Source organism: Mycolicibacterium parafortuitum, from assembly GCF_002086815.1.
Classification (GTDB): Bacteria; Actinomycetota; Actinomycetes; order Mycobacteriales; family Mycobacteriaceae; genus Mycobacterium; species Mycobacterium parafortuitum.
In genome coordinates, this window is record NZ_MVID01000010.1 from 1 (window position 1) to 164,580 (window position 164,580).

Annotated in this window: 129 protein-coding genes and 2 riboswitches; of the genes, 72 read left to right on the forward strand and 57 right to left on the reverse strand. The window is 69.1% G+C overall.

The window, feature by feature from the left end; genetic code table 11:
• Window positions 1–49: 49 nt before the first annotated feature.
• Window positions 50–1,966, reverse strand: a complete 1,917-nt coding sequence (locus BST38_RS13100) for an ABC transporter ATP-binding protein/permease (protein ID WP_083143763.1) — start codon at window positions 1,964–1,966, stop codon at window positions 50–52.
• A gap of 45 nt (window positions 1,967–2,011) precedes the next feature.
• Window positions 2,012–3,910, reverse strand: coding sequence for an ABC transporter ATP-binding protein/permease (locus BST38_RS13105; RefSeq protein ID WP_083143764.1), 1,899 nt, complete (start codon window positions 3,908–3,910; stop codon window positions 2,012–2,014).
• A 74-nt stretch (window positions 3,911–3,984) separates the two neighbouring features.
• On the opposite strand from BST38_RS13105, the gene secA2 reads away from it, so the two are divergent.
• From secA2 to BST38_RS13220, 23 genes are all read left to right on the forward strand, one after another.
• Window positions 3,985–6,336 carry an accessory Sec system translocase SecA2 gene (gene secA2 / locus BST38_RS13110; RefSeq protein WP_083143765.1) on the forward strand — a complete coding sequence of 784 codons (2,352 nt, stop codon included), beginning with the start codon at window positions 3,985–3,987 and terminating at the stop codon, window positions 6,334–6,336.
• A 9-nt stretch (window positions 6,337–6,345) separates the two neighbouring features.
• Entirely contained in the window at window positions 6,346–6,936 is a 591-nt protein-coding gene (locus BST38_RS13115) for a CDP-alcohol phosphatidyltransferase family protein (protein ID WP_083143766.1), read from the forward strand.
• Window positions 6,933–7,820: a DUF881 domain-containing protein gene (locus BST38_RS13120; protein ID WP_083143767.1), complete on the forward strand. Its 888-nt coding sequence runs from the start codon at window positions 6,933–6,935 to the stop codon at window positions 7,818–7,820. Before BST38_RS13115 ends, BST38_RS13120 begins: the two co-directional genes overlap by 4 nt.
• A 16-nt stretch (window positions 7,821–7,836) precedes the next feature.
• Window positions 7,837–8,169 carry a small basic family protein gene (locus tag BST38_RS13125; RefSeq protein ID WP_083143768.1) on the forward strand — a complete coding sequence of 111 codons (333 nt, stop codon included), beginning with the start codon at window positions 7,837–7,839 and terminating at the stop codon, window positions 8,167–8,169.
• 1 nt (window position 8,170) lies between these two features.
• The gene (locus BST38_RS13130; protein ID WP_083143769.1) at window positions 8,171–8,929 is read left to right on the forward strand and encodes a DUF881 domain-containing protein; all 759 of its coding nucleotides are present in this window, start codon (window positions 8,171–8,173) and stop codon (window positions 8,927–8,929) included.
• Between the two features lie 25 nt (window positions 8,930–8,954).
• Entirely contained in the window at window positions 8,955–9,350 is a 396-nt protein-coding gene (gcvH, locus tag BST38_RS13135; protein WP_083143770.1) for a glycine cleavage system protein GcvH, read from the forward strand.
• A gap of 156 nt (window positions 9,351–9,506) precedes the next feature.
• Window positions 9,507–9,977, forward strand: a complete 471-nt coding sequence (garA, locus tag BST38_RS13140; protein ID WP_083143771.1) for a glycogen accumulation regulator GarA — start codon at window positions 9,507–9,509, stop codon at window positions 9,975–9,977.
• A gap of 42 nt (window positions 9,978–10,019) precedes the next feature.
• Complete coding sequence (gene ftsR, locus BST38_RS13145; protein WP_083143772.1) at window positions 10,020–10,760, forward strand: transcriptional regulator FtsR; 741 nt, start codon at window positions 10,020–10,022, stop codon at window positions 10,758–10,760.
• A 48-nt stretch (window positions 10,761–10,808) separates the two neighbouring features.
• Entirely contained in the window at window positions 10,809–11,303 is a 495-nt protein-coding gene (locus tag BST38_RS13150) for a bifunctional nuclease family protein (protein WP_083143773.1), read from the forward strand.
• 211 nt (window positions 11,304–11,514) lie between these two features.
• Window positions 11,515–12,144, forward strand: coding sequence for a MerR family transcriptional regulator (locus BST38_RS13155; protein WP_083143774.1), 630 nt, complete (start codon window positions 11,515–11,517; stop codon window positions 12,142–12,144).
• A gap of 33 nt (window positions 12,145–12,177) precedes the next feature.
• Window positions 12,178–12,272: riboswitch (glycine riboswitch) on the forward strand.
• Window positions 12,273–12,274: 2 nt separating this feature from the next.
• Window positions 12,275–12,391, forward strand: a riboswitch (glycine riboswitch).
• A 38-nt stretch (window positions 12,392–12,429) separates the two neighbouring features.
• Window positions 12,430–15,288 carry an aminomethyl-transferring glycine dehydrogenase gene (gene gcvP / locus BST38_RS13160; RefSeq protein ID WP_083143775.1) on the forward strand — a complete coding sequence of 953 codons (2,859 nt, stop codon included), beginning with the start codon at window positions 12,430–12,432 and terminating at the stop codon, window positions 15,286–15,288.
• A 21-nt stretch (window positions 15,289–15,309) separates the two neighbouring features.
• On the forward strand, window positions 15,310–16,011 hold the full coding sequence (locus BST38_RS13165; RefSeq protein ID WP_083143776.1) for a thioesterase II family protein: 702 nt from the start codon (window positions 15,310–15,312) through the stop codon (window positions 16,009–16,011).
• 556 nt (window positions 16,012–16,567) lie between these two features.
• Window positions 16,568–18,352 carry an AMP-binding protein gene (locus BST38_RS13170; RefSeq protein ID WP_083143777.1) on the forward strand — a complete coding sequence of 595 codons (1,785 nt, stop codon included), beginning with the start codon at window positions 16,568–16,570 and terminating at the stop codon, window positions 18,350–18,352.
• Window positions 18,349–23,883 (forward strand): type I polyketide synthase, encoded by a 5,535-nt coding sequence (locus BST38_RS13175; protein ID WP_083143778.1) that lies wholly within the window; start codon window positions 18,349–18,351, stop codon window positions 23,881–23,883. Before BST38_RS13170 ends, BST38_RS13175 begins: the two co-directional genes overlap by 4 nt.
• A 103-nt stretch (window positions 23,884–23,986) precedes the next feature.
• On the forward strand, window positions 23,987–25,762 hold the full coding sequence (locus BST38_RS13180; protein WP_083143779.1) for an AMP-binding protein: 1,776 nt from the start codon (window positions 23,987–23,989) through the stop codon (window positions 25,760–25,762).
• On the forward strand, window positions 25,759–30,501 hold the full coding sequence (locus tag BST38_RS13185) for a type I polyketide synthase (protein WP_083143780.1): 4,743 nt from the start codon (window positions 25,759–25,761) through the stop codon (window positions 30,499–30,501). The genes BST38_RS13180 and BST38_RS13185 overlap by 4 nt, the downstream gene beginning before the upstream one ends.
• 5 nt (window positions 30,502–30,506) lie before the next feature.
• Window positions 30,507–35,984, forward strand: a complete 5,478-nt coding sequence (locus BST38_RS13190; RefSeq protein ID WP_083143781.1) for a type I polyketide synthase — start codon at window positions 30,507–30,509, stop codon at window positions 35,982–35,984.
• Entirely contained in the window at window positions 35,984–41,383 is a 5,400-nt protein-coding gene (locus BST38_RS13195) for a type I polyketide synthase (protein WP_083143782.1), read from the forward strand. The genes BST38_RS13190 and BST38_RS13195 overlap by 1 nt, the downstream gene beginning before the upstream one ends.
• A complete protein-coding gene (locus BST38_RS13200) occupies window positions 41,380–45,804 on the forward strand; it encodes a type I polyketide synthase (protein ID WP_083143783.1) in 4,425 nt (1,474 codons plus the stop codon). The genes BST38_RS13195 and BST38_RS13200 overlap by 4 nt, the downstream gene beginning before the upstream one ends.
• A 17-nt stretch (window positions 45,805–45,821) precedes the next feature.
• Window positions 45,822–46,820, forward strand: a complete 999-nt coding sequence (locus BST38_RS13205; protein ID WP_083143784.1) for an efflux ABC transporter ATPase subunit, DrrA-related — start codon at window positions 45,822–45,824, stop codon at window positions 46,818–46,820.
• Window positions 46,817–47,665 (forward strand): ABC transporter permease, encoded by an 849-nt coding sequence (locus BST38_RS13210; RefSeq protein ID WP_083143785.1) that lies wholly within the window; start codon window positions 46,817–46,819, stop codon window positions 47,663–47,665. Before BST38_RS13205 ends, BST38_RS13210 begins: the two co-directional genes overlap by 4 nt.
• Complete coding sequence (locus BST38_RS13215; RefSeq protein WP_083143786.1) at window positions 47,662–48,507, forward strand: ABC transporter permease; 846 nt, start codon at window positions 47,662–47,664, stop codon at window positions 48,505–48,507. The genes BST38_RS13210 and BST38_RS13215 overlap by 4 nt, the downstream gene beginning before the upstream one ends.
• A gap of 21 nt (window positions 48,508–48,528) precedes the next feature.
• Window positions 48,529–49,785: a phthiocerol/phthiodiolone dimycocerosyl transferase gene (locus BST38_RS13220; protein WP_083143787.1), complete on the forward strand. Its 1,257-nt coding sequence runs from the start codon at window positions 48,529–48,531 to the stop codon at window positions 49,783–49,785.
• A gap of 7 nt (window positions 49,786–49,792) precedes the next feature.
• On the opposite strand, the gene BST38_RS13225 is transcribed toward BST38_RS13220, so the two are convergent.
• Window positions 49,793–50,623: a class I SAM-dependent methyltransferase gene (locus BST38_RS13225; RefSeq protein WP_083143788.1), complete on the reverse strand. Its 831-nt coding sequence runs from the start codon at window positions 50,621–50,623 to the stop codon at window positions 49,793–49,795.
• Between the two features lie 95 nt (window positions 50,624–50,718).
• Between BST38_RS13225 and BST38_RS13230 the strand changes: the two genes are divergently transcribed.
• From BST38_RS13230 to BST38_RS13240, 3 genes are read left to right on the forward strand one after another with little or no spacing between them, the layout of a single operon-like run.
• Window positions 50,719–51,372: a flavodoxin family protein gene (locus BST38_RS13230; protein ID WP_083143789.1), complete on the forward strand. Its 654-nt coding sequence runs from the start codon at window positions 50,719–50,721 to the stop codon at window positions 51,370–51,372.
• A gap of 12 nt (window positions 51,373–51,384) precedes the next feature.
• Window positions 51,385–51,891, forward strand: a complete 507-nt coding sequence (locus BST38_RS13235) for a DUF2505 domain-containing protein (RefSeq protein ID WP_083143790.1) — start codon at window positions 51,385–51,387, stop codon at window positions 51,889–51,891.
• On the forward strand, window positions 51,884–52,603 hold the full coding sequence (locus BST38_RS13240; protein ID WP_083143791.1) for a nitroreductase family protein: 720 nt from the start codon (window positions 51,884–51,886) through the stop codon (window positions 52,601–52,603). The genes BST38_RS13235 and BST38_RS13240 overlap by 8 nt, the downstream gene beginning before the upstream one ends.
• Here BST38_RS13240 and BST38_RS13245 read toward each other — a convergent pair.
• Window positions 52,600–53,847, reverse strand: coding sequence for a hypothetical protein (locus tag BST38_RS13245; protein ID WP_110781744.1), 1,248 nt, complete (start codon window positions 53,845–53,847; stop codon window positions 52,600–52,602). The two genes, BST38_RS13240 and BST38_RS13245, sit on opposite strands and share 4 nt — an antisense overlap.
• A 384-nt stretch (window positions 53,848–54,231) precedes the next feature.
• Window positions 54,232–55,404: an LLM class flavin-dependent oxidoreductase gene (locus BST38_RS13250; RefSeq protein ID WP_083143793.1), complete on the reverse strand. Its 1,173-nt coding sequence runs from the start codon at window positions 55,402–55,404 to the stop codon at window positions 54,232–54,234.
• 108 nt (window positions 55,405–55,512) lie between these two features.
• Between BST38_RS13250 and BST38_RS13255 the strand changes: the two genes are divergently transcribed.
• From BST38_RS13255 to BST38_RS13270, 4 genes are all read left to right on the forward strand, one after another.
• Window positions 55,513–56,310, forward strand: a complete 798-nt coding sequence (locus tag BST38_RS13255) for an alpha/beta hydrolase (protein WP_083143794.1) — start codon at window positions 55,513–55,515, stop codon at window positions 56,308–56,310.
• Window positions 56,311–56,815: 505 nt separating this feature from the next.
• Entirely contained in the window at window positions 56,816–59,173 is a 2,358-nt protein-coding gene (locus tag BST38_RS13260) for a PE-PPE domain-containing protein (protein ID WP_083143795.1), read from the forward strand.
• Window positions 59,174–59,208: 35 nt separating this feature from the next.
• Window positions 59,209–60,693, forward strand: a complete 1,485-nt coding sequence (locus tag BST38_RS13265) for a flavin-containing monooxygenase (protein ID WP_083143796.1) — start codon at window positions 59,209–59,211, stop codon at window positions 60,691–60,693.
• 62 nt (window positions 60,694–60,755) lie between these two features.
• Window positions 60,756–62,117, forward strand: a complete 1,362-nt coding sequence (locus tag BST38_RS13270; protein WP_083143797.1) for a cytochrome P450 — start codon at window positions 60,756–60,758, stop codon at window positions 62,115–62,117.
• Here BST38_RS13270 and BST38_RS13275 read toward each other — a convergent pair.
• The 5 genes from BST38_RS13275 to BST38_RS13295 all read right to left on the reverse strand — a co-directional run bounded on the left by BST38_RS13275 (window position 62,114) and on the right by BST38_RS13295 (window position 68,054).
• Window positions 62,114–62,941, reverse strand: coding sequence for a class I SAM-dependent methyltransferase (locus BST38_RS13275; RefSeq protein WP_083143798.1), 828 nt, complete (start codon window positions 62,939–62,941; stop codon window positions 62,114–62,116). The two genes, BST38_RS13270 and BST38_RS13275, sit on opposite strands and share 4 nt — an antisense overlap.
• A 52-nt stretch (window positions 62,942–62,993) precedes the next feature.
• Window positions 62,994–64,250 carry a PE-PPE domain-containing protein gene (locus BST38_RS13280; RefSeq protein WP_083143799.1) on the reverse strand — a complete coding sequence of 419 codons (1,257 nt, stop codon included), beginning with the start codon at window positions 64,248–64,250 and terminating at the stop codon, window positions 62,994–62,996.
• A 204-nt stretch (window positions 64,251–64,454) separates the two neighbouring features.
• Window positions 64,455–65,120 carry a cutinase family protein gene (locus tag BST38_RS13285; RefSeq protein ID WP_083143800.1) on the reverse strand — a complete coding sequence of 222 codons (666 nt, stop codon included), beginning with the start codon at window positions 65,118–65,120 and terminating at the stop codon, window positions 64,455–64,457.
• A 60-nt stretch (window positions 65,121–65,180) separates the two neighbouring features.
• Window positions 65,181–66,662: a flavin-containing monooxygenase gene (locus BST38_RS13290; protein WP_083143801.1), complete on the reverse strand. Its 1,482-nt coding sequence runs from the start codon at window positions 66,660–66,662 to the stop codon at window positions 65,181–65,183.
• Window positions 66,663–66,830: 168 nt separating this feature from the next.
• Window positions 66,831–68,054 carry a PE-PPE domain-containing protein gene (locus BST38_RS13295; protein ID WP_237160789.1) on the reverse strand — a complete coding sequence of 408 codons (1,224 nt, stop codon included), beginning with the start codon at window positions 68,052–68,054 and terminating at the stop codon, window positions 66,831–66,833.
• A 708-nt stretch (window positions 68,055–68,762) separates the two neighbouring features.
• Between BST38_RS13295 and BST38_RS13300 the strand changes: the two genes are divergently transcribed.
• A complete protein-coding gene (locus BST38_RS13300; RefSeq protein ID WP_083143803.1) occupies window positions 68,763–69,620 on the forward strand; it encodes an SDR family NAD(P)-dependent oxidoreductase in 858 nt (285 codons plus the stop codon).
• Here the strand turns inward: BST38_RS13300 and BST38_RS13305 are convergent.
• The 6 genes from BST38_RS13305 to BST38_RS13335 form a co-directional block, all read right to left on the reverse strand.
• Window positions 69,600–70,790 (reverse strand): alkane 1-monooxygenase, encoded by a 1,191-nt coding sequence (locus tag BST38_RS13305; protein ID WP_083143804.1) that lies wholly within the window; start codon window positions 70,788–70,790, stop codon window positions 69,600–69,602. The two genes, BST38_RS13300 and BST38_RS13305, sit on opposite strands and share 21 nt — an antisense overlap.
• A 279-nt stretch (window positions 70,791–71,069) precedes the next feature.
• Complete coding sequence (locus BST38_RS13310; RefSeq protein WP_083143805.1) at window positions 71,070–72,995, reverse strand: substrate-binding domain-containing protein; 1,926 nt, start codon at window positions 72,993–72,995, stop codon at window positions 71,070–71,072.
• A 6-nt stretch (window positions 72,996–73,001) separates the two neighbouring features.
• The gene (locus BST38_RS13315) at window positions 73,002–75,218 is read right to left on the reverse strand and encodes a malate synthase G (RefSeq protein WP_083143806.1); all 2,217 of its coding nucleotides are present in this window, start codon (window positions 75,216–75,218) and stop codon (window positions 73,002–73,004) included.
• Between the two features lie 88 nt (window positions 75,219–75,306).
• The gene (locus BST38_RS13320) at window positions 75,307–76,185 is read right to left on the reverse strand and encodes a 3-methyladenine DNA glycosylase (protein WP_083143880.1); all 879 of its coding nucleotides are present in this window, start codon (window positions 76,183–76,185) and stop codon (window positions 75,307–75,309) included.
• 112 nt (window positions 76,186–76,297) lie between these two features.
• On the reverse strand, window positions 76,298–77,359 hold the full coding sequence (locus BST38_RS13330) for a hemolysin family protein (protein WP_083143807.1): 1,062 nt from the start codon (window positions 77,357–77,359) through the stop codon (window positions 76,298–76,300).
• Window positions 77,352–78,707: a hemolysin family protein gene (locus BST38_RS13335; protein WP_083143808.1), complete on the reverse strand. Its 1,356-nt coding sequence runs from the start codon at window positions 78,705–78,707 to the stop codon at window positions 77,352–77,354. The genes BST38_RS13330 and BST38_RS13335 overlap by 8 nt, the downstream gene beginning before the upstream one ends.
• A 273-nt stretch (window positions 78,708–78,980) precedes the next feature.
• Here BST38_RS13335 and BST38_RS13340 point away from each other — a divergent pair, with 273 nt between their 5' ends.
• The 3 genes from BST38_RS13340 to BST38_RS13350 are packed head-to-tail and all read left to right on the forward strand — an operon-like array spanning window position 78,981 to window position 82,640.
• Window positions 78,981–80,006 (forward strand): iron ABC transporter substrate-binding protein, encoded by a 1,026-nt coding sequence (locus BST38_RS13340; protein WP_083143809.1) that lies wholly within the window; start codon window positions 78,981–78,983, stop codon window positions 80,004–80,006.
• Between the two features lie 5 nt (window positions 80,007–80,011).
• A complete protein-coding gene (locus BST38_RS13345) occupies window positions 80,012–81,562 on the forward strand; it encodes an ABC transporter permease (protein ID WP_083143810.1) in 1,551 nt (516 codons plus the stop codon).
• The gene (locus BST38_RS13350; protein ID WP_083143811.1) at window positions 81,555–82,640 is read left to right on the forward strand and encodes an ABC transporter ATP-binding protein; all 1,086 of its coding nucleotides are present in this window, start codon (window positions 81,555–81,557) and stop codon (window positions 82,638–82,640) included. The genes BST38_RS13345 and BST38_RS13350 overlap by 8 nt, the downstream gene beginning before the upstream one ends.
• Here BST38_RS13350 and BST38_RS13355 read toward each other — a convergent pair.
• From BST38_RS13355 to BST38_RS13370, 4 genes are all read right to left on the reverse strand, one after another.
• Window positions 82,593–84,032 (reverse strand): GuaB1 family IMP dehydrogenase-related protein, encoded by a 1,440-nt coding sequence (locus tag BST38_RS13355; protein ID WP_083143812.1) that lies wholly within the window; start codon window positions 84,030–84,032, stop codon window positions 82,593–82,595. The genes BST38_RS13350 and BST38_RS13355 overlap by 48 nt on opposite strands.
• A 100-nt stretch (window positions 84,033–84,132) precedes the next feature.
• Window positions 84,133–85,587 carry an NADP-dependent phosphogluconate dehydrogenase gene (gnd, locus tag BST38_RS13360; protein WP_083143813.1) on the reverse strand — a complete coding sequence of 485 codons (1,455 nt, stop codon included), beginning with the start codon at window positions 85,585–85,587 and terminating at the stop codon, window positions 84,133–84,135.
• Between the two features lie 77 nt (window positions 85,588–85,664).
• Window positions 85,665–86,597, reverse strand: a complete 933-nt coding sequence (locus BST38_RS13365; protein ID WP_083143814.1) for a M56 family metallopeptidase — start codon at window positions 86,595–86,597, stop codon at window positions 85,665–85,667.
• A gap of 14 nt (window positions 86,598–86,611) precedes the next feature.
• Window positions 86,612–87,028, reverse strand: coding sequence for a BlaI/MecI/CopY family transcriptional regulator (locus BST38_RS13370; RefSeq protein WP_083143815.1), 417 nt, complete (start codon window positions 87,026–87,028; stop codon window positions 86,612–86,614).
• A gap of 245 nt (window positions 87,029–87,273) precedes the next feature.
• Here BST38_RS13370 and BST38_RS13375 point away from each other — a divergent pair, with 245 nt between their 5' ends.
• The 8 genes from BST38_RS13375 to BST38_RS13410 all read left to right on the forward strand — a co-directional run bounded on the left by BST38_RS13375 (window position 87,274) and on the right by BST38_RS13410 (window position 93,149).
• A complete protein-coding gene (locus BST38_RS13375) occupies window positions 87,274–88,047 on the forward strand; it encodes an iron reductase (RefSeq protein WP_083143816.1) in 774 nt (257 codons plus the stop codon).
• A gap of 178 nt (window positions 88,048–88,225) precedes the next feature.
• Window positions 88,226–88,627, forward strand: a complete 402-nt coding sequence (locus tag BST38_RS13380) for a PaaI family thioesterase (protein WP_083143817.1) — start codon at window positions 88,226–88,228, stop codon at window positions 88,625–88,627.
• Between the two features lie 192 nt (window positions 88,628–88,819).
• Complete coding sequence (locus BST38_RS13385) at window positions 88,820–89,122, forward strand: urease subunit gamma (protein ID WP_083143818.1); 303 nt, start codon at window positions 88,820–88,822, stop codon at window positions 89,120–89,122.
• A 10-nt stretch (window positions 89,123–89,132) separates the two neighbouring features.
• Window positions 89,133–89,450 (forward strand): urease subunit beta, encoded by a 318-nt coding sequence (locus BST38_RS13390; RefSeq protein WP_083143819.1) that lies wholly within the window; start codon window positions 89,133–89,135, stop codon window positions 89,448–89,450.
• On the forward strand, window positions 89,447–91,168 hold the full coding sequence (locus BST38_RS13395) for an urease subunit alpha (RefSeq protein WP_083143820.1): 1,722 nt from the start codon (window positions 89,447–89,449) through the stop codon (window positions 91,166–91,168). Before BST38_RS13390 ends, BST38_RS13395 begins: the two co-directional genes overlap by 4 nt.
• Before the next feature lie 17 nt (window positions 91,169–91,185).
• A complete protein-coding gene (locus BST38_RS13400) occupies window positions 91,186–91,830 on the forward strand; it encodes an urease accessory protein UreF (protein ID WP_083143821.1) in 645 nt (214 codons plus the stop codon).
• Window positions 91,831–91,842: 12 nt separating this feature from the next.
• The gene (gene ureG / locus BST38_RS13405) at window positions 91,843–92,523 is read left to right on the forward strand and encodes an urease accessory protein UreG (RefSeq protein ID WP_083143822.1); all 681 of its coding nucleotides are present in this window, start codon (window positions 91,843–91,845) and stop codon (window positions 92,521–92,523) included.
• The gene (locus tag BST38_RS13410) at window positions 92,523–93,149 is read left to right on the forward strand and encodes an urease accessory protein UreD (protein WP_083143823.1); all 627 of its coding nucleotides are present in this window, start codon (window positions 92,523–92,525) and stop codon (window positions 93,147–93,149) included. Before ureG ends, BST38_RS13410 begins: the two co-directional genes overlap by 1 nt.
• A 9-nt stretch (window positions 93,150–93,158) precedes the next feature.
• Here BST38_RS13410 and BST38_RS13415 read toward each other — a convergent pair whose 3' ends face one another.
• The 3 genes from BST38_RS13415 to BST38_RS13425 form a co-directional block, all read right to left on the reverse strand.
• Complete coding sequence (locus BST38_RS13415) at window positions 93,159–94,532, reverse strand: type II NADH:quinone oxidoreductase Ndh (RefSeq protein WP_083143824.1); 1,374 nt, start codon at window positions 94,530–94,532, stop codon at window positions 93,159–93,161.
• A 145-nt stretch (window positions 94,533–94,677) separates the two neighbouring features.
• The gene (locus BST38_RS13420) at window positions 94,678–95,607 is read right to left on the reverse strand and encodes an LLM class F420-dependent oxidoreductase (RefSeq protein WP_083143825.1); all 930 of its coding nucleotides are present in this window, start codon (window positions 95,605–95,607) and stop codon (window positions 94,678–94,680) included.
• 75 nt (window positions 95,608–95,682) lie between these two features.
• Window positions 95,683–96,354: an SDR family oxidoreductase gene (locus BST38_RS13425; protein ID WP_083143826.1), complete on the reverse strand. Its 672-nt coding sequence runs from the start codon at window positions 96,352–96,354 to the stop codon at window positions 95,683–95,685.
• 323 nt (window positions 96,355–96,677) lie between these two features.
• On the opposite strand from BST38_RS13425, the gene BST38_RS13430 reads away from it, so the two are divergent.
• The 3 genes from BST38_RS13430 (at window position 96,678) to BST38_RS13440 (ending at window position 99,165) form a co-directional block, all read left to right on the forward strand.
• Entirely contained in the window at window positions 96,678–97,736 is a 1,059-nt protein-coding gene (locus BST38_RS13430; protein ID WP_083143827.1) for an APA family fibronectin-binding glycoprotein, read from the forward strand.
• Between the two features lie 119 nt (window positions 97,737–97,855).
• Complete coding sequence (locus BST38_RS13435; RefSeq protein WP_083143828.1) at window positions 97,856–98,158, forward strand: GlsB/YeaQ/YmgE family stress response membrane protein; 303 nt, start codon at window positions 97,856–97,858, stop codon at window positions 98,156–98,158.
• A gap of 8 nt (window positions 98,159–98,166) precedes the next feature.
• Window positions 98,167–99,165, forward strand: coding sequence for a zinc-binding alcohol dehydrogenase family protein (locus BST38_RS13440; protein ID WP_083143829.1), 999 nt, complete (start codon window positions 98,167–98,169; stop codon window positions 99,163–99,165).
• A gap of 1 nt (window position 99,166) precedes the next feature.
• Here the strand turns inward: BST38_RS13440 and BST38_RS13445 are convergent, their stop codons facing one another.
• A complete protein-coding gene (locus BST38_RS13445; RefSeq protein WP_237160790.1) occupies window positions 99,167–99,565 on the reverse strand; it encodes a hypothetical protein in 399 nt (132 codons plus the stop codon).
• 93 nt (window positions 99,566–99,658) lie between these two features.
• Here BST38_RS13445 and BST38_RS13450 point away from each other — a divergent pair, with 93 nt between their 5' ends.
• Complete coding sequence (locus tag BST38_RS13450) at window positions 99,659–100,288, forward strand: CGNR zinc finger domain-containing protein (protein WP_083143831.1); 630 nt, start codon at window positions 99,659–99,661, stop codon at window positions 100,286–100,288.
• On the opposite strand, the gene BST38_RS13455 is transcribed toward BST38_RS13450, so the two are convergent.
• Both BST38_RS13455 and BST38_RS13460 read right to left on the reverse strand, forming a co-directional pair.
• Window positions 100,239–101,000, reverse strand: a complete 762-nt coding sequence (locus tag BST38_RS13455) for a CPBP family intramembrane glutamic endopeptidase (RefSeq protein WP_083143832.1) — start codon at window positions 100,998–101,000, stop codon at window positions 100,239–100,241. The two genes, BST38_RS13450 and BST38_RS13455, sit on opposite strands and share 50 nt — an antisense overlap.
• A 21-nt stretch (window positions 101,001–101,021) precedes the next feature.
• Window positions 101,022–103,496 (reverse strand): phosphoketolase family protein, encoded by a 2,475-nt coding sequence (locus BST38_RS13460; RefSeq protein ID WP_083143833.1) that lies wholly within the window; start codon window positions 103,494–103,496, stop codon window positions 101,022–101,024.
• 220 nt (window positions 103,497–103,716) lie between these two features.
• Between BST38_RS13460 and BST38_RS13465 the strand changes: the two genes are divergently transcribed.
• Window positions 103,717–105,192, forward strand: a complete 1,476-nt coding sequence (locus BST38_RS13465; protein ID WP_083143834.1) for an acetyl-CoA acetyltransferase — start codon at window positions 103,717–103,719, stop codon at window positions 105,190–105,192.
• On the opposite strand, the gene BST38_RS13470 is transcribed toward BST38_RS13465, so the two are convergent.
• From BST38_RS13470 to lon, 6 genes are all read right to left on the reverse strand, one after another.
• The gene (locus tag BST38_RS13470; protein ID WP_083143835.1) at window positions 105,193–106,188 is read right to left on the reverse strand and encodes a malate dehydrogenase; all 996 of its coding nucleotides are present in this window, start codon (window positions 106,186–106,188) and stop codon (window positions 105,193–105,195) included.
• A 10-nt stretch (window positions 106,189–106,198) separates the two neighbouring features.
• Window positions 106,199–106,798, reverse strand: coding sequence for a hypothetical protein (locus BST38_RS13475; protein ID WP_237160791.1), 600 nt, complete (start codon window positions 106,796–106,798; stop codon window positions 106,199–106,201).
• Window positions 106,799–106,820: 22 nt separating this feature from the next.
• Window positions 106,821–107,453 (reverse strand): endonuclease, encoded by a 633-nt coding sequence (locus BST38_RS13480; protein WP_083143837.1) that lies wholly within the window; start codon window positions 107,451–107,453, stop codon window positions 106,821–106,823.
• Window positions 107,454–107,520: 67 nt separating this feature from the next.
• Complete coding sequence (locus BST38_RS13485; protein ID WP_083143838.1) at window positions 107,521–107,853, reverse strand: TfoX/Sxy family protein; 333 nt, start codon at window positions 107,851–107,853, stop codon at window positions 107,521–107,523.
• A 9-nt stretch (window positions 107,854–107,862) separates the two neighbouring features.
• Window positions 107,863–108,900: an LLM class flavin-dependent oxidoreductase gene (locus tag BST38_RS13490; protein WP_083143881.1), complete on the reverse strand. Its 1,038-nt coding sequence runs from the start codon at window positions 108,898–108,900 to the stop codon at window positions 107,863–107,865.
• An 88-nt stretch (window positions 108,901–108,988) separates the two neighbouring features.
• A complete protein-coding gene (gene lon, locus BST38_RS13495) occupies window positions 108,989–111,319 on the reverse strand; it encodes an endopeptidase La (protein ID WP_083143839.1) in 2,331 nt (776 codons plus the stop codon).
• Window positions 111,320–111,465: 146 nt separating this feature from the next.
• On the opposite strand from lon, the gene BST38_RS13500 reads away from it, so the two are divergent.
• Entirely contained in the window at window positions 111,466–112,218 is a 753-nt protein-coding gene (locus BST38_RS13500) for an SDR family oxidoreductase (RefSeq protein WP_110781746.1), read from the forward strand.
• Window positions 112,219–112,373: 155 nt separating this feature from the next.
• Here the strand turns inward: BST38_RS13500 and BST38_RS13505 are convergent, their stop codons facing one another.
• The 3 genes from BST38_RS13505 to BST38_RS13515 all read right to left on the reverse strand — a co-directional run bounded on the left by BST38_RS13505 (window position 112,374) and on the right by BST38_RS13515 (window position 117,066).
• On the reverse strand, window positions 112,374–113,378 hold the full coding sequence (locus tag BST38_RS13505; protein WP_083143840.1) for an esterase family protein: 1,005 nt from the start codon (window positions 113,376–113,378) through the stop codon (window positions 112,374–112,376).
• A gap of 185 nt (window positions 113,379–113,563) precedes the next feature.
• The gene (locus tag BST38_RS13510; RefSeq protein ID WP_083143841.1) at window positions 113,564–114,982 is read right to left on the reverse strand and encodes a mechanosensitive ion channel domain-containing protein; all 1,419 of its coding nucleotides are present in this window, start codon (window positions 114,980–114,982) and stop codon (window positions 113,564–113,566) included.
• Window positions 114,979–117,066: an adenylate/guanylate cyclase domain-containing protein gene (locus tag BST38_RS13515; protein WP_083143842.1), complete on the reverse strand. Its 2,088-nt coding sequence runs from the start codon at window positions 117,064–117,066 to the stop codon at window positions 114,979–114,981. Before BST38_RS13515 ends, BST38_RS13510 begins: the two co-directional genes overlap by 4 nt.
• A 121-nt stretch (window positions 117,067–117,187) precedes the next feature.
• Between BST38_RS13515 and BST38_RS13520 the strand changes: the two genes are divergently transcribed.
• On the forward strand, window positions 117,188–117,634 hold the full coding sequence (locus BST38_RS13520; RefSeq protein ID WP_232079777.1) for a DUF1810 domain-containing protein: 447 nt from the start codon (window positions 117,188–117,190) through the stop codon (window positions 117,632–117,634).
• Here BST38_RS13520 and BST38_RS13525 read toward each other — a convergent pair.
• Both BST38_RS13525 and BST38_RS13530 read right to left on the reverse strand, forming a co-directional pair.
• Window positions 117,615–118,919: an alpha-amylase family protein gene (locus BST38_RS13525; RefSeq protein ID WP_083143843.1), complete on the reverse strand. Its 1,305-nt coding sequence runs from the start codon at window positions 118,917–118,919 to the stop codon at window positions 117,615–117,617. The genes BST38_RS13520 and BST38_RS13525 overlap by 20 nt on opposite strands.
• A gap of 188 nt (window positions 118,920–119,107) precedes the next feature.
• Window positions 119,108–119,590: a nucleoside deaminase gene (locus BST38_RS13530; RefSeq protein ID WP_083143844.1), complete on the reverse strand. Its 483-nt coding sequence runs from the start codon at window positions 119,588–119,590 to the stop codon at window positions 119,108–119,110.
• A 70-nt stretch (window positions 119,591–119,660) separates the two neighbouring features.
• Between BST38_RS13530 and BST38_RS13535 the strand changes: the two genes are divergently transcribed.
• Window positions 119,661–120,428 carry a maleylpyruvate isomerase family mycothiol-dependent enzyme gene (locus tag BST38_RS13535; RefSeq protein WP_083143845.1) on the forward strand — a complete coding sequence of 256 codons (768 nt, stop codon included), beginning with the start codon at window positions 119,661–119,663 and terminating at the stop codon, window positions 120,426–120,428.
• A 4-nt stretch (window positions 120,429–120,432) separates the two neighbouring features.
• Here the strand turns inward: BST38_RS13535 and BST38_RS13540 are convergent, their stop codons facing one another.
• The 4 genes from BST38_RS13540 to BST38_RS13555 are packed head-to-tail and all read right to left on the reverse strand — an operon-like array spanning window position 120,433 to window position 125,256.
• Window positions 120,433–122,130 carry a tetratricopeptide repeat protein gene (locus BST38_RS13540; RefSeq protein ID WP_083143846.1) on the reverse strand — a complete coding sequence of 566 codons (1,698 nt, stop codon included), beginning with the start codon at window positions 122,128–122,130 and terminating at the stop codon, window positions 120,433–120,435.
• Window positions 122,057–123,127 (reverse strand): hypothetical protein, encoded by a 1,071-nt coding sequence (locus tag BST38_RS13545; RefSeq protein ID WP_083143847.1) that lies wholly within the window; start codon window positions 123,125–123,127, stop codon window positions 122,057–122,059. The genes BST38_RS13540 and BST38_RS13545 overlap by 74 nt, the downstream gene beginning before the upstream one ends.
• Complete coding sequence (locus BST38_RS13550; RefSeq protein ID WP_083143848.1) at window positions 123,120–123,713, reverse strand: TetR/AcrR family transcriptional regulator; 594 nt, start codon at window positions 123,711–123,713, stop codon at window positions 123,120–123,122. The genes BST38_RS13545 and BST38_RS13550 overlap by 8 nt, the downstream gene beginning before the upstream one ends.
• A 52-nt stretch (window positions 123,714–123,765) precedes the next feature.
• Window positions 123,766–125,256 (reverse strand): FAD-dependent monooxygenase, encoded by a 1,491-nt coding sequence (locus tag BST38_RS13555; RefSeq protein WP_083143849.1) that lies wholly within the window; start codon window positions 125,254–125,256, stop codon window positions 123,766–123,768.
• Window positions 125,257–125,374: 118 nt separating this feature from the next.
• Between BST38_RS13555 and BST38_RS13560 the strand changes: the two genes are divergently transcribed.
• Both BST38_RS13560 and BST38_RS13565 read left to right on the forward strand, forming a co-directional pair.
• Window positions 125,375–125,938, forward strand: coding sequence for a TetR/AcrR family transcriptional regulator (locus tag BST38_RS13560; protein ID WP_165761590.1), 564 nt, complete (start codon window positions 125,375–125,377; stop codon window positions 125,936–125,938).
• Window positions 125,939–125,969: 31 nt separating this feature from the next.
• Window positions 125,970–126,596: a PaaI family thioesterase gene (locus tag BST38_RS13565; RefSeq protein WP_083143851.1), complete on the forward strand. Its 627-nt coding sequence runs from the start codon at window positions 125,970–125,972 to the stop codon at window positions 126,594–126,596.
• Here the strand turns inward: BST38_RS13565 and BST38_RS13570 are convergent.
• Window positions 126,568–128,577 (reverse strand): FUSC family protein, encoded by a 2,010-nt coding sequence (locus BST38_RS13570; RefSeq protein WP_083143852.1) that lies wholly within the window; start codon window positions 128,575–128,577, stop codon window positions 126,568–126,570. The two genes, BST38_RS13565 and BST38_RS13570, sit on opposite strands and share 29 nt — an antisense overlap.
• Window positions 128,578–128,608: 31 nt before the next feature.
• Between BST38_RS13570 and BST38_RS13575 the strand changes: the two genes are divergently transcribed.
• Both BST38_RS13575 and BST38_RS13580 read left to right on the forward strand, forming a co-directional pair.
• Window positions 128,609–129,349 carry an EthD domain-containing protein gene (locus BST38_RS13575; RefSeq protein WP_165761587.1) on the forward strand — a complete coding sequence of 247 codons (741 nt, stop codon included), beginning with the start codon at window positions 128,609–128,611 and terminating at the stop codon, window positions 129,347–129,349.
• On the forward strand, window positions 129,346–130,098 hold the full coding sequence (locus BST38_RS13580; protein WP_083143853.1) for an enoyl-CoA hydratase/isomerase family protein: 753 nt from the start codon (window positions 129,346–129,348) through the stop codon (window positions 130,096–130,098). Before BST38_RS13575 ends, BST38_RS13580 begins: the two co-directional genes overlap by 4 nt.
• Here BST38_RS13580 and BST38_RS13585 read toward each other — a convergent pair whose 3' ends face one another.
• Window positions 130,099–130,293: a (2Fe-2S)-binding protein gene (locus BST38_RS13585; RefSeq protein ID WP_083143854.1), complete on the reverse strand. Its 195-nt coding sequence runs from the start codon at window positions 130,291–130,293 to the stop codon at window positions 130,099–130,101. It abuts the gene before it with no gap.
• 6 nt (window positions 130,294–130,299) lie between these two features.
• On the reverse strand, window positions 130,300–130,932 hold the full coding sequence (locus BST38_RS13590; RefSeq protein WP_083143855.1) for a fatty-acid--CoA ligase: 633 nt from the start codon (window positions 130,930–130,932) through the stop codon (window positions 130,300–130,302).
• Window positions 130,933–131,184: 252 nt separating this feature from the next.
• Between BST38_RS13590 and bfr the strand changes: the two genes are divergently transcribed.
• The 7 genes from bfr (at window position 131,185) to BST38_RS13625 (ending at window position 137,735) form a co-directional block, all read left to right on the forward strand.
• Window positions 131,185–131,664, forward strand: a complete 480-nt coding sequence (gene bfr / locus BST38_RS13595; RefSeq protein WP_083143885.1) for a bacterioferritin — start codon at window positions 131,185–131,187, stop codon at window positions 131,662–131,664.
• A 72-nt stretch (window positions 131,665–131,736) separates the two neighbouring features.
• The gene (locus BST38_RS13600) at window positions 131,737–133,830 is read left to right on the forward strand and encodes an MDR family MFS transporter (protein ID WP_083143856.1); all 2,094 of its coding nucleotides are present in this window, start codon (window positions 131,737–131,739) and stop codon (window positions 133,828–133,830) included.
• 19 nt (window positions 133,831–133,849) lie between these two features.
• The gene (locus tag BST38_RS13605) at window positions 133,850–134,332 is read left to right on the forward strand and encodes a carboxymuconolactone decarboxylase family protein (RefSeq protein ID WP_083143857.1); all 483 of its coding nucleotides are present in this window, start codon (window positions 133,850–133,852) and stop codon (window positions 134,330–134,332) included.
• A gap of 21 nt (window positions 134,333–134,353) precedes the next feature.
• On the forward strand, window positions 134,354–135,715 hold the full coding sequence (locus BST38_RS13610) for a type I glutamate--ammonia ligase (protein WP_083143858.1): 1,362 nt from the start codon (window positions 134,354–134,356) through the stop codon (window positions 135,713–135,715).
• Window positions 135,716–136,846, forward strand: coding sequence for an amidohydrolase family protein (locus tag BST38_RS13615; protein WP_083143859.1), 1,131 nt, complete (start codon window positions 135,716–135,718; stop codon window positions 136,844–136,846).
• 47 nt (window positions 136,847–136,893) lie between these two features.
• On the forward strand, window positions 136,894–137,247 hold the full coding sequence (locus BST38_RS13620) for an ArsR/SmtB family transcription factor (RefSeq protein WP_083143860.1): 354 nt from the start codon (window positions 136,894–136,896) through the stop codon (window positions 137,245–137,247).
• A gap of 2 nt (window positions 137,248–137,249) precedes the next feature.
• Window positions 137,250–137,735, forward strand: a complete 486-nt coding sequence (locus BST38_RS13625; RefSeq protein ID WP_083143861.1) for an SRPBCC family protein — start codon at window positions 137,250–137,252, stop codon at window positions 137,733–137,735.
• Between the two features lie 7 nt (window positions 137,736–137,742).
• Here BST38_RS13625 and BST38_RS13630 read toward each other — a convergent pair whose 3' ends face one another.
• The 3 genes from BST38_RS13630 to BST38_RS13640 are packed head-to-tail and all read right to left on the reverse strand — an operon-like array spanning window position 137,743 to window position 141,771.
• Entirely contained in the window at window positions 137,743–139,506 is a 1,764-nt protein-coding gene (locus BST38_RS13630; RefSeq protein WP_083143862.1) for an N-acyl-D-amino-acid deacylase family protein, read from the reverse strand.
• Between the two features lie 11 nt (window positions 139,507–139,517).
• A complete protein-coding gene (locus BST38_RS13635) occupies window positions 139,518–139,991 on the reverse strand; it encodes a nuclear transport factor 2 family protein (RefSeq protein WP_083143863.1) in 474 nt (157 codons plus the stop codon).
• The gene (locus BST38_RS13640) at window positions 139,981–141,771 is read right to left on the reverse strand and encodes an N-acyl-D-amino-acid deacylase family protein (RefSeq protein WP_083143886.1); all 1,791 of its coding nucleotides are present in this window, start codon (window positions 141,769–141,771) and stop codon (window positions 139,981–139,983) included. The genes BST38_RS13635 and BST38_RS13640 overlap by 11 nt, the downstream gene beginning before the upstream one ends.
• 121 nt (window positions 141,772–141,892) lie before the next feature.
• Here BST38_RS13640 and BST38_RS13645 point away from each other — a divergent pair, with 121 nt between their 5' ends.
• From BST38_RS13645 to BST38_RS13655, 3 genes are read left to right on the forward strand one after another with little or no spacing between them, the layout of a single operon-like run.
• The gene (locus BST38_RS13645) at window positions 141,893–142,819 is read left to right on the forward strand and encodes a dienelactone hydrolase family protein (RefSeq protein WP_083143864.1); all 927 of its coding nucleotides are present in this window, start codon (window positions 141,893–141,895) and stop codon (window positions 142,817–142,819) included.
• Window positions 142,820–142,841: 22 nt separating this feature from the next.
• Window positions 142,842–143,237, forward strand: coding sequence for a hypothetical protein (locus BST38_RS13650; protein WP_083143865.1), 396 nt, complete (start codon window positions 142,842–142,844; stop codon window positions 143,235–143,237).
• A 57-nt stretch (window positions 143,238–143,294) separates the two neighbouring features.
• Entirely contained in the window at window positions 143,295–143,786 is a 492-nt protein-coding gene (locus BST38_RS13655) for a hypothetical protein (protein WP_236644887.1), read from the forward strand.
• Here BST38_RS13655 and BST38_RS13660 read toward each other — a convergent pair.
• The 4 genes from BST38_RS13660 to BST38_RS13675 form a co-directional block, all read right to left on the reverse strand.
• Entirely contained in the window at window positions 143,773–145,086 is a 1,314-nt protein-coding gene (locus tag BST38_RS13660; RefSeq protein WP_083143866.1) for a cytochrome P450, read from the reverse strand. The genes BST38_RS13655 and BST38_RS13660 overlap by 14 nt on opposite strands.
• Window positions 145,087–145,103: 17 nt before the next feature.
• Entirely contained in the window at window positions 145,104–145,499 is a 396-nt protein-coding gene (locus BST38_RS13665; protein WP_083143867.1) for a hypothetical protein, read from the reverse strand.
• A 28-nt stretch (window positions 145,500–145,527) separates the two neighbouring features.
• Window positions 145,528–146,685 carry a serine hydrolase domain-containing protein gene (locus BST38_RS13670; RefSeq protein ID WP_083143888.1) on the reverse strand — a complete coding sequence of 386 codons (1,158 nt, stop codon included), beginning with the start codon at window positions 146,683–146,685 and terminating at the stop codon, window positions 145,528–145,530.
• A 92-nt stretch (window positions 146,686–146,777) separates the two neighbouring features.
• Window positions 146,778–146,993 (reverse strand): Rv3202a family protein, encoded by a 216-nt coding sequence (locus BST38_RS13675; RefSeq protein ID WP_083143868.1) that lies wholly within the window; start codon window positions 146,991–146,993, stop codon window positions 146,778–146,780.
• Window positions 146,994–147,310: 317 nt separating this feature from the next.
• Between BST38_RS13675 and BST38_RS13680 the strand changes: the two genes are divergently transcribed.
• Window positions 147,311–148,192, forward strand: coding sequence for a cyclopropane mycolic acid synthase family methyltransferase (locus tag BST38_RS13680; protein ID WP_083143869.1), 882 nt, complete (start codon window positions 147,311–147,313; stop codon window positions 148,190–148,192).
• Here BST38_RS13680 and speB read toward each other — a convergent pair.
• Both speB and BST38_RS13690 read right to left on the reverse strand, forming a co-directional pair.
• Window positions 148,176–149,198: an agmatinase gene (gene speB / locus BST38_RS13685; protein ID WP_083143870.1), complete on the reverse strand. Its 1,023-nt coding sequence runs from the start codon at window positions 149,196–149,198 to the stop codon at window positions 148,176–148,178. The two genes, BST38_RS13680 and speB, sit on opposite strands and share 17 nt — an antisense overlap.
• A 70-nt stretch (window positions 149,199–149,268) precedes the next feature.
• Entirely contained in the window at window positions 149,269–149,703 is a 435-nt protein-coding gene (locus BST38_RS13690) for an acyl-CoA thioesterase (protein WP_237160794.1), read from the reverse strand.
• 41 nt (window positions 149,704–149,744) lie between these two features.
• Between BST38_RS13690 and BST38_RS13695 the strand changes: the two genes are divergently transcribed.
• The 4 genes from BST38_RS13695 (at window position 149,745) to BST38_RS13710 (ending at window position 153,499) form a co-directional block, all read left to right on the forward strand.
• Window positions 149,745–150,698 carry a threonine ammonia-lyase gene (locus tag BST38_RS13695; RefSeq protein ID WP_083143871.1) on the forward strand — a complete coding sequence of 318 codons (954 nt, stop codon included), beginning with the start codon at window positions 149,745–149,747 and terminating at the stop codon, window positions 150,696–150,698.
• Window positions 150,699–150,762: 64 nt separating this feature from the next.
• Window positions 150,763–151,986, forward strand: coding sequence for a DUF7159 family protein (locus BST38_RS13700; RefSeq protein ID WP_083143872.1), 1,224 nt, complete (start codon window positions 150,763–150,765; stop codon window positions 151,984–151,986).
• 24 nt (window positions 151,987–152,010) lie between these two features.
• Window positions 152,011–152,598, forward strand: a complete 588-nt coding sequence (locus BST38_RS13705; RefSeq protein WP_083143890.1) for a Pr6Pr family membrane protein — start codon at window positions 152,011–152,013, stop codon at window positions 152,596–152,598.
• A 106-nt stretch (window positions 152,599–152,704) separates the two neighbouring features.
• The gene (locus BST38_RS13710) at window positions 152,705–153,499 is read left to right on the forward strand and encodes a L,D-transpeptidase (protein WP_083143873.1); all 795 of its coding nucleotides are present in this window, start codon (window positions 152,705–152,707) and stop codon (window positions 153,497–153,499) included.
• 4 nt (window positions 153,500–153,503) lie between these two features.
• On the opposite strand, the gene rfbD is transcribed toward BST38_RS13710, so the two are convergent.
• Genes rfbD through BST38_RS13730 form a run of 4 tightly spaced genes read right to left on the reverse strand, consistent with a single transcriptional unit; the run spans window position 153,504 to window position 158,545 of the window.
• On the reverse strand, window positions 153,504–154,937 hold the full coding sequence (gene rfbD / locus BST38_RS13715) for a dTDP-4-dehydrorhamnose reductase (protein WP_083143874.1): 1,434 nt from the start codon (window positions 154,935–154,937) through the stop codon (window positions 153,504–153,506).
• An 18-nt stretch (window positions 154,938–154,955) separates the two neighbouring features.
• Window positions 154,956–155,954 carry a dTDP-glucose 4,6-dehydratase gene (gene rfbB, locus BST38_RS13720; RefSeq protein ID WP_083143875.1) on the reverse strand — a complete coding sequence of 333 codons (999 nt, stop codon included), beginning with the start codon at window positions 155,952–155,954 and terminating at the stop codon, window positions 154,956–154,958.
• Window positions 155,954–156,823, reverse strand: a complete 870-nt coding sequence (gene rfbA, locus BST38_RS13725) for a glucose-1-phosphate thymidylyltransferase RfbA (protein ID WP_083143876.1) — start codon at window positions 156,821–156,823, stop codon at window positions 155,954–155,956. The genes rfbB and rfbA overlap by 1 nt, the downstream gene beginning before the upstream one ends.
• Window positions 156,824–156,844: 21 nt before the next feature.
• The gene (locus tag BST38_RS13730) at window positions 156,845–158,545 is read right to left on the reverse strand and encodes an autotransporter outer membrane beta-barrel domain-containing protein (RefSeq protein ID WP_133057231.1); all 1,701 of its coding nucleotides are present in this window, start codon (window positions 158,543–158,545) and stop codon (window positions 156,845–156,847) included.
• 264 nt (window positions 158,546–158,809) lie between these two features.
• On the opposite strand from BST38_RS13730, the gene BST38_RS13735 reads away from it, so the two are divergent.
• From BST38_RS13735 to BST38_RS13745, 3 genes are all read left to right on the forward strand, one after another.
• Window positions 158,810–159,136 (forward strand): hemophore-related protein, encoded by a 327-nt coding sequence (locus BST38_RS13735; RefSeq protein WP_083143878.1) that lies wholly within the window; start codon window positions 158,810–158,812, stop codon window positions 159,134–159,136.
• 290 nt (window positions 159,137–159,426) lie between these two features.
• Window positions 159,427–160,968, forward strand: coding sequence for a PfaD family polyunsaturated fatty acid/polyketide biosynthesis protein (locus tag BST38_RS13740; protein ID WP_237160795.1), 1,542 nt, complete (start codon window positions 159,427–159,429; stop codon window positions 160,966–160,968).
• 32 nt (window positions 160,969–161,000) lie between these two features.
• A partial coding sequence (locus BST38_RS13745; RefSeq protein ID WP_165761588.1) for a type I polyketide synthase occupies window positions 161,001–164,580 on the forward strand: 3,580 nt, incomplete at its 3' end.

The window sequence follows — 164,580 nt, forward strand, 5'->3', positions numbered from 1 at the left end:
TCGAGCCGGACCTCCTCCGAGGATCCGCTCAATGACTACTCATGGCCTATCAGCTGTCGGGTTCGTCACCGACCTCGCCGAGATACCAGCGGCCGTTGCCGAGCAGCTGGAGCTCCTTGGTGTGGTGCTGCTCGACGGTGGTCCGGTGGCTGACGCTGACCAGGATGGTGTCCGGCAGCCGGTCGCGCACCAGCTGGTAGAGCGTCTGCTCGACGCCCTCGTCCAGCGCGGACGTCGACTCGTCCAGGAACACCGCCTTCGGCTTGGTCAGCAGCACCCGCGCGAACGCGATGCGCTGCTGCTCACCCGGGGAGAGCACCTTCGCCCAGTCCTGCACCTCGTTGAGCCGGTCGACGCAGTTCGGCAGCGACACGGCGTCCAGGGTGCGGCGCAGGTCGTCGTCGGACACCTCGTGGGCATCGAGCGGGTACGCGACGACGGTGCGCAGGTCGCCGAGCGGTACGTAGGGCAGCTGGGACAGGAACATCGTCTCGTTGGGCCCGCCCGGCCGGCGCAGTGTTCCGGTGGTGAACGGCCACAGCTGCGCCAGGCTGCGCAGCAGCGAGGTCTTGCCCGCACCCGACTTGCCGGTGATCACCAGCGCATCGCCGGGCTCCAGCGCGAGGTCGAGGGTGTCGATCAAACGCTTCGCGTCCGGGGTGCGGACCTCGACCCTGCGCAGTTCGACCGTGCCGGTGGGGGAGTCCTCGGTGTCGAGGGTCTTCAGCGCGCGGCCCTCCTCGTTGGCGATGACGAGCCCGTACAGACGGATGATCGCCGCGCGGTAGGCCGCGAAGTAGTCGTAGGCGTTACGGAAGAACGACAGGCCGTTCTGGATGCTGCCGAACGCCGACGCCGACTGCGTCATCGCACCCAGCGGCAGCTCGCCGTTGAAGAACCGCGGGAACTGCAGCAGATACGGCGGCAGCACGATGATCTGGCTCATGGTCAGGTTCCAGCCGTTGAACCCGATGGTGCGGCCGATGTAGCGCTTGTAGTTCGCGACCACCGGATCGAAGCGGTTCCGCAGCACGGCGCGTTCGGCCTTCTCACCGCGGTAGAACGCGACGGCCTCGGCGGCGTCGCGCAGCCGTACCAGCGCATAACGGAACGCGGCGTTGAACTTCTCGTTGTTGAACGACAATCCGATGATCGGCCGGCCGATCCAGAACGCGATGACCGTCGCCAACGCCACGTAGACCAGCACCAGCCAGAACAGCGCCTTGGGGACCGCCACCTCCACGAACGGCAACGTCAACGTGCTCGACAGGTCCCACAGGATCGTCGCGAACGCGATCATCGACGTGATCGACGAGATCGCGCCGAACAGCAGGGTGCTCGCCGTGCCGTAGCTCGGGGTGTTCGTGAACGGGCCGACGCCGGTGGTGAACACGTCGATGTCGGCCTGGATGCGCTGATCGGGGTTGTCGATGGTGTCGTCGATGAACCGGGACCGGTAGTAGGCCTTGCCGTCGAGCCAGTCGCCGGTGAGCTCGTCGGTCAGCCACGCGCGCCACGCGAGCATGAACCGCTGCGCCAGGAACAGGTCCAGCATCAGCCGCGACACGTGGATCGTCGCCAGGATCGCGAAGATCAGCATCGACATGTAGAAGCCGTCGCGACCGGAATTCCTGATCTCGTCGCTGCCGGCCTGGATGCCGCCGGCGACGACCTGGAAGCTGGTCATCATGTCGTTGCCCTGATAGCTCAGCAACACGTCCAGCCGGACACCGGCGACCACCGACAACAGCAGTGCCCCGAGCCAGACCCAGACCTTGATGCTGTGCGCACCGGTGTAATAGCCGCCGGTGATCCGCCAGAACTGGCGCCCCCACACGGTGAACCGGCCGATCAGGGCCAGGATGAGCAGGGTCGCGGCCGCGGCGATCACCCAGGCCTTCGCGATCCACCACAGCGAAGTCCACAGCTCGCTGCCCCAATCCAGCGTCGGGGTGAACGTTTCCATGCGGGCAACGTACCGCGACAACCTGTCGGCGGCGTGTTGGCGTGGCTAGGCAGGCGCTTCGAGTCGCTCCAGCCGCCACTGGCCGTCGCCGGTCAGCTCCAGCCTGCTGCTGTGGAACGGCTGCACCGACGACCGGTGGCTGACGCTGACCACAATGGTGTCCGGCAATTCGGTGCGCAGCCGGTCGTAGAGCATCTGCTCGAGCCCTTCGTCCATCGCCGACGTCGACTCGTCGAGGAACACCGTCCGCGGCCTGGACAGCAGCACCCGGGCGAACGCGATGCGCTGTTGTTCACCGACCGAGAGCACCTTCGCCCAGTCCTGGTCGTCGTTGAGCCGGATGGCCAGCTGCGACAGCGCGACGTCGATCAACGCCCGCTGGATCTGCTTGTCGTCATAGGTGCCCGCCGGTTCGGGGTAGCTGACGACGGTCCGCAGGTCCCCGACCGGGAAGTACGGCAGCTGCGGGACGAACATCGCGCCGTCGCGCCCGTCGGGCAGGCACACCCGCCCCGAGGCGTACGGCCACATCCCCGCCAGGCTCTGCATCAACACCGTCTTGCCGATCCCCGAGGCGCCCGTGATCACCAGGCCCTCACCGGTCTCCAGGCGCAGATCCAACCCGCGCAGCAGCGGCGATCCGTCGGGCCGGCGGACCTCGACCCCGACCACGTCGAGCGCGCCGCCGGGGGACTGCTCGGCGGAGATCGCGGTGAACGCGCCGGCCCTGGTGTTCTGTTCGGCCAGCCCGTCGAGCCGGATGATCGCCGCCCGGTAGCTCGCGAACTGGTCGTAGGCGTTGCGGAAGAACGACAGCGAATCGTGGATCGCACCGAACGCATTCGACGACTGCCACACGTCACCGAACGTGATCCGCTGCGCGAACAGACCCTGCGCCTGCACCAGCCACGGCAGCGGGTTGATGGTCTGGCTGACCGACACGTTCCAGCCGAAGTACAGCAGCATCCGGTGCAGCCAGCGCCGGTAGTTGTCCATCACCGAATCCAGCCGGTTCTTCAGCACTGACCCCTCGGCCGGTTCGCCGCGGTACAGACCGATCGCCGCGCCGGCGTCGCGCACCCGCACCAGCACGTACCGGAACCCGGCGTTGCGCAGTTCGTTGAGGTAACTGAGCCGGATCAGCGGCCTGCCGATCACGAACGCGACGATCGTGGCCACCAGCACGTAGACCACCACGATCCAGAACAGCGCCCGCGGCAGCGTCAGCCCGCCGATCGTGACCGGCTCCGACAGCCGCCACAGGATCGGGCCGAACGCCAGCACCGACAGCACCGCCTCCACCGCACCGAACAGCAGCGTGTTGCCCGAGTTGTAGATCGGGTTGTTCGGCGTCCCGCCCACGCCGGTGGTGAACACGTCGACGTCCTGCTGGATCCGCTGGTCCGGGTTGTCGATCGGGCGGCCCGAGAACTGGGCGCGGTAGTAGGACAGATCGCCGAGCCAGTCGTCGATGAAACGGCGGCTCAGCCACACCCGCCAGCGCATCACGAAACGCTGCGTCAGGTACATGTCCAGCATCAGCCGCGCGACGAAAAAGACCGCGAGCACCGCGAACACGCGCATCGAGGCCCAGAAGCCCGCCACGCCGCTGGACATCCCGCCCTGGAAGGCGACCTGCAACGACGTGAACAGGTCGTTGACGTAGTAGGTCAGCAGCACGTTGATGCGCACCGACATGATCACCGACAGCAGCAGCAGCGCGAGCATCACCCAGACGACCAGGCTCTGCCTGCCGCGGAAGTAGCCGCCGGTGACCCGCCAGAACTGGCGGCCCCATTCGGTGAAGCGGGCCAGCGCGACCAACACCAGCATCAGGCACAACGCCGTCAGAACGAACGTCGTCGCCGCCCATTGTGCGGAGTTGAGAAACTCGCGACCCCAGTCGAGGGTCGGCTGGAACGTCTGGCTTTCGACCGTGTCCACAGCCGGGCGACCTCCCCTCCGCGCACGATCCGGCCTGCGGCGAAGCTACCGCACCGGCCGCGTACCGTGATCGTGTGGCTCGAACCTCTGCAAAGACACCCAAGACCGGGCGGCTGTCCGGGCGGTTCTGGAAGCTGCTCGGCGCCAGCACCGACAAGGACCAGTCGCGCTCGATGGAGCTTGTCACCACATCGGCCGACTTCGACTCCAAGGCAGGCGACCTCGACGACGAGCAGCTGCGCAAAGCCGCCAAGCTCCTCGAGCTCGCCGACCTGGCCGACTCGTCCGACATCCCGCAGTTCCTGGCGATCGCGCGCGAGGCGGCCAAACGCGCGACCGGTCTCGCCCCGTTCGACGTGCAGCTGCTCGGTGCGCTGCGGATGCTGGCCGGCGACGTCGTCGAGATGGCCACCGGTGAGGGCAAGACGCTCTCGGGCGCGATCGCGGCCGCGGGCTACGCGCTGGCCGGCCGCCACGTGCACGTCATCACCATCAACGACTACCTGGCCCGCCGCGACGCGGAGTGGATGGGTCCGCTGATCGAGGCGATGGGCCTGACCGTCGGCTGGATCACCGCCGACTCCACCGCGGCCGAACGCCGCGCCGCCTACCGGTGCGACGTGACGTATGCGTCGGTCAACGAGATCGGCTTCGACGTGCTGCGCGATCAGCTGGTCACCGACGTCGAGGACCTGGTGTCCCCGAACCCGGACGTGGCGCTGATCGACGAGGCCGACTCGGTGCTCGTCGACGAGGCGCTGGTCCCGCTGGTGCTGGCGGGCACCAGCCACCGCGAGACTCCGAGGCTGGAGTTGATCCGGCTGGTCGGCGAGCTCGACGAGAACACCGACTTCGCCACTGACAACGACAGCCGCAACGTGCACCTGACCGAGGAAGGCGCCCGCAAGGTCGAGGCGGCGCTCGGCGGGATCGACCTGTACTCCGAAGAGCACGTCGCGACCACGCTGACCGAGATCAACGTCGCCCTGCACGCACACGTGCTGCTGCAGCGCGACGTGCACTACATCGTCCGCGACGACGCGGTGCACCTGATCAACTCGTCCCGCGGCCGCATCGCCACGCTGCAGCGCTGGCCCGACGGACTGCAGGCCGCCGTCGAGGCCAAGGAGGGCATCGAGACCACCGAGACCGGCGAGGTGCTCGACACCATCACCGTGCAGGCGTTGATCAACCGCTACCCGCGGGTGTGCGGGATGACCGGCACCGCGCTGGCCGCCGGCGAGCAGCTGCGCCAGTTCTACAAGCTGGGCGTGTCGCCGATCCCGCCGAACAAGCCGAACATCCGCAAGGACGAGACCGACCGCGTCTACGTGACCGCCGCCGCGAAGAACGACGCGATCCTGGAGCACATCATCGAGGTGCACAAGACCGGACAGCCGGTGCTCGTCGGCACCCGCGACGTCGCCGAATCCGAGGAGATCCACGAGCGGCTCGTCAAACGCGGTGTCCCGGCCGTGGTGCTGAACGCGAAGAACGACGCCGAGGAGGCGACCGTGATCGCCGAGGCGGGCAAGCTCGGCTCGGTGACGGTGTCGACCCAGATGGCCGGCCGCGGCACCGACATCCGGCTGGGCGGCTCGGACGTGGACGACCACGCCGCCGAAAAGGACGAGGTGGCCGAACTCGGCGGCCTGCACGTGATCGGCACCGGGCGGCACAACACCGGGCGGCTGGACAACCAGCTGCGCGGCCGCGCCGGCCGCCAGGGCGATCCGGGCAGCTCGGTGTTCTTCTCCAGCTGGGAGGACGACGTGGTCGTCGCCCACCTCGAGGACGACAAGCTGCCGCTGGAATGCGACGAGGACGGCCGCGTGCTCAGCCCGAAGGCCGCATCGCTGCTCGAACACGCCCAGCGCGTCGCCGAAGGCCGGCTGCTCGACGTGCACGCCAACACCTGGCGCTACAACCAGCTGATCGCCCAGCAGCGCGCGATCCTGGTCGAGCGCCGGGACAAGCTGCTGCGCACCGACACCGCGCGCGAGGAACTCGCCGAGCGCTGCCCGGACCGCTACGCCGAGGTCAGTGAGCGGCTCGGCGAGGACGCCGAGCAGAAGCTGGAGAAGATCTGCCGGCTGATCATGCTGTACCACCTCGACCGGGCCTGGGCCGATCACCTGGCGTTCCTGTCCGACATCCGCGAGAGCATCCACCTGCGGGCGCTGGGCCGGCAGAACCCGCTCGACGAGTTCCACCGGATGGCGGTCGACGCGTTCGCGTCGCTGGCCGCCGACGCCATCGAGGCCGCGCAGCAGACGTTCGAGACCGCGCCGTCGATCGAGGACGAGCCGGGTGTCGACCTGTCCAAGCTGGCCCGCCCGACGTCGACCTGGACGTACATGGTGCACGACAACCCGCTGTCGGACGACAGCTTGTCCGCACTGAGCCTGCCCGGGGTGTTCCGCTAGGTTTGGCGCATGCCACGCGACCGTGTGCTGACCGTGCCCAACGCGCTGTCGGCGATCCGGTTCGTGCTGGTTCCCGTCTTCCTGTACCTGCTGCTGGTCGCCGACGCCACCGGTTGGGCCGTCGCGGTGCTGATGTTCAGCGGCGCGTCCGACTGGGCCGATGGCAAGATCGCCCGGCTGTTCGCGAACCAGTCGTCGCGGCTGGGGGAACTGCTCGACCCTGCCGTCGACCGCATCTACATGGTCACCGTGCCGATCAGCATGGCGCTGGCCGGCATCATCCCGTGGTGGGTGGTGATCCTGCTGCTGGCCCGTGACGGTGTGCTGGCCGCGACGCTGCCGGTGTTGCGCAGCCGCGGCCTGTCCGCGCTACCGGTCACCTACATCGGCAAGGCCGCGACGTTCGCGCTGATGTCCGGGCTGCCGCTGGTGCTGCTCGGCCAGTTCGACGGGCAGTGGGCCCGGGTGGTGCTCGCGATCGGCTGGGGCTTCCTGATCTGGGGTATGGCGATGTACCTGTGGTCCGGGATCCTGTACCTGCTGCAGGTCGGCATGGTGATGCGGAAGCTGCCGCCCGCGCGCAAAACGGTCGAGCCATGAGCACGCTGGGGGGATACGACTCATCGGTCGGGCGCGCGGCGCACCAGGCGAACGCGCCGACCCGGATCCCGGTGCCCTCGCTGCTGCGCTCGCTGCTGACCGACCATCTCGATCCCGGGTACGCGGCGGCCGCGCAGGCGGGTAAGCGCAGCCGGGCGTCCTCGGTGCTGTGGCAGGTGCTCGCCGCGGTCGTGGTAGCGACGGTGTTCGCGCTGGCGTGGGCGCAGGCCCGCGACACCGCGCCCGGCGTCCGCGAATCGCAGCGGGTACTGGCCGCCAGCGTGCATGCGGCCCAAGCCGAGACCGACGAGGCCGCCGCGCAGCGGGCCACGCTGTCGGCCGAGGTGGACGCGGCGCGGCGCAGCCGCCTCGCCGGCGACACCGAGGGCAGGCAGCTGCTGGCCCAACTCGACGACGCGAACTACGCGGCCGCCGCCACACCCGTGATCGGCTCCGGCCTGACCGTCACCGTCACCGATCCGGGGATGACGCGGGATCTGACCGACGTGTCCAAGCAGCGCGTCGAAGGCAGCAGACAGGTGATCCTGGACCGCGACCTGCAGCTCGTCGTCAACGCGCTGTGGGCCGGCGGCGCCGAGGCCATCTCGGTCGGCGGCGTGCGGATCGGCCCGAACGTGACGATCCGGCAGGCCGGCGGCGGGATCCTGGTCGACAACCAGCCGGTGTCGAGCCCGTATGTCATCCTCGCGGTGGGCCCGCCGAACTCCATGGCCGACGACTTCAACCGCAGCGCGGGCCTGCAGCGGCTGCGGCTGCTGGAGACGTCCTACGGTGTGGGCGTCAACGTCTCCTCCGGCGACGGCCTGGTGCTTCCCGCCGGATCCGTCCGAGAAATCAACTTCGCCAGACAGATTGGGCCCTAGTGATCGGCACGAACTCTTGATCGGAATCGTCGCGCTCGCCATCGGCATCGTGATCGGGGTGGTGTTCCATCCCGACGTCCCCGAGTTCATCCAGCCCTATCTGCCGATCGCGGTCGTCGCGGCGCTCGACGCGGTCTTCGGCGGGTTGCGCGCGTACCTGGAGGACATCTTCGACTCCAAGGTGTTCGTGGTGTCGTTCGTGTTCAACGTCCTGGTCGCCGCGCTGATCGTGTACGTCGGCGACCAGCTCGGGGTCGGCACCCAGCTGTCGACGGCGATCATCGTGGTACTCGGCATCCGCATCTTCGGCAACGCCGCCGCACTGCGCCGCAGGCTGTTCGGGGCCTGACATGAGCGAGCAGCACGGCCGTCACGAACTGCCCGCCGACGCGGCGCCGGCCACCTCGCGGCGCACCCGCTCGCAGCGGGTGTTCGGGGTGCTCGCGGTGCTGCTGTGCCTGCTGCTGGGCATCGCGCTGGCAACCCAGTTGCGCCAGGCCGACTCCGGCGACTCGCTCGACAACGCCCGGCCCGCCGATCTGCTGATCCTGCTGGACTCGCTGCAACAACGCGAGGCGGCGCTCAACACCGAGGTCGCCGATCTGCAGCGCACGCTGAACCAGCTGGAGGCCAGCGGCAGCAGCGACCAGGCCGCGATCGAGAACGCCAGGGCGCGGCTCGCGGCGCTGTCGATCCTGATCGGCAGCGTCCCCGCGACAGGTCCCGGCGTGACGCTGACCATCGCCGACCCCGCGCAGGGGGTGGGCCCGGAGTCGATGCTCGATGTGATCAACGAGCTGCGCGCCGCGGGCGCCGAGGCGATGGAGATCCGCGGCCGAAGCGACGTGTCCGTGAGGGTCGGGGTGGACACCTGGATCACCGGCGGGCCCGGCGCGCTGGTCGTCGACGACACCACCATGGGGCCGGCCTATTCGGTTCTGGCCATTGGTGATCCGCCGACGCTGGCCGCGGCGATGAACATCCCCGGTGGCGCGATGGACAGCATCGAACGCGTCGGCGGCACGATGGTGGTACAACAATCCGATCGGGTCGACGTCACCGCCTTGCGGCAACCGAAACCGCGCCAATACGCTCAGCCCGTCAAATGACCATGACCGCACACCTAGGAGCGCCGTGAGCGAGATCCCCGCCGACCTGTCCTTCACCACCGAACACGAGTGGGTGCAGCGGACCGGCGACAGCACGGTCCGGGTCGGCATCACCGACTACGCGCAGTCCGCGCTCGGTGACGTGGTGTTCGTCCAGCTTCCCGACGTCGGCTCGGACGTGACGTCGGGGGAGTCGTTCGGTGAGGTGGAATCGACCAAGTCGGTGTCGGACCTGTACGCGCCGCTGACCGCGAAAGTCGTTGCCGTCAACGGTGATCTGGAGGGCAACCCGCAGCTGGTGAACTCCGACCCGTACGGCGCGGGATGGCTGGTCGAGTTGGAGGCCGACGCCGGTGCGCTGCAGGAGGCGCTGTCGGCGCTGCTCGACGCCGAAGGCTACCGCGCGCACGTCGACGACTGATCGAGTTGTTAGGGTCGTTCAGACAGACCGGGACGCAACGAGTGGATCCGGCAGTGGTGGATACAACGTGGTCGGATGCGCGGTACGGTCGACACCAGCGGCCTGACGGCTGGCGCCCGGCCGCTTATCGCCACAGCAGCCAGTGAGGAGCAGCGGGTGACGGACAAGGACTTCAACTCTGGGGCCGACTCTGACGAAGTCACTGTGGAGACCACTTCGGTGTTCCGCGCCGACTTCCTCAACGAGCTCGACGCTCCACCCGCCGCGGGTGGCGAGAGCGCGGTCTCGGGTGTGGAAGGACTTCCTGTCGGGTCGGCGTTGTTGGTGGTCAAGCGTGGCCCCAACGCCGGATCGCGGTTCCTGCTCGACCAGCCGACCACGTCGGCCGGTCGCCATCCCGACAGCGATATCTTCCTCGACGACGTCACCGTGAGCCGGCGGCACGCGGAGTTCCGTCTGGAGGGCGGCGAGTTCCAGGTCGTCGATGTGGGCAGCCTCAACGGCACCTACGTCAACCGTGAGCCGGTCGACTCGGCGGTGCTCGCCAACGGCGACGAAGTGCAGATCGGCAAGTTCCGCCTGGTGTTCCTGACCGGGCCGAAGGGCGACGACAGCGCCGCCGGCTGACCGGCACACCGACCCCGACCCGACGAGCCGTCCGGACACCAGATGACACAACCCGACACCCCCGCCGTGAACGGGATGTCGATCGGGGTTGTCCTGGATCTGCTGCGCGACGAGTTCCCGGACGTCACGATCTCCAAGATCCGCTTCCTGGAGGCCGAGGGTCTGGTGACGCCCGAGCGCACCGCATCGGGTTACCGCCGTTTCACCGCGTACGACTGCGCCAGGCTGCGATTCATCCTGACCGCGCAGCGCGACAACTACCTGCCGCTGAAGGTCATCAAGGCGCAGCTCGACGCGCTGCCGGACGGGGAGTTACCGCAGACGGTGTCGCCGTACGGCACGCCGCGGCTGGTGCCCGTCGGGGAGCAGGCGTCCGGGGCCGCCCCCGCGGCACCCACCCCGGTGCGGTTGAGCCGTGGCGATCTGCTCGACCGCTCCGGCGTCTCCGACGAACTACTGACCTCTCTGGTCAAGGCGGGCGTGATCACGCCGATCTTCAAAGGCGCCGGGACGGCGTTCTTCGACGAGCATTCGGTGGTGATCGCCCAGTGCGCCCGCGCACTGGCCGACTACGGCGTGGAACCGCGGCACCTGCGCGCGTTCCGTTCCGCGGCCGACCGGCAGTCGGATCTGATCGCCCAGATCGCCGGGCCGGTGGGCAAGGGCGGGAAGGCCGGCGCCCGGGACCGCGCCGACGATCTGGCCCGGGAGGTCGCCGCGCTGGCGATCACGTTGCACACGTCGTTGATCAAGTCGGCCGTACGCGACGTTCTCGACCGCTGAGGACTAGACTCGCGCTGACGGATTCGTCGGCGTGCGGAGGGTAGGCACATGGGTGAGGTTCGTGTGATCGGCATTCGCGTTGAGCCGCCCCAGAACCAGCCTGTCTTGTTGTTGCGGGAGTCCAATGGTGACCGGTATCTGCCGATCTGGATCGGGCAGTCGGAAGCCGCCGCGATCGCGCTGGAGCAGCAGGGTGTCGAGCCGTTGCGGCCGATGACCCACGACCTGTTCCGCGATGTCATTGCCGCCCTTGGTCATTCGCTCAAAGAGGTGCGCATCGTCGATCTGCAGGAGGGCACGTTCTACGCCGACCTGGTCTTCGACCGCGACATCAAGGTCTCGGCCCGGCCCTCGGATTCGGTCGCGATCGCGCTGCGGGTCGGGGTTCCCATCTATGTCGAGGAAGCGGTGATGGCCGAGGCCGGGCTGCTGATCCCGGACGAGAGCGACGAGGAGTCCACCGGCGCGGTGCGCGAGGACGAGGTGGAGAAGTTCAAGGAGTTCCTCGACAGCGTGTCCCCGGACGACTTCAAGGCGACCTGACCAGGTTGGTCACGGATGCGTCTCGTCAGCGTCGACACGCGCGTCGGGTTTTCTCAAACATCGAATCCGACCCCCATACTTGGTCCCGACGGGCAGTCACGAGAGGCCCTCAAGCGTATGCTCGAACCAGGTTCGAGCAGGGTGTAGCCAGCGGTTGAGCGCGCCCACGCAGGTCAAGGACGCGGGTTCGATCGGCGAGAGGATTCGACAAGTGGGCGACACGCCACGCCAGGAGCAACTGGATCTGACCTCAGACTCGGGTGCGGGCTCCGGCGAGAGTCAACCCCGGGCCGTCAGTGAACCAGTGCAGGGCGGACTGTTCCCCGACGACTCGGTCCCCGACGAACTCGTCGGCTACCGCGGTCCGAGTGCCTGCCAGATCGCCGGCATCACCTACCGTCAGCTCGACTACTGGGCCCGCACCTCACTGGTGGTGCCGTCCATCCGTGGCGCCGCCGGATCCGGCAGCCAGCGGCTCTACTCGTTCAAGGACATCCTCGTCCTCAAGATCGTCAAGCGTCTTCTCGACACCGGCATCTCCCTGCACAACATCCGCGTCGCGGTCGATCACCTGCGCCAGCGCGGCGTCCAGGATCTGGCCAACATCACGCTGTTCTCCGACGGCACCACCGTGTACGAGTGCACGTCCGCCGAAGAGGTCGTCGACCTGCTGCAGGGCGGTCAGGGCGTGTTCGGGATCGCGGTGTCCGGTGCGATGCGGGAACTGACCGGTGCGATCGCCGACTTCCCGGGTGAACGCGCCGACGGTGGCGAGTCGATCTCGGCGCCGGAGGACGAACTGGCGTCGCGGCGCAAGCACCGGGACCGCAAGATCGGTTAGGAGCCGGGTCCGGGGGTAGAATCGCTCCCGCATCGCCCTTGCGCGGGAGAGCTCCGCGGCTGCCAGCCGCGGACGCCGAAGGAGCAACACCTCTCCGTCAACCTCTCAGGCACCCAGGACCGCGCCGGGCCCCGATGCCTCTGGAAAGCGGTGCCCAGCACCCGCCCATGGGGAAAGGTCCGACCGGCACAGCGGCGGACCGAATCTCTCAGGCAGCCCGATCCGGGTCGACGACAGAGGGGGAGGAGCCGCCGCTTTTCGTGCGCCCCCGGGAGATGTCGTCACGTGTCTGATAAGTCTCAGTCCCCGTCCGTTCCGCAGTTCGTCGACCGCCACATCGGGCCGGATCCGGCCGCCGTCGACACGCTGCTGAACACCATCGGGGTGAGCTCGCTCGACGAACTCGCCGCCAAGGCCCTGCCCGCGGGCATCCTGGACCCGCTCTCCGCCGACGGCGTCGCTCCCGGCCTCGAGCATCTTCCGCCCGCGGCCTCCGAACACGAGGCCCTCGCCGAGCTGCGCGCGCTGGCCGACTCCAACACCGTCGCGGTGTCGATGATCGGCCAGGGCTACTACGACACGCTGACCCCGCCGGTGCTGCGCCGCAACATCCTGGAGAACCCGGCCTGGTACACCGCCTATACGCCGTACCAGCCCGAGATCAGCCAGGGCCGGCTCGAGGCGCTGCTGAACTTCCAGACCGTGGTGACCGACCTGACCGGTCTGGAGGTCGCGAACGCGTCGATGCTCGACGAGGGCACCGCCGCCGCCGAGGCGATGACGCTGATGCACCGCGCGGTGCGCGGCCCGGCCAACACGCTGGCCGTGGACATCGACATCTACCCGCAGACCGCCGCGATCCTGGCGACCCGCGCCGAACCGCTCGGTATCGAGATCGTCACCGCCGATCTGCGCGACGGGCTGCCCGACGGGGAGTTCTTCGGCGCGATCGTCCAGTCGCCCGGCGCGAGCGGACGGATCACCGACTGGACGGCGCTGGTCGGGCAGGCCCACGAGCGCGGCGCGCTGGTGGCCGTCGGCGCCGACCTGCTCGCGGCCACGCTGATCACCCCGCCCGGCGAGATCGGCGCGGATGTCGCGTTCGGCACGACCCAGCGCTTCGGCGTCCCGATGGGCTTCGGCGGCCCGCACGCCGGTTACCTCGCGGTGCACTCCAAGCACGCACGGCAGCTGCCGGGCCGGCTGGTCGGGGTGTCGGTCGACGCCGACGGGTCGCCCGCGTACCGGCTCGCGCTGCAGACCCGTGAGCAGCACATTCGCCGCGACAAGGCCACCAGCAACATCTGCACCGCGCAGGTGCTGCTCGCGGTGATGGCGGCGATGTACGCCAGCTACCACGGCCCCGACGGGCTGCGCGCGATCGCGCAGCGCGTGCACGACAAGGCCCGCGCGATCGCCGCCGGACTCGCCGGCGCGGGCGTCGAGGTGGTGCACGACCGCTTCTTCGACACCGTGCTGGCCCGGGTGCCCGGCCGCGCCGAGCAGGTGCGCGCCGCCGCCAAGGAACGCGGCATCAACGTCTGGGTCGCCGACGTTGACCATGTCTCGGTGGCGTGCGACGAGGCCACCACCGACGCGATCGTCGCCGACGTGCTGGCCGCGTTCGGCGCGACCCCCGCGGCCGGCGACTTCGCGGGTCCGGCGATCCAGAACCGCACCTCGGAGTTCCTGACCCACCCGGCGTTCTCGAAGTACCGCACCGAGACGTCGATGATGCGCTACCTGCGCGCGCTCGCCGACAAGGACATCGCGCTGGACCGCAGCATGATCCCGCTGGGTTCCTGCACGATGAAGCTCAACGCGGCCGCCGAGATGGAGGCCATCACCTGGAGTGAGTTCGCCCGTCAGCATCCGTTCGCGCCCGCGTCGGACACGCCGGGGCTGCGCCGGCTGATCGCCGACCTGCAGTCCTGGCTGACCGGGATCACCGGCTATGACGAGATCTCGCTGCAGCCCAACGCCGGCTCACAGGGCGAGTACGCCGGGCTGCTGGCGATCCAGGCGTACCACAACGAGCGCGGAGACACCGGACGCACGGTGTGCCTGATCCCGTCGAGTGCGCACGGCACCAATGCGGCGTCGGCGGCGATGGTCGGAATGAAGGTCGTCGTCGTCGCGTGCCGGGCCAACGGGGACGTGGACCTCGACGACCTGCGCGCCAAGGTCGCCGAGCACGCCGACCGGCTCTCGGCGCTGATGATCACCTACCCGTCGACGCACGGTGTCTACGAGCACGACGTCGCCGAGATCTGCGCCGCGGTGCACGACGCGGGCGGCCAGGTCTACGTGGACGGCGCCAACCTCAACGCGCTGGTCGGACTCGCCCGGCCGGGCCGGTTCGGCGGCGATGTCAGCCACCTGAACCTGCACAAGACGTTCTGCATCCCGCACGGCGGCGGCGGCCCCGGCGTCGGCCCGGTCGCGGTGCGCGCACACCTGGCGCCGTACCTGCCCGGCCATCCGCTGGCCGCTGAGCTCTCGGATCGCCACACGGTGTCCGCGGCGCCGTACGGCTCGGCGTCGATCCTGCCGATCACCTGGGCCTACATCCGGATGATGGGTGCGGCCGGGCTGCGGTCGGCGACGCTGGTCGCGATCGCGTCGGCCAACTACATCGCGCGCCGCCTCGACGAGTACTACCCGGTGCTCTACACCGGCGAGAACGGCATGGTCGCCCACGAGTGCATCCTCGATCTGCGCGGCATCACCAAGGCCACCGGCGTCACGGTCGACGACGTCGCCAAGCGGCTCGCCGATTACGGCTTCCACGCCCCGACGATGAGCTTCCCGGTCGCCGGGACGTTGATGGTCGAGCCGACCGAGAGCGAGTCGCTGGCCGAGATCGACGCGTTCTGCGACGCGATGATCGCGATCCGCGCCGAGATCGACAAGGTCGGGTCGGGGGAGTGGCCGGTGGACGACAACCCGCTGCGCGGCGCCCCGCACACGGCCGAGTCCCTGCTCATCGACGAGTGGGCCCACCCCTACACCCGCGAGCAGGCGGCGTACCCGCTCGGCAAAGGTTTCCGTCCCAAGGTGTGGCCGCCGGTGCGGCGGATCGACGGTGCGTACGGCGACCGAAACCTGGTGTGCTCGTGTCCGCCCGTGGAGGCCTTCGCCTGACCGGGCGATAGGGTGACACGCATGCAGCCGAAGCTGTTCATCTTCCCGCACGCCGGAGGTACCCCGCAGTACTACCTGCCGTTCGCGAAGACGTTCGACACCGACATCAAGCGCACCGCGGTGCAGTACCCACGCCAGGGCGGTAAGCAGGACTTCACCGCGTTCACGAGCCTGCCCGCGGTCGCCGACGAGATCACCAAGATGGTGTCGCCGGAGAAAGACCACGGCGGGCCGGTGGTGTTCTTCGGGCACAGCATGGGTGGGCTGCTGGCGTTCGAGGTGGCCCGCCGGTTCGAGGCCGCCGGCCGTCCGATCACCGCGCTGTTCGTCTCGGCGGTGGCCGCCCCGGGGCTCGTCGGCTACGACGACATCCCTGACACGGACGAGGGATTGCTCGCCGCGGTCACGACGATCACCGGCGCCGATCCCGAGTTCATGAAGAACCCGGAGTTCGCTGCCGCGATTCTGCCGACGCTGCGCGGACTGAAGGCGATCGCCAACTACAGCTGCCCGGCAGAGGTGAAATTGTCCTGCCCGATCCACGCGTACTACGGGGACGACGACGAGATCGCGACCGCCGAGAAAGTTTTGCCGTGGGCGGAACGGACGACGGCCGAATTCACCGTCCGCGACTTCAAGGGGCATCACTTCTACCTCAACGACCATCTCTCAGAGGTGGTCCCCGACATCGAGGAGAAGGTCTGGTCGCGCCTGCGCGGATAGCCTTCCCGGCTGTGGGATTCGCCACATCGACGTGGCCTCCAGCTACCTCGCGAGCACATCTTCGTGCCGCACCGCGTCGCGGTGCGGCCATCGGGCCACACCACACCCGACCTGCTCCTTACTGGCGAGTCAGGTCTCTAATTGACCGAGGCGTGGATTTCTGGCAAACCCTTTACGGACGCGTCAAGACGAACGGAGCACTGTGTTCGGTGGTTTTCGGCGCGAACTCGCTCATGAGGCGGGCGATGTGTTGAGCAACGTAAAACTGACTAACTATGTGGGCCGTTCCGATTTCTGGCAAAACGCCGCGCAGCCGTCGAGTAACGGTTTGGACACACTCACCGATACACTTTCGGCGAAACTAGCCGCGAGCGGCTCGCTTCCCTCTGGCAAGCAACTCGTGGTTCAATCCATCGTTGGATTGCACGACATAGTTGGCGGGCCGGTGTTAGCCTTCGGGCGAGCGGGGGAATGTGCGGCCCTAGAGCTGTGAACTGGTTTGCCATCCACGGCAATGAAGCCGGGACACAGAAGATAGTGAAAGGACGACGTCGCCATGCCGTTGCTTGAGTCGACCATTCCTGGCCTGCTTGCCGATCGTGCACGCACGCAGCCCGACGATACTGCTTATACGTTCATCGATTATGACGTCGACCCCGCGGGTTACGCGGAGACGCTGACGTGGGCCCAGGTGCACCACCGGGTTCAGATCGTCGCCGAAGAGTTGCTGCGCCACGGCAACAAGGGCGACCGGGCCGCCATCCTGGCCCCCCAGGGACTCGAATACATCATTGCCTTCTACGGCGCGATGGCAGCCGGTTTCATCGCCGTGCCCCTGCCCGTACCCGCGATGGGCCAGCTCGACGAGCGGGTCAACGGCGCGCTGCGTGATTGCCAGCCGGTCGCCGTGCTGACCACCTCGGCGGTCGTCAACGACATCATGACCTACGTCGGAAACCTGCGCGGCGGCGTCTCGCCGGCCGTGATCGAGGTGGACGCGCTGGACTTCGACGCGCCGCAGACCCCGCAGATCAACGTCGGGCCGCTGCCCAAGACCGCCTATCTGCAGTACACCTCGGGCTCCACGCGCGCCCCGGCCGGCGTGATCATGACGCACAAGAACGTCATCGCGAACCTGGACCAGATCTTCACCGATTACATGTCCCACCGCGGTGGCGTGCCGCCGCAGGACACGACCATGGTGTCGTGGCTGCCCTTCTACCACGACATGGGCCTGATCCAGGGTGTCTTCGCGACGCTGCTGTGCCCGCCGGACCCGGATGTGCCGGACGCCACGTGGGGTAGGCCCGCCGTGCTGATGAGCCCGGTCGCGTTCCTGCAGAAGCCGGCCCGCTGGATCCAGCAGCTGGCGCTGAACACGCACTCGTGGTCGGCGGCGCCGAACTTCGCGTTCGAGCTGTCGGTGCGCCGGACCTCCGATGCCGACATGGAGGGCCTCGACCTCGCCGACGTGCTGGGCATCATCAGCGGCAGCGAGCGCATCCACTCCGCGACCATCCGCCGCTTCAACGAGCGCTTCGCCCAGTTCAACCTGCCCGACAGCACCGTCCGGCCGTCCTACGGGCTGGCCGAGGCCACGTTGTACGTGATCTCGGCGCCGACCGGGCACAAGCCGGCGACGGTGCGCTTCGACTACGAGAAGCTGTCGGCCGGCCACGCCGAGCGCTGCGGCACCGAATCGGGCACCGAGCTGGTCAGCTACGGCGCGCCGCGGTCGTCGACCGTGCGCATCGTCGATCCGGAGACCCGGATGGAGGCCCCCGACGGCAAGATCGGGGAGATCTGGGTGCACGGCGACCAGGTGGCCATGGGCTACTGGCGCAACCCGCAGCTGACCGAGCGCACCTTCGGCGGCGAGATCTCCGACCCGACCCCGGGCACCCCGACCGGCAACTGGCTGCGCACCGGCGACCTCGGCGTGATGTCCGAGGGTGAGATGTTCATCATCGGCCGCATCAAGGACCTGCTGATCGTCGACGGCCGCAACCACTACCCGGACGACATCGAGGCCACCATCCAGGAGATCACCGGCGGTCGTGTCGCGGCCGTGTCGGTCCTCGACGACACCAGCGAGCAGCTGGTCGCGATCGTGGAGATGAAGAAGAAGGGCGCCTCCGAGGCCGAGGCCCTGGACAAGCTGCGCGCCGTCAAGCGTGAGGTCGCCTCGGCGATCAAACGCTCGCACAGCCTGCGCGTCGCCGACCTGGTGCTCGTGGCACCCGGTTCCATCCCGATCACCACCAGCGGCAAGATCCGGCGCTCGGCCTGTGCGGACCGGTACCGCCTCGACGAGTTCAGCCGCCTGGACGTCACCACATGACCTCTGCGTTCGACGAGGACGCCATTCGGAACTGGTTGGTCGACTATCTGGTCACCAACATCGGATGTAGTCCAGACGAGATCGATCTCGATGCCCCACTGAACGATCTCGCCGTCGGATCCAGCGACGCCGTCGTGCTCACCGGTGAGCTCTCGGAGTTGCTGGGTCGAACCGTGTCTCCGGTCGAGTTCTGGCAGTACCCGACGATCAACGCGCTGGCCCGGTTCCTGACCGGCGGTGAGGTCGAGGCCGTCGCGGAGGTGTCGCCCACCCGCCGTGTCTCCGACGACGCGATCGCGGTCGTCGGACTCGGTGTGCGCTACCCCGGTGGCAGCGACGACATCCATGGCGCCGACGACCTGTGGGAGTTCCTCGTCGACGGCCGCTCCGCGGTCAGCCAGGTGCCGCCCAGCCGGTGGTCCTGGTACGACGACGGCTCCCCGGAGGGCGCCGCCGCGCTGGCCGGCACCACGCGCTGGGGTTCGTACCTGTCCGGCATCGACGAGTTCGACGCGGACTATTTCGAGATCTCGCCGAGCGAGGCCGACAAGATGGACCCTCAGCAGCGGCTGCTGCTGGAGATCACCCACGAGGCCCTCGAGCACGCCGGGATCCGGCCGGAGTCGCTGCGCCACACCCAGACCGGCGTGTTCGTCGGCGCATGCCTCGGCGAGTACGGCGTGATGGCGTCCAAGGAACTGGGCGAGGTCAACGCGTACTCCGGCACCGGAGGGGCGCTCAGCATCATCGCCAACCGGGTGTCCTACTACTACGACCTGCGCGGTCCGTCGGTCACGGTCGACACCGCGTGCTCGTCGTCGCTGGTCGCGATCCACCTCGCCTGCCAGAGCCTGCGCACCGGGGATTCCGACGTCGCGCTGGCCGGCGGCGTCAACGTGATCCTGTCGCCCGCGGTCACGCGCAGCTTCGACCAGGCCCAGGCGATGTCCCAGTCCGGCCGCTGCCACGCCTTCGACGCCCGCGCCGACGGTTTCGTGCGCGGCGAAGGCTGTGGTGTCGCGGTGCTCAAGCGGTTGTCCGACGCCCAGCGCGACGGCGACCGGGTGCTGGCCGTGGTCCGCGGGTCCGCGGTCAACCAGGACGGCCGGTCCAACGGTCTGATGGCGCCGAACCCCGCCGCGCAGATGGCGGTGCTGCGCTCGGCCTACGCGTCGGCCGGTGTCGAGACCCGCGAGGTGGACTACATCGAGGCGCACGGCACCGGGACGCTGCTCGGCGACCCGATCGAGGCGCGCGCTCTCGGCAGTGTGCTCGGCCGCGGCCGGTCCGCCGACGCGCCGCTGCTGATCGGCGCGATCAAGTCGAACCTCGGTCACACCGAGGCCGCCGCCGGGATCGCCGGCTTCGCCAAGACCGTGCTCGCGCTGCAGCACGGCCGCATCCCGGCCAACCTGGATTACCAGAACCCCAATCCGCACATCCCGTTCGACAACCTGCGGTTGAAGGTCGTCGACGAGATCACCGAGTGGGCGCCCGAGGGCCGTCCGCGCGTGGCAGGTGTGTCGTCGTTCGGCTTCGGCGGCACCAACGCCCACGTGGTGCTCGAGCAGGCGCCCGAGCAGGTCGAGTCGGACGTTTCCGCCGCCGAGCTGGTTCCGCCCGCGGTGACCACGCTGGTGGTGTCCGGTAAGTCGGCACAGCGCGTGGCGACCACCGCCGGAGCGCTCGCCGACTGGATGGACGGCGCGGGCGCCGACGTTCCGTTGCACCAGATCGCGCACTCCCTGAACCACCACCGCGCCCAGCACACCAAGTTCGCGACGGTGTGCAGCCGCGACCGGGCCGGTGCGCTCGCCGGGCTGCAGGCGCTGGCCGCCGGCCGTACCGCACCCGGGGTGGTCACCCCGCATCAGGGTGCCTGCCGTCCCGGAACGGTGTTCGTGTACTCCGGGCAGGGCTCGCAGTGGACGGGCATGGGACGCCGGCTGCTCGCCGACGAACCCGCGTTCGCCGCGGCGATCGCCGAGCTGGAACCGGTGTTCGTCGAACAGGTCGGCTTCTCGCTGCACCAGATCATCGCCGGCGGCCAGACCGTCACCGGCATCGACCGCATCCAGCCGGTACTCGTCGGCATGCAGCTGGCGCTGACCGAGCTGTGGCGCTCCTACGGGGTGCATCCCGACGCCGTCATCGGGCACTCGATGGGCGAGGTCGCCGCCTCGGTGGTGGCCGGCGCGCTGTCGGTGGCCGACGGGCTGAAGGTCATCGCGACCCGCTCCAAGCTGATGTCGCGGCTGTCCGGGCAGGGCGCGATGGCGCTCATCGAGCTCGACCCCGACGCCGCCACCGCGCTGATCGCCGACTACCCGGACGTCACGCTGGCGGTGTACGCATCGCCGCGCCAGACCGTGATCGCCGGCCCGCCGGATCAGGTGGACGCCGTCATCGCCGCGGTGTCGGCGCAGGACCGGCTGGCCCGGCGCATCGAGGTCGACGTGGCCTCGCACCACCCGACCATCGACCCGATCCTGCCCGAGCTGCGCGAGGCGCTGCGGGGGCTGCGGCCGATGGCGCCGAACATCCCGATCGTGATCACCACCCGGGAACACGACGGCCCCGAGCCGGTGTTCGACGCCGACTACTGGGTCGACAACCTGCGCAACCCGGTGCGGTTCGAGCAGGCCGTCACCGCCGCGGGCGCCGAGCTGGGCACCTTCGTCGAGGTCAGCCCGCACCCGCTGCTGACCTACGGCATCAGCGACACGCTGGGCACCACGCACCACCACGCCGTGCCGACGCTGCTGCGCGAGACCGAGGGCAAGGGCGACGACGCCGCTGATGAAACTCTGTCGTTCCACACGAACCTGAACAGCACGTTCACCAGCAAGCCGCCGGTCGCCGAGCACGGACCCGAACCGCACGTGTCGCTGCCCGCCACGCCGTGGCACCACACCAAGCACTGGGTCGCGCCCGCGACGTCGGACCGGCGCGGACCGTCGGCGCCGAGGCCGGGCACCCTGCTCGGGGACCTGACCTCGGTGGCCACCAGCCCTCCGACGCACCTGTGGCAGGCGCGGCTGGTGCGCGACGCGAAGCCGTACCCCGGTTTCCACCGCATCCAGGGTGTCGAGGTGGTGCCGATGTCGGTGTTGCTGCACACCCTGCTCGAGGCCGCTGCGGAGGCGAATGCGGCGGCCGGTGCGACCGCGCTGTCCGACATCCGCTTCGACCGTCCCGTCGTCGTGGACCAGTCGCAGGTGATCCAGGTGGTCGCCCACGGTGACTCGGTCACGATGGCGTCCGCGGCAGGCGCCGACGCCGCGGCGAACCGCTGGGTGCGCCACGCCGTCGGCCGGATCGCCGCGACGCGACCGGTCATCGACACACCTGACTCGGACACCACCGATGTCGACGTCACGGATGCCACCGACTACGACCGGTCGACCGTCGAAGCGCTCCAAGCCACGTGGGGCGTCGAAGGCCAGCCCTTCCCGTGGAGCATCGAGAGCTGCCGCGCCACCCGCGACGGTGTGGTCGCCACGGTCCGCTGGCAGGACGGGTCCGCGGTCGCGCTTCTCGACGCCGCGGTGCAGGTCGCGCGCCTCGCCGACATCGACGACGCGCGTCTGCTCGTCCCGGCCGGCGTGGACGGCCTGTCCGCGGCCGGTGAACTCACCGGGTCGACCGGAACCGTCGCGGTCCGGCGCCGCCGGCACGGTGGCGAGACGCCCGGGGACCTGGTGCTCGACGTGTCGGTCACCGTGCCCGACGACAGCTTCAGGGTGGACATCGCCGGACTGCGCTACGTCGACGTCCAGGCCGGACCGTCCGAGTCCGCACCCGCGGACCCGCGGTCGGTGGCCCACCAGCTCGCCTGGCAGCCGTGGACCGCGCCGTCGACCACCGCCGCGGGCGCCACGGTCGCGGTGCTCGGCAGCGGGCCCACCGCGGTCGCGCTGCGCGACGGGCTGCTGGCCAACGGATTCACCGCGGCCGACGAGGCGAGCGCACAGACCGTGCTGTACGTGCCCGACGCCGATCCGGCCGACGAGAACGACCTCGCCGCCGCGGCCCGCCACTCCGGAGAGGTGGCCGCGCTGGTCACCCGGCTGGCCGGCCGCGCGGACGAGCACCGGCTGTGGATCGTCACCGAAGGGGTGCGCGACGCCGAGACCGGCGAGTCGCTGCGGCAGAGCTGCCTGTGGGGGATCGCCGGCGTCGTCGGCGCCGAACAACCCCAGCTGTGGGGCGGTCTGGTGGACATCACCGCGGGCGACCCGCTCGATGCGGTCGCCAGCGCGCTCGCGACGGTTCTGCCCGCCGCGGCGAAGTCGGTGCTGTCGCTGCGCGGCGGCGAGTTCTTCGCCCCGGAGCTGGCCCCGATCACGGCCGACCCGGTGCGGGAGCCGCTGCGCTGCCGCCCCGACGGCGCCTACCTGATCACCGGCGGTCTCGGTGCGCTCGGTCTGGTCACCGCCGACTGGCTCGCCGACCGTGGCGCCCGGCGCGTCATCCTGGCCGGCCGCACGGCGCTGCCGCCGCGGCGGCAGTGGGACGCCGACGATCTCGACGCCGACATGCGGCAGAAGATCGCCGCGGTGCGCGCGCTGGAGGGTCGCGGCGTCGCCGTCGAACTCGCGCCGCTGGACATCGGGTCGCGCGACGCCGTCGAGGCGTGGCTGGCGCGGCGCGACGAACAGGGCGCGCCGCCGGTGCGCGGTGTCGTGCACGGTGCCGGGCTGACCGACAGCCAGTTGCTGACCGACATCGACGACGAGCGGTTGCGCCGCACGCTGTGGCCGAAGGTCGCGGGCGCGCAGGTGCTGCACGAGGTGTTCCCGGTCGACACCGTCGACTTCATGTACCTGACCGCATCGGCGGGCACCGTGTTCGGCGTCCCCGGGCAAGGCGCGTACGCCGCGGGCAACGCATACCTCGACGGCCTGGCCCGCGCGCGGGCCAGGCAGGGCGGCGTGACGGCGAGCCTGGACTGGGTCGCCTGGCGCGGGCTGGGATTCGGCTCCGACGCCCAGGTCGTCATCGACGAGCTGGAACGGCAGGGTTCCCGCCCGGTCACACCGGCCGAGGCGTTCGCCGCATGGGAGTACGCGAGCCGGTTCGACGTCGCCCACGTGGTCATGGCGCCGACGCTGGCCGACGGGGACAGCGGCGAATCCGAGGACACCGAGGCCCGCGCGCCGGAGCGGAACTGGTCGCAGATGCCGGCCGAGGACGTGCTGGCCGAGCTGGAGAACGGCCTGCGCGCAATCCTGGCCACCGAGCTGAGGATCTCCGACGACGAGGTGGACTCCGACCGGCCGCTGGCCGAGATGGGCCTGAACTCGGTGATGGCGATGTCGATCCGCCGCGAGGTGGAACGGCTGGCCGGTATCGAACTGTCGGCGACGATGCTGTGGAACTACCCGACCATCGGCGCGCTGGCCGCTTACCTGGCCGAGAAGGTGGCGCCGCAGGCACAGGCGGGTGGAGACACCGGTGACGGCGCGGGCGATGACGACGATTCAGGCGGCAGCCTGCTCGATTCGCTGTTCGACAGCGTCGAGAACTGAAATTTCTCAAATCGGGCTCTCAGGAGAGACCATGTCGGGGGCATCGCGTTTGGGTTGAGTAGTGGACATGAAGGTGGGAGTGGATGTTGGGAGCGATTCTGTGATGGCCGACTCGGTGACACTGTCTGAAACATCCATCCCGGCGATACTCGCCGCACGCGCGCAGACGCAACCGGATGACATCGCCTACACGTTCGTCGACTACGAGGCCGACCCGTCCGGCCCCTCGGAGAGCCTGACCTGGTCCGAGGTGCACGAGCGGGTGCAGATCGTCGCCGAGAAGCTCGCCACGCTGGGCTCGCCGGGCGACCGTGCCGTGATCCTGGCGCCGCAGAGCCTGGAGTACATCGTCGGCTTCCTCGGCGCCATCGCCGCCGGCTTCATCGCGGTGCCGCTGTCCATGCCGCAGACCCGCCACCACGACGAGCGGGTGACCGGTGCGATGGCCGACTCGACGCCGGTGGTCGTGCTGACCACGTCCGCGGTCGTCGACGACGTCCGCAAATACGGGCAGGCCGACCCGAAGCAGCGGCCGCCGAAGTTCCTCGAGGTCGACACCCTCGACTTCGACTCGCCGCCCAAGAGCGCGGCGCCGGCATCGCTGCCCAAGACCGCCTACCTGCAGTACACGTCGGGTTCGACCCGGCGTCCCGCCGGTGTGGTGGTGACCCACAAGAACGTCGCGACCAACCTCAAGCAGCTGCTCACCGACTACTACGAGAGCTACCCGGACGGTCCGCCGGCGGATACCACGATCGTGTCGTGGCTGCCCTTCTATCACGACATGGGCCTGATCGTCGGGGTGTTCATCCCGATGACGCTGGGCCGTCCCGCGGTGCTGATGAGCCCCGTCGCGTTCATGATGAAGCCGGCCCGCTGGATGCAGCAGCTGGGCTCGCATCCGAGCGCGTTCACCGCCGCCCCGAACTTCGCGTTCGAACTCGCCGTCAAGCGCACCACCGACGAGGACCTCGCGGGCAAGGACCTCAGCAGCGTCGTGGTGATGATCAACGGCGCCGAACGGGTGCACGGCAGCACCGTGCGCCGCTTCAACGAGCGTTTCGCCGCGTTCGGGTTGCCGGCCGCCGCGATGCGGCCGTCGTACGGCCTGGCCGAGGCCACCGTGTACGTCGCGGCCTCGGCGGGCGGCCGCCCGCCCACCTCGGTGCGCTTCGACACCGAGAAGCTGGCCGCCGGGCACGCCGAGCCCTCGGATGAGAATTCGGCCTCGGCCGGCACCGAGCTGATCGGCTGCGGTGCGCCGCGCTCGACGACGGCGCGCGTGGTCGACCCGGACACGGCCGTCGAGAACCCGGCGGGCAAGATCGGCGAGATCTGGCTGCACGGCGAGCACGTCGCGGCCGGCTACTGGCACAACCCGCAGCTGTCGGAGTTGTTCGCCGCACAGCTCACCGAACCCACCGCGGGCACCCCGAAGGGGCCGTGGCTGCGCACCGGCGACCTCGGTGTGATGTTCGACGACGAGCTCTACATCATCGGCCGGATCAAGGACCTGCTGATCGTCGACGGGCGTAACCACTATCCCGACGACATCGAGGCGACGGTCGCCGAGTACACCGGCGGCCGGGTCGCCGCGGTATCGGTTCTCGACGACGCCACCGAGCGGCTGGTCGTGATCGCCGAGCTGAAGAAGCAGGTCGAGCCGACCGCGGCGAGCCGCGAATTGGCCGATGCGCTGGATGCGCTCAAGCAGCAGGTCACCGCCGCGATCTCGCAGACGCACAGCGTGCGGCTGTCCGACTTCGTGCTGGTGCCGCCCGGTTCGCTGCCGCTGACCACCAGCGGCAAGGTGCGCCGCGCGTCCAGCGTCGAGCTGTACCGCAACGACAAGTTCAGCCGACTGGACGCCACTACATGACCTCAGCCCTCGACGAGGCTGCTGTTCGTCGGTGGTTGGTCGACTATCTGGTCGCGAACAACGGTTGCAGTCCCGCAGACATCGAGCGCGGCGCGTCGATGCACGACCTCGGCGTGGGCTCGCGCGACGCCGTCGTGCTCACCGGCGTGCTGTCGGAGTTCCTCGGCAGGCCGGTGTCGCCGGTGGACTTCTGGCAGTACCCGACCGTGGACTCGCTGGCGAAGTTCCTGACCGGCGGTGAGGTCGAACCCATCGAGGTCGGTGGCGCCGCCGGCGCCCGGCCCGCCGGGCTCGACGAGCCGATCGCGGTGATCGGGCTGGGTTGCCGGTTCCCGGGGGGACCGGATCTCGACGGCAACATCGAAGGACCGGACGCGTACTGGGACTTCCTGACCGAGGGCCGCTCGTCGGTGCGAGAGGTGCCCGAGGACCGCTGGACGTGGCTCGACGACGGCACCCCCGAAGGGTCCGCGGCGCTGGCCGCGACCACGAAGTGGGGCTCGTATCTGCGCGACCTCGACGCGTTCGACGCCGAGTTCTTCGAGGTCATCCCGCGCGAGGCCGCCCGGATGGACCCGCAGCAGCGGCTGCTGCTGGAGGTCACCCACGAGGCGCTCGAACACGCCGGCATCCCGGCGGACTCACTGGCCGAGACCCGCACCGGCGTGTTCGCCGGGGCGGGGGCCGGCGACTACGGGCAGATGGGTGCGACCGATCTGGCCGGCCTGGACGCCTGGTACGGCACCGGCAGCTCGATCAGCATCATCGCCAACCGGGTGTCCTACTACTTCGACCTGCGCGGGCCGTCGGTCACGATCGACACCGCGTGCTCGTCGTCGCTGGTCGCCATCCATCTGGCCGCCCAGAGCCTGCGCACCGGCGATTCGGACCTGGCGCTGGCCGCCGGGGTGAACCTGCTGCTGTCACCGGCGGGCACCCGCAGCCTGGACCAGGCCGAGGCGATGTCGCCGACGGGGCAGTGCCACGCGTTCGACGCCGCCGCCGACGGTTTCGTGCGCGGCGAGGGCTGCGGGGTCGCGGTGCTCAAGCGGTTGTCCGACGCCCTGCGTGACGGGGACCGGGTGCTCGCGGTGATCCGCGGGTCCGCGGTCAACCAGGACGGCCGGTCCAACGGGTTGATGGCGCCGAACCCGTCGGCGCAGATCGCGGTGCTGCGGGCCGCGTACGCCGCCGCCGGGGTGAACCCGCGCGAGGTCGACTACGTCGAGGCGCACGGCACGGGCACGCTGCTCGGCGATCCGATCGAGGCGCGCGCGCTGGGCACCGTGCTCGGCAAGGGCCGCGCCGCGGATGCACCGCTGCTGATCGGCGCCGTGAAGACGAACCTGGGCCACCTGGAGGCCGCCGCGGGTATCGCCGGGTTCGCCAAGGCGGTGCTGGCGTTGCAGCACCACCGGATCCCTGGCAACCGCGGCTACCAGAGCCCGAACCCGCACATCCCGTTCGACAAGCTGCGCCTGCGGGTCGTCGACGAGCACACCGACTGGGCCCCGGCGGGCAGGCCCCGGCGCGCCGGGATCTCGTCGTTCGGGTTCGGCGGCACGAACGCCCACGTGGTCATCGAGCAGGCCCCGGTGCTGCCGCCCGTCCAGGACGAGGATCCGGACGACGCGGTGACGACGCTGGTGGTGTCGGGTAAGTCGGCCGAGCGCATCGCCGCGCAGGCCGCGTCGCTGGCCGCCTGGATGGACGGCTCCGACATATCGCTGGCCGACGTCGCCCACACCCTGAACCACCACCGCTCCCAGCACCCGAAGTTCGCGACCGTCGTGGCGCGCGACAAGGCCGCCGCGATCGCCGGGCTGACCGACTTGGCGGCTGGGCAGTCCGCGCCGGGCGTGGTGCCCGCGCCGGCGGGCACGCCGAAGCCGGGCACCGTGTTCGTCTACTCGGGACAGGGCTCGCAGTGGCCCGGGATGGCGCGCCGGCTGCTCACCGACGAACCCGCGTTCGCCCGGGCGATCGACGAGATCGAGCCGTTGTTCGCCGAGCACGTGGGCTTCTCGTTGCGCGACATCCTCGCCGACGGCGCGGAGGTGCACGGCGACGCGCAGGTGCAGCCGGTGCTGATGGGGCTGCAGCTGGCGCTGACCGAGCTGTGGCGCTCGCACGGGGTGCATCCCGACGCGGTGATCGGGCACTCGATGGGCGAGGTCACCGCGGCCGTCGTGGCCGGCGCGCTCAGCGTGGCCGACGGGCTGAAGGTGATCGCGGCGCGGTCGTCGATCATGTCGCGGCTGGCCGGACGGGGCGCGGTCGCTCTGCTGCACGTCGAGGCCGACGAGTGCGAGGCGCTGATCGCCGGGCAGCCGAGCGTCGAGATCGCCGGCTATCTGTCGCCGCGCCAGACCGTGATCGCGGGGCTGCCCGATGAGGTCGACGCCGTCATCGCGACCGTCACGTCGCTGAACACGTTCGCCCGCCGGGTGAACATGGTGGTGGCCTCCCACACCGCGCTGATGGAGCCGGTGCTCGGCGACCTCAGGACGGCACTGACCGGGGTCGAACCCAACGTGCCGACGCTGCCGTTCCTGTCCACCGTCGCCGAACCGCATCCGACCCCGGTACTCGACGCCGACTACTGGGTGGCCAACGTGCGCCGCCCGGTGAGGTTCAGCCAGGCCGTCGCCGCCGCGGCGGCCGAGCACGGCACCTTCGTCGAGATCACCCCGCACTCGATCCTCGGGCAGGCGATCCGCGACAACCTCGACGATTCCCCCGAGTACCGCGTGCTGGGCACCCTGGCCCGCGACACCGACGACACGGTCGCGTTCCGCGCGAGCCTGAACGCGACCCACACGTCGCGTCCGCCGCACACCCCGCACGGACCGGAACCGCACGCCGTGCTGCCGACCACGCCGTGGCACCACACCCGGCACTGGGTCGACGTCCGCGCGCCGCGCCGCGGCGGGGGAGCGCGCCCCGGCGCGCTGCCACCCGGCAGCCAGGTGCCGCCCCAGTGGTTCTGCGACCTCACCTGGCCGGTCAAACCCCTTGCCGGACAGCTGGATTCGGTGACCGGCACGCGGTGGCTGGTGGTCGGCGACGACGAGCTGGCGGCCGAGATGAGCGCGCTGGGCGCGACGGTCACCACCGGCGGCCCGGCCGATCTCGGCGACGCGACGCATGTGCTCTACGCGCCTGCGGTCAGCGACGAACTCGGCTACGAACTGTTCGAGACCGGCCGCACGCTCGCGACCACCGCGGCCAAGGCCGCCACCGGGTCCGGGACGGCGCCGCGGCTGTACCTGCTGACCCGCAACGCGCAGCCGGTCGAGATCGGCGACCGCGCGGATGCCGCACAGGCCGTGCTGTGGGGCCTCGGCCGCACACTGGCGCTGGAACACCCCGAGATCTGGGGGTTGGTCATCGACGCCGATGCCTCGGTGCCCGCGGTCGTCGCGGCACGCTGGGTGCTCGCCGAAGCCCACGCCGGCGACGGCGAGGACCAGGTCGTCTACCGCGCGGGCACCCGCCGGGTGGCCCGGTTGGTGCATGCGCTTCCGCCCGCGCCCACCGGTGCAACGACGCTCGATCCCGACGGCTCGCACCTGGTCGTCGGCGCCACCGGCAACATCGGCCCCGGGCTGATCGAACAGCTCGCGGCGATGGGCGCCAAGACCGTCGTCGCGGTGTCCCGCAACCCGGGTGACCGCCTCGCCGAGCTGACCGCGCGGTTGGCCGCGACCGGCACGACGGTGGTGACCGCGGCCGCCGACGCCGCCGACGAGGCGTCGCTGCGCGCCGTGTTCGACCGGTTCGGCGCCGATCTGCCCCCGCTGAAGGGCGTGTACCTGGCGGCGATGAGCGGCGGTCCGGTCACCCTCGACGAGATGACCCGCGACGACGTGGTCGCGATGTTCCGGCCCAAGATGGATGCGGCTGTCGCCGCGCACAATCTGTCGCTGCGGCATCCGGTCGAGCAGTTCGTGCTGTTCTCGTCGATCTCGGGAGTGCTCGGGTCGCGCTGGCTCGCGCACTACGCCGCGACCACCACCTTCCTCGGCACCTTCGCGTTCGCGCGCCGCGCCGCCGGCCTGCCCGCGGTGGCGATCGACTGGGGGCTGTGGAAGTCGCTGGCCGACGTGCAGACCGGGTTCGAGGCCCAGGCGACCCAGGAGTCGGGACTGACCCCGATGGAGGACGACGTCGCGATCACCGCGCTGCGGTCGTTCATCGGCCCGCAGGCCCCGGCCCGCGCCACCGTGGTCGCGGCGGACTGGCAGCGGCTGGCCGCGGCGTATCACACCCGCGCACAGCTGCACATCCTCGACGACCTGCTCGCCGAAGAAGCTCCCGCAGCTGCGCTGACCGGTGACACGAAGTTTCGCCAGGAGCTCAGGGAGACCGAGCAGGCGCGGCGCGTGGAACTGCTCACCGATTTCGTGATCTCGCAGGTCGCGGCCGCCATGGGGCTGAAATCGGCCCACACGCTCGACCCGACGGTCGGATTCTTCCAATTCGGAATGGATTCGCTGATGAGCGTAACGTTGCAGCGCTCGCTGAGCGAAAGCCTCGGCGAGGCGCTGCCCGCCTCGGTCGTGTTCGACTACCCGACCGTGGAAGCGCTCACCGAATATCTGGCGTCGGTGCTGCCTGAGATAATCGAGACCGCCGGTACCCAGGGTGGGGAAGTCATCAGCGACGCGGCTGATGACATGTACGACGACCTCGCCGAAGAAGAGCTGCTGGCGAGACTGTCGGAAAGATTGAGTTGACTGAGATGACTGCTGCGTCAGGTACGCCCGCATCGCCGGATCGCCGGGCGATCATCACCGAGGCGCTCCGCAAGATCGACGACCTGACGGCCCGCCTCGCGGCCGCCGAGCAGGCCGAGACCGAACCGATCGCCGTGGTCGGCATCGGCTGCCGCCTGCCCGCGGGCGTCGAGGACCCCGACGCGTTCTGGCGGTTCCTGTCCGACGGCGGCAACGGCGTCATCCGGGTGCCCGCCGACCGGTGGGACGCCGACGAGTACTACTCGCCGGACTACTCGGTGCCCGGCACCATCTGCAACCGCGAGGGCGGCTTCCTGACCTCGTGGAAGCCCGACGAGTTCGACGCCGAGTTCTTCTCGATCGCGCCCCGCGAGGCGGCCGCGATGGACCCGCAGCAGCGGCTTCTGCTTGAGGTCGCCTGGGAGGCGCTGGAGAACGCCGGGATCAACCCGCGCGGCCTACGCGGATCGGCGACCGGTGTGTTCATCGGCCTGACCACCAACGACTACTACCACTCGGTCGTCGGCAAGCTGCGGCCCGAGGACATCGACCCGTACATCCCGTTCGGCAACGCGCCGAACTTCGCCGCAGGCCGGCTGTCCTACTTCCTGGGTGTGCGCGGCCCGGCGGTCGTCAGCGACACGGCGTGCTCGTCGTCGCTGGTGTCGATCCATCTGGCCTGCCAGAGCCTGCGCCGCGGCGAGAGCGACCACGCGCTGGCCGCCGGCGTGAACCTGATCCTGTCGCCGGAGAACAACATCGCCTGCTCGCGCTGGGGCATGCTGGCCCCGGACGGCCTGTGCAAGACCTTCGACGCCGACGCCAACGGCTACGTCCGCAGCGAGGGTGCCGGTGTGGTGGTGCTCAAGCGGCTCTCCGATGCGCTGCGCGACGGTGACCGGGTGCTCGCGGTGGTCCGCGGTTCGGCGGTCAACCAGGACGGCGCCAGCAGCGGGCAGACGGTGCCCAACGGGCCGGCCCAGCAGGAGCTGATGCGCAAGGCGTTGCAGACCGCCCGGCTGGAACCGTCGGACATCGACTACATCGAGGCGCACGGCACCGGCACGTCGCTGGGCGACCCGATCGAACTCGATGCGCTCTCGGCCGTGTACGGCGATCGCAAGGATTCCGCGCCGCTGGTGCTCGGCTCGGTGAAGACCAACCTCGGCCACCTGGAGTCCGCCGCGGGCGTCACCGGGTTCATCAAGACCGTGCTGTCGGTGCACCACGGTGAGATCCCGCGCCAGCTGCATTTCAAGAAGCTGACCCCGCAGGCGGGTGAGGGCGCGTCGAAGTTCCGCATCGCCACCGAGCACCTGGACTGGCCGGCCAACCAGCGTCCGCGCCGGGCCGCGGTGTCCTCGTTCGGTGTCAGCGGCACCAACGCCCACATCGTGATCGAGCAGGCTCCCGCTGTTGAGACAGCGGAACCTGTTGCACCGCTACCGGTTCCGCCGGTCAGCACGCTGGTGGTCAGCGGTAAGACCCCGGCGCGCATCGCGTCGCTGGCCGGCCGGCTCGCCGACTGGCTGCAGAGCCCGGAGGCCGCGGGCGTGAGCCTCGCCGACGTCGCCGACACGCTGAACCATCGCCGCGCCCAGCACACCCGGTTCGCGACCGTCGTCGCCGCGGACCGCGACCAGGCCCTCGCCGGGCTGCGCGCGCTCGCCGGCGGATACCCGGCCCCCGGCGTGGTCGGCCCGAACGATCCGGCGCTGGGCGCGGGCACGGTGTTCCTGTACTCCGGACAGGGCTCACAGTGGGCCGGCATGGGTAAGCGGCTGCTCGCCGAGGAGCCCGCCTTCGCCGCCGCCGTCGACGAGCTCGAACCCGACTTCCTCGCCCAGGTCGGCTTCTCCCTGCGCGACGTGCTGACCTCCGGTGAGACGGTGGTCGGCATCGACCGGATCCAGCCGGTGCTGGTCGGTGTGCAGCTCGCGCTGACCGCGCTGTGGCGGTCCTACGGCGTCACCCCCGATGCGGTGATCGGCCACTCGATGGGTGAGGTCACCGCCGCGGTGGTGTCCGGCGCGCTGAGCACCGCCGACGGACTGAAGGTGATCGCGACGCGGTCGCGGCTGATGAAGCGGCTGTCCGGGCAGGGCGCGATGGCGCTGCTCGAGCTCGACGCCGACGCCGCCGACGCGCTGATCGCCGGCTACGACGGACTGACCGTGGCGGTGTACGCGTCGGCGCACCAGACGGTGATCGCGGGCCCGCCCGATCAGGTGGACGCCGCGATCGCGGTCGTCGACGCCCAGGACAGGCTGGCCCGGCGCGTCGACGTCGACGTCGCCTCGCACCACCCGATCGTCGACCCGATCCTGGAGGATCTGCGTGCCGAGCTGGCGGGCCTGACGCCGCGCACCCCGACCACGCCGATCATCGTGACCACCGACGGCCGCCCGACCGACGGCTCGTGCGTCTTCGACGCCGACCACTGGGTCGCCAACCTGCGCAACCCGGTGCGGTTCGCCCGCGCGGTCGCGACGGCCGGTCAGGACAAGTCGATCTTCGTCGAGGTCAGCCCGCACCCGCTGCTCGGCTACGCGATCAAGGACACCCTCGCGCCCCCCGTCGGAGACGGGAATCAGGCCGGAGTGGCATACCGCAGCCTGCCGACGCTGCAGCGCGACGCCAACGACACCGTCACGTTCCACACCAACCTGAACGCGACGCACACGGCCCGCCCGCCGAAGACACCGCAGCGCGGTGCGCGCGTGGCGCTGCCGACGACACCGTGGCATCACACCCACCACTGGATCCAGCACACCGTCCGGCCGGAAGCCGCGCGGCTGGGCGGAACCGACGTGCCGGTCGCCGAGGGCGAGAAACATGAGTGGTTCCACCAGCTGAGCTGGCCGGTGCGTGAGCTGCCGCAGGGCGGCACCGACGCGCCGTGGCTGGTGTTCGCCGACGAAGCAGACGACGCCGCCGGCCTGGCCGAGCTGCTCGGGCCCGGGTCGCGGGTGCTGCCGCTGTCGGTGCTCGACGACGGCGATGCTCTCGGCGCAGCCCTGCCGGGGGTTCGGCACATCGCCTACGTGCCTGCCACCGAGGCCGCGCGCTTCGACGCCGAACCGAGCTACCGGACGTTCGGTCAGCTGCGCCGTCTCGTCGTCGCGCTGGCCGGGGTCGCGGATGCACCCCGGCTGTTCGTCGTCACGCGCAACGCCCAGCCGGTCGCCGACGGTGACCGCGCGAGCCCCGCGCACGCGGTGCTGTGGGGGCAGGGCCGCACGCTGGCCCTGGAGCATCCCGAGTTCTGGGGCGGTCTGGTCGACGTCGACGAGACTCTGCCCGCCGAACTGCTCGCGCAGTACCTGCGTGCCGAGGCCGCCGCGCTGGACGCGCCCGGACGTGACGATCAGGCCGTCTACCGCGCCGGGGAGCGCCGGGTGCCTCGGCTCGAGCCGCGCCCGCTGCCCGCGGTGCCGCTGACCCGACTGGAGAGCGGAACCAGCCACCTGGTGATCGGCGCGACCGGCAACGTCGGCCCGTACCTGATCCGCCAGCTCGCCGAGATGGGTGCTTCGACCGTGGTCGCGGCCTCCCGGCGCGGCGGGGGACTGGCCGAGCTGGCCGCAGAGCTCGCCGACCGCGGCACCACATTGGTCGAGGTGGCCGCCGATGCGGCCGACGAGGCGTCGATGGCCGCGGTGTTCGCCCGCTTCGGCGCCGATCTGCCGCCGCTGGAAGGCATCTACCTGGCGTCGCTGGCCGGTGGTGAGGCGCTGCTCGCGGACATGACCGACGACGACCTGAGCCCGATGTTCCGGTCCAAGGTCGACGCCGCCGCGGTGCTGCACAAGCTGTCGCTGCGCACCCCGGTACGCCGGTTCGTGCTCTTCTCGTCGATCACCGGGCTGCTCGGTTCGCGCGCGGTGGCGCACTACACCGCGGCCAACGCGTTCGCCGATGCGTTCGCCTACGCGCGGCGCTCGCTCGGGCTGCCCGCGACGGTCGTCGACTGGGGCCTGTGGAAGTCGTGGGCCGATGCGCAGCCGCAGATGAAGGCTGCCGGGCTGGAGCCGATGCCCAACGACGTCGCGATCAAGATGCTGCCCGCGGTGCTCAGCCCGGACGCCGCGGTGCAGACCGTGGTGGCCGGCGCCGACTGGGTCCGGCTGGCCGACGCGTACCGGATGCGTGCCGCGGTCAAGGTGCTCGACCATCTGGTCGGGGCGCCGGGGGACACCGCCGACCTGGACGCCGTCGCGGCCCCGGCGTGGGGCACCGTTCTCGGCGACGAGGTCGCCGGCACCGGGCACGACCGCCTGTGGCGGGCCCGGTTGGTTCCCGGCGAGCGGTCCTACCCGGTCGTGCACCGGGTCCGCGGAGTCGAGGTCGTCCCGGTCTCGGTTGTGCTGCAGACGCTTTCGGCCGCAGCCGGTCAGCTCGACGGCTCCGGCGTGTGTGATGTGCGGTTCGAGTACCCGATCGTCGCCGACCAGCCGAAGGTCATCCATGTGACGTTCGACAAGGGCGCGGCCGGCGATGTGCTGTCGGTGTGGTCGAGTTCGGCCCCCGACACCGCCGAGCAGCGCTGGACGCGGCACGCCAGTGCCCAGCTGGCCGAGGTACCCGGCGCAGCCGTCACGGGCGATCAGACGGTCAGCGGCAAGGAGTTCGACGGTCCGGCGATCGCGCAGATGCAGCGCGCATGGGGCGTCGAGGGCCAGCCGTTCGAATGGACCGTCTCCCACTGCGCGGCCACGGTCGCCGGTGCCCGGGCCGACGTCACGCTTCCGGAGTCGACCGAATCGCCCGCCGCGGCGCTGGTCGACGCCGCCGTGCACGTCGCGCGCCTGGCCGACGCCGACAATGCGCAGCTGCTGCTGCCCGCGGGCGCCGAGAGCCTCTCGGTGGCCGGTCTGACCGGCACCACCGCCGTGGTCGAGGCGTTCGCCCGTCGTGACGGCGGTGCGGCCCTCGTGGTCGACGTCGCGGTCAAGGGCGCCGACGGCAGCACCTGGGTCGACATCCGCGGGCTCACCTACGCGCCCGTCGAGTCGGCGCCGGCTCCGGTCGCCGACGAGAACGGCGCTGTGGCAACCGAGTTCATCGACTGGACCACGATGAACCGCCGGCAGACCGTCGCGGAGCTGCGCACCCGGCTGCGTGCCATCCTGGCGCGCGAGCTCGGCATGCCCGACGATGCCGTCGACGTCGAGATGCCGTTCCCCGAACTGGGACTGGACTCGATGATGGCGATGAACCTGCTGCGCGACGCCAAGCAGCTGGTCCGCATCGACCTGTCCGCCACCATGCTGTGGAATCACCCGTCCATCGCACAGCTGTCGGACTTCGTCGCCGACCTCCTGGCACCTGCACAACAGGCCGCCGAGGAAGCCGAACCGGAGGTTTCCGACGATTCCGATGAGGACGAGTCCGACTCGTTCGGCTTGCTGGACGAGCTGTTCGACAGCATCGAATCTGATTCCGTCGAGTCGGCGAGCGCCGGCAGTGAGGGCGCCAACTGATGAAAACCACATTCGACCGGATCTCGGGGATGTCGGGTGAGCAGCGCGATAAGCTCACCGAGCAGTTCGAGAAGGCCTCGCGCGTCGCCGCTGCCGAGCCGATCGCCGTCGTCGGCATGGGTTGCCGGTTCCCCGGCGGGGCCACCGACCCGGACAAGTACTGGAAGCTGCTGGAATCCGGCACCAACGCGGTCACCGAGGTGCCCGCCGACCGCTGGGACGGCGACGCCTACTACGACCCGGACCCGATGGCGCCGGGCCGGATGCCGTCGAAGTGGGGCGCCTACATCGACGACATGCAGGGGTTCGACGCCGAGTTCTTCGGCATCACGCCCCGCGAGGCCGCCGCGATGGACCCGCAGCAGCGGGTGGTTCTCGAAGTCGCCTATGAGGCGCTGGAGAACGCCGGACTGGCACCCGACGCCGTCGGCGAGGTCCGCGGCGCGGTGATGCTCGGCGTCTACTACAACGAGTACCAGAGCTCCTCGGCCGGTAACCCGGACACCATCGACGCGTACTCGGCGACCGGAAATGCGCACAGCGTCACCGTCGGCCGCATCGCGTACCTGCTGGGCCTCAAGGGTCCGGCGGTCGCCGTCGACACCGCGTGCTCGTCGTCGCTGGTGGCGATCCACCTGGCCTGCCAGAGCCTGCGGATGCGGGAGAGCGACCTGGCGCTGGCCGGCGGTGTCAGCCTGTCCCTGCGCCCGGAAACCCAACTGGCGCTGGGCAAGTGGGGCATGCTCTCACCACACGGCAAGTGCTACGCGTTCGACTCGCGGGCCAACGGATTCGTCCGCGGCGAAGGTGCGGGCGTCGTCGTGCTCAAGCGGCTCACCGACGCGGTGCGCGACGGGGACCGGGTCCTCGGCGTGGTGCGCGGCTCGGCGCTCAACCAGGATGGCCGCTCCAACGGCCTGACCGCACCCAACGCGCCGGCACAACGAGAGGTGATCACCCGGGCCCTGCGCTCGGCCGACGTCGCCGCGGGCACCGTGAACTACGTCGAAACCCACGGCACCGGAACGTCTCTGGGTGATCCGATCGAGTTCGACGCGCTCGCCGCCGTGTACGGCAAGGGTGACACCCCGTGCGCGCTCGGCGCGGTGAAGACCAACATGGGCCACCTCGAGGCGGCCGCGGGTATCGCCGGGTTCATCAAGGCGGTGCTGACGCTGCAACGTGGCGCCATCGCGCCGAACCTGCACTTCGACAAGTGGAACTCGCAGATCAACCCGACGGGCACACGGCTTTTCGTGCCGACGGAAAAGGGAGACTGGCCCAAGGTCGACCATCCGCGCCGCGCCGCGGTGTCGTCGTTCGGCATGGGCGGCACCAACGCCCACATCGTGCTCGAACAGGGCCCCGAACCGGCCGCCGCGCCCGTCGACCCGGCGCCGAAGGTCGCCACGCTGGTCGTGTCCGGCAAGACCCCCCAGCGGCTCGCCGCGTCCGCCGCATCGCTGGCCGACTGGCTCGAAACCGATGGTGCGGCAGCGTCGTTGGCCGATGTCGCGTTCACCGTGAACCACCACCGCAGCAGGTACCAGACCGTCGCGACGGTGTGCGCGCGCACCCTCGCCGAAGCGGTGACCGGGCTGCGCGCGCTGGCCGCCGGCCAGTCCGCGCCCGGCGTCCTCGGCGCCCGTGACGCGCGCACCGGCGCCGGCAAGGGCACCGTGTTCCTGTACTCGGGACAGGGTGCGCAGTGGGCGGGCATGGGCAAGGCCCTTCTCGTCGAGGAGCCCGCGTTCGCCGCGGCGGTCGACGAGCTCGAACCGGCGTTCGTCGACAAGGTCGGCTTCTCGCTGCGCCAGACGCTGGAGGCCGGCGAGCCGGTCACCGGCATCGACCGGATCCAGCCCGTGCTCGTCGGCATGCAGCTGGCGCTAACTCAGCTGTGGCGCTCGTACGGGGTGGAACCCGACGCGGTGATCGGGCACTCGATGGGCGAGGCGACCGCGGCCGTCGTCGCCGGCGTGCTGACCCCGGCCGAGGGCTTCGACATCATCGCGACCCGCACCCGGCTGATGAAGCGGCTGTCCGGGCAGGGTGCGATGGCGCTGCTCGAACTCGACGCGCAGGCCACCGAGGCGTTGCTCGCCGACCGCCCCGACCTGACGATCGCGGTGTACGCATCGCCGAAGCAGTCGGTGATCGCGGGCCCGCCCGAGCAGGTCGACGAGGTCGTCGCGCTGGTCGACGCGCAGGGCAAGCTGGCCCGCCGTGTCGAGGTGGACGTCGCGTCGCACCATCCGACGATCGACCCGGTGCTCGACGAACTGCGCGAGGCACTGGCCTACCTGAGCCCGGCGGCTCCGAAGATCCCGCTGGTGTCGACGGTCGCATACGCGGGGTCGTCGCCGCTGTACACCGCCGACTACTGGGCGGCCAACCTGCGCAACCCGGTGCGGTTCAGCCAGGCCGTCCACGAGGCCAGCGCCGAGCACAGCAACTTCATCGAGATCAGCCCGCATCCGCTGCTGACGCACGCGATCACCGACACCCTCGACGCGCAGGGCACCAGCCGCAAGTTCCACGTCGGCTCCACCGTGAACCGGGACCACCCGGAGACGCTGGCGTTCCACGCGCAACTGTCGGCGGTGCGCCCGCCCGCGGCCAAGGCGCCCGAGGGCGTATCCGGGCACCTGGTCGATGTGCCGGCCACCGCGTGGCAGCACACCGCGTACTGGATGGCCGACCGCTCCGGCGGTCAGCAGTTCGCCGGCACGCACCCGCTGCTGGGGCTGCACGTCGAACTGCCGTCGGGCGCCGGTCACGTCTGGCAGTCCGATGTCGGGCTGGAGGCCCACCCGTGGCTGGGTGACCACATCGTGCACGGTATGCCGGTGATGCCGGGCGCCGGTTTCGCCGAGATCGCGCTCGCCGCGGCCCAGGAGGCGCTCGGTCTGCCCGCCACCGGTGTCGAGGTGTCCGTCGAGGTCGAGCAGATGCTGCCGCTGGATCCGCACACGAAACTGACCACCCAGGTCAGCACGGGTCAGGACGGTGTGTCGACGGTCGAGATCCACTCCCGCTCGGAGGCGGGCACCTGGACCCGGCACGCCGCGGGCACGGTCAAGGCGGCCTCGTCGGCCGACCCCGTCAAACCGGCTCCGCTGACCGACGCGACCCCGGTCTCGCCCGCGGACTTCTACACCGCGCTGCGGCGCACCGGAGCCCACCACGCGCAGGCGTTCGCGGCACTGACCCGCATCGCACGCGCCGGCGGTGCGGCCGACACCGAGATCGTGCTGCCCGACGAGGCGACGCCGCACCGCGGCATCACGCTGCACCCGGTGCTGCTCGACGCCGCACTGCAGGGCCTGGCCGCCGCATTGGGTGACGAGTCGCTGACCGACGCCAACGACGTCACCTACCTGCCCGTCGGGTTCGGTTCGGTGCGGGTGTTCGGTGAGCTCGGGCGGCGCGCCAAGTGCCGCGCCGAACTCGTCAGCGTCGGGCAGGAGTCCGGCGACGCCGTCGGCCGGGTCACCCTGACCGACGACACCGGGACCGTGCTGGCCCAGATCGACAACGTCGCACTGAAGCGTATCCAGCGCCGCACCGTGCCACTTCCGTTGTCGCAGAAGATCTTCGACAGCCGCTGGGTCGAGTCGACGGTCGCCGCGGGTAGCGCGGCGCCCGGCAGCTGGCTGGTGCTCGCCGACGGCGACGCCGCACTCGGTGAGGCCAAACGGTTCGCCGACGGATTCGGCGACGCCCAGCACCGCGTCATCGCCGCGCCGCTGGCCGACGAGTCGGCCGCCCGTGACGCGCTGGCGTCGGCGACCTCGGATGCGGCGCTGCCGCCCGCCGGGGTCGTGGTGCTGGTCGACGTGCCTGACTTCGACGGGACCGACGCCGACGCCCGCCTGCGCGCCGCGCAGGACGCGGTGTGGGAGATCGCCGCGACGGTCCGGTCGATCGTCGGGAGCTGGCACGGCAAACCGCCGCGCCTGTGGGTGGTCAGCCGCGGCGGTCTCACCGTGACCGACGGCGACGGGGGCGGCAACCCGGGCGTCGGCACCCTGAAGGCCCTGATCCGCGTCCTCGCCTACGAGCACCCGGATCTGCGCGCCACTCTGCTCGACGTCGGCGCCGACGGTGACACCGCCGCGATCCTGGCGACCGAGATCTCCGCCGACGGCGCGGACGACGTGATCGCGTGGCGCGACGGTTCGCGGCGGGTGGAGCGGCTGTCGCGGGCCGCGCTGCCGGCGACCCCGGGCCGGCTCGAGGTCCGTGGCGACGGCTCCTACGTCGTGACCGGCGCCCTCGGCGGCGTCGGCCTGGCCGTGGTGCGCTGGCTGGTGGACAACGGCGCGGGCCGGCTGGTCCTCAACGGCCGCAGCGGACCGTCCGAGGCCGCACAGGCCGTGCTCGACGAGCTGTCGGCGCGCGCCGAGATCTCCGTCGTCACCGGCGACATCGCGACCCCCGGCACCGCGGCACGGCTGGTGGCCGCCGCCGAGGAGACCGGTAAGCCGCTGCGCGGTGTGCTGCACTCGGCCGCCGTGCTCGACGACGAACTGGTCGTCGGGCTGACCCGGGAGAGCATGGACACGATCTGGGCGCCCAAGGCGGCCGGTGCGTGGCGCCTGCACGAGGCCACCGCCGACAAGGCCCTCGACTGGTGGGTCGGGTTCTCGTCGGTCGCGTCGCTGCTCGGTTCGCCGGGCCAGGCCGCCTATGCGTGCGCCAATGCGTGGCTGGATGCGCTGGTGGCGTGGCGGCGTGCGGCGGGTCTGCCCGCGACGACGGTGAACTGGGGTCAGTGGGCCGAGGTCGGCCTGGCCAGTTCGCTGAAGTTCTCGGTGCTCGACCCGATCACCCCCGACGAGGGTGTGGAGGCGCTCGGCGGCGTGCTGGCCGCCGGGCTGTCCCAGGTCGGTATCGCCCGGCTACGGCTGGACCGGGCCGCCGCGGCGTTCCCGGAGATCCGGCAGATCGGCTTCTTCGCCGACCTGGTCTCCGAGCTCGACGTCGACGACGCCGACGACGACTGGGAGGGCGCCGACGCGCTGAAGACCCTCTCGGCCGCCGAGGTCAACCGGGTCGTGGTGGCGCGGCTGCGCCGCCGGATCGCCGGTGTGATGGGCTATTCGACCGACAGCGCCGTCGACACCGCCAAGCCGCTGACCGAGATGGGACTCGACTCGCTGATGGCGGTGCGGATGCGTAACACGATCCGCGGCGACTTCGGGGTGGAGCCCCCGGTCGCGCTGCTGCTGCAGGGTGCCACCCTGAACGACGTGGCGTTGGATCTGATCCGTCAGCTCGGCCTGGCCGAGGAGGACGGATCGGACCGGCCGAACGCTCTGCGCGAGCGGGCACAGCAGCGTGCCGCCGCGCGTCAACGGGCCGCATCGCGGCGAAAGGTAGGACCACGATCGTGACAGCGGGACACGAGCCAGAACTGCCCGACAACGCCATCGCCGTCATCGGCATGGCCGGACGGTTCCCCGGCGCGGCATCGGTGTCGGAGTTCTGGCGCAACCTGCGGGGCGGCGTCGAGTCGATCGTCGACCTGTCCGAGAGCGAGCTGCTGGCCGCCGGGGTCACCGAGCAGGCGCTGGCCAACCGGGCCTACATCCGGCGCGCCGCGCTGATGGCGGGCATCGAGGAGTTCGACGCCGACTTCTTCGGGTTCACACCGCAGGCGGCCAAGGGCCTCGACCCGCAGCACCGGCTGTTCCTGCAGACCGTGTTCCATGCGTTCGAGGACGCCGGCTACGACCCGAAGGATCTCGAGGCGACCGTCGGCGTGTTCGGCACCAGTTCGACCAGCGGGTATCTGCTGCACAACCTGATGTCGAACTACGACCCGATGATGGTGATCGGGCAGGGCGCCAGCTTCGACATGGTCAGCCTGTCGCTGTCCAATGACAAGGACCACCTGGCCACCCGGGTGGCGCACAGCTTCGACCTGCGCGGCCCGGCGTTGTCGGTCTCGACCGCGTGCTCGTCGTCGCTGGTGGCGGTGCACCTGGCCTGCCAGTCGATCCTCAACGGCGAGTGCGACATCGCGCTGGCCGGCGGCTCGTCGATCCGCATCCCGAACAAGGTCGGCTACTGGTACGCGCAGGGCTCGATGGTGTCGCCGACGGGGCAGTGCCGCCCGTTCGACGTCCGCTCCGACGGCACCGTGTTCGGCAGCGGTGTCGGCGTGCTGGTGCTCAAGGCCCTTGCGGACGCCGTCGACGACGGCGACCGCATCCACGCCGTGATCCGCGGGTCGGCGCTGAACAACGACGGCGCGACGAAGATGACCTATGCCGCCCCGAACGCGCTGGGCCAGGCCGAGGTCATCGCCGAGGCGCACGCGATCGCCGGCGTCGACGCGTCGTCGATCGGCTATGTCGAGACGCACGGCACCGGAACCCCGCTGGGTGACCCGATCGAGATCGAGGGGCTGCGCCAGGCGTTCGACCTCTCCGAGGAGACCCGCAGCGGCCCCTGCTATCTCGGCTCGGTGAAATCCAACATCGGCCACCTGGAGACCGCGGCGGGTATCGCCGGCCTGATCAAGGCCATCCTGTGCCTGGAGAACAAGGCGATCCCGGCCACGCTGCACTACACCAGCCCCAACCCCGAACTGCACCTGGACCGTGGACCGTTCCGCATCCGCAACCAGGACGGCCCGTGGGAGGCCGACGGCATCCGCCGCGCCGGCGTCAGCTCGTTCGGCGTGGGCGGCACCAACGCCCACATCGTGCTGGAGGAGGCGCCGTACCAACCCGCGCCGACGCCCGCCAGGGCGCGGCCGTCGGTGCTGGTGCTCTCGGCGAGAACTCAGGAGGCGCTGGAGGATTCGCGCGCCGCGCTGGCCGGTGAGCTCGCCGACAGCGCCGAGATCAGCCTGCCCGACGCGGCCTACACGCTGACCCGGCGCCGCAGGGAGCCGGTCCGGATGGCCGCCGTCGTGCGCGACCAGGCCAACGCCGCGACCGTGCTGTCGGCTACCGAAACCGACAACGTGTTCATCGGCCAGGCCGTCCCCGACGGCGAACGCTCCGAGGATCGGGTCGCGTTCCTGTTCCCCGGTCAGGGCGCCCAGCACGTCGGGATGGCCCGCGGACTGCACGACAACGAGCCGGTGTTCGCCCGCCACTTCGACGAGTGCGCGAGCGCCTTCAGTGACCACATGGGTTACGACCTGCGCGCCGAGATCTTCGACGGTGTCGGCCGCAACCTGGAGCACACCGACCGGGCTCAGCCCGCGCTGTTCACCGTCGAGTACGCGCTGGCCAAGCTGGTCCAGTCCTACGGCGTGGAGCCGGCGATCATGGCCGGGCACAGCATCGGCGAGTACCCGGCGGCCACCCTGGCCGGCGTGTTCGACCTGGACACCGCCGTGAAGGTGGTCAGCCAGCGCGCGAAGCTGATGCACGCGGCGCCGCGCGGCGTGATGGTCGCGGTGCCGCTGAGCCCCGAGGCCGTCGCCGAGCACCTGACCCCCGACGTCGACATCGCGACGATCAACGATCCCGGCAGCTGTGTGGTCGCGGGCAGCGAGGAGGCGATCCGCGCGTTCCAGGCCGGCCTGGCCGAGAAGGGTGTCGCAGCCCGCCGGGTACGCACGTCGCACGCGTTCCACTCCCGGCTGATGGACCCGGTGGTCGCCGAGTTCACCGCATTCCTGGCCGGGGTGACGCTGCGGGAACCGCAGATCCCGCTCCTGTCCAACGTCACCGGAACGGTGATGTCGGCCTCGGAGGCGACCAACCCGGCGACCTGGGCGCGTCAGATCCGCGCCACCGTGCGTTTCGCCGACGAACTCGACGCGCTGCTGGCCACCCCCGACCGGGTGCTGGTGGAGGTCGGTCCCGGCGGCACGCTGACCTCGTCGGCGGGCAGGCATCCGCGGTGGTCGGAGCGGCACCGCGCGGTGCGGCTGATGCGTCATCAGGCGCAGAACCGCAGCGACGACGACACTTTCCACCTCGCGCTCGGCCAGCTGTGGGCCGCCGACGTCGACGTCGACTGGGATCAGGGGGACCGCGCCGCCGCCGGCCAGCATGCGCTGGTCACGCTGCCCGGCTACCCGTTCGCCAAGCAGCGGCACTGGGTCGAGTACAACCCGGGTTCCGCGTGGGTCGCGGGCAGCGCGGGCGCGACCGGGCAGCCGGCCGCCGCGGCGGCGGGTTCGGCCCCGGCCCAGGCCGGCGGCACCTCCACCGTCGAGGCGTCGCTGCAGCGCATCTGGGCGCAGTGCCTCGGGGTGCCCGAGATCGACCGCCACGCGAACTTCTTCGAGATCGGCGGCGACTCGCTGGTCGCGATCAGCGTCGCGATGACCGCGGGCCACGCCGGCCTGGACCTGACGCCGCAGGATCTCTACGAGAACCAGACCGTGGCGTCGCTGGCCAAGGTGCTGACCGCCCGCTACGCCGAGGGCGGCCTGGCCCGGCAGAACATCGACGAGTCGGCCAACCCGCCGGTGCCGCCGAACGTCGCGTACTTCCTGGAGCACGGGCTCCGTGACATCGGCCGGTGGCGGATCCCCGTCATCCTCGGTCTGCGGGCCGACGTCGGCGAAGAGGATGTCCGTGCGGTGCTCACCGCCGTCACCGCCGCGCACGACGTGCTGCGGGTGCGTCTGGTGGAGCGCTCGGGCACCTGGGACCAGACCATCGCCGAGCCCCGCGAGTTCACCGAGCTGGTCACCCGGGCGCTGCCCGACGGGGTGGCGTCCGGCAGCCCGCAGGAGCGCGAGCTGGTGCTGGGCTACCTCGACGAGCAGGTGCGCGAACACCAGGTGGTGGTGCCGCTGACCGCGACGCTGATCCGCAGCGGTTCCAGCGGCCCGTCGTACCTGGCGTTGAGCCTGCACGGTGTGGCCGGCGACGTGGCCGGCGATTCGGCGTCCCGCGATGTGCTGCTCACCGACCTGTTCACCGCGTTCAACCAGCGGATGGCGGGGGAGGAGATCACGCTGGCGCCGGTGCCCGCGTCGTGGCGGGAGTGGTCGCACCGCTGTGCCGCGCTGGCCAGTCATCCCGCGGTGCTCGACAGCCGCGACCACTGGCTGCAGACCGCGAACCGGTCCACGCTGCGGGTCGCGGGCGCCGAGCCCGCCGAACGTCCCGGCGCCGAGGATCTGGTGCGGTTGTCGACGGCGCTGTCGGCCGACGAGACCGGTGAGGTCGACGACGCCCGGCGCCGACTGGGCCTGTCGGTCGAGGAGGTGTTGCTGGCCGCGCTGGGCCGTGCCGTCGCCGCGACGGTCGGGGAGGGCGCGGTGGCCGTCGACCTCGGCGGGCGCGGGCGCTCGGTGCTCAAGCCGGACGTCGATCTGCAGCGCACGGTCGGCTCGTTCACCGCGCTGCATCCGGTGGTGCTCACCGCGTCCCGAGACGGTGCCGCGATGACCGCGCTGCACGAGGTGCGCGAGCACCTCGACGCGGTGCCGCACTACGGCATCGGGTACGGGTTGCTGCGCTACCTGTACGCGCCGACCGCGCGTCTGCTCGGTGCGGGCCGTCCCGCCGACATCCTGTTCTCGCACGTCGGGACCATTCCCGACGTGCCGGCCGAGCAGCCCGACGATGCGCCGGTGCGGTTTGACGCGGACACCGCGATGCCGATCCGCGACGCACTGCCGGGTCTGGGGCACGCGCTCGAGCTGCGGGTCTACCGCTCCGCGGGCGTGCTGCATGTGGACTGGTGGTACGACAACCGCCGTCTCGGACCGACCGATGTGGAATCCTTTGCCCGACAGTATTCGGCGGCGATCCTGGATATCACCAGGGAGGCGCTCGCCGAACAGGACAGCGACGCGGCCGGCGATGAGCTGGCTCTGGTCGATCTGTCCTAGGGGGTAGAGGGGAACTCATGTCCAGCACCGACAAAGCCGTCGTCGTGTCGGGGATCAAGAAATCCTTCGGTACGGTGACCGCCCTGCGCGATGTCAGCTTCGAGGTGGAACGCGGCGAGGTTCTGGGCCTGCTGGGACCCAACGGCGCGGGCAAGACGACGACGGTCAACATCCTGTCGACGCTGATCAAACCGGACGCCGGGCGCGCGCTGATCGCCGGTCACGACGTGGTCAGCGACCCGGCCGGGGTGCGCCGCGCGCTGATGCTGACCGGCCAGCACGCCGCGCTCGACGACCTGCTGACCGGCCGCGAGAACCTGCTGATGTTCGGCAGGCTGCAGGGCCTCAAGAAGAAGGTCGCCAAACAGCGCGCCCAGGAGCTGCTCGAGCAGTTCGACCTGGTGCAGGCGGGCGACCGCCCGGTGGGCAACTACTCCGGCGGCATGAAGCGGCGCATCGACATCGCGTGCGGGCTGGTGGTGCGCCCGGAGGTGGTGTTCCTCGACGAGCCCACCACTGGCCTGGACCCGCGCAGCAGGCAGGCGATCTGGGAGCTGGTCACCGACTTCAAGGAAGCCGGCATCGCCACGCTGCTGACCACCCAGTACCTCGAAGAGGCGGATCTGCTCAGCGACCGCATCATCGTGATCGACAAGGGCACGGTGATCGCCGAGGGCACCGCTGATCAGCTCAAGGAACGCACCGGCGGCACCTACTGCGAGATCGTGCCGCGCCAGCTCGGTCAGCTGCGTGAGGTCGCGCGGGTGCTCGGCCCGCTGCTGCCGGACGCGCACCGCGACGCGATCACCGACTCGTCGGACCGCATCTCGATGCCGGCCCCCGACGGCCCGAACACGCTGATGCAGGCGCTGCACCTGCTCAGCGAGGCGCACATCGAGCTCAGCGACATCGCGCTGCGCCGACCGTCGCTGGACGAGGTGTTCCTGGCGCTGACCGGCGACCACCCGAACCAGGAGTCCCCGGACTCGCGCGTGGCCGCGGACGCGTACGCGTGACCGATCAGCTCGCGGCCACGGCTCCGCCTCGTTCGGTGGCCATCCCGCACGCCGCCCGCCCGCCGGTGTCGACCATCCAGCAGTGGTGGGTGCTGACGGTCCGGATGATCATCCCGACGCTGCGCAACGGGGAGCTCGCGACCCAGATCGTCGGCTCCGTCGTGTTCACGATCGGTTACTACCTGCCGCTCAAACAGATGATGGGCGCGGTGCAGCCGCTGAGCAGCTACGCGCAGTACCTGACCCCGTTGATCGTGTTGCAGGCGGTCTGGTTCGCCGCGATCTCGGCGGCGTTCCGATCGGCGACCGACTCCGTCGACGGCATCAACCGGCGGTTCCGCGCGATGCCGATCCCGGCCGTGATGCCGCTGGCGTCACGGATGACGGCCAGCATGTACCGCTGCTGCGTCGCGCTGGCGGTCTCGATCGGGTGCGGCCATGTCATCGGTTTCCGGTTCGACAACGGGGTGTTCGGCATCCTGGGCTTCGTCGGGCTGGCCCTGCTGATCGGCGCGGCGCTGGCCATCATCGGCGACCTGATCGGCGTCGCGACGCAGAACCCGGAGGCGACGGCCCCGATGATGCTGATCCCGCAGCTGACGCTCGGGCTCGCATCGGTCGGTTTGCAGCCGGCCGAGCGGTTCCCCGACTGGATCCAGGGCTTCGTCCGCAACCAGCCGCTGTCGCAGTGGGTCTACGGGTTGCAGGCATTCGCCGGTGACAGCACCGGGAACGCACCGGAAGCCACCTGGTCGGTCCTCGGGCCCGCGCTGGCCTGGGCGGTGGTGTGCATCGTGGTCGCACTCGCGCTGCACATCTGGGTGACCAGGAGGCGGAACTCGTGACCGTGGAGTCCTCGCCGATGTCGCCGTATCGCGGCGGCGGCAAACATCGCCGCGCTCACGTCTGGGAGAACTCCCCGCGGCAGCTGGTGCCCCAGGTCGCGGTGCTGACCGCGCGGATCCTGCGGCGGTGGAGCCGCGATCCGGCCACCCTGGTGCAGTCGATGGTGATGCCCGCGGTCTTCCTGATCGCGCTCGACATCGTGCTCGGCGACGTGATCGAACAGGTCACCGGGCACAGCGGGCTGTACGGTCAGGTGCCGTTGGTGGCCCTGGTCGGCGGTATGACGGGCTCGATCATCGGTGCGGTCGGCATCATGCGGGAACGTGAGGCCGGTCTGCTGTCGCGGCTGTGGGTGGTGCCGGTGCACCGCGCGGCCGGGCTGCTGGCCCGCCTGCTCGCCGACTTCGTCCGGATCGTCGTGATCACGCTGGTGGTGATGTGCGTGGGGCTGGCCCTCGGGTTCCGGTTCGAGCAGGGACCGCTGGCGGCGATCGCGTGGGTCTTCATGCCCGCGTTGTTCGGTGTGACGCTGTCGGCGGCGGTGCTGACACTGGCGTTGTTCTCGTCGAGCACGATCGCACCACAGGCCACCGAGATCCTGATCGCGATCCTGATGTTCTTCTCGATCGGGTTCGTTCCGCTCGACCAGTACCCGGAGTGGCTGCAGCCCTTCGTCGAGCATCAGCCCGTCAGCACTACGATCGAGGCGATGAAGGGCTTGTCCCTTGAAGGTCCGATCGCCGAACCCGTGTTGTTCTCGGTGCTGTGGGCGGCGGGCATCGCCGCGCTGTGCGCCGTACCCCTGGCGATCGGATACCGCAGGGCCAGCAAGCGCGGCTGATCAACCAGGGAGTCTCAACGCATGTTTCCGTCCTCGGGCATCCGCAAGCTCGCGCGCAGCGAGGAGATGTTCGCCGAAACGCAGAACTTCGTCGGGCTCGCCGCCCACGTGCGCGGCACCATCGACGTCGACGCGCTGTCCGAGGCGTTCGACGCGCTGGTGCAGGCCCACCCGGTGCTCAACGGTCATCTGGAGCAGGATCCGGACGGCAAGTGGGAGATCGTGCTCGACGACCTGATGCACCAGGGGCTTGAGGTCGTGGAGTTGACCGGCGACGCCGAGGCGCCGCCGCTGCTGTTCGACCAGACCGCGGCGCTGACACATCTGCGGTTGACCCGCCGCGACGACGAGACCCACCTGACGCTGTACATCCACCACAGCCTCGCCGACGGGCACCACCAGTTCAGCCTCGTCGAGGAGCTGTTCTCGACCTACACCGATCTCGTCACGACGGGCACCGCGCGCCCGGCACAGGTGGCGCCCGTCCCGGTGTCGCTGGAGAAGATCCTGTCCGACCGCGCGGTGGAGAAGAAGCAACGCTCGGGACTGGAGCGCCTGCTCGCGGCGATGTTCGCCTACGACGTGCCGCCGTCGCGCCGCGCCCCGGCCGAGTCGAATCCGGTGTTCCCGCAACGGGTGCCGATGGAGTTCTGCAAGCTCTCCGAGGAGCAGACCGAGAACATCATCGCGTTCTGCCGGGCCAACAAGCTGGGGCTCAACAGCCTGCTGTCCGGCGCCATCCTGATGGCGGAATGGCAGTTGCGGCAGACGCCGAACATCCCGGTGCCGTACGTGTACCCGGTCGACCTGCGTTACCTGCTGTCGCCGCCGGTGTCGGCGACCGAGGCCACCAACCCCGTCGGTATCGCGACCTATCTGGCCGAGATCTCACCCGACACCGACGTCGTCGATCTGGCCCGCGACATCAACGACACGTTCAAGAAGGACATCGCCGAGGGCGTGATCCAGCAGAGCTTCCTGCACTTCAGCCCGCAGTACGTGGGGAACCCGCCGGGGCTGCCGGACGTGGTGATGTTCACCGACAACGGGATCGTGCCGCCGATGCGCATGCCACCGGAGATGGAGCTGGCCGCCAGCCACGGCGAGTTGTACTTCGCGGTCGGCGCCGGCATCGAGATCTACACCAGCAAGATCTTCGCCGGCCGGCTGATGATCGAGTACCACTCGCACGGACCGCAGCCCGAGAAATCCGTCCAGGCGATCGAGAGGCTGCTGCAGGGCATCGCGGCCCGGCAGGCTTCTGTTCGTGTCAGCTGAGCCCGTGTCAGCTGACGGGCCCGAATCCGTAGCGGTGGTACTGCAGCGCGTTGCGCACCGGGGGCAGCACCCGCACGGCGTGGCCCAGCGCCCGCCACGGTTTGGTCACCCGCGACGCCGTGCCGGCGTCGAACAGCGTCGCCGAGGCCAGCAGCCGGGTGCCGGGCACCTTGGACAGGATGTCGTCGGGGCTGTTGACCGCCCAGTACAGCTTGGAGCCGGTCTTGCGCACCAGCGTCTGGGTCTTCTGGGAGCGGATGCCGACCCAGTTGTAGAAATCGATCTGCAGTTCGCCGGTGCCGAACCGCTCGACCACACGGCGCAGCAACGCGATGCCCTCGTCCTCGGTCAGGTACATGCTGATGCCCTCGGCGAGGAACAGCACGGGCTTGCCGGTGGGGATCTGGTCCAGCCAGGACAGCTCGGTCGCCGGAGTGGGCAGCAAATGGTAGTTCGGCCGCGACGGGTAGACCTGCTCACGCAGTTCGATGACCCCGGGGAAGTCGACGTCGTACCACTGCACGCCGGGACCGGGATCGACCCGGAACACCCGGGGGTCGAGCCCACAGCCCAAATGGATGACGGTGCAGTCGCCGTGCGCGGCGATGAACTGCTTGGCCCAGATGTCGTACTGTGCGGTGCGGACCGTGACCAGCGGTGCCCATTTGCCGCTGACGCCGAGGTCGTCCCAGTCGTAGTCGATACGCGCGATCGCCTCTTTGGCAAACTGGTCACCGAGCACGGGACGCGGGAAGTCGGCGTCCAGCGCCTTCAGATAGAGGGTCGTCAGCATCGTCTGGGCGGGCCCGGTCAGATCGATGGAAACCTTGTCGGTCATGCCAGAGAGGCTATGCGGAAACGCCGCCAGGCAACAATCAGCCCCACCCCGGAAGGAGCGGATGTGAATTCAGCGTGCGCGAGCAGGAGGCAACGATGAGCGCGAAGGTGCTGTTGGTGTACTACTCCTACACCGGCCAGACCCAGAAGGTTCTCGACGCCGCCGCCGATGTTCTGCGCGAGCGCGGCTGCGAGGTGACGCTCGCGCCGATCGAGTTCGTCGACCCGCAGTACTCCGAGCCGTTCACCCGGTTCCCGATGCGCCGGGTGTGGCCGGACATGTTCAGCGTCTTCAAGGCGCAGGGCCGCGGCGAGACGGGGGAGATCCGCACCCCCGACGCGGTGCGCGCCGGCGACTACGACCTGGTGCTGTTCGGCTCACCGACGTGGTGGGACACGGTCAGCATGCCGTTGCGCTCCTTCCTGGAGTCCAAAGAGGCCGGACCGCTGCTGAACGGAACGCCGTACGCGGTCATCACGGTGTGCCGCCGCTACTGGCGGAAGAACCTGGAGGCGGTGCGCGAACTCGCCGACAAGCAGGGCGGCCGGTTCGTCGACAGCATCCACTTCGAATACCCCGGCGGTCAGCTGACCTCGATGCTGTCGTTGACCAGCTATCTGGGGTCCGGGGAGTACCGGGACCGCTACCTCGGCGTGAAGATCCCGACGACGAACATCAGCGCCGCACAGGTGGACCAGGCCCGGGCTTTCGCGGGCAGGCTCGCCGACCGGTTGTTCGACGGGAAGTGAGGACGCGCCGCCGTGCCGAGACCCTTTGACGTGCACGCCGACTCGCCCGCCGGCGTCGAACAGATCCTCGCCGCGTTCGGTGCCGAGGGCTACTGGCATGACCGGATCGCCGAGTTCGGCGGCGGTGCGACCACATTGGACACCCTGGAGGTCGACGCCGACGGCGGCGTCGTGGTCGCCACCACCCAGGATCTGCGCAACGATCTGCTGCCCGGCCCGCTGACCAAGGTGTTCCGCGGCAGCCTGACGCTCGTGCGGTCGGAGACCTGGCGGCGCAGCGGTGACGGCGAGGTCGCCGGCACGGTGACCATCGACGCGTCCGGAGTGCCGGGCGACGGGGTCGGCAGCGCGGCGCTGCAGCCGCGGCCCGGCGGATCCCGGCTGACGTTCACCGGCACGATCGAGGTCAAGATCCCGCTGGTCGGCGGCAAGGTCGAGAAGGCGATCTGCGATCAGATCGTCGCCGAGATCCCGCAATTGACACGCTTCACCTCGGATTGGATTGCAACCCATGGCTGAACCCGTTCCGTCCACCGGCATCCCGTCGACCTCGGAAGCGCTTGCGCGCCTTGAGATGCCGCTGGTCGACGCGATGATGACCCAGCGCGCGGTGCGCCGGGTCTATCCCGATCCGATCGACGACGAGATCATCAAGAAGTGCCTGGAGGTGGCGCTGCACGCGCCGACCGGCGCCAACGGGCAGAACTGGGAATTCATCGTCATCAAGGACTACGAGACAAAGAAGAAGCTCGCCAAGCGCTACCGCCAGGCGTGGAACCTGTACTACCACACGGTGATCAGGCGGGTGTCGAAGAAAGATCCGTCGATGGCCAAGACCGCCAAGGCCGTGCAGTGGCAGGTCGACCACTTCACCGAGGTTCCGGTGCTGATCGTGGCATGCCTGAAGCTGGGCGCCAAGGACGGCCGCATCCCGTTCGTGCCGATGCCGCACGCGGCGCTGTCCGGGTTCTTCGGTTCGATCTATCCGAGCGTGCAGAATCTGCTGCTGGCCGCGCGCGCGATGGGGCTGGGCGCGTCGCTGATCACGCTGCCGCTGTGGAGCGTGACCTCCACGCGCAGGACTCTCGGGCTACCGGTGTCGGTCACGCCGTGCTGCGTGGTTCCGCTGGGGTGGCCGCGGGGCCGCTACGGCCCGACCACCCGGAGGCCGGTCACCGAGGTGATGCATCTGAACACCTACGGCAACCGGCCCTGGATGGGCACCGGTTAGCTGTCGCTGCTGCCGGATTTCGCGCTGCTCGCCGACGCCTTGTCGCTGTCGGATCCGGCGCTGCCGGAGTCCTTGGCGTCGGCCTTCGTGTCCGCTTTGGTGTCCGACGGGGCGTCGGCCGAGCCCTTCCGCGACTCGCTGCTCGGCTTGCGGTGCTTGCTGCCGGCCGACGTGGACGGGGCCTCGTCATCGGCCTCGGATTTGGGGTCCTCGCCGGCGTCGGAGATGTCCGTGCTCTCAGTGTCGTCCACGGCGTCAGTGTCACTCACGGGCTCAGCGTCTTTGGCGAGCGCGAACTTGCGCTTCAGCGACTCGGTCGCTTGGTCGACCACCGAGGTGGACACGGTCTCGGCCGCCTCGGTATCGGTGGACACGGTATCGGCTGCCACGGCCTCGGCGGTCAGCGAGATGAGGTTGTCGCCGGCCGGGACGGTCGCGGTGGCGGGGGTGTCGGTCTCGTCCGGAACCTCGGTGACCTGCTCCTCGGCGGGCGGGCGCAGGAAGTACTTCACGAACCGCTCGATCTCGCGCACCGCGAGCCAGTCCGGGACATGGCCGGTGATCTGCAGTGCCGCACCGAGATTCGCGAACGCGGTGACGGCCTCCCACAGCGTGGTGGTCTTGACCCCGCTCGGTTCGGCGGTCAGCGAGTCCCACACCGACCGGAGGGGTTCGGCCGGGTCGAGTTTGACCGTCTGCTGCGACCACGGCGTCTCGACGCCGTTGAGCGGGGTCCGCACCTCCGGAAAGGTGTAGCCCTGCTCGCTGTAGAAGGCGCTCATCGGCACCTTGAACATCTTGTCGAGCATGCCCGGCAGATCGGGGCAGTCGTAGTTACAGCCCTCGTGCATCGGCAGATTCGCCGTCGCCCACCAGTTGAGATGCCTGCCCCACGGCTCGGAGAACGCCGGGAACGGGATCAGGACGTTGATCAGCTCCATCAGCATCGCCGGGTTGGCCTCGTCCCAGCCCCACTGATTGTTGGGCTGGTTCTCGTTCCAGCTGCCGCTGATCGCCAGCGCGGCGGCCAGCCGGTCGACGGCGGCGACCATGTTGGCGGGCGCGCTGAGGGCTTGCTGCACCATGTTGACCGGGATGTAGGCCACGGACGAGGCGGACAGGCTGACGTCGGATTCGACGGCGCGCGCGGCCGGCTCCGACGGAGTTACAGGAGTTACGGCGATGACGCTGGCCCCTACCAACGCCACGCTGGTCGTCACGACCGGTTTGACGGCTACTCGCATGACACCCCAACTTCTCCCCGACAGATCAGTGATGGTCGCCCTGACCATACCTGCCGACATCCGGCCCGACGCCACCCTTCGGCAAACAACCGCGATTCGCCGCCGGGGCCGCGGGCGCCGGACACGCCACCGTTTACTGGGAACTGGCTGTGAACAGCACGCGGGAATTCACGGATCCGGGCGCTCGATCGGCGCGTCCGGAAAAAAATTGACGCAGGCGCGGAATACGTTGTCACCGCGCTGAATATGCGCGCCACCTAGCCGAAACGGCGCGCGCTCGCCAGGCGTGCGATCGCCGGCTATCCGTGCGCGGGTACCGTCCGCGTCCGGCCGGGGCCACCACCGCCGGCGCACGCCCGGCAAACACGCCGGGGGGCGGTGTGGTCAGAGCTTGCGGAGGCCGCGCAGCACCTTGGTGTACGGCAGTGTGGCGGCAGCGCCCTTGCGCACCTTCGGGTTGAGTTGGCTGCCGTTGATCACGAGCAGATACCGCAGACCGTGGTCACGCCACTCGGCCACCTGGTCGAGCACCTCGTCGGGGGTGCCGTGGAAGCAGATCTCCTTCATCAGTGAGGCCGGCACGCTGGAGGTGTAGGCCAGTGCGGACTCCGCGTCGATCGTCTGCGGAACCAGATCCTGCACACCGGAGAAGTCCGCGCCGAGTGGATGTTCGACGCCGTGCCGCGCCCACGCCTCGGCCGGTGCGGCCAGCGCGACCGATTTGACGATCACCGAGTCCAGGGCTTCGTCGACGTCGTCGCGGGTGCGACCGGTGACGACCGTCCGGTTGACCGCGGGCACGATCGCCATCGGGTCGCGGCCGTTGTCCGAGGCCGCGGTGCGCACCGTGTCGAGGGCCTTCGCGTAGTCGGCCGGACGCGAGATCACGAACGGCACCCAGCCGTCGGCGTACCGCCCGGTGGCCCGCAGCATCCGGGGGCCGTGCGCGGCGACCCAGATCTCCGGCCACCGGCCCTTGTACGGCGGCAGATCGAACACGGCGTGACGCAACGGGAAGTAGTCCGATTCCCGGGTCACCGGCGCACCGCCGGATTCCCACAGCGCGCGGATGGTCGCCAGCGCCTCGACGAACCTGGCGACCGGTTTGGTCCACTCGACGCCGTAGGGTTCGTTGCCCTCGCGCTCGCCGACGCCGATCCCGAGGATGGCCCGGCCACGCGTGAGCAGGTGCAGTGTCGCTGCGGCCTGGGCGGTGACCGCCGGGTGCCTACGGCTGGCATCGGTCACACCGACTCCGAAACGCAAGCGCCGCATGCGGTTCCGGGCCGAGAGGTGACCCAGCATGGTCCAGGGTTCCAGGATCGCGTCGACCTTCGGCACGAGCTTTGCGGCCAGGCCGAGGTGTTCTGGGGTCGCCAGCGAGCGTGGCACCAGCGAGTTGATGTGATCGCCCACCCAGAACGAGTCGGCGCCGGTCGCGACCGCGGTGGTCATCGCGGCCGACGGCAGCAGTGTCGGGGAGATCCGGGTGTTCACGATGCCGTCGAGCAGTCCGAAACGGAACTGGGAGCCGGCGGATCGCGGTCGGGACGTCATGGTTAGCGACCGTACTACCGCCGCACGACCGCGCTTCGCCACGCGGGCCGGTGGTAGGTTGCGGGAAGTCTGACTCCCGTCCCCGATCGAAGAGGTCTGTACTCACCCATGGCATCTGTGCGCCTCGAGGTGATCGACAGGGGAAGTGCGACCGACGTCCACCCGGCACCGCTGTTGTTCGTGCACGGCGCTTGGCACGCGGCATGGTGCTGGGAGGAGAACTTCCTGGATTTCTTCGCCGGCCGCGGCTATCGCGCCGTTGCGCTGAGCTTCCGCGGCCACGGCGGCAGCCCGACCGACAAACCGCTGCGGTCGCTGTCCATCGCCGACTACGTCGACGACGTCGCCGCGGTGGCCGCCGATCTGCCGTCCGCGCCGGTGGTGATCGGGCACTCGATGGGCGGCTTCGTGGTGCAGAAGTACCTGGAGGGCCGCGACGCCCCCGCCGCGGTGCTGATGGCGTCCGCGCCGCCGCGCGGTTACCTGGCCTCCGGCCTGCGCTGGTTTCGCAGGCATCCGTGGCAGTTCCTGAAATCGTCGGCTTCCGGGGAGTCGCTCGCATACGTCAGCCCCGTGGCGGCCACGAGGGAACGCTTCTTCAGCGCCCACACGCCGGAGGAGATCGTCGCGGCCTGCGCCGCACGCCTGCAAGAGGAGAGTGCGCGTTCGGGCCGGGACGGGGTCACCGCCCTGCCGCGGCCGAGCCGGGTGCGGACCCCGGTCCTGGTGCTGGGTGCACTCGAGGACCGGATGGCAGTGACCCCGAACGAGGTGCGGGCCACCGCGCGGGCCTATCGCACCGAACCGAAGATCTTCCCCGGCATGGGCCACAACATGATGCTCGAACCCGGCTGGGAGGCCGTCGCGACGCATATCGATTCCTGGCTCACGGCCCGCGGTCTGTGACCCGGGTCGCGGTGCCGGTGCCACTTCTGTGACCTAGCGAGAGTTCCCACCCCGAGCTAATTGACGCGGCTAGCAAAACTGGGTGTAACGCTTTCCCGATCTTGAGCGATGTTGCTGGAAGGTGCGCGAGCCACCTCGTGTACCCAGCCGTACCCGCACAGGTTACGGCGTGGTAACCATGCCCGCGGATTGATTTGCTACAAATTAACCAGAACGCCGTGGAACCGGCGTAACCGCACGGTATGGTCTATTTACATTTGAATAGAGCAATTGCCGAAGCCTGTCGACGCTCCGCTGGAAACGTTCCATGCCAGCACCTTTGCCGAGTTTCCGGACCCGGGGAAGTTCGCCTCCGCAGCATCGGCAACGGTTTTCTCTCCACGTTTATAGAGTGGCCATAAATTCTCTCCAGCAATTCCTTGCGCGCTCAGGTATGTGATAATCTCCGCACACCTTTGCCGTGATCGGATTGTCATCACATTGCAACGACCTGGAAGGTTGGGACATGCATTCAGCGCTTCGCCCGTACGTGACGACGGGCCTTGCCATTGTCGGGTCGAGCGTGATCGCGCTCGCCCCCATCGCCCCTCCGGCCCCTGCGGCCGGCGCGGCTGTCGCCACCAAGCAGGTCAGCGAGCAGGTCACCCTTTCGGCCCGGGTCGTCACGATCAACCCGACGCCTGATGCACTCAACATGGGCGAGCAGCTCCAGGGCACCATCTGCGGCGGCACCGGCGGAACCCCGTGCTACGCGCTGGAGTACGCGCCGATCTGGACCGGTCCCGGCTACTTCGGTCTCGGCGTCGAGGCGCTGCGGCGGGAGCTGGCCGGAAATCCCGGAGAAGAGACCACCATCTTCGGCTTCAGCGAGGGCGCCATCGTCGCCTCGCAGTGGCTGGAGAAGCATCTCGAGGATCCCGAGGCCTACCCGGCTCCGGAGAACCTGACGTTCATCGTCATCGGCAACCCGGGCCGTAAGTACGGCGGTTCCGGCACCATCTGGGGCCAGAAGTGGCCCACCAGCCCGTACCGCGTGATCGACGTCGCCCAGCAGTACGACCCGACCGTCGACATGCCGGTCAACAACCTGAACGTGCTGGCCACGCTGAACGCCACGATGGGCTTCTTCACCAATCACCTCGGCAAGGGCTACTCCGACGTCGACATCGACGACCCGGCCAACAGCAAGTGGACCGAGGACGGCATCGAGTACGTCTTCGTCCCCGCCAAGACCCTCCCGCTGGTCGAGCCGCTGCGCTGGCTCGGACTCAACGACCTGGCCGACGAGCTCACCGGCCCGCTGCAGTACCTGATCGAGCAGGGCTACGACCGCGACGACCGCGTCACCACGACGCCGTTGGGCCGCGACAAGAGCATCTTCTACGCACCGATCAACCTGCTGGAAACGGTCGCGAACATGCCGTACTACGCGGTGGCGGGCACGAATCGTTTCGCCAACGCGATGCGCGCCAGCGGCAGCTGGTGGGTCTACACGCCCACCAACGTGCTGGGCTGGGATCCCGCGAACCCGGAGATGACCCGGGCGTTCGTCGACTTCCTCGTCGCGATCCCGTCGATCTCGACCCCGCTCGGCAAGACCGCCGACTGGTGGGCGCGCGCCAACCTGCCGATGAACGCCGGCTGCACCGGGTTCCCGCCGTGCGATGACCCGCAAGCCATCCTCGATCAGATGTTCAAGGTCCAGCTCTGGGACTTCTACGCCCCGGGCGGCTTCACCTTCACCAGCCCGATCACACCCGAGTACAACCCCGTCAGCGACGTCGAGGCGTACTGGGGCCAGGAGCTCGGCCTGACCGGCGACCGGGTCGAGTGGTACGGCGAGACGGTCAACCCCGAGCCGTTCGGCGAGACCACGGGATTCTGGGAGCACCTGATCTCGCGCCCGGAGGGCATCAAGACCCCCACCCTGCAGGCGCAGATCGAGGCGTTCAAGAACCTGGCCGACGGCCTGAACACCACCTGGAATCCGTTCGTGCCCAAGAGCTACGTCTGGAATCCGAAGATGACGCCGTTCGCCTACCTGGCGCGGCCGCTGGCCCCGCTGCTGTGCCCGCAGTGCAACAAGGTCGACCCGTTCATGCCTGCCGACTGGAAGGTCGGCAGGGACATCTACCCGGGCGCCTACATCCCGCCGTCGGTCAAGGACCTGTATGACGCCGAGACCGGTAAGTACATCGGTCCCGATGTCCCGGGTGTCACCGATGTCGAGGACCCGGAATGGGAGAAGAAGGCGGGCCTGGACGTACTGCGCGGCGAGCAGGCGACCGAGACCGAGGACTCCACCGAGGCCGAGGACACCGGCGCAGGCGACGAAGCCGAGGACTCGACCGGGGACAGCACCCCGCTGTTCAGCCCCCTGTCCGCCAAGGCAGCTGTCGACGGCGACGCGGCGACCACCGGTGACGAGGCCGGCGACGAGCAGACGGAGGCGAAGCCGAACCTCATCGAGGCGGCGGTCAAGGACTTGATCGACAAGTTCGACAAGACCCCGGCCGAGGCTCCGGCGGACGACACCGCCGAGACTCCCGCGGCCGGTGCCGACGACGACACCACCGGTACCGACGACGAGGCGGCCACCAAGCCTGCCAAGTCCGGCAAGCCCGCGAAGCCTTCGAAGCCGAGCACGGATTCCGAGAGCGACAAGTCCGACAAGGCCGACAAGGCCGATGCCAAGTCTGACTCCCAGTCTGAGTCCAAGTCCGACGCGAAGTCTGAGTCCAAGACCGACTCCAAGTCTGAGTCCACGAGCTCGGCGAAGGACACCAAGAAGTCCGCGTCGGGCGTCGGGGCTGGTAGCAAGGGCAGCGGCGGGGGCTCGGGCAGCGCCGGCAGCGACGACTGAGAAGGGCCGTTCGTGAAGGGCCGTAGTATCGCCACGTGAGTACGGAGCAGTTTGACGCCGTTATCGTCGGTGCAGGTTTCGGCGGGATGGGCGCCGCTATCCAACTCAACCGGTTGGGTTATCAGAAGATCGCCATCCTCGATCGCGAGGACGATCTCGGGGGTACGTGGCACGTCAACCGTTATCCAGGCCTGACGGTTGACGTCCCGTCCACCACGTATTCGTACTGGTTCGAACCGAATCCGTACTGGTCGCGGCTGTATGCCCCGGGCTCGGAGCTGAAGACCTACGCCGACCACGTCGCGGACAAGTACGACCTGCGCCGGTACATGCGGTTCAACACCACCGTCGAAGGTGCGCGGTGGGACGAGGAGACCCGGCACTGGCTGGTGTCGCTGGTCACCGGTGAGACACTGCGAACCCAGTTCCTGATCCTGGCCACCGGATACCTGTGCCAGCCGAAGAAGCCCGACATCCCCGGCATCGAGGACTTCGCGGGCACGGTGCTGCACGCGCAGGACTGGGACTACGGCTACTCGCTGAAGGGGCGCAACGCCGCGATCATCGGTACCGGCTCCACCGGTGTGCAGCTGATCCCCAAGCTCGCCGAGGACGTCTCCGAGCTGACGGTCTACCAGCGCACCCCGATCTGGGTGATGCCGAAGCTGGACTTCCCGTTCGGTCCCGCCGCGCAGCGGCTGTTCGCGAAGTTCCCTGCCACCCAACAGTTCCTGCGGATGTCCAGCGACGCGTTCATGGACGTCATGGTGACGATCGCGATGTGGAAGTTCCGGCAGTTCCGTCCGGTCAACACCGCCGCGGCCAAGATCGGGGCGCTGCACCGGTTCCTGGCGATCCGGGACAGGCGTCTGCGTCGGCAGCTCACACCGGGTTACGACTTCGGCTGCAAGCGCCCGACGCTGTCGAACACGTACTACCGCACGTTCAACAAGCCGCACGTGCACCTGGAGACCGCCGGCATCGAACGCATCGAACCCGACGGGATCGTCGCCAAGGACGGCACCAAGCGCGTCATCGACAGCTTGGTGCTGGCCACCGGCTTCGACGTGTGGGAGTCCAACCTGCCGGCCATCCCGGTGATCGGGCGCGAGGGTCGCGATCTCGGGAAGTGGTGGCGGGAGAACAAGTTCCAGGCCTACGAAGGTCTGACGGTGCCACTGTTCCCGAACCTGATCACCCAAGCCAGCCCGTACGCATGGGTCGGAATGTCGTGGTTCGACACCGTCGAATACCAGATGCGCCATATGAACCGGCTTTTCGGAGAACTGCAGCGCCGCGGCGCCGACACCTTCGAGGTGACCGAGGAAGCCAACGCCGCGTTCCTGCAGCGGATGGAGACACTGCTGGAGGATTCGGTGTTCCGGCTGGGCAACTGTGCGAACTCCCGCTCGTACTGGTTCAACAGTTCGGGTGAGGCGCCGCTGTTCCGTCCGCAGTCGATCCGGCAGGCGGTCAAGGAGCAAGCGACGTTCCCGCTCAGCGACTACGCCATCGCCTGACCGACAGACATCTCGACAACACACCGAACATCAAGGGACACCGAACACCAAGGGGTGACGACATGGCTACCGCCACAAGCGATCCCGTGCGGCTGCCGCCGGGCCCGCGGATGCCGAAGCTGATTCAGGGCGGTGCTGTGCTGGCCTTCCGGTACGGCTCGGTCGCCGCGCTGGGGCGGCGTTACGGACCGACGTTCACGCTGCAGCTGCCGGTATTCGGCGAGACCGTGGTGATCAGCGACCCCGTCCTGGTCAAGGACCTGTTCAGCACCAGCCGCGAGTTGGTCGGGCGCCCGCAGAACAACCTGGGTGGCGACGTCCTCGGCCCCGGGTCCATCTTCAATCTCGAAGGTGACGAGCTGCTGGCCCGCCGCCGGTTGCTGCTCCCGCCGTTCAACGGCAAGAACATGCGCGCGTACGAGGACATCACCGAACAAGAGGTGATCCGCGAGATGCAGGCGTGGCCCGAAGGCGTCGAGTTCGAGACGCTCGAGCCGATGATGCGGATCACGCTCAACACCATCCTGCGCGCGGTCTTCGGCGCCAAGGGTGACGAGCTCGACGAGCTGCGGGTGGTGATCCCGGCCGCCGTCGAGTTCGGTTCCAAGATCGCGCTGCTGCCGTCTGTGGTGCGCAAGGACTTCGGCGCGTGGAGCCCTGGCGGGAAGTTCTCCCGGTACCGCCGCCGGATGGACGAGATCTGCAAGCAGCTGATCGACGACGCGCGGTCGGACCCGGACTTCGCCGAGCGCGGCGACGTGCTGTCGCTGCTGCTGCAGGCGAGGTACGACAACGGAGAGCCGATCCCGGATCCGTTCATCGTCGACGAGCTGCTGACCATGCTGGTCGCCGGGCACGAGACCACCTCGACCCAGCTGGCGTGGACGATCGAGCGCATTCGCCGACATCCGGAACTGCTGGAGCGGCTGTCGGCGGAGGTCGACGAGGGCGGTACGGAGCTGATGACGGCGACCATCGCCGAATCGCAGCGCACCCGCCCGGTGCTGACCGCGGCCCTGCGGCGCGCGCGGACACGAATCCGGTTGGGGGAGTGGGTGATTCCCGAAGGGGACACCATCATGGCCAGCACGCAGCTCGCGATGGCTGCCGAGCAGAGTTTCCCGGACCCGGAACGCTTCGACCCGGACCGATTCATCGGCAACCCGCCCAACCCGTTCGCGTGGATTCCGTTCGGCGGCGGCATGATGCGCTGCATCGGTGCGTCGTTCGCGACCATGGAGATGGAGGTCGTGCTGCGCACGATGCTGCGGGAGTTCCGGCTCGAGCCGACAACCGAGCCGGACGAGAAACCCCACAGCCGGGGCGTGACGGTGACGCCGGGCCGCGGTGGCCGAGCCGTCGTACGTCGGCGCGCCAAGACCGCACCCGCGGATACGGTGTCGGCCGCCGAAACCTCGCGCTAGAAGCGGTACTGCAGCACGCGTGCCTTGCGCGCGATGGACGGAACCCGGCGCGACAGCCTGCTCGCCAACCGCAGCCCAGTCGGGAAGAGCGCTGTCTCCGGCCGGTGCATGGCGCTGGATTCGTCGATCAACCGCAGGCGGGAATTCCAGCTCTGCGGCTGCCGGGCGTCCTTGAAGCCTGGAAAGTTCCACTGGCGGTGCGGCGAACTCGCGTTTCGTGACGTGGTCAGCCGCCCGATGAACTGGTTGGCCTTACCGACCGGCCCGTAGTCGTTGAACGCGACCACACCGGACGCGAAATGGTCGGTGATCCGCGTGAGGATGCCGACGACGGAGTCCTTGTCGAGGAACGCGAAAAGGCCGTCGGCGAACACGAACGCGGGCCGTTCGGCCGGGATATTTGCCGTCCAGTCCGGGCGCAACACACTGGCCGCGACGGTCCGGGCGTGTGCGTGAGACGGCACGACGGCGGCGCGCAGCGCGACGACCGCGGGCAGGTCGACGCTGAACCAGTCGACCGACGCCGGCGGATCCACCCGGAACACCGCACTGCTCAGCCCCGCCCCGAGGTCGACGACCACCGCGTCGGGGTGGTCCGACACGAACGCGCGGATCCGCTCGTCGAGCATCTTGGCGCGCAGCGCGACCAACGCCACCACGCTGGGCGTGGCGCCCAGTGCGGTGAAGTCATGGTCGATCTGGCGCACCGTCGCATCGGCGAGCGGATCGCCGAGGATCGGACGCGCAGCCCGGGCGTCGAGAGCACGGCAGTACTCGGTGAGCAGTGCGGTCTGTTCGATCGGGGCGAGGCCGCTGACGTCCATGCAACCACCCAAGCACATCAGGCCGGGCTGCGGAAAACGCCGCCGCAAGCGACTATTCGTCCCCTCCGGTGCTGCTGTCGCCGGTGTCGCCGGTGTCGCCGGTGTCGGCGGATTTGGCGGACGTGGCGCCGGTGTCTGTGTCTGCCCCGGTGTCGGTGTCTGCCTCGGTGCCGGTGTCGGCCGCCTCGTCTGCGGCGTCCTCGTCGTCGATCACGTCGTCGACAACCTCGGCGGCGTCCTCGTCGTCGATGACCTCGTCGTCGCTGTCGACCACGTCGTCGACCACCTCGTCGTCAGCAATCGCGTCCACAACCTCGTCGTCGGCCTCCACCGCGGCGGGCTCAAGTGCGCGGACGGTCTTGCCGCGGACGGGTTCGGTGCGGGCGGCGGTCGACTGCACCAGGGTGGCCTCAGCGCGTGCCGAATCCTGCTGCGGCCCCTCCGGTTCGGGATCCGGGGCGGGCGGAAGCCCCGGCTGCGCCGGCAGATACGAGCGATCGTAGGCGCGGTCGACGATCTCCTTGAGTGGCGCGTTGAGCATGTCGGCGACGAAACCGAGCCCGAACCATTTCAGCGGCTGTAGCAGCGGCAAGGTCTTGGTCGGAACGAAGACGTAGGTGATGTCTCCCTCGGTCCACACATAGTTGGCCGGGTCGTAGATGTCGACGGGCTCGTAGTCCTGATGGGTGAGGAAGAAGGCGGCCGTCGAGTTCAGCATCGCCAGCAGATTCGTCGTGTCGTCCGGGAAGTCCGAGGCCATGTCGTATTCCTGGGACACGTCGATGATGTGGTAGCCGAGGTCCGGGAAGACATCGTCACCGCGGAGCTTGTCGGACCCGTTGTACTTGCGGGCGGGGTTACCCATCAGGACGAAGCTGAGGTTCTCCGGGCCTGGGACGCCCTCCGTCGCGCCGTGTTCGCGCATCCACGCCGCGGCGACCCGGGCGCCCTGGCTGTAGGCGAACACGATCTGTTTGCCATCCGTGCCGTCCCGCAGCACCGCGTCGAGCACCGCGACCGCGGACGGCGTGGAGGCACGCGAGTACACCACGTTCTTGCAGGTGCGAGGCGACTCGCACATGACGCCCTGCAGATCATCGTCGTTGCCGCCGGGGAGCAGGCTGAGCGTCAGGACGCGGGTCGGTTCGGTGGGAAAGTAGTTGTATGTGGCCGAATGTTCTTGCGTCGCTGCTGCCGACGCGTCGGCCATGCCGACCGGAAGTGCGACCAGCGGAACGGCCAGCGCGGCGGCGATCCCCGATGCGCTACGCCGGCGCTTGCGCGTCCCGGCTCGGTGTCGAGTTCCCATACATCCCCCTCGTAAGCCCCGCAGCGTTTGCTGACCACATCAGGGTACGCGTCTTCCCCCCGTCGTCACACCTCAAACATCAACGCATTTCCGATTTGTGATTACGGAATATTCACAATCTGGGCACGCTGTGTGACGGCTGTGAACGACGTCGGCCACTTGGTTAGCTATGTTTGCCACGCGGCCCAGGCCAGTTGGCATCCGCTAGCGGAGTCGGTCCGCGACGAAGTTGGCGGCTTCGTCGACCATCCCGTTCTTGATGTACGAGAAGTGCGCGGGGAAATTGAGGCCGGACGAGCAGAACGGATCGTCGAGGCCGCACAGGTCGATCGTCCTGGGCCCGTACACGCCGCTGACGGCGGGCAGCGGACCGCCACCGGGGATGTTACGCAACGGATTTCCGAACACCGCGACGGCCGCGACACGATCGGCCAGATGGGCCGGCAGCGGTGTGGGGGTGAAACGGCCGAGCGGCTTCGGGTCGACGGTGATCAGATCGATCACCCCGGCCCCCTGGGAGTTCCCGCCGAGCACCAGTTTGGTGTCAGGGCAGTTGTCGGCCATCCACTGCACCCGGCCCGTCGCGTCCGCGGCGCCCAACGGTGCCGACACGTCGAAGTCGAAACTCGCCGGATAGTTGACGCCGTACGCGCCGACCGTGCGTCCCTGCAGTTTGCCGCGCAACGAGTCGACGAACGCATTGCCCAGCCAGCCGAGTCCCGCGGGTGCCCCGGTGCCGCGGGCGAAGATCACCTCGACGTCGGGGCACGGCTGTGCGGCCGCCGTGGGTATCCCGATCACCGCCTGCAGGCTTGCCACCATCGCCAGCACCGCCGCGCCCGCCACTCCGGACATCCACTTCAACAGCATGAATCCATGCTGACACATTGCTGTGAGCGGATCGCCGAAACCATTGCTGAGCTGGGGTTTTCAGGCGAACGTGTAGTCGGTCAGCGGAAAGCTGTCGTTCTCCCGGTTGGTCTGGTTCGTCGATGCGGGCCGCACCAGGGTCTCCCCGCTGGGGCTGAAGTAGTACGACCGCGACCCGGCACAGTCACCGAGCCCGAACACCGTCTTGCCCAGCAGCTTCGACATCCGCTCCCGGAACTCGGCATTGGCCTCCGGGGTCACCTCGAAGGTCGTCGCATTGCGCCGCTGCAGCTCCCCGAACAGCCGGTCCATGTGGCGCATCTGGTACTCCACGGTCGCGAAATACGACAGACCGCTGGAGGCATAGGGTCCGGCCAGGCTCAGGAAGTTCGGGAACGCGGGGATCGAGACGCCCTGATAGGCCTGGAAGCCGTTGTCGCGCCACCACTTCCCGAGATTGCGGGCGTCGCGACCGATCACCTCGATCGCGGGGATGTTCGCCTCCCAGAGATCGAATCCGGTGCACAACACCAGGGTGTCGATCTGGGTCTTCGTGCCGTCGCACGCGACGATGCCGTCCGGTTCGACATGCTCGATCCCGGACGCCTGAAGATGCACGTTCGGCTTGGTGAACGCGCGGTAGTACGCGTTCGAATAGGTCGGACGTTTGCATCCGAACTCGTAATGCGGCGTCAGCTTGGCGCGAAGTTCCTTGTCCCGGATCGAGACGAATCGCAGCGCGCGCGACGTCAGGTCGGCGACGGTGTTCAGCTGCCGGAAGTATTTGAAGTTCAGTACCGACAGGATCATCATCGTCTCCAGGCCCACATCGCTGCCGGCGCGGAACGCGCGCTGCAGCAGCGGAACCCGGGCGAATGCCCGGCGCAGCCACGGCGGGATCGGGAAATCGACCTTCGGCACGACATGGATCGGTGTGCGCTGGTACACCGTGAGCTCGGCAGCGTCCTTCATCAGCTGGGGGATCAGTTGCACCGCGGTGGCGCCGGTCCCGATCAGGCCGATGCGGTCCCCCGCGGGGGAATAGCTGTCGTCCCAGTCCATGCTGTGCACGATCCGGCCGGCGAAATCCTCGATACCGGGGATGTCGGGCTTGCGCGGCTGCGACAGATACCCGGTCGCGGTGATCAGAAACCTAGAGGTCAGAGTTTCCCCGCCGGCCAGCGCGACCTGCCAGGTCTCGGTGTCGTCGTCCCACCTCGCGCCGTCGACGGCGCAGTTGAACCGCATGTGCCTGCGGACGTCGTATTTGTCGGCGACGTGGTCGGCGTACTTCTTCAGCTCGGTCCCCGGCGCATACAGCCGTGACCAGTGCGGATTGGGTTCGAACCAGTACGAATACGTGGGGGACGGAATGTCGACCGCCAGGCCCGGGTAATGGTTGACGTGCCACGTCCCACCCAGATCATCCTCACGATCAACGATGAGAATGTTCTCGTAGCCCATTTTCTTCAACTGGATGGCGGCCCCCATTCCGCCGAACCCAGCTCCGACGACGATGACGTCGTACTGCGGATCAAACATGTGTCAACGCTACCTCACAGCAAATCATTCATCAGCCAACGAAGCCGGGGCAGCGTCGGCTAAAGTGTCACGTTTCCGTCAATTATCGCCGGACACACCACGAAGCCCCGGCGTGATGCCGGGGCTCCGGGCGGGCGTCCTCCGTCAGCGACCTCGAGTCCGGGGAGGTTACTCCGAGGAGCCGGAGTCAGACGACCCAGTTCCTTGCGACGACGAACCTCCTGACGAGTCGGAGTCCGCGGAGCTCGTCGAGCCCTTGGCGCCGTCGTCGTCGCCGTCCTTGCCGGACTTACCGGCCTTGCGCACCGTGTCGGCCTTGTCAGCCTTGTCGGCGTTGTCAGCCTTGTCGTCGTCCGCCTTGGCAGAGTCCGCGTCGGCCTTGGCGGAGTCCGCGTCCTTCGCCGCGTCGGCATCGGAATCGTCGTCGCTCACCGCAGGCTTGGCGCTGGTGCGCTTCTTCGGCGCTTCATCGGTGTCTGTGTCGGTGTCGGCGCTGATCTTGTCGACCGACGCGACGTCGTCCTCGTCGGCGACCGGCTCCTGCACGACCGCGGGGGTGGCCAGCGCGGCTGCGCTCGAAACCCCGGCGGTGGTGGTGCGGTTGTCGTTGCGGCTGTAGCCCTTGTCGATCATGGCCTTCAGCTCGGCCTCCCGGGGAGCCAGGAACGGCAGCAGCTGAACCAGCGGCAGCTTCTTCGTCGGTACCAGATAGGTGGTCGTGGTGCCGCCGAGATCGTTGGTCACCCGGGTGATGTTCCCCTCGGGCGTCACCGCCTCGTAGTCCTGCAACATCATCGGCACGTGCACGAAGATGCCGCCCGCGACCGCGTTGGCCAGGGCCAGGAAGTTCCACCACCGGTCCGGCAGGTCTGCGGCGCCGTCGTACTCGCCGGTGACGACGTCGATGTCGTAGATGGTCTGCGGCGCGGGCAGATAGGTGTAGTCGTAGCGCGGGTTGTACTGCGAGTCCTTGAGGAGCTTCTGCCGGCTGGAGTCGGCGACCAGGATGAACTTGACCTCGTTCTTGTCCGGAGCGTCGGGATCGTTGATCAGAGTCCTCATCCAGTCGTTGACGACCAGGGAGCCGGCCGAGAAACCGACGACCGTGACCACGTCACCCGGCCTGTTGGCGGCGAGCATCGCGGCGTCGAAATGCGCGTCGAGACTGATGATTCCGGCGGTGATCGACTGACCGAGGGTCATATCGTTCCTGCCGGTGTACGGCCCGGCCTGGGCCGGCCACTCCACGCCGTCGAGCACATCGTTCTCGCGGGCGAGCTTGCCGCCGAGCAACGGCGAGATGACGATCTCATGCATATCGGGCGTACCGAGTCCGCCGACCGCGACCGCCGTGTTGAGGGCCTGCGCGCCGGTCGCGGCGGACAGTGCCACCGTCGCCGAAGCAAAGACCGCACCGCAGGCGACTCCCGCTTTTCGAAAGCTTCTGCGCATTCTGATCTCCCCGATTAGTAGCAGTGAAGCAACGCGCCACCTCCGGCGCGAGATGAGCATATTGCGCGCCGATCGGCGTCTGCACAGCAAAACCGAGAATTTTTAATATGTGTATTCCTAGCAAACGGAAATTGAATTGCTGTAGGTGGTTCGTCACTGTGAGTTTCGCATCTCGGGAGGACATTGCGCCCTCGCTCTCGACCCGCGGATCGAGTACGCAGACCGTGCAGAATGCGCTCACCGACCCCGCACGTGGCGACGATCTGACCGTCCTTATATCGCCGAACCAATTAGTTTGCCTACAGGTCCACGGCTAATAAAAGTTCTTGGTCTGGACCATCCCACTCAGCACATATCCTGTCCCGGGGAACGGGACAATGGGCTTTCGGGCGCGATACCGCTCCTCGGCTAGGGCGTGATTGGCGCCGCGGCGGGGGTACGGGGACGGCCCGGCCGCAGGGGTCGCCCGCGTGGCAAACAAATCTGACACACCGTGACAGGATCGGCTGCGACGAGGCCTGCGACCTGCGCGCTCACCGGTCGCCGGAGCCGGCTGAACTGCTGCACCCCAACGGAATTCGAGTGCACCCGCGCGGTCACTCGGATCGACCCGACACGGGCGCACGGCGGCCCGTTATCGTTACCCGAATGGCATCCACAGACACGTCGCAGCTGTCAGGAAAGGTCGCCTTCGTCACCGGTGGCGCATCAGGGATAGGGGCGGCACTGGCCACGCGCCTGGCCGCGGCAGGGAGCGACGTGTGGATCGCCGACCGTCAGACCGGCCCCGCCGAAGAGTTGGCGCAACGGCTCCGCGGCACCGGTGCCGTCGCTCATGCCGTCGGACTCGACGTTCGCGACCCCGACGCCGTCGAGAACGCGATCGCGGCGACCGTCGACACCTCGGGCCGGATCGACTATCTGTTCAACAATGCCGGGATCGGCATCGGCGGCGAGGTCGACACCCTGACCCTGCAGGACTGGGACGACATCATCGACGTGAACCTGCGCGGTGTCATCAACGGCGTCCAGGCCGCTTACCCGCGGATGATCCGCCAGGGCAGCGGCCACATCATCAACACCGCGTCCATGGCGGGGCTGATCACCACCGCGGCGCAGGGCGGCTACACGGCGACCAAACACGCCGTCGTCGCGCTGTCGAAGACGATGCGCGTCGAGGGGGCGACCCACGGGGTGCGCGTCTCGGTGCTGTGCCCGGGCGTGGTGCGCACACCGATCCTCACCGGTGGTGAGTACGGCCGGAACAAGAGCGTCAGCCGCGAGGATCAGCTCAAGCTGGGGGAGAAGCTGCGCCCGATGGATCCCGAGGTGTTCGCCGACAAGGCGCTGCGGGGCGTGCTGCGCAACGAGGCGATCATCGTGGTGCCCCGTTGGTGGAAGGCGTTGTGGTACCTGGAGCGGCTCTCCCCGGGCCTCTCGATGCGTACCGCCGCGGTGGCGCTGCAACGCACCCGCGAGGTCCAGTCAGCCGAACCGCTTCAGTAACCTGCGCTCCGTGCGCGGGCTCAGCGCCGCCTTGCGCACATCGCCGTCGTAGTGGGCGACGACGCGGGGGTCCATCACCCGGCGCCACAACGGCGGAACCATCGCCAGCATCACCATCGTCGCGTAACCCGACGGCAACTGCGGCGCCTCGTCGGCGTGGCAGAGCGCCTGGAACCGGCGGTGCGGATTGGCGTGGTGGTCGGAATGGCGCTGCAGGTGGAACAGGAACACGTTGGAGATCACCGAGTTGCTGTTCCAGCTGTGCGCGGGCCGAACCTGTTCGTAGTGGCCGTCGCGGCGCTTCTGGCGCCGAAGTCCGTAGTGCTCAAGGTAATTGATCGACTCCAGCAGGCAGATGCCGACGATCGCCTGGCCGATCAGCCAGAACAGTACGTGCAACCCGAACACGGCGACCAACACCGAGAACAGGATGACTGTTATCAGCCAGGAGTTCAGGACGTCGTTGTGCAGGCTCCAGGTCGACTTGCCGCGCCGGTTCAGCCGTTTGCGTTCCAGCCGCCACGCCGACCGCAGACCGCCCCACGCGGAGCGGAACACGAACGCATAGAGAGTCTCGCCCAGCCGCGCGGATGCCGGGTCTTCCGGGGTGGCCACCCGCGAATGGTGGCCGCGGTTGTGCTCGACGTAGAAATGGCCGTACCCGGTCTGGGCCAGCGCGACCTTGCTCAGCCGGCGTTCCGCCCGGGCACGCTGATGGCCCAGCTCGTGCGCCGTGTTGATCGCGACACCGGCGATGCCGCCGACCGTGAGCATCAGCCCGACCTTGTCGAGGTCGCTCATCGGGATCCCGGCCCGCCCGCTCCAGAGCCAGCACGCCAGCACCAGCGACAGATACTGCGCGGGCAGGTAGGCGTACGTGGCCCAGCGGTAGTAGGGGTCGCTCTCCAGGATCGCGACCGCACTCTCGGGCGGGTTGTCGGCATCGGGGCCCACGAGGTAGTCCGACACCGGGATCACGATGAACATCAGCAGCGGCCCGGACCACCAGAACAGGCCGGATCCGCTCAGCGAGACCGCCACCGCCGATAACGGGATCAGCGACGGGATCACCAGCGCGAGCAACCAGAGGTACCGCTTCCGGTCCCGCCACGACGGGATGGCCGCAGCCGACCGACCGGTGCCCCGCAACGTGCGCTGCATAGTCGGCATCTGTCGACCTGTCCCCCTCGTAGCCGGACGGTATCCCGATCATCGCAACTCCAAGCGACAATAGGGTAACGCTGTCATACCATTGCCGCTCTGGTCCGTCCACCGCGTCAGCGAACGTGTTTGCGCACCCGTCGTTTCCCTTGGCAGGGCCGCGCAGTTGCTGGGCGCCTGCTCAGGCCGGTGAGGTCAGGCTCAGTGCGGTCCTGGGCGGTATCGGGTCCAGCAAAGTACGGATCTCGTAGCTCGGGCCCGCCGATCAGCGGCTCGGTCGGGGCGGTCTCAGGACAGCATCCGCGAGATCGCGGCGGCGAGTTCCGGGGTCGCGGAGTTCGCCAGGTTCTGATAGCTGCCGCCGGTAATCTCGGCGACGGATTCCCAGGTGGCCCGGTCGGAGTCGTCGCCGAAATCGATGACGTTGACCGCGATCGGACGGTCCTGCCTGAACGCGCCACGGACGTAGTCCTGCAGGCCCGACGCGCTCAGCGAGCGGTCGGTGTGCGGGCCGGTGGTGATGACGAGGACGGAGTTCTTCTGTCCGTCGCGGTACCGCGTCGTCGCGTCGCCGTAGACCAGGCGCAGCGTCGTGAACGACACCGCGCCGCCGTTGGACGGCTGCTGGTCGTCGAGCGCAGCGGTCAGCGCATCGGAGCGGGGAGTCCCGTCCACCGAGTCGGACAGCGGACCCGTGGGCACCTCCGAGCGGCCCGCGACGCCGTCGAACGTCCACAGCCCGATCCCGGAATCCGGCGGCAGCGCACCGATCCGAGCCTTGAGGGCGTTCACGACGTTGGCCAGGCGCGTCGCGCCGCCCTCGTCGGCGGGCATCGACTGGTCGAGCATCACGGTGACGGTCGGGCTCTCCACCGGAGCGGCCAGTGTCTCGGCGACGGTGGTCCGCACCGCGTTGTCACCGATGGCCAGGGGTGCTGGCAGCGGGGCGAAATCCACCACGTCGCCGGCGGGGGGGTCGGTGCCCTCGGCGCGGAACCCGGCCTTGGCCAGCTCGGCGAGCTGCTCGGGTTTGCGCATGAACCGGGCGAACTCGCTGGCGGCCGTCACCTGCTGCTGGGACAGCCAGTCACCCGACAACAGCACGGTCGGGAAATCGGCGACCGCGGCGGGCCCGGGCGGTAGCCACGACGCCAGCTTGTCCGAGGCGTCCGGCAGCGACGATGCGCGCTGGAACAACTGCTGTTCGGTGGTCGCGACCGCGTGCACCGGTGCCGTCGCTGGGTCGGAGGCGTCGACGAGCGCATCGAGCGCGGTGCCCGCGTTACGGTCCGCAAGCTCCGGGGCGCGCGACATCAGGGTGCTGACCGCGCCGAGGCCGGCGCTGGCGGGTTGCCCGGACGGGGCGGCCGCGGCCGCGACGGCTTCGGCGGCCAGGTAGGACGCATCGCTGTCCGCACCGAGAGGCAGGGCCAGCCGCAGCCCGCCCCAGCCCCGCAACCCGAGGCCGTCCAGTGCGGCCGGGCCGGTCTGCAGATCGGGCAGGGTGCCCCAGTTCTGGTCCTTCAGCGCGTCTTTGAGCCTCGGGTTCACCGCGAGGACGACGGGCGAGCTGACCAGGGAGCGGCTGTCGCTGATGGTCTCGGGGCCGACCGCGCTCTCCAGGCGGGCTTCGGCCGCCGAACTCCCCGGGATCCACAGTGCGGGTCGCTCACCGAGGTCTGCGGGCCATTCCTGGCGGAAACCGTTGATCACCTGATCGGAGTCGGCGGCGGTGACACCGACCTTCACGCAGCGGTCACCTACAGGGTCGGCGGTCTCGTTGTAGCGCTCGGCGAGGGCGGTGACGGGTTCGGCGATGGCGGGGTCCGCGACGACGGCGACGGCGACCTCGCCCTCGACGCACCGCGCGGCGGCCACGTCGGAGCGGCTGGAGAGCGCGTCACCGACGAAGCGCCACAGGATCACAGCGGCGACGACGACCACGACCGAGACCAGCGCGACGATGACCCCGACGCTGACCTTGCGGGGCCCCTGCGTCACCGCGCGGTGGCTGCCGGTCCACTCGCCGTTCTCCCAGCCGCCGCTGCGCTGGGTGGGCGGTGCCGAATCGGCGGCGGGCAGCCGGGTGGTGAGCTCGTCGCCGTCGGAATCACTTCCGCCGGCACCGCTTTCGTCGTCAGTGGGCTCGCCGGGGGGCTCGGGGCGCCAGCGGCCTGATTCGTCGTCGGGATCCGGGAGGCTGTGTTTTCCCATGCCTTCCTAAGCCTGACCCGCCGATGCCTTGAACTCCCGACGCCTGCGATGCAGGATCGGCTCGGTGTAGCCGTTGGGCTGGGCGGCGCCGTCGAGGATCAGTTCCTGGGCCGCCTGGAACGCGATGCTGCCCTCGGGGTCCGAAGCCATCGGCCGGAAGTCGGGGTCGCTGGCGTTCTGCTCGTCGACGACGGCGGCCATCCGGCGCAGGCTCGCCTTGACGTCCTCTTCGGTGATGACGCCGTGCCGCAGCCAGTTGGCCAGCAGCTGGCTCGAGATCCGCAGTGTCGCACGGTCTTCCATCAACGCCACGTTGTGGATGTCGGGCACCTTGGAGCAGCCCACGCCGGCGTCGATCCAGCGAACCACGTAGCCGAGGATCGACTGACAGTTGTTGTCGACCTCTTCGCGGATCTCCTCGGGAGCCCAGGCCAGTTCCTTGGCCAGCGGCAGGGTGAGCAGCTGTTCGAGGGAGGAGCGCCGCTTGCCGGCGAGTTCGGACTGCACCGCGAACACGTCGACCTGGTGGTAGTGCATCGCGTGCAGCGTCGCCGCGGTCGGGGAGGGCACCCACGCGGTGGTGGCGCCGGCCTTGGGCTGGCCGATCTTCTGCTCGACCATGTCGGCCATCAGGTCGGTCATCGCCCACATGCCCTTGCCGATCTGGGCTTTGCCGGACAGCCCGGTCTCCAGGCCGATGTCGACGTTCTGGTTCTCGTACGCGGTGATCCAGTCCGTGGACTTCATCGCACCCTTGCGGATCATCGGGCCCGCCTCCATCGACGTGTGGATCTCGTCGCCGGTGCGGTCCAGGAAGCCGGTGTTGATGAACACGACACGGTCGGCGGCCGCCTTGATGCAGGCCTTGAGGTTGACGGTGGTGCGTCGCTCCTCGTCCATGATGCCGACCTTGATGGTGTTCTGCGGCAGGCCGAGGACGTCCTCGACGCGGCTGAACAGCTCACAGGTGAACGCGACCTCGTCGGGTCCGTGCATCTTGGGCTTCACGATGTAGATCGATCCGGTCCGGCTGTTGAGCAGCGGGCCGTTCTTGGTGTCGCCGTCGCCGTCGGATCGCATTCCGTGGATCCCGATGAGGCTGGTGAACAGCGCGTCCTGGATGCCTTCGAAGACCTCGGGGCCGTCGGCACCGTTGTCGTCGAACACGATCGCGTCGTTGGTCATCAGGTGCCCGACGTTGCGGACGAACAGCAGGCTGCGCCCGGGCAGCGTGACCTCGCCCTCGCCGTCGGGCGAGGTGAACGTGCGGTCCTCGGTGAGCACCCGGGTGAAGGTCTTGTCGCCCTTGGTGACCTCCTCGGCGAGGTCGCCTCGGTTGAGCCCCAACCAGTTTCGGTACCCGAGCACCTTGTCGTCGGCGTCGACGGCGGCCACGGAGTCCTCGAAGTCCATGATCGTGGTGACCGCCGACTCCAGCACGACGTCCTTGATGCCGGCCCTGTCGGTGGATCCGATCGGCGACTGCGCATCGACCAGGATCTCGATGTGCAGACCGTTGTTGACCAGCAGCACCGAAGACGGGGCGGCCGGGTCGCCGAGGTAGCCGACGAACTGTTCGCCTGCCGCGAGACCGACGGCGCCGCCGTCGTCGAGCGTGGCACTGACGCTGCCGTCCTCGATCTTCAGCCCGGTGATGTCCGACCAGGAGCCCTGGGCGAGCGGGACGGCACCGTCGAGGAACTTACGGGCGTACGCGATGACCTTGTCCCCGCGCAGCTTGTTGTAAGAGCTTCCCGCCTCGGCGCCGCCCTCGTCGGAGATCACGTCGGTGCCGTACAGCGCGTCGTACAGCGAGCCCCAGCGGGCGTTCGCAGCGTTCAGCGCGAACCGGGCGTTGAGCACTGGCACCACCAGCTGCGGACCGGCGGTGGTGGCGATCTCGGCGTCGACGCCGGAGGTGGTGATGGTGAAATCGCCGGGTTCGGGTTCCAGATATCCGATGTCGGAGAGGAACTGCTTGTAGTCCTCGGGCTCGAAGCCGCCGATCACCCGGGCGCGGTGCCACTTGTCGATCTGCGCCTGCAGGCTGTCGCGCCGGGCCAGCAGATCCTGGTTGCGCGGCGTCAGGTCGGCGATCACCTTGTCGACGCCGGACCAGAACGTGTCGGGATCGATGTCGGTGCCCGGCAGTGCCTCATTGTTGATGAAGTCGTACAGCACGGGAGCGACGCGCAGGTTGCCCACCGTCACGCGATCAGTCATTTTTCCTCCCTCATCCGCACGTGCTCTTGCGCCGTGCCGGTACCTTCGTTACGCCGTCAGCTGTCCAGCTTACCCACCGGTAACAGCCCTATTCGCCGGTGGCGCTGTCCCGCAGTGCTTCGCATCGCCGGATGAGCCGGGCACGAAGCGGCGCCGCGCGTTCGCTGATCCGTTCCTGGGCGCGGGCATAGTCGCCCCTGCCTGCCGGGGTTTCCACCGCGATCGGCTCGAATCCGTAGTCCCGCAGGTCATATGGGCTCGCGCGCATATCGAGCACACGTGCCTCCAGTGCGAGCTCGAAGCAGTCGAGCACCAGTTCGGACTCGATCAGCGGGCCCAGTTTGAAGGCCCATTTGTAGAGGTCCATCCCGGCGTGCACGCAGCCGGGTTGCTCGGTGGCGACCTGGTCCTGACGGGTCAGGTGCTGCGCGTTGCGGCCGGCCGCCGCCGGGGTGAAGAACCGGAACGCGTCGAAGTGACTGCACCGCAACGGCATTGACTCGACAACCGCGTCGGTGCCCGCCGTGCCGAGGCGCAGCGGAACCTGGGAGTGGCGGACCGTGGGGGACCGGTAGACCATCGCCCACTCGTGCAGGCCGAAACAGTTGAAGCGCGCGGGCCGGGATGCGGTCGCGGTGAGCAGCTCGGCGATGAACGTCACAGTCCCCGCGCGGGCCAGCAGGTGGTCAGGGCCGACGGTGACGCCGTCGCCGGCCCGGACATACCCGGTGCGGCGCAGGTAGCCCTGGGAATCCGGCCCGTCGAGCACGGCGCCGTAACCGGGATGCCAGACCCTGAGCTGGCGGGGCCGCAGGTTGTAGTAGGTGAACAGGAAGTCGAACACCGGATGGGATTCGCCGGTTCGGCGTCGGCTCAGGTGGGGCTCGAGGAGGGCATCGGCGCGACGCCGGTGGGTTTCGGCGCGGGAGCGCCAATCGGGCACGGCGGCGAGCCGCCAATCGGGCACGGCGGCGAGCCGCCAATCGGGCACGGCGGCGAGCCGCCAATCGGGCACGGCGGCGAGCCGCCAATCGGGCACGGCGGCGAGCCGCCAATCGGGCACGGCGGCGAGCCGCCAATCAGACACGATGTGTGCCGTCGCGGACCGTCCCGACCAGGTCCTCGACAAGGTCTTCGAGCGCGATCATCGCGGTCGCGGTGCCGTCGGCGGCGGTGACCAGCGCCAGGTGGCTGTTGGTGCGGCGCATCCGGGTCAGCCCGTCGGGCAGCGGCAGTGACGCCGGAACCCGGGGCAGCGGCCGCACCATCGAGGAGTCGATCACGGTCGTGCTGTCGAGGTCGCTGTTGACCAGCGGCAGCACATCCTTGATGTGCAGGTATCCGATGAAGGCGCCGGAGGTGTCGGCGACCGGGAAGCGGGAGTAGCCCGTCTCGCGCAGCGCTTCCTCCAGCGCGCCGACGGTCGGGCCCGTCCCCTCGGCCGCCGCCGGGACCGCGCGGATCTCGTGCAGCGGCATCGCGACGTCCTTGACGGCGCGGTTGCGGATCTGCAGCGCGCGGGTGAGCCGGGTGTGTTCCTCGGGGTCGAGCAGACCCTCGGACAGCGATTCGGCGATCATCTCCGACAGTTCGACCGTCGAGACAGTGACGTCGAGTTCGTCCTTGGGTTCGACGCCGAACGCGCGCAGTGTGGTGTTGGCGCACCAGTTGTAGAAGGCGATGAACGGGCGGGCGATCCGGATGTAGACCAGGTAGACCGGGATCAGCAGCATCGCGGTGGACTCCGGCCCCGCGATCGCGATGTTCTTGGGCACCATCTCGCCGAGCAGCACGTGCAGCGTGACGACGACGGACAGCGCGACCAGGAACGACACCGTGTGCAGTACCGCGTCCGGGATGCCGACGAGGTCGAACGGCTTCTCCAGCAGGTGTGCGACGGCGGGTTCGGCGACGCGGCCGAGCAGGATCGAGCAGATCGTGATGCCGAGCTGCGAGCCCGCCAGCATCAGCGACAGGTGTTCGCCGGCCCTGATGACGGTGACGGCGCTCCTCTTGCCCTGCTCGGCAAGGGCTTCGAGGCGGTCGCGGCGCGCCGAGATCAGCGCGAACTCCGAGGCCACGAAGAACGCGTTGGCGGCCAGCAGCACGAAGGTCAGCAGCACCCCGAAGATGTCACCCATTCTCGGCTCCCTTCCGGCCGATCTCGGTCAGCCGGAGCACGTCGATGCGCCGGCCGTCCATCTTGACCACGGTCGCCAGCCAGCGCACCGGGTCCTCGATCGGGCCGTCGGGGTCGAACGCGGTCAGCTCCACGGTTTCGCCCTCGACGGGGATGTGGCCGAGTTTCTCCAGCACCAGCCCTCCGATGGTCTCGTAATCACCATCCGGGGCGCGGAAGGCGGTGCCCTCGGCGACTTCGTCGATACGCAGCAGTCCCGAGACCTGCCAGCCCTGTCCCGCGGCGACCACGTCGGGCGGCTCGACGTCGTGCTCGTCGCGCACGTCGCCGACGATCTCCTCGATCAGATCCTCGACGGTCACCATCCCGGCGGTGCCGCCGTATTCGTCGACGACCAGCGCGGTCTGCAGGCCGTTGGCGCGCACCTCGGTCATCACCGAGTCGCCGTCGAGGGTGGACGGCACCTTGGTGACGGGCTGTACGAGTTCGGCGAGCCGGGTCGTCGAGCGGACCGCGGCGGGCACCTCGAACACCTGCTTGACGTGCACCATGCCGATGGTCTCGTCCAGGTCGCCGCGGATCACCGGGAAGCGGGAGTGGCCGGTCTTGAAGGCGGCTTCGCTGAGGTCGAGGACCGTGGCGTCGGCGTCGAGGGTGTCGATCTTGGAGCGCGGGGTCATCAGTTCCTCGGCGGTGCGGTCGCCGAACTGCAGTGAACGGTCCACCAGGACGGCGGTGACCGGGTCCAGCGACCCGCTCTCGGCCGACGAGCGCACCAGCGACACCAGCTCCTGCGGCGAACGCGCCGAGCGCAGCTCTTCGGCGGGCTCGATCCCGAGGCGACGCAGGATCCAGTTCGCCGTCCCGTTGGTGAGCCGGATCAGCGGTTTGAACATGAACGAGAACATCAGCTGCAGCGGCGCCGACCATCGCGCGGTCGGGACCGCCCGGGCGACGGCGAGGTTCTTGGGCACCAGTTCGCCGAAGATCATCGATATCGAGGTCGCGATCAGGATGGCCAGCGCCAACGCCAGACCGGAGGCGAACCGCTCCGGGATGTGCATGGCCGTCAACCCGGGGTGGATGAGCCGGGCGACGACGGGCTCGGCCAGGAAACCGGTGGCCAGGGTGGTGATGGAGATGCCGACCTGCGCGCCGGACAGCTGCGTCGACAGCGACCGGTGCGCCTTCTGGACGAGTCGGTCGCGGCGGTCACCGGAGCGGACATTGGCCTCGACGGTGCTGCGTTCGAGCGCGGTCAGCGAGAACTCCGCGGCGACGAACACCGCGGTGCCCGCGGTGAGCAGGATGAACGCCAGCAGAGCGAGCAGGGACATCGCCGTGTTCATCGGGATGCTCCGGGGGAGCCGGGTCGGGGGCCCGGCCATCTAGAGGACGGCTCGGCCTCGCAGGGCTCGTGGTCAGACCGTCGGACGGCTGAGGCCGACTCGGATGGGTGTCCATCCAGTGCCTGCGGCACCTGGTCCCTTTCGTCGCGATAACAGCTGGTTGACCACACATGCTAGCGGAATCCACACCGGCCTCGTCGCGGGCCTCATCGCTTCTGAGTCCGATCCGGCGGCAGTGGTAGCTTCAACCCCAACATAGGAAAGGCGAGCCTAATGTCGAAGTCGTTCACCCGGTTGGCCGCGATGTTCACCGCGGTCGCCGCGGCCGTCGCGCTGAGCGCGTGCGGATCCGATCAGCAGTCCGACGAAAACAAGATCGTCGTGTATTCGGGACGCAGCGAGGAGCTGGTCAAACCGCTGATCGAGCAGTTCACCACCGACACCGGAATCAAGGTCGAGGCGCGCTACGCCGGTTCGGGCGAGATGGCCGCGCAGCTGATCACCGAGGGGGACAAGTCCCCGGCCGACGTGTTCCTGTCCCAGGACGCCGGCGCGTTGGGCGCGGTGTCCAAGGCGGGTCTGCTGGCTCCGATCGACGCCGAGACGCTCGCCGCGGTCCCCGCCCAGTACTCGGCGGCCGACGGCACGTGGGTCGGGGTGTCGGGCCGCGCCCGCGTCCTCGTCTACAACCCGACGCTGGCGCCGAATCCGCCGGACACCATCGACGGTCTTCTGGCTCCGGAGTGGAAGGGCAAGATCGGCTTCGCGCCGAGCAACGCGTCCTGGCAGGCGTTCGTCACCGGGCTGCGGGTGCTGCGCGGCGACGACGGTGCCGAGCAGTGGCTGCGCGCGTTCAAGGCTCAGGATCCGCAGGCCTTCGAGAACAACGTGGCCGTCCGTGACGCCGTGGACTCCGGTCAGGTCGCCCTCGGCCTGGTCAACCACTACTACCTCTACGAGCTGATCCACGCCAAGGGCGCCGACGCGGTCGTCGCGCAGAACAAGTTCATGGCGCCCGGCGACCCGGGCGGCCTGGTCAACGTCGCCGGCGTGGGTGTGCTGAAGTCCGCCCCGAACCCCGAAGGCGCCCAGGCGTTCGCGGCGTATCTGATCGGGGAGTCCGCGCAGAAGTTCTTCGCCACCGAGACCGCCGAGTATCCGCTCGCGGCAGGCGTCGCCCCGTCTGCCGAGATGCCTCCGCTGGCCGACCTGCAGCCGCCCGCGGTCGACCTGTCCGACCTCGACGACCTCGAGGCCACCCAGGAGTTGCTGGTCAAGACCGGCCTCCTGACCAACTGAGCGGGGTGAGCGGCTCCGCGGGGCCGGCCCGAGCCCGCCCGCCGGCCCTGCTGTTGCTGCCGGCCGTGCTCGTCGCGGCCTGCACGCTGGTGCCGCTGGTCTACCTGGTCGAGCGCGCCCTGGAGCGCGGCTGGGCGTTCGTCATCGACGAACTCTTCCAGCCGCGCACCGCCGCGCTGGTCGTCCGGTCGCTGATGCTCGTCGGCGTCGTCACCGCGGCGTGCGTCGTGCTCGGCGTCGGGCTCGCGGTCCTCGTGACCCGAACCGATCTGCGCGGCAGGCGCGTCCTCGCGGTCGCGGCGGCGCTGCCGCTGGCCATGCCGAGCTACCTGCTCGCCTACCTGTGGGTGTCGGCGTTTCCTCAGGTCGCCGGTTTCTGGGGGGCCGCGCTGGTCTTGACGCTGGTGAGTTATCCGCTCGTGCTGCTGACCACGACGGCGGCGCTGGCGCGGGTCGATCCCGCCCAGGAAGAGGTCGCCCGCTCCCTGGGCCTCGGCGGTTGGGCGGTGCTGTTCCGGGTGACGCTGCGCCAGTCGCGGGCCGCGATCGCCGCCGGCGCGCTGCTGGTTGCGCTGTATGTCCTCAGCGATTTCGGCGCGGTCGCGGCAATGCGGTTCGAGGCGTTCACCTGGGTGATCTACGGGGCGTACCGCTCGGGGTTCAACCCGTCCCGGGCCGCCGTGCTGTCGCTGGTGCTGATGGTGTTCGCCATCGCGCTCGTCGTCGCCGAGCACCGGGCCCGCGGCCTGGCGGCCGCGTCGCGCATCGGGGGCGGCACCCCGCGGCCCGCCCCGCTGAACCGGCTCGGCCACTGGCGCTGGGCCGCGCTGGCCGCGCCCGTGGCGGTGCTGGCCGCCGCCGTCGTCGTCCCGGGGGTCGAGCTCGCCGGCTGGTTGCTCACCGCGGGGCCGCGCTGGGACTTCGGTGAATGGGTCGCAGCGCTGGGCTCGACGGTGTGGCTGTCGGTGGTCGCCGCGGCGGCCGCGACGGCCGCGGCGCTGCCGCTCGGGGTGCTCGCGGCGCGGCACCGCGACCGCGCGACCCGCACCCTCGAAGGTGCCAGCTACGTCGCGCACGGCCTGCCCGCGATCGTCATCGCGATCTCGATGGTGTCGCTCGGGGTGGTGCTGCTGCGGCCGATCTACCAGCGCGAGCCGTTGCTGATCCTGGCCTACACGGTCCTGTTCGTGCCGATGGCGATCGGATCCATCCGCGCCGCGGTGGAATCCGCGCCGATCCGGCTCGAAGAGGTCGCCCGCTCGCTGGGCCGGTCACCGCTGCGGGCCTTCGGCGGCGTGACCGCCCGGGTGGCGCTGCCCGGCATCGCCGCAGGTGCGGCGCTGGTGTTGCTGACCTGCATGAAGGAGTTGCCGGTGACACTGCTGCTGCATCCGACGGGTACGGACACCCTGGCCACCCGGCTGTGGGGGTACAGCTCGGTCAGCGACTACGCGGCGGCGGCCCCGTACGCGGCGGCACTGCTGCTGTTCGCCACCGCCCCGACCGCGATACTGAGTGTGTGGAGTACGAACACCGTTGCGGTGCACAGTGACTGAGTCGATCGCGGCGGCTGTTTCGGCCACCGGCATCCGCAAGGCGTTCGCAGACAAGACGGTGCTGCGCGGCGTCGACCTCGACATGACGCCGGGGTCGATCACCGCGATCCTCGGCCCGTCGGGCTGCGGCAAGACCACGCTGCTGCGCATCCTGGCCGGGTTCGAGGATCCTGACTCCGGCACCGTGCGCATCGCCGGCGACACGGTCGCCGGGGCAGGCGTGAGCGTGCCCGTACACCGCCGCCGCGTCGGGCTGATGCCGCAGGAGGGTGCGCTGTTCCCGCACCTGAGCGTCGGGGAGAACGTCGCGTTCGGGCTGAACCGGGCCGACCGTCGGCGCGCGGACGCCGAGGTGGCGCACTGGCTGGGTGTGGTCGGCCTCGACGGCCTGGCCGGCGCGCGCCCCCACGAGATCTCCGGAGGCCAGCAGCAGCGGGTCGCACTGGCCAGGGCTCTGGCCGCCCGACCGCGGGTGCTGTTGCTGGACGAGCCGTTCGCGGCGCTGGACTCGGGGTTGCGCACCCGGGTTCGCGAGGACATCGCCGCGATCCTGCGCGACGCCGGGACCACGGCCATCCTGGTCACCCACGATCAGGCCGAGGCGCTGTCGCTGGCCGATTCCGTCGCGCTGCTGCTCGGCGGCGCGGTCGCCCAACAGGACACCCCCGCGCGGCTCTACGGTCTGCCCGCGACGCTGACCAACGCCCGATTCCTCGGCAGCACCGTCGAGATCGACGCGACGGCCGACGCCGGTCGGGTACGGACCGCGCTGGGGACGTTCGCGGCGAAGCTACCGGTGCCCGACGGGCCCGCGGTGGCGGTGCTGCGACCGGAGCAGATGCACCTCGGCGCGGACGGTTCCGGCACCGCGGCGCGGGTGACGGCGCAGCGGTTCTACGGCGCCGACACCGTCGTGCATCTCGAGCTGAGCGACGGCACCGCGCTGCGGATGCGCAGCGCCGGGCTGCCGGGGTTCGGCGACGGCTCGTCGGTCACCGTGCAGGTCGTCGGGGACGTGCTGGCCTACCCGTCACCAGCCGGTGGGCAGCGGATGTCCCTCGGCGAAGCCGGCGGCTGACTGCACGCCGAGCACCACCTTCTCGTGCAGTTCGGGCAGTGTCGCCGCACCGACGTAGGTGCAGGTGCTGCGGACCCCCGAGGTGATGTGGTCGAGAAGGTCCTCCACGCCGCCGCGCGACGGGTCCAGCGCCATCCGCGAGGTCGAGATGCCCTCCTCGAACAGGCCTTTGCGGGCGCGGTCGAACGCGCTGTCGGCCGCGGTGCGGGCAGCGACCGCACGTTTGGAGGCCATCCCGTAACTCTCCTTGTAGGGCTGGTCGTCGCGGTCGTGCAACAGGTCCCCCGGGGATTCGTAGGTGCCGGCGAACCACGAGCCGATCATCACGTTCGACGCGCCGGCGGCCAGCGCCAGCGCCACATCCCGCGGATGCCGCACCCCGCCGTCGGCCCACACGTGTCCGCCGAGTTCCCTTGCCGCGGCGGCACATTCGACGACCGCGGAGAACTGGGGGCGGCCGACGCCGGTCATCATCCTGGTGGTGCACATCGCGCCGGGGCCGACCCCGACCTTCACGATCGTGGCACCGGCGTTGATCAGGTCGCGGGTGCCCTCGGCCGACACCACGTTGCCCGCGGCCAGCGGTACGCCGAGGTCGGCGTTGGCGACCGCCTCGATCGCGTCGAGCATCTTCTGCTGGTGGCCGTGTGCGGTGTCGATCACCAGCAGGTCGGCGCCGACGTCGACGAGGCCGCGCGCCTTGGCGGCCACGTCCCCGTTGATGCCGACCGCGGCGGCGATCCGCAGCCGGCCGCGGGCGTCCACCGCGGGGGTGTAGATGCCTGCGCGGACGGCGCCGGTGCGGGTCAGCACGCCCGCGAGCGTGCCGTCGGCCTCGGTCAGCACGGCGACGTGGATGTGGGCGTGCTCGAGCAGGTCGAACACCTTGCGGGGATCGGTGCCCACCGGCGCGGTGACGAAGTCGCCGATCGCGACGTCCCGCACCCGGGTGAACCGGTCCACGCCTCGGCACGCGGCCTCGGTGACCAGCCCGACGGGCCGGTTGTCGCCGTCGACCACGACGGCGGCACCGTGGGCCCGCTTGTGGATCAGCGCCGCCGCGTCGGACACCGAGTCGTCGGGGGCCAGCGTCACCGGGGTGTCGACGACGGTGTCGCGGCTCTTGACGAAGTCGACGGTGTGCTGGACCGCCGACAGGGGGAGGTCCTGCGGCAGCACGACGATTCCGCCGCGCCGGGCCACGGTCTCGGCCATCCGGCGACCCGCGACCGCTGTCATGTTCGCGACGACCACCGGGATCGTGGTGCCGGAGCCGTCGACCGAAGACAGGTCCACGTCGAAGCGCGAGGCCACCTCGGAATGCCCCGGCACGATGAACACATCGTTGTAGGTCAGGTCGTACGGCGGCCGGTGGCCATCGAGAAACTTCACGCGGCCGAGTCTAGTGGCGCACGTTTCCCCCGCGAGCAGACGCGAACTCGCGCGACACACCCGCGACACGCCGGAGGTTGTGTCTGCTCGCGGGCAGAAGTCAGGCCTCGACCTCGCTGCGGTCACCGCTCCACAGCGTGTGGAAGCGCTTCTCGCGATCGGTGTCGATGCGGCCGTAGGTGTGTGCGCCGAAGAAGTCGCGCAGCCCCTGGGTCAGCGCGGCGGGCAGGCGCTCGGTGCGCAGCCCGTCGTAGTAGGACAGCGCCGAGGAGAAGCCCGGGATCGGGATGCCCAGCTCGGTGGCCTTGACCACGACGCGGCGCCAGCTGTCGATCGCGTTCTCGATCGCATCGCGGAAGTACGGGTCGACGATCAGCGTCGGCAGGTCCGGGTCGTTGTCGAACGCGTCGGTGATCCGGTTCAGGAACTTCGCCCGGATGATGCAGCCGCCGCGCCAGATCCGCGCCATGTCGCCCGGCGAGATGTTCCAGTCGTACTCGTTGGAGCCGGCCTGAATCTGGTTGAAGCCCTGGGCATAGGCGATGATCTTCGACGCGTACAGCGCCTGACGGATGTCCTCGGTGAATTGCGCTGCATCGGTGGGCTTTTCGCCGAGGTCCCCGGATGCCAGGCCGGTGGTGGCCTTGCGCTGGGCCACTGAGCCGGACAGCGCACGGGCGAACACGGCTTCGGCGATGCCGGTCACCGGCACGCCGAGGTCGAGGGCGGACTTGACCGTCCAGCGACCGGTGCCCTTCTGCTCGGCCTCGTCCAGGATCACGTCGACCAGCGGCTTCCCGGTCTTGGCATCCGTCTGGCGCAGCACCTGCGCGGTGATCTCGACCAGGAAGCTGTCGAGATCGCCCTTGTTCCACTCGTCGAACACGTCGGCGATCTCCGGGGCGCTCTTGCCCAGGCCGTCGCGCAGCAGCTGGTAGGCCTCGCCGATGAGCTGCATGTCGGAGTACTCGATGCCGTTGTGCACCATCTTGACGAAGTGTCCGGCGCCGTCGGGCCCGACGTGGGTGCAGCAGGGGACTCCGTCGACGTGGGCGGAGATCTCCTCCAGCAGCGGACCGAGGGATTCGTAGGATTCGGCCGGGCCGCCGGGCATGATCGACGGGCCGTTGAGGGCACCCTCCTCGCCACCGGAGATGCCGGCGCCGACGAAGTGCAGCCCGCGCTCGCGGATCGCCTTCTCCCGGCGGATGGTGTCGGTGTAGAGGGCGTTGCCGCCGTCGATGATGATGTCGCCTTCTTCCATGGCGTCGGCGAGCTCGTTGATCACCGCGTCGGTCGCCTCACCGGCCTTGACCATGATCAGCACCCGGCGCGGCTTCTCCAGCGCGTCGAGGAACTCCGCGATCGTCTCGCTGCGGACGAAGTTGCCGTCCGAACCGTGCTCGGCGAGCAGCGCGTCGGTCTTGGCGACCGAGCGGTTGTGCAGCGCGACGGTGTAGCCGTGCCGGGCGAAGTTCCGCGCGATGTTCGATCCCATGACCGCAAGGCCGGTGACGCCGATCTGGGCGGTACCCGTGGTTCCGGACGAGCTCATAGACAAAACCCTTTCGATCTCCTACTGCGACACAGCTTCTGACAGGTATTACGCAAGAGAACCCCGGGCGAGTGCGACTACACGAGGAACAGTCGGTGCAGCTCGTTCAGCCACGGCACCGCGAACGCGACGGTGGGCACCACCAACACGGCGGCGGCGGCAACGTATGCGCCGGCGGCCAGCTTCCGGCTGTTGGGTTCGCCACCGAGGCGGCGCACCCGCACCACGGTGGTGGGGCCGCCCGCGGCAAGTGCGCCGCGGGGCGCCCGCCCGGAGGCGCAGGCAACCAGAGCCCGGGCCAGCGGAGTCGGGCCTTCGGCGCGCACGGCGGCGTCGTCGGCGAGCAATTCGATCAGCAGCCGGACCGCGTTGAGCGCGTGTGCGCTGCGCACGAACCGGGGAAACGCCGCATGCACGGCGATGAACATCTCCAGCACCAGGTCGTGGCGGGCCCGCAGGTGCGCGTTCTCGTGCTCCAGGATCGCCGAGACCTCGTTCGGGGACAGGGTATTCAACGCACCCTCGCTGACGACGACGCGGCTGCGCACGCCGGGCAGGCAGTACGCCAGCGGTTCGGCGACGTCGAGAATCCGCAGGCTTCGCGACCGGGGACGGCCGTGGTGGGCACCGACGAGGTCGACGACCATCCGGTGATGTGCCCGGCGACGACGGGTGGCGATCGCAACCCTCAGTACCGACACGATCAACCGGGCGCCGATCATCAGCGTGAGGATGAAGACCACGACGTAGGCGGTCCACAGCGGCCATCCGAGCACGTCGATCTCACTGATGATCGTCGACGTCGGGCGACCGTCGGGGCCCGGTACGAAAAGCCTGCTCGCGATCGCGATACCGGCAGAGAACGCCGACAACACCGCTGCCAGTGCGATCGCCTGCCAGAGCACGATGGCGGCACGGGGTGCGCGCAGCGGCCACGTGGCTCGCGCCAGCATCGCAGGCACCGGCCCCGAGAGGAGCAAGGCGAGGATCGCGAAGGCCAGCGCGGACACGCTGTAAGTGTCCCTCAGTCGGTACCGAAATCGCCAGCGGGTCGGGGTGACCGATGTTTGACTTCCAACTCGGCCAGAGCGCGGCGCAGCGCCGCGGCCTCGTCGGCGCCGACACGCTCGACGAAATGGACGAGCGCGGCCTCTCGGCTGCCGGAATCGGCGGCCTGATCCAGCGCGTCGACCATAAGGCCGGCGACCAGTTCGTCCCGGCCGTGGGTGGGTGCATAGCGGTGGGCGCGGTCGTCGCGGTGCTGCACGACGAGATTCTTCTTCGCGAGCCGTTGCAGCACGGTCATGATCGTGGTGTAGGCGAGGTCGCGGCGCGCAGACAGGGCCTCATGGACCTGACGCACGGTCTGAGGCTCCCCTGAGGACCACAGGTGGTCCATCACGGAGCGCTCGAGCTCGCCGAGTCGAGTCAGCTTGGCCATCTTCCGTTCATCTCCTGCCGACGGTAGGTCAAAGCGTACTACGGGATTACTACCGCGTGTCGTATGAGATTTCGTCGCTGGTCGGTGCGTCGAAACCCGCTTCTCCGAGATGTCAACGTCGGCACCCGTGCGGGTGCGTTCGCGTGGCCGTGTGAGTCCAGTCACAGCCTCTAGCCCCTTCATCGGCCATGACTATAGTAAGGCTAACCTAATTCGGTAAGAGCTACCCAGATCGCGAGGTGCCCATGACGGTTGTCGTCGAGGATCCGCTCATCGCCAGTATGTCGATCGCGCGCGTGCTGCCCATCCACGAATCGAGCCGCCGGCTTCGCGAGCTGTACCGCGAATGCCCGCGGGTCTACGGCGTGGCGGTGATGGGGGACCTGTCGCGGCGGCGCTGGTGGCCGCTCGCGGAGATCCTCACGACCGACCGCCTGCAGCAGATGTTCGACGCGGGCATCGCCGAGACCGAAAGTCGCGCCGCGGTGGCCCAGCAGCTGGCCGCGACCTTCGCCCATGTCGTGGTCGGGCGCGTGACGCCGCTGTTGGCGCTGGAGGGGCGGGCCTGGGACACCGGCCTGGAGAACCTGTGGGTGCATGTCGACTCCGAAGGCGCGATCGACTGGGTCGGGGTGGTGGACCCGACGCTGCGGGCGCTGCCCGACGATCCGTACGTCGCCGAGTGCCGGGCATCCGGTGGCGGGGGTCAGCGCGGCATCGTCGCGCTGCCCAGCGAGGCGGCGTTGACGACCTGGATCGCCCATCGCAGCCACCGTGCGCTGGGGCCGCTGTTCACCAAGCTCGCCGCGGTCAGTGACGGCGCGATGTCGGTGGCGGCGATGTGGCACATCGTCGGCGGGGCGGTGGTCAACGCGGCGACCCAGGTGCCGTTGCTCGCCAACGCCAGTGAGGTCGTCAGCATGCGCCGTGGCCAGGCGGTGCTGGATGCGTTCGTCGGCTTCGGACTGCCGGTGCGCGGCGTATCCCGGATGAGTTCCACGAAGGTCTTGATTAATTAGGCAAGCCTTGCCTATCCTTATCGAGTCGGGTTGATCCGAAGTTTCGGAACCAACGGACCGCGCCGGAGTCCTGAGGGCTGCAGAGACCCCCGGTCCGACCGATGGAAGGGCCCCACGCCTCGTGTGTGGGGCCCTTCCGCATTTCGGGAACTGGTCGTGTGCGTGTAGAACTCCAGTCGTGAGCGATGTTCCTGAAGGCCTCGGCGACGGATTCGACAAACAACTCGGGTTGACGTACCTGGAGATGACGCCCGACGGTGGGCGCGCCGAGCTCGAGATCACCGACAAACTGTTGCAGCCGTGGGGAATCGTGCACGGCGGCGTGTACTGCGCGGTGATCGAGAGCATGGCCAGTGTGTCCGGGCACGTGTGGTTGTCCCACAACGGCGGCGGCACGGTGGTCGGAGTTAACAACAACACCGACTTCCTGCGCGCGATCCGGTCCGGGACCGTCACCGCGACCTCGGAGCCGATCCACCGCGGCCGGCGCCAGCAGCTGTGGTTGATCACGATCACCGACGAGGCCGGCAAGACGGTGGCGAGGGGCCAGGTGCGGCTCCAGAACATCGCCGACGCGTGAGCGTCGAATCAGGCACCGACGCGTGAGCGTCGAATTAAGCACCGACGCGTGAGCGTCGAATTAAGCACCGACGCGTGAGCGTCTAAAAGAGGCCCCGCGCGTGAGCGTCCAGACAGGGCCCCGCGCGTGAGCGCGGAATCACACAGTCGCCGACGCTGCTGAGTCCGGGCCGGTCTGGCAGGATCGCCCACTATGCGTTTGACACCGCATGAACAGGAACGTCTGCTCCTGTCCTATGCCGCCGAGCTCGCCCGCCGCCGTCAGGCCCGCGGGCTCAAGCTCAACCATCCCGAAGCGGTCGCGCTCATCACCGACCACATCCTCGAAGGCGCCCGCGACGGCCGCACCGTCGCGGAGTTGATGGTCAGTGGGCGCGAGGTTCTCGGCCGTGACGACGTCATGGAGGGCGTGCCCGAGATGCTGCACGACGTCCAGGTCGAGGCCACCTTCCCCGACGGCACCAAGCTCGTCACCGTCCACCACCCCATCCCGTGAGGGCAGACCGTTGATACCTGGCGAGATCGTCTTCGGCGACGGCGACATCGAGATCAACCCCGGCGCGCAGCGGCTCGAGCTGGAGATCGTCAACACCGGCGACCGGCCGGTGCAGGTCGGCAGCCATGTGCACGTGGCACAGGCCAACAGCGCGCTGCGGTTCGATCGGGCGGCCGCGTACGGCTACCGGTTCGACATCGCTGCGGGCACCGCGATCCGGTTCGAACCCGGTGTGGCGCAGCACGTTCGGCTGGTGCCGTTGCGTGGCACCCGTGAGGTGTACGGCCTGAGTCTCGATCCGCCCGGCAGATTGGACGAACGGAAATGACGCAGCTGCCCCGGACCCACTACGCGGCGCTGTTCGGCCCGACGACCGGCGACCGCATCCGGCTGGCCGACACCGACCTGTTCATCGAGATCACCGAGGACCGCAGCGGCGGACCCGGGCTGGCCGGCGACGAAGCGGTCTTCGGCGGCGGCAAGGTGCTGCGCGAGTCGATGGGCCAGTCCCGCGCGACCCGCGCCGACGGCGCCCCCGACACCGTCATCACCGGTGCGGTGATCCTCGATCACTGGGGAATCATCAAGGCCGACATCGGGATCCGCGACGGACGCATCGTCGGGATCGGCAAGGCCGGCAACCCCGACATCATGTCCGGTGTGCACCCCGATCTGGTGGTGGGCCCGTCGACGGAGATCATCGCCGGCAACGGGCGCATCGTCACCGCGGGTGCGATCGACTGCCACGTGCACCTGATCTGCCCGCAGATCATGGAGGAGGCCCTGGGCGGCGGCATCACCACGATCATCGCCGGCGGTACCGGCCCGGCCGAGGGCAGTAAGGCCACCACCGTGACCCCCGGCGCGTGGCATCTGGCCCGCATGCTGGAGGCGCTCGACACCTGGCCGATGAACGTCGCGCTGCTCGGTAAGGGCAACACGGTCAGCGGCGAGGCGATGTGGGAGCAGTTGCGGGGCGGTGCGGCGGGTTTCAAGCTGCATGAGGACTGGGGGACCACCCCGGCCGCGATCGACGCGTGCCTGACCGTGTCGGAGGCCGCCGGTGTGCAGGTCAACATCCACACCGACACGCTCAACGAGGCCGGTTTCGTCGAGGACACCCTCGCCGCGATCAAGGGCCGCTCGATCCACGCGTATCACACCGAAGGTGCGGGCGGCGGACACGCGCCCGACATCATCACCGTCGCAAGCCATCCCAACGTGTTGCCGAGTTCCACCAATCCGACACGCCCGCACACGGTCAACACCCTCGATGAGCACCTCGACATGTTGATGGTGTGCCACCATCTGAACCCCCGCGTGCCCGAGGATCTCGCGTTCGCCGAGAGCCGGATCCGGCCGTCCACGATCGCCGCCGAGGACCTTCTGCACGACATCGGCGCGATCTCGATGATCGGCAGCGACGCACAGGCGATGGGCCGCATCGGCGAGGTGGTGATGCGGACGTGGCAGACCGCGCACGTGATGAAGCGCCGCCGCGGATTCCTGCCGGGGGACACCCGCGCCGACAACACCCGCGCCCAGCGCTACGTCGCGAAATACACGATCTGCCCGGCCGTCGCCCATGGCCTCGACCGCGAGATCGGTTCGGTCGAGGTCGGCAAGCTCGCTGACCTCGTGCTGTGGGAGCCGGCGTTCTTCGGGGTGCGCCCGCACGTCGTCGTCAAGGGCGGCATGATCGCGTGGGCCGCGATGGGCGACGCGAACGCGTCGATCCCGACACCTCAGCCGGTGTTGCCGCGCCCGATGTTCGGGGCCGCGCCGGCCGCGGCGGCCCACACCTCCGTGCATTTCGTCGCGCCGCAGGCGATCGAGGACGGGCTGGCCGACCGGATCGCGGTCAACCGCAAGCTCGTCGCGGTCGGCAACGTGCGCGGCGTCGGTAAGGCGCAGATGCCGCTCAACGACGCGACGCCGGACATCCAGGTGGACCCGGACACCTTCACCGTGCGCATCGACGGCGAGGTGTGGCAGGAGCAACCCGCCGCCGAACTGCCGATGGCACAGCGATACTTCCTGTTCTAGCCGAAACCCGTTCACCGATGCCACACCTCGCCACCCTGCTGACCCTGTCGGACTCCCGGCTCCCGACCGGCGGCCACGTGCACTCCGGTGGGGTCGAGGAAGCGGTCAGCAGCGGGCTGGTGGTCGACCTTCGGACGCTGCGGGCGTTCCTGTGCCGACGGATCCGGACCACCGGGTTGGTCACCGCGTCGCTGGCCGCGGCCGTGCACCGCGGCACGCTGTCCGCGACCGCCGGGCACGACGGTGACCGGGAAACCGATGCGCGCACACCGGCTCCGGCCGCGCGCGAGGCGTCCCGCGCGCAGGGCCGCGGTCTGGTGCGGCTGGCCCGGCGCGTGTGGCCGGACCACGAGTGGGCCGCGCTGGGCGCGACCCCGCACCTGGCGGTCGCCGCAGGCGCGGTCGGGCGGGCCGGCGGGTTGGAACCCGAGCACACCGCGGTCTCGCTGGTGTACACCACGATGACAGGTTCGGCGACCGCGGCGCAGCGGCTGCTGGCGCTGGACCCCGGCGACGTCGCGGCCGTGACGTTCGAGTTGGCCGGGCTGTGCGAGCAGACTGCGTCCGACGCCGCAAAGGGTGTCGCCGATCTGTCCGATCCACTGCTCGATGTCCTCGCGCAGCGCCACGCCGACCGCGAACGACCTCTGTTCGCTTCCTAGAGAGGGCAATTCATGCCACCACATTTCCTGGACGGGCAACCGCACGGCCACGCCGATCGGCCCCGTCGCGTCCGCAAGCCGGGCGAGCCGTTGCGCATCGGCGTCGGCGGACCCGTCGGTTCCGGTAAGACCGCCCTGGTCGCCGCGCTGTGTCGGCAGCTGCGCGAAGAACTCTCGCTCGCGGTACTGACCAACGACATCTACACCACCGAGGACGCGGACTTCCTGCGCCGCAACGCCGTGCTGCCCGACGACCGCATCGCCGCCGTACAGACCGGCGGGTGTCCGCACACCGCGATCCGCGACGACATCACCGCGAACCTGGATGCGATCGACGATCTGATCGCCGCGCACTCGGGCCTGGAGTTGATCCTCGTCGAGTCCGGCGGGGACAATCTGACGGCGACGTTCTCGTCGGGACTGGTGGACGTGCAGATCTTCGTGATCGACGTCGCCGGCGGCGACAAGGTGCCGCGCAAGGGCGGACCGGGTGTCACGTTCTCGGACCTGCTGGTGATCAACAAGACCGACCTGGCTCCGCTGGTGGGTGCCGATCTGGACGTGATGCGCCGCGACGCCGCCGCGGTGCGCGGTGACCGGCCGTTCGAGCTGATCTCGCTCACCGTCGATCCCGCCGCGACGCCGGTGCTGGGCTGGGTTCGCGACCAGCTCGGCGCCGCGCAGACTGTGTGATGCGCTCCGAGGTCGTCATCGTCGCCACCGCGGGCCGTTCGCCGCGCATCGAGTGCAGCGGAGGTATCGCCGCTCGCGCCACCCGAGCCGATACCGTGCATCTGGTGTCCTCGGTCGCGACGCCACTCGGCGGCGACACGATCTCGATCCGGGTCGTCGTCGAACCGGGCGCGCGGCTGCGGGTGCGCAGCGTCGCCGCGACGCTGGCGCTGCCGGGTCCGGCGACCGCGGAATCGCACGCCGACTGGGTGCTGGAGGTGGCCGGGGAACTCGACCTCGACCCGGAGCCGACGATCGTCGCGGCCGCGTCCCGGCACTTCGCGGCGACACGCGTGACGCTCGGAGCCGACGCCGCGGTGCGGCTGCGCGAGCGCGTCCAGATCGGCAGAACCGGTGAGACTCAGGGCTTCTGGTCGGGCTCACTGCACGCCGACGTCGACGGCGCGCCGCTGCTGCGCCACCGCGTCGAGCTGGGGGAGGGTGCGCCGGGCGACGACGTGATCGCCGCGCCGCGCGCCTGCGTCAGCGAACTGACCTATCCGCGAACCGATCCCGCGCCGCTCGGCACGCCGCTGATGCTGGCAGGCGGTGGCAGCCTGTCGACCTGGCAGGGCGACAGGCTCTGACCGCGACCGCTAGCTCGCGGCTTTCTCCGAGTCCTGGACCGAGGCCGCGATCTCCTCGAGTTCCTCGATGCGTATTCGCGCGTAGGCCTGCTGTTCGGTGATGGTCAGCTGGCCGCGCTTGGTGGACAGGAATGTGACCGTCCACGACAGCAGCGTGACGAGCTTGGTCTTGAAGCCGACCAGGTACACCAGATGCAGCACCAGCCACGACAGCCACGCGATGAATCCGCCGAACTCCAGTGGCCCGATCTTGGCGACAGCGCTGAACCGCGACACCGTGGCCATCGAGCCCTTGTCGAAGTACTTGAACGGTTCCCGCTCCTCGGGGTCGGCGCCCTTGAGCCCGGCGGCGATCGCCTTCGCGGCGTAGCGGCCACCCTGGATCGCACCCTGCGCCATCCCCGGCACACCTTCGACGGCCGCCATGTCGCCGACCACGAAGACATTGGGGTGACCCGGAATCGACAGGTCCGGAAGGACTTTCACGCGTCCGGCGCGATCGAGCTCGACGCCGGACTGATCGGCGAGGTCCCGGCCGAGCGGGCTGGCCGAAACACCGGCCGACCACACCTTGCACGCGGCTTCGATGCGCCGCATCGTGCCGTCGGGGTCCTTGACCGTGATGCCGTTGCGGTCGACGTCGGTGACCATGGCGTTGAGCTGGATCTCCACGCCCATCTTCTCCAGCCGGTCCTGCGCCTTCTTGCCGAGCTTCTCACCCATCGGCGGCAGCACCGCAGGCGCCGCGTCGAGCAGGATCACGCGTGCCTTCGTCGAATCGATATGGCGGAACGCACCTTTGAGGGTGTGGTCGGCCAATTCGGCGATCTGCCCGGCCATTTCGACACCGGTCGGCCCCGCGCCGACGACGACGAAGGTGAGCAGCTTCTCGCGGCGGGCCGGGTCGCTGGACCGCTCCGCCTGTTCGAAAGCGCCCAGGATCCGGCCGCGCAGCTCGAGGGCGTCGTCGATGGACTTCATGCCGGGAGCCCATTCGGCGAAGTGGTCGTTTCCGAAGTACGACTGGCCCGCGCCGGCAGCCACGATCAGGCTGTCGAACGGGGTGATGTAGGTGTGGCCCAGCAGCTCCGAGCGAACCGTCTTGGTCTCCAGGTCGATCCGCGTCACGTCGCCGAGGAGCACCTGCGCGTTCTTCTGCTTGCGCAGGATCACCCGGGTCGCCGGCGCGATCTCGCCTTCGGAGATGATGCCGGTCGCGACCTGGTAGAGCAGCGGCTGGAACAGGTGGTGGGTGGTGCGCGCGATCATCTTGATGTCGACGTCGGCGTGCTTCAGTGCCTTGGCGGCGGTCAATCCACCGAAACCCGATCCGATGATGACCACCTTGTGGCGATCGCTTGGAGTGGCTCCCGGATGGCTCATTGGAACTCCTTGTCGAGGTCCTGGGGAACAGACCTACTTCGGGTGTTTCTTACCCACTCAGGACAACGAAAATCCTAGTCGCTGCGCTTCCTGTCGGTGCGGTGACGTCCCGCACCACCGCCGATATTCGTATCCGTTCCCGACGTTACGCGGTGACCAGCGGTTTCAGTGCCTCTCCGAGTGCCGTGATCTGACCGGGCTGGTAGCCGAGCGTCTGTGTCGGCACAAACACGATGACGCCGCCGACGCCGGCGTCGAGCACCTTGGTTTTGATCTGTTCGGCGACCTGCTCGGGGGTGCCCGCGACCATCCGCTGCCGGAAATCCTCGGGGATCGCATCCGGGGTCACCCCGTCGCCGACGAGGGCGCCGACCAGCATGCTGGTCTCCAGCGTCGACGGATCACGGTCGATCTTCTCGCAGGCCTGCCTGACCACGTCCATCTTGCGGGACAGCTCGTCGAAGCCGGCGATGACGTTGAGGTGGTCGAAGTGCCGCGCGGCCAGCGGGATGGTCTTCTTCTCGCCACTGCCGCCGATCATCAACGGAATGTGTTCGCGGAAGCGGGGATTGGCCATCGCCTCCTGCACGCGGTAGTAGCGGCCGGTGAACGTCGGCTTCTCGCCCTTGATCATCGGCACGATGATCTGCAGTGCCTCGTCGAGCTTGTTGAAGCGGTCGGTGAAGGTGCCGAACTCGTAACCGAGTTGGTCGTGCTCGAGTTCGAACCAACCGGTGCCGATGCCCAGGATCGCGCGTCCGGCGCTGATGACGTCGAGCGTGGTGATGTTCTTGGCCAGCAGGGTGGGATTCCGGTAGGTGTTCCCGGTGACCAGGGTGCCCAGCTGCACGTTGTCGGTGGCGTTGGCCAATGCGCCGAGCGCGGTGTACGCCTCCAGCATCGGCTCGTCGGGCGTCCCGATGCCGGGCAGTTGGTAGAAGTGGTCCATCAGGAACACCGCGTCGAAGCCCGAGGTGTCGGCCTCGTGCGCCTGTTTGACGACGGTGGGGAAGAGGTCGGCGACCCCGGTGCCGTACGAGAAGTTGTTGATCTGGAGTCCGAGTCGAATGCTCACACCCTCGACCCTAGGCAGGTCGGGCCGGACGCCGTCGGCCGTTTCACTCGGCGCGAAGCGCGGAATAAATCCCCGCTAGCCGAAGTTCGCCAACGCTCCGTGGCTGACGTGCAACGTCTGGCCGGTGATGTGCCGGGCGGCCGGCGTGGTCAGGAACAGCGACAGCCGTGAGATCTCGGCGCTGACCGACGACGGGGTGCTGGACAGTCCCTCGTAGCCGCGCTCGAAGCCGCGGCCCACCGCGACCGCGTTGATGGTGATCCCGCGGATGCCGAAGTGGTTGGCCTGACCGGCGGTCCAGTCCGACACGGCCGCCTTGACCGCCGATGCGGCCCCGCCCTCGCTCGGCGGATCGGGGATCACCGTGATGATCGAGCCGCCCGAGCGCATGTGGTCGCCGAGCACCTGGACCGTCAGCACCGGCGACACCAGGCCGGCGTCGAACAGCGCGCGCCACTCGGCGGCGTGGTCGTCGAGCGTGTAGGTGCGGGGATCGCCGCCGGTCCATGCCGGCGCGGGCACGTTGACGATGGTGTCGAGGTGGGCGGGCACCTGGCCGTGCAGCGCTGCGACCGAACCCGGATCGGCGCTGTCGAACACGAACACATCGGTGTCGAGCTCTTTGGCCAGGACCTCGAGCTCGTCGCGCCTGCGGCCACTGACGTAGACCTTGTGCCCGGCGTCGTGGAAGCTCTGTGCGATCGTGCGTCCCAGATCGGTGTCGCATCCTGTGACAAGCACGTCCATTCCGAGCCCCTCCTGTTGCGTTCGACGCTGAACCAGCGAGTGCCGATTATGTTACTGGACAGTAGCTAGATCAGAAACCCGGCTCGCGCTCGCCGCCGATGCCGTAACGGTGGCGCGGCGGCGGCCGAAAAACAGCCAAGACGTCACAATCGGATCACCGCGAGCAGTTCACCACCCACGCGGCGCGCGGGTGGTGAGTCGTGTCAGCAAACTGACTGAATGGCTTTGATCAGCTGTAACTGTCGCAGTGGCAATATAACGATTCGGCACAATTTGACCACCCCGCACTTGCGTCACGGCTGCAACACGGTAGTTTCTTCCCCATGGATCAGCCGGATGTGTCTTCTCGCCGCCGCAACGGCGCGCCGACGTCGTTTCGACGTTCAGTTCTGACGGGAGCCACGACCGCCGCACTGGCGGCGGCGTTGACGCTGCCCGCTGTCGCGCACGCTCAGCCAGCGCCGACGCCTGCCCCGGCGCCCGCCCCTCCGGCGGTCGACGCGCCTCAGGCTCCGCCTCCCGTCGATCCGAATGCGCCCGCGGCCACCGCTGCCCCGGCGGACCCGAATGCCCCGGCGCCGGCCCCGGCGCCGGCCGACCCGAATGCTCCGGCTCCGGCGCCCGCCGACCCGAATGCTCCGGCGCCCGCGGACCCGAACGCCGACCCCAACGCTCCTGTCGCGCCTGCGCCGGAGCCCGGTCGCGTCGACAACTCCGCCGGCGGGTTCAGCTACGTGGTCCCCGCCGGGTGGAAGGTCTCGGACGCCACCCAGCTGTCCTACGGTCAGGCGCTGCTGTCGAAGCTTCCGCCGGAGGGTTCGCCCCCGGACGCGCAGCCGCCGAACGACACGAGCGTGCTGCTCGGCCGGCTCGATCTGAAACTCTTCGCCGGCGCGGAGAGCGACAACACGAAGGCCGCGCAGCGGCTCGCCTCCGACATGGGCGAGTTCTTCATGCCGTTCCCCGGCACGCGGGTCAACCAGCAGGTCGTCCCGCTGGAGAACAACGGTGTCGCGTCGTACTACGAGGTGAAATTCACCGACACGAACAAGCCCAACGGTCAGATCTGGGCCGGTGTGGTCGGCACGCCGGTGGCTCCCGGCACGCCGCGGGGTCAGCGCACCCCGGAACGGTGGTTCGTGGTGTGGCTCGGTACGGCCACCAACCCGGTGCCGCAGGCCGAGGCTGTGACGCTGGCCAACTCCATCCGGCCGTGGGCTCCGCCCCCGCCGCCCCCTCCGGCGGATCCGAACGCGCCGCTGCCGCCGGCTGACCCGAACGCGCCGCCGGCCGACCCGAACGCTCCGGCGCCGCGGCCCGCGGTCGGTGTCCCGGTTCCGGTCGACCCGAACACCGCTCCAGGGATGCTGCCTCCCGCGTGATCGTGTCCGATTCGGCGACCGTTGGTAGGACCGAATCGTTATCGACAAGCGGTATACCTGCACCATGGGCCCGGATGCGACCGCACCTGGGCTGGGCTGGCGACAGGTAGGAGACCGAGATGGACATGGTTGCGGCTAGTGAGATCCTGGCCCGGTCGACGACGCTGACCAGCGTCGGCTGGATCGGCTACATCATCATCGGCGCGATCGCGGGCTGGATCGCGGGCAAGATCGTGAAGGGGTCTGGCTCGGGCATCCTGATGAACATCGTCATCGGCATCGTCGGTGCGCTGATCGGTGGCTTCCTGCTGAGCTTCTTCGTCGACACCGCGGGCGGCGGCTGGTGGTTCACGCTGTTCACCGCGATCCTCGGCTCGGTGATCCTGCTCTGGATCGTCGGTAAGGTGCAGGCGAGATCCTGAGCCCCGCGATGCGGGCATGGCAGGTCCGCAGGCCCGGGCCGGTCGCGACGGCGCCGCTGGTGCAGGTCACGGCGCCGGTGCCCGAACCCGGGCCGGGGGAGTTGCTGGTCGCGGTGCAGGCGTGCGGCGTGTGCCGCACCGATCTGCACGTCGCCGAGGGTGATCTGCCGGTGCACCGGCACGATGTAGTCCCCGGGCACGAAGTCGTCGGGGAAATCACGCGCGTCGGCGACGGCGTCGACGCATTCGCCGTCGGTGACCGGGTCGGTATCGCGTGGCTGCGGCACACCTGCGGCGTCTGCCGGTACTGCGTGCGCGGCCACGAGAACCTCTGCCCGGATTCCCGCTACACCGGATGGGACGCCGACGGCGGCTACGCCGAATTCGCGACGGTTCCCGCAGCGTTCGCGCTGCCGCTGCCGGCTGGTTACTCCGACGCCGAGCTCGCGCCGCTGCTGTGCGCGGGGATCATCGGATACCGGGCTCTGCTGCGTGCCGACGTGCCACCCGGTGGCCGGCTCGGGATCTACGGGTTCGGCGGCAGCGCCCACCTGACCGCGCAGGTGGCGCTGGCCTCGGGTGCCGAGGTGCACGTGATGACGCGCGGTGAACGCGCTCGCGAGCTCGCACTGTCGCTGGGTGCCGCGTCGGCTCAGGGCGCCGCCGACCCACCGCCGGTGCCGCTGGATTCGGCCATCCTGTTCGCGCCGGTCGGCGACCTGGTCCTCCCGGCCCTGGAGGCGCTGGACCGGGGCGGCACCCTCGCGGTCGCCGGGATCCATCTCAGCGACATCCCGGTGCTGAACTACCAACGTCATCTGTTCCAGGAGCGGCAACTTCGTTCGGTCACGTCGAACACCCGCGCCGACGCACATGCTTTCCTGCGGTTCGCGGGCGAGCGCCGCTTGCAGGTCACCACGGCGCGCTATCCGCTCGACCGCGCCGACGACGCGTTGAGTGACCTCAGCGCCGGCCGCATCGCCGGTGCCGGGGTGCTGATCGTCTGAGCTACAGCGCCGCCAGCGCCGCACCCAACCGGCCCGCCAGATCGCCGCGGCCGCCCCGGTAGAGCGGCCCGGAGCCGTCGGCGAGGACGAGGCGCAGTCGCGCGACACCACGGTCGCCGACCGGATGCGGCGCCAGCAGCCGCCCGACGATCCGCTCGATCAGGCCCTCGGCCGCGACGACGTTCGCGACGTCGACCGGGATCCGCGATGCCGAGGTGCCTTGGCGTGCGTCGCGCACACAGCGGCGCAGGGTGCCCGCGATCGCCATCCGCTCGGCCGGCGAGGTGAGCCGGGCGCGGTGGGCTGCCAGCGGGCTCCCCGGTTCGGGTGCGACGCCCACCGAGAGTTGCCGGTCGTAGATCCCGGCGCGCAGCCGGGCGTCGAAACGGGCGAACAGCATCATCAGCTCCATTCAATGACTGCCGAACAGCGTATGCCGGTCATGCATGACCAGTCAATACCTTTTGATGGTCATCGGTGCTAGCCTGGAGGTGTGACGGTGCACTGGCCCGGCGACGACGAGGGCAAACCCGCCCCGGGGCCGTTGCGGCGCGTCCAGGAGCTGGTCAACACCGTCGAACGTCCCGACGGGGCCGACCGCCTCGCCGATCCCGCCGATGCGCGCCCGTGGCTGGTCGGCCACGGGCTGCTCGGTCCGTCCGCCGGCCTGACACCGTCGGATCTGGCCCTGGTCGCGGAGGCCCGGGAGGCGCTGCGCGCGATGTTGGTACACAACGGCGGCGGAACGGAACCGGCGCCGGAGACGCTGGCGCCGCTGGCCCGCATCGCCGCGGCGGCGACGGTCCGTCCCACGATCTGCCCGGACGGATCGGTGGAGATGACCGTCGACGGTGACGACGTCGCGAGCCGGCTCGCGGCCCTGCTGATCACCGTGCGCGACGCGCAGCGTGACGGCACCTGGTCGCGGCTCAAGGCGTGCCGCAGCGACGAATGCCGGTGGGCGTTCTACGACACGTCACGCAACCGCGGCGGCACCTGGTGCGATATGGGAGCGTGCGGCAACAAGTTCAAGAACCGGGAGTTCCGGGCGCGCAAGCGGGCGGCGAAAGCCGTCAGGACAGATGCCACACCAGCGCGGCCGCCAGCGCACCGAGCCCGTTGAGCGACCAGTGCAGCGCGATCGGCGCGATCAGGCTGCCGCTGCGGCGGCGCAGCCACGAGAACACGAACCCGGCCGCAGCGGTCGCGATCACCGCGCCGACCACGCCGGCCACCATGCCGAACACTCCGCCGCCGAGGATCTTGGTGAAGCCGACATTGCTGGCCGTCAGCCCCAGTGAGGTCGCGATGTGCCACAGCCCGAACAGCAGTGATCCCGCCGCCGCGACGCCGCGCCAGCCCCACGCCCGGTCCAGCGCGCCGTGCAGCACCCCGCGGAACGCGAGCTCCTCGGGGATCACGGTCTGCAGCGGGATGATGATCATCGACGCGACCAGCGCGCCGGACAGCGTCGCGTAGTTGTTGTTCAGGAACATCGGCCGCGTCCACGGCAGCAGCGCGCCGACCGCGATGACGGTGCCCACCAACGCGACCGCGCCCAGCGCGTAACCGGCGCCCGATTTCCAGTGCTCCCGACCCAGGCCGAGCTCGGACCAGCCGAGACCGCGCGAGCGCACCAGGAACACCAGGCCGACGGCGGCGGCCGGGATCACGGCGACGTTGGCCCACGGCGTGGTGAAGTGCGCGAGCAGATTCGACAGCGCCAGGACGACGACGACGATCGCGATGTCGACATAGATCCGGAAATGGTGCAGCGCGGACAGTTGGGCCAGCACGGGATGCGGCTCTACGGCAGCGGCGGCGACGTCAGACATATCCGGACCAGCGTACCCGGACTATTCGTTGTCACCGCCGGTCGCGGACGCGCCATCGGCGGCCGAGGTGCCGAAGCCGGACTTGCGCGCGGCCGGCCACACCCAGTCCTTCACCTCCGGGATGTCGTCTCCGTGGGCGCGCGTGTACTCACGCGCCGCGATCCGCTTGTCGGCCATCTGCTGGCGCAGCGTCGCGCATCGGGACCCGAGCGTCGGCACCCGGTCGATCACGTCCATGACCAGGTGGTAGCGGTCGAGGTCGTTGAGCATCACCATGTCGAACGGCGTCGTGGTGGTGCCTTCCTCCTTGTAGCCACGCACGTGCAGGTTGTCGTTTCCGGCCCGCCGGTAGGTCAGCCGGTGGATCAGCCACGGGTAGCCGTGGTAGGCGAAGATGATCGGCCGGTCGGTGGTGAAGATCATGTTGAAGTCGCGGTCGGGCAGCCCGTGCGGATGCTCGTTCGCGTCCTGCAACCGCATCAGGTCCACGACGTTGACGAAGCGGACCTTCAGGTCGGGCAGATGCTGACGCAGGATGTCGGACGCGGCCAGCGCCTCCAATGTCGGGACGTCGCCGGCCGAGGCGAGCACCACGTCGGGGTCGGTGCCCACCACCTCCGAACCCGCCCACTCCCAGATGCCGAGCCCGCGGGTGCAGTGCGCGACCGCCTGCTCCATGGTCAGGAACTGCGGGGACGGTTGTTTGCCCGCCACCACGACGTTGACGTACTGGCGCGAGCGCAGGCAGTGGTCATAGGTCGACAGCAGCGTGTTGGCGTCCGGCGGCAGGTAGACGCGCACCACCTTGGCGCTCTTGTTCACCACGTGGTCGATGAAGCCCGGGTCCTGATGGGAGAACCCGTTGTGGTCCTGGCGCCACACGTGGCTGGACAGCAGGTAGTTCAGGCTCGCGATCGGCCGCCGCCACGGAATCTCGTCGGTGACCTTGAGCCACTTGGCGTGCTGGTTGAACATCGAGTCGATGATGTGGATGAACGCCTCGTAGCAGTTGAAGAGCCCATGCCTGCCCGTCAGCAGGTAGCCCTCCAGCCAGCCCTGGCACTGGTGCTCGGACAGCATCTCGACCACCCGCCCGACCCGGGCCAGGTGCTCGTCGACCTCGGGGCCGAAGAACTCGGCGTTCCACTGCTTGTCGGTGGCGTCGTAGACGGCCTGGAGCCGGTTGGACGCGGTCTCGTCGGGGCCGAAGATGCGGAAGTTGTGCGGGTTGAGCCGGATCACGTCGGTCAGCCATCGCCCGAGCACCCGGGTGGCCTCGGCGACGGTGGCGCCGGGGGCCGGCACGTCGACGCCGAACGTCCGGAAGTCGGGCAGCCGCAGATCCTTGAGCAGCAGGCCGCCGTTGGCGTGCGGGTTGTCGCTCATCCGCAACTGCCCGGGCGGGGCGAGCTCGGCGATGTCGGGCATTAGCGCGCCGTCCTCGTCGAACAGTTCCTCGGGGTGGTAGGAGGTCAGCCAGTCGGCGAGCACGCCGAGGTGCTCGGCGGTGTCGCGGGCACTCGACAGCGGCACCTGATGCGCCCGCCACGACCCGGTCGTCTTCTTGCCGTCGATGGATTCGGGGCCGGTCCAGCCTTTCGGGGTGCGGAACACGATCATCGGCCAGGCTGGCCGCGACTCGTCGCCGGCGGCGGCGCGGGCCTTGATCTCGGCGATCTCGTCGAAGACGTCGTCGAGCAGCATCGCGAAACGGCGATGCGCGTCAGCGTGATCGGCTGCCGACGCGTCGTCGGGAACCTCGAAGAAGTGCGGGTTGTGCCCGTACCCGACCATCAGGCTGCGCAGTTCCTCGGTGGGGATGCGGGCCAGCACCGTCGGGTTCGCGATCTTGTAGCCGTTGAGGTGCAGGATCGGCAGCACCACGCCGTCACTGGCCGGGTTGACGAGCTTGTTGGAGTGCCAGCTGGTGGCCAGCGGCCCGGTCTCGGCCTCACCGTCGCCGACGACGGCCGCGACGAGCAGATCCGGGTTGTCGAACGCGGCGCCGTAGGCATGCGAGAGCGCATAGCCGAGTTCCCCGCCCTCGTGGATCGAGCCGGGGGTCTCGGGGGCGACGTGCGACGGGATGCCGCCGGGGAAGGAGAACTGCCGGAACAGCCGGCGCAGCCCCTCGGTGTCCTGGGTGATGTCGGAGTAGATCTCGCTGTACGTGCCGTCCAGGTACGCGTTGGCCACCAGTCCCGGTCCGCCGTGCCCGGGACCGGTCACGTAGATCGTCGACTGCTCGCGCTCCTTGATGGCGCGGTTGAGGTGGGCGTAGAGGAAGTTCAGGCCGGGCGTGGTGCCCCAGTGGCCCAGCAGTCGCGGTTTGACGTCATCACGGGTCAGCGGGGTCCGCAGCAGGGGGTTGTCCAGCAAATAGATCTGACCCACCGACAGGTAGTTGGCGGCGCGCCACCACCGGTCCACGCGGTCGAGTTCCGCGTCGCCGAGCGGATTGCGTTGCGTGGTCGCGGTCGTGGTCGTGGTCGTCATCTCTCCATCCAACTCCGCTTACGGGTGCGGTCAACCCGTACCCGCAAGCCGGGGGGTTAATCTTCGGTACGTCGCCAGGCGGGCGGGATGTCGGGCGCGGCGCCCACCGGTGAGATCTGCCGCACAGTCCCGGGCCCGGGACGCCGACCAGGTCGATCGGCGGATCGCCGACGGCATATTGTTCGCCTACCAGAAGAACGTCTAGGAGGCCTCTCCCGTCATGCCCATCGACCCCAGGACACCGGTACTCGTCGGCTACGGCCAGGTGAACCAGCACACCGAGGATGCGACGGTGGAGCCTGTCGACCTGATGGTGGCCGCGGCCCGCGAGGCGGCCGACCCGCGGGTGCTGGAGGCCGTCGATGCCGTGCGCATCGTCAACCTGCTGTCGTGGCGCTACCGCGATCCCGGCCTGCTGCTCGCGCAGCGCATCGGCGCCGACAAAGCCGAGACCCGCTACACCGGCATCGGCGGCAACGTGCCCCAGACCCTGGTGAACCTGGCCTGCCTGGACATCCAACAGGGCAAGCACGACGTCGTTCTGATCGCCGGCGGCGAGACGTGGCGGTCGCGGACCCGGGTGCGCGCGGCGGGTAACAAGATGCAGGGGACACGCCAGGACGAGTCGGTGCCGATGGCCCCGGGTTCCGATGAGAACCTCCCGATGGCCGGACCCGGTGACGCGAAGATCGGGCTGGACCGTCCCGCGTACGTGTATCCGATGTTCGAGCAGGCCGTGCGCATCGCCAACGGCGAGACCTTCGACGAGCACCGCCGCCGCATCGGTGAGCTGTGGGCGCAGTTCTCCGCGGTCGCCGCGACCAACCCGCACGCGTGGAGCCGCGACGCGCTGACCGCCGAGGAGATCTACCAGCCGTCGCCGAAGAACCGGATGATCAGCTGGCCCTACACCAAGCTGATGAACTCCAACAACATGGTCGACCAGGGTGCGGTGCTGATCCTGACCTCGGTGGAGAAGGCGCAGTACCTCCAGATTCCTTCGGAGCGTTGGGTTTTCCCGTACGCCGGGGCCGATTCGCACGATACCTACGCGATCGGTGAGCGGGCCGAGTTCCACACCAGCCCGGCCATCCGCATCGCGGGCAGCCGGGCCCTGGAACTCGCCGGCGCGAGCGTCGACGACATGGACCTGATCGACGTGTACTCCTGCTTCCCGTCGGCCGTGCAGATCGCGGCCAAGGAGCTGGGACTGCCCGTCGGCGACCCCGACCGGCCGCTGACCGTGACCGGCGGGCTGACCTTCGCGGGCGGGCCGTGGAACAACTACGTGACCCATTCGATCGCGACGATGGCCGAACAGCTGGTCGCGCAGCCCGGCACGCGCGGCTTCATCACCGCCAACGGCGGCTATCTGACCAAGCACAGCTTCGGCGTGTACGGCACCGAACCCCCGGCCCAGGAGTTCCGTTGGGAAGACGTGCAATCCGAGGTCGATGCGGAACCCACCCGGACCGAGCTGGTGGACTGGAGCGGCGACGGCACGGTGGAGACGTGGACGACTCCGTTCGACCGCGACGGCCAACCCGAGAAGGCGTTCCTGGCGGTGCGCACCCCCGACGGCGCCCGCGTCCTCGCGGTGATCACCGACTCGGCCCAGGCGCAGACCACGGTGACCGACGACATCGCCGGGGCGGCCGTGCACGTGAACGCCGACGGCACCGCGTCGCTGGCGTAGCTAGAGCAGCCCGAGCGCGACCACGGCGTCGCGCTCGGCGCGCAGCTCGTCGACGGAGGCGTCGATGCGCGCCCGCGAGAACGGGTTGATGTCCAGCCCGTCGACAATCTCCCAGCGCCCGTCGACCGAGCGACACGGGAACGAGCAGACCAGCCCTTCGTCAACGCCGTAGACGCCGGGGGAGGGCAACGCCACCGAGGTCCAGTCCCCGGCGGGGGTGCCGTGCACCCAGTCGTCGATGTGGTCGATGGCGCCGTTGGCCGCCGACGCCGCCGAGCTGGCTCCGCGTGCTTCGATGATGGCGGTTCCGCGGCGGGCCACCGTGGGGATGAAATCGTCGGTGAGCCAACGCGTGTCGGCTGCGTAGTCCGCGCCGGCGCGACCGCCGACGGTCGAGTGGAAGATGTCGGGATACTGGGTCGGCGAGTGGTTGCCCCAGATCGTCATCCTGGTGATCTCGGTGACGGGCACCTTCGCGTGCCGGGCCATCGCCGCCACGGCACGGTTGTGGTCGAGTCGGGTCAGTGCGGTGAACCGTTCGGCGGGAATGTCAGGCGCGTGTGCGGCGGCCACGAGTGCGTTGGTGTTCGCCGGGTTTCCGACCACGAGCACCCGGACGTCGGGCGCCGCGCCCGCGTTGAGCGCGCGGCCGGCCGCCGCGAAGATCTGTGCGTTGGCGCCGAGCAGGTCGGCACGTTCCATGCCCTTGGTGCGCGGCTTCGCCCCGATCAGCAGCGCCACCTCGACACCGTCGAAGGCCCGGACCGGATCGTCGTAAATCTCGGTGCCCGCCAGCAGCGGGAAGGCGCCGTCGTCGAGTTCCATCACCACACCCTCGGCGGCGCGCACCGCGTCGGGAAGCTCCAGCAGACGCAACATGACCGGGGTGTCACGGCCGAGCATGGCTCCGGCGGCGATGCGGAACAGCGCCGCGTAACCGATGTGGCCGGCGGCGCCAGTGACGACGACGGTGACTGGCGGCTGGTCGGTCGGCATGGTGTCGACCCTACTCAGGGGCGTCGGCGGGCACGTCCGTGTAGACGGGCGCGTAGCTGTCGGCGGAGAACGTGAAACCCTTGCCGCTGGCCTCGGACAGGCACGAGATCCCGCTCGCCTCTTGGATATTGCAGCGGAAGCCGGCGACCGCGAGGATCCGGTTGAACGGCAGTTCGCGCGCGGGTCCGGGCTCCAGCGCGAACCCCGGCGGCGGGGGCGCGGCGAACCGCGGGCCGGCGGCGCGGTCGAGGGTGATCGCGGTCGGTGCGGTCGGCTCACCGTCGGGCCCAGGAACCTCGTCGGGTGCCCCGTCGATCCCCAGAGACGACGACCGCGCGTTCTGGCAGCCGGCGCGTACCCGCGGCACGATCGCGCACTCCCAGCGTCCGCTCGGAGAGGTGAAGTAGTAGCCGGTCCGCCCGTCGACGTCGGCGGCGAAATCGAACGCGTTGGCCAGGTGGGCGTTGCCGGCGCGGGAGGTCGTCGGCGCTGCCGCCACGGTGTTCGTCGCGGGCGGCGCCGCGTCCTCGGTATTGATCACGGTCGGTCCGGCACACCCCGCGCCGAGCACGGCGGCCCCGGCCAGCGCCGTGCGGATCACGTATCGCATAGCCCATTGGACCATCCGCGGGTTACGTCGCGATCTTGTCCCGCAGTTCGTCGTCGAGGGACACCCGGACCAAAGCGGCCGCGAGCCGGGCACATTCACCGCGGCTCAGCTCGGCCAGCTTGGCGGGGTCACCCGGCAGGCCCAGGTCCGTCGCCGCGGCGGTGGCCCGGGGGTCGAAGTACGGCCGAACCCAGGTCCAGACGTCCTGCACCTCGCGCAGGAAGATGGAGGCGCCGGTATCGCCGATGCCCGTGAACTCTTTCAGCAGCCGCCTGGCCGCGTCGCGGTCCTGCTCGCAGCGGGCGGCCAGCTCGCGCAGATCGCCGTGGTAGTCGTCGCGGACCGCGGCCGCGATGTCGGCCAGCCGGGTCGCCGAGCTCTCGTCGTAGCGGGCGTAGCCGGCGCGGCCGAACGCGGCGATCATGGTCCGGCGGTCCGCGTCGAGCACCGCGCCGGGGGTGCGCAGCTTCTCGCCGAACAGCTCCTTGGCCGCCCGGGTCGCGACGGTCGCGTCGATCGGCTTGCTGGCCAGCATGCACAGCACCAGCAGCTCGAACAGCGGCATCGGTCTGTCCGCGAGCGTGATACCGGCTTCCTCGGCGTAGGTGGTGCCCGCCTCCTCGAGCAGCCTGCGTGTCGTGTCGTCGTGGCTCATGCCGGACGGCTACCCGGTGCGGCGGTGCCGAATCTCCAGCGCCGAATCTCCGGCGCCGAATCTCCGGTTACTTAGCAGGCAGGCTCTTGGCCCGGTCGACGCCGCGGGCCACCCAGGCCGACAACTGCCGTGTCGTCGCAACCCCGTCGGCGTGCACGCGCAGCCAGCCGCGCATCTCGCGTCCGGACATCACCATCGGCTCGACGTGTTCGCGCGACATCAGCACGTCGGTTTTTTCGGGTGGGACCCGGATCATCAGGCCTCCCTGCGAACTGACCACGACCGCCATGTTGCCGTCGATCAGGAAGGCCAGCCCGCCGAACATCTTCTTCTCGTCCACTCCGCGTTCAGACGCGATCAGTTCACGGACACGGTCGGCGAGACCGGCGTCGTAGGCCATGGGGTGACGCTAACCGATGGGTGCCGGTGTCCACCCCAGCTTCGGGCCGAGCTTTTCGGCCAAATCGGTGATGATCTGGAGGTAGTCGTCGGCGTCGAACGAGAACGGCAGCGCGAACGCGACCTCGTCGACGCGGCGGAAACCCGGATGGGCGTAGAGCTTTTCGGCCAGTTCGTCCGAGGAACCGACGAAGTCGGGGGAGAACACCATGCCGCGCGGGCCGTGGGTCTGTCCGGTGCGGGGCAGCCGGGCCTCGGCGTAGCGGCGGTACCTGCCGATCTGCTCAGCCGTCGCGGAGTCGGTCGGGATCACGACCAGGCCTTGCGAGACCCGCGCGGTCGACGGATCCGGGTGATGCGCCCGGAACGCGTCGATCTGCTCGGCCTGGATGGTCGCGAAATCCCAGGGCCCGTCGCCCTCCCGATGTTCTGTGCTGACGACATTGCTGGTCAAGTAGTTGAGGCGGTTCTTCCCCGCCCAGATCGCCGAGCTCAGTCCGCCGCCGTACCAGACGCGTCCGGCCAGCCCGGGGGAGTGCGGCTGCACCCGCCGGGAGAACTGTTCGATGCCGATCGTGCCCTCGAAATCGCTGACCGGCTCACCGCGCAGGTAGTCCAGCAACCTTTCGGCCCGCTTCTTCGTGAAGTCCTCGACGTCATGGGTGTCCGGATACAGCGCGGTCCGGTAGTTGTCGTAGTGCATCGGAACGCCAACGGACACACCCGGATTGAGCCGGCCACCGGACAGGATGTCCACCGTGGCCAGGTCCTCGGCCAGCCGCAACGGATTCTCCAACCCCAGCGGGATCACCGCGGTGCCGAGCTCGATGCGTGAGGTGCGCTGGCTGGCGGCGGCCAGCATCGCCACCGGGGAGGAGATCCCGGCCTGCAGGTGGCGCTGCCGCACCCAGACGGTGTCGAAGCCGAGGCCCTCGGCCCGCTCGATGGTCTGCAGGGTCTTTTCGTGTCCCGGCCCGGGAGCGGCTTCGTCGAACCGCCCGATCGTCAGAAATCCGAGCCTGCGCAACGGCTGTCCCGGCTCCGGCATGGCCTCCACCTTTCTCCGCGAGCGTGCGTGTCGGCGGCCGACACACCGTGTCAGATCCGCACAACACGCACGCTCGCCGAGAACTTCCCTAGGCCGCCGCGGTCACCGCCGCGTCGGCCGGCGCCAGCGCCTGCGCGACGATCTCGGCGACGTCGGTCATCGGCCGCACGTCGAGGGCCTCCAGCACGTCGGCGGGCACGTCGTCGAGATCTGCCTCGTTGCGCTGCGGGATGAACACCGTCGACAACCCGGCGCGCTGGGCGGCGAGCAGCTTCTGCTTCACCCCGCCGATCGGCAGCACCCGGCCGTTGAGCGTGACCTCGCCGGTCATCCCGACGTCGGCGCGCACCTGACGCCCGGTGGCCATCGAGACCAGCGCGGTCACCATCGTCACGCCTGCCGACGGCCCGTCCTTGGGCACCGCGCCGGCGGGCACGTGGATGTGGATGCGACGGTCCAGGGCCTTCGTGTCGACGCCGAGCTCGCCCGCGTGCGAGCGGACGTAGGACAGCGCGATCTGCGCGGACTCCTTCATCACGTCGCCCAGTTGGCCGGTCAGCTGGAGTCCCGGCTCGCCGTCGGTTGCGCCGGCCTCGATGTAGAGGACGTCACCACCCATACCGGTGACCGCGAGACCCGTGGCGACCCCGGGCACCGCGGTGCGCTCGGCCGACTCCGGGGTGAAGCGCGGACGCCCTAGGTATGCGACGAGATCGGCCTCGTCGATGACGATCGGCCCGGCTCCGGCGGCGAGCTTCGTCGTCGCCTTCCGCATCGCCTTGGCCAGCAGCCGTTCGAACTGCCGCACCCCGGGTTCGCGGGTGTAGTCCGCGGCGATCTTGCGCAGCGCCGCGTCGGTGACGGTGACCTCGTCGGCGGTCAGCGCCGCACGATCACGCTGCCGTGGCAGCAGGAAGTCCCGGGCGATCGCCAGCTTGTCGTCGGCGGTGTAACCGTCGAGCTCGACCAACTCCATGCGGTCCAGCAGTGCCGTCGGGATGTTCTCGATGACGTTGGCCGTCGCGAGGAACACCACGTCCGACAGATCCAGGTCCAGATCCAGGTAGTGGTCGCGGAACGTGTGGTTCTGCGCAGGATCCAGCACCTCCAGCAGCGCGGCCGCCGGGTCGCCCCGGTAGTCGGAGCCGACCTTGTCGATCTCGTCCAGCAGCACAACGGGATTCATCGATCCCGCCTCGCCGATGGCCCGCACGATGCGGCCAGGCAGCGCGCCGACGTACGTGCGCCGGTGCCCCCGGATCTCCGCCTCGTCGCGCACACCGCCGAGGGCGACGCGGACGAACTTGCGGCCCAGTGCGCGCGCGACGGACTCGCCGAGCGAGGTCTTGCCGACCCCGGGCGGACCGGCGAGCACCATGACCGCACCGGAACCGCGACCGCCCACGACGGACATGCCGCGCTGGGTGCGACGGGCACGCACGGCGAGGTACTCGACGATGCGATCCTTGACGTCCTCGAGGCCGTGATGGTCGGCGTCGAGGATCTCCCGGGCGGACTTCAGATCCGTCGAATCCTCGGTGGTCACGTTCCACGGCAGGTCCAGCACCGTGTCGAGCCAGGTGCGGATCCAGCCGCCTTCCGGGCTCTGGTCACTGGAGCGCTCCAGCTTGCCGACCTCACGCAGGGCCGCCTCGCGCACCTTCTCGGGCAGATCGGCGGCCTCGACGCGGGCCCGGTAGTCGTCGGTGGACGCGTCGCCGTTCTCGTCGAGTTCACCGAGTTCCTTGCGGATCGCCGCCAGTTGCTGGCGCAGCAGGAATTCCTTCTGCTGCTTCTCCATGCCGGTGCGGACGTCCTCGGCGATCTTGTCGTTGACCTCCGTCTCGGCCAGATGGTCACCGGTCCAGCCGATGAGCAGCCGCAGCCGCTCGTCGACGTTCTCGGTCTCCAGCAGCTGACGCTTCTGCACATCGCTGAGGTAGGACGCGTAGCCGGCCGTGTCGGCCAGCGCGGACGGGTCGGTGATCTTGTTGACCACGTCGACGATCTGCCAGGCCTCACGGCGCTGCAGCATCGCCAACAGCAGCTTCTTGTATTCGGCGGCAAGCGTTTTGGTCTCGTCGGTGGTCGCTGGTTCGGCGACTTCCTCGACGAGCACCCACAGCGCGGTGCCGGGGCCGCTGGCACCGGATCCGATGTGGGCGCGTTTCTCGCCGCGCACCACCGCGACGGCACCGCCGCCAGGCAGACGCCCGACCTGGACGACCGACGCCAGCACACCGTAGGTGGGGTAGCGATCGTCGAGGCGCGGCGCGATCAGCAGCTTGCCGGCCTCACTGGCCTGCGCGGCGTCGACCGCGGCGCGGGCGGCGTCGTCGAGTTCGATGGGGACGACCATCCCGGGCAGCACGATCGGTTCGGCGACGAAGTGCACGGGAACTTGCAAAGCTTCAGGCATCAATCCTCCTGGGGTATGTTCAACCCAAAGTTGAACCTGATGGACTCAACCTTGTGGCCCGCGTCTTTTGTTCCCCGGGCATTTCGCCTGAAGCGGAATAGTGGGCGCCCGCGGATGGTCGGAGCTTGTATGACCGAGGAGCGCGTATGACCGAGGACATGGATGGCATCAGCGGAAAGGTCGTCGCGATCACCGGCGCGAGCAGTGGGATCGGCGCGGCGACCGCCCGGCGGTTGGCGGCCCGAGGCGCTCGGCTCGTGCTCGGAGCGCGCCGGGTGGATCGGTTGGACGCGCTCGCCGACGAGCTGCGCGCGGCCGGGGCGCAGGTCGTCGTCACCGCGACCGACGTCACGCGGGCCGCGGACCTGGACGCGCTCGTCGACGCCGCCGTCGCCGAGTACGGGCGCCTCGACGTCCTGGTCGGCAACGCGGGCATCGCGGCGACCGGCCCGATCGCCGACGGCGACGTCGCGGGCTGGATGGCGATGGTGGACGTCAACCTACGTGGCGTCCTGTATGGGTTCGCCTCGGCGACACCGGTTTTCCGGCGTCAGGGGCGCGGCCACTTCGTGACCACGGTGTCGACGTCGGGTCTGAAGATCGTTCCGGGGCAGGGGGTGTACGCCGCGACGAAGAACGCGGTCCGCACGGTGATGGAGGCGCTGCGGCAGGAGTCGACCGACGGCGTCATCCGCACCACGTCGATCTCTCCGGGCTTTGTGAACACCGAGCTCGACGCGTCGGTCACCGACCCCGAGCTGCGCCGCCGGGTCCGGGCCGACATGGATGCGTTCGGCCTGGACCCGGACGCGGTGGCCCGCGCCGTCGCGTTCGTCATCGAGCAGCCCGACGGCGTGGAGATCGGTGATCTGACGATCCGCCCGACCGTCCAGGGCTGAGTGTGCGCTTTTTCGCCGAACTGGGATTCCTGGTCGTGATTTCGGGTCCGACCACAGCCGGGAACCTCAGTTCGGCGCAACCGCGGGAGGCCCGCACACAGCAGAGAGCCTGCCGCTCGGGGGAGGCGGCAGGCTCTCTGGGTGTGGGTGGGGTGCTAGGCCGTGGCCTGAGCCCCCAGAACCCGCTGGATGTCCGGTTTCATCTGCTGCAGCTGCTGTCCCCAGTAGCCCCAGCTGTGGGTCCCCGCCGGCGGGAAGTTGAACACGCCGTTGGTGCCACCGGCCGCGATGTAGTTGTCGCGGAACGCGATGTTGGTGCGCAGCGTGAACCCTTCGAGGAACTGCGCGGCCATCAGGTTCTGGCCCGGGGTCCCGGTGTCCAGGTCAGACGGGGTGCCGGTGCCGCAGTACACCCAGATGCGGGTGTTGTTGGCCACCAGCTGGTTGATGTTGACCATCGGGTCGTTGCGCTTCCACGCCGGATCCGAGGACGGACCCCACATGCTTTCGGCGTTGAAGCCGCCCGCGTCGTTCATCGCCAGCCCGATCAGCATCGGCCACCAGCCCTCGGACGGGTTCAGGAAGCCCGACAGCGAGCCCGCGTAGATGAACTGCTGCGGATGGTGGATCGCGTAGGTCAGTGCGGCGCTACCGGCCATCGACAGACCCACGACCGCATTGCCGGTCCGGGACACGCCGCGGTTGGCCTCCAGCCATGCGGGCAGCTCCTGGGTCAGGAACGTCTCCCACTTGTAGGTGTAGTTCTGCCCGTTGCCGCGTGAGGGCTGGTACCAGTCGCTGTAGAAGCTCGACTGGCCGCCGACGGGCATGATCGTCGACAGACCGGACTGGTAGAACCACTCGAACGCCGGGGTGTTGATGTCCCAGCCGTTGTAGTCCTCCTGCGCCCGCAAACCGTCGAGCAGGTAGACCGCGTTCGGCCCGCCGCCCTGGAACTGGATACGGATGTCGCGGTTCATCGACGGGGAGAAGATGTCCAAATATTCGACGGGAAGGCCGGGTCGGGAGAACGCCCCCGCCGTCGCCGAGTTGCCGGCAACGCCGATCAACCCGGGCAGTGCAACGGCGGCCAGCGCGGCAATCGCCACTCGGCGCATCGTGGCCCGTGCGGAACCCCGCCACTTCTCTGTGAACCTCATAACGGCAACCAACCCACCTTTCTCGTCAAGTCTCGCGCATGCGTGCAATGTGCCGTCGCTGTGCAATGCCCATGAAACACGTTGGGGCTGCGTGGTTACCGCCGCGACACGGCGCTCGGACATCGCGGTTGGCTAACGAAAAGGACTCAGGCCGGATTCGCCGGACATGCGGCGCCGGAGTGCCTTCAGTCGTCGACGGCCGCCATCAGGCGGCGCTCGCTCGCGCGCCGCTCGGCGATCACAGCGCCGAGCACCTGCAACAGAATGGGCTTTCGCCGGACCAGACGCTCGATCTCGTCGCGCGCGATCTCCAGCACGGTGAGCTCTCCGACCGCGTGGGCGGTGGCCAGCACCGGCTCGCGGGTGAGCGCGGTCTGTCCCAGGAAGTCGCCCCGCTCGAGGGTGCGGGCCGGGATCACCGCTCCGTCGCGGTCGGTCACCGTGAGGCTGACCCGCCCCGAGACGACGAACCTCATGCCGAACGGGACCTGCCCGGGCCGCTGCAGAAGTTCCCCGTCGCCATAGCGCACCAATCGCATCACCGCCGCGATGTCGTGCTGTTCCGCCTCGGTGAGCCGCAGCGTCGAGGCCACCGCGCGCATCGCCGAGGTGACCCGTTCCGGTGTGCCGAAGTCGTCGGCGACACCGTCCAGGCGCAAGCCTTCGCGCCGCGCCGCGTACCAGACCCAGCGCCGGAACGTGCTCCGCACCGCCTCGTCCAGGGCGGGGGTGTACAGCGGGATCGACGTCTCGTACTCGGCGCCGCCGAGATAGAGCGTGGTGATCCGGCCGTCGGTACGAACGTCCGGCAGCATCGCGGCGACGGCCGAGAGCATTGCGCACACGTCGTCCGGCGGGTCGCCGGCGTCGAAGTTCGTCACGAGCGTGAGCCGGTGCTCACCCGGCGGGCGGCTGTAGTTGGTGAACGACGCACCGGCGAGTTCGGCATTCGGCATCACCAGAAGGTTGCCGCCGGTGTCGATATGGGTTGCGCGCCAATTGACCTCGACCACTTGCCCGTACGCGGCCGGCCGGCCCGCCGCGGTCGGCACGGTGATCCAGTCGCCGAGCCGGAACGGTTGCTCGAACAGCAGCAGCAGACCCGAGATGATCTGGCCGACCGAGTTCTGAAGTGCCAGGCCGAGAACGATCGAGGTGACGCCCAGCGCGGCGAACAGGCCGCCCACGTTGGCGCCCCAGATGTTGGCCATGATCACGGTGACGCCGACCGCGATCACCGCGAACCGCGCGACGTCGAGGAAGATCGACGGCATTCGCCTGCGCCAGCTGTCTTCCGGCGCCCCTTGGATCAGCGTGGCGTTGAAACCCGACAGCATCAACACCAGCAGGACGATCCCGAAGAGGGTGGCGACCACGCGCACCGAGGTGGCCTCGTCGGAGATCTCCATGGCCTGCACCAGGAGCAGCAGCAGGGCGCCCAGCGGCAGGATGTAGTTGCGCAGCAGTATCACCGGGCGGGCCAGCGCACTGCCGCGTCGTCGCAGCGCGTTGTGCACCTCGGTGAGCAGGACCAGGAGCACCGGGAAGCCGACGGCGACCACGATGGCCCAGACCAACCACGTCGAGTTCAGCACGCTGGTCACTGTGGGTGCCCCCGCAGCCGCCAGACCGGTTCGGTTCCGTGCTCGCCGGCCGACTCACCGGCGGCGACGAACTCCAGCGTGTCGTGCATGACGTCGTACACCCGGGCGGTGACATAGATTCCGGCCTGCGGGTTACCTCGCTGCACCCGGAAGGCCAGGTCGACCGTCGCGCCCCACACGTCGTAGGTCAGGGTGGAGCGCCCGACCAGTCCGCTCGACACCGCGCCGTTGTCGATCCCCGCTCGGAGCCGCAGGTCGTACCCGGATTCGGCGGCGTAGCGGTCGACGATGCGGTCCATCTCGATCGCGAAGTCGACGGTGCGCCGAACGTTGTCCAATCGGGGGGTGTTCAGCCCGCAGGCTGCGACATACCCGTCGTGCAGGGTGCGCACGTGCTCGACACCGAGGCTCTCGGCGGCGGCGTCGAACTGCCGGGTCAGGCTGTTGATGACGACCAGCAGCTCCTCGGAGGTCAGCCGGTGCGACAGGTCGTCGAGCCCCAGCACGTCGGCGAACAGCACGGTGACGTTGTTGTGGTCCTGGGCGATGGTTTCCTCTCCGTCGAGGTAGCGCCGCATCACCGGCTCGGGCATCAGGGACAGCATCAGCCGTTCGTTCTCGGCGCGCTGTTCCTCGAGTAACTTCTCCTTGATCGCCAGGTTCTGACTCATGTCGTTGAATGTCGTTGTCAGATCACCGAATTCGTCGCGCGACCATACCGGGATGTTGACCTCGTAGTCGCCGGCGCCGATCTGCTGGGCGCCGGTCTGCAACCGTCGTATCGGGCGCACGAAAAGCCGGGCCAGCAGCATCGCCGCCAGGCACACCGCGAAGATGATGAGCACCGTCGACAAGACCAGTGTTCGGGTGAACTGGGACACCGGGGCGAAGGCCTCGTCGGTGTCGATCTTGGCGACGATCACCCAGTGCAGGCCCGGTAGATCCACGGGTGAGTAGGACTGCAGCGCCTGGTGGCCCAGATAGTCGTCCTCGATGAGCGCCCCGGTGTTGCCGCGTTGTGCCACTTCGACGGACTCCGTGTTCACCGGTTGCACCAAGGTGGTGCCACGACGATCGATGGACTCCTCGGCGATCTCGGGTGGGGTGCCGCCGTCGACGACGTCGGAGACGAACGCCTCCCGGTTCTCACGGAACAGTCGCGAGTCCGAGCGCATCAGGTCGTCGGGCCCGACCAGAATCGTCTCGCCGGTCTTACCCATCCCGGTGTCGCGCCACTGGCCCTTGGCCGTCATCAGGTCGTTGATCCGCGATATCGGGAACTGGACCGCCATCACGCCGGCGATCTGGTCCTGCGATCCGACGGGGGACAGGAACCACGCGGTCGGTTCTTCCGCGGGTAGATACCAGCCGAAGTCGGTGACACCGACGTAGTCGATCGAGTTGGACGCCAGCGCCTTCTCGTAGGCCTCGGTGAGTTGGCCTTCGCGGTAGGGCCCGGTGAGGATGTTGGTACCCAGGTCGGGTCCCTTGTACGCCGAGTAGACGACGTTGCCGTCGGTGTCGAGAAGCAGTAGGTCTTCGAATTCGAAACGGTGCACGATTTCGCGGAAGAACTCGTTGAAGCGGGCATTGGCCGCCGACCACCTGCTGCCGTCGCGCGCATCGTCGAACTCGATCGCCCGCTCCCAGTTCTCGAACGGGGCCGAGTACAGCGCCTGCAGGTACCGCTGCGGGTTCGATTTGGGCAGCAGGGCCCGGACGTCGACGCGGTTGCCGCCGTCGTCGAGCGTCATGTCCGCGAACATGCGGTCGTAATACCGGCGCAGCGACGCCGCCTGCCCGATGTTGATGGTCGCCGCGTCCAGTTCGGCGAAGCCTGCGGTGAACGCTGCGATCGCCTCCGCCGCTGTGTTGCCCCGGGAGTAGATCGCCAGAGAGTTCTTCAGGTCCGAGAACTGTGTCTCCAATTGGCGTGACTGTGACTCGCGGATCTCGGTGAGGCGGTCGAACACCGAGGCGCGCAGCGACGACCGGCCGGACTGGTAGCCGATCGCGCCGACCACGGCCGCCGACAGGATGCTGGTCAGAAGGAGCATCAGCAGCAGCTTGGACTGGATGCTCATCCTGGACAGCACGCCGTGGCGCCCGCGTCTCTTCCTCAGTTTCTCGGGTGCACGCACGGTCCTCGGGAAAAATGTCATTCAGATCACACATTCCCTGCCAGGGCTGGGGGTAAACGGAGCCGTGTCCGCCGATGACCCGTACGACCTCGCGCGTTTCGTCCAGGCGCAGCAGGGCAGCTATGCGGGTGCGTTGGACGAACTGCGGGCCGGCGCCAAACGCGGCCACTGGATTTGGTTCGTGTTCCCCCAACTGCGCGGGCTGGGGCGCAGCGCGACCGCCGAGAAGTACGGCATCCGCTCGCTGGAGGAGGCCCGCGCCTACCTGGCGCACCCGGTCCTCGGGCCGCGGTTACGCGAGTGTGCGTCGGTGCTGGCCACCCATGCCGGGCGGTCGGCGACCGACATCCTCGGCTATCCCGACGACCTGAAGGTGCGATCGTCGATGACGCTGTTCAGCCGGGCGGCCGACGGGGACGACCGGGCACCGTTGCGCGCCGTCCTCGACGCGTTCTACGACGGCCGCGACGATCCCGTGACCCTCGAGCTGCTCACCGCGGATTCAGGATGAGCCAGCCGTGGGCGGGCACCACGACGTCGGGAACGACCTCGGCCGGCGGCGCCCCCGATCCGGCGACGATCTCGGCGTGCCCGATTCCGAGTCCGGTCAGCGTCAACGGCAGCGGTTCGTCATCGACGTTGAGAGCCACGACGAGGGCGTCATCGCCGTTGCGGGTGATGTAGACGTAGCCGCCGTTGGTCACCGACAGCGGTGTGGTGCGCGCGAAGCGCAGCCACGGATGCCTGCGGCGCAACCCGATCAGATGCTGATGGGTGCGGTACAGCTGGTGGCCGTGCTCGCCCACACCGTCGAAGGGCGAGGTGAATTCGGGCCGCACCGCGTCGTCGCCGCCGAACCGTTCCTCTTTCACCCCGCGGTAGGCGACTTCGTCACCGGCGTACACGCTCGGGGTGCCGCCGGTGGTGAGCAGGACGACCAGGGCGTGCTCGACGTGGAGGGGGTTCTCCAACTGGCTGGCGATCCGGGTGACGTCGTGGTTGCCGATGAACGTCAGTGGCACAAAGGTGTCGAGGAATTCGTTGTGCCGGGTCAGTGCCCAGTCGAGTTCGTGGAAGTTGACGTCGTTGATGCTGCTCCAGATCGCCTTCCACAGTTCGTATTGTGTGACGGAGTCGAAGCCGGAGTCGCGTACGCGGGCCGCGTAGTCGCCGTGGATCACCTCGCCGACGAACCACGCCTCCGGATGGCTCTCCCGGACCCGGGGCAGTACCTGCGCCCAGAACGCGTCAGGGACGGCGTAGGCGGCGTCGAGACGCCAGCCGTCGGCGCCGCGGTCCAGCCAGTGCCGCATCACGTCGACGGTGTAGTCGATGACCTCGGAATTGCGGTGGTTCAACGCGATCAGGCCGCCGTGACCTTCGAAGGTCACGAACTCGCCGCCGCGTGTGCGGAACCACGAGGTGTCCCCGCCGCCGACGGCGTCCCGGTATCGCGGGAAGTCGGTGCCGACGTGGTTGAACACGCCGTCGAGCAGAATCCTCAGGCCGCGCCTGCGCGCCTCGGCGACCAGGTGGTCGAAATCGCCGTCATCGCCGAGCCGTGGGTCGATGCGGTAGTGGTCGGTGGTGTCGTAGCCGTGGGTCGAGGACGCGAAGACGGGACCGAGCGCCAGTCCCGACGTGCCGAGTTCCAGCGCGTAGTCGAGCCAGTCGACGAGGCGCCGCAACCTGTGCTCGTCAGGACCCGGAGCCGGATCGGCCGGGTGGGCGCCGACGAACCCGAGCGGGTACACCTGCCACCAGATCGCGTGCTCTACCCACGCCGGCTCGGTCATATCGGCTCCTCGCGCAAGCGCTCGTCGGTCATATCGGCTCCTCGCGCAAGCGCTCGTCGGTCATATCGGCTCCTCGCGCAAGCGCTCGTCGGTCATATCGGCTCCTCGCGCAAGCGCTCGTCGGTCATATCGGCTCCTCGCGCAAGCGCTCGTCGGTCATATCGGCTCCTCGCGCAAGCGCTCGTCGGTCATATCGCTCGAAAAGCCCTCTCGTACAACGCCTTCATCTCCTCCGTCAGCTCCGCCGCCGGGCCGTCGACCGCGACTCCGGGGGCGACCGCCGTGATGGGCAGCCCGGCCACCGGCGGCGGCGGGGCATTCCACTCGGTCAGCCACCGGGTCAGCTGTGCCGACGACGCGGCGTACACCACGCGCCCGAGACCTACCCACGCATGCGCGGCCGCACACATCGGGCAATGTTCCCCGCTGGTGTACACGGTGGCCCGGGCCCGCTCGGCGGGACTCAGGTGCTCGACGGCCCATTTCGCGATCGCGTATTCCGGGTGCCGGGTCGCGTCACCGTCCTTGACGCGGTTGTGGTCCTCGAAACGGGTCACCCCGTCGCCGTCGACCAACAGGGAGCCGAACGGCTCGTCGCCGCCGTCGAGCGCCTCACGGGCGAGCTCGACGCATCGCCGCAGGTGACGCAGGTCCTCGTCGGTGACTGCCACAGCCGGATTCTACGCAGCGCGGCGCATGGGGTGGGCCGCGCATCGGGCGCGCATAGGGTAGGAAAGGGACGTGACCGCCTTCGGTTGGCGCTGCAACGAGATCGAGGCCCAGGCCGACCTGTTCGCCGGCCACCTCGAGGGCTCGGATCTGTCGGCGCCCGTTCCGTCGTGTCCCGGTTGGTCGGTGGCGCAGCTGACCCGCCACGTCGAGGCCGGCTTGCGTTGGGCGCACGAGATCGTCTCGACCAGCGCGGCAGCACCTCCACCCGAGACCGCGCTGCGGCAGCTCGCGGCGGTGTCCGACGACGACGGCGCCGCGCTGGGGGCGGTACTGCGTTCGGCGGCGTCGGATCTCGCGCGCGTGCTGCGTCGGGCGGGACCGGACGCGCAGATGTGGTGCCCGGTTCCCGGTGGCGGCAGCGCGTTCTATGCGCGCCGGTTCGCGCACGAGGCGGCGGTGCATCGCGCCGACGCCGCACTGGCACTGGGCCACCAGTTCGTGGTCCCGACCTTCGTCGCGGTCGACGGCGTCGAGGAGTGGCTCGAACTCGGTTGCCTGCCCTTCCATTTCGAGGTCCATCCATGGATGCGTGACCTGCTCGGGCCCGGCCGGACGATCGGGCTGCACACGGCCGACACCGACGACCACTGGATTCTCGACTTCACCGGGGATGTGCTGGCCTGGCGCCGCGGTGCCGAGCAGGCCGCCGCCGATCTGCGCGGGCCCGCCGCCGATCTGCTCCTGGTGCTCTACCGCCGGAAGCCGGTGAGCACCGTGGCGGTCCGCGGCGACGCGGGGCTGGTCGACTTCTGGTTGGACAGGGTCGGATTCGCCTGACCTGTCAATCGCAGCAGGATCTCGCGGCGACATCCAGCCGGCATGCGCAGGAGGCCGCGATCGGCACGTCGGCGCGGGCGGCGGCGAGTTCGAGCTGTTTGCCGATGATCACGGCTTCGGCGTCGCGGCCCAGCCGGGTCAGGCACTCGTGGTGGCCGTGCAGGCTCCACACGTTGCCCGGGTGCTGGCACGGCCTGCTCAGCGTCGGGTCCAGCCCCAGATCGGCGGCGTACACCGCGGCGGCGTCCTCGACCCGGCCCTGCTCCAGCAGCAGCGCGCCGAGCGCGTGCCGGGTGGGCTGCATCCATCCCCAGGGTTCGTCGTACGGGAGCGAGTCGTCGAGCTCGACCGCCCGCCGCAGATGTGCGAACGCTTCGTCGAATTTCCCGGCTCGGTAGTCGATCTCACCGTCCAGCATGGCTGCGGCCACCGCCAGGATGTCGCGGCTGGTGTTGTTGAACAGATAACGGCTTTCCGGGATCCGCGCATAGGCGGCGGCGAACGAGTCGCGTTCGGCGCATGCCTGGTCGAGGTTGCCGCTCGCCGCGTGCGCGACACCCCGTCCGTAGTGGATGGTCGCCGTGGTCGTGCAGTACAGCGACGTGTCCTCGGGCAGCGGGGTGGCGATCAGTTCCTCCCACCGTCCGAACCGCACCAGTACGTGGACGCGCAGCGGGACGAACGCTTCCAGCCAGTCCGCCATGGGAGGTGACTCGATGGCGAGCAGTTGCGGTGTCAGTTGTTCGGCGAGCTCGTCGGCGGCCCGCAGCGCGATCGACGAATTCCCTTCGAACATCGCCGAATACACCACGAAGTGTAGGTTGTGCGCCCGGTAGAGCGAATAGAAGTTCAGCGGTCCTCGCGTTTCGACGAAGCGGTGGTCCACCTGCACCGCGGCCAGGTTGGCGACCACAGAATCCCGGTAATTGCCGCACAGCACGTCGATGTGGCTGGGCATGTGCTGGAGGTGGCCGGCGTCGGGGACCAGGCCGCGCAGGAGGTCCGCCGCGGGCAGGGCGGCCTGCGGTGTGGTCGACATTTCCATCGTGTGGATGTAGAGGTGCAGGATTCCCGGATGCCTGCGGCCGGCCTCGGTGGCGAGGGCGTCCTCGAGGAGGCGTCTGGCCTCCACGACACGGGAACCGGGCGCGGGCTCACCGGTTCGGCTGTCCCACAACGCCCATGCGGTGACGTTGACCAGCGCGTCGGCCGCCAGTGCCGCGACGTCGACGTCGTCGGGGTGGTCGGCGGCCAGCGCGGCCATCGCATCCGCGTAGGCGGTGTGGCCGGCGGTCAACGTGTCTGCGTCGGCCGGATCGCCGGTGGGGAAGCGGGCCGTGAGCGCGTCGATCAGGCGCCGTTCGAGCACCGAGGCCCGCCCTTTGGCCGCGAGCCGGAGTTCCCTGCGTGCCCGCGCCAGCGACGCCGCGAGGTCGACGGGGTCGAACGCCTCCCAGCCCTTGTTGTAGTTCGGCCCGACCGCGTAGGCGATGCCCCAGCGGGCGAACGCGAAGTCCGGGTCGAGTTCCAGCGCGCGTTCGAAGCAGTGGATGGCTTCCTCGTGGTTGAACGCGTACGACCAGACCATGCCGCGGTCGAACCAGATCTGCGCGCTCTCGGATGTGGTGTCAGTCCGGCGATGATACGAGCCGAGGTCGTAGTACGGTTCGGCCTCGTTCGGCACGCTCGACGCGGCGGTCATACACCGCACGATAATTCACCCTGGCTGCGGTCGCGCAGATTGCGAGGAAAGCCCCTGCTGCGGCCCACGCCGCCAGCGTCAACAGTGGTGCCACGGCACCGTGTCCGTCGAAATAGGTGATACTGCGCAGCAACTCGACCCCGGATCCCTGCGGGACCACATCGGTGAACGTGGAATAGAACCCCGACAGCAGCGGGCGTCCCACCGGACCCGCCGCCGCGGCGTTACCGATCACGACGAGGAACAGCCCCAGCGCCACCGACGGCACCGCCCCGAACGCGGTCGCGACCCCGGTGATGGCGCCGCCGACGGCGATCGCGTAGAGCCACAGCACGCCGAAGACCTGCCACGAGTGCGCGGTCAGCGCGTCCAGCCCAGGGCCGACATAGAGGGTCACCAGTCCGGCCAGTACCGCCGAGAACACCGACAGCGACACGGTGCGCAGCGCGAGCGTCACCGGCGTGCGGACCGTACCCATCAACCGTCCGAGCAGCGCCGCACCCAGCGACGCGCCGATCGAGAGGAAGATGACCGCGTAGAACTCGACGGTTCCGGACGGGTCGCCGGCCGAGGTCGGCGCGACGTCCTCGACGACCGCGGCGAGACCGGCCTGCTCGGCGGCCTGTCGGCCGACCGATTCGGCGGCGACCGCGACGCTGTGGCCGCCCCCACCCGCGACGAAGATCGTCATCCTGCCCTCGGGGTCCACGGCGAATGCGGTGTCGGCTTTGCGCTCGAGGACCTGCGCCCTCGCGCCGGCGGCGTCGCCGAACTCGTTGACCGTCAACACATCCTGTTGGCGCAGACCGTCGACGAAGGTCGCCGGCCCGGACGCCGCCACCGTCATGTGATGCAGCGTCGGTTTGGCGAATGCGCCGGAATAGCTCGCCACCATCGCGAGCACGAAGACGGTCAGCCCGGCCAGGGCCAGCACCGTGGTGCGGATCGCGGCGCGATCGCGGATCGGGGGGAGTTCCGGTGAGTGGTGTCTACCCACGGTCGGGTCCTTTCTGGATCGACGCAGTGCCCAGCAGTGCGTCGACGGTGTCGAGTGCCGCGCGCACCCGGGCGTGCAGATCGGTGGCGTCCGGGTCTTCCATCCAGGACCTCAGGACCTCCACGAACCCGCCCACCAGGAAGCGGGTGACCGCGTCGGCTGGAACAGGGGAGACCGCGTCGAGCACGGCGAGGCCCTGTTCGGCGATCTGGCGGCAGGGTGTGACCAGTGCGTCGCGGTAGGTGACGAGCACATGTTGGTGGACGGTGCTCGATACGGCGTTGCGGCACAACGGCGAATGCTTCGCGGCGAACCCGAACAACTCGAGAATCCGTGCGCGCGCGTCGGTGCCGTCGTAGATGGGCATGGCGGAATCGAAGGCGTGGCTGAATGCGGCGGCCACCACATCGTCGCGGTCGCGGAAATGGCGGTAGAAGACCTGACGGCTGACCTGGGCGTGCGCGGTCAGATCGCCGACCGAGATCGCGTCCACCGGATGCTCGTGGGCAAGTGCGAACGCCGCATCCCGGAGCCGGGTATGGACCCGTTCCGCACGTGGATCGGCACTGCGGCCGCGTAAGCGCATGACGTGAGGTTAGAGGACTTTGTTTACAGTTGTCCACGAAAAGGTAGGTCGACTAAGTCACCTTGTGCGCGTCCGTGTGATCGGCCATACCCACGTCACCGGGGGCCACGAACCACTCCCGCAGGAAGTCCGTCAACGCGGCGATGTCGCCGGTATCTCCGCGTGCCGCCAGATAGCCGTCGGGCCGAACCAGTAGCCACCCGTCGTCGCGGCCCGGCCGCACCGTCACCGCCCCGTCCCACCGACGGGTCGCGTCGCGGGCCGTCGCGTCGTCGGTGAACAACGTCAGCGCGCCGAGGTCGAGTTCGTCGTACAGCCCGTCCGCGTCGGGCACCCGGTCACCCGCCCCGAACGGCCCGCCCCGGTAATCCGCCGAGAGTTGCCCGAACATCGCCGCGGCCGCCTCCTGCACCCGCGATCGCCCAAGCGCTCTCGGCGCCATACGGATTCGCGCCTCGTGTACGGCACGATTGGTCGAGTTGAAGACGCGCGTACCGATCTCGGTGAACCCGATCACCTTCCGGATCACCGGCAGCCGCTCTGGGGAATACGTATCCAGCACCGCGGTTTTCGCGCGGCCGTCGAGCACCATCGCCAGCTTCCAGGACAGGTTGATCATGTCCTGCACCCCGAGGTTCATACCCTGCCCGCCCGCCGGACTGTGCACATGGGCCGCATCTCCGCCGAAGAACACCCGACCCTTCCGTAGTGTCTTCATGTGCCTGCTGTTGATCCGGAACCGTGAGCTCCAGTTCATCGAGTGCAACCGCGCCGGCACGTGCACCACCCGGTCGAACAGCACCTGGATGTGTGCGAGTCCGACCTCGCCCGCATCGGTCGCCACCCCGCCGGGATCGGTCGCCATCAGCCGGAACCGGCCGCCGCCCATCGGGAACACCGCGAAGAATCCGTTGGCGGCTAGGAAGATCGACACCTCATCGGACGGTAGATCGCCGTCGATGTGCAGGTCCGCCAGCACGTAGTTGTGGGGGAGTGTGCGCCCGGCGAACCCGAGTCCCAGGGCTCTGCGGATCGTGCTGTGCGGGCCGTCGGCCGCGATGACGTACGAAGCGCGCACGGTCTCGTCGGCGCCGCTGCTGCGCATCGTGACGTCGACGCCCTCGGCCGACTCCCGCACCGTGGTGACCGTCACGCCACGCTCCACCTTGACGCCTTGCCGGGCAAGCTGCTCGGTCAGCAGTCGTTCGGTCTCCGATTGCGCGAGCATCAGGATGAAGTTGAATTCGCTGGGCATTCGGTGCAACTCGATCGACGCGAGACGGCGCCCCGCCGCGTACAGCGTTGCGCTGCCGGCCCGATTGCCCAGCGGCAGCATCCGGTCGCCGACACCGCGGACACGCAGCAGTTCCAGCGTGCGCGCCTGCACGGCCAGTGCGCGTGACTCCGGGGAGGGGCGCTCGGCGCGGTCGACGATGCGGACGGCGACGCCCAGCCGGGACAGCTCGAGCGCCGCGGTCAGGCCGGTGGGCCCAGCCCCTGCGATCAGAACGGAGGTGGATGCCGACGGCGGCTGACCGGCCATGGTGAACTCCTCTGCGCTAAGTCGACGCTGCTCTAAGTCGACACTGCTCTAAGTCAACGACTGTTGACTTACACGATAGGCCGATGGCGACATAAGTCAACATCTGGTGACTTATGCTCTGCCCATGACGAGACCGCGTAACGCCGAGGCCACCAGGGCGGGCATCCTGACCGCCGCCCGCGCGCGGTTCGGGGCCGACGGCTACGACCGGACCACGCTGCGGGCCATCGCCGCCGACGTCGGCGTGGACCCGGCCCTGGTGATCCGGTATTTCGGAAACAAGCAGCAGCTCTTCGCGGCAGCAGCGGAGTTCGAGCTCCACCTGCCCGACCTCACCGAGCTGACCCCGGATGAGATGGCCGACGCGCTGCTGGAGCGGTTCTTCGCAGTCTGGGAGCGTGACTCCACCTTCATCGCTCTCCTGCGCGCGGCGATGACGAGCGACGCGGCCGCCGAGACCATGCGTCAGGTGTTCGCCACCCAGGTGGCGCCGACCATGTCCAAGGTCGTCACCGACAATCCGGGTCCGCGTGCCGCGCTGATCGGCTCACTTGTGATCGGGATGGCGACCACCCGCTACGTGATCAAGGCGCCCGCGGTCGCCGCCCTCGGCCACGAGGAACTCAAGCGGTGGGCGCGCCCCATCATCCGCGATCTGCTCGTCGGGCCACCCCCGCGGTGACACCCGGATTGACACGTGTTCTAGTCGAGGGGTGCTGGACTACACCCACGTGGACGGATTGAGCGCAGCCGACATCGCCCGGTTGCGTGCTGTGTACGAACCCCTCACCCAGTCGGTGCGCGAACTGATCGATGCGACGATCCGCACCGAGGTGGACGCCGACGCCGTCGCAGCCGCCAAGGCCGAGATCGACTCCGCCACCGCGCGGTTACGGGCTGTGCAGTGCGAAGGGTCGTTCGGGGTCCAGACCGGAGCGGACGGCCAGTCGATGCCGTGGGGCAACGCGGTGATCGGAGTGCGCAATCCGAGCGCGCCGCCGCTGGTCATCCACAAGGACGGCGACGGCGGGGCCCGCAGCGACTTCTATCTCGGGGCGGCCTTCGAGGGGCCGCCGGGGCATGTGCATGGCGGGGTCTCGGCCAAGATCCTCGACCACATCCTCGGCGACGCGGCGAGCAAGCCGGGTGCGCACCGCCTGACCGGCACCATCACGGTGCGTTACCGGCGCCTGACGCCGCTGGGCCGGCTGCATTCCGAGGCGCGGGTGACCCACACCGACGGGTTCAAGACCTACGCGGTCGGGCACATCGCCGACGCCACCGGAATCACCGTGGAGGCCGAGGCGGTGTTCATCGAGCCGCGCTGGGCGCGGGGATGACCTCGATCGCGTTGAGATGGCGCGCGATCGCGCTGGCCTCGGCGACGAGCACGCGTGACGACCCGTCGTCGGCGCCGTACCGCGCAGCGGCCTCCCGCAGCCGCTGGGCCGCGGCCTCCAGTTCGGCGGAGTCGACCGTCCACGGCGACGCCGCCGTCGGCGGGTCCCCGCACAGCGCCTCCACGTATTCGTCGACCGTGACCGCGAACTGACGGTCTTCGATCGTCGGCTGACCCTGTGGCAGGTTCGCCTCCAACGTGGCGCACGACGCCGTCAGCGAGTTCACCGCCGTGCGGTAGGAGCGCAGCCAGTGCCGCAACTCGGGTGCCTCCATCCGCATCGCGCCCGATGTCGCCTCGAACGCCGCCCTGGCCCGGTACGCCCGCTGCCATGCGGCGCTCAGCGCGTCGGCGGGATGCTCGATCACGTGCACGTAGCCCTTGATCACCGTTGCGGCGTAGTCGATCTCGGTCTTGAGCAGCTCACCGGCACGTTGCGCCAGTCGCGTCAGCTGATCGTCGGGCAGCACGACGTGCGAGACGACCGCGAGTCCGCCGCCGATGAGCGTGGCCAGCACGGGGTCGGTCATCGAGGGCGGCGCGCCGTCGCGGCTCACTTCGAGCAGGAACACCGCGGCCGCCGCCACCGCGGACGACATCGCGATGAACCCCAGCCCCGACACGAGGTAGGCGGACGCGATCCCGACCACCGCGAAGGCCGCCGACACCCATGTGGGCGGGTCGAGAAGGATCAGCACGGTGGAGGCGGCGACGATGCCGACGAGGCTGCCCGCCAACCGGCCGACACAGCGCGTATAGGTGTGCGCGGTCTCCGGTCGCAACACCAGCAGCACGGTCAGCGGAATCCAGTATCCGTACGGCACATGGGCCAGGTGCTCGATCGCGCAGCCGGCGACGATCGCCGCGGCGAGTCGGGCCGAGTGGCGCAGCACCGGGGAGCGTTGCCGCAGGTGCCCCCGTACGGTCTCGATCGCCGCGCGCACCGACGACGGCAGTTCTGACCGGCGCAGCCGGACCGCGTCGGGGGTGGACGGAACGAAGTCACCGAGACGCATCGCCACCACTTCGTGCAACAGCGCCGAGAGCCGCTGGACCGGGCCGGATTCCGGACCCTCGACATCGTCGACCACGGAGTCGAACCGGGTGATCGCCACGTCGGTGCGGACCCGCCCGGAACGGCTGGTGTCGGCCACCGCCATCATCGTGTCGGCGGCCTCTTCCAGGGCCCGATCCAATGCGTCGGACCGGGATCCGGAGGCGATGTCGGTCAACGTCGCGGCGATGCGTTCCGGCAGTGCGTACCAACCGCGGTAATCCGCCGGCCGACGCGATGTCGGACGCGTGGTCCTGGTGAATGCCTCGCGAAGTGCGACCAGCGGTTCGGTGTCGACGCGCCAGCCGTCCCGGTCCTCGACGAGGCGGCGCGTGTCGGTGGCCAGCGACCGGTAGGCGGTGACCACCGCATCGCGCTGATCCCGCCATCTCTGCGGCGGCCAGATCGCGATCACCGCGGCCTGGGTCAGTGCGCCGGCAACGGCGAGGGCGGCGGTCCACGGTGCGGCAGTCAGCGCGGGCGGGGCCACCTGCGCGCCGACCAGCAACGCGCCGGACGCGGCGCCGAGCAGTCCGGTGTTGGGTCCGTTCGCCCACAGCATCGCCGCGCCGGCGCACCACGCCGCCGCCACGACGACGAAAAGCACAGGGACCGAGGCGGTCAGCGCACCGAGCAGTACCGCGACACCGGCGAGCGCCGAGGCCAGATACACCAGCGGCACGCGGGACCGAGGGCTGTCCTGGAACGCGCAAGCACCGGCGATCGCGGCGGCTCCGCCCGCGGTGGTGGCCGAACCCGGTGGACCCCACTGCATCGCGATCGCGGTGATCGCCGCCACCGCAACCAGACTGCGTAAGGCCGCAGCGAGATCCGGCAGCGCCGGACGCATCGCGAGACCCTTGATCACTCGTCCATTCTGACCCGGCTATGTTCGCCGGGTGGAGAAAGTGATGATCACCCTGCGTGGCGCGCCCGGCGACGAGGCCTGGTGCACCCGGCTGCGCACCGACGTCGCCCGGCAACTGCTGGCCACCGGTGCGCCCGGGCTGACCGTCAACGTGCGCGACGCGGCGGTGACCGATTCGCTGATGACGTTGACGACCCTCGAACCGCCGGTGATCGCACTGGTCAGCATGTGGACGCCGCAATACTACGGTGAGCAGATCCGCACCGCGACAACGGTATTGGCGGAGCTGTGCGACCAGGCCGCGGCGTACCTGGTCACCGAGTCGGTGCCGCTGCCCGGTCCGCGGACCGACCCGGGCGTGCGGACGCCGGGGCTGGCCAACGTCGCGTTGCTGCGCAGACCGGGCGGACTCGACGAGCGCACATGGTTGCACCGTTGGCATCACGACCACACCCAGGTCGCGATCGACACCCAGGCGACGTTCGGGTATGTCCAGAACACGGTGGTGCGCGCGCTGACCGACGACGCCGCGCCGGTCGACGCGATCGTCGAGGAGTTGTTCCCGATCGAGGCCACCGCCGACCTGCACGCGTTCTTCGGTGCCGCCGACGACGCCGATCTGAGTGATCGGATGTCCAGGATGGTGGCCAGCACCACGGCGTTCGGGGCCAACGAAAACGTCGACACCGTGCCGACGAGCCGCTACGTGCTGCGCGACCCGTTCCCGGCTTCGCCCGATGCGACGGCCGGCCGCGATAGCCTGCAGCCGTGACTTTGCAGATCAGCGACGAGAACCGGGTCCGCACGCTGGTGTTCGACCGGCCCGAGGCGCTCAACGCGTTCAACCAGGAGCTCTATCTCGCCACCGCGACGGCGCTGCGTGACGCCGCCGAGGACCCCGAGGTCGCCGTGGTGCTGCTGACCGGGGCAGGGCGCGCGTTCAGCGCGGGCAACGACCTCAAGGAGATGCAGGCCGGTATCGCCGACGGGTCGCTGACCTCCGAGGGCAGCCACTTCACCACGATGATCGACGCCCTCATCGAGTTGCCCAAGCCGTTGATCTGTGCGGTCAACGGGGTCGGGCTCGGTATCGGCACCACGATCCTGGGCTACGCCGATCTGGTCTTCATGTCCTCGACTGCGCGGTTGAAGTGCCCGTTCACCAGCCTCGGTGTGGCACCCGAAGCCGCATCGTCGTATCTGCTGCCGCAGCTGATCGGACGGCAGAATGCCGCCTGGCTGCTGTTGTCGTCGGAGTGGGTGGGCGCCGAGGAGGCGAAGCAGATGGGCATCGCGTGGAAGGTGTGCGAGCCCGACGACCTGCTGCCCGAGGCGCGCAGGCACGCCGAAATCCTTGCGTCCCGCTCGATTCCGAGCCTGGTCGCGGTGAAGAAGACGATGGTGGCGCCGTATCGAGACGAGATCGCCGCGGCCACCGAGCGGGAGAACGCACACTTCCAGGAACTTCTCGGTGGTGCCGCCAATGCTGCCGCGCTGGCCGAGTTCACCGGGAAGGGCTGATCAGCCCACGCTTTCGCGCTTGCAGTCGACGGCCTGGAAGTGTGCCTCGATGATCGTCCTCAGAGTTCGCCGGCATCTGCCGCAATCGCCGCCCGCGCCGCAGGCCTCCGCGATCTCTTTCGAGGTCCGTGCACCGTTGGCCACCACTTCGTGGACCACATGGCTGGTGGTCCCGGTGCAGAGGCAGACGAACATGCGCGGCTACCCCTGCCCGCCGACGCTCATCAGGTGGGCGAACCGGCCGACGAAGCGGGTCGGGTAGGGGCCCATGCCCGCGTTGGCCATCCACTCGGCGGCCGCATCGGGATGCTCGATCCACTGCCTGGCGCTGGCCTCGTCGGCGATCTCCTGCAGGATCAACACCTCCTGGCCGTCGTCGAGGGCGCGGTAGACCCAGATCTTGCGGACCCCGCCGCGGCGGAACCGGTCGAGTCCGTCGTGCACCTTGTCCATCAGCGTCGGGACGTCGTCGACCGAGGACATCACGCCGACCACCACGCGGCCCACGTGTCCTTCTGAGCCGTCACCGAGCAGGTCGATCTTCTCGACGACCTCCCCGCCGAATACCGGCGGGATATCGTCTGCGCCGGAAATGTTGAACCATTCGAAGATCGCCGGCGATCTCAGTACCTCTCGAATGGAGCGCGCGTGGTGAATTCCGATGGTGGCGAGTACACGGCGCGGTTCCCAAATGGATTCGTACAACACGACGTGATGGGCACCGATCGAGGCGAGGCCGTCGCGGTGCTTTTCGAGCCATTTCCACATCACGTCGACATCGTCGACCTTGAAATCACAGGCAAGAATGAATGAGTGCAAGTCGTACTCACCCATTGGTTACCCTTACCTATAGTCCGGCAAAAAACGTTAGCGCAGTCTAACCTTACTTAGCGTAGGCAGTCCAGACTTCCGCGCTGATCTGCGACTGGAGTCGCCGGACGATCCGGCGAACCACCCGGACGGGGCGAAAAGACCGGGTTTTGTGCCTCGTTCCCGGCGCCCCTTTGGACTAGATTGAAATGTGCTCGCACTCAGCCCGTGCAGATAGCGCACGCCCTCGGCCCACGATGTTCTTAGGAGCAGATGATGCAAGGCGATCCCGAAGTTCTGAAATTGCTCAACGAGCAATTGACGAGCGAACTGACGGCGATCAACCAATATTTCCTCCATTCGAAGATGCAGGACAATTGGGGCTTCACCGAATTGGCCGAACACACCCGCAAAGAATCGTTCGAAGAAATGGTTCACGCGGAGGAGATCACCAACCGGATCCTGATCCTCGACGGTCTGCCGAATTACCAGCGGCTGTTCTCGCTGCGCGTCGGGCAGACCGTGCGCGAGCAGTTCGAGGCCGACCTGGAGATCGAGAAGGAGGTCGTCGCGCGCCTGAAGCCGGGCATCATCATGTGCCGCGACAAGGGTGACGCGACCTCGGCCACGCTGTTCGAGAAGATCCTCGCCGACGAGGAACTGCACATCGACTACCTCGAGACACAGTTGGAGTTGATGAACAAGCTCGGCGAGGAGCTGTATCTGGCCCAGTGCGTGTCGCGGCCGCCGCAGTAACCGATTAGAGACGCCGCGCGCGGGAAATCCTGCCCCGGCGCGCCACGACCACGGCGCGCCGGAAGGGTAGGTATGACGGCGTCTCCGGCACCATCACGGACAGCCACTCCGAGCGGAGTGGCTGCCGATACGGACCGCGACGAAGGTCCGGTCGAGCCGGTTCCGGTGAGCACCCGACGCCGCAACGTCATCTTCGTCGCGGTGGTGCTCGGCATGTTGTTGGCGGCGCTGGACCAGACCATCGTCGCGACCGCGCTGCCGACCGTGGTCGCCGATCTGGGCGGGGCAGGGCACCAGTCCTGGGTGGTCACCAGCTATCTGCTGGCGTCGACGGTCTCGACCGCGATCGTCGGCAAGCTCGGAGACCTGTTCGGCCGCAAGGTGATCTTCGCCGCGGCGGTGGTGTTCTTCCTGATCGGCTCTGTGCTGTGCGGGATCTCGTCGTCGATGGACATGCTCGTCGCATCTCGCGCGCTGCAGGGCATCGGCGGCGGTGCGCTGATGGTGACCGCCACGGCACTGATCGGCGAGGTGATCCCGCTGCGTGACCGCGGCCGCTACCAGGGTGCGCTCGGAGCGGTGTTCGGTGTCACGACGGTGATCGGACCACTGCTCGGCGGCTATTTCACCGACCACCTGACCTGGCGGTGGGCGTTCTGGATCAACGTCCCCATCGGCATCGTGGTGCTGGTCGTCGCGCTGGCCACCATCCCGGCGCTGGGTGCGCGGTCGCGTCCGGTGATCGATTACGCGGGCATCGTGCTCATCGGCCTCGGCGCGTCCGGGCTGACTCTGGCGACCAGTTGGGGTGGCAGCACCTACCCGTGGGCGTCACCGATGATCATCGGACTGTTTCTCGGATCGATCATCGCCGTGGCGGCGTTCGTGTGGGTCGAACTGCGCGCCGAGGAGCCGGTGCTGCCGATCCGGCTGTTCTCGAGCCCGGTGTTCACCGTGTGCTGCGTGCTGTCGTTCATCGTCGGCTTCGCGATGCTCGGCGCGCTGACCTTCCTGCCCACGTTCATGCAGTTCGTCGACGGCGTGTCGGCGACGGAGTCGGGGATACGTACCCTGCCGATGGTCGCCGGGCTGCTGCTCACGTCAACCGGAAGCGGGGCGCTCGTCAGCCGCACCGGTCGTTACAAGATCTTCCCGGTCCTCGGCACGGCGGTGATGGTGCTGGGCTTCGTGCTGCTGTCGCAGATGGACGCCACCACGCCGGTCTGGCAGCAGAGTGTGTACCTGTTCGTGCTCGGCACGGGCATCGGTATGTGCATGCAGGTTCTCGTGCTGATCGTGCAGAGCACCGCGAATTTCTCCGATCTCGGCGTCGCGACCTCGGGCATCACGTTCTTCCGGACCATCGGAAGTTCCTTCGGGGCGGCCATCTTCGGATCGTTGTTCGCGAACTTCCTCAACGCCAGGGTGCCGACTGCGCTCGCCGAGAGCGGAGCGCCACCCGCCGCCGCCGAGTCGCCGCGACTGCTGCACGAGCTGCCCGATGCGGTGGCCGCCCCGATCGTCGGGGCGTACGCCGACTCGCTGGGGATGGTGTTCCTGTGCGCGGCGCCGGTGGCCGTGGTCGGCTTCCTGGTCGCGCTGACGCTGAAGCAGGTCCCGTTGCGCGAGATGGAGACCACGGCGGCGCTCGACATGGGCGAGGGCTTCGGCATGCCGTCGGGCGACACCTCCGAACGGATGCTCGAGATGGCGGTCGGCAGGCTCGTCCGGCACTCGCCCGAGATCAAACTGCGCAGCATCGCCGGCACCCACGGCTGCGACCCCGACGTCGCGGTGCTGTGGGCGCTGGTCCAGATCTACCGGCAGAGCCAGGTTTTCGGCTCCGCCCGGCTATCCGAGATGGGCGAGCGGCTGCGCGTCCCGCCCGAGGTGCTCGAGCCCGTGTTCGACCGCCTCACCGAGCGCGGCTACGCGCTGCGGACCGGCGATCAGCTGTGGCTGACGCAGTCCGGCGCGCAGCAGGTGTCCGCGGCCACCGCGGCGCTGGTGAGCCGCATCGTGGCGAAGCTGGAGATCTCGCCGACATTCGAGGGCCGGCCGGACCGCGACGAGGTGGAGGCCGCGCTGGAACGGATCGCGCAGCGGCTGCTGGTGCAGCGGGACTGGGATGACGAGCGCGACAATCTCGCCACGGCGGGAAAGTGAAACAGGTTACAGTTCTCCGATGAGCCGAATCGGAGACTTCGCCGACGACGACGTGACCGGCTTCGCGGTGAGGTCACCTGAGCTGGGGAGCGCGATGGCCCAGTTCTCCAACGCCGTCTACACGAAAAGCCGGCTGCCGATGAGAACCCGGGAAGCCGCCCGCATCGTGATCGCGTACGCCAACGAATGCGTGGTGTGCCAGAACACCCGCGACGGCGAAGGCGCGGAGAACGGGCTCACCGAGGAGTTCTACGACTACGCCACCCAGTGGCGGACCTGGCCGGGCTACAGCGACGAGGAGCGCATCGCGATGGAGTTCGCGCACCGCTTCGCCACCGACCACACCGGGTTACGCGACGACGAGGACTTCTGGGAGCGCGCCAGGGCGCACTTCTCCGACGACTTGCTGACCGACCTGGCGATCTCCTGTGCGATGTGGGTCGGGATGGGCCGGATGTTGCGCACGCTCGATATCGGGCAGAGCTGCAAGATCACCCTGTAGGGGTCCGCGCCGCGTTGCAGAATGGCGGGTATGGCCGCCAAACCGCTCGCCGCCGCCGCCATCGCCCAGCTGGAGGCCGACGGGGTCGCGACCCTGATCGGCACCGTGGTGAATCCGGCCGGACTGACCCTGGCGAAAACCGTTCCGCTGCGCCGGATGGGCGCGTTCGCCGAACCCGGTCTGGGCGCGAGTCCGGTCTGGCATGTGTTCACCATCGACCACACCGGGATCGTGTTCAGCGAGTCCACCGGGGTGGTCGGGGACCAGCGGGTGCGCATCGACCTGGGCGCACTGCGCATCCTCGGTGACGGATTCGCGTGGGCCCCGGCATCGTTCTTCGCCCAGGACGGGCAGCCCGACCCGTACTGTCCGCGCGGGACACTCCAGAAGGTGCAGGACAGATTGGCCGACGCCGGCATCAGCGCGCTGGTGGGTCATGAGATCGAGTTCGTGCTGGTCGGTCCCGACGGGGCGCGACTACCCGCCCATCTGTGGGCGCAGTACGGGCTGGCCGGGGTGCTGGAGCACGAAGGTTTCGTCCGGGACGTGACCGCCGCGGCGAACGCGTCCGGTGTCGCGATGGAGCAGTTCCACCCCGAGTACGGGGCCAACCAGTTCGAGATCTCACTGGCCCCGCAGCCGCCCGTCGCGGCGGCGGACTCCGTCACCCTGATGCGGATCATCATCGGCCGGGTGGCCCGTGCGCACGGCATGCGCGTCAGCCTGTCCCCGGTGCCGTTCGCCGGCGGCGTCGGATCCGGTGCCCACCAGCACTTCTCGCTACTGCGTGACGACGTTCCGGTGTTCTCCGGTGGCGAAGGGCCCGCCGGGATGACCTCGGAAGGGGCGAGTGCGGTCGCCGGGGTGTTGTCCGGTCTGCCCGACGCCCAGGGTGTGCTCGGCGGCTCGATCCTGTCGGGGTTGCGGATGCAGCCGGGGACCTGGGCCGGGGCCTACGCGTGCTGGGGTACCGAGAACCGGGAGGCCGCGGTGCGTTATCTACTTAGCGGGGACGCCAATCCGTACGGCGCCAACGTCGAGGTGAAGGTCATCGACCCGTCCGCCAACCCGTATCTGGCATCCGCGGCGATCCTCGGACTGGCTCTCGACGGCATCGACAACAGGCGCAGGCTGCCCGCCGAGGTCGGGGTCGACCCGTCGAGTCTGTCGGAGGCCGAGCGTTTCGAGGCCGGGATCACGGTGCTGCGCACCGATCTGCCTGCCATCCTGGACACTCTCGACGATTCGGCGAAGATGCGCGGCATCCTCGGCGACGCGGTGGTCAACGCGGTGGTCGCCGTGCGCAGGTACGAGCAGGAGAACTTCGCGGACCTGACGCCCCACGAACTCGCCGACAAGTTCCGTCTCGCCTGGAGTGTCTGAGTGACCGCTCGGCCATCTCGGCGCGGATCCGCGCTGCGCGAGCATGTCGCGGCGGTGCCGCTGATCGACCACCATGTCCACGGCTGCTGGTTGGACCCCGTCGGCAGGTCGCGGTTCGAGAACGCGCTCAACGAGGCCAACACCGAACCGTTGGCCGCGTTCGACTCGGCCTTCGACACCCAGCTCGGGTTCGCGGTACGCGCGCACTGCGCCCCGACGCTGGGGCTGGCACGCCACGCCGACGCCGACGCCTATTGGGCGAAGCGCTGCTCGATCCCCGAGGACCTGCTGGCACACCGGTTTCTCGCCGGCGCGCAGGTGTCGGACTGGCTCATCGACACCGGATTCGCCTGCGGGGTGGCCGATCTCGAGGAGTTCGCCGGCCTGGGCGCGGGTCGGGTGCACGAAGTGGTCCGGCTGGAGACGGTGGCCGAACAGGCCGCCGCCGCTTCGGGAGACTACGCGGACGCATTCGACGATCTGCTGTGGCGACAGGCCCGCACCGCGGTGGGGGTCAAGTCGATCCTGGCCTACCGCGGCGGCTTCGTCGGTGACCTGTCCGAGCCGTCGGCCGCCGAGGTCGCCGACGCGGCTGCCCGCTGGCGCGACGCGGGCGGGGACCGGTTGACCGACCGGGTGCTGCTGCGGTTCGGGTTGCACCGCGCGCTGCGGCTCGGCAAGCCGCTGCAGTTCCACGTCGGGTTCGGCGACCGCGATTGTGACCTGGACACCGCCAACCCACTGCATCTGCTGGACTTCCTGCGGGTCAGCGGAGACACCCCGGTGATGCTGTTGCACTGTTATCCGTACGAACGCGAGGCCGGATACCTGGCCCAGGCGTTCAACAACGTCTACCTCGACGGCGGGCTGTCCGTCAACTACCTCGGCGTCCGTGCCGAGGCGTTCATCGGCCGCCTGCTGGAGATGGCTCCGTTCCGCAAGATCCTGTACTCGTCGGACGGCTTCGGCCCGCCCGAGCTGCATTTTCTCGGATCGCGGCTGTGGCGCAACGGAATCGGCCGGGTCGTGCAACGCTTCGTCGACGCCGACGAGTGGAGCGAGGCCGACGGTATCCGGGTGATCGACCTGATCGCGCATCGCAACGCCCGGCGCGTCTACCGGTTGGACTGACGCCAGGGGGTTGACAACATACAACCAATCGGTTGTATGTTTATGGGGTGATCGTGCAGAGCGAGGACAGCGTCGACGCGCTGTTCCACGCGCTCGCCGACCGCACCCGCCGCGACATCCTGCGCCGGGTGATGGCCGGGGAGCACTCGGTTTCCGCGCTCGCGTCCAACTACGACATGAGTTTCGCCGCCGTGCAGAAGCATGTCGCCGTGCTGGACAGAGCCGGTCTGATCACCAAGCGGCGCAACGGCCGTGAGCAACTGGCCCGAGGCGAGGTCGCCGCGGTGCGGTCGGTGGCGTCACTGCTCGAAGAACTCGAGCAGATCTGGCGTGGCCGGGTCGCGCGCATCGACGAACTCATCGCTGCCGATCCGCAACCACCCAGAACCGACGAGGAGTGACCATGCCCGTTACCGACGTCCAGCACGATCTCGAGAACCGGACCCTGACCATCGTCGCCGACTTCGCGGCGCCCGTGCGGCGGGTCTGGCAGATCTACGCCGACCCGCGTCAGCTGGAGAAGATCTGGGGCCCACCGGAATATCCGGCGACCGTGGTGGATCACGACCTGCGCCCGGGTGGCCGGGTGACGTATTACATGACCGGGCCCGAGGGCGACAAGCACGCCGGCTACTGGGAGATCACCGCGGTCGACGAACCGAACGGTTTCTCGTTCGACGACGGGTTCGCCGACCAGGACTTCAACCCGAACCCGGACCTGCCGGTGTCGAAGAACGTGTTCACGTTCGCCGCGCACGACGGCGGTACCCGGGCCACCTTCCTGAGCACCTACGCGTCGGTGAAAGCGCTGCAGCAGGTCCTGGACATGGGCGTGATCGAGGGTGCATCGGCGGCGATCAACCAGATCGACGGTTTTCTCGCCGGCTGACGGCGGGTCAGCGCACCCCGCGCAGCAGCCGCCCTGGCCGGGCCCCGGTGTCGACGCCGTAGCGGCGCGTCACCACGCCACTGACCACGGTCGCGTCATATCCGGAGGCGCCCTGGATCAGCCGGCGGCCACCCGCGGGCAGGTCGTAGACCATCCGTGGCACGTCCAGGCGCAGCGCGTCCATGTCGATGACGTTGATGTCGGCCTTCTTACCCTCGGCGATCACCCCGCGGTCGGAGAGGCCGAAAAGCGTTGCCGTGTCCAGTGTCTGCTTGCGAACCACGTACTCCAGGGAGAACTTGGGCCCACGGTGGCGGTCCCTGGCCCAGTGCGTCAACAGGAAGGTGGGGTAAGAGGCGTCACAGATCAGACCGCAGTGCGCACCGCCGTCGGAAAGCCCCGACACCGCCGCGGGACTCTGCATCATCTCGTAGATCGCACTGTGATCACCCTCGGCGTAGTTGAAGAACGGCAACATCAGCATGGCGCCGGCGTCGGCTTCCAGCATCAGGTCGTACATCGTCTCCAGCGGATTCTGGCCGCGGGCCGCGGCGATGGCGGCCACCGTCTTGTCCGGCGTCGGTTCGTAGTCCGGAGGGTCGCCGATGGCGTAGATGCGGTCGGTGCTGAACTGCGCCAGCGCGAACAAGCCGTCGAGCAGGGCACCGGGCGTCGGAGGCAGATCCTCCTCGGCGAGGATCGCCGCCTTGACCGCGGGATCAGCCAGCCGGGCCGCGAGTTCGTCCCGGGTCGATCCGGCCGACACTGCACGGAACGTCGGCCGATGCGTGAAGGCGTGATAGCCGGGGAAGCCCAGCAACATGCCGAACGGGCGGGCCGCGAACTGTGCGTAGAGCTCGATGCCGTTCTCATGCGCCTTCTCGGCCCGGTCGAGTTGCCGGCGCCACAGGTCCGGTGCATGCGAAGCCTGGATCAGCGTGAATGACACCGGTCGGCTGATGTCGTCGGAAAGCTTTGCCATCCACTCCATTTCACGCATGCAGGCATCTGCCGGGCTCTCGCCCGCGGTACCCTGTGGAGCCACCTCGAAGACCGCCTGACCGCCGGCGGCCATCGCGCGACCAAGCCCGAAGAGTTCGGCCTCGGCGGCATAGGTGCCCGGCACCGCCTGGCCGTCGATGGCGCGGTGCGCCTCGGTGCGCGAGGTGGAGAAGCCCAGCGCGCCGGCCTCGACGGCCTCCTGGACGATGCGGGCCATCGCGGCGATGTCGTCGGCTGTGGCCTCCTCGTTGTTGGCGCCACGCTCGCCCATCGCGTAACCGCGGACCGCCCCGTGGGCGATCTGCGTCCCGTAGTCGACGGCCAGATTCCGCTTCTCGATCGCGTCGAGGTACTCCGGGAAGCTCTCCCACTGCCAGGTGATGCCCTCGGCCAGTGCGGAACCCGGGATGTCCTCGACTCCCTCCATCAGCTCGATGAGCCACTGCTCGCGACCCGGCCGCACGGGTGCGAAGCCGACGCCGCAGTTGCCGCTGACCACGGTGGTGACCCCGTGCATGCTCGACGGTTCCAGCGTCTCGTCCCAGCTGACCTGACCGTCGTAATGGGTGTGGACGTCGACGAAGCCGGGTGCGACGATGCGGCCGGAAGCGTCGATCTCGTGGGCCGCCGCGGTGTCCAGGCCTCCGGTGTCCCCGTCGCGGCGGCGCACCTCGACGATGCGGCCGTCCTTGACACCGATGTCGGCGCGGAAGCGGTCGGCGCCGGTGCCGTCGACGACGGTGCCGCCGGTGATCTTGAGGTCCAGCATGTGGTCTCTCCTCAAACCAGTCCGGTCGCGTCGAACACCCACGACATGTCTGCCTCGGCGAAATCCGCCAACCAGCTGGGCGGGGCGTGGTCGGCCAGCGCCGACATGTCCCAGTAGTCCTTCCACAGCGTGATCACACCGTTCTGGACGCGGTGCACCGTGACGAACTGCAGGACCGCGGATTCGCCGGTGGCCCAATGCCATTCCTCGTGGTGTTCGTACATCACGTCGACGCCGTTGCTGACCATCAGGCCGGGGAAGTTCTGGTAGGAGGCAAGCGGCGCGATACCGATCTTGAGACGTTTGACGATGTCCTCGGGGCCGCGGGCGGCGGCGGCGGGCCCGACCGGCATGTCCAGGTAGATGCAGTCCGGTGCGAGGAAGCCTTTGAGCGCATCCCAGTCCCGCGCCGACAGTGCCGCCCACATCCCGTAGACGGTCTGCTCGACCTCGGAGGTTCGATCGGTGATCTGGTCAACCGGCATGGGCGAGTGTCCTTTCGGTGGCCGACAGCGCGGGCGCCCGGTGCGCCGCGCGCAGGAACCGGCCGGTGCGTTCGGCGCCGACGACTGCGGTGGGCTTTCCGTCGAGGAACACGGCGCGGCCGCCGACGAACACGGCGGTCACGGTGTCGTCATTGCGGTTCACCATCCGTGACAGGCCGCCGTACTGGTCGACGGCCTCCTCGGCGTAGTCGTCCAGGCTCGCGTCCAGCCGCTCCGGATCGACGATCACCACGTCGGCGCGATCCCCGAGTCGTAGGTGCCCGGCATCGAGGCGGTACCAGTCGGCCAGCTCACCGGTGAGCCGGTGCACGGCCTGCTCCACCGTCATGAACGGTCGCCCGTTCTGTGCCGCGTCGCGGACGTGACGCAGCAGTCGAAGGCCCATGTTGTAGAACGCCATGTTGCGCAGGTGTGCACCGGCATCGGAGAAGCCCATCTGGATTCCGGTGTCGGCGGCCAGCTTCTTGAGCACCTCCGGGCGGTGGTTGGAAATCGTGGTGCGCCAACGCAATTGAGCACCATGCTCCAGCACCAGATCGAGGAACGCATCCACCGGATGCAGCCCGCCGCGGTCACGCCCGACCTGCCCGAACGATTTCCCGATCACCGACGCGTCGGGGCAGGCCACGATCTCGGCGTCGAAGAAGTCGCGATGCCAGACCCGCATCCCGAATTTCGCGTCGTAGTCCTTGCGGAACGCCCGGCGGTACGCCTCGTCGCGCAGCAGTGCATTGCGCTCGACTTCGTCCTTCAGATGCAGCGCCGCGGCGCCGGACCCGAACTCCTCGAAGATGACCAGGTCGATGCCGTCGGCGTAGACCTCGAACGGAACCGGCAGGTGCTGCCAGCGGAAGTCGCCGCCCAACCGGTTCGCCAGGCGCGCCAGCGGCCCAAGGATCTTGACCGCGAACGGGTTGGACTTCACGTCTGCCGCCGACAGCAGGCTGGTCTTGAGCGGGTTGCGGACGATACCCAGCGAGCCGAACACCTGCGAGCCGATGTTGAGCGGATTCTCGATGTCGGGACCGGACTGCAGGATCCGCCCGGCGCGGCGCAGCAACGACTTGAGCCGGCGCAGTTCGCGCGCTTTGGCATAGGTGGACGGCAACGTGCGGGACCGGCACACCTCGCCGTCGAGCTTGTCGAAGAGCAATTGCTGTGACGACATCCCGACGAAGCCGGCGCGTAGCGCCTCGGTCAGCATCTGCTCCATACGCCGCAGTTCGGCCTCGGTGGGCCGCACGTCGTCACGGGTGGCGCGGTCCAGGCCCATCGTGGCGGCGCGCATATCGGAGTGACCGAGGAACGCGGCGACATTGGGTCCCAGCGGCCTGGCCTCCAGCGCGGCGATGTATCCCTCGCCGTCGGTCCAGGTCTTGTGCCGGTCCACCGCGGCGATGACGTGGTCGCGGGGGATGGCCTCGACCCTGCCGAAGATGTCGCCGGCGTCCTCGGCGCCGACGTACACCGTGGACAGCGAGCACGATCCCAGCATCACGGTGGTGACGCCGTGCCGCAGGGATTCCGACAGCGAGGGCCCGCCGAGGACCTCGACGTCGTAGTGGGTGTGGATGTCGAGCATGCCGGGCAGCACCCACTTACCCGCGGCGTCGATGACCTGCGGGCATCCGGTCTCGTCGAGGTCGCCGTCGGTGATCGCCGCGACGTGGCCGTCGCGGATGCCGAGGGTCCGCACCGCCGACGGCGCCCCGGTTCCGTCGAACCATCGTCCGCCGCGAATGATCGTGTCGTAGCTCACACCGGTGCTCACGCGCTCATTCGAACAGCGCGCGACGGCGGTGTCAACGAGATCGGTGAACAGATTTTCGTGTCTGTCTACTTTGGGCCGCGCGTTCGGACGCGAGCGCACAATGAGCCCTGTGACGCCGCTGCAGCGCTACATCGCAGAAGAGATCGCCACTGACCACCTCGACGGGCTGTTGTCGCGCCGTGAGGCGCTGCGCAGGCTCGCCCTGCTCGGCGTCGGCACCGCGGCCGCGACGGCGCTGATCACCGCGTGCGGGGAGAACAAGCAGGCCCAGGCGAAGTCCACACCGTCCGATGCCTCACCGTCCGACGTGCCGTCCCCGCCGGCCGACGCGCCGGCGCCGGGGATGGACGGTGCGTTGCCGACGGAGCCGGTGACGTGGGCCGGACCGGCGGGGGAGTTGCAGGGCGCCTGGGCGCCGGCGGACGGGTCGCGCGGCGGGGTCCTGGTGATCCACGAGAACAAGGGGCTCAACGACTGGGTCCGCTCGGTCGCGGGTCGGCTCGCGGGCGCGGGCTATTCCAGCCTGGCCATCGATCTGCTCTCCGAGCGCGGCGGCACCGCGACCTTCGCCGACCCGGCCGAGGCCACCGCGGCGCTGGGCGCCCGCGCGCCCGAGGCCATGGTCGCCGACCTGAAATCCGGGATCGCGGAGCTGGCGCGCCGTACCCCGGGGCAGAAGATCGCCGCCATCGGGTTCTGCATGGGCGGCGGGCTGGTGTGGCGACTGCTCGCGGCGGGGACCCCGGAGCTGGCCGCAGCGCTGCCGTTCTACGGGCCCACCCCCGACGACCCGGATTTCGCCGGGTCGAGGGACGTCGCGGTGCTGGGTTTCTACGGTGAGCGGGACCAGCGGGTCAACGCCACCGAACCGGTCGCTGCGGCGGCGCTGGAAAGGGCCGGGCTGGTACACGAACTCGTCACCGAGCCCGGTGCCGATCACGCGTTCTTCAACGACACCGGCGACCGCTACGACCCGGCGGCGGCCGCGGACGCCTGGTCGCGAACCCTGAACTGGTTGGCTGCCCACGTCGGGTAGATCCGTGAAATACCATCCTGGGATGCTCCGGACATCCGCCGCACTGGCCGTCACCGCCACCATGCTCGGCTTCGGCGCACCCGCGGCGGGCGCGCAGCCGCAACCCGAGGCGTGCACGTACCGGCTGAGCGCACCCACCGTGGTGAACGTCTCGGGCACCGACATGGTCACCGCGACGGTCGGCGTCGGCGCATGCGATGGCGCGGTGACCTTCCAGACCACAGCCTGCATCGCGATGGAGGGCACCGACGGTCCCGGACAGTGCGCGCAGGGCAGGGGGATCCTGCCCGCGCAGGTGTTCTTCCAGCCGTACCGGCCCGGGGCGACCTACACCGCGACCGGCAGCGGATGCGCGACCAAGGGCAATCCGCCGCAGAAATACTGCGTAACGACCGGGCCCTCCACTGCGGCGCTGTGACGACGGTTTAGCCGATCACCGGCTCGGGCATCCGTCCGATCGACGGAGCCGTCAACCATGGCCGCTCCGATAGCGAAGGAGTTCGGCATGGATACCAACGTCGTCGTGATCATCGTGGCCGTCGTCGTCGCACTCATCGTGCTCGGCGCGGTCGTGTTCATGGCCCGCAAGAACCGCAACCGTCGTCGCGCCGAGGAAGCCGACCGGATTCGCCAGGAAGTCCACGAAGACAGCAAGCGCGTCGAACGCCAGGCCACCCTGGTCGAGGAAGCCGAGGCCAAAGCCCGTGCGGCACAGGCTGAAGCGGAGGCCAAGGCCGCCGAGGCCGCCCGCCTCGCCGACACCGCGTCCACCCGGCGCGAGGCGCTGTCGCACTCACAGGAGCACATCGACGCCCGCCGCGAGCACGCCGACAAGATCGACCCGCGTAAAGGTGCCGGCCGCGACGACAACGGCCAGAAGGACGGCCTGAACGTCGACGAGCCGGGCCGGCACACGCTGCGCGACGGCCGGGCCGACACGATGCGCCCGGACGTCAGGACCCAGTAGCGGATCCGGCTGCCGGTGGCGTCCATGCCACCGGCAGCCGTTTGATCCCGTGGATGAACGCCGAATGGAGCCGGTCGGGCTCGTCGACGGCCTGGATGTCGGGGATCAACCTGTGCAGTTCCTGGAACGCCACCGTGATCTCGCGTCGTGCCAGGTTGGCCCCGAGGCAGAAGTGCGCGCCTCCGCCGCCGAAACCGACATGCGGGTTGGGGTGGCGTCCGACGTCGAACATCCACGGGTCGTCGAACTTCGACTCGTCCCGGTTGGCCGAGCCGTACCACAGCGTCACCTTGTCTCCGGCGGCGATGCTCGCGCCGTTGAGCACGATGTCTCGGGTCGCGGTGCGGCGCATGTAGGCGACCGGGGAGGCCCAGCGCACGATCTCCTCGACGGCGGTCGGCGCCATCGCCGCGTAGTCCGCCCACCAGCGCCGTCGTTGCTCGGGATAGCGGCTCAGCGCCAGCACCCCGTGGCTGATGGCGTTGCGGGTGGTCTCGTTGCCCGCCACCACGAGCAGGATGAAGAACGACGCCACCTCGGCGGAGGTCAGCTGCTCCCCGTCCAATTCTGCGAGCACCAGCGCCGTGGTCAGATCGTCGCCCGGACTGCGGCGGCGTTCGTCGGCGAGCCCGCTCGCGTAAGCACCGATGTTCATTGCGACAGAGACGAACTCGTCGAAGTCGGTGGCGATGTCGGGATCGCCGAACCCGAGGATCACATTGGTCCAGTGAAAGATCTGCTGGTGGTCCTGCTCCGGGATGCCCATCATGTCGCAGATGATCTGCAGCGGGAGCGGCCCCGCCAGCGCGGTGACGACGTCGGCGTGACCGTCCGGGTGGGCGGCGACCATGTCGGTCACCAGCCGCCTGGCCCGCTGGCGCACCGAATCCTCGATCAGCGCCAGCACCCGAGGAGTGAACGCGCTGCGCACGATGTTGCGCAGCCGGGTGTGTCGAGGGTCGTCCATCGCGATCATCGACCCGAAGTACTCGGCGAGTTCCGGGGTTTGGTCACCGACGGTGATGCCCAGCGCGGAACTGAAGATCTCCGGATGCCTGCTGGCGTAGAACACGTCGTCGTACCGGGTCAGCGCCCAGTGCCCGGCAACATCGGAATCCTGGTCGACCACGTAGGAGTCGTGGAAGCTGATCGGCGCTTCGCGTCGCAACGTCGCGAACGCCCCGTCGCGGACGTCGTCGTCGAGTCCCCAGAAATCCCAGGAACCCAGCGCGATGTCGGCCAGCGGCACGTCCGGCGGCGCAATCCCGTTGGGGCGGACCAGCGCCGGTTCCAGGCTCATACAGTCCAAGCGTAGCCTCAGGGCCCCGCCTCGTGACCCTTTCGACCGTGAGTCCGGCGGCGCTCCTTCATCCGCGCCTCGTGCACGTGCCGTTCGCCGGCGAGCAGTTCGTCGCGGACCCTCTGCTCGTGCTCCCGGAACACCGACCAGTACGTGTCATCGAACTCCTCGACCACCTGGAACGTCCAGCGGCCGTAGAGCACGTTGCGGCCCACGAGATCGGTCTCCAGCCGCTCGGCGATCGCATCGTTGCCGTTGTCGCGCAGCTGATCGCAGGCTTCCCCGGCCAGCAGATCCGCGCGCCCCATCAACTGATGGAACGCGTACAGATGCCCCCTTGCGCGCTCGACGAACTCCAGTGCCTCGGTCAGCTTGCCCACGGCGTCGGCCGTCGCGTCATCCACTTCGCTCACCGCTGCGAGATACCCGTGTCAGAGCAGGTCAATCACCCATCGCATAGACGTGTCCTGGACTCAACTCGGTGGTGACGGCGGTGGCCAGAACGGTTCCCGGATCGGCGCCGTCGACCGGGATGTCGGTGTTGACGAACAGCACCAGCGAGGTCTGCTCCTCGGGCAGGAACACCGAGACGGTCTGGTAGCCGGGCAGGCTGCCGTTGTGTCCGATCCAGCCACCGAGGTTGAACACGCCGAGGCCGTAGCCGGTGGGGGCGGGATCGCCGAACCTGTCGACGGTCTGCAGGCGCTGCTGCTGCATCTCCCGGGTCAGCAGTGCGCCGTTGGCCAGGGCCGGCGCCCAGATCTGCATGTCGTGCAGGGTCGAGATCATCGCGCCGGCCGCCCACGCCCAGGACGGGTTCCAGTCTGTCGCGGTGGTCTCGCCGCCGTCGAGGGACTGCCGGGTGTAGCCCGCGGCGTGCGGTTTCGGGAACTCGCTGTCCGAGGGCAGGGTGGTGTCGGACATGCCGAGGGGCCCGCTGACGTGATCGCGCAGATGATCGGCCAAAGGTCGGCCGGTGACGGACTCGACCACCAGTCCGAGCAGCACGGTGTTGGTGTTCGAGTATTCGAACCCGTCGCCGGGGGCGAACGACGCCGGCTGGGAGAACGCGAAGTCGAGCAGCTCCTGCGGGGTGAACCGCCGCTGCGGGTCGCTGTACAGGTCGCGGACGAACTGCGGGTGGTTGGTGTAATTCGCCAGCCCGCTCTGCATCCGCGCCAGCTCACGCAGGGTGATCTCGTCGCCGCGCGGCACGCCGGAGACGAACCCGGAGATCGGGTCGTCGAGCCCGAGCCTGCCCTGGTCGGCCAGGCGCAGCACCGCGGTGACGGTGAAAGTCTTTGTCTGGCTCCCGATCCGGGTGAACACGTCGACCTTCATCGGGGCGCGCGTCTTCTTGTCGGCGACACCGAACGCGCGCACGTAGTCGCCCCGCGGTCCCCGGATACCGATGACGGCACCGGGGATCGCCGCGTCGATCATCGCCTGCTCGATGGTGCGGTCCAGGCGGTCGGTCAGCTCCGTCGGCAGCGTCGCGGCAGGCGCGGCGCTGCTGGTGGCCTCACCGCGGCGAGTGGACAGTGCCTCGGCACCGTCTGAGCCCGCCCCGCATCCCGAGGCCGCCAGCACCGTCCCCATCACCACGCCCAGCACCACCGGCTGCAGACGAAGGCTCACGCGTCGACAGTAGGCGTCGCGAGCCCGGCGGTGGAAGCGTCAGCGGTCGAACCTCAGCGGTCGAACTCGTCGTCCTCGGGGACGGGGATCGCCTGTTCGATCAGGTCTGCCTCGCTGGCCTGCCAGTCGCGGTCGACGTCGATGCGCGGCGACGCACCATCCCACGCCTGGTCCTCGGTGTCGTCGATCGGTGTCCGCTGTTCGGCGACGTCGGCTTCCGGCGCGTCGTCGAAGGGGGTTCGATCGGGCATTCCATCAGGTTCGGTCATCGGCAACCTCCGGGCCAGTGTCGTTGAGGTGGTCGTTCGAGTGTGTTTCGTTCGAGTGTGTGTCGTTCGAGTCCTAACCGACAGCACTGCCCTTCCACGATAGGCGCGGTGGCCGGGCAGCCGGTTACCGGTCGCGAGCGGCCCACGCCTGTGGCCGTATTGATGACGGAGCCGGTGCTGTGGGGTGTGCGCTGCTGATTCACGGGTTGCTGCGCGTCTCGGGTAGGCTTCGGCTACTGCGTGAACAGCGGGAACCGCCCCGATCGGGGTTGGGCCGCGCCCCTCGACCAGCATCCAGAACCTGAAGGCCAATTACCTTGCCCGATACACCGAACGGCTCTGCGGATCTGCAGCCTCACTTCGAGGACGTCCAGTCGCATTACGACTTGTCAGACGACTTCTACCGGTTGTTCCTCGACCGCACGCAAACCTACAGCTGCGCGTATTTCGAACGCGAGGACATGACGCTGGAGGAAGCGCAGCTCGCCAAGATCGACCTGTCGCTGGGCAAACTCGGCCTGGAGCCGGGGATGACGCTGCTCGACATCGGCTGCGGCTGGGGCGCGACGTTGCTGCGTGCCATCGAGAAGTATGACGTCAACGTCATCGGCCTGACCCTGAGCCGCAATCAGCAGGCGCACGTCCAGAAGGCGCTGGACAGCAGTGACAGTTCCCGTAGCAAGCGGGTGCTGCTCCAGGGCTGGGAGCAGTTCGACGAGCCCGTGGACCGGATCGTGTCGATCGGCGCGTTCGAACACTTCGGCCGCGACCGCTATGACGAGTTCTTCAAGCGTGCCTACGCGGTGCTGCCCGAGGACGGCAGGATGCTGCTGCACACGATCATCAAGCCCACCGACGAGGAGTTCGCCGCGCGGGGGCTGAAGCTGACGATGACCATCGTGCGGTTCTCGAAGTTCATCATGGACGAGATCTTCCCGGGCGGTGACCTGCCCAAGCCCACCACTGTCGCCGAGCATGCGACCAAGGCCGGGTTCCAGGTCACCCGCGAGCAGCGCCTGCGCGAGCACTACGCCAAGACGTTGGACATCTGGGCCGACGCGCTGCGCAGCCGTGAGGCCGAAGCCGTGGAGATCCAGTCCCGCGAGGTCTACGACCGGTACATGAAGTACCTGACCGGTTGCGCCGACCTGTTCCGCGACGGCTACACCGACATCTGCCAGTTCACTCTGCAGAAGTGACGCCCCGGTCCCGATAGGACCGGGCCGGCTGGCCCACCGCGCCGTCGGCGGCGTCGCGGCGCCGGGCGGCCATCCCGGCGAGTGCCTCGAACACCACCCGGTGTGCGGCGTTGACCGTCAATTCCGCGTGGTCGTAGGCGGGGGCCACCTCGACAACATCCACACCGGCGACGTCGTGCTCGTAGCACAGTTGACGCACCATCCGCAGCAGGTCGGCGCTGGTGATGCCGCCCGGTTCGGGGGTACCCGTGCCGGGCGCGTGCGCGGGGTCGAGCACGTCGATGTCCACCGACACGTACAGCTTGTCGGCTTTGGCCAGCGCCTCGGCGACGGCGTCGGCCATCACCGCCTTGAAGCCGCGCTCCCAGATCTCCTGCATGGTGTGCCAGGTCATCTTCTGCTCTTGCATCCACTCGAACGTGTCCTGCGGCGGCCAGTAGCCGCGCAGACCCACCTGGACGAAGTGTGATCCGGGCACCGCACCGGATTCGATGAGCCTGCGCATCGGGGTGCCGTGGCTGGCCAGATTGCCCTCGATCTCGTCGGCGGTGTCGGCGTGGGCGTCGAAGTGCACGATGCCGACGTTGCCGTAGCCGTGCACGTCGGCGACGGCGGTGGCGGCCGGCCAGGTGATGGAGTGGTCGCCTCCGAGGATCACCGGGACGATCCCGCGTGACGCGATCGCGTGCACCCGTTCGCGAATGTTGTTGTGCGACACCTCGGTCTGGCCGTGCGGGCAGTACGCGTCGCCGAAGTCGACGACCTCAAGCCAGTCGAAGATCTCCAGCCCCAGGTCCATGTGATAGGTCCCCGGCTCGTACGCGGTGGCGCGGATCGCACGCGGCCCGAACCGGGCGCCGGGCCGGTTGGTCGTCGCGACGTCGAACGGGGCCCCGACGATCGCGGCGTCGGGTTTCCAGGAGTCGAGCTGTTCCACCTCGGTCAGGAACGGACGATGACCGAACGAGGCCACGCCGGCGTACGCGAGATCCAACTGTTCGGCCATTCCCGGCGGTAGTTCCCGGTGGTGTCCGTGGTCCTGCCCGTGCCTGCTGCCCATGGCACGACCGTACCGCTCAGCCGCCGCAGGAACGGGTCAATGCGGCGCGCAGTGCATCCGGCACCGGCCGCTTGGTCCAGTCCTGGGTCGACACCACGACGTAGACGTTGTGTCCGCGCACCGCAACGCGTTCGGGCTCGGCCTCGGTGGCGGCGAGCACGCTGAACTCGACGGTGAAGCTCGTCGACCCGACCCGGCGGCAGCGCGCGGCCACCCGGACGGTGTCGCGCCAGCGCACCGAGGACGCGTAGTCGATCTCGCTGTGCACGACCTGGAAGTCGTGTCCGCCGGCCATCAGTTCCGGATACGACACCCCGAGGGTGTCGAGCAGGCCGGTGCACGCCTCGTCGAACCAGGTCAGGTAATGCCCATTGAAGACCACGCCCTGCTGGTCGACCTCGGCGTAGCGGGGCACGATCGGCAGGGAGAACGTGGCCGGGATCTCGCTCACCCGAACACCTTAGAAGAAGCCCGGTGCCGCAGACTCGAGTCATGAAGCTGGTGACGATCGAAGACGTCAGGGCCGCGGCGGACCGCATCCGCCCGCACGTGGTGCGCACCCCGCTGCTGTCGGCGCGCTGGGGTGACCCCGAGCGGCCGTTGTGGATCAAGCCCGAGAGCCTGCAGCCGATCGGCGCGTTCAAGGTCCGCGGGGCGTTCAACGCGGTCGGGGCGGTGAAGGACCGCGCGAGCGACGCGGTCGCGTACTCCAGCGGCAATCACGCCCAGGCCGTGGCGTACGCCGCGGCGGCGTTCGGGCTGCGCGCCCACATCGTGATGCCGAAGGAGACCCCGAACATCAAGATCCAGGCGACCCGAGACCTCGGTGCGCGCGTGGTGCTCTCGGAGGCAGGGCAACGAGAGGCGGTCGCCGCGGAGGTTCTCGCCGAGACCGCAGGCGCGATGATCCCGCCGTTCGACCATCCCGACGTGATCGCCGGGCAGGGCACGATCGGCATCGAGATCGCCGAGGACCTGCCGTCGGTGCGCACCGTGCTGATCCCGGTCAGCGGCGGGGGGTTGGCCTCCGGTATCGGCACCGCGATCCGCGCGCTGTGCCCGCAGGCGAAGGTCTTCGGCGTGGAACCCGAGTTGGCCGCCGACACCGCCGCGGGCCTGCGTGCGGGCCACCGCGTCGACTGGTCCATCGAGGACCGCAACCGCACGATCGCCGACGGCCTGCGTTCCCAGCCGTCGGAGCTGACGTTCGCCCACCTTCAGCGAGTGCTGGACGGGGTGATCACCGTCTCGGAGGACGAGATACGTTCGGCGGTACGCGAATTGGCATACCGGGGCCGGCTCGTGGCGGAGCCCAGCGGCGCGGTGGCGCTGGCCGGCTACCGGCGTGGCGGCACGCCGCCGGGGGAGACCGCGGTGATTCTGTCCGGCGGCAACATCGAACCCCAGATGCTGCGTCAGATCCTGGCCGAACCGGTTCCCGGCTGATTTGACAGGTGTGCAATCCCGCCGGGCCGGCGGTAGGGTCACCCGGGATTTTGAAGGAGTTCTCGTGAACGCTGTGCTCGGGTTGTCGGTGACGCCGTCGGGGGTCGGTGTCGTCCTGGTCGAGGGCAGCGACGACGACCGGGTCACGCTCGACGGCGAACGCTTCGAGATCCGAAGGCGCGGTCAGGCCGACGCCCTGACGACGTCCGAGAAGGCCGCGGCCGCGGTGCTGCGCAGCGAGGCGGTCGCCGCCGACCTGGGCCGGCGCGTGCACTCGATCGGGGTGACCTGGAGTGACGACGCGGACACCGAAGCCGCCTTGCTGCTGGATTCGTTGAACGAATCCGGGTTCGGCAACGTCGTACCGGTGCGGCTGTCGGAGGCCACCGACGCGCTGGCCCGCCGCATCGCGCACGTCCTGGGCTATACGACCACCGCCGTGTGCGTGATCGAGCCCGAGCAGCTGATCGCCTTGGTGGTCTCCGCCGGTGGGGACGCCGACGATGCCGTGCAGACCGCGGTCAACCACAACGTGGTGACCGAGGACGACCTCGTCGGCTGGCTCAGCGCGGTGTTCGCCCGCGCCGACTGGGAACCGGAGGCGCTGGTGCTCGTCGGTTCCGCCGAGGACCTCGACGATCTGCTGCCGCTACTCGAAGACGCGCTGGGGGTGCCGGTGTTCTCGCCGGACCAGGCGCAGCTGGCCCTGGCCCGCGGCGCCGCGCTGGCCTGCGCGCAGCCGGGGGAGCTCACCGCCTGCCCCGACAACGCACCGCATGAGGCGAAACGCACGGTGGCACGCCGTTTTGCGAAATTCGGGCCGGCCGCGCTGCTGACCGCCGGTGTCGTCACCTTCGTCGCGTCGGCATCGGCGGCCCTCGCCCTGCAGCTGGTGCCCGAGCGTGCGGTCGCGCCCACCCGCCCGGTCGCCGAGGCTCCGGCCTCGGTGGCCCCGGCCCAGGTGCGGACGCGCACGCCGGTGCCGCCGCCGGCGCCGGTCCCCGCGGTCGAGGCCGTGCCCGAAGAGGCGATCCCGGTGGAGGTGCCCACTGTGGAGATGCCGCCGGTGGAGGTCCCCCCGGTGGAGGTGCCCACTATGGGGGTCCCCCCGGTGGAGGCGCCGCCCGAACCGTTGCCGCCGGCGGTCGACGCCGTCGCGCCGCCCGCGATGGTGCCGCCCGTGCCCGAGGAGCGCCCCGGCATCCTGCAGCGGATCCGGGACCGGATCGGCAACCGCGACGACCTGCCGGAGCAGGCCCCGCCGCCGCCCGCGCCGCCGCTGCCGTAGGCGCATAGGCTCGCTGAAGTGAGCATGCGGACCGTGCTGCGCGCGGCGATCGTCGCGTGCGTGGTGGCGGCACTGGTGCTTGTCGAGGTGACGTCGAGCAGGGGTGTCGGGTGGCGCCTGATCACGTTCACCTATCAGGCCAACCTGCTCGCCGCGGCCTACTTCGGGTGGACGCTGGTGTCGCCGAGGGCCGACACTCGCGTCGTCTGGCGCGGTGCCGTCGTGCTCTACGTGGTGCTGGCCGGCGTCGTCTGGAACCTGTTCCTGACCGAGCACAGCATGGGCTACACCCCGGCGAACTTCCTGCTGCACGTGGCGGTCCCGGTCCTCGCGCTGGCGGACTGGCTGCTCGTCGGCCGCGGCGCCGCGGCACTGCGCTGGTGGCAACCGCTCGTGTGGCTGGCCTACCCGGCCGGATACCTGCTGTTGGCCCTGCTCGTGCTGAACGACCTGGGCCGGCGCGCACCGTACTACTTCCTCGATCCCGGCAGCGTCGGCGCCGGAGTCGTCGCGCTGAACGTCGGTGCGCTGGCCGCCGGCGTCCTGGCGTCGGGTTACGTCCTGCTGGCGCTGCACCGCGGCGCTCGGGTGCTGTCGACGCATTCGGCGTGAAACGTCGCGGGTCCGCGCACCGATAGTCGGTGGGAGAGTCCGCGGCTTTGCCGCGACGTGAAGCAGCAGCGTCGCCTGGGCGGATCCGACAACCTAGGATGGCAGCATGCGCAGGCACCGTCGGCAGCAAACCCGATCACCGCGCAGGACCTTCGCGCGCCTGGCGGCCGCGGCGTGCAGTGCGGTGCTGCTGACCGGGCTGGCCGTCACCGGTCCGGTCACAGCAGCCACGGCCGCGGTCGACACCGCCGTCGCGGCGGTGTCCCCGGAGCCCGGCCAGACCGTCGGGGTCGCACATCCCGTTACGGTCACGTTCGCCGAACCCGTGCGGGACCGGGCATCGGCGCAGCAATCGATCGAGGTACGTCCCGCAGGCACGGCCGGACCCGCAGACGGCTCCTTCACCTGGCTCGACGACCGCCGGGTGCAATGGGAGCCGGCGGAGTTCTATCCCGCCCACACGCCGATCGCGGTGTCGGTGGGCGGATTCTCCACCGGCTTCCAGACCGGCTCCTCGGTGGTCGGTGTCGCCGATCTGAGTTCGTACACGTTCACCGTCAGCATCGACGGGGAGGTCGCGCGGCAGATGCCCGCGTCGATGGGCAAACCCAAGTTCCCGACCCCGATCGGCCGCTTCACCGCCCTGTCGAAGGAGCGCAACGTCACGTTCGACTCCCGCACCATCGGCATCCCACTGGACGACCCGGAGGGCTACCTGATCAAGGGGGAGTACGGCGTCCGGGTCACCTGGGGCGGTGTCTACGTGCACTCGGCGCCGTGGTCGGTCGGCTCGCAGGGCTACGCCAACGTCAGCCACGGCTGCATCAATCTCAGCCCCGACAACGCCGCGTGGTACTACGACACGGTCTCGGTCGGCGACCCGATCGTCGTGCAGGCCTGACCGGTCAGGCCTGCTGGGTCTGCCTGGTGCGGGCCACGACGTAGTCGGCGAGGGTGTCGGCGGCGTCGGCCGGGACGAATCCGGTCGCCTCGAGCTTCGACAGGTCCAGCACGCTGCTCGCCGGGCGGGGAGCGACCGGCGCGGTCGCGCCCGCGAAGTAGGCGTCCGTGGACACCGGGTGGACCCGTTGCGGATCGTGGCCGGCCAGTGCGAACGTCTGCCGTGCGATGTCGGCCCACGAACCCACGGACCCCGACCCGGACACGTTGTAGGTGCCGTACGCGGCTTTGGTCTGCAGGAGGTGGCGGATCGCACGGGCCAACTCCGAGGTGAACGTCAGACGTCCACGCTGGTCGTCGACCACCGACGGGTCCACCCCGCGCTCGGCCAGCGACAGCATGGTCTGCACGAAATTGCGGCCGTCGCCGACCACCCATGACGTACGCACGATGTAGTGCCGGGGCACGGTGGACACGATCTGGTCGCCCGCGGCCTTGGTCTGTCCGTAGACACCGAGCGGCACCACGGGGTCGTCCTCGCGGTACGGCCGCGTCGCGGTGCCGTCGAAGACGTAGTCACTGGAGACGTGCACCAGGGTGATGCCGTGGGCGGCGGCGATCCGCGCCAGTTCGGCGACACCGGTGACGTTGACGCTCCATGCCGCGGTCCGCCCCTCGGCGGTCTCCGCGGTGTCCACCGCGGTGTAGGCCGCCGCGTTGACGATGGTGTCGTAGTCGCGCCAGCGTCGCAGCGCCGACAGGTCACCGGAGGCCAGGTCGAATTCGGCGCGGGTGGCGAACTCGACATGCGGCGCGCCGGCGAACTCGGCGCGCAGGGCGCGACCGAGCTGCCCGTCGGCGCCGAGGACCAGCGTCTTGGGTGCCGGGACCGGTTGGACCTCTGACAGCGGCGGCTGGGCGCGGTCCTTCTCCGACATCTCCGCGCGGTCCAGCGGGATCGGCCAGTCGATGCCGAGGGCGGCGTCGGCGGGGTTCAGCGACGGGTAGCTGACATCAGGCGAGTAGTGGTCGTTGACCAGGTAGACGTAGACAGTCTCGGGTTCCAGCGTCTGGAAGCCGTTGCCGACACCACGCGGCACGAACACCGCGCGCGACGGATCGATCTCGGCGCTGAACACCGTGCCGAAAGTCGGCCCCGAGCGCAGGTCGACCCACGTGCCGAAGATCCGGCCCGAACCGACCGAGATGAACTTGTCCCACGGTTCGGCGTGGATCCCGCGGGTGGTCCCGGCGGCCTGGTTGAACGAGATGTTGTTCTGCACCGGGCCGAAATCCGGCAACCCGGCGGCCACCATCTTCGCGCGCTGCCAGTTCTCCTTGAACCAACCGCGATTGTCGCCGTGCACGGGCAGTTCCCAGAGGGTGAGCCCGGGGATCGGCGTGTCGATCGCGCGCAGCGTCTTACCGTACTCCGTCAAAACTGTTCCGCCCCTGTGTTATTGGCCGATTCGGGCGTAGAACGCCTCGGTCGCTTCCTTGGCGGGCGCCCACCAGTCCTCGTGGGTGCGGTACCAGTCGATGGTCGCCGCGAGGCCCTGTTCGAAATCACGGTACCTGGGCTGCCAGCCCAGTTCATCGCGCAGCTTGGTCGGGTCGATTGCGTAGCGCAGGTCATGTCCGACCCGGTCCGGGACCCGGTCGTAGGCGTCGTGATCCTGGCCCATCAGCTTCAGGATCAACTCGACCACCGTCTTGTTGTCCTTCTCGCCGTTGGCGCCGATCAGGTAGGTCTCGCCGATGCGGCCCTTCTCCAGGATCAACAGCACTGCCGACGAGTGGTCGTCGGCGTGGATCCAGTCCCGCACATTGCGGCCCTCGCCGTAGAGGCGGGGGCGGATGCCCCACAGGATGTTGGTGATCTGGCGCGGGATGAACTTCTCGACGTGTTGGAAGGGCCCGTAGTTGTTGGAGCAGTTCGAGATCGTCGCGGCCACCCCGAAGGACCGGGTCCAGGCCCGGACCAGAAGATCGCTGCCGGCCTTGGTGGACGAGTACGGCGAGGACGGGTTGTACGGGCTGGCCTCGGTGAACCTCGCCGGATCGTCGAGGTCCAGATCGCCGTACACCTCGTCGGTGGAGATGTGGTGCATCCTCTTGCCGTGCCTGCGAACAGCTTCCAACAGCGTGAAGGTGCCGATCACGTTGGAGTGCAGGAACGGTTCGGGGCGGTCCAGCGAGTTGTCGTTGTGGGATTCCGCGGCATAGTGCACGACTGCGTCGGCGGCGCCTACGAGGTCGTCGACCAGTTCGGCGTCGGCGACGTCGCCGTGGACGAAATCGACCCGGTGCTCGGGCAGTCCGTTCAGCGAGGCGCGGTTGCCCGCATAGGTGAGTTTGTCCAGCACGGTGACGTGATGGTCGGTGTTCGCGATGACGTGGTGCACGAAGTTGGATCCGATGAAACCGGCACCACCGGTGACGAGAAGTCGCGCCACTAAATACCCCTGTCGAGAAGATCGAGAAGGTACTTACCGTAGCCTGATTTCACCAATCCGGTGGCCAGGTCGCACAGCTCGTCGTCGCTGAGAAAGCCCTGCCGCCAGGCGATCTCCTCGGGCACCCCGATCTTCAAACCGGTCCGCCGCTCCATGGTGCGCACGAAGTCGGCCGCATCGGTCATCTGGTCGAAGGTTCCGGTGTCCAGCCAGGCGGTCCCGCGCGGCAGCACCTGCACCCGCAATCGGCCCTGGTCCAGGTAGGCGCGGTTGACGTCGGTGATCTCGTATTCGCCACGGTCGCTGGGCTTGAGGTGCCTGGCGATCTCGACGACGTCGTTGTCGTAGAAGTACAGCCCCGGGACCGCGTAATTGCTCTTGGGTAGCTTCGGCTTCTCCTCCAACGACACGACCACGCCGGCGGGGTCGAACTCGACCACGCCGTAGGCCGACGGTTCGGCGACCCAGTACGCGAAGATGGTCCCACCGTCGAGGTCGGAGAAGTCCCGCAGCTGAGTGCCCAGCCCCGGCCCGTACAGCAGGTTGTCACCCAGGACGAGCGCGACCTTGTCGTCGCCGATGAAGTCCTCACCGATGGTGAACGCTTGCGCGAGCCCGTCGGGTGACGGCTGCTGGGCGAAGGTGATGGACACCCCGAATCGTGAACCGTTACCGAGCAGACGCTCGAAACTGTGCGCGTCGTGCGGCGTGGTGATGACCAGGATGTCGCGGATGCCGGCCAGCATCAGTGTCGACAGCGGGTAGTACACCATCGGCTTGTCGTAGACCGGGATTAGCTGTTTGGACACCCCGTAGGTGATCGGATGCAGTCGCGAGCCGGACCCACCCGCGAGGATGATTCCTTTCACAGCGCCGTCGCACTTCCCATGTCAGGCCGCGTGCTTGGGGCCGGCGCGGTGCTTGCCGCCACCCTTGCGGTGCTTGCCGCTGCTGGAACCGGCGTCGCCGTCGGAGCCGGAACCGGAACTCGCCGTCGATCCCGAATCGTCGGACTTGTCGCCGTCGGCGGAGGATCCGGGCGAGCCCGACCCGGAAGGCCCGGCAGGTTCGGGGTCCTCGCTCGTGGAAGTGTCTGTGGTGTCGTCGATTTCGACGTCGATGTCGGCGTCGTCCTCGACCGTGTCCTCAGCGGCGGTGTCGTCGACAACCGTGTCGTCGACAACCGTGTCGTCGACGACTGTGTCATCGACGACCGTGTCGTCAGCGGGAGCGTCGTCGGCGGGAGTGTCCTCACCGAGTGCGGCCTCGCCGTCGGAGACACCGTCGGCGGCTTCCGATTCGGGGGCGGCGGTCGCGCGGGACTGCGCAGCAGCTGAGGAGACGTTCTCGATGGCGGCCCCGATCGAGGCGGGAAGCCCGACGAACAACTGGTAGATCGGGCCCCCGTTGTGGCCGTTCTCCTTCTGCGACAGCAAACCGGGAAGTGCGTCGGCCGGGCCGTCGCCATCGGGGTCGTAGCCGTGCAGGAATGCGTTGATCACGTTGCGGGGCAACGTCGCCAGCGCCGAGAGCGCCGCCGTCAGGTCACCGGCCGCCGCGGCGGACATCGCGTCGGTCAGGGCGTGTGAGGCCATGTGGGTGGCGGCGGTACCGGGTGCGGAGCTGTCGTTGATCACCGATCCGATCGCCCGACCGACGGCGAACGCGTTCTCCAGGAGCGCGATGTCGAGTGAGATCGGCCCCGGGCCGGCCGTCACGCTGGCGTCGTTGCTCAGCACTCCCAGGGCAATGCTGAGCAATGCCTGCGGGATCACGCGGACGTTGTTGCCGTTGCCGAGAATATTCAGCGCGGTCGAGAAGATGCCCGCCATCTCGACGTTGCTGGTTCCGAAGAGGTTCACGGCGCCGCCGAACACGCCCTGGGCCGAGGTGGTGCCGTTACCGAACAGGTTCAGCGCCACCGTGCCGAGCAGGCCCGCGACCGTGACCTGGGCGCCGCTGCCCCACGGGGAGGCTCCCAGAGCAAGGTTGAGGCCGCCGACGATCTGCGTGCTTCCCGGTCCCAGCTGGATACCCACGTTGCCGAACCCCGAGGCGCCGACATTGTGGGCGCCGCTGCCCGAATAACCGAGGAGGAGGTTCGCGCCGCCGAGCGCCGAGGCGGTGCCGGAACCGATGTGGGCCAGGATGTTGAATCCACCGATGATGCTGGTGGACTGAGCATCTCCGTTCGAGATTCCGACGGCGAGATTAGGTCCGCCGATCACGGTCGTGGTCCCACGGCCCAGTTGCGACAGGAACGAGAACAGCGAGTACGACGCGATGGCACTGGCGCCGTCACCGAGAGCGGTGACCGCTGTGCCCAGAGTCCAGTTCGTGGTCGCGCTGGTATTGCTGCCCAGAGCGATCGCCCCGCCGAGGAATCCCAGCCTGGCATCGGCGGTCGCGCCGTCGCCGATCGCGATCGCGAAGCTCAGCGGGTTGCTGGTACAGCCGTTACCGTTGCCGATTCCGAAGATGGAGAAGCACGAGGCGTCGGCGGTCGGAGCGCCGACCAGCGTCGAGGATGCGAGTGCTCCCGTGACGAACGTTGTGGCCAGCAAGCCACCCTTAACCCGTACCGAATCCATCGACATCCTGTTCTCGCGTCCCCACCGAAGCCGCATGTTACGCGCCGTTTGCGCACCGATCGGGGTTTCTGGCAAAAATTAACGGCGGCGTTCACCATACGCGGGAAGCGGTGCGGTTCGGGCTGCACGTGGGTGTTGCGCGGACCGCTCGGCGCGGTCAAGATACGACGTGCCCGGATCCGCTCTTGACGGATCCAGTCACAGGAGGGGTGTTCTGCCTTGAGGTCTGCACAGTGGGTTCGGCGGGGGATTGCACGGATTGCCGTGATCGGCGGTGCGGCGGCGATCGGCCTGTCCGTCGCATCGGGAACCGCCGCGGCGGATCCGCTTTCCGAGGCGTTGGCGACGACGAGTTGCAGTTACACGCAAGTCACCGCGGCGATGAACGCCCAGACTCCTGAGCTGGCAGCGCAGCTGTCGATGCGCCCGGACATGCAGGCGAACCTGCAATCGTTCCTGGCGATGCCGGTCGAGCAACGACGCGCCGAGATCGCCAAGCAGCAAGCCGCCAATCCGCAGCTGCAGCAGATGCTCACCGCGCTGCTCGGCCCCCAAGTCAGCCAGGTGGCCGGCTCCTGCATGAATTACTGATTCCGATGACGCCTGGACCGGCCGCGGCGCGGCCGGTCCAGTTCGTGCTCTGATCTGGGTTTTCCGTTCGCGAGATGCCGACGGGAAGTTTGCCGTGCGTGCAAGCTGGTATGTGTCGTCCCTTGAACGCGGATCACCCGACACGCCGGACAGCATTGCTGATTTGCCCTCAGTCGGCCAAAACCTACCCCACCGTAAATTAAACCGTTAGAGTCCCTGCCGTGCGAGGAGCGCTGACTGAGTCTCATCATGTAAACGGCGCCTCGGCGGGATTGCTCGATCGTTCCGACGTGTTCGAGGCACTTGCCGAGATCCGCCGGCCGGTCGCCGTCGTGGCGTCCCCGGACGGGCCACGGCCCGTCCTTCTCGACGGTTCTGGAGCGCTCACACCGGAGCTGATGCGGCAAAGTCTGCTCGCGATCCTTCCCGCGATCTATCCGGAGTGGCTGGGTGACCGCAGTTTCACCGCGGCGCATGGCGTGCGGTTCCCGTATGTCATCGGAGAGATGGCGCGTGGCATCGCGACCCCCCGGATGACCATCGAAGGTGTGCGGGCGGGGGTGATGGCGTTCTACGGCAGCGCCGGGCTCGACCTGAACACCATCGAAGCCGGCGTGCGTGAGATCCAGGACGCCGTCGGACCCGACAGTCTCGGGTGGGGCGCCAACCTGATCCACAACGTCCAGAGCGACGGTGTCGAGATGGCCACCGTCGAGCTGTTCCACCGGCTCGGGGTTCGATACGTGTCGGCCTCGGCGTTCATGCAACTGACTCCAGCCGTCGTGCTCTATGCCGCGAAAGGCCTGCGCCGCGGCGCCGACGGGCGCGTCATCCGTGCCGGGCACATCTTCGCCAAGGTTTCCCGCGACGAGGTGGCACGCCAATTCCTTTCTCCGGCACCCGAACAGATGCTGCGTGCGCTGGTGGCCGACGGCAGGCTCACCGCTGACGAGGCCGGCCTGGCCGCGACCATCCCGATCGCCGAGGACATCACGGCGGAAGCCGACTCGGGCGGTCACACCGACAACCGGGCCTTGACGGTGCTGCTGCCGCGCCTGATCGAACTGCGCGACGAGATCGCCGCCGCCCACGGGTACCCGGTGTTGCCGCGGGTCGGTGCCGCCGGCGGGCTCGGCACACCGTCGGCCGTGGCGGCCGCGTTCGCCGCGGGCGCCGCATATGTGCTGACCGGTTCGGTGAACCAGTCGGCCGTCGAAAGCGGGCTGTCGCCCGATGCGCGAGCCCTGCTTGCCCTGGCGCAGGCCACCGATGTGGCGATGGCGCCCGCGGCCGACATGTTCGAGATGGGTGTCACGGTGCAGGTGCTCAAGCGCGGCACCATGTTCGCTCAGCGCGCGCAGCGGCTCGGCGAGTTCTACCGCAAATACCCCTCGTTGGAGGCGGCGCCCGCGGACGAGGTCAAAAACCTGGAGAAGGCGGTGCTCGGCCTCGGTGTGGACGAGATCTGGGCAGAGACCGAGTCGTTCTTCGCGACGCGTGATCCGCAGCAGATCGAGCGCGCGCGAGTCGACGCCAAACACCGTATGGCCCTGGTGTTTCGCTGGTACCTGTTCAACGGTGCGCAGTGGGCCCGCGAAGGGAACACCGCGCGCCGTGCCGATTACCAGATCTGGTGTGGCCCGGCGATGGGGGGCTTCAACGAATGGGTCCGGGGTAGTTTCCTCGAACCCGTCGAGTCGCGTACGGTCTGCCAGATCGCGATGAATCTGCTCGAGGGCGCGGCCGCCGTGACGCGCGCCGGGCAACTTCGTGCTGCCGGCGTGGCAATGCCGCCCTCCGCCTTCGATTTCCGTCCACGACCCCTCGGATGATTCCCGCCCACACGCAGATAGATAAAGGCGCAATGACCGAAGACAAGCAGCCCCCCGGCATCTCTGCCACCCCTGTCGCCGTCGTCGCGGCCACCGCGATCTATCCGGGAGAGCCCGGCCTCGAGGGGTTCTGGCGCACCATCACCGGTGGCCGGGACGCGATCAGTGAGGTGCCGCCGTCGCACTGGCTGATCGAGGACTACTACGACCCTGATCCGAAGGTGCCGGACAGGACCTATTGCAAGCGTGGCGGGTTCATCGATCCGGTGCTGTTCGACCCGATCCGGTTCGGGCTGCCTCCCAACGCGCTGTCCGCGACCGATTCGGCACAACTGCTCGCCCTGATCGCGGCCAGAAAGACCCTCGACGAGGCGATGCGCGCCGACGTCGAGACCGATCTCGACCGGGTGGACATCGTGCTCGGCGTCGCATCCACGACCGAGCTCGTCGTGCAGATGGGTTCGCGCATGCAGCGCCCGATCTGGCGCAAGGCGTTGCTGGAGAACGGACTTCCCGAAGACGAAGCCGATGAGATCTGCCAGGACATCGCCGACCACTATCCGGCCTGGATCGAGAGCACGTTCCCCGGCCTGCTCGGAAACGTGGTGGCCGGCCGCGTCGCCAACCGGCTGGATCTGGGGGGCTGCAACTTCGTCGTCGACGCCGCGTGCGCGAGCTCGCTGTCGGCGCTGCAGAGCGCGTTGCACCGGCTGTATCTGCACGAGTCCGACCTGGTGCTGACCGGCGGCGTCGACGCACTCAACGACGTGATGATGTACATGTGCTTCTCCAAGACGCCCGCGTTCTCCCAGTCGGGGGACTGCAGGCCGTTCTCGGATGCCGCGGACGGCACGATCATCGGCGAGGGTGTGGGCATGGTGGCCCTCAAGCGGCTCGCCGACGCCGAACGCGACGGCAACCAGATCCTCGCCGTGATCCGCGGGCTCGGTTCGTCCTCCGACGGCCGCGCGTCGAGCGTGTACGCACCGCGCTCGGAGGGCCAGGCGAAGGCGCTGCGCAGGGCATACGAGCATGCCGGCTACGCGCCGGACACCGTCGAACTCGTCGAGGCGCACGGCACCGCCACGAAGGCAGGTGACGTCGCTGAGTTCGCCGGCCTCAAGTCGGTGTTCACCGGGGAGTCGGCGCGGATCGCGCTGGGTTCGGTGAAGTCCCAGATCGGTCACACCAAGGCTGCTGCCGGCGCCGCGGGCCTGATCAAGGCCGTTCTCGCGCTTCAGCATTCGACGCTTCCCGGCACGATGAAGGTGGATCGCCCGAACCCGGCGCTCGGGCTGGACGAGACGCCCTTCTACGTCAACGCGCAGACGCGTCCGTGGGTCCGCACCGGAGAGCAGCCGCGGCGTGCCGCGGTCAGTTCGTTCGGGTTCGGCGGAAGCAACTTCCACGTCACGCTCGAGGAGTACCGCGGCGAGCACCGCGCGAAGCGGCTCCGGACGCTGCCGACCGAGCTGGTGGTGCTCAGCGCCGACAACGACGCCGACCTGCAGAAGCGGGCCGGCGACATCGTCGCCGCGGCGCGATCAGGGGAGTCGCTGGCCCGCATTGCCTTCGAGGCGGCGCGGGACTTCGACGCGTCCCGTCCCGCACGCGCCGGACTGGTCGCCGCCGACACCGGGGCGCTGGAGACGCTGGCCGAGAAGCTGCGCACCGCGCTGGCCGACGGTTCCGCGGCCACGCTGAAGGATCCGAACATCGCGGTGGGCTTCGGCTCCCCGCGCCCGGGAAAGACCGCATTCCTGTTCCCCGGCCAGGGCAGCCAGTACGTCGGAATGGGCGCGGACCTGGCCATGGAGTTCCCCGAGGCCATCTCCGTATGGGACGGGCTCGAAGGTGATCTGGCGGATCTGCACCGGATCGTATTCCCCGAGCCCGCCTTCGACACCCAGACCGCGGAGTCGCAGAAGGCCGAACTCACCGCGATGCAGAACGCCCAGCCGGCGATCGCGGCTGCCAGCCTGGCCCAGCTGGCACTGCTCGATGTCCTCGGCGTCACCGCCGACGCGGCTGCCGGGCACAGCTTCGGTGAGGTCACCGCGCTGGCCGCCGCCGGCGTCATCCCAGTCGAGCGGCTGGTCGAGACCGCGCGTATGCGCGGTGTCCTGATGGCCGAGGCCGGCCAGGGTAAGGACGGCGCGATGCTGGCGATCGTCGCCGGCGCCGACGAGGTGAACGCGCTGCTGAAATCGCGCCCCGGATCGGTCGGCCCGCTGGTCATCGCCAACGACAACGCGCCGACGCAGGTCGTGGTGGCCGGACACGCCGCCGACATCGAATGGGCCGAGATCGCGGCGAAGGCCGCAGGTTATTCATCCAGGCGGCTTCCGGTGGCGTCGGCGTTCCACTCCGAGATCGTCGCGTCGAGTTCGGCACCGCTGGGGGAGTACCTCACCACGCTCAAACTCGGCGAGCCCTCATTCCCGGTCTATGCGAACACGACCGCGCAGCCGTACGGCCATCAGGTGGCCAAGCAGCTCGCCGACCAGGTCCGCCAGCCGGTGAAGTTCCGGGACATGATCGAGACGATGGCGCGCGACGGCGTCACGCGGTTCATCGAGGTCGGTCCCGGTCGCGTGCTGACCGGGCTCGTCGACCAGATCCTGGACGCGACACCGCATCTCGCGGTCACCCTGGACGGCGCGAAGTCCGACGGCCTGCGTGGCTGGCACCGGGGCCTGGCGGCGCTGGCCGCCGACGGAGTGCAACTCGACCTGGTGTCGCTGTTCGACCACTTCGACGAGCCCACCAAGCACGAGCCCGCGCCCAAGCATGCCGTCCTGGTCGGCGGGGCGAACCTCGGCAAGCCCTACCCGCCGGTGGACGGAGCGGTTCAGATCACCCCGAAGCGCACACGTCCCAGCGTGACCAGTGCGCCGCCCCAGTCCGACCCCGCTGGAGAAGGATCTCGAATGACCCCCGTAGTACAGCGCATGGAAGCTCCTTCGGCGCACGCCGTCGCCGTCGCGATGCCGGTGGCGCCGGCGGCCCCCGCCCCGGCTCCGGCCGCAGCCGCCACCGTGGCCGCGCACCAGACGCTCTCTCCCGCACCGGAAGTGCATGTGCCCGCACCAACCGTGTCGGCACCGCTGTCGACCGACGCCTGGAGCATCATCGACCGGATCCAGAAGGAAACCGCCGAGCAGCACCAGCGCTACCTCGACGTGATGACCGAGAGCCATCAGGCGTTCCTCGACGTCGCCACCCAGATGATGTCCGGCATCGTCGGCGGACCTGCCGCGGCGCCGCAGAACGGGTCGCGGGTTGCGCTCAAAGAGGTGGTTCCAGCCCCAGCGCCGGTGACCAACGGTGTCGCTCCTGCCACCAACGGAATTGCCCCGGCGACCAACGGCTCCGCCCCGGCCACCAACGGAAGTGCCCCAGCCACCAACGGTGTCGTCCCGGCCTCCAACGGTGCGACCGCTGTTGTGGCGCCTGAACCCGCCGCGCCGGTGACCCCGGCACCCGCGCCGGTCACCCCCGCCCCGGTTGCGGCCGCTGCGCCGGTGGTTCCGACCGGTGATGTGGTGTTGGCGATCGTGTCGGAGAAGACGGGTTATCCGGCGGATATGTTGTCGCTGGGGATGGAGATGG

Bases quoted from the DNA above. Each gene is read 5' to 3' on its own strand.
- BST38_RS13440 (WP_083143829.1), top strand. From the start codon at position 98,167: ATGCGGGCATGGCAGGTCCGCAGGCCCGGGCCGGTCGCGACGGCGCCG.
- BST38_RS13590 (WP_083143855.1), bottom strand. From the start codon at position 130,932: ATGGGTGAGTACGACTTGCACTCATTCATTCTTGCCTGTGATTTCAAG.
- BST38_RS13120 (WP_083143767.1), top strand. From the start codon at position 6,933: ATGAGCACGCTGGGGGGATACGACTCATCGGTCGGGCGCGCGGCGCAC.
- BST38_RS13635 (WP_083143863.1), bottom strand. From the start codon at position 139,991: ATGCCGGTTGACCAGATCACCGATCGAACCTCCGAGGTCGAGCAGACC.
- BST38_RS13585 (WP_083143854.1), bottom strand. From the start codon at position 130,293: ATGTTCGTCTGCCTCTGCACCGGGACCACCAGCCATGTGGTCCACGAA.
- BST38_RS13625 (WP_083143861.1), top strand. From the start codon at position 137,250: ATGCCCGTTACCGACGTCCAGCACGATCTCGAGAACCGGACCCTGACC.
- BST38_RS13180 (WP_083143779.1), top strand. From the start codon at position 23,987: ATGGCCGACTCGGTGACACTGTCTGAAACATCCATCCCGGCGATACTC.
- BST38_RS13225 (WP_083143788.1), bottom strand. From the start codon at position 50,623: ATGACCGACAAGGTTTCCATCGATCTGACCGGGCCCGCCCAGACGATG.
- BST38_RS13465 (WP_083143834.1), top strand. From the start codon at position 103,717: ATGCCCATCGACCCCAGGACACCGGTACTCGTCGGCTACGGCCAGGTG.
- BST38_RS13275 (WP_083143798.1), bottom strand. From the start codon at position 62,941: ATGGACGTCAGCGGCCTCGCCCCGATCGAACAGACCGCACTGCTCACC.
- BST38_RS13300 (WP_083143803.1), top strand. From the start codon at position 68,763: ATGGCATCCACAGACACGTCGCAGCTGTCAGGAAAGGTCGCCTTCGTC.
- BST38_RS13550 (WP_083143848.1), bottom strand. From the start codon at position 123,713: ATGCGCTTACGCGGCCGCAGTGCCGATCCACGTGCGGAACGGGTCCAT.
- BST38_RS13385 (WP_083143818.1), top strand. From the start codon at position 88,820: ATGCGTTTGACACCGCATGAACAGGAACGTCTGCTCCTGTCCTATGCC.
- BST38_RS13170 (WP_083143777.1), top strand. From the start codon at position 16,568: ATGCCGTTGCTTGAGTCGACCATTCCTGGCCTGCTTGCCGATCGTGCA.
- BST38_RS13425 (WP_083143826.1), bottom strand. From the start codon at position 96,354: ATGGACGTGCTTGTCACAGGATGCGACACCGATCTGGGACGCACGATC.
- BST38_RS13330 (WP_083143807.1), bottom strand. From the start codon at position 77,359: ATGGGTGACATCTTCGGGGTGCTGCTGACCTTCGTGCTGCTGGCCGCC.
- BST38_RS13190 (WP_083143781.1), top strand. From the start codon at position 30,507: ATGACTGCTGCGTCAGGTACGCCCGCATCGCCGGATCGCCGGGCGATC.
- BST38_RS13115 (WP_083143766.1), top strand. From the start codon at position 6,346: ATGCCACGCGACCGTGTGCTGACCGTGCCCAACGCGCTGTCGGCGATC.
- BST38_RS13415 (WP_083143824.1), bottom strand. From the start codon at position 94,532: ATGAGCCATCCGGGAGCCACTCCAAGCGATCGCCACAAGGTGGTCATC.
- BST38_RS13245 (WP_110781744.1), bottom strand. From the start codon at position 53,847: ATGCGAGTAGCCGTCAAACCGGTCGTGACGACCAGCGTGGCGTTGGTA.
- BST38_RS13515 (WP_083143842.1), bottom strand. From the start codon at position 117,066: ATGAGCATCCAGTCCAAGCTGCTGCTGATGCTCCTTCTGACCAGCATC.
- BST38_RS13185 (WP_083143780.1), top strand. From the start codon at position 25,759: ATGACCTCAGCCCTCGACGAGGCTGCTGTTCGTCGGTGGTTGGTCGAC.
- BST38_RS13400 (WP_083143821.1), top strand. From the start codon at position 91,186: ATGCCACACCTCGCCACCCTGCTGACCCTGTCGGACTCCCGGCTCCCG.
- BST38_RS13445 (WP_237160790.1), bottom strand. From the start codon at position 99,565: ATGCTGTTCGCCCGTTTCGACGCCCGGCTGCGCGCCGGGATCTACGAC.
- BST38_RS13290 (WP_083143801.1), bottom strand. From the start codon at position 66,662: ATGTTTGATCCGCAGTACGACGTCATCGTCGTCGGAGCTGGGTTCGGC.
- BST38_RS13410 (WP_083143823.1), top strand. From the start codon at position 92,523: ATGCGCTCCGAGGTCGTCATCGTCGCCACCGCGGGCCGTTCGCCGCGC.
- ureG (WP_083143822.1), top strand. From the start codon at position 91,843: ATGCCACCACATTTCCTGGACGGGCAACCGCACGGCCACGCCGATCGG.
- BST38_RS13600 (WP_083143856.1), top strand. From the start codon at position 131,737: ATGACGGCGTCTCCGGCACCATCACGGACAGCCACTCCGAGCGGAGTG.
- BST38_RS13260 (WP_083143795.1), top strand. From the start codon at position 56,816: ATGCATTCAGCGCTTCGCCCGTACGTGACGACGGGCCTTGCCATTGTC.
- BST38_RS13220 (WP_083143787.1), top strand. From the start codon at position 48,529: ATGTTTCCGTCCTCGGGCATCCGCAAGCTCGCGCGCAGCGAGGAGATG.
- BST38_RS13100 (WP_083143763.1), bottom strand. From the start codon at position 1,966: ATGGAAACGTTCACCCCGACGCTGGATTGGGGCAGCGAGCTGTGGACT.
- lon (WP_083143839.1), bottom strand. From the start codon at position 111,319: ATGCCTGAAGCTTTGCAAGTTCCCGTGCACTTCGTCGCCGAACCGATC.
- BST38_RS13240 (WP_083143791.1), top strand. From the start codon at position 51,884: ATGGCTGAACCCGTTCCGTCCACCGGCATCCCGTCGACCTCGGAAGCG.
- BST38_RS13710 (WP_083143873.1), top strand. From the start codon at position 152,705: ATGCGCAGGCACCGTCGGCAGCAAACCCGATCACCGCGCAGGACCTTC.
- speB (WP_083143870.1), bottom strand. From the start codon at position 149,198: ATGGCCGAACAGTTGGATCTCGCGTACGCCGGCGTGGCCTCGTTCGGT.
- BST38_RS13340 (WP_083143809.1), top strand. From the start codon at position 78,981: ATGTCGAAGTCGTTCACCCGGTTGGCCGCGATGTTCACCGCGGTCGCC.
- BST38_RS13195 (WP_083143782.1), top strand. From the start codon at position 35,984: ATGAAAACCACATTCGACCGGATCTCGGGGATGTCGGGTGAGCAGCGC.
- BST38_RS13605 (WP_083143857.1), top strand. From the start codon at position 133,850: ATGAGCCGAATCGGAGACTTCGCCGACGACGACGTGACCGGCTTCGCG.
- BST38_RS13205 (WP_083143784.1), top strand. From the start codon at position 45,822: ATGTCCAGCACCGACAAAGCCGTCGTCGTGTCGGGGATCAAGAAATCC.
- BST38_RS13555 (WP_083143849.1), bottom strand. From the start codon at position 125,256: ATGGCCGGTCAGCCGCCGTCGGCATCCACCTCCGTTCTGATCGCAGGG.
- BST38_RS13695 (WP_083143871.1), top strand. From the start codon at position 149,745: ATGAAGCTGGTGACGATCGAAGACGTCAGGGCCGCGGCGGACCGCATC.
- BST38_RS13270 (WP_083143797.1), top strand. From the start codon at position 60,756: ATGGCTACCGCCACAAGCGATCCCGTGCGGCTGCCGCCGGGCCCGCGG.
- gnd (WP_083143813.1), bottom strand. From the start codon at position 85,587: ATGAGCTCGTCCGGAACCACGGGTACCGCCCAGATCGGCGTCACCGGC.
- BST38_RS13255 (WP_083143794.1), top strand. From the start codon at position 55,513: ATGGCATCTGTGCGCCTCGAGGTGATCGACAGGGGAAGTGCGACCGAC.
- BST38_RS13175 (WP_083143778.1), top strand. From the start codon at position 18,349: ATGACCTCTGCGTTCGACGAGGACGCCATTCGGAACTGGTTGGTCGAC.
- BST38_RS13475 (WP_237160791.1), bottom strand. From the start codon at position 106,798: ATGCGATACGTGATCCGCACGGCGCTGGCCGGGGCCGCCGTGCTCGGC.
- BST38_RS13470 (WP_083143835.1), bottom strand. From the start codon at position 106,188: ATGCCGACCGACCAGCCGCCAGTCACCGTCGTCGTCACTGGCGCCGCC.
- BST38_RS13655 (WP_236644887.1), top strand. From the start codon at position 143,295: ATGGCCGCTCCGATAGCGAAGGAGTTCGGCATGGATACCAACGTCGTC.
- BST38_RS13630 (WP_083143862.1), bottom strand. From the start codon at position 139,506: ATGCTGGACCTCAAGATCACCGGCGGCACCGTCGTCGACGGCACCGGC.
- BST38_RS13660 (WP_083143866.1), bottom strand. From the start codon at position 145,086: ATGAGCCTGGAACCGGCGCTGGTCCGCCCCAACGGGATTGCGCCGCCG.
- BST38_RS13335 (WP_083143808.1), bottom strand. From the start codon at position 78,707: ATGAACACGGCGATGTCCCTGCTCGCTCTGCTGGCGTTCATCCTGCTC.
- BST38_RS13305 (WP_083143804.1), bottom strand. From the start codon at position 70,790: ATGCCGACTATGCAGCGCACGTTGCGGGGCACCGGTCGGTCGGCTGCG.
- BST38_RS13165 (WP_083143776.1), top strand. From the start codon at position 15,310: ATGCAGCCGAAGCTGTTCATCTTCCCGCACGCCGGAGGTACCCCGCAG.
- BST38_RS13540 (WP_083143846.1), bottom strand. From the start codon at position 122,130: ATGACCGCCGCGTCGAGCGTGCCGAACGAGGCCGAACCGTACTACGAC.
- BST38_RS13130 (WP_083143769.1), top strand. From the start codon at position 8,171: ATGAGCGAGCAGCACGGCCGTCACGAACTGCCCGCCGACGCGGCGCCG.
- BST38_RS13610 (WP_083143858.1), top strand. From the start codon at position 134,354: ATGGCGGGTATGGCCGCCAAACCGCTCGCCGCCGCCGCCATCGCCCAG.
- BST38_RS13280 (WP_083143799.1), bottom strand. From the start codon at position 64,250: ATGGGAACTCGACACCGAGCCGGGACGCGCAAGCGCCGGCGTAGCGCA.
- BST38_RS13230 (WP_083143789.1), top strand. From the start codon at position 50,719: ATGAGCGCGAAGGTGCTGTTGGTGTACTACTCCTACACCGGCCAGACC.
- BST38_RS13730 (WP_133057231.1), bottom strand. From the start codon at position 158,545: ATGGATTCGGTACGGGTTAAGGGTGGCTTGCTGGCCACAACGTTCGTC.
- BST38_RS13460 (WP_083143833.1), bottom strand. From the start codon at position 103,496: ATGACGACCACGACCACGACCGCGACCACGCAACGCAATCCGCTCGGC.
- BST38_RS13505 (WP_083143840.1), bottom strand. From the start codon at position 113,378: ATGAGGTTCACAGAGAAGTGGCGGGGTTCCGCACGGGCCACGATGCGC.
- BST38_RS13675 (WP_083143868.1), bottom strand. From the start codon at position 146,993: ATGACCGAACCTGATGGAATGCCCGATCGAACCCCCTTCGACGACGCG.
- BST38_RS13455 (WP_083143832.1), bottom strand. From the start codon at position 101,000: ATGTCTGACGTCGCCGCCGCTGCCGTAGAGCCGCATCCCGTGCTGGCC.
- bfr (WP_083143885.1), top strand. From the start codon at position 131,185: ATGCAAGGCGATCCCGAAGTTCTGAAATTGCTCAACGAGCAATTGACG.
- BST38_RS13285 (WP_083143800.1), bottom strand. From the start codon at position 65,120: ATGCTGTTGAAGTGGATGTCCGGAGTGGCGGGCGCGGCGGTGCTGGCG.
- BST38_RS13500 (WP_110781746.1), top strand. From the start codon at position 111,466: ATGACCGAGGACATGGATGGCATCAGCGGAAAGGTCGTCGCGATCACC.
- BST38_RS13490 (WP_083143881.1), bottom strand. From the start codon at position 108,900: ATGCCGGAGCCGGGACAGCCGTTGCGCAGGCTCGGATTTCTGACGATC.
- BST38_RS13375 (WP_083143816.1), top strand. From the start codon at position 87,274: ATGACGGTTGTCGTCGAGGATCCGCTCATCGCCAGTATGTCGATCGCG.
- BST38_RS13485 (WP_083143838.1), bottom strand. From the start codon at position 107,853: ATGGCCTACGACGCCGGTCTCGCCGACCGTGTCCGTGAACTGATCGCG.
- BST38_RS13315 (WP_083143806.1), bottom strand. From the start codon at position 75,218: ATGACTGATCGCGTGACGGTGGGCAACCTGCGCGTCGCTCCCGTGCTG.
- BST38_RS13310 (WP_083143805.1), bottom strand. From the start codon at position 72,995: ATGGGAAAACACAGCCTCCCGGATCCCGACGACGAATCAGGCCGCTGG.
- BST38_RS13480 (WP_083143837.1), bottom strand. From the start codon at position 107,453: ATGAGCCACGACGACACGACACGCAGGCTGCTCGAGGAGGCGGGCACC.
- BST38_RS13370 (WP_083143815.1), bottom strand. From the start codon at position 87,028: ATGGCCAAGCTGACTCGACTCGGCGAGCTCGAGCGCTCCGTGATGGAC.
- BST38_RS13525 (WP_083143843.1), bottom strand. From the start codon at position 118,919: ATGACCGAGCCGGCGTGGGTAGAGCACGCGATCTGGTGGCAGGTGTAC.
- BST38_RS13250 (WP_083143793.1), bottom strand. From the start codon at position 55,404: ATGACGTCCCGACCGCGATCCGCCGGCTCCCAGTTCCGTTTCGGACTG.
- BST38_RS13650 (WP_083143865.1), top strand. From the start codon at position 142,842: ATGCTCCGGACATCCGCCGCACTGGCCGTCACCGCCACCATGCTCGGC.
- BST38_RS13705 (WP_083143890.1), top strand. From the start codon at position 152,011: ATGCGGACCGTGCTGCGCGCGGCGATCGTCGCGTGCGTGGTGGCGGCA.
- BST38_RS13430 (WP_083143827.1), top strand. From the start codon at position 96,678: ATGGATCAGCCGGATGTGTCTTCTCGCCGCCGCAACGGCGCGCCGACG.
- BST38_RS13395 (WP_083143820.1), top strand. From the start codon at position 89,447: ATGACGCAGCTGCCCCGGACCCACTACGCGGCGCTGTTCGGCCCGACG.
- BST38_RS13435 (WP_083143828.1), top strand. From the start codon at position 97,856: ATGGACATGGTTGCGGCTAGTGAGATCCTGGCCCGGTCGACGACGCTG.
- ftsR (WP_083143772.1), top strand. From the start codon at position 10,020: ATGACACAACCCGACACCCCCGCCGTGAACGGGATGTCGATCGGGGTT.
- BST38_RS13670 (WP_083143888.1), bottom strand. From the start codon at position 146,685: ATGGGGACGGTGCTGGCGGCCTCGGGATGCGGGGCGGGCTCAGACGGT.
- BST38_RS13150 (WP_083143773.1), top strand. From the start codon at position 10,809: ATGGGTGAGGTTCGTGTGATCGGCATTCGCGTTGAGCCGCCCCAGAAC.